Genomic DNA, 165,927 nt, shown 5'->3' with positions numbered 1-165,927 from the left:
ATGTTGGAATCACAACTGATTCTTCGCCGCAAGTCTATTTTAGCGCCTATGGGCGTTCGCCGGGACGACACTGATTGTGGAGCGCGTGATCGCTGTGTTCGATATCCAGCGCCCCTCAATCCCTGTTCGCCGGTGTCTGGATGAATCCCCGATTCCACGTCGGGCTGATCAGGATCTCGTTGACGCAGACGCGCGGCGGCATGTTGGCGACGAAGGCGATGGTGCGGCCGAGGTCCTCCGGCTGCAGCATCCGCGCCTGCTCCTCGGCGCTCGGCACGACCGGCCGCTGCTCGAGGATCGGCGTTGCCACTTCGCCCGGCATCAGGCAGCACGCGCGCAGGCCGTGCATGCATTCCTCCATGTTGAAGGAGTGCGTCAGCGCCAGCACCGCATGCTTGGTCGAGGTGTAGGCCGGCCCCGGCATCTTCGAGACGTGGCGGCCGGCCCAGGACGAGACGTTGATGATGGTGCCATCCGCTTGCGCCCGCATCGCCGGCAGCACCGCCTTCATACAATACAGCACGCCGTTGAGATTGATCTCGACCAACTGGTTCCAGCCGTCGATCGTCATGTCGTCCCAGCGCCGCTTCGGCACGTTGACGCCCGCCGAGTTGACCAGGAGATCGATGCGGCCATGCCGTGCCAGGATGGCATCGGCCGCGGCCTGCACGTCGGCGGCCTTGGCGACGTCGAGCGGGGCGGCCTCGGCCGTGCCGCCCGCCGCCGCGACCTTGGCTACGACAGTGTCGAGCGCGGCCTTGCGCCGGCCCGACACCACGACGGTCCAGCCCTCCGCGGCCAGCGCCAGCGCGCCGGCCTCGCCGATGCCGGTGCCGCCGCCCGTGATCCACGCGATCCGTTGTCCCTTGACCATATCACAGCGTCTCCCGTTGCCTTCGAAAGGGCGTTTTTGCTAGAGCAGCCTCGATCAGAGATGGCGACCTTGGTGGCGGTGATGTCGCCGGTCTCGTCCGCCGTCCGGGCCCTTTTCGTCTTCGTCGAGCAAGATGTTCCGCCGGCTGGTACTGCTGGCCGGGCACCGCTCCAGGGGAATGTTGCATGAACCAAGCCGTCAACGCCAATCTGTTCACCCGCCTGTTCGACGGCCTCGACGATCCCAGCCGCCTGGCGATCGAGACCCATGACGGTCAGCGCATTTCCTACGGTGACCTGATCGCGCGGGCAGGGCAGATGGCGAATGTGCTGGTGGCCCGTGGCGTCAAGCCGGGTGACCGCGTCGCGGCGCAGACCGAGAAATCGGTGTCCGGCCTGGTGCTCTATCTCGCCACTGTCAGGGCCGGCGGCGTCTATCTGCCGCTCAACACCGCCTACACGCTCAACGAACTCGACTATTTCATCGGCGACGCCGAGCCGACCGTCGTCGTCTGCGATCCGTCCAAGGCCGAGGGTATCGGCGCGCTCGCGGCCAAGGTCGGCGCCAAGGTTGAAACGCTCGACGCGTCGGGCAAGGGCTCGCTGACCGAGGCCGCCGATAAGGCCGAAACCGCCTTCACCACGGTGCCGCGCGCGGCCGATGATCTTGCTGCGATCCTGTACACGTCGGGCACGACAGGCCGCTCCAAGGGCGCGATGCTGTCCCACGACAATCTCGCCTCGAACTCGCTGACCCTGATCGACTTCTGGCGGTTCACCAAGGACGATGTGCTGATCCACGCGCTGCCGATCTATCATACCCACGGCCTGTTCGTGGCCAGCAACGTGACGCTGTTTTCGCGGGCGTCGATGATCTTCCTGCCCAAGCTCGATCCGGACCTGATCATCAACCTGATGGCCCGCGCCACGGTGCTGATGGGCGTGCCGACCTTCTATACGCGGCTGCTGCAGAACCCGCGGTTGTCCAAGGAGACGACCAGCCACATGCGTCTCTTCATCTCCGGCTCGGCGCCGCTGCTCGCCGATACCCATCGCGAGTGGTTCGCGCGCACCGGCCACGCCGTGCTCGAGCGCTACGGCATGACCGAGACCAACATGAACACGTCGAACCCCTACGAGGGTGAGCGCGTGCCCGGCGCGGTCGGCTTCCCGCTGCCCGGCGTGTCCGTGCGCGTCACCGATCCGGAGACCGCGAAGGAACTGGCCCGCGACGAGATCGGCATGATCGAGGTCAAGGGCCCGAACGTGTTCAAGGGCTATTGGCGCATGCCGGAAAAGACCAGGTCGGAATTCCGCGACGACGGGTTCTTCATCACCGGTGACCTCGGCAAGATCGACAGCCAGGGCTACGTCCACATCGTCGGACGCGGCAAGGACCTCGTGATCTCCGGCGGCTTCAACGTCTATCCGAAGGAGATCGAGAGCGAAATCGACGCCATGCCTGGCGTGGTGGAATCGGCCGTGATCGGCGTGCCGCATGCCGATTTCGGCGAGGGCGTCACCGCGGTGGTGGTGCGCCAACCGGGCGCCGACGTCAGCGAGGCGGGCGTGCTCAAGGGCCTCGACGGCCGGCTCGCCAAGTTCAAGATGCCCAAGCGCGTGTTCGTGGTCGACGAGCTGCCGCGCAACACCATGGGCAAGGTGCAGAAGAACGTGCTGCGCGATCAGTACAAGGACATCTACACGAAGTGACGAGCATGCGATGACCGGCCGGATGACGCGCGCGCAGGCGAAGGAGATTCAGCGCCATCTGCTCGCGGCCTCGCGCGCGCTCGAACGGGCCGGGGCGGTCATCGCCGATCTCGGCGAGCCCGATCGCCGAGCGCTCACCGGCCGGCTCGCCGACGTCTCGTCGCAGCTCTATTTTGATCTGCTCGAATACATCAACGAAGAGCATCCCGAGTTGACGGTGTGGCTGGAAGCCGTGCCGACGGCGCATGTCCTAAGCTGGGACGAGGTGGTGCTGCCGCCCGCGGTCGCCGAGCCCGAGCTCGACGAGCTCATCTTTTCGCTGCTGAAGCCGGACTGGCGCAAGACCGCAATGATCCTCGCGATGGCGTCACCGCGCTGCGAGGAGCTTGCATTGTCGCTCAAGATCGTCGCGGCCCGGATCCGTGCTCTGGCAGAGGCCGGCCGCATCGACCATCAGGGCGATCTTCGCAGGTGGCGCGCCAGCGAGGTGCGGCTGATGCCGGGGAAAGGATAGCGGCGGGATGGCGACCGGGCCGGTGATCTCGAGCATCGCAGCTGGCGTGGCCCCAACGGCGGAGCATTCAGCGGCGCCGTCCGATCGCGAGTCCCGCCAGCGCGGCCAGTGGAGGGGCGGCGCAGATCAGCACGAATTCCAGCACGGCCAGCAACGCGATCTCGTGCTGAATGGCGAGCGCCAAGCACGCGGCGAACAGGCCGGCGGCGGTGAAGCCGAGGACGCAGGTCAGCGGCTCCTCGGCGGGCTCCTGCGACGACGCTTGGTGCGCCGGCAGGGCTGCCGGGCGTTCGGCCGTTGCCGGCGGGACCGCTCGAACGGGCATCAGACCTCCCTGCCGCGCGCGGTTTCTGGCGGCATTTTGCCGAGACTAGGCCGCCGTCTCGGATCCGGACATGTGGCAAAATGGATCATGCCTCCGAACCGGTTCCGCTTCGCGCCAAACGCAGGAACCTCCGTCTCCGTGCGGATTTGCCGAAAGCAGCGGCGATCCAGGTCCATTCTGCTCCGCGATTCATTTAGGTCAGGCTTGCAGAAAGAGCGGGCTCAAGCTGTGCCGGGCATCGAAACCCGCGGGGGCGAGACCGTAGTTAAGCGGTGAATCAATGCTCTACGATCAGCGTTACTTAATAGGTTTGATGTGTCGAGAATGCTTCGAGCAAGGCGGTAGATATGAATATAGATTCGCTACATTCCGCGCGATCCGGCTCGTGGTATACCACGGCGGGCATTGATCCTTTTTTCATTGGTCACGTAGTACTGAATCGGTGTTCGGTTTTGGGCCATTTGTCCGTTGCAACGCCTGTTCCTTCTCCGTAAATAAAGCCGCCTTGCCGATCCACACGGCCGCAAGCCCCCTCCGTTCACGGCCCACAAGAAATCATCAAAGCAACCAATGACAGCCAGGATCGAACGACCGCTTTCGCCGCATCTGCAAACCTACCGCTGGACGCTGACGATGATCCTGTCGATCGTCCATCGCGCCACCGGTGTTGCACTATATTTCGGGACGCTGCTGCTGGCCTGGTGGTTGATCGCCGCCGCGTCCGGTCCGAGCGCCTACTCCTACGTCCAGGGCTTCATGGCGAGCTTCCTCGGCCGCCTGATCGTGTTCGGCTACACCTGGGCGCTGCTGCATCACCTGCTGTCCGGCATCCGCCACTTCGTCTGGGACCTTGGCTACGGCTTCAAGCCCAATGAACGCGAGGCGTTGACCTGGGGCGCACTGATCGGCGGCATCACCTTGACCGTTCTGGTGTGGATCGTGGCTTACGCAGTGGGAGGCGGCCGATGAGCAATGTACGCGCGAAATCGATGCGGACTCCGCTCGGCCGCGTCCGCAACCTCGGCGCAGCGCATTCCGGCACCGGCGACTTCTGGCGCCAGCGCATCACCGCCGTCGCGATGGCGTTGTTGATCATCCCGGTCGTCGTGGTCGTGATCATGCTGCTTGGCCGTAACCAGGCCGGCGCGGCGCAGATCCTCGGCTCGCTGCCGATCGCGCTGATCATGCTGCTGTTCGTGATCGCCAGCTGCTGGCACATGAAAATCGGCATGCAGGTCGTGATCGAGGACTACGTGCACAGCGAGCCGCTGAAGCTCGTTTCGATCATGGCCAACAACTTCTTTGCGGTGACCGTGGCCCTCGCCTCGATCTACGCCCTCATCAAACTGTCCACTGGAGTCTAGCCTATGGCCGGCGGAGCAAATGGCAGCGCAAACGGCGCGCCAGCGACGAACGGAAAAGCCTATCCGATCGAGGACCACACCTATGACGTCGTCGTCGTCGGCGCAGGTGGCGCCGGCCTGCGCGCCGTCGTCGGCTGCAGCGAAGCGGGCCTGCGCACGGCCTGCATCACCAAGGTGTTCCCGACCCGCTCGCACACGGTGGCGGCGCAGGGCGGCATCTCGGCCTCGCTCGGCAACATGCACCAGGACGACTGGCGCTGGCACATGTACGACACCGTCAAGGGGTCGGACTGGCTCGGCGACCAGGACGCGATCGAGTACATGGTGCGCAACGCGCCTGACGCCGTCTACGAGCTCGAGCATTGGGGCGTGCCGTTCTCGCGCACCGAGGACGGCAAGATCTACCAGCGTCCGTTCGGCGGCATGACGATGGACTACGGCAAGGGACAGGCGCAGCGTACCTGTGCCGCCGCAGACCGTACCGGCCACGCGATGCTGCACACGATGTATGGCCAGTCGCTGCGCCATGCCGCGGAGTTCTTCATCGAGTTCTTCGCCATCGACCTGATCATGGACGACCAGGGCGTCTGCCGCGGCGTCATCGCGCTGAAGCTCGACGACGGCACGCTGCATCGCTTCCGCGCCCAGACCACCATCCTGGCGACCGGCGGCTATGGCCGCGCCTACGCGTCCTGCACCTCGGCGCATACCTGCACCGGCGACGGCGGCGGCATGGCGCTGCGCGCCGGCCTGCCGCTGCAGGACATGGAGTTCGTGCAGTTCCATCCGACCGGCATCTACGGCTCCGGCTGCCTGGTGACCGAGGGTGCGCGCGGCGAGGGCGGCTATCTCGTCAACTCCGAGGGCGAGCGTTTCATGGAGCGCTACGCGCCGTCGGCGAAGGACCTCGCCTCGCGCGACGTCGTGTCGCGCGCGATGACCATCGAGATCCGCGAAGGCCGCGGCGTCGGCAAGAAGAAGGACCACATCTTCCTGCATCTCGACCACCTCGATCCGAAGGTGCTGCAGGAACGTCTGCCCGGCATCTCCGAATCGGCCAAGATCTTCGCCAATGTCGACGTCACCCGCGAGCCGATCCCGATCGTGCCGACGGTGCACTACAACATGGGCGGCATCCCGACCAACTATCACGCCGAGGTGCTGACCAAGAAGGACGGCGACGACAACGCCATTGTCCCCGGCCTGATGGCGGTGGGCGAGGCGGCCTGCGTCTCCGTGCATGGCGCCAACCGGCTCGGCTCCAACTCGCTGATCGACCTCGTCGTGTTCGGCCGCGCGGCCGCGCTGCGGCTCGCCGAGAAGCTGACGCCGAACGGCAAGCAGCCGGATCTGCCGAAGGACTCGGCGGACCTCGCGCTCGGCCGGCTCGATCGCTATCGCTACTCCCAGGGCGGCACGCCGACCGCCAAGCTGCGTGAAAGCATGCAGCACGTGATGCAGACCAACTGCGCCGTGTTCCGCACCGGCGACGTGCTGCAGGAAGGCCATAACCTGATCCACAAGGTGTATGGCGGCATCGGCGACATCGCCGTCTCCGACCGCTCGCTGGTGTGGAATTCCGACCTGGTCGAGACCTTGGAGTTCGACAATCTGATCGCGCAGGCGGTCGTCACGATGGACTCCGCCGTCAACCGCACCGAAAGCCGCGGCGCCCATGCGCGCGAGGACTTCCCGGATCGCGACGACAAGGACTGGATGAAGCACACGTTGGCGTGGATCGACAACAAGGACGGCAAGACCACGATCGATTACCGCCCGGTGCACAACTACACCATGACCAATGACGTTCAGTACATCCCGCCCAAAGCACGTGTTTACTGATCGCGGGTGTACTGAGTCCCGTCCGTCATAACCTCAAGAAGGCCTTCCGACATGGCTGAGTTCGCACTTCCGAAGAATTCGCAGATCACCGGCGGCAAGACCTGGCCCAAGCCGGCCGGCGCCACCGAGGTTCGCGAGTTCAGGGTCTATCGCTGGAATCCGGACGACGGCAAGAATCCGAGCGTCGACACCTATTACGTCGACGTCAACGATTGCGGCCCGATGGTCCTCGACGGCCTGATCTGGATCAAGAACCACATCGATCCGTCGCTGACCTTCCGCCGCTCCTGCCGCGAGGGCGTCTGCGGCTCCTGCGCGATGAACATCGACGGCCAGAACACGCTGGCCTGCACGCGCTCCATGCACGATGTGAAGGACGGCGCGGTCAAGATCAACCCGCTGCCGCACCAGCCGGTGGTGAAGGATCTGGTGCCCGACCTCACCAATTTCTACGCGCAATATGCGTCGATCGAGCCGTGGCTGAAGACGACCTCGCCGACGCCGCAGAAGGAATGGCGGCAGAGCCACGAGGATCGCGAGAAGCTCGACGGCCTCTACGAGTGCATCCTGTGCGCCTGCTGCTCGACCTCGTGCCCGAGCTACTGGTGGAACAGCGACCGCTATCTCGGCCCGGCCGCATTGCTGCAGGCCAACCGCTGGGTCAAGGACAGTCGCGACGAGGCCACCGGCGAGCGGCTCGACAATCTCGAGGACCCGTTCCGGCTGTATCGCTGCCACACCATCATGAACTGCGCCAAGGCCTGCCCGAAGGGGCTCAACCCCGCCGAGGCGATCGCCGAGCTCAAGCTCAAGCTGGTCGAGCGGCAGATCTAGCCGCCCGGCAGTCATCGAGGAGACATCTGCGCCGGAACCATCGGAAGTTCCTGGCGCAGCTGGTTTGTCGCTGAGGCGGATTGCGTTAAGCTCGTGGCCTTTTGGGGGCTGGAGCGACCGTGCAGACCGCACAACGCAAATCGCTGACGATGCTGCGCTGGATGATGGTCGCGTCGCTGGCGCTGCCCGTCGCGCTGTTCGTGATTGCCGCCTGTGTGTCCTACGGGACCACCACCGACGAGGCCGACCGCGAAATCCGCCGCTCGCTCGAAATCGTCCACGAGCATGCGCTGAAGGTGTTCGAGACGATCGACCGCAGCCTCTGGGAGATCGACGAGATCGTCCGCGATCTGCCGGACGCCGAGATCAAGGCGCGGGAGCAGGCGTTGCATGCGAGGCTGCGCCAATTGTCGGACGCGCTGCCGCAGATGAAATCGGCCTGGGTGTTCGATGCCAGCGGCCGGCCGCTGGTCAACAGCCTGATCTACCCGGCGCCCGAGACGTCGTTCCTCGATCGCGACTACTTCAGCGCCCACGTCAAGGACAGCGTCGGCACCTTCATCGGCGCGCCGCTGACGCCGCGATCGCCCTATCCCGGCGCGGTGTTCTTCAGCGTCAGCCGCCGCCGCCAGTCCGACGACGGCAGCTTCACCGGCGTCATCCAGGCCTCGGTGCTGCCCGACTATTTCGAGCACTTCTACGCCCGGATCGGCCGCGCCCCCGGCAGCTACTTCGCGCTTCGGCGGTTCGACGGGCTCACGCTCGCCCGCTTCCCCGCCGCTCGCCGAAGCGAAGGTCCGGCTGCCAACGACATCCCGGCGGGCGCGGCGGATACCGAACAGCTGGTCACGGAGACATCGCCGGTCGACGGCATCGAGCGGCGCATCGGCTACCAGCGGCTGGCGGGCTATCCCGTCTATGTCTCGACCGGCCTCGACACTGCGACCATCCGCAACCGCTGGCTCTCGACGATGAGCCGTCACCTGATCTTCGGCATTCCGGCGACGGCGCTGCTGGTCGTGTTCCTGGCCATGGCCCGGCGGCGGACCGAACGCCTCTACATCGAGGCTGGTCGCCGCCTCGAAGCGGAGGATGCGCTCAAGCATGGCCATCGCATGGAAGCGCTGGGCCAGCTTACCGGCGGCGTCGCGCATGATTTCAACAACCTGCTGACGGTGATCCGCGCCTCGGCCGACCTGCTGCGCCGTCCCAATTTGTCCGACGAGCGGCGGCAGCGTTACATCGACGCGATCTCCGACACCGTCGCGCGGGCGTCCAAGCTGACGTCGCAGCTGCTGGCCTTTGCGCGGCGGCAGACCCTGAAACCGGAGGTGTTCGACATCGGCCGTAGCGTCATCACGCTGCGCGACATGACCAAGACGCTGGTCGGGTCGCGCATCGACGTCGTGACCTCGGTCCCGGAGGAGCCGTGCTACGTCAATGCCGATGCAGGCCAGTTCGAGACCGCTCTGATCAACATGGCCGTCAACGCCCGCGATGCGATGGCCGGCCAGGGCCTTCTCAGCATGACGGTCGCGCCCGCGTCCGACCTGCCGAGCCCGGTCGCTCCGCATGACCGCCCGCCGCTCGGCTATGTCGCCATTGCCGTGCAGGATACCGGCGTCGGCATTCCGCAGGAGCAGGTCGGCCGCATCTTCGAGCCGTTCTTCACGACCAAGACGATCGGGCATGGCACCGGCCTCGGACTGTCGCAGGTGTTCGGCTTCGCCAAGCAGTCCGGCGGCGAGATCGGCGTGGTCAGCAAGCCCGGGCATGGTGCGACGTTCACGCTATATCTGCCGCGCGTCGCGCCGGCCCATGATCAGCGCACAGAGGCCAGTGGCCATGCTGTGCCGGTCAGCGGCCGGGGCATGTCGGTGCTGGTGGTCGAGGACAATATCGATGTCGGGAGATCGGCGACGGAAGCGCTGGCCGAACTCGGCTATCTCACCACGCTGGTCGACAATGCCAGGGACGCGTTGGAGGAACTGATCGGCGGTGCGAGCCGCTTCGATGTCGTGTTCACCGATGTCATGATGCCCGGCATGACCGGTCTCGAGCTTGCGGAGGAGATTCGCCGGCTCGAGCTCAACATTCCGGTCGTGCTTGCCAGCGGCTACAGCCACGTCGTGGCTCAGCAGGGCACCAACGGTTTCGAGCTGTTGCGCAAGCCTTATTCGATCGAGGAATTGTCGCGCGTGCTGCACAAGGTGGTCCCAGTGCCGCTCTATCGCGCGCCCCCGGTGGCGCCGAATTCGGAGGTGCGTTGACACCCGTCTGCGCGGCGGAACCGAACCGGGAACCTTCTGTTCGCACTGCTGTTATCGCGCGATGGCACAGGTTCAGGACATCGCACGGCCCGGCGCGTCGCAGACGACGAAGGCACCGATCATCGAGATCGCTGCCGAGAATGGCGACCGGGTCGAGCCGCCGCCGCCGGAAGTGGTCGAGCCGGACCCGGAGCTGTCGCCCGAAGAGGCCGAGCAGGTCCGCAAGCGCTATCTGCTGACGCGCTTCTGGATCAGCGCGCGCGGCTTTTGGGGCAGGGCCGGCGATCGCCTGGCCTGGCCGTTCACGATCAGCCTGCTCATCCTTATCGTCGGAACCGTTGCGTTTCAGTACGGCATCAATGTCTGGAACCGGTCGATCTTCGATGCGATCGAGAAGCGCGACTCGGCGACCGTGTTTCATCTCACCGCGATCTTCTTCCCGCTCGCGATCGGCAGCGTCGTTCTCGGTGTCGCGCAGGTCTATGCGCGGATGGGGATCCAGCGCCGCTGGCGGGCCTGGCTGACCGACAGCGTCGTCACCCGCTGGCTGACGAGCGGTCGCTACTACCAGCTCAATCTGGTCAGCGGCGACCACAAGAATCCGGAATACCGGATCGCCGAAGATCTGCGCATCGCGACCGACTCGCCGGTCGACTTCGTCGCCGGCGTGACCTCGGCGCTTCTGTCAGCGGTGACTTTCATCGTCGTGCTCTGGACGATCGGCGGCGCGTTGACGCTGCGTGTCGGCGCCACCGAGCTCACCATTCCGGGCTTCCTGGTGATCGCGGCGATCGTCTACGCCGCCATCGCCTCCGGCTCGATCATGACGATCGGCCGCCGCTTCGTGCAGACCTCGGAGGACAAGAACCAGGCCGAGGCCGATTTCCGCTACACGCTGACCCGGGTCCGCGAGAACGGCGAAAGCATCGCGCTGCTTGGCGGCGAGACCGAGGAGCGCGCCGGAATCGACCGGACCTTCGGCAAAGTCCTGCAGCAGTGGGCGCGGCTGGCCGGCCAGCACATGCGCACCACGCTGGTGTCGCAAGGCTCCAGTCTCATCGCGCCCGTCGTGCCGCTGCTGCTGTGTGCGCCCAAATTCCTCGACGGCAGCATGACGCTCGGGCAGGTGATGCAGGCGGCGAGCGCGTTCACGATCGTGCAGACCGCCTTCGGCTGGCTGGTCGACAACTATCCGCGTCTCGCCGACTGGAACGCGTGCGCCCGCCGCATCGCCTCGCTGATGATGTCGCTCGATGCGCTGGAGCGCGCCGAGCGCGGCGACGGCATCGGCCGCATCAAGCGCGGCGAGACGACCGGCGAGGCGATGCTGAGCCTGAACGATCTTTCGGTCACGCTCGACGACGGCACCGCCGTGGTCGGCGAGACCGAGGTCGTGGTCGATCCCGGCGAGCGCCTGCTCGTCGCCGGCGAATCGGGAACCGGCAAGAGCACGCTGGTGCGCGCGATCGCTGGCCTCTGGCCGTGGGGCGGCGGCAGCATCAACTTTCACCCGGACCGCCAGCTGTTCATGCTGCCGCAGCGGCCCTACGTGCCCTCGGGCAGTCTGCGCCGTGCGGTGGCTTATCCAGGTGCCGCCGAGGACTGGAGCGTCGAGCAGGTCGGCGAAGCGCTGCACAAGGTCGGCCTCGATCATCTCAAGGAGAAGATCGAGGAGGAGGCGCCGTGGGATCAGACGCTGTCCGGCGGCGAGAAGCAGCGCCTCGCCTTTGCGCGGCTGCTGCTGCACCGTCCGGATATCGTCGTGCTCGACGAGGCGACGTCCGCGCTCGATGAGAAGAGCCAGGACCTGATGATGCAGATGGTCACGAGCGAACTGCCGAGAGCGACGATCGTCAGCGTCGCCCATCGCGCTGAGCTCGAAGCATTCCACAGCCGCAAGATCGTGCTGGAGCGGCGCAAGGGCGGCGCCAAGCTGGTGAGCGACATCGATCTCATTCCGCGCAAGGGCAAGCGGCGCCTGATCGGCCGCTTCCTGCGCCAGCGCAAGGCGGTCTGAGCTGCGCCGCAGCGCCACACTGTGTCGTGGTGAAACCACAATGCCGCCATGCCGGCTTCATTGGAGTGCGCGGCAAACCGGCTATCGCTCGGCTCCTTCAATCGAGGATCCGACCATGACGCCCGATCATGATCCTTCGCCGCTGCCCTTCGGGGCCTTTGCTCCCAATGCCGCTCAGGCGCTGGTTCTCCGACTGGCGCATGGCTCCGGGCTGAAGCGCGGTGCATTCCGCCCGATGCTGACGCGCGCGGTGAATCTGCTGCGGGACGGTCCCGTCGACGTCAGCTATCAATGCGCCAACTTTCGCTTCTATCATCAGGTCAACGCGACCGAGCGCGGCGCCCTGTTCAATCCCGACTACAATCGCGAGGAGCTGGATTTCCTGCGCAGCCACGTGCCGCCCGGAGGGGTTGCCGTGGATATCGGCGCCAATGTCGGGACGTTCGCGCTGCCGCTGGCGCGTCACGTCGGGCCGAACGGTCTCGTGATCGCAATCGAGCCGCATCCCGTCACCCATGCGCGGCTCAGCTTCAATCGCGACGCGTCCGCGCTGCGTCAGGTCAGGCTGGTGGCTGCGGCGGCGGGCGACCGTGACGGCGAGGTGATGATCGAGACCGATGGCGACAATCTCGGGGCCAGTCATGTCGTGGTCGGCGAGGCCGGCGCCGAGGCCTTCAACGTCCCGTCGCTGCGGCTGCAGGCCATTCTCGACCAGGCCGGCGCGATCAAGGTCGACGCGCTGAAGATCGACGTGGAAGGCTTCGAAGACCGCGTGCTGACCTGCTTCTTCCGCGATGCGCCCGCCACGCTGTGGCCGCGCGCCGTCGTCATCGAGCATCTGTCACGCGACGAATGGCAGAACGATTGCATCGCCGACATGATCAGCCGCGGCTATCGCGCGGTCGGCCGCACGCGCAGCAATACCCTGCTGCTCCGCGGTTGATCCCGGAGCCGGGTTTCGTCCGCCCATTCGGAACATCGCGGCACGACGCGACGTTATCGCTCCTGACATCAAGGGAGCGGACCATGAGCAACGATGACATGCGCGATCAGGATCGCGCCTGGGACCTGATGAAGAAGATCGGCTTCGCCATGCTGGTCACCCGCGACGGTGACCAATTGCGATCCCGGCCGATGAGCGCCTACCTCGCCCGCGACGAAGGCATGATCTACTTCCTGACTGATGCGCGCCATCACAAGGATGAGGAGATCGCGCGGTCGCCGCAGGTCAATCTGTCGTTCGCCGATTCCGGCAGCCAGAAATACGTCTCTGTGACCGGCTCTGCAGCCATCTCCAACGATCGCGCCAAGATCCGCGAGCTGTTCACGACGACGGCCAAGGCGTGGTGGGACAGCGCTGATGATCCGAACATTCGCCTGCTCAGGATCACCCCCGAATACGCCGAGTTCTGGGACTCGCCGGGCACCGTCGTCAGCTATGTCAAGACGGCCGCGGCCGCTGTCACCGGCACGCGCCCAGACATCGGGGACAATCGCAAGGTCGCGATGTGATGCCGATCGAGCCCCCCGAGATTCCGCCGTCGACCCCCGGCCATCCCGCCGAGCCGCCACCCGAGGACCCCGTCGGAAATCCCAGCCCGGAGGTGCCACCGCCGGTCCATGAGCCCGACACCCCGGAGCCGCCACGCGAATTGCCCGGACAGACACCGGATGAAGTTCCAGGGCGCGGACCGCTCAGTCCGACCACGCCAAGCCCGGTCACTTCAAGTCCGGTCACTTCAAGCACGATCACGGATTGACCGCGATTGAACCTTGATCATGATGGACAGGAGAGAGAGCCGGCAGGGTGCCGGCTCTCGGCGTGTTTTGTTGTGCCAAGCCTTTGAAATTCAAGACTGAATGAGACATGAATGGCGGCCGCCCGGCGGCTGTTTCGCGTCGAAATAAATCCGTCGGCGGATTTGAACTGCGCCACAATCCAGCCTAACGCATAATCGTTGATCACGCCGTGCTTGAAAAAGAACGTTTCGGGAAACCATAACACATGAGCAAACTTCGCGTTTTGCTGCTTGCGACGACCGCGCTGTCGGCAATGCAACTGACGAGCTCCGGATCCTACGCGCAGAGCGCGCCTATGGTCATCGCGCAAGGGCCGGGTGGTCCGGGGGGCGAGGTCGGTCCCGATGGTCGACCGAAGCAGCCGCCGCATGGTCAGCCGCAGCAAGGGCAGCCGCAGCGCCCAGGTCCCGGCGCCGCGCCGCCAGCCGCGCCTCCGCATCAGGCCGCCCCGCCGGCACCTCCGCCGCCCGCGGCCGCACCGCGCCCTGCACCGCCTCCGCCTCCTCCGCCGCCGGCCGCAGCGCCGCGGCCGGCCCCTCCACCACCGCCGCCGCCTCCCCCGCGCGCCGAGCCGCCGCGGCCGGCTCCCCCGCCGCCGCGCGCGGAGCCTCCGGCCGCTCCGCCGTCACGTCCGACACCACCACCGCCTCCGGCCGCGGCCCCGCCGCAGCATTCGCCGTCGCCCCCTCCCGTGGTGCCGCGTGAGCCCGCCCGCCCGACGCCGCCGCCTCCTGTCGCTGCACCGGCGACCCCGCCGGCACCTGCGCGGCCGACCCCGCCGGTGCCGCCCGCGGCCACTCCAGCGCCGCCATCGCCCGCACCCAGCGCTGCGCCGGGGGCTCGACCCGGCTCGCCGCCGCCCCCGCCACAAGCGTCGCCTGGCACACCGCCGCCACCTCCCGGTGCAGAGCCGCGTCCGGGCCGTCCCGGTGCCGGCGGACCGCCTCCTGGTGCCCAGCCGGGTGGACCGCCGCCGCGTGGCGCGCCGACGCCGCCAGCCGGAACGGTCGTGCCTGCCCCCGGCACGCCGCCCGCACCGGCGACACCTCCGGCTGCTCAGACACCTGGGCAGGGCACACCGCCCGTGGCCGGCAATCCGCCGCCCGGCGGACGTCCGGGCATGCCTCCCGGCAGCCCCGGCGGACCTCCGCCCGTGGCTGGACCCGGCCCTGCGGGACCGGGCGCTGGCGCTCCTGGCGCAGGACCTGGCCCGGGACCTGGCCCGGGCACACCGCCGGCCCTGAGTGGTGGCGTGCCGCAGGGCGGTCCGCCCGCGATGTCGAACCGGCCGCCGCCGCAGATCACGGCGCCGCTGCCGCCACCGCCGCCGCCAACGCAGCAGGCTTTGACGCCGATCGCGCCGGGCGCTCCGCAGCAGGGACCGCAGCGCATGGACGATTTCCGCGGCCAGCGCCGCGAGGTCCAGGAAGGTGGTCGCACGCTGATCTACGAGCCGGGCCGCGTCATCGTGCGCGATCCGAGCGGGCAGTCCTTCGTGCGTCACGACGAGCTCGAGCGCTTCCGTTACGGCGCGCGCGACATTCGGGTGCTGCGAGAGGACCGCGGCGAGACGCGCACCGTGGTGATTCGCCCCGACGGCAGCCAGATCGTCACGATCACGGCCCCCGACGGCCGTCTGCTGCGCCGCATCCGCCGCGATATCGGCGGCCGCGAGATCATCATCATCGACAACACCTATCGCGATCCGGCTGCGGTCGGCGGCTTCTATGTCGACCTGCCGCCACCGGAGATCCGCATCCCCTACAACCGCTACATCGTCGACGCCGAAGAGGCGCCGCCGGATGTCATCTACGACACGCTGATCGCGCCGCCGGTGGAGCGCGTCCAGCGCCGCTACTCGCTCGACGAGGTCCGCTACTCGCCATCGGTGCGCCAGCTGATGCCGTCGATCGATCTCAACACGATCACCTTCGAGACCGGATCGTGGGAGATTGGTCCCGACCAGGCGGCGAAGCTGCAGGTCATCGCCGACGGCCTCAACCAGGCGATCCAGCGCAATCCGCGCGAGGTCTTCCTGATCGAGGGCCATACCGACGCGGTCGGCAACGAGACCGACAATCTGTCGCTCTCGGACCGCCGCGCCGAATCGGTCGCGACCCTGCTCACGCAGCAGTTCGGCGTGCCCGCGGAGAACCTGACCTCGCAGGGTTACGGCGAGCAGTACCTGAAGGAGCAGACGCAGGGACCGAGCCGCATCAACCGCCGCGTCACGGTCCGCCGCATCACGCCGCTGCTCAATGGCGGCCAGGCCGCGCTGCCGCCGCCGCCTCCAGGCGTCGCGCCGCCGCGCTGAGTCTCTGTTGCACGCTGAAACGAAAATGGCCGGGGTCGCTCCCCGGCCATTTTTTTGCGCGTCAAGCGACCGACATCGCAGATGCTTTCCGTCACCAAAGTTGACTCAACTCATAATCACACAGCAGTGACTTTACTATTTTGAGGTGTGAAGACATCTTCACGCCATTGCGCGTCGCGTCCTCTTTACAGCAGTCGTTTTCATCAAAGGAGATACCGCCATGACCGTATTGTCGTCATTCGAAGTGCTGGCAGAAACTCTTGTGCCCAGCGGGATTCTGCCACCGACCGCCGCAAATCCCTTCGTCATCCAAGGCTATTGGGTCCAGGTCTCGCTGGCGCCCGGCGCGTCGGTGTCATCGGTCAACTACAACGTCATTTTCCAGGAGACGACCGACTTCACCCAGGGCTCGGGCCAGAAGTCGCTCGCCGCGCAGTTCATCGATCCGAAGGGCAATGTCGAGCTCTACAATCAGTTCTTCGCGTCGACCGGCCGCGGCTTTCTCAATCAGCAGATCAGCGCCGGACAAACCATCATCTACGGCATCCAGTGCATCCCGCCGACATCCTCGTCGGGCGAGCTGGCGTTGCCGCAGGGCGGCACCGGCTGGCGCGGCACAGTACGCATCGAGCCCAGCAGCAGCGGCAATCTGATTGCGACGCCGACTCAGCGCCTGCTCTATCTCAACGGCACGTCGATCACGAAGTCGACGGCGCTCGACGCCGTGGTCTATCCCGTCCCGACCTTCACGGGCACGACGCGGATCTGACAAATGGCCCAGCAAAGCTACACGGCCTTCTGGCTCGGATACATTCCATCCGGGCCAGGGCACGGGCCCCTGCTCGCGGACACACCGTCCTATGTGGACGTTCTGATCCTTGCCTTCTCCAACCTCTTCCCCGGAAATACGACCTGTCAGGCGTTCCTGCAGAAATCGAACACCGGGGACAGCATCCGCGACGGGATCGCCGCGCTGCGCAAGACGGCGCCAAACATGAAGATCCTGCTGTCGCTGATCGGCACGCCGCAGCCGCCAGTGGGATGGAACACCGGCATCACCGATCCCGATCAGTTCGGGTCGTGGTGCGCCTATCTCTCCGACCAATGGAATCTCGACGGCTTCGATATCGACAACGAAGATCTCGACAGCTTCCCCGGTCAGCAGTTCGTCGACACCGTGACCGGCATGCGCAAGGCCATGCCGAACGCGATCCTCACGCTCGATACCTATTTGTTCGATCGTGACAAGGACGTGATCAAACAGCTCGCGTCCACGCTCACCAGCATCAACACGATGGCCTATTTTCTCGACTTCACATCGATGACCGCGCTGGTCGAGCAGTACGCGACCGTGATCAGCCCGGACAAGATCTCGATCGGGGTGAAGTCCGACAAGGTCGGTCCCATCACGCAAGGCACGTCGCTGGAGGAGACCAAGCAGCTCTGCCGCTGGAATCCCAGCGCAGGTGCCAAGCGCGGCATGATGCTCTGGAACTTGTCCTCGGACATCGAGAGCATCACTGGCAAGCCCGACGGCAGCTGGACGCGCGCGATCCACGACAACCTTCCCTGACACCACGGGCGCCGGCTGCGGCCGGCGCCCCGCAGACGATGTGGACGTGCAGCGCGGTCGCTCACGCGCAACCGTGTCTGCTCGCGCATCGCGATCGACAACCGACTTTCAAAGGACGAAACGATCATGTCGACCCAATTGATCTGGCAATCGCCTGCGCGCTCGCGCGTCGCGACGGCCGTGGCGGGAGCACGCCGATGACAGTCGTGGCCGCTTCCGCTCTGCCCGCGGTGTCCGTGCCGGACGCCGTTCTCATGACGCTCGCCGGCATCGCCTATGGCGCGCCGGACGCAATCGCTTCCTACCTGGAGCAGGACCCGCTGACCGCCAGCGACTGGCGCCTCGCATGGCTTGCGGCGCCGCCAGACCCGCCGGACAATTTCGCCTTCATGGCCTATAGCGCAAGCAGCAAGGCCTATGCGGTTGCGATCCGCGGCACCTATCCGAATCCATTCTCGCCGGCCTACTGGGACGATGGCGACGAGGACAGCCCGTTCGGCGACATGGTGGAATGGCCTGGCGCGAGCGGCGCCAAGATTTCCGCCGGGACCAGCAAAGGTCTGACCAACCTGCTGGCTCTGACCGACCAAGGCGGCGTCTCGTTGCAGGACGCGATCGGGCGCCTTCCTGCCGGCAGCCGGCTGGCGGTGACCGGGCATAGCCTCGGCGGCACGCTGGCACCGGTGCTGGCGCTCTCCGCCAGCGAACGCTGCCCGTCGCTCGACGTCTGGGCGACCAGCTTTGCCGGCATGACACCCGGCAACGAGGCGTTCGCCGCGCTGTTCGGTACCGGCACCAAGCTCGATGGTCGCGTGCGCCGCGTCTACAACAGGCTCGATACCGTCGCCTATGGTTGGAACGCCGTCTGGGCCACGCACGATTTCTATCAGCCTGCCCCCAAGGGCGGTCCGATCGTCGCGGCGATGCTGCTGGCGACCGCGGCGCGGCTCGAACTCGGCGGCTACGACTATGCGCCGATCGGCACGCCGGTGGCGTTGCCGGGCAAGGTGCAGCCTCTGGCGATCGGCTGCGAGCTGGTGGCCTATGTCATCGAGAATCTGCACCAGCACATGCCGGACACTTATCTGGCGCTGCTCGGCGCACCGCCGCTGCCGTTCTCGATCGTGCTGGCCTCTGTGGTGATGCCGCGGACGCATCCAGCCGCGAAACAACCGCTCTCGGCGCGGCCGGCCGTCGTCCATCTCGGCTGAGCGGGCATGCCAAACATCGATGGCCGGGAGTGCTCCCGGCCATTTTTGTAGGTAGCAATCCGTCTCGTCCTATTCGGTGTCGTCCCTGCGAACGCAGGGACCCATACACGCAGGATTTGGTTTTGCGACGGCTGCAAGCCACAGCGAGCTCTCACCACTCCGGCCGGTGGTTATGGGTCCCTGCGTTCGCAGGGACGACAGCGGTGAATACGGTGAGTCCGCCCTAGACTTCGCATCAGACCTTGTCGTGGCCGAGCTGGAAGATCTGCGCGCCGTCCGGGCCCGACAGCAGGCCGTTGTCCGAATACAGCTTCAGCTTGGTGCGGGTGTCGGCGATGTCGAGGTTGCGCATCGTCAGCTGGCCGATGCGGTCGGCCGGGGTGAAGGCGGCGTCCTCGACCTTCTCCATGCTCAGCCGCTCCGGCTGATAGGTCAGGTTCGGGCTCTCGGTGTTGAGGATCGAATAGTCGTTGCCGCGGCGCAGCTCCAAGGTCACCTCGCCGGTGACGGCGCTCGCCACCCAACGCTGCGCGGTCTCGCGCAGCATCAATGCCTGCGAGTCGAACCAGCGGCCTTGGTAGAGCAGGCGGCCGAGGCGCATGCCGCTGATGCGGTACTGCTCGATCGTATCCTCGTTGTGGATGCCGGTGACGAGACGCTCATAGGCGATGTGCAAGAGCGCCATGCCCGGCGCCTCGTAGATGCCGCGGCTCTTGGCTTCGATGATGCGGTTCTCGATCTGGTCGCTCATGCCGAGGCCATGGCGGCCGCCGATGGCGTTGGCCTCGAGGAACAGCGCCACGGCATCGCTGAAGGTCTGGCCGTTCAGCGCGACCGGCTGGCCCTCCTCGAAGCGCACCACGACGGTCTCGGGCTTGACGACGCAGTCCTCGCGCCAGAACGGCACGCCCATGATCGGGTTGACGATCCGGATGCCGCTGTTGAGGTTCTCGAGATCCTTGGCCTCGTGGGTGGCACCGAGCAGATTGCTGTCGGTCGAATACGCCTTCTCGGCGCTCATCTTGTAATCGTAGCCGTTGGCGGTCAGGAACGCCGACATCTCGGAGCGGCCGCCGAGCTCGTCGATGAACTGCTGGTCGAGCCAGGGCTTGTAGATCTTGAGGCTCGGGTTGGTGAGCAGGCCGTAGCGGTAGAACCGCTCGATGTCGTTGCCCTTGTAGGTCGAGCCGTCGCCCCAGATGTTGACGCCGTCCTCCTTCATCGCGGCGACCAGCATGGTGCCGGTCACCGCGCGGCCGAGCGGCGTGGTGTTGAAATAGGTGATGCCGCCGGTCGAGATGTGGAAGGCGCCGGACTGGATCGCGGCGATGCCCTCATGCACCAGCTGGGTGCGGCAGTCCACGAGACGGGCTTTCTCGCCGCCGAAGCTCAGCGCCTTGCGCGGGATCTCGTCATAGTCGGATTCGTCCGGCTGGCCGAGATTGGCGGTGTAGGCGAAGCAGCGCGCGCCCTTCTGCTTCATCCACAGCAGTGCCGCGCTGGTGTCCAGGCCGCCGGAGAAGGCGATGCCGACTTTCTCGCCCTTGGGCAGGCTCTTCAGGATCGTGGTCATGGGGAGTCCAACCGGTGTTGATGGCGGTGTCGTTCGGAATTTCGGGCGCGAATAACAGATTTCGCCTCGCTCGGCACGCGATTATTGGCGATGTGAGCGCGCTCAGGCCGTCGGGTTGCTGTCGGCCTGGCGGCGGCCGAGCAGCCGCCGCATCAGTCGGAAGCCCGGCCAGGCGAACCGGGTCAGGGCGGCATCGATGCCGGCGTCGGTCATGCGGGTGGACGGCCAGCGGTAGATGTAGCCATGCAGCAGCCAGATCACGATGAACGTGACGAGGCCGGCCGTGGCAACGTCGGTGAAGAAGTGGCCGCCGAACGCCATCCGCAGCCCCGAGGTGGCGAGGCCGAATAGGACGGCGGCGGCATAGGCAACGGGCCTGATGGCAGGCGGCGTCAGCGCGGCCGGGGCCAGGGTCCAGAACGCGGTCGCGCCCTCGCCGGAGAAGAACGAGCAGTTGCGGCCACAGCCGCCACGCGGATCCCACCATGGCACGAACTGCATGTCGCCGCCGAACTCGGTCACGACGACCGGGCGCGGCCGACCCCAATAGGATTTGAACGTGAAGTTGGTGAGCACACCGGCCGAGAGCGACAGGGTCAGCAGCAGGAACGCGATGGTGCGGCCCTTCACCAGCAGCGGCCGATCGGGCCGGATGAACTTGACCACCAGCGCCACGAGCGAGGGCAAAGCCAGGCCCCAGGCGATCCACATCGCAGCGTCACGCGCGAAGGCGGCAGTGCCGTCGAGCTTCAGCGGAAAGCTGCGCGTACCCGGGTCATAGAACAGCGACGCGAGCTTGAGATCGAGCTCGGGATAGACGCCGAACAGCACGCCGATGACGAGCGCGAGCGACAAAGCGATGAAGAGGCCGTTCCGGTTCATGGCGCGCGGTTTAGCGAAAGCGGATGGCGATGGAAAGGCCGCGGCTCACCGCGGCGATCCCGACGGCAGCGGCGGGGGAGGCGGCAGAAGCCGCGCCGGCTCACGCCAGCGGCCGGCGTTACGTCCCGCGATCAGCCAGTAGATGAGACCGCCGAGGATGCCGGCGCCGGTCAGGATCTCGAGCTGGCGGCGGTCGATACCGTCGAAGCGGAATGTGTCCGGATCGAACGGGATCAAGCCGAGATAGCAGGCCGCGCCGACCACGCCGCCGCCGATCGCGTAGGCGAGCACGCTGCGGATCGAGAATGTCTCGGTGATCAGCGCGATCAACAATGCCGGGATCAGGGCGAAGCCGGACACGAAGATGAAGCCGAAGCCGATGATCACCTCGAACGCGGTCTGGTCGATCGGGCCATTGCCGAGGTTTGACAATTCCGGGAACAGAATGGCAGTCACCACGACCAGCCCGGCGACAAAGCACGCCACCAGAAACGCGAACGCGATCACGATCAGCCGGCCGATCAGCGCCATGGCGAAAATATCTCCCCATCGTCATCGCGAGGAGCGCAAGCGACGAAGCGATCCAGGGTTACGGGTCAGCTCTGGATTGCTTCGCTGCGCTCGCAATGACGGAGCGTGCGGATCGACATCGGCCTCAATCCGTCATCGCCATCGCGCGCAGCGCCTCGCGTTCCCTGGCCGACAGCTTCTCGGTCTCCGACTTCAGCTGGCCGCAGGCGGCGAGGATGTCGCGGCCGCGCGGGGTGCGTACCGGCGAGGAATAGCCGGCATTGAAGACGTATTCCGAGAACTTCTCGATCTGCTCCCAGTCCGAGCATTCATAGGCCGAACCCGGCCATGGATTGAACGGGATCAGATTGATCTTGGCCGGAATGCCCTTGAGCAGCTTGACGAGCAGCCTGGCATCATCGAGCGAATCATTGACGCCCTTGAGCATCACATATTCGAAGGTGATGCGCCGCGCATTGGAGGCGCCGGGATAGTCGCGGCAGGCCTGCAGGAGCTCGGCGATCGGATATTTGCGGTTGAGCGGCACCAGCTCGTTGCGCAACTCGTCGCGCACGGCATGCAGCGAGATCGCCAGCATCACGCCGATCTCCTCGCCCGCCCGCGCGATGTTCGGCACCACGCCGGAGGTTGACAGCGTGATGCGGCGGCGGGAAATGCCGATGCCTTCATTGTCGGAGACGATCAGCAGCGCATCGCGCACCGCGTCGAAATTGTACAGCGGCTCGCCCATCCCCATCATCACGATGTTGGTGACGAGGCGGTTGCCGAGCGGCGTCTCGCGGTCGGCCCAGTCGTTGAGCCGGTCACGCGCCACCATCACCTGGCCGAGGATCTCGCCGGCCGTCAGGTTACGCACCAGCCGCTGTGTGCCGGTGTGGCAGAACGAGCAGTTGAGCGTGCAGCCGACCTGGGACGAGACGCACAGCGTGCCGCGGTCGGTCTCGGGAATGTAGACGCACTCGACCTCGTGCGCCTTCTGCAGCCCGTCGCCGCTCGGCAGCCGCAGCAGCCATTTGCGGGTGCCGTCATTGGAGATCTGCTCGGCCACGACCTCGGGGCGGTCGACCGTGAAGCGCTCCGCCAGCGCGGTGCGCGTGTCCTTCGACACCGAGCTCATCTCGTCGAACGATCGGGCGCCGCGGAAATAGATCCAGTGCCACAGCTGCTGCACCCGCATCTTCTGCTGGCGTTCCGGCACGCCGATCTCGCCGAGCGTCGCCGCGAGTTCCGCGCGCGACAGTCCGATCAGCGACGGCTTCGCCGGCGGCACGTAGGTTTCGAGCGGAGTCTTTTCGAGGGGCGCGGTGGTCTCGCGCAGCCCGGCAGTCCTTGCCATGTCTGTGGGCCCAAAATGCTGCCCGGCCGCGGCGGCCGAAGGCTTTCAGCGGTCTATATAACAGTCCGGCCGGCAAATGCGACCGGTACGACAGGGGAGGGCAGACAGGTGACGGTATCAACCGGCCGCCTGGCGCCGGCAGTTAGCGCCGGCAGTCCTGGGCGATGCGGTCGAGCGCCTGGGCGAGGCCCTTCAGCGAGAACACATCGGTGGTCTCGGTCCCCTTGGCCGAGACGCCCTTGACCACGGCCTCCGGAGCCTTGCGCATGGCGTCGACCATGCGCTCCTCCTCGGCCGCGTTCTTGATCCAGAGCCCGTCGCCCTGCGTGTACATCGCGTAGGAGGCGCCGCCGACGTCGAGCGCTGCGTCGGAGCCCGGCTTCACGGCGTAGCCGATCATGATCGAGACCTCGTTGAACACCTTCTCGGAGGGCCGGGTCGACACGAAGGCGTAAGCGGGGTCGCGCGGGCGATTGGCGGGATTGGTTTTCGACGAGGTAGGCTTGGCGAGCGCAAAGCAGACCTTCTTGCCGCCCGGCATCGCCGTATAGGCGCCCCAGCCGCCGTACTGGCCGATCAGGGTCGGTTCCGCGCCGCCGATGCTCGGCACTGCCGGCTTCGCGTCGGCCTTTGGCGCTGCCTTCGGTTGTGGCGCAGGCGCAGCCTTGGGCGGCGCCTTCGGCGCAGCCGTCTGCGCTGCGGCCAGGCCCGGAGCTCCGAGCATGAGCGCGCCGGTCGCCAGCGCTGTCGACAATCGCAAAAACAACATGATTAAGCTAAGTCCCCCGCGATCTCGTTCCACCAACATTGTGACTGGAAAATGGCCCGGATTCGCAGACGGCCTGCGGCGAGGGATAGCGGCTTCAGGCCTGGGTTGCAAAGCCGGATCGATGACGTTGACCGGTGCACTGTCGGCCATTCCGCCGACGCCGCGAACGATCGTGCCAGGGTTCCGTTCGCCCAGGCCGCGCCCGGCCGCGATGTCGTTCCGAGGGACGGCATTTGCCGCCGCGTTGCCGTCGCGGCCGCGTGTTTGCCAATTGTCGCGCGGCTGCAAATCCGGCATGACGTTGCAAAAGCCGGGCACGATCCGGACAACAGCCCAAGGAGCGCGCCCATGAAAGCCATTCTCTGCTCACAGTTCTGCCAGCCCGACGATCTCGTCCTCGCCGACGTGCCCGATCCGGTGGCCGGCCCCGGTGAGGCGGTGATTGCGATCAAGGCTGCAGCGCTCAATTTCTTCGACATTCTCATGATCCAGGGCAAGTACCAGATCAAGCCGCCGTTCCCGTTCTCGCCGGGTGCGGAGGTCGCGGGCGTGATCGAGAGCCTCGGCGACGGTGTCACCGATCTGAAGGTCGGCGATCGCGTTGTCGCCTCCTGCGGATATAACGGCGCGCGGCAGAAGATCGCGCTGCCGGCGTCGTCCATCGTCAAGATCCCCGACAATCTCGATTTCGACCGCGCTGCCGGCATCATCATCATCTACGGCACGGCGCTGCATGCGCTCGAGGATCGCGCCAGCCCGAAGCCGGGCGAGACGCTGGCCGTGCTCGGCGCCGCCGGCGGCACGGGCCTTGCGGCCTGCGAGCTCGGCAAGCTGATGGGGCTCAAGGTCATCGCCTGCGCATCCTCCGACGAGAAGCTCGAATTCGCCAAGCAGCACGGTGCGACGCTGACGTTGAACTACGCCAAGGAGGATCTGAAGGAAGGCCTGCGCCGGCTGACCGACGGCAAGGGCGCGGACATCATCTTCGATCCCGTGGGCGGAGCCTATGCCGAGCAGGCGCTGCGCTCGATCGCCTGGGAGGGCCGCTTTCTGGTGATCGGCTTTGCCGCCGGCGACATCCCGAAGATGCCGCTCAACCTCGCGCTGCTGAAGGGCTGCGACATTCGCGGCGTGTTCTGGGGCGCCTGGACCCGGCTCAACGCGGCGAAGAACCGCGCCAATCTGGAGAAGCTCGTGCAGTGGACCGCTGAAGGCAAGCTGTCCTCCCATGTCGATCGCACCTTCCCGCTGGCGCAGACCGCCGACGCGCTCAAGGTGCTCGCCAGCCGGCAGGCGATGGGCAAGGTGATTCTGCACCCCTGAGGGAGACCCGCTCCCACAGTGCGGGCCGATGCAAGTCCGAGGATGGCATTGGGCCGCTCGCCGCAACCAGCGCGAGCGGCGCGGGCGACGTTGAAACCTGAGCGGCCGGACTGGTGCCCCCAGGACCAGGGCATGGATGTTGCGAGGAAGTCGCACGTTGGAGCGAATCGGTCGCCGCCCGCCGTCATGCGACTGCAACCTGAAGCAGAAAATCCGAAAACGAGCGTTTCTTGGTTAACGCAACTCAACGACATTGTGGCAAGGTTAATTCCGGTACTTTCCCGTTGTTATGTCGACGCTTCTCGATTTGTTGCCACGCAATCTCGCTCGTGCGTCGCCACAATCAGATCAAATTATTTCCAGAATCATGCCGGGTCTCGTCCACTTTTCGTCGGATTCAATTAGTCAATTAGTTGTCGGCAGTGGGGTGCCTTCAACAATCGTGACGTGTCTCGAGCTTCTGACGGGCTCGAGACCAAAACTATGTTGCGTGAAGTGAGATGGGGATTGAGGCCATGGCTGAGCGGACGACACGCGGGCGGTTCAACGACAGAGCTCCAGATCCTGACTTCAGGCCTTTCCCGGACGATTCCCCGCAGGAGCGCCCCCCGAATTATCGCTTCGGCCGGGCTGCCCCGGAGCACTATCCGGCGGACGAATCGATGCCGATGTTCCTCTCCGAATATGAGGCCGGCCATCAGATCGAGAGCACGGAGTACGACGACCAGTGGCCGGTGCGGGCGCGACGCACGTCGATATCCTCACGAATTCTTCTCGCCGTGGTTGCCGCTGCGGGCGTTGCCATGCTGTTCGCGCTGGTCACCTCGGACGCCACGCGCGACCTGATCGCGAGCGCCAAGGCATCGATGGTCGGCTCCGCGCCCGACCCGACGGCGCCACCGCAGCCAAGCGCGACGCAGCTGACGGCGCGCGACATGCAGCTGAACGAGCCGGCCCGCGTGACGCCGGAGCCCGCAGCCGCACCGACGCAGCTGGCCGCCGTTGCGCCGAGCCGTGACGATATCGCCAACGCCTACCAGACCGCCCTCCAGAACCGGGTTGCGACACCGCCCCCGCCCGCCCCGAGCGTTGCCACCGCGCCGCCGGCGATGGCGCCGTCATCCATCACCTCTCCGGGCGCAGGCGCAGCGATCGTCGCGCCGGGCCTTGGCGCGGTCACGGCCGCGCCGCCTCCGGCCCAGGCCCGCCGCCTGGATCCGGATGAGCTCGCCGGCATCATGAAGCGCGCCAAGGGACTGCTTGCGGCGGGTGACATTCCCTCGGCTCGCCTGCTGCTGGAGCGGGCCGCCGAGGCGCAGGAGCCGGCGGCGGCGCTGATGCTGGCGCAGACCTACGATCCCCACGTGCTGGGAACGAAGGACATCCGCAACATCAACGCCGATCCGGCCGCGGCTCGCAACTGGTACCGCCGAGCCGCCCAGCTCGGATCCTCGGAAGCCCAGCGCCGGCTTGATCAGCTGCAGAACTGAACGCACGTGACGGCCGCGATGCCGCTACGTTTCATTTTTTTGTTTCACGCATGATTTTCGTGTCGGTCATGGGCAACGCCGGGGACAATCTGGCGCTGCGCGCGTTTCGGCCCGCGATCATGTGCCAGCTCAATCGAGGGGACACATGCGACGTTTGATTGGAGCGGCCGTTGCCGCCATGATGATTGCGTGCGGTTTTGCTGCCCACGCCGAGGAGAGTGAGTTCGACCCGGCCAAGGTCAGCGACAGCCTGAAGGCGATCTTCCAGTTCGGCTCGGTGCAGACCAAGCAGGCGCTCAACGCCAACACGGTCACGCTGATCACGGGCACCATCGGCGGCACCTATGTGCAGTTCGGAGCGGACCTTGCCTCGCTGCTCGATGACGGCAACAGCCTGCGCGTGCTGCCGATCGTCGGCCGCGGCTCGGTGCAGAGCGTCGCCGACATCCTGTTCCTGCAGGGCGTCGATCTCGGCGTCGTCCGCGCCGACACGCTCGACTATCTGGAGCGCAAGGGCTTCGCCAAGGACATCAAGAAGCAGTTCACCTACGTCACCAAGCTGTACAATGAAGAGATGCAGGTCATTGCGCCGCGCGCCGTGCGCAACCTGCGCGACCTCGAAGGCCGCCGCGTCAGCGTCGACCTGCCGAACGGCGGCACCTTCGTCACCGCGTTGACGGTGTTCGAGCGGCTCGGCCTGCGAGCGAACTTCCTCTATATCGAGCAGCGCATCGCGATGGAGAAGCTGAAGCGGGGTGAGCTCGACGCCGTCATCGTCGTCGGCGGCAAGCCCTACAAGTCGGTCAGCAACTTCGTGAACGACGGCCGCTTCCACCTCGTCAATGTCGACTACGACCGTCCGCTGCAGACCGACTATCTGCCGGCGACGCTGACCGCCAAGGACTATCCGAACCTGATCGCGGAAGGCGAGAAGGTCGATACGATCGCGGTGCCGGCGGTGCTTGCCGCGTATAATTGGGCGCCGAACACGGATCGCTATCGCAAGCTCGCCACCTTCGTGGATGCCTTCTTCACCAAGTTCCCGGCGTTCCAGAACCCGCCCTTCCATCCGAAGTGGAAGGAGGTCTCGCTGTCGGCGCCGCTCGCCGGCTGGCAGCGGCTGCCGTCCGCCAGCAAATGGCTGGAGGCCCATGCGATGGAAGGCACGCAGCGCGATCGCTTCGACGACTTCCTCAAGCAGAGCAATACCGGCAAGGCGTTGCCGACCGAGGCGGATCGGGAAGCATTGTTCAAGCAGTACCAGGCCTGGGAGGCCGAGAAGACCGGTAGCGCCCGCGCCCAGGCGCGGCCGCAGCGCTGAAAACCGGACCACCGACGGTCGGGCGGCTCAACGAAAAAAAGCCCCGCTCCGCGGGGCTTTTTGTTTGTCGTCCTGCGGATCGGGAGCCCAGTGCGGGCCGGATCACCTGCGCAGGCTTGGCTGCGGTCACCCGGCGTTCGCGCCGTCCGTCTCCAGATCCAAATCCTTGGCGCCCTCGAGCCGCGCCAGGGCCGCGCGTGCCGCGGCACGATGGTCCGGCGTGATATGCGAGGCCACCATCCGGATGGCGGTGGCCAGCACTGCGGCGTCATCAGTGAAGCCGAGAACCGGCATCACGTCGGGCAGCAGATCGAACGGCAGGATGAAATAGGCGAGGGCGCCGAGCAGGGCGACCTGCACATGCCGCGGCGTCTCCCGGTCGAACGCGCAGTAATAGGCGGCCAGCAGGTCCTCGGCGAACGGAATCCGGGCCAAGACCTGCTTGAGCTTGATCCAGAAACGGCGGCGGACGCCGTCGCGATCCCGCGCCAGCCGATCGGCCGGCTCGAAGCCGACGCTGTAATCGGTCGTATCCGAGGCCATCTGTGATCTCCCGGTTCGCGAACGCGCCTTGGGCGGACATGCGTCATGTGGGGACCGCGCCCTGTGCCGCAAGACGGTTGCGTGAAACAGACGCCGCCGGTTCGGACAGCAGCCTGCAGACGTCCCGCGCGGTGGCTCGCTCCAGTGGAACGCGACCAATAGCGACGCCCGCGGATGCGCGGGACGCCCGGAGCTGTCAGCCGCCGATCGCGGCTGCGATCGCATTCATCGTCTTGGCGAGCTCGACGTCGAGCGCGGTCACGCCGCCCGCGTCGTGGGTGGCCAGCACGACCTCCACGGTGCGGTAGACGTTGCGCCACTCCGGATGATGGTCGCGCTTCTCGGCCACCAGCGCGACCCGTGTCATGAAGCCGAACGCTTCGTTGAAGTCACGGAAGGTGAAGGTGCGGGTGATCGCGTCGCGTCCGTCGAGCTCGGACCAGCCGGCCAGGGCCTGCAGGGCGTTGGCGCGTGCCGCGGCCGAGAGTAGCTCCACCATTTTCAACCTCCCATTCATCGCGCCGGGGAATGAGGTCAGCCCCGGCTTCCGGCCATTGCGGGGCCGGCGTCCGGCCAACCGCTCCGGCCGCCTCGCCACTCTAGCAGAAACGGCACGGAGATCAGTGCCTTGCGCCGGAATTGACGCCACAGGGTCACGGAACCGCTCGGTTCGTCGCCTACTCGGGCCCCGGTAACCATGACGCAGATGTCACCCCGGAGCGAAAATAAATTTGCTACACTTTCGGCCTAGCGAGGGACCAGCCCGGACGGAGCTGCGCGTGGCGCCGCGTCCTGGCGAACGGATCACCGGAGGACCAGACCTGGCAGAGCCCCAGACCACGCCAGCGCAGCGCTCGCAGATGCGCCCTGCCGTGTTCATCGTCATCGCCGGGATCCTTGCGATCGTCGGCGCGCTGACGGGTGCCTATTATTTTGCCATGCGTCCGGTGGTGCTGAAGATTGCCGTCGGTCCTCCCAACAGCGACGATCTGAAGGTCGTTCAGGCTCTGACCCAGGCCTTTTCGCAATCCCACGCCTATGTCAGGCTGCGGCCGGTCTCGACCGAGGGGGCCGGTGAGAGTGCTCAGGCGTTGGCCGCGGGCAAGGTCGACCTTGCGATCGTGCGTGGCGACCTCGAGGTGCCGAAGAACGCACAGGCCGTCGCCACCCTGCGCAAGAACGTCGCCGTCCTCTGGGTGCCGCCGGCCGCCAAGGGCAAGGGCCGCAAGGGCGCCGCCAAGATCACCAAGATCTCCCAGCTCGCGGGCCACAAGGTTGGCGTCATCGGCCGCACCCCGGCCAACGTCAACCTGCTCAAGGTAATCTTGCACCAGTATGGCGTGGATGCCGGCAAGGTCGAGATCATCCAGTTTCCGATCACCGAGGCGGCGGAAGCCGTTCGCAGCCAGAAGGCCGACGTCTATCTTGCGGCCGGGCCGGTCAACAGCAAGATCACCGCGGATGCGATCGCAGCCGCCACCAAGGATGGCGGCGTGCCGACCTTCCTTGCGATCGATTCGGCCGAAGCCATCGCGCAGAACCATCCCGAATATGAGGCCGCCGAGATTCCGGCCGGCGCATTCGGCGGTTCGCCCGACCGTCCCGAGGACGAGGTGAAGACGATCAGCTTCAACCACCACATCGTGGCGCGCAAAGGCCTCGCCGATTCGACGGTGTCGGCGTTCACGCACCAGCTGTTCTCGGTGCGCCAGCAGCTGCTCTCGGAATTCCCGCTGGCGGCCAAGATCGAGACGCCCGATACCGACAAGGATGCGGCCATTCCTGCCCATCCCGGAGCGGCCGCCTTCGTCGACGGCGAGGAGAAGACCTTCCTCGATCGCTACAGCGACTACATCTGGTGGGGGCTGATGGCGCTGTCGGCGATGGGCTCGGCGGGCGCCTGGTTTGCCGGCTACCTCAAGCGCGACGAACGCACCATCAACACCTCGCTGCGGGACCGGCTGCTGGAGATGATACCGCTCGCGCGCAAGAGCGACTCGACGGAGGAGCTCGACCAGCTCCAGGCCGAGGCCGATGAGATCCTGCGCAACACGCTGACCTGTTTCGAGGACGGTGCGATCGAGCACGCCGCCCTGACCGCCTTTAATATTGCGCTCGAGCAGTTCCATAATGCGGTCGCCGATCGCAAGCTGATCCTGATGAGCATGCCCGCCAACCTGCAGCGCACCAGCGCGCAGCTGCGGGCCGCCGGCACCTGAGCCGATCTCGCGGCGGACCGACGGTCCCGTCCCGTCTCGTCCGGGGACAGTCCTGTAATTCCAGCGTCATCAATCTTTTCTAGGTCTGCCCTGCCTTGGTGCGCCCGGTCTCGCGCGCGCCATCACCAGGAGACCCCTATGACGCTTCGCATCGCCCGACCGCAGCCGCCCGTTCTGTCCCGCCGCCGCTTCCTCTCGACCGCCGCCGCGGGCGTCGCGACGCTTTCGATGCCCCGGCTGAGCCGCGCCGCCGACCGGCCGCAGATCACCCATGGCGTGCAGTCCGGTGATGTCGGCATGGACGGCGGCGTGGTGTGGGCGCGCGCCGACCGGCCGTCGCAGATGATGGTCGAGGTCGCCACCACCGAATCGTTCAAGGACGCGCGCCGCCTGCCGCCGATTGCCGCGCTGCCCGAAAGCGACTTCACGGCCAAGATGCTGCTGGACGATCTGCCGAGCGGTCAGGACATCTTCTACCGCGTCAAATTCCGCGATCTCGCCTTTACGGCGGCCGAGAGCGAGCCGGTGGTCGGCCGCTTCCGCACGGCGCCCGGCAACAAGCGCGATGTCTCGTTCGTGTGGGGCGGCGACGTCGCCGGGCAGGGCTGGGGCATCAATCCCGACGACGGCGGCATGTTCACCTTCGCCACCATGAAGAAGCATCGTCCGGATTTCTTCCTGCACTCCGGCGACACCATCTATGCCGACGGCCCGATCAAGTCCGAGGTGAAGCTGCCGGACAACAAGGTGTGGAAGAACCTCACGGTCGAGGAGAAGGCGAAGGTCGCCGAGACGCTCGACGAATTCCGCGCCGCTCACAAGTACAATTTCCTCGACGAGAACGTTCGCGCCTTCAATGCCGAGGTGCCGATCTTCGTGCAGTGGGACGATCACGAGGTGACCAACAACTGGTCGGCCTCCAAGGAGCTGCCGGCGGCCTACAAGGAGCGCAACATTCAGCTGCTCGCGGCCCGTGCGGCGCGCGCCTTCCACGAGATGTATCCGATGCGCGAGAGCATCGTTGAGCCGGGCCGGGTCTATCGCACCATCAATTACGGCCCGCATCTCGACGTGTTCGTGCTCGACGAGCGCAGCTATCGCGGCGCCAACGGCGCCAATCTCGAGGACAAATATGGTCCGTCGTCCTACTTCATCGGGCCGGAGCAGATGCGCTGGCTCAAGCAGGCGCTGCTGAACTCGCGCGCGACCTGGAAGGTGATCGCCTCCGACATGCCGCTCAGCCTGATCGTCTATGATGATGCGGCCAACAGGAAGGGTTCGGAAGCGATCGCGCAGGGCGACGGTCCGGCGCGCGGCCGCGAGCTCGAGATTGCCGAGATCCTGCGCTTCATCAAGACGGCGCCGATCCAGAACACCGTGTGGCTGACCGCGGACGTGCACTACGCCGCGGCTCACTATTATGATCCGAACAAGGCGCAGTTCCAGGATTTCGAGCCGTTCTGGGAGTTCGTCTCCGGTCCGCTGCATGCCGGCACGTTCGGTCCGAACGAGCTCGACAACACGTTCGGCCCCGAGGTGCGCTTCATCAAGGCGCCCGGCCTCGACAAGCAGAACCTGCCGCCATCGGCCGGCATGCAGTTCTTCGGCCACGTCAAGATCGATGGTGCGAGCGGCCAGATGACCGTGACCCTGCGCGACCGCGCCGACGTCGCGCTGTGGTCGACGACGCTCGACCCGAAGCTGGCTTGAGCCAGCGTCGCTGCGGCGGCCGCTAGACCTGCCGCCGCAGCACCGCCTCCAGCGCATCCGTCGGGCACGGCTTCGGCAGCCGCGGCCGGTCGGCGAATGCGGCCGGCACGCGATCGGCGCCGTAGCCGGTCGAGAAGGCAAAGGGAATGCCGAGGGCAGTCAGGCGCTCGGCGATGGCGAAGCTCTTCTCGCGGACCAGTCCGACATCGAGCAAGGCGAAGTCCGGTGCGCGCTCCTCGATCATCGCGAGCGCGCTGGCGACGTCAGCGGCGAGCCTGATGGTGGGGATGCCGAAATCTGCGATCGTGTCCTCGAGGCCGAGCGCGATGATCGGATCGTCTTCGACGACGAGCACGTCCTGAAAGAGCTCGGGCACGCGGGGTTGCGAGCTTGTCATGATCTGCGGGGTTCCAGGGTGAAGGACGGCCCCGCTGCCGGCGCCTCATCTCGAGCACACCGGCGGGTTCCTGGAACAAACCCAACATACCAGAGTTCCTGTGTCGGTGCACTTGTGAACACAAGGCGCGTCGATCACGCAGATGCGTTGCAGTGGGGACGATGATGTTGAGCCTAGGCGTCACGCCGATTGCCCGCGAGCGGCCGTGCAACAACCTGCTGCGGCGGCTGAGCGGGACCGATTATGCGCTGATCTCGCCCTATCTGACGGAGGATCAGGCGGTATCGAACGACCTGCTCTACAGCCCCGGCGACGATGTCCAGGTGGTGCATTTTCCCTGCGGTCCGGCCCTGACCTCCTATCTCGTGCCGAACGAGGACGGCCGCGACGTCGAGGCCATCCTGGTCGGTCGCGAGGGCGCGGTCGGCGGCATCGTCAGCGAGGGCTTTCTGCCGGCCTATACGCGCATCGTCGTCAAGTTCGGCGGTCCGTTCGCACGGTTGCCGTTGTCGCGGCTGGCCGCAGCCAAGCTGCAGTCGAAGACCCTGCGCAACGTGTTCGCGCGCTATGCCGACTGCATGCTGGCGCAGATGTTCCAGTCGACCGCATGCAACGCCATCCATTCGATCGAGCAGCGCACGGCGAAATGGATCGTCGCCGCCATGGACCGCACCGATGGCGAGCCGGTCGTGCCGCTGACCCATGAGCAGCTCGCCACCTTGCTCGGCGTTGGCCGCAGCTATGTCAGCCGTGTCGTCCAGACATTCAGGGCCGAAGGCATTCTCGATACGCGACGCGGCGCCTTCATGGTGCGCGACTTCGATGCGCTGAAGCAGCGCTCCTGCCTGTGCAACGAGGCGGTAAAGACCCATTTCGAGGAGGTGCTGCGCGGCGTCTACCCGACCGAGCAGGCCGCGGCGGGCTGATACGAACACGTCATTGCCATTGCCATCGGGAACTTGCCATAGTCCGGCTGCAACCGGACGAGGGAAAGTTCTGGATCAGCCATGGACGGGGCCGTTCTTCACGCGATCTTCGACCTCGCCGCCTGGCTGAGCGCAGGAACGGCCGGCTGGTGGCTCACGCGCGTGGCCGGTGTGAGCTTTCCGAAGCAGTCCACCGAATGGCCCTATATTGCTGCACTCCTGTTCGGCGCCGGCCTCGGCGCCTACCTGTCCGGGACGCTCAATCTCTGGCTGTCCGGCATGACGGGACTGGCGCGCTCGGTCGAAGGCGCGCTCGCCGGCGGCATCGTGGCGGTCGAGCTGTACAAATGGCGGCGCGGCATCGCTCTTCGCACCGGCGCGCGCTTCGCGCTGCCGCTCGCAATCGGCATCGCCGTCGGCCGCATCGGCTGCTACGCGGCGGGCCTCGGCGATTTCACCTATGGCACGCCGACGGCCTTGCCCTGGGGGCATGATTTCGGCGACGGCCTTCCGCGGCATCCGGTGCAGCTCTATGAGAGCCTTGCGATGGCCGCCTTTGCGGCCGTCTACATCGTCGCCGTGTTCCGGCGGATCGAAACCGTCATCGCCAATGGCTTCTATCTCGCGCTGCTCGTCTACGGGCTGCAGCGGTTCGTCTGGGAATTCCTCAAGCCTTATGGGCCGGTGATCGGTCCCTTCACGCTATTTCATCTGCTGTCGCTTGCCATCGCGGTCTACGCCGCGGCGATGCTGGCGACGGCGCCGCACGCGAAGGTCATGCATGAACGCGCCGCTGCGTAAGTCGCGCCCCTATGTGTTCTGGGGACAGACGCAATCCCTCTGCGAGACCTGTCTCTCGCTGGTGCCGACCAAGATCCAGATCATCGACAACGAGGTCTGGTACGAGAAGCGCTGCAAGGAGCACGGCGTGCAGTCCACGCTGGTCTCCGACGACGCGGCCTATTGGCGCCGCTGCAAGTCGTTCATCAAGCCGGGCGATACGCCGCTCAGCTTCCAGCGCCGCACCGAACATGGTTGTCCCTATGATTGCGGCCTGTGCCCGGACCACGAACAGCATTCCTGCCTGGCGCTGATCGAGATCACCGATCACTGCAACCTGACCTGCCCGGTGTGTTTTGCGGAGTCCTCGCCGCAGCGGGCGCATTTCACGCCGCTCGCGACCGTCGAACGAATGCTCGATGCGCTCGTCGCCAGCGAGGGCGAGCCCGACCTGGTGCAGATCTCCGGTGGCGAGCCGACGCTGCACCCGCAGTTCTTCGACATCCTCGCCGCCGTGCGCGCCCGCCCGATCCGCCACGTCATGATCAATACCAACGGCCTGCGCATCGCGCGCGAGCCGGACTTCGTCGCCAGGCTTGCGGAGAACAAGCGCGGGCTGGAGGTCTATCTGCAGTTCGACTCGCTGTCGCGCGCCGGGCTCACGAACATCCGCGGCGCCGATCTGCGCCGTATCCGCCAGCAGGCGCTGGAGAACCTCGAGCGTCACGGCATCTCCACGACGCTGGTCGCGACCATCAAGCGTGGCGTCAATGACGATGAGATCGGCGACATCGTCCGCCACGCGCTCGAATGGAGATGCGTGCGCGGCGTGACCCTGCAGCCGGTGCAGGACGCCGGCCGCAACGCCGATTTCAACAAGGACACCGACCGCATCATGCTGTCGGAGATCCGCCGCCGCGTCGTCAAGACCGGCGTGTTCGGCGAGGACGACATGATCCCGCTGCCCTGCAATCCCGAGAGCATCTCGATCGGCTATGGTCTGCGTAATGGCACGGCCGTGCTGCCGCTCACCGCGATGGTGCCGCAGGAGGAGCTGCTGTCGGTGATGCCGAATACCATCAGCCCGGAAAAATATCCGGTGCTGCGCGAAAAATTCGTCGAGCTGTTCTCGCTGTCGTCGGGCGCGCTCAACACCGGCCAGCGCGTCGCCGAATTCCTCTGCTGCCTGCCGTCCGTCCAGGTGCCCGACAATCTCGGCTATGAGCACGTGTTTCGCGTCACCATCGTGCAATTTCTCGACCGCTTCAATTTCTGTGTTGCGAACGTCAAGCGCTCCTGCATCCATTTCGTCACCGAGCGCGGCGAGATCATCCCGTTCGACACCTATAATTTGTTCTACCGCAACGGCGCCATCGACGGCATCCGGGCGCGGCTGGCGAAGGGTGAACGGGCGTGAGCGAGCCGGAGGAGAAACTGCCGCTCTGGCCTCCGGCCACCGGTCCAGGGTCGCCGCAAGGTGGCAATGGCTGCCTCACCGCCTTTCTGCTCCTCTTCGGCATCATCCTGCTTCTGCCCGGCGCGCTATGCGTCGCGGCCGATCCGCGCGGCACGCTGCCGTTAACTGGGCTCGCCTTCGTCATCGCGGGAGGAGGCCTCTTGATGATCATTGCCGCCGTCGGCAGGATGAAACGCCGGAAGCCACCGCCATGACGACGCCCGACGCGCGCCCGCCCGAGACACCCGCAGAGCCGCGCAGCGGCTGGGTGACTGCGCTTCTGTTCGTGACCGGCTTGATCCTCCTCCTGCCGGGCCTCTGCGCGATCTTTTTCAGTTTCGTTGCCCTGCAGGAGAAGAGCGGGCTCGGCTACTTCGTGCCCTTCATCGGGCTCGGCCTCGCCATCGGCGCGGGCGGACTCGTGCTGATCAGAAAGGCATGGCGACGATGAGCGACGCAGGATGCGTCATCCGCAGGACGCCGCGACGGCGGCGGATCACCGAACCGCCAATTCGATCGCCAGCCTGCTGTTGAGCCGGCGGTGGGCGCGCGTCTCATGATAGTCTTCGCCATCCGCCACATGGGTCCACGACGTCCATGAATGAACGCGACGAGCCGCCGCTGTCGCCTTTCCTGCAGGTGCGTCGGGCCCGAGAGCCGCTCAGCCTGGCGGCGACGGTCGGGGCGATCCTCGGTGGCCTTGCCCTGATGTTTCCGTTCGGCTGCGTGATGGCGCTGATGCGCCGCGAGTGGAATGAGTTCGGCGGTTTTTTCGGTCCCGGAGCGATCCTGGCCGGCATGGCCGTCGCGGGCCTCGTGATGATCGTGCTGGCGGTGCGCCGCCGGTGGGGCTGAGCAGGGCTCGCCGATGATGCAGTCGGATAAGCCTGGCCTGGATCCTCCCGATCCCGCACGCCCGCCGCTGCCCCGGGAGCGCTGGAAAGGGCCGCCCGAAGGCGCGCCGGATCCGATCGCGGCGGCGTCGGGTGGCGGCGGCTGTCTGACGTCCATCATGCAACTCGCCGGCCTGGCGATGATCTGCTGGGGGCTTTACGTGGCCGTCCAGGCCGCCATCGCCGATGCATGGACGATGGGCGGCTATCTCGGCTTCTTCCTTGCTGGGCTGTCCGCCGCGATCGCGGGCGCCGTCCTGATCCGACATGTGCGGGGCGGCGTGAGGCCGGCCACCGCGAAGCTATTGCCGGCGAGCGGCTGGCCGACGACCGTCATGGCAATTGCAGCCGTCGCGCTGCTGCTGCCGGGACTGTACGCGCTCGTGTTCGGCTCGATTGCCCTGGCGACCTACAACGACATCGACGACCAGGGCGTGGTGATCGCGGGCTTCGTGCTCGGTGCGGCCGGAATGGGCGCCAGGTGGTGGCTGCGTCGGCGTCCCGCCGGCCTTGCCGGCTTGATGATCCCGGCCGGGCTGATGCTGCTCATTCCCGGCAGCTACGTCGTTCTCTACGGGCTGAGCCGGATCGTCTGGTTCAACGATCTGCTGTCTCCGCCGCTGCTGGCGGGACTTCTGGCCTGCGCGGTCGGGGCCGTCGTGCTGGTCACGGCCCGCCCGCCCCGGCGCGCCGATGAAACCGCTCCCGACTCCTGAAAGCAGTCATTGTTTTTTGGCATTTTCTGCCTATATTGCGCCGCAACGCGTGGGGTTTGCCCGGTCCATTGGCCGGGCTTCCTATTTGGGGCTGCCGGTCCCTGCCGCCGAACGAGTTTCGCGAGCGCGCGTCGCAAAGCTAACAGCTTGATTCGACTATCATAAAGCGCGCGCCCCGCCGGGGACAGAGCACGGGCTCTTGAGAAAGCTTAGAAGACACCGACCATGAACCTCCGTAACATCGCCATCATCGCCCACGTCGACCACGGCAAGACCACCCTGGTCGACAAGTTGCTGCAGCAGTCCGGTACCTATCGCGAAAACCAGCGTCAGGTTGAGCGCGCGATGGATTCCAACGACCTGGAGCGCGAGCGCGGCATCACCATCCTGGCCAAGTGCACCTCGGTGCAGTGGAAAGACACCCAGATCAACATCGTCGACACCCCTGGCCACGCCGATTTCGGCGGCGAGGTCGAGCGCATCCTGTCGATGGTCGACGGCGTGATCGTGCTGGTCGACGCCGCTGAAGGCCCGATGCCGCAGACCAAATTCGTGGTCGGCAAGGCGCTCAAGCTCGGCCTGAAGCCGATCGTTGCCATCAACAAGGTCGATCGGCCCGACGCGCGCGTCACCGAAGTCGTCAACGAGGTGTTCGACCTGTTCGCCGCTCTCGATGCCACCGACGAGCAGCTCGATTTTCCGATCCTCTACGGGTCGGGCAAGAACGGCTGGATGGCGACCTCGCCCGACGCCTCCCACGAGGACGGCATGCAGCCGCTGTTCGATCTCGTCATCAAGCATGTGGCGCCGCCGGTGGTCGAGGAAGGCCCGTTCCGGCTGCTCGGCACCATTCTCGAGGCCAACCCCTATCTCGGCCGCATCATCACCGGGCGTATCGCGTCCGGCACCGTCAAGCCGAACCAGGCCGTGAAGGTGCTGTCGCGTGACGGCAAGCTGGTGGAAACCGGCCGCATCTCCAAGATCCTGGCGTTCCGCGGCCTCGAGCGCCAGCCGGTCGACATCGCGGAAGCCGGCGACATCGTCGCCATCGCCGGCCTGCCCAAGGGCACCGTGGCCGACACCTTCTGCGATCCGAGCGTCGAGACGCCGATCCAGGCGCAGCCGATCGATCCGCCGACGGTGTCGATGTCGTTCATCGTCAACAACTCGCCGCTCGCCGGCACCGAGGGCGACAAGGTCACCAGCCGCCTGATCCGCGACCGACTGCTGCGCGAGGCCGAGGGCAACGTTGCGCTGCGCGTGGTCGAGTCCCAGGACAAGGACGCGATGGAAGTGTCCGGCCGCGGCGAATTGCAGCTCGCGATCCTGATCGAGACCATGCGTCGCGAGGGCTTCGAACTGTCGGTGTCGCGCCCCCGCGTCGTGTTCGAGAAGGACGAGGTCACGGGCCAGACCCTAGAGCCGATCGAGGAGGTCGTGATCGACGTCGACGAGGAGCATTCCGGCGTCGTCGTGCAGAAGATGAGCGAGCGCAAGGCCGAGCTGATCGAGATGCGCCCGTCCGGCGGCAATCGTCTGCGGCTGGTGTTCTACGCGCCGACCCGCGGCCTGATCGGCTATCAGGGCGAGCTGATGACCGACACCAAGGGCACGGCGATCATGAACCGCCTGTTCCACAACTACCTGCCCTACAAGGGCCAGATCCAGGGCCGCCGCAACGGCGTCCTGATCTCCAACGACCAGGGCGAGGCAGTGGCCTATGCCATGTTCAAGCTGGAGGATCGCGGCCCGATGATGATCGAGCCCGGCTGGAAGGTCTACAAGGGCATGATCGTCGGCGAGCACACCCGCGACAACGATCTCGAGATCAACGTGTTGAAGGGCAAGCAGCTCACCAACATCCGCACGACGTCGAAGGACGAAGCCGTCCGCCTGACGCCGCCGATCCGGATGACCCTGGAAAAGGCGCTGGCCTATATCGAGGACGACGAGCTGGTGGAGATCACGCCGAAGTCGATCCGCCTGCGCAAGAAGCACCTCGATCCGAACGAGCGCAAGCGCGCCGAGAAGCAGAAGGAAGCGGTGGCGTAAGCCACTCTACCGCTGCAGTGGGGCAGGGCGTGGTGGCGCAACATCCGCTCTCGTCATGCCCCGCTCGTCGTCGAGCACAGTGTCTCGACACCCTCCGCCGTCATGCCCCGCGCAGGCGGGGCATCCAGTACGCCGCAGCCCCTCGGGGTCACACGCCCGTCTCGGCGTACTGGATCACCCGCTTTCGCGGGTGATGACAGCAGTTGTGAGGTGATAGCCGGGCCTCCATTGTAGGAGCCGCAGCCGCCTCATGAGCAGTTTCCCATCCTCCATCGACATCGCGATCATCGGGGCCGGCGCGGCCGGCCTCGGCGCGGCGCACGCGCTGCAGGACAGCGGCGTCTCCTTCGTCGTCCTTGAAGCCCGAGACCGCGTCGGCGGGCGGGCGCACACCGTCATGGCCGCGCCGGAGGTGACCTTCGACCTCGGCTGTGGCTGGTTGCATTCGGCGGACCGAAACTCGTTCGTTGCCGTCGCCGAGCAGCTTTCCTTCGCCATCGACAAGTCACGTCCGCCGTGGCGCGATCAGGCCTATGAGGCGGCGTTTCCGCGCGCCGAGCGCGAGGCGTTTCTCGGCGCGCTGGAGGCGTTCTTCACGCGCACCGCGGAGGCCGCGAAGAGCGGCCGCGATACGCCGGCGAGCGTCTGTCTCGAGCCCGACAATCGCTGGAACGGCATGATCGATGCGATCTGCACCTATCTCAACGGCTGCGAGCTCGACCAGATGTCGCTGCTCGACTTCGAGGCCTATGAGGACACCGAGCTGAACTGGCGCGTCCGCCGCGGCTATGGTGCGCTGGTGGCCGCCTATGGCGTCGGCCTGCCGGTCGCGCTGAATTGCAACGTGACGCTGATCGATCACAGCGACACGCGCATCCGCCTGACGACCTCGCAGGGCACGCTGACCGCCGACAAGGTCATCGTGACGGTGCCGACCAACCTGATCGCCGACGAGGCGATCCACTTTACGCCGGCCTTGCCTGCGAAGATCGAGGCCGCGGCCGGCCTGCCGCTCGGCCTCGACAACAAGGTGACGCTGGCGCTCGACGGCTGGGCGCACCTGCCGCAGGATTCCGGCATGCGCGGCCGCAGCCACACCGCGCGCGTCGGCAGCTTCCAGCTGCGCCCGTTCGGCCAGCCCTGCATCGAAGGTTTCTATGGCGGCAGCTTTGCCCGTGAGATCGAGGCGGCGGGCGAGGGCGCATTGGCGGCGCAGGCGATCGACGACGTCGTCGCGCTGCTCGGCAGCGATATCCGCAACAGCCTGAAGCCGCTCGCCGAGTCCCGCTGGGGCGCCGATCCGTTCGCGCGCGGCGCCTATTCGCATGCGCGCCCCGGCCACGCCGACAAGCGCGCGGTGCTGGCCGCCCCGGTCGATGACCGCCTGTTCTTCGCCGGCGAAGCTACACCCTCGGATTTCTTCTCCACCGCCCACGGCGCCCGCGACAGCGGCGAGCGGGCTGCGAGGGAAGCGCTGTCTTCTCTGGGCAAGCGCTAGTCCATCCCATCGTCATTGCGAGCGAAGCGCTAACTGCCCAGGGTAGGGTGGGCAAAGGCGCGCTCTTCGCCCTTCTCGGCTTGCACAGGGGTATCGCGCGACGTGCCCACCGCCGTCCTCGCCGGCGCCGATGGTGGGCACGCGCCGCCTGACGGGCGTCGCTTTGCCCACCCTACTATTCTTACACTCCCGGTTCGCATGGCGCGGAGATGTCGCCGTCCCAAGGCGCCGCCCTCCGCCTTCGCTTCGCCCTTCAAGAGGGCGGGCCTCACATCAGCTTCGGTCCTCACCCGCCATCCGCAAGAACTCACGCGCCGCCTGGGTCTGGTGATGCTCCCGATGCCGCAGGCTGTAGAAGTGCCGCTTGGGCAAGTCCAGATTGGCGACTGCCAACAGACCCGCCTTCACGGCCCGCATCACCACCAGGCGCGACAGCACCGTGACGCCGGCGCCGGCCTCGACGGCGCCGCGCACGGCCTCGTTGGATGGCAGGTCGAACACGACATCAAGCTCGGCAGGGGTGATGCCGAATCGGCCGAGCGCCGCCTCGAACACCGCACGCGTGCCGGAGCCCTGCTCGCGCAGCACCCAGCGCGCCGATCTCAGATCCGCGGCCGTGACGGTCGCTCCGCGGCACAGCAAATGATCGGTCGGCCCGACCAGCACCATCTCGTCTTCCGCCACGGCTTGCGCGGCCAGCGCGGGATCGTCGACGTCGCCCTCGACGAAGCCGAGATCCGCCGCTCCCTCGCGCACGGCGGTTGCGACCTGCTCGGTGTTGCCGATCGACAGCTGCAGCTTGATCGCCGGGTGCGCGGCGTTGAAGCGATGAATGATGGCCGGCAGCCAGTAGCCCGCGATGGTCTGGCTCGCCGCCAGCGACAGCTGCCCGCGCTTCAGGCTGGCGAGATCGTCCAGCACGGTCTCGGCGGCGGCCGCGCGCGCCAGCACCGCCCTGGCTTCGACCAGGAACGCCTTGCCGGCGGCGGTCAGAACGATGCGGCGGCCGACGCGGTCGAACAGTTTGGTCTGGTAGCGCGCCTCGAGCGCCGCCACGGCGGCCGATGTCGCCGACTGGGTCAGGTTGAGCTCGCGCGCCGCCTGGGTGACATGCTCCCGGGTCGCGACCGCAACGAAGATCCTGAGCTGCTCGAGCGTCACGGCGGTCCTATGTGATGAGTTTCACAAGCGTCAGGCTGAAGCCCGCGATGAACAGGAAGGCTGCCAGGCCCAGCGCCAGCGGCCGCAGGCCCTTCGCTTTCAGCTTGGCGAAATCCGTCTCAAGCCCCATCGCGGCGAGCGCCATCGAAAGCAGGAAGCTTGTCACGGCCACGATCGCGGTCTTCGCCTCGGCCGGCACGGTGATGAGGCTGTTGATGCCGACCAGCACGATGAAGCCGAGCACGAACCAGGGCAGCGGCGGCTGCGCGTTCATTTGACCCTCACCGCTGTGGCGGGCGCGGCGCGCCGCCAGCAGGCCCAGCGTAATCACCACCGGGGCCAGCAGCATCACGCGCGCCAGCTTGGCGACGGTGCCGAACTCGCCCGCCTGCTGGCCCTCCTGGAAGGCCGCCGCGACCACCTGCGCGATCTCGTGGATCGAGGCGCCGCTCCACAGCCCGAAGGCATGGGCGTCGAGATGCAGCAGCGCGGGAAGCAGCGGATAGGCGAACATCGCGATCGAGCCGAACACGGTGACGCAGGCGACCGCATAGGCGACGTCCTCGTCGGGTGCGCGCGTCACGGTGTTGGTCGCGATCACGGCTGAGGCGCCGCAGATCGAGGTGCCCGCGGCAATCAGCTCGGCCAGCTTGCGGTCGACGCCGAGCCAACGCCCCATCCACACCGTGAACAGGAAGGTGCCGGCCAGGCTCAGCGCGATCACGCCAAGCCCGCGCACGCCGACCGCGACGATCTGGCTGGTCGTCAGCTGCAGCCCGAGCAGGATGATCGCGACCCTGAGCACGCGGCGCATCGCGAAGGTGACACCGGGCTTGGCCCGTGCCGGCGTGCCGACGATGTTGTGCAGCGCCATGCCCGCCACGATCGCCAGGATCATCGGGCTGAACAGGCCGAGCCCCGGCAGCAGCCGCAGCCCAAAGGCGCCGGCTGCGATTGCGGCCGACAGCGCGAGCCCAGGCAGCAGCGGCGCGACACTTGCCGGCGCCGAGACATATCCATGACGAAGGGTAACGGGTGCATCGGCGGCCAGATCGGGCGACTGGGTAGCCATGAAAAACTCTCCCAACTCAGTGGTCAGGAGGAGAATTTCATGCTCATATCAATCGATCCAACGAATTATATCGGATATTTCATTCGTTTCAATCGATTGATTGTCGATGGGCCTGTGGAGGCTCCCGGCTACTGTTCGAGCACCCGGCGGCGCAGCTCGGCGTCCGGCACGAAGCACTGTTCGTATTTGCCGAAGATGCGATAGCGGTTGCGGGCGATGACGCTGTAGACGGCATTGCGCAACGGCTTGGGCACCGTGAACAGCGCCCGCGTCCAGCCCCAGCCCGGCAGGTTCGACAGCACGGTGAGGGCCGCATCGGATTTCAGATGCGCTCTTCCGCCGTGCACGACCGCGTTGGTGTCGGGCTCCCGGGGATCGATGCCGAACGCCTGCGCCAGCCGTGTGCCATAGGGTGATTGGATCGGCGTGAAGCGAAAGCGCCTGGCGGTGTCGCGCGCGATCACGAACTGCACCCAGCGTGAGCAGAACACGCAGACGCCGTCATAGAGGATCACGTCATCGTCGGGCCAGCTCGTCGTCAGTTCGGTCATCAGCGATTGTCCATCATGAGCAGGGCGACCAGCATCAGCACGATCGCAGGTCCTGTCTTCACCAGCGCGCCGAGCGGCTCGAGCCAGAGGTCGGGCGACAGCACGGCACAGCCGAGCATGTAGCCGAGCGAGACGAAGATGCCGGCAGCAAGGCCGAAGGCCGCCGTTTTGCGGAAAGCGATCAACATGCCGACAGATATGTCCATCATGCTGGTGATCGCCGCGAACGGAACAGCAAAGCCCTCCGGCCAGCCGCGCGTGGTCAGGATCGCCGTGGTGGCGGGGAACGAGATGAACAGCGCGATGCTGCCCGATGCGACCCAGAACAGCACGAGGCTGGCGATCATCAGCGCCTTGATGAGGAACAGCCGAGCGAACCATTTGTCCTGGATGGACGCGCCGTGCAAGCCAACGGCCTCGTCCAGCGTCGTCGGCGTGATACCGGTCGCCGCGATCCACGGCGCGGGATCGCCGCGCACGCCGCGACGAAGCTCGGCGATGGCCGTGCTGCGCATCGGCGGCATCCAGCCGAGCCGGCTGGAGAGGTCGCCGGCGAGAGCGCCGAGATCGACCAGCAGCGCTGATATCGGGAGGCGCGGCCAATCCGTTGTGCCAAAGCTGCGGCGGAACGCGCCGATGACGTCGCCGAGCGTCAGGGCCTCTGACTGCATCAGGTCCCAGCTCACCGCGCGCGTCGCCTCGTCATCGATCGGCCGCGCGGCGAGCCAGGCGATGGTCGCGGCGATGTCCGCCACGGCCACCGGCTGGAACGGCGTCGCGGCATCCTTGGCCGGCAGATCGATCGGGAATGCCGCGAGCGCACGCATCATCGCGCTGCCGCCATAGGCCGACGGCGCGATGACGAAACCCGGACGCAGGATCGCGTGGGGAATTCCCGACGATGCAATCAGCCGTTCCGCCTCGCGCTTGGTGGTGGCGAAGGCGGTATGATCCTCATCGGCGGTCCCGGGGATCGAGATGTGAATGAAGCGGACGCTGCGGCCGCAGGCCGCGATCGCGGCGAGCAGCCGCGCGACGAATTCGCGATGCACGGCATCGGTGTTGCTGCCGGGACCATCCTGCAGCACGCCGAGGCAGTTGACGACGACATCGATCTCATGCACGCGCATCAGCCCCGCCAGGCCCGTGGCATCGAGCGCCATGATCGGCAGCTCGATGTCGACAGGCGATATCAGCTGTGACGCGGAGAACGCGCGCGCGACGCCGATCGCCGCAAAGCCGCGCCGGCGCAGATCATCGGTGACGAAGCGTCCGATCAGCCCGGAGGCGCCGAGCACGAGGATGCGGGAGGTGGTCGGCGTGATCATGCGCTTCTCGTCAGAACGGCTTTGCGATCATCAGCCAGAGAATGGCCATGACCGCGCCGAAGCCGGGGATGCCGCACAGGAACCAGCGGCGGAAGACGGTGAAATAGCGTGGCGGCAAGGGGTGTGAGTTCGTGTCGGCGGCACGCGCGAGGTCGCGCAGCTCGATCTGCATGAAGATCACGGGCACCCAGAACAGGCCGGCGATGGCGTAGAGCGCGAGCGAGGTGAGCAGCCAGCCGTCGGTGACGGCCGTCGACGATAGCCACATCAGGGTGCCGCCCGTGATCGGCTGCAGCAGCACCGCCGACAGCGTGAACAGCATGTCCGCGATCACCACGACGCGGGCCGTGCGCGCGATGAACGCGGCCTCGCCGCTGAGATGCGCCATCAGCATGAAGAACGCGATCCCCGTGCCGGTGCCGAGGATGACGATGGCACCGAGCACGTGCAGATATTTGACGAGGAAGTACAGCGTCATCGCATCCTGCTAGTTCGGCAACGTCAGACGTGTTGATCGCGGCGCCCTCGGCACGGCGATCGCGCGTGCCAGCGCGTCGGACGCAAGCATCACACCGTCATCGCGCTCGATCAGCCAGTGACCCTCATCACCATAGGATGGTAGCACGTCGAAATTGACACGGCCGCCGGCCGATGTGAAAGCATCGGCGAGTTGCCGCGACAACGCTGGTGGGAAGTAGCTGTCATTGGCCGCGACCAGCCAGGTCACGGGCACGCGCGCGCTGCGTCCAAAGACATGGGCCACCTCGCGCAGGCGGGGTTCGGCGCAGACGCGCCTGGGCGCATCGTCAGCGTGACCGCCGCGACCCGGAGCAAACACGATGATCCGCGTGACGAGTTGCGACTGGTCGGCAAGCGCCAGCGCGCCCCAGCCACCGGCGGAATGTCCGATGACGAGAGCGGCCTTCTTCGTCGTGAAAGGCTGTTCGCGCATGAAGGTCAGCGCGCGCAAAATCTGCGCAGCGGTCGCGCGTCCTGCGACTTCGTAGTTCGCGTCACCGCAGCCGCCCTGGTCTTCGACATAGGGCCCGCCGGTGCGGCCATGCCCGAGCCGCTCCGGGACCAGCACGGCATAGCCGCGCGCGACCAGTTCGCGCGCCAGCGCCGTGTAGCTCGGCTGCGGCATCTGCGCACGGCGCAGCGCATTCTGCGTGGAGGAGTGAGCAATCAAGGCCAGCGGAAATGGTCCGTCGCCGGCGGGCCGATACAACAGCGCATGTGCGGGAAGTCCAGGCTCGGTGGACGGCACCAGCCATTGCTGCTGCCGGGCCGGCTCGCCCTCGGGCGCGATCGGGCCGAACGTCTGCGCCCCTGCGCGGGGTCCCGACAGGACGGCGAGGGCGAGCAACCATGAGACGCAGCGAAGCAGCAGCATTGAGCTCGGCGGGAAGATTTCCGATCGGCGCGAGATTAGCCGACGGTGCGACCCGGAAGCTGCAGTTTTCCGCACAGACGGGCGCTGACGGTTATTAAGCACCGTCGACTCTCAACATTGTTGCGAAATTGTCCCTTTTCGGCACAGGTTTCCGCCACTGTGATGCCGAAAGTCCACAGGTTAACCGATCTTTAACGTGGCACCTTGAAGGCGGACCGCCGACTTGCTTTGATCCGGTCATGAGCACAACCCTGATCGAAGTCCGTCCGGCCAAGGCTGCAGATGCGGCTGCGGTGGCGTCAGCCCACGATGAAGCTTGGCGTTCCGCCTACCAGGGGATCATCCCTGGTGCTGAACTTGAGAAGCTGATCAACCGGCGCGGCCCCCAATGGTGGGACAGCGCGATCCGCAAAGGCAGCCGCGTCAGCGTGCTGGTGTTCAACGACAAGGTGGCAGGCTACGCCAACTACGGCCGCAATCGCGCCCGCAGCCTGCACTTCGACGGTGAAGTCTACGAGCTTTATCTGCGACCGGAATTTCAGGGGCTGGGGTTCGGTCGCCGGCTCTTCCAGGCCGCCAAGCGCGATCTCGCGCAGAGCGGCCTGAAGAGCATGGTGGTGTGGGCGTTGTCCGACAACGACCCCGCCACCGAGTTCTACCGTGCCTTGGGTGGCCGCATGGTCGCACGGTCGTCGGAGCGCTTCGGTCCGAAGTCGCTCGACAAGGTCGCCTTCGCCTGGACCAACTGAGTCCGGCTTCGACTGAGCTCTGGGCGCGTTAAGCGTTAACGCGTCGGCGAATTGAACTGAAGATCTGGGATTGAGGTTGCTGTTGCGCAGTCGCGATTTTTTTGCGACTGCGAATGCGAGCGCTCATCTGGCGAGCGTCCGACCCTCAAACGTTCAAGTTCAACGGAGCATCCATGCGCATCGACGCCATCCCGATCGGGAAAGATCCGCCGCGCGAGGTCAACGTCGTCATCGAAGTGCCGGTCGGCGGCGAGCCGATCAAGTACGAGCTGGACAAGGAAGCCGGCACGCTGTTTGTCGATCGCTTCCTCTACACGGCGATGCGCTATCCCGGCAATTACGGCTTCATCCCGCACACGCTGTCGAACGACGGCGATCCCTGCGACGTGCTGGTCGCCAACACCCGCGCGATCGTGCCGGGCGCGGTCATGAGCGTCCGTCCCGTCGGTGTGCTGATCATGGAAGACGAGGCGGGCGGCGATGAGAAGATCATCGCGGTGCCGTCGTCGAAGCTCACCCAGCGCTACGACAAGGTGCGCAGCTACAGCGACCTGCCGGAGATCACGCTGCAGCAGATCCAGCACTTCTTCGAGCACTACAAGGATCTCGAGCCCGGCAAGTGGGTCAAGGTGCTGCGCTGGGGCAGTGCCGACGACGCCCATCAGCTGATCGCCGAGGGCATCGCGCGCGCCAACGCGGCGAAGAAGTAACAACGAAGGACGTCATTCCGGGTTCAGCCGCGCGGCGGTTGAACCCGGACTCTCGAGATTCGCGGGTGCGCAACTGCGCACCTGAGTTCGATGCTGCTGATCGCCCCGGAAGGACGCCGAGGCCTAGACCGCCGGCTTCGGCAGCCCGGCGATGGCGCAGGCGGCGCGCAGGGTGTTCACCAGCAGGCACGCCACCGTCATCTGGCCGACGCCGCCGGGCACCGGCGTGATCGCGCCGGCGACCTCGGCGACCTCGGCATAGGCGACATCGCCGACCAGCCTGGTCTTGCCCTCGGCCGTCGGGATGCGGTTGATGCCGACATCGATCACGGTCGCGCCGGGCTTGATCCAGTCGCGCTTCACCATCTCCGGACGGCCGACGGCGGCATAGACGAGATCCGCGCGCGCGGTCAGCGCGGCGAGGTCGCGCGAGCGCGAATGCGCGATCGTCACTGTGGCGTTCTCGTTCAGGAGCAGTTGCACCAAGGGGCGGCCGACCAGGTTGGAGCGGCCGATCACGATCGCGTTCAGGCCCTCCAGCGAGCCGTGCACGGTCTTGCTCAGGATGATGCAGCCGAGCGGGGTGCACGGCGCCAGCGCCGGCTGGCCGCCGGCGAGCCGGCCGGCATTGTGCGGATGCAGCCCGTCGACATCCTTGGCCGGATCGATCGCGTTGATCACGACCTCGGTCTCGAGCCCCTTCGGCAGCGGCAGCTGCACCAGGATGCCATGCACCGCCGGGTCCTTGTTGAGCTTTGCAACCAGCGCCAGCAGGTCGTCCTGCGCCACGTCGGCGGGCAGCTTGTGCTCGAACGAGGCCATGCCGGCGGCCTGGGTCTGGGTGTGCTTGCTGCGGACATAGACCTCGGAAGCGGGGTCGTTGCCGACCAGCACCACGGCGAGGCCAGGCGTCAGACCGTGGTCGCGTTTGACCCGCTCGACCTCGCGCGCCACCTGCGTCCGCAGGTCGGCTGCGATGATTTTTCCATCGATGATGCGCGCCGTCATGTCTGGTCCTCCGCCTCGTCGTTCACCACAGGTCACGCCCAGACAATCGCCGCCGGCTTGCCGACCCGCTCTAGGATTTTCCGCTGGGCTTATGGGCTGCCGCAATGAGGTCGCGCAAGGCCTGATCGAGCCGGGACGGCTCGCCGTCGATTGCGACCTGCTTCAGCCGCGACGTCGCGCCGGAGGTGATTCGCACCGATGCCTTGGTCACGCCGAGCGCCTTGGCGAGCAGCTCGGTCACGGCGCGATTCGCCTCGCCGCCATCGGCGATGGCGCGCACCCGCACCTTGAGCACGCGGCGGCCGTCGGACAGCGTCTCGATGCCGTCGATGGCGTCGCGCCCGCCGCGCGGGGTCACGCGCAGGGCGACCGCGAGGCCGTCAGACGTCGGGCGCCATGGCATCGGCTATTGCCGCCGGATCCAGGCCTACGGAACGAACGGAAGAACGTAGCGCTCCAGATACATCTCGATCAGCAGCAGAAGGAAGAACAGGATGATCGGGGAGATGTCGAGCCCACCCAGATTGGGCAGACGGCGCCTGATCGGGCCGAGTGCCGGCTCGGTGATTCGGTACAGGAAATCACCGATGGTCGCGACCGCCCGGCTGCGCATGTTGACGACGTCGAAGGCCACCAGCCACGAGAAGATTGCCGCCGCGATCAGAAGGTATCTGTAGAACTGGATGACAAGGATCAGAACGATGACGATGGGCTGCATAGGCTCAACTTGTCCGCGGCGGATGGGAGCGTCGGTCCGGTAGATATCGGTTCCCCCCCGCGCAAACAAGGGAAGCCGCCCGTCAAGGCTAACAGGCGATGTGAGCGTTCTTGACTTGACCTGGGCACCGACTGTAAATGGCGCCCGATCCGCCGGCCGCCTTCCCAATCTCGCGTGGCCGTGCGCGACCAAGCCGTCGTGACTTGTCGTCGTGACGTATCTGAGTGACTTGGGGCCATAGCTCAGCTGGGAGAGCGCGTCGTTCGCAATGACGAGGTCGGCGGTTCGATCCCGCCTGGCTCCACCACGCTTCGCCCTTCGGGCACCGCGTGGCACAGCCGCGCTAAAGCTCGAAGGGCGAAGCGTGGTACCCGGCGTAGCCACCTGGCGAAGCCGGGCTGTTCAGAACTCCCAAGCAATCGCCTGAAGAAACCGCGGTCTACTCCGCCGCTTCCGCCATCGCCGCCGCCGGCTCGCGCGTCAGCCAGCCATCCAGAAAATGCGCCAGCCATGCCCGCTCCGCTGCATCATGCACGGCGCGGCCCTCGAAATGGTGATGACGGGGCCGGGCACCCGGCGTGTCCAGCCGGGCATGCCCGCGCGTGGTCCAGCGGCACATCATCGCGTAGGTGACGTCGGGGTGGAACTGCAGCCCGGTAGCATTCTCGTATTGATAGGCCTGGACCGGAAAGTCGCCGCCCTCGGCTAGCAGGTCGGCGCCTGAGGGCAGGTCGAAGCCCTCGCGGTGCCAGTGGTAGACGTGATCGGGCCAATGCGGGCAAAGCTTCTTCCCCGTCTGCGTCGGCCGGATCGGATAGTAGCCGATCTCGGCGCGCCCCAGCGGATGCGGCGCCACCTTGGCGCCAAGCTGGATCGCGAGCATCTGCGCGCCCAGGCAGATCCCGAGGAAGGGACGTTGCTCGCGCAGCGGCACCTCGATCCAATCGACCTCGCGCCGGACGAAGTCGTCCGGATCGTTGGCGCTCATCGGGCCGCCGAAAATAACGGCACCCGAATGCCCATCGAGCGTCTCCGGCAACGGGTCACCGAAGCGCGGCCGGCGGATGTCGAGCGGATAGCCGCGCCCACGCAGCGCATTGCCGATTCGGCCCGGGCTCGAGGTTTCCTGATGCAGGATGATGAGCACCGGCCGTCGCGGCACAGCCGACGGCTTCGGATGGATGGGCCGAACGTCCGCCTGGGCGGTCCCGTTCGGTTGCAGCGAAGGGTTGGGCCTGAGCATCACCTGACGATCATAGCTAAGCGAAGGTTAACGGCGCGTGAGCAAGTCCACCTTGCAAAGCAAGCACCGGGCCAGTGTCCCGACTTCATCCCCAGCAAGGAATTTGCGGCGAACAGTCTCGCAAGAGACGAAGGACGCCGGCGCAAACAAAAAAAGAAAACGAAAAATATCCCGCGAATGTCGATCCGACAGTCACGTCGACAGAACGCCAGACATTCTGGCGTCCATGTCAGATCGGGGACGCTGGCTTTGGTCAGGTCCGCTTGAGCTGCAGCCGTCCGACCGCAGCGAGGATAAAGCCGCGCGGGAACCAGCGCAGCATGAACGGCACGATCTTGATGCCGATGCCGGGCAGCACGACCCGCTTGTCGGCCATCAGGCCGCGATAGCCGGCTTCGGCCACCGCCTTTGGCGGCACGTTGAGGATCACCGAATCCACACCCGGCTTGAAGCCGGCGCGGTCCTGGAATTCCGACGGCACCGGCCCCGGGCACAGCACCGTGACCCGCACACCCTGTGGCGCCAGCTCCTTGCGCAGCGCCTCGGTGAACGAGATGACATAGGCCTTGGAGGCGTAATAGACCGCCATGCCGGGCCCCGGAAGGAAGCCAGCGACCGAGCCCAGGTTGAGGATGCCGCCCTTGTTGCGGATCAGCTGATCAGAGAACCGCAGCGACAGCTCGGTCAGCGCGCGCACATTCACCGCGATCATGTCGAGCTGCTCGGCGCGGTCGAGGTTCACGGCCTTGCCGAACAGGCCGAAGCCCGCATTGTTGACGAGATATTCCAGCTCGACCCCGGCGGCCGCCAAGGCGGCCTCGATGGTCGCGCCGGCATCGGGCGCGGTGAGATCGCAGGGGATGACGATCGGCGCCGGTCCGCCCTTGGCGGCAATTTCCTGCGCAAGCGCCGCCAGACGGTCCTCGCGCCGCGCCGTCAGCGCCAAACGGTGTCCGTTCGCCGCGAATATCCGGGCCAGTTCGGTCCCGATTCCCGACGACGCACCGGTTACGAGCGTGACACGTTCACCCACGATTCCTGCTCTTCGATCACATTCCGAACATCAGCCGATTGCGGCGGACGAGAGCATAGGCAGCAGGGAACATGCAAGCCGCCGCAAAATGCGGCGGAGCGTCCGATCGACGCAATAGCCTCGGATTCACATGGGTTTACCGGAACGAGGGTTGCCCGAAACAAAATTAAAGTTTGTTCATCTCGGGTTCCAGGCCGCGCTCGAGCGCGGGCTCAGGCGGGGGTCGCCGACCGGCGGGCTGCGACCCGTTGCTTGAGGTCGATCCGGTCCGGCGTCGAGATCCCGAGCAGCTCCGAGGCGCGCCAGACCACATTGTCCTCGAATTCGGTCACCTTGCCGTCGGCATAGACCAGCTCCCACATCATTTCGACGATGCGCAGCCGCCCGGCCTCGTCGACCTCGCGCATGATCACGCTGGTGAAGCGGTAGAGATCGACGGCATCGCCCTCGGCCAGCATAGCCTGGGCGATCAGCCGGTCGGCGCTGCCTGGATCCAGCCCGAAGCGCAGCTCGATCAGGCTGTGCAGCTTGCGCTGCTCAATCTTGCTCGGCTCACCGTCCAGCGAGATCACGTGGATCAGCAGCGCGGTCGCGGCGAGCTGATAGCCGTTGTCGTCGAAGGCCGGCGTCTGCTGCGGCGAAACGACGTCGGCGATGAATTGGCGCAGTCCTTCGAGCATGGCGTCCTTCGCTGGTCTTCCGGGTCCTCAGCCGGCCCGCTCGCTCAATATGCGAACCGGTGTCGAATCCGGCAATCCGCCGAATCGCTCGGAGCGCATGACATTTCGGTAAAGTGCAGCGACGGGCGTCGCCGCCGCTCAACGCGGCGTGATTCTGAACTGCGGCGAGCGGTCGGGCTGGGTCGTCACCACGCCGATGGGCATCACCGGCGCCCGGTCGACGACCTCGATCCGGAAGGCGCCGACCAGGCCGGCCAGCGCCAGCACCGCCTCGACAAGCGCGAAATGCGCGCCGATGCAGACGCGCGCGCCGGCCCCGAACGGCAGATAGGCGAAGCGCTCCGGCGGCACCGCGCCCGGCATGAAGCGTTCCGGCATGAAGGCGTTGGGCGCGGGCCACAGCTTCTCGTGACGGTGCAGCAGCCATGGCGAGATCAGCACCACGTCGCCGCGCTTGACCTGGAACTCCGCGATCTGGTCCGGCGCGCTGGCGGCGCGCGCAATCAGGAAGGCGGGCGGATACAGCCGCACGGTCTCGTCGATGACGGCGCGCGTGAACGGCAGCTGATCCGGATTGCCGAGATCGGTCGCGGCGCGGACCTCCTGCGCGAGCTTCTCCTGATTGGCCGGATCGAGCGCGATCAGATAGAGCGCCCAGAACAGCGCCGTGGCCGTGGTTTCATGACCGGCGAGGATCATGGTCGCGACCTCGTCGGCGAGCTGCGCATCGGTGAAGGCCGCGCCGGTCTCGGGATCGCGCGCAGCACCCATCAGGTCGAACAGGTCGCGCGGCGGTGCATCCTCCAGCTTGCCGGCCGCACGGCGCTCGGCCATCAGCGTGCCGATGAAATCGGTCCAGCGCTTGCGGAAGCGGCGACGGGCAAAATCGCGCGGCGTCGGCCAGGACAGCGGCAGGACGATGTCGAGCAGATGCGGCGCCGCCAGCCGCTCGCCATACTCGTAGACGAAGTCGCGTAACGTCGTGCCGTGGCGGCCCATCTCGAACGAGAACATCGTACGACCGGCGATGTCGAGCGTCATCCGCTGCATGATCTCGCGGAGATCGAGCGGTTGCCCGCACTGCTGCCGCAGCCGCTCGACGGTCTCGTCGGTCACCGCGATCATGTGCGGAATGAGACCGGCGACCGCGCGCGGCGTGAAGGCCGGCGCCAGGGTGCGGCGCTGGTGCTTCCACGCTCTGCCCTCGGCGATCAGCAGGCCTTCACCGAGCACCGGACGCAGCACGCGAATCGCGCCGACGGTGCGGGCATAATTCTCCCAATTGTCGACCAGCACATGCTTGATCGTCTCGGGCGTGTTGAGGATGTAGCTGGAACTGCCGAGGAAGCGGCCGCGGATGATTTCATCCTCATAGGCACGCTGGCTCCAGGTGGCGATCGCGTTCTGCCCCATCATCAGCACGCGGCGCAGTGTGCCCATGCTGTCCGGCGCGCGCGGCGGCATTGGCGGGATCAAGGGTCCCACTGAATGCGGGACCCGTGCCTGCGGCAGATAGTGAATCTCGGCGGTGCTCATGGACGTCCTCGCAATGGGATTGCGCAGAGATGTCGGTTGCTGCCGCCTTCACATGCGGGCCCGGCTCGGCTCGCGTCCAGCAGAAGCCTGTCCTGGACGCGGGCCGCCATCGTGACGGGGAGCACCCGATGTCGGGTCCTCCGGGATTTCTGACGTACCATCGTACTCCAGTAACTAATTAGTCAGCTCGATCATCGCAATCCTACTTTCTGATGCAGGCCAAAGACGGGCGGCGATGCGTTCCTCATTGAACAGTCCGATGACGGTTCGTCCGATGTCGCCTGCCGGCAGCCGCAATGTCGTCGTTGCGTCCGTAGGTACTCCCTTCTGTATGTCGGCGGGTTCCTTGCCGTCGAGCAGCACATTGTCGCGCGGCAGGCCGAAATAGCCGCGCGGCCGGGACATGATGACGATGGCGCCGGCGCCTGCGTCCGCCTGTCCCAGGGGCCGCGCCGCGCGCAGATGCACGACGTCCGACGAGCGCGGAAACGGCGAGCGGTAAAAATGCGTGATCGGCGCACCCGGCGATGTCAGCACGATCTCGATATAAGAGGTCGGATCGATCTCGGCAGGACCCCAGCGTCCGTCCGCGCTGGTCTGGCCGCGATAGAGCGGCTCGCCATTGCGTTCGCCGGTCTCGCCGGAGACGCGATAGACCTCCACGGTCGCGCCGGCCACGGGCCGATTGGTCGGCGCGCCGTCCGGCGTTCCCGTGACGAGACCGCTGAGGCGCACCTCACGTTCCGGCTGGATCGCGATGAAGGCAGGCTCGCGGCCGGCGATGAATTTGTAGATCTCGCGGAACGCGCGCGGATGAAACGCCACCTCACGATGATCGAGGGCGCCGATCACGAGATTGGTCGCGCCCTTCAGCGCCGGCCCTTCGGCGGTGATGCCGGTGGGCACGCCGGGCTTGCCGACCAGCCGGCCGTCTGCTTGCGCATATTTGTCGAGCCCGTCGCTGCGCAGCGTCAGAAATGCGGTGCCTGCAGTCACCTCGCTGTCGCCGCTGTTCAGGCCGCGCAGGAACGGGCCGCGGCCGTTGAACTCGTTGCCAGGGCCGTCGTCCCAGTCGAACACGCCATGATTGGGCGTGCCGCACAGCACCGCATGGCTGACATCGGCGCCGCCGCCATTCTTCACCACATTGCGAATCGCATTGCCGCCGCGCGAGCTGCCGACCAGCGCGACGCGCGCAGCGCCCGTGCGCTCCTTGAGCGCCTTGATCGCGTCAGCGAGCTCGCGGCGCTGATCCTCGGTCGACGAGCGGTTCGGCTGCGCCACGGCATCGTCATTGCGGGCGAGCGGATCGGTGAAGTTCAACGCGGCGAGGCGCGCGCGCGGCACGCCGTTGGATTCCATCCGCCACAGCGTCGTCATCCAGAGCGCGGCGTGGTCGCCATTGCCGTGCACGAACAAAACCGGCGGCATCTCCCCCGCCGATGCAGGGGCCGCCATTTGCGCCGATGCAGGTAAGGTCAGACCGCTCGTCAGCAGGGGCAGGGTTCCCAGGCTCTGCAGCATGGTGCGGCGCGTCAACTTCATCGGCAATCTCCCTTTCGTCTTTTTCATTTCGTGTTCGTTGGCCGCGGTCCAGGATCCCGAAATGGAGCACTGGACAGCGGCGGACATTCGCAGGCATCACATACGTCCGGGCGGAATCAAGCGATAGTTCAATGCGACAGAGCTCACTGCGACTCGCCGACATGGACGGACCTGCATGAATGCGCCGCATAAACGGGAGCTGTTCGCGGCGGAAAGCATTGCTGCCCCACTGCGTCATGCCGTGTTCCGCCGCATCTGGCTGGCGAGCCTGCTCTCCAATCTCGGTCTTCTGATCCAGGCCGTCGGTGCCGCCTGGTCGATGACGCAGATGACCGCGTCGGCCGACAAGGTGGCGCTGGTGCAGACCGCCTTGATGCTGCCGATCATGCTGATCTCGATGCCGGCCGGCGCCATTGCCGACATGTATGACCGGCGCATCGTCGCGCTGGCTGCGCTGGTCGTGTCACTCGCGGGCGCCGGGACGCTGACGGCGTTGGCATGGCTCGGTCTCGTGACGCCCGAGCGCCTGCTCGCGCTCTGCTTCGTGGTCGGCAGCGGCATGGCGCTGATGGGCCCGGCCTGGCAGTCCTCCGTCAGCGAACAGGTGCCGCCGGAGACGCTGCCCGCCGCGGTCGCGCTGAACGGCATCAGCTACAACATCGCGCGCAGCTTCGGCCCGGCCATCGGCGGCGTCATCGTCGCTGCTGCCGGAGCAGTCGCAGCCTTTGCCGCGAATACGCTGCTGTATCTGCCGCTGCTGGCCGCGCTGTTCCTGTGGCGGCGCATGGTCGAGCCGAGCCGGCTGCCGCGCGAGCCGCTCAATCGCGCCATGGTATCGGGCGTCCGCTACATCATCCATTCGCCGTCGATCCGCATCGTCCTCATCCGCACGCTCGTCACCGGCCTCATCGGCGGTTCGATCTCGGCGCTGATGCCGCTGGTCGCGCGCGACCTCTTGCATGGCGGCGCGCAGACCTACGGCATCATGCTCGGCGCGTTCGGGATGGGCGCCGTGGTCGGCGCGCTCAACATCGGCGAGATCAGGAAGCGGCTGTCCGGCGAGGCCGCGATCCGCACCTGCGCACTGACATTGGGCGCCGCGACGGCGGCCGTCGCGCTCAGCACGGAGCCGGTACTGACCGCGGCCGCGCTGGTCGTTGCCGGTGCGGTGTGGATGCTCGCGGTCGCGCTGTTCAACATCGGCGTGCAGCTGTCGGCGCCGCGCTGGGTCGCGGGCCGCGCGCTGGCCGCCTTCCAGGCCGCGATCTCCGGCGGCATCGCCATCGGCAGCTGGGGCTGGGGCCGTCTCACCGACGCCGCCGGCGTCGAGGTCGCGCTGCTGGTCTCCGGTGCGCTGATGATGGTCTCGCCGCTACTCGGCCTGTGGCTGCGGATGCCGCCGATCGGTGCCCGCAACGAGGATGGCGAGACGCTGGCCGACCCGGAGGTGCAGCTCGAGCTGACGCCGCGCTCCGGGCCGCTGGTGGTCGAGATCGAGTATCGCGTTGCCGAGGACAACGCCCGCGCCTTCCACGACCTCATGCAGGACGTGCAGCTCAGCCGACAGCGCAACGGCGCCTATGGCTGGTCGATCGCGCGCGACATCGCCGATCCGGAACTGTGGACCGAGCGCTATCATTGCCCGACCTGGATCGATTATCTGCGCCAGCGCAACCGCTCGACGCGGGCCGAGCGCGAGCTGCACCAGCGCGCGATCGATTTTCACATCGGCCAGGACCCGGTGCGCATCCGCCGCATGCTGGAGCGGCCGTTCGGCTCGGTCCGCGCCAAGGATGACGTCGACCGCACCGCCGAGCAGGCGCCCGCGGTGGCGTCAGCGGCCCGCAGCGGGCCGTAGGCGGCGATTCACGGCGTTCTTCGCGCCGGCTAGCGGCGCTCGTTCTCAGGTGGGATCGCGGCTCACTGGCCGTGGTCGGTCAGCACCTTGTCGCAGGCCTTCGACAGCTTGGCGCGGTGCTCCTTGAGGCAGGCCAGCACGGCCTGGTCGCCGTTGTTCATCACCGCGCGGCAATGCCGCGACACGTCGCGCGCGCACGCATCCTGGCCGGGCTGCTGCTGGGCCGAGGCTGCCGACGCCATCAGGACCAGGGGAATGACCACCAAGAATTTGCTCATGACCGACGCCTCGCTCCCGGCAGTGAAGGGCTGGCCGCGCTTTTAGTGGTCACAACCGGGCCTCGCAAGCGCCTCGGTCGCAGCCGGGGCGCGAAGAAGGGAGCCGAGACAGCCGTGGCCCTCAGTTGGCGTCGCCCGCCTCGGCGACCTTGCCGCCGCGCCGGGTGACTTCCTTGTCGAGCACGGTGCGGCATCCGGTGCTGAGCGAGGAGCGGTTCTTGATCATGCAGGCGGTGATCGCCGGGATGTTCGGGATCTCGCTGCTGCACAGCCGGAAGGCGTCGCCGGTGCACATCTGCTGCGCCTCGGCGCTGAAGGCGAAGCTGGCGCTCGACGCGAAGGTCGAGATGGCGGCGACGCCGATGGCCGTCAGGACGGCGTTGCGGAGAAGATTGAAGGACTTCGTCATGGCTGGCTCCCATCGGCTCCGCATCTCGCGGGCCCCGTGTTCAATGCGTCCATCATGGCCGGATCGCTCTCTAGCAACAGTGATGCGGGTCACGCCAGATCGGCCCGTTCAACCCCGGCCCGCGCGCGTCGCGCAGCCCGTGGCCGCGGCGACATGTCGCTCCGGTGAAATCCCGGTTTGGCGCGCGCATCGTCCTGGAAATGTTCGCCGATCTCGGCCGTGTTGGGACCGCGTTAACGGTTCGTTGGCAATACTGGCAGTCAATTGAAGGCGGCGGATACCGTCGTGTCCGCCAATTGCGTGTCTCGCGTTTTCGGGAAGAGTAACCATGCGTAATGCGTTAGGCTTGCTGCTGGCCACCGTCGTCGCGGCGCTGGCGATCACCGGTGTCTGGTATTGGGTTTCGAAGCCGAGCGCCGCAAAGGCCGCCGCGCAGAGCGCCGCGGCGAAACCGTCCGAGCTCACACCGCCGCCCACCAAGGTCGCCGCCAAGGGCGCCAAGGACGATGTCGAGTATACCGGCACCGTGCCGGCGAAGCCGGCCGCGTCCGCCGCCGCGCCGGTGCAGCCGAAATCGACCTGCGCCAATCCGGATGCGCTTGGCATCTCCCGCACCGTCGTGGTCGACACATCGGGCGGTCCCGGCTTCGGCCTCGACCATTTCAAGCAGTTCGACTTCCTGGCCGACCGCGAGGTGGTGCTGACCTTCGATGACGGCCCGTGGCCGGGCAACACGCCGGCGGTGCTGAAGGCGCTGGCCGACGAGTGCACCACCGGCATCTTCTTCTCGATCGGCAAGCACGCGACCTATCACCCGGAGATCCTGCGGCTGGTCGCGGCGGCCGGTCATGTGGTCGGCGTGCACACCTGGTCGCACGCCAATCTCAACGGCAAGAAGATGACCGATGAGATGGCCAAGGAGGAGCTCGAGAAGGGCTTCAGCGCGGTCAAGTTCGCGCTGGGCGCCAACCCGGCGCCGTTCTTCCGCTTCCCGCAGCTGCAGCACCGGCCGTCGGCCGTGGCCTATCTCGGCAGCCGCAACATCGCGATGTTCTCCTGCGATGTCGACAGCTTCGACTTCCGCTCCAAGGATGCCGATCAGGTCGTCAACACTGTCATGACCGGGCTCGACAAGAAGGGCAAGGGCATCATCCTGATGCACGACTTCCAGAAGAACACGGCGCTCGCGCTGCCGACCCTGCTGCGGCGGCTGAAGGCCGGCGGCTTCAAGGTCGTCGCGATGCGGCCGAAGGGCACGCTCGACACGCTGCCGGAATATGACGCGATGATCGGCCAGGATCCGAAGCTGCCGACCACGATGACCAATGCGCGGCCGATCTCCAGCGTGATCCAGACCGTCGCGCAGTGATGCCCGCTGTCGGGTGACGATACGCGAAGGCCGGGCAGTCGCCCGGCCTTTTCGTTTCTCGTCCGTCGCCGACGGCTCACCAATAGATGCCGTGGCGGTGCAGCTCGCGAACGATGCGGGCTTCGGTCCAGCTCTTTCCCCGCGGCTTGGACGCGCGGGCCGATGTCGAACGCCGCGACGATCTGGGCGCCGCGCCGGTCGGCTCGGCCGCGGGCGTGGCAGCGGCGGCGGCGGGCTGCGCTGCGGCCGGCGCGGCGGCTGCCGCCGGCGCGACCGGTTGCGCAGCCGGCTGCACCGGCGCTGCAACCGTCGGCACCGGAGCGGGCGTGACGGTGACTTCGCCGGCCTGCTGGACATAGGCCGGGCGCGGCGCCGGTGGCGCTGCCGTGTCGCTCGACGACAGCGACAGGCTGCGCGTCCCCTGGGCCTGCGCGACCGTGGCGGATACGAGCACCATGGCTCCGATCAGGATCATTTTGCGCATCTTGAAAGCTCCCCTCGTTGACTGGGAGGAGGTTTAAACCGGGGTGTGATCGTCCGATGTGATGCCGGTCACGCTGGCTGCTGCAATCGGCGGATGGAGCCGGATCGCCGTGCACTTGATTGCGCACCGACGCACCATTTTTCTCAGAACCTTTTCGCGCTTGCAGCGACTTCAGTTCAGGACGGCGGCAGCTCGGGGACGGGCCCGCCGGATATCCGGACATTGTTCGATTGCGGCCCATGCGCATGACGCGCGTCAACGCCGCTCATCCGCGTTTGCTACCACAATACCGTCACGTCGAGGTGTTCCATGTCAGCGGAACGACCAAAGGTTGAGGTATGATTGTATGTATACGTCCCATTCGTTGGTGAGGTTCAGAAAGTTCGCCGAATCCGATAGGAAGCCTGGGCGAATCGGGGGAGAGGATGGACGCATGCGCCGGGGAATGATTGCGATGGCGCTGGTGGCGGCCACGCTGCTGGCCAGTGACGGCCCGGGACGCGCACAGAGCGGCGAGAACGAGGTCGAGGAGATCTATGTCCTGCGCAGCATGCGGCGCGGCCGGGTGGTGCCGTCCGATTTCTGCTCGCCGACCAAGACCGGTTTCGCGCCGGCGCTGGAGGATCAGCTGTCGGTCCATTCCGTCAGCGTGCACACGTCCGATGGCCGCATGACCGGCACCACCGACAAGAGCATCGGCGACATGCGGGTGTGCATCGGCCAGGCGATGGATCCGACGCTGCTCGGCACCTACACCGAGGGACAGTTCAACGGCATCACGTTCACCGGCATCGGCGATTGCCGGCTGGTGCGCGGCAACATGCCGGAGGACGGCATCCTGACCCACCGCTGCTTCCTGGTGATGTCGGGACTGCCGGAGCCCTATGTCGGCGGCTTCATGATCTCCAGCTCGCTCTATTCGAAGACGCCATTCGGTGCCGAGAGCTCGCCGCCGGGCTATGCCCAGGCCGGCATCCTGATCATCCGTCTCTGGAAGAAGCGGCTGCCCTGAGGCCGCCGTTCCAGCCTATCCTCGGTCGTGCGGTCAGGCCGGCGAGAAGGTCTGCACGAAGGCGCGTACCGTCGCCGACACCTTGTCTTCCGAGACGTGCCAGGCGGCGCCGTCATCGGCCGCGAAGAAGCTCGACGCATTCGAGCCGCCCCAGCGGAACACCTCGAAGGACGGCCAGTACCAGATGTCCTCAAGGTTCGAATTGTTGACCACCTCGTGCGCGACCAGCCGCATCGTGCTCTTCGACAGGCAGTCGGCCTGGACCACCGATTCATATTCGAACGAGGTCAGCAGCGGCACCGGCGACACGGTGACGATCACCTTGATGCCCGGCCGGATGCTTCTGACGAAGTCGATCAGATAGCGCACATTGTCGACGTTCTCCTGCACGCTCGCGGTACGGAACTTGTACTTCTCGGCCAGCGCCCGTGAGTTCAGCGCGGTCGGCCGCGGCAGAACGAAGGCGCCGGTCTCGCGGTCGAAGAAGGCGGCGGCGACGCCGAGCGTCAGGATGAAGACGTCGGCCTGCTTGATGACGGCGAGCGTGTTCTCCTTGCTCGATCCCGGCGGCAGCAGCTCGACGATGCGCTCGCGGATCTCCGGATCGATCGTGGCGTCGCGCAGCCAGTCGACAAACACGCGATTGGCGAAGGTCGTGTTGATGTACTCCGAGATCTCCATGTGGTGGCTGTTGTAGCCGCTGTCGTTGAGGCTCTTGGAGAGGTTGCGCGCGAAGCACGAGCCCATCGTGAAGAAGCGCGTGCTCTTGTCGAGGAATTTCGGCGCGCTGGCGAGGTTCACGGCGATATGGCTGGTGATCAGCGTCTGCAGGTCGCCGAGGAAGTCCTTGGTCTCCGGATAGCGGCCGACCTTGGCGCGGCCCTTGGCCTCCTTGACCTTGCCCTTCCTGGCGTTCGAGCGCGCGAGCTCGATCGTCTCGCGGTTGATCGGGTTGTCGTAGCCCGGATTGAGCTTGATCGCCTTTTCGAGCGCGGCCACCGCCTCCTCGAACTCGTTGTTCTGGGTCAGGATCTCGCTGAGCGAGAAATAGTCGGCGGCCTGGTTGGAGGCCCTCGCGAGCTTGCGGAACAGGTCCATCGAGCGGGTGAACGGTCCGACATGGCTGCAGCGCACCGCGGCGCTGCGGATCAGATGCAGATTGCCTTCGCTGGGATCGTCGAAGATCTCGGGATGCTCGTCGAGGATCGCGAGCATCATGTCGCGCGCCTCGGCGCGCTTCTTGTGCGAGCCGTCGTCGATCAGCTGCGCATAGATGAAGCGGGCGTTGATGTCCTTGGGCTCGAGCTCGAGCAGCTTCTGGAACGCGAGCTGGGCGCTGACGAAGTCCTTGTCCTCGATATATTTGTAGGCGAGCGTCCTGATCTGGCCGACGATGGATTGGAACTGGGTGTGACTGTCGAGGGCAGTGTTGCTCATGTCGCGGGTTCGCCTTCGTCTCGCGCTGCGTTTCCAGGAGCTGCGCCAGTCCGGTTGCAGGGCGCGACGCGTCGCTCACGCGGACGCTCCAGCCCGCGCGTGGGACATCTCGACCATGACAACTGGATCCTGATCGCCACCGGCACGGCCGCTGGCGTACGCCCGAGCGCAGCCGACAAACGGCGGTGATTCGAACAGGAGCGGACTCACGCCCAAATCGCCGCCTGCTGCCTTCGCATGCAAGCGCCGGCAGTTCGCGCGTGACGATGGGGCGACGAGGTTAACCGGTTCTTAACCCAGGACACCGTGCGATTACGGGAGCGCGGAGCGAGGCTGGTGGCGCGCTGCGCCGACTGACGGGTAGTGGGGACCCGCGCCGGATCGTGCTGGCGCGCTCAATGTGTACCTTCGACGCGATACGCTTCGGGATCGCCGCTATCGATCAGACGTTCGACCGCCTGCCTGAGGGGCGGGCTCATCGGGACGTTGAGATTGACACTCTTCGGCGGAATCGGAGCCAGGAACCACTTGGCATAGATCTGCCGGATTTCGCCGCTGCGATAGACGATCGCCATCGCATCATCGACGACCTTCTTGAAGGCCGGATCGTCGCGGCGCATCATGATGCCGTAAGGCTCGATCGACAACGCCTCCTCCGACACGGTGTAGTCGCCGGGCGTCCCCGACTCGGCGATCCGGCTATAGAGCAGGATATCATCCATCACGAAGGCGTCGGCGCGATCGGATTCCAGCATCCGGAACGCCTCGCCGTTGTCCTTGGCGGCCAGAATGGTGAGATTGAGCTGGCGGCGCGCGTTGAGCTCACTGAGCTGCTTGATATTGGTGGAGCCGATGGTGGATACGGCGACCCTGCCCTTGAGGTCGTCCAGCGTCCGCAGCTTGGCCGCCGCCTTGGCCGCGAAGCGATTCGCGGCGACATAGTAGGTCGTCGAGAACGTCACCACCTTTTGCCGCTCGATGTTGTTGGTGGTCGTTCCGCATTCGAGATCGATGGCCCCGCTCAGGACCGACTGGATCCGGCCCGAAGGGGTGACGGGCACGAGCTTGACGTCGAGCTTCGGCAGGCCGAGCCGCTCCTTCACCGCGTCGACGGCCAGGTAGCAGAGGTCCATGGCATAGCCTATGACCTTCTCGTTATCGGCGTAGTAGGAGAACGGGGTCGATGATTCCCGGTGCCCCAGCGTGATGGTGCCGGTGCTCCTTATTTTTTCCAGCGTGCCGGTCAGCTCCTCGGCGACCGCCGCCTGGCTCACGACGCTCAACGCGGCTGCGGCCAGGATGATCTTGACGTGCATGTTGCAGCTCCTCATTCAGAATCGACCAGTCAGGTTCGGAGCGATCGATGATGTCTCCGCTCAGGCCGTTGACGCATAGCTCCACCGATGCGCGCCGCCATCGGGGCGGGCCGCCGGCTCCACGACCTGCGCGTAGTGCTGCATCGAAGCCGGCCTTCCGATCAGGAAACCCTGGGCGAAATCGCAGCCTGCGCCGGCGAGAACGTCGAGCTGCGCCTGCGTCTCCACACCTTCCGCGGTGACCGGAAGCTCGAGCCCGCGCGCCAGGCCGATGATGCCGCTCAGGATCGCCTTCGATTGCGCGCGGTCGAGGTTGGAAATGAAGCTGCGGTCGATCTTGATCATGTCGAAGGGGAACGCCTGCAGATAGGACATCGATGAGTAGCCGGTGCCGAAATCGTCGAGCGCGATGCGCACTCCGAGCGCCTTGAGCCGGCGCAGGATGGAGACGGCGCCGGAGAAATCGTCGATCAGCACGCCCTCGGTGATTTCGAGCTCGAGCCGTCCCGGGCGCAATCCGCTGTCGATCAGGACCTCGTGGACGAGCCGCACGATGTCGTCGTTGCGGCATTGCACCGGCGACAGATTGACCGAGATCTTCAATTCGTTCGACCAGGAGGCGGCCTCGCGGCACGCCGCACGCAGGATCCATTCGCCCATGGCGACGATCAGTCCGCTCTCCTCGGCCAGCGGAATGAAGGCGCCGGGCGCCACCAGGCCGCGGCGCGGGTGCTGCCAGCGGACCAGCGCCTCGAAGCCGACGATGTCGCCGCCGACGCGTATCAGCGGCTGGAAATCGAGCCGCAGCTCGCCATTGCCCACGGCCGACTGCAGATCGTGCTGCAACTCGCGGCGGTCGCGCAACTGCGCCGCCATCTCCGGTTCGAAGAAGCGGATCGCGTTGCGCCCCTCGGCCTTGGCGCGGTAGAGGGCGATGTCGGCGTTGGCCAGCAGCGTGGTCGGGTCGTTTCCGTCGGCCGGCGCGCGCGCAATTCCGATGCTCAAGCCGATCCGCATCTGCCGTCCGGCAATCTCGATGTCGCCGACGAGAGCGCTCCGCAGCCGCTCCGCCAGTTCGCCGGCCGCCGCCGCCTGCGCCTCGCCGAGCAGAACCACGATGAATTCGTCGCCGCCGACCCGCGCCAGAAAGGCGCCCGTCGCAACCTCCTGCAGACGCCGTGCCGCCTCGCGCAGCAGTTCGTCGCCGACGAGGTGACCATGCAGGTCGTTGATCTCCTTGAAGCGATCGAGATCGAGGCAGAGAATCGCGAACGCGCCGCCGGCGCGGACCGCCGCGTCGACCGTCGTCGCGAGATAGTCGGAGAAGGACGCGCGGTTGTGCAGGCCGGTCAGCGCATCGTGATGCGCAATGTGAGCGATCCGCTTCTCCGTGCGCTTCTGCTCGGTGACGTCCTCTGCCGTCATCACGAAGCCGCCGCCCGGGACCGGCCGGAAGACGACCACCATGGCCCGCCCATCGGACAGCTCCACCACGATGCTCGCCGGCTTGTCGGCCGTGACCATGGTCATCAGCCCGCCGACATAGCCGTCGGAGCCGTTGTCGAGCGGGAGGCCCTGCGAAATCTGATGGTCGAGGATCTGTCGCAGCGTCGTCCCAGGTCTTGTGAACCTGGCTGGCAGGTTGAACATCTCCGCGTAGCGGTCGTTGCACACGATCAGGCGTTGATGGGCGTCGTACATGCACACGCCCTGCGACTGATTGTTCAGCGTCGCGTCGAGCTGAATGCTCTGCTTGCGGAAATATTGCACGACGACGACCCCGGTGCCGCCGATGCCGACGACGAGCACGATGGTGAGGCCGATCAGGCGCAAGGCCTCCGTCGACCAGCCGGCGAGCGCGGCGGAGACCGTCGTGCTGGTGGTCAAATGGAGGGGGAAGCCGGCAAGGCGCGCTGCCGCGATCAGCCGGTCGGAGCCGTCGACGGCGTCGAGCCATCGGACCACGCCGGCGCCGGATCGCGTGATCTCGGCGAGCTTTGCTCCGGACAGGGAGCCGTCGGTCGGCGCATCGACATGCGGATGGCTCGCGAGCATCACGCCGTCCTGCCGCAGCAGCGCGATCGATTCATCGGGGCCCCGGAGCAGCGTCCGGTAGAGCCCCTCGAAATACTCGGACTCGATCGTGCCGACCACGAGACCCAGGAATTCGCCGTCGGATCCCATCAGCTTCCGGGCGAGGGGGATCGTCGAGGCTCCGACCCGTCGGCCCTTCTCCGGCCGGCCGAGCTTCGAGCTCAGGGCCGGCTCGGTCTTGAGCGCCTGGAAATACTCGCGATCCGCGACGTTGAGCGGCGGCGTCGGCCACGCCACGGACGAATTGATCACCCTGCCGTCGGCACCGACCAGCATCACCGCCTCGATATGCGGGAAGCCGCTGATCCGGTCCTGCAGCATGAGATGGATATCGCGGCCCGCCATGGCGCGCCCGTAGACTTCGTCGGACACCACCGCGAGCGTCTGCATGTGCTCGATCAGGCTCGCCTCGATCAGGTTGACCGCATCGAAGTCACGCGCCGCCTGCTTGGCCAGCACGGTGGCGGTCGACAAGAGCTGCCGCTTGCTCTCCTCGATCGCGTGATCGCGCAGGTGGGACAGGATGAGGGCGACGGTGCAAACGACGAGCGCGATCAGGAACGCGCCGCATCGCATCATGACGACGACGGGACGCGACGAGCTGGTCCGGCGGATCGGAGGCGGTTGAGCCCCTCGCGCGAACCTCGTCGACAAACCCCTGAATGCCCGAGCGGACAGCAGCATGATTCCCAGAACGACCGATCTTCCGGGAAATCCTTGAGCCTCGCTGTTGGGGTAGTGTTAAAGGCCGCCCCTTGCCGCAACCGGAATGCCGATTACGGTTACGTGCGCCTTACGTCACGGCGCGCAATGCCGGAAAACAGGCAACGCGGCGCAGATTTTCTCAGTAGTTCTACGGGGCCTTGCGCAAAGCCTGTGCGCGGACCCAACTCCCTGGGGTTTTCCGATCTGACGCAAGCCATGAGACGGCACGGACCGTGAGCCGAGGCCTGGGTGATGTTGCCGTGCTGAAGGATTCTGATTCCGCGAGCGTGTGCAACGACGCAGGCGCTGCGTGATGCCGGCCCGACGATTGCATCCGAAGGCCAATGCCGGTCGAGGATCTCAGGAGATCTGCTGGTGCCGCAAGAGGGGAATCGAGCCATGCCCTGTATTAGTTTAGTGCACCGTCCCCGTAATCGAAGCGACACGCTGCGTCTGCATGAGACATGACGCGCGGTTTCACCTCGAACTTAGCCGGCCCTCGCGGCACCTCCCGGTTCGATCGCGGGTCCTGACCACGGATACGGGAGGAAATCAAATCGCCGACGCCTAGGCGCACCCTCGCATCTGTGCCCCCAAAACTGTGAACAGGTTGCAGGCCAATTCTTGTGCACAAAATAGGCGGCGAATAGAAGTTTGGTGCACTGTCAATGTAGTTCACGATCTTCCATGGGAACATCGGTCTTAAGTTCAGAGGAATGACCTCCTTCGCCGTCTGGAGACCGCTCAGTTCATTTGTAGCGGATGATCCAGTGGACGTATGCGTTGACGGGACGCGTCTCGACATTGCCGCCATCTACGATGTGATGGACATGATCATCGACCGTGCTGACAACAGGGAGATCTGTCGCAGCTCCAGGATAGGCCACCGTGTTGTTTTGCCCGTTCACGTCGCGCGCTGCATCGAGCTCAAGGAACAGCTTATGATCATGTCGTCCTGCTAAATCGGTTACGAAGCGCTCATCTCGAGCCTGAAATTCCTCCCGTTGCTTCGGAAGGGCCGTGGCATAATCTTGGTATGAACCGACCCCTCCTTGCCGCGTTCGCATGCCGGCGGAGAACCGGTGACGTGCCTCCTTATCGACCTGTTCAGTCGGGTCCACGCCACGAAGAAAGTATCCACGCAAATCTGGTATGTTGAACCTCCTCGTCTTCGTATCGCCGCCCCATCGATACTGGACAGCTTCAAATAGAGCTGCGAATGCGCCCGCCGCGTCGAACTGCCGACCGTTGCAAAGCAACCAGCCATTCACGTCCTCCCAATCTCCAGGAGTTGGAGGTTGAGTGTAGGAGGGAGCCGGAGTGATCTCACCACCATATGCAATGATTGATCCTATGGGCTCTGCCATGGCGTCCTCCCCGAATTGGGATCACTCTCAGTCGGTACTCCCATTCTGTGCAATCTATTCGATCTGCGTGAACTCTGACAAATCGTTCGACCCGCGCGAGGGTTGATTGCGCGCCAACATCAATGCCGAAAGGTAAGGCATGTTGTCGGGCCGCATCGACCCTATCAACCTGGACATCCAGGCGATCCATTGACAAGGAGCTGTCGCCGAAAGCGCGCGGCCGAGCCGTCAGCGTCATGCATAGCGGGCCGCGCTCTAGATCGAGATTGCCCAACCGAAAAATGGTGATCTGCCTTGGATCAGCTCCCTTCAACGCGATCCGGCGCGCCCCGAACAAAAGTGAGTGGGCTCCCATGGAGTTACGTGACGCTGCTTTTTTCTTTCCGCCTCGACGAGGGGCAGGTGGAATTTCTCGGGAGCCGGTTTTGCCTCTCATCGCGGCTGGCACGGGACCATAGGCGGCGTGAAGCGGCAGGGGAGCGGCCCCGGTCGCGAATTCCGAATACCAGAAATTTTGTTGACAGGGTCCCCAAATCAGTGGTTTGATCCGGCCATCCCGCCCGCACTGAGAGGGGCGCATCGCGATCGTCACGGGACGTTGCGGCGGGGAGCGGTGGCCGCGGGGCGACGCAGCATCTCGATGGAGGTGCGGACGAACGTCGCCTTCGCGGACGGTCAAGCCGTGTGGTCCCGACACCCCGACGCTGGTGTCTTGATTGGCGACGATTGCCGATGACGGGGGCAAGCAAGCCCGGTCCCCTGGGAGAGCACGGAGCAGCCGTTCAAACCATTGCGCAGGGAAGGCCGGGTTGTTTCCGGCTGAGCCTGTGGTTCCTTCCCCGTGCACTTCTTTCGCACGGGGGCCGCGGGTGCCAGTCGGCACTCGGCCTTCCCTGCGCCCTCTCAATTGACGAGGACGCCAATGGCAGCACAGCTCGGGCCGAAATGGCCGCGGGATCGCGGCGGCATGGCTGTGAGCAAGGCTGCGACGCGCGGTAGGCTGTTTGACAGGGTGGAATGGATCAAAGAGCCTGGCTCAAGCGAGACTTGGGGGCTCAAACGCCCGGCTTCGCTAAGAAGCTTCGCCGGGCACGCTTCGCCCTTCGCCCTTCGGCCTACGGCCTACGGCCTACGGCGCGGCTGCGCCACGCGTAGCCCGAAGGGCGAAGCGTGGTGCCGCAAGAGGGACTCGAACCCCCGACCCCGTCATTACGAATGACGTGCTCTACCAGCTGAGCTATTGCGGCGAACCAAAGCAGCGCGTGCCCGGTACGAGGCCGGACCACGCGAACGCGCTCCTGATATCGGGCGGACGCGCGGTTGGCAAGGACCACGCGCGCTGCCGCGCCCCGGAATCGAGCCGGTGTGACCCGGCGAGCCGGGCAGGCGGCGTCCGCCTGCCCCGTGGGCGGGCCTCAGCCGCCGAATCGCGACCAGAATCCGCGCCAGCCGCCGGCCTGGACCTTGGGCGCGATCTGCTCGGCGAACTCGTCGCGTTGCTGGTCGTCGTCGTCGACACCGGGATCGTCCGGTGGCCGCATGATCGGGACGATCGCCTGGATCGGGGTCTCCGGCGGCTTGGTCAGGTCGCTGCGGTTGCGGAACAGCGGCGTCGGCGCGGCGGCCGCGGTTTCGACCGGCTTAGCAGGTTCGGCCGGCGTCTCGGCCTCCTCGTTCGGCTCCGGCTCGGGCTCGCTGGGCGCAGCGGCCTGCAGCGGAGGCGCCGGCTCGGCGATCCCCGGACCGGGGATTTGCACCGCGGCCTCCACAGGCCTGTCCTCAGGCTTTTCAACAGGGATATCCACCGGCTTGTCGACAGGCTTCTCCACGGCCTCCTCTACAGGCTTTTCGGCCGTGGGCTCGGGGGTCGCGGTCTCGGTGGGGCGCGGCGGCTCGTTGTCCTGCAGGGTGGTCGGCGCGATCACCACCGGCGCCATTGCCGTGCCGCGGGGCGGCTCGGCGAGGCCTTCCGGAATCGCCGGGCGGCTCGGCGGGGCCAGCACGGCCTCGGCGAATTCCGAGCTGTCGATCACGCTGTTGCGCTCCGAGGGCAGGCTCGCCACCGGGGTCTGCCACTGGAAGGCATCGAGCCGGCCGGTGACCGGCGAGATCGGCCGCCAGTGGTCGCTGACATAGCCGTCCGCGGTCCAGGCCGGGTCGTGGCGGGCGCGCACCGCGCGCAAGGTCCACTCGCGCGCCTTGCCGGCATCGCCATGCTCGGTGCGCTCCAATTCGGCCATCAGCATCGCCACGCGCTGGGTCGGATCGTCCGTGAACGGCGCCAGCGCCGCGCGGGCGCGTGGGAATTCGGCGGCGTCGATCGCCGCGCGGGCCACCGCGAGTGCGCCCTCGACGTGATCGGGCGTGCGCGCGGCCAAGTTCTCGATCCGCGACAGCCGCTGAACCGCCGAATCGCCGAGCCGGACATGGGCATAGGCGTCGGCGAGGTCCGGATGCGGGCAGGATGCCCAGGCGGCCTCGATGATCTTCATGGCGCGCCGCACCTGGTGCGCCTCGCTCTCGAACTTCGCGGCCAGCACCGCGGCCGGCACCAGCGTCGGCGCCAGCTTCACCGCCTCCATCGCGCTGGAGCGGGCGAGGTCGCGGTTCTCGGTCTCCAGCGCGAGCGCGCGCGCGGTCAGCAGCACGCCGCGCTGGCGGCGGTAGGCCGGTTTGTCGATCATGCCGGCGGTGTAGTTGCCGTCGAGGATCGCCAGCGCCCCGTTCCAGTCGGCCTGGGCGCAGCGGAAGCCGAGCACGGCATGGGAGGCCCAGGTCGCGTTGGGCGCGAGCTTGAGCGCCTCGTCGGCGATGACGACAGCGGCCATCGCGTCGTCGGCGCGCTGCGCCTCGATGAACAGGCCGCGCAGGCCGAGCAGGCGGGTGTCGTGGCGCTCGGCCATGGCGCGGAACGCGCGCCGCGCGCCGTCGCGATCGCCTTCGAGCTGCGCGGCCTGCGCGTGCAGCAGCAGCGTCAGCGGATCGTCGCCCGCCAGCCGCTTTGCGGTGTCGGCATGCTGGCGTGCCGCGGTCGAATCGCCGTGGCCGATGGCCAGCAGGCCGTGGGTGATGGCGTGGCGCCCGCGCCGATGCCGGCGCTCGCGGTGACCCTTGCGGATGCGGCCGGGGGCGCGCAGCAGCGCGCTGATCAGGTTCCACACCAGCACGCAGGCCGCGATGGCCAGGCCGAGCGCCAGCACGAACACCGGCAAGGTCATGGCGATCCGCCACGGGCCCCAGTTCAAGACGACGTCGCCGGTCTGCTCGGCGACCCAGGCGGCACCCGCGGCGGCGAGGCCGACCAGGACGAGGAAAATGACGATCCGGAACATGTGCGTCCTTGGGCGTCCTATTGCGCGGGTTTGGCGAGCGCGGTCATCGCGTCGTCGGCGAATTTGCGGGCGGCCGACAGCGCGGCGTCACGGGCATCGGCTTTGGCGAGCCAGTCGTTGGCGGGGGCGCGATCCTCGGCCGAAAGGCCCTTCAGCTCGCGCCTCGCCTCGCTGAAATCGTTGCGCAGCGCGGCGGCGGTGACGCGCGCCACCACGGCGCCACGGTCGGTGCCGGCGCCATCGGTGCGCTCGACCTTGACCAGGCGGGCGGCGCCGGCGGAGAGCTTGTCGACGATCGAGGTCCCCGTGGTGCCCTCGGCCGCCGGCGGCGTCAGCTTCGGCACGATGGTCAGGAGATCGCGGCTGAGCGCGGCCGCGCTCGGCACGCCGCTCGTGGCAAAGGGGTCCAGCGGCTTCAGCGTGGCTGCATCCGGTGCCAGCGATTTCGCGGTCGCCAGCGCCGCGCCATACGGATCGCCATGGCGGACCGCGACATCGAGCAGCGCGGCGGCGATCACCCGGCGCAGCGCCGAATCGTCGGCCGGCTTGGCCGCCTCGGAGATCTTGGCGCTCTCCTGCGCCAGCGCCGCGCTCTGGCTGCGGCTCGCGCGCTCCAGCGCATCGATGCGTGCGGTCACGCCGGACAGATCGACCGGCGCCGGCACGACCGCCGGAGCCGAACCGTCGCGCGGCTGGGCCCGGATGTCGTTCAGCGCAGCCACGGTCTTGTCTGTCTGGCTGCGCAAGGCGGCGACATCGCCGCGCACGGCGGCGATCGCCTTGTCGACCGCGTCGATGCGGCCGGTGACGGCCGCATCGGGCTTGCCGATGCGCTGCTCCAGTCCGGCGACGCGGGTGGTCAGGGCCTCCAGCGCGGCGGTCTCGGGCGAAACGGCCGATGGCGGCTGCACGGGCGGCCAGCCCAGCATCCAGCCGACGCCGATCACCAGCGCCGCGGCGGCCGCGCCGGAGAACGGCGCGATGATCCAGGGCGAGACCGGGCGGGGCAGCGGCGGTGGCGGATCGGCGCGCGGCGGCTCAGCCGCGGCGACGGTCTCCTCGGGGCTCAGGCCGGCCGCCGGCGCCGGCTCGGCGCCGGGCGCAGCATGGGGATGCGATTCGCCGGCGGTCTCGGACGATCCTTCGGCCATCGCCGTGGCCGGCGCCGACCAGGGCGAGGCCGTCGGACGCTCCGCAGCGCTCTCGCTGGCGGACGGGCGCTCCTCGCGCGAGGTCGGCTCCAGATCGATGGTCGGCGGCGGCCGTTTCGGCCGCCCGGTATCGGAGGCCGGTGCAGCGGTGTCGGGTTCATCGACCATGGTGGAGGGTCCCTGGCTGAGGAAAGATTGGGCAGGCCGTCTTACGCCATTCACGTCCGCAACGCACGAGCCAGCCCTTCCAGCATGTCGTTTTCATCCGGATGCGCCGCGATTGTGACCTGCGTCGCGCCGGCCTCGCGCAGCACCTCGGCAACATTGGCCGACAGGCAGCCATGCGGCACCGCCAGCGCCGAGATTTCGACACCATCGGCCTGGATCGCCGCCACGAAGGCCGCGGCACTTCGCCGCGAATAATGCAGCACCGCCTGGATCCGATTGGCCGCAAACGCCTCGCAAATGGCGCGCGGCAGCGCCGCGACCGGCGCCATGCGATAGACCGTCTGGGTGATTACGTCGAACCCGCGCGCGGTGAGCTCGGAGGCCAGATCGCGCGAAATGTCGGCGCCGGCGAGATAGAGCAGAGTGGCCTTGGCGTCGATCACGGCGCTGTTGGCGATCAGGTTGCGCAGCGCTGTTGCATCGCCTGCGGCAGACACCACCTGCCTGAAGCCGGCGTCGCGCGCCGCAGCCGCGGTCTGGTCGCCGACGGCGAACAGCGGCAGGCCGAGCAGTGCGGACCCTTTCAACTGGGGGGCGATGGCGCGCAGCGCATTCGACGACGTGACGATGACCGCTGCAACGTCGTGGCCAATGTCCGCTGGCAGCGCGACCGGCTCGAAGCGCAGCATCGGCGCCAGCAGCACGTCGAAGCCGCGCGCGCGCAACGCCGTGGCAGTGCGCTCATTGTCGGGGGCGGGACGGGTCACCAGCACGGCCATGTGCTATGCTCCCGTCGAATACGGATCGGCCGGGTTGCAACGGACTGTTGATTGCACCTGGCGACCTCGTGGTGTTAGGCGGTTCTGCGCACTCATAATGACCAAAAGGGTTGAGATTGGGTAACGATTCGACAACGCTTGTGCTCGGCATCGAGACCACCTGCGACGAGACCGCCGCGGCCGTGGTTGCCCGTGATTCGGACGGCAAGGGCCGGATCCTGTCCAACGTCGTGCGCTCGCAGACCGACGAGCATGCCATCTATGGCGGCGTGGTTCCCGAGATCGCCGCGCGCGCCCATGTCGACATGCTCGATCATCTCATCGATGCGGCGATGCGCGAAGCCGGCATCGACTATGCCGCGCTGTCAGGCGTCGCCGCGGCCGCCGGCCCCGGCCTGATTGGCGGCGTCATCGTCGGCCTCACCACGGCCAAGGCGATCGCAATGGTGCACGATACGCCGCTGATCGCGGTCAATCATCTCGAGGCGCATGCGCTGACGCCGCGGCTCACCGACGCCATCGACTTTCCCTACTGCCTGTTCCTGGCCTCCGGCGGTCACACCCAGATCGTCGCCGTCGCCGGCGTCGGCGACTACATCAGGCTCGGCACCACGGTCGACGACGCCATGGGCGAGGCGTTCGACAAGGTCGCCAAGATGCTCGGCCTGCCCTATCCGGGCGGACCTCAAGTCGAGCAGGCCGCGCGCAACGGCAACGCCGCGCGATACGCGTTCCCGCGCCCGATGCAGGGCCGCAGCGATGCCAATTTCTCGCTGTCCGGTTTGAAGACCGCCGTGCGCAACGAGATCGGCCGGCTCGGCCAGCTGAGCGAGCAGGACATTGCGGACCTCTGCGCCAGCTTCCAGGCCGCGGTGCTCGAGTCGACCGCCGACCGCCTGCGCGTCGGCCTCGACCTGTTCAAGCAGCGCTTCGGCGCCCCGACCGCTTTGGTCGCCGCCGGTGGCGTTGCCGCCAACCAGGCGATTCGCGCCGCGCTCGATGATGTCGCGCAGAATGCCGGCACGCAGCTGATCATGCCGCCGCCGGCGCTGTGCACCGACAACGGCGCGATGATCGCCTGGGCCGGTCTTGAGCGGCTCGCGCTCGGAATGGTCGACGGCATGGACGCCGCGCCTCGGGCGCGCTGGCTGCTCGATGCCAATGCGAACGTGCCCGGCAAGTTCGCGAACACGCGCGCGGGGTTTTGAGCAGTGATGGAATTGCTCTGTCATTCCGCACGACGCGGGCGGATGGCCCTCGGGTGTGATGCGGCAAGCTGCTGCCGCACCCGCGGTGCGCCCCCCTCCCCCTTGCGGGGAGGGGTCGGGGGTGGGGGTAGCCCCACAAAGATCATCGCTCGGGGCACCCCCCTCCCCAACCCTCCCCCGCAAGGGGGGAGGGAGCGCAGCGGCGTTCGCGGCAAATGACTCGCTTCCAAACGATCTCGATCATCGGCGCCGGGGCGTGGGGTACCGCGCTCGCGGCCGTGGCTGCGCGCGCCGGCCGCGACGTTACGCTCTACGCGCGCGATGCCGACCATGCGGCGCGCATCGCCGCCGCGCGTGAGAACCCGCGCCTTCCGGGTATTCCGCTCGCCGACAGCATCGCCGTCACCGCCGACCTCGCAGAGGCCGCCTGCGCCGATGCGGTGCTGGTCGTCGTCCCCGCGCAGCATCTGCGTGGCGCGGTGATGCATCTGGCGCCGCCGCTCAGGCACGGCACGCCCGTCGTCGCCTGCGCCAAGGGGATCGAGCACGGCACCCATAAGTTCATGACCGAGGTGATCGCCGAAGCCGCGCCGCATGCGATGCCTGCGATCCTGTCCGGCCCGAGCTTTGCCGATGATGTCGCGCGCGGCCTGCCCACGGCGGTGACGCTCGCCGCGCCGGACGAGCCGCTCGCCGCAGCACTGGTGCGGGCGTTGGGCTCGGCGACCTTCCGGCCTTATCATTCGACCGACGTGCGTGGCGTCGAGATCGGCGGCGCTGCGAAGAACGTGCTGGCGATCGCGGCGGGCATCGTTGCCGGCCGCAATCTCGGCGCCTCGGCGCTGGCGGCGCTCACCACGCGCGGCTTCGCCGAGCTGGTGCGGCTCGGCCGCGCCTTCGGCGCCCGGGGCGAAACGCTGACCGGCCTGTCCGGCCTTGGCGATCTGATCCTGTCCTGCGCCGGTCCGCAGTCGCGCAACTTCGCCGCCGGCCTGGCGCTCGGCCGCGGTGAGCTGTTGCCGGCGGGCAAGCTCGCGGAAGGCCAATATACGGCGCCAGTGCTCGTCGAGCTCGCCACGTCGCGCGGCGTCGAGATGCCGGTGGCGCAGGCGGTCGCCGCGATCCTCTCGGGCGCAGTGACGATCGACGCCGCGATCGAGGCGCTGATGCTGCGCCCGTTCAAGGCGGAGGAGTAGGCGGCCTTCACGGCACCCATACGCTGTATTAGCCTGGGCGTGATCCGGTGAAGTCCGGTCGATCAACGAAGAACAATCCGCCCGAGGAAACCCCATGCGCAGATCGCACCTAGCGTTGGTGTCGGCGAGCCTTGTCTTGCTGGCCGCCACGGCCACGTCGCACGCCCAGAGCACGTCCAGCTATGACGAACTCGCCAAGAGCGAAGCCGCCGCCAATTCCGAGAACGGCAAGCGGGTCGCGCCGGTCAAGTCGATCCGCAATCCGGCCGACGAGGTCAGCCCGGAAATGCAGGCGATGATCGGCGCGCCCTATCCGCCGCATTTCAACGCCGATCCGAAGACGCCGGCGGAATGGAAGGAGCTGATCGACCGTCGTGCCAAGCTGGCGATATCAGGCCTTCCCGCGCTGAAGGAGAAGCTCGGCGTCAAGGTCGAGGAGACCAGGATCGCCGGCGTCCACTGCTTCATCGTCACGCCGAACAAGATCCCGGCCGACAATCGCCGCCGGCTGCTGGTCCACGTCCATGGCGGCGGCTACGTGTTCGGCCCCGGCGAGGCGGCGCTGCCGGAGGCGATCCTGATGGCCGGCTTCGGCGGCTTCAAGGTGATCTCGGTCGACTACCGCATGCCGCCGGACTTCCCGTATCCGGCGGCGATGGACGATGCGATCGCGGTGTGGAAGGAGCTGGTCAAGAGCAACGATCACCGCCGCATGGCGATCTTCGGCACCTCGACCGGCGGCGCGATGACGCTCGCCATGGTGCTGCGCGCCAAGGCCGAGAAGCTGCCGAAGCCGGCGGCGATCGCCCCAGGCACGCCATGGGCCGACATCGACAAGATCGGCGACAGCTACGCGGGCAATGAGTGGCTCGACAACGTGCTGGTGACCTGGGATGGCTGGCTCGGCCGCGCCGCCAAGCTCTATGCCAACGGCACCAGCCTGAAGGACCCGCAGATCTCGCCGATCTATGGCGACTTCAAGGGTTTCCCGCCGACGATCCTGACCTCCGGCACCCGCGACCTGTTCCTGAGCAACACCGTGCGGACGCATCGCAAGCTGCGCCGCGCCGGCGTGATCGCCGACCTCAACGTCTATGAGGGCCAGTCGCACGCGCAATATCAGTTCAACGTCAATGCGCCGGAGACGAAGGAGGCCTTCACCGACATCGCCAGGTTCTTCGACAGATATCTCGAGGAGTAGCGTCCTTCATCATAACAGGATTCGTCATGGCCGGGCTTGACCCGGCCATTCACGTCTTCTTTCATCCGCCCATCGAAACGAAGCAAGGTCCGTGGACGACACGTCCGCGGCATCGCGAAGGAAGCTGCGTCCATGAGCTACTGGCTGGTGAAATCCGAACCCTCGGTGTGGTCCTGGGACCAGCAGGTGGCGAAGGGCGCCAAGGGCGAAGCCTGGACCGGCGTGCGCAACTACACGGCGCGGCAGAATCTGGTGGCGATGAAGAAGGGCGAGCTCGCCTTTTACTACCATTCCAACGAGGGCAAGGAGATCGTCGGCATCGCCGAGATCATCAAGGAGGCCTATCCCGACCCGACCGACAAAACCGAAAAATTCGTCTGCGTCGACATCAAGGCGCACAAGGCCTTCAAGACCTCGGTGACGCTCGTGGCCATCAAGGCCGAGCCGAAGCTCGCCGAGATGGCGCTGGTCAAGCAGTCGCGGCTGTCGGTGCAGCCGGTGACGCCGGAAGAATGGAAGCTGGTCTGCAAGATGGGCGGGTTATAGGCGCCCCAAGCGCTTGTGAGACGCGCAGGGCGTTAGCGCCATGCGTGGTAGCGCCGGACCTGCGGCCGTCGTGAGCAGGCTGCGTCCTTTCAGGCGCCGCGCCATGATGCTACGTTCCCCTGCGGCAGGGAGCACCTGCTCCCTGTTTCCTACCGAACAGGAGGACGACATGTCCGAGAGCGTCTACAAGACCATTGAACTGATCGGTACCAGCAGTGAATCCTGGGAAAGGGCGGCCGCCAACGCGGTCGAGCAGGCCGCAAAGTCACTCCGAGACTTGCGCGTCGCAGAGGTCGTCAAGCTCGACATGCAACTCGACCCCAAGGGAAAAGTAGAAGCCTACCGTGCCAAGATCAACGTGTCCTTCAAGTTCGAAGGCTCGTGAGTTCACCTGCCGTCACCTTGCGGCCGGAGTGCTGAAGTGGCGTCGAAAGCTTTGTTGCGTACCGAGATGATGTCAGCAGCGGACCCGTCGTCCGCTGCCGATCTCTGTGATCGTTTGTTCGGACTTGAAGATCTTCCCTTGTCGAATGCGTGCCATGCGCAAATTGCCCGTCGTGTTAGTTTGTCGCAGCCTGTGCGGCTTGCGCCGTCGGGCAAATCGCCTGCACATTTCCGCGCGTCCCTGCTGCCGCATGAGGGGCGTTTCGCGACCGTCACGGATCGTTGGCAGTGGGATGCGATGGGCGTGTGTCGACGCAGCGTGAGCTACTTTGCGCGGACGAACGGCGATGCACGCACGGTCAAGTCGCGCGGTCCTGATATCCCGACGCTGATATCAACTCACGACGAAGCTTTCGCTTCGCGTGGGGATGGTGGCCAGCAAGCCGGCGCACCAGGGAGAACGCGAAGCAGCCGTTAAAACCGTTGCGCGGGGAGGGCTGGGCGTGTCCGGCCAGACCTGTGGTACCTGCCGCCTGCATTTTCTTTCGCAGGCGGGCCACGGGCGCGGCCAGCGCCCGGCCTTCCCCGCGCCCTCTGTTCGAGGAGGGCGGTGAATTTCAGCACAGCTCGGGCGCATCGTGTCGCGAGGACGAGGTCACGTGCCTTCGAGCTGCTTCTTGGAGGCAACCCAGATGCGCCAACCTCCGCTGTCGTCCCGGACAAGCGCGAAGCGCGCAGATCCGGGATCCATAATCACAGGGTTCAGTTGTCTTGCGCGGGACTCTCAGCGTGCCTGTTTCCAACATCACGCGGTATGGGTCCCGGCGTTCGCTGGGACGACACCGGTTGTCAGGCTGCAGCGCGGCTCTCACGACCATCCCAAAAAGAAAGGGGCCCCAGCTTGCGCTGGAGCCCCTCAACGGTCAGGGCATTGCCGGGTATTTGCCCGAACCGAAGTTGTGGACCAAGTCCCGTGGGACTTGCTCCCGGGAGAACTCAGTAGTTGTAGGCGCGCTCGCCGTGGTCGGTGATGTCCAGACCCTCGCGCTCCTGCTCGACGGTCGGGCGCAGGCCGATGACCACGTCGACGACCTTGTAGAGGATCGCCGAGCCGACACCCGACCACACCAGCGTGGCGACGACAGCCTTGACCTGCGCCAGCATCTGCGTGGCGAAGTCGTAGGTGCCGGCGTTGTTGCCGGTGATGTTGGTGTAGTCGGTGATGCCGACGCCGCCGAGGGCCGGGTTGACCAGGATGCCGGTGGCGAGAGCGCCGATGATGCCGCCGATGCAGTGCACGCCGAACACGTCGAGCGCGTCGTCATAGCCCAGCGCGTTCTTCACGGTGGAGACGAAGAACAGGCAGACCGGCGAGACGATCAGGCCGAGGACCAGCGCGCCGATCGGGCCGGCGAGGCCGGAGGCCGGGGTGACGGCGACGAGACCGGCGACCGCACCCGAGCAGATGCCGAGCAGCGAGGGCTTGCCCTTGACGGCCCATTCGCAGAGCAGCCAGGACAGCGCCGCACCGGCGGTGGCGACCATCGTGTTGACGAAGGCCAGCGCGGTGACGCCGTTCGATTCCAGGTTCGAACCGGCATTGAAGCCGAACCAGCCGACCCACAGCAGCGAGGCGCCGATCATGGTCATGGTCAGCGAGTGCGGGGCCATCAGCTCCTTGCCGTAGCCGGTGCGCTTGCCGATCAGGACGGCGCCGACGAGGCCCGCGATACCGGCATTGATGTGCACCACCGTGCCGCCCGCGAAATCGAGGGCGCCAGCGCCGGCGAGCCAGCCGACCGCACCGGTGACTTCGTCGAGCTTGGCCTGAGCGGCGGTCTTGGCGGCAGCGTCACCAGCGGCAGCGAGAGCCTTGGCGGCGGCAGCGACGTCATCCGGAGCTGCGATGTACCAGACCCAGTGCGCGATCGGGAAGTAGATGAAGGTGACCCAGAGCAGCACGAACAGCATCACCGCCGAGAACTTGATGCGCTCGGCGAAGGCGCCGACGATCAGGGCCGGGGTGATCATCGCGAAGGTCATCTGGAACACGAAGTAGGAGAGTTCCGGGATCACGACGCCGTTGGAGAAGGTGGCTGCGACCGAGTTGGCGTCGACGCCGTGCAGGAAGGCCTTGGAGAAGCCGCCGATCCACGAGGTCATGCTGCCGCCGTCGGTGAAGGCGAGCGAGTAGCCGTAGAGCGTCCAGACCACGCCGACCATGGCGACGATCGCGAACACCTGGGTCAGGACCGAGGCCATGTTCTTGGTGCGGACGAGGCCGCCATAGAACAGCGCGAGGCCGGGGACGGACATCATCAGAACGAGCGCGCTGGACACGAGCATCCAGGCGGTGTCGCCCTTGTTGGGAACGGGGGCGGCTGCAGCAGCGGCGGCAGGCGCGTCTTCAGCGAACGCCACATCGGCGAGGCCTGCGATGCAGAGCCCTGCAATAGCGAGCGTGACCCATCCCGCGCTGGTTGGACGCTTGAACGTCATTTTATTCTACTCCGTAAGTGTTCTGGTTTGAGCGCGAAATCAAAGGGCCGCAGCGTCCGCTTCGCCGGTGCGGATGCGCACGGCGTGGTCGAGGCTGATGACGAAGATCTTGCCGTCGCCGATCTGGCCGGTCTTGGCGGCCGTGCTGATGGCGTCGATGGTCTTGTCCACCTGGTCCGAGGGGATCGCGACCTCGATCTTGATCTTGGGCAGGAAGCTCACCGCATATTCGGCGCCGCGGTAGATCTCCGTGTGGCCTTTCTGGCGGCCGTATCCCTTTACTTCGGTGACCGTGAGACCATGAACGCCGATGGCGGTCAGGGCGTCCCGGACTTCTTCGAGCTTGAATGGCTTAATGATCGCCATAACAATTTTCATGGGTCCTATCCCCGCTTGGGCCCGGCACGGACGGTAGTTACCGAGCGCTACTTGTCGACTGAGGTTCACCACGCGGAGAGAGCTTCACGACGCGGGCACAGCCGAGGGGCTAGAATCAAATGCCGTGCCAGACGGCTGGTCAGGGCTAACGAGCCGTGAACGCTGACCTTTTCAGGCTTGAGGGGGGGAGGCCCCGCCTGCGCCATTCCGTCGCGCCCACGAAATGGGCAGGTATGCGCAAAACTTGCGCATGTCAGGCTCAGAACACAATGCTGCTCACGCCGCGGGCAGAATCCGGCGACTCAGAACAGGTCAATTGGCGTCAAATACCGCAGCTATTGCAGCGCCTCGCCGTGCTGGGAGATGTCGAGCCCCTCCAGCTCGTGCTCGCGGGAGACCCGCAGCGGCACGAAGGCGCTGACGAGCTTCAGAAGGGCCCAGGTTACGCCGCCGGACCAGACCAGGGTGACGGCGACCCCGTAGAGCTGGGCCGCGAGCTGCTTCGGGTTGCCCTCGATCAGCCCGGCGGTGCGGCCGATCGCCGCGGTGGCGAAGACCCCGGCCAGGATCGTGCCGGTGAGGCCGCCGATGCCGTGGACGCCGAACACGTCGAGCGAGTCGTCGTAATTGAAGCGGTGCTTCAGCGAGGTGCAGGCCCAGTAGCAGATGATGCCGGCCAGCGCCCCGATCACGAGGCCGTGCCAGGGCGCGACGAAGCCCGAGGCCGGCGTGATGGTGCCGAGGCCGGCGACCGCGCCGGAGATCATGCCGAGCACCGACGGCTTGCGGCGCGTCGACCATTCCAGCGCGCCCCAGGTGATCGCGCCGGCGCAGGCTGCAAGATGGGTGGTCAGGATCGCCATCACGGCATGGGCGTTGGCACCCAGCGCCGAGCCGCCATTGAAGCCGAACCAGCCGACCCAGAGCAGGCCGGTGCCGACCACGGCGAGCGACAGGTCGAAGGGGGAGAGGTTCTCGCTGCCATAGCCCTGGCGGCGTCCCATCACCAGCGCCGCGACCAGCCCGCCGGTGCCGGCGGAGAGATGCACCACGAGACCGCCGGCGAAGTCGACCACGCCGGCCTGGGCGAGGAAGCCGCCGCCCCAGATCCAATGCGCCAGCGGCACATAGACGAAGACGAACCATGCGACGCTGAACACGAGATAGGCCGAGAACCGCATCCGGTCGGCCACCGAGCCCGCCACCAGCGCCACCGTGATGATCGCGAACGTCATCTGGTACAGCATGAACAGCGCTTCGGGGATGGTCTTGGCGCCGGGGTGCACGCTGTCCATGCCCATCCCGGCCAGGAAGGCGCGATCGAGCGTGCCGATCCAGCTGCCGTCGCCGACGAAGGCCAGCGAATAGCCGAACGCGACCCACAGGATCGAGATCAGCATGACGGCGGCGAGGCTCTGCGCCATCGTCGCCAGCACGTTCTTCTTGCGCACCATGCCCGAGTAGAACAGCGCCAGGCCCGGGATGGTCATCATCAGCACCAGCGCGGTCGCGACGATCATCCAGGCGGTGTCGGCCGGTTCGATCGTGGACGGTGCTGCGGCTGCTGCTGGTGTGATGAAGGCAATGACGCCCGCTGCAGCCAAAGCTGCAGACGTGCGCAGGCAACGAGACGCGCAGGTCCCCATGACAGTCCCCCCGGCATGTCAGTTCAGATCAGGAATTTTGGTCCGGCCGCGCCGTTGCGGCGGACGTCCGGCGATCGCTCTTGTCTACAGCGCGTCGCTGTCGGTCTCGCCGGTGCGGATGCGGCGGGCGTGATCGATCGGCGTCACGAAGATCTTGCCGTCGCCGATCTGGCCGGTGCGGGCGTTGGTCGTGATCACCTCGACCGCCTTGTCGGCGATGTCGGAATTGACCGCGATCTCGATGCGCAGCTTGGGCAGGAAGTTCACGATGTATTCCGCGCCCCGATAGATCTCGGTGTGGCCCTTCTGGCGGCCGTAGCCCTTGACCTCGGTCACGGTCATGCCGTGGACGCCAATCGCGGTGAGGGCCTGGCGCACCTCGTCGAGCTTGAAGGGTTTGATAATCGCGACGACGAGCTTCATGGGGGCGCCTTGGTTTCCTCGGATCGGGCAGCCTGTTTGAGAGGCAGGCAGCGGGCGGCCGTTTTGGCCTGTTCATAGGCAAATGGCACAAAATCAGCGCAGCGTTAAGCGAAAACGTCACGGAGTGACCGATATCACTGAACGCAACGCGACATCGCCCGACAGATGGAAGACGTTTTCCTGCCTCCTTCATTCAAGGACATCCCATGTCGATTCGTTCCTGGTATTACGCAGCCCAAGGTCAGCAACAGGGGCCCGTGTCGGAAGACGATCTGCGCGACCTGATTGCCAGGGGCGTGGTCTCCGCGGAGACGCTGCTGTGGAGCGACGGCATGGCCGGCTGGGAGAAGGCCGGACGCATTCCTGGGCTGATGTCCGGCGTGCCGAGCATCTCCCCCGGCGGCCCGCCCGCGTTCGACGGCGGCGGCTCGGCCGCTACCGGACCGCTCTCGGCCAAGCTCGACACCTGGTCCTATCTCGGCTGGACTCTGCTTTATGTCCTCGGCCAGTTCCTGATCGTGATCGCGCCGTGGACCGCTGTCTATCTCTACCGCTACGTGATCGAGCGGATCAGGGTGCCCGGCCGGCCCAACCTCAGCTTCATCGGCCAGCCGCTGGACATCTGGTACGTCTTCGTCGGCATGGGCGTGCTGACCTATGTCGGCATGAGCGACCAGGCGATCATCAAGCTCGCCGCCATCATTGCTCAGGCTTTCCTGGGCTGGATGATCATGCGCTGGGTGATGAGCCGGATCGCATCCAATGGCGAGCCGCTGCCGATCCGTTTCGAAGGCAGCCCCATCGTCTATTTCGGCTGGTACCTGCTGCTGATCGTGTCGGGCGTCACCATCATCGGCTGGGCCTGGGTGGCGACCGCCTGGATGCGCTGGATCTGCCGCAACATCCAGGGCACGCGGCGCGAAGTGGTGTTCAACGGCACCGGCCTGCAGGTGCTGTGGCGCACCCTTGTGTTCGTGCTCGGCTGCTCGGTGATCATTCCGATCCCGTGGCTGCTGCGCTGGTACAGCGCCTGGTACGTCTCGCAATTCGCGCTGGTGCCGCGCGGATCGCAGCCGGTCTGACGCGGCTACGCCCGGCGCTCGCGGATCGAGCCCTCCTGGGCGACCGAGGCGACCAGCGTGCCGTCGGGCTTGAAGATCGAGCCGCGGGTCAGCCCGCGGCCGCCCTGCGCGCTCGGCGAATCCTGCGCATAAAGCAGCCATTCATCGGCGCGGAACGGCCGGTGAAACCACATCGCGTGGTCGAGCGAGGCCGGCATCATGCGCTTGTCGAACAGCGTGCGGCCGTAGCGGGCCATGACCGCATCGAGCAGCGAGAAATCCGACGCGTAGGCTAATGCGCACAAATGCAGCGCCGGATCGTCCGGCAGCTTCGCCGCCGTCCTGATCCAGACGTGAATGCGCCCGTCATCGATCTTCTGGCCGAAATAGCGGCTGAGCTCGACCGGGCGCAGCTCGATCGGCCGGTCGGATTCGTAATAGCGGCGGATGAAATCCGGCATCCGCTGGAAGACCTCCTGAAACATCGGCTGCTTGGAGATCTCCTCCGCGGTCAGCTTCTCCGGCGGCGGCACGTCAGGCATCTTGTCCTGATGGTTGAACGCGCTCTCCTCGTCGCTGTGGAACGATACCATGATGGAGAAGATCGCGTTGCCGTGCTGGATCGCGGTGACGCGCCGGGTCGCATAGCTCTTGCCGTCGCGCAGACGCTCGACCTGGTAGATGATCGGCACCTGCGGATCGCCGGGCAGGATGAAATAGCAATGCAGCGAGTGCGGCCGCCGGCCCTCGACGGTGCGGCAGGCCGCCATCATAGCCTGGCCGATCACCTGGCCGCCGAACACGCGCTGCCAGCTGGTCTTCGGGCTGTTGCCGCGGAACAGGTTCACCTCGATGGGCTCGAGGTCGAGGATCGAGATCAGGTCGATCAGTCCCTTGGACATGGCGTCGTGCTTTCGCTGGCTCGGAAGTCCGCTCCGGTCCCGTTCCGGCCGGATCAGGCATCCGGAAATGACGGTCTTGGAGGGCAGACCTTGTTTCACGCTCCTGTTTCGCCCAGCTATACTCGACCCGCAAGAGTAACCGTGAGCAGAGTGGCATGACGACACAGCGAAGCATTGTCATTTGTGGCGGGGCCTTCGCCGGCCTGGCGCTGGCCCTGGCGCTGCGGCAAGGGCTCGGTCCCGACGTCCCGGTGATCGTGGCCGATCCGGCGCTGGCCAATCGGCCGAGCCGTGATCCCCGTGCGAGCGCCATCGTCGCCGCCTGCCGCAAGCTGTTCGACACGATCGGCGTCTGGACCGACGTCGCGCCGGAGGCGCAGCCGATCCTCGACATGGTCATCACCGATTCCAAGATCGAGGATGCGACGCGGCCGACCTTTCTGACATTCGCCGGCCAGGTCGAGGCGGGTGAGCCGTTCGCGCACATGGTCGAGAACCGGCTGCTGATCGACGCGCTGGTGCGGCATGCCGAGGCCGCCGGCGTCGAGCTCAAGGCGACCGCGGTGACCGGCTTTGCGACGCGCGGCGACAGCGTCGTGGTGACGCTCGGCGATGGCAGCCAATGCGAAGCGAGCCTGCTGGTCGCGGCCGATGGGGCGCGCTCGAAGCTGCGCGAGCGGGCCGGCATCCAGACCCATGGCTGGGATTACGACCAGTCCGGCATCGTGGTGACCGTCGGTCACGAGCGCGACCATGGCGGCCGCGCCGAGGAGCATTTCCTGCCCCCCGGTCCGTTCGCGATCCTGCCGCTGACCGGCAAGCGGTCGTCGCTGGTGTGGACCGAGCGGCGCAAGGAAGCGCAGCGGCTGGTGGCGCTCAGTCCGGACGAATTCCTCGCCGAGCTGGAGACGCGCGCCGGCCTGCATCTCGGCGAGCTGAAAGTGCTCGACCAGCCCAGGGCGTTTCCGCTGTCCTATTTCGTCGCGCGCTCGTTCATCGCGCCGCGGCTGGCGCTGGTCGGCGACGCCGCGCATGTGATCCATCCGATTGCGGGGCAGGGACTCAACATGGGGCTGAAGGATGTCGCGGCGCTGGCCCAGGTGGTGGTCGACGCGGCCCGGATGGGAATCGATCCGGGCCAGGTCGACGTGCTCGAGAGCTATCAGCGCTGGCGGCGGTTCGACACGATGGCGATGGGCGTTGCCACCAACTCGCTGAATTTCCTGTTCTCGAACAAGTCGCCCCTGCTGCGGACCGTGCGCGACATCGGCCTCGGCCTCGTCGATCGCGCGCCGCCCTTGAAGGAGCTGTTCATCAAGCAGGCCGCGGGCCTCACAGGCGAGATGCCGCGGCTGCTCAAGGGCGAGGCGCTGTAGCTCAAACAGAGAGTTCAGCGCGGGCCGGCGGCCGCGATGAAGCCGGCGACGGCGTCGACCATGTCCGGATCGAGCGGCCGGTCGGGGTCGTTGTAGGACGACAGGTTCTCGTCCTCATTGGCGACGTCGACCAGCACGTGGTTCATCTCCGGCAGCCACAGCGACTTGGCGGCTGGAGCTGCGGCGGCGAGCGCGACCATGTCGAGGCGGGCGATCTGCGAGTCCTTGGCGCCGCCGACGAGAAGGATCGGAATGACGATCTGCTTCAGCGGATCGATCGGATCTTCGGCGAAGGCGGAGCCGATGCCGGGCTGCATGATCGGCGCGATCGGCAACTCGGGCGGCGGCGGGTCGACCACCTGCCCGGCCATGATGGCATCGATCGCCTTGGCGACCGGCCCCATCGCGGCCGCCGGCAGCTTCTTCTCGAGCTGCGTCTTGAGCAGGTCGCCCTGCCGCCGCGCCGACGCCGCGAGCAGGACGAGGCGGTCGACCGGGGTGCGGCGGGCGGTGAGGATGGCGACGAGGCCGCCCTCGCTGTGGCCGACCAGGACGATGCGGGCGAACTTGCCGCGCAGGGAGTCGACGAGGGATGCGGCGTCGTCGACATAGTCCTTGAAGCGGAAGTCCTCGGGGCGGCCGAACTCCGCCTTCCAGCCGCGCGCGCCTCGCTTGTCATAGCGCAGGCTGGCGATGCCGCGGGCGGCGAGCTGCTCGGCGAGCTTCTTCAGGGTCGCCGGCTTGAGCTGCGGCCCATTGCCGTCCCGGTCCGTCGACCCCGACCCGGCGATGAGGAGCGCGACCGGCGGCCGCTCGATGCCCGGCGGCGTCGTCAGGATGGCGTCGATCGCGCCGACGCGGAGGGCGCTCTCCTCGGCCGAGGCCAGCCGCGGGAGCAGGGCCAGCGCGAGCGTGCAGCAGATGACGACGGCCCGCATCGCTCAGTCGATCTTCCGCGCTTCCTCGGGCAGCATGATCGGAATGCCGTCGCGGATCGGATAAGCCAGCTTGGCCGAGCGCGAGACCAGCTCCTGCCTGGCGGCGTCATATTCCAGCGAGCCCTTGGTCATCGGGCACACCAGGATTTCGAGCAGCTTGGGATCGACGGAATTGGCAGGGCGTTCGAGCGGGGCGTTCATGGCATGGTCTCCGGCGGGCGCCTCTCTACCACATCGCCGGCGGCGCTGTCCTCATTCAAGGCTTGAGCAGCGCGATCCGGATCAGCTCGCCGAGCACGGCGTCCTGCTGGCCGGCCGGCAGCGGTCGGCCCGACAATGCGTAGCCGAGAAACGCCCAGTACAGCACCTGGGCACGGGCCTGCGCGATCTCCGGCGCCAGCCCCTCGGCTGCGAGCAGGCTCTGGACATAGCCGAGCCGCCGCTTGTCGATCGCCTGGACCGCCTGCTGCGCGGCGGCATCGGTTGCGGCCCAGCTGCGAACGGCCCGCTCCAGGGCGGCCCTGACCGTGAAGCTGCGGCGCAGCAGCACGGCGATCGCCGGCTCGGCGCCTGCGCTCGCCTCGACGCGGGTGATGATCTGCTCGGCCGCAATCTCGCGCCAGTGCTTCAGAAGCTCGGCATGAAACGCGCCGACGTCGGCAAAGTGCCAGTAGAAGCTGCCCCGCGACACGCCCATGGCCCTGGCCATCGGCTCCGCCTTCAGCGCGGTGAAGCCCTGGCCGGCCAGCACCTTGAGACCCTGGTCCAGCCAGTCCTTGGCCGAAAGCTGCTCGCTCATGTCGCCACCATGCCTTTCCATACACAACTGTATTGACGGGCGCCAGCGTCGGGCGCATATTCCATACATAACTGTATGGAGGATGCGATGCGTGACGTCTTGCTGCAGGCCGCCGGCCTGGTGTCGATCGCGGTCGCGCTGATCCATGGGATGCTCGGCGAGACCGTCGTGTTTGCACGTGCCACCATCTCGCCGGAGCGACTGCGAACGCTGCTTCGTCTGGTCTGGCAGGCCGGGACCGTCGCGTGGATCGGCTTCGGTGCCCTGCTGATCGCCGCGCCCTGGATGGGATCCGAGCCGGCGCGGCACTGGACGGTGATCACGGCGGTCGTCGTCTTCGCCTCCGCCGCCATGGCAAACGCAGTCGCCACTCGTGCCCGCCATTTCGGCTGGATCATGCTTGCCGGCGTCGTCGCCCTCGCTGCTGCTGGCTATTGACCACGCTGCGGGTTCGGCTGGGACGAGTCCCGCCGGGAGCGCGCGCCAAGGTTTCGTCGCGTGTTGGCTTCCAGCCGGCAATCAAACGGCCGAGTCTCGGTCACAGTCCGCAATCCGCGGCGGCGAGATGGCGAGCCGACGAACTTCGCAACGAAACGATGCCCAAGGGCTGCCGGCAGCCAACCGCTCGCCACTGCCGCGACACATTCGCAAAGAATGGTTCCAACTTAGAAGGAGTCTCTTTGCAGACCCGGCGGCGGGCCGCTTAGCTGTTCGTCGTCGCGAACGGGTATGGCGTCGTCGATCTCGATCCAGTCGGTCGTCTACCAGTCTCCGATTTGCTTGTCTGAATACGAGAGGACTGATCGATGTTGGTCGAATTGGTGCGGAAGATGATCGTTGCGGGCGGCAGCCTTGGCATGCTGCTGATCGCGACGCAGGTGCAGGCTGGGGGGCCGAACGAGATCTGCCTCACTTATGCCAACGGGCAATTCGATCCGAAGGAGCCCACCGTTCCCGCGGATGCGCCGCTGACCATCCGCGTCAAGAACATGGAGAGCAAGGCGATCGAGTTCGAGAGCGAGACGCTGAAGATCGAGAAGGTCATCGCGGCCAACAGCGAGGCCGTCCTCAATGTCCGGGCCATGAAGTCGGGTCGTTACGAGTTCTACAACGACTTCAACGAAAAGGCCCGCGGCTTCGTCAACGTTCAATAGGTCCAGTCCCATGCTCGCCGCGCTCATCATCGTCTTCCGCGAAGTGTTCGAAGCCGGCCTGATCGTCGGCATCGTGTTGGCCGTCACCAGCGCGGTCCCGCACCGCCTGCGCTGGATCGGCGCAGGCCTGTTTGCCGGCCTCGCCGGCGCGTGCGTCGTCGCGGCGTTCGCGGGAACGCTGACGCAGCTGTTCGAAGGCATGGGGCAGGAAGTGTTCAATGCAGCCATCCTGTCGACCGCCGTGATCATGTTGACGTGGCACAATGTCTGGATGGCCCGGCACGGCCGCGAGATGGCCAATGAGCTGCGGACGATGGGCCAGGCGGTCGCCGAAGGCGCCAAGCCGCTGGTGGCGCTGGCAACGGTGATCGCGATCGCGGTGCTGCGTGAGGGCAGCGAGGTGGCGCTGTTCCTCTATGGCGTCGCGGCCTCGGATGAAGGCGGCGGCCGCGCGCTGCTCGGCGGCGGCGTGCTCGGATTGCTGCTCGGGGTCGCCGTCTGCCTTGCGACCTATCTCGGCCTGATGCGGATTCCGCCACGCGCGCTGTTCAGGACCACGACCGTTCTGATCACCTTGCTGTCGGCAGGAATGGCCGCGCAGGCGGTGTTCTTCCTCGCCCGCGCCAACTGGCTGACCTGGTTCGATCAGGTGATGTGGGATTCGAGTGCGGTTCTGCCGGAGAAAGGTCTTGCTGGACGGACCTTGAAGGCGTTGATCGGCTATACGGATCAGCCGACCGGCATGCAGCTCGCGGTCTATGTCGGGGTCATCGTGGCGACGATCGCCTTGATGCGTCTGACCACGACGTCGGCACCGCCGCGGGCGGTCGCCGCGGAGTAACTATTGCAGCGGCGGATCGCCCGAGGTCCGCTTCTTGGCGAGATCCATCTCGGTGACCGCAACCAGGATCTCGGCGCGGGTCTTCAGGTCCGGTGCCTCGAGCATCGCCTGCTTTTCCGCGGGACCGTAGGGCGACATCATCGCGAGCGCGTTGACCAGCGCCTCGTTCGGCGCGGCCTCGATCCCTGCCCAGTCGACCTTCAGGTTGTTGGCCTTGAGGAAATCGGTCAGCACCGCAAGCAGCGCGTCGCGGTCCACGGCACTCTCTCCCTTGCGGGCGGTGAAGTCGTCGATGAAGGGGAAATAGTCGACCTTGCACTGGCGATAAACCGTCAGCACCGTCATTTCCTCGACCACCCTGAAACGCGAGACGCCGGTCAGCTCGAGGATGTAGCGGCCGTCTCCGGATTCGGCGAGCTGCGTGATACGGCCGACGCAGCCGACCTTGAACAGCACCGGGCGCTCCTCGCTGGCGGAATGCGTGACGTCAGGCTGGATCATGCCGATCAGCCGATGGCCGTCGCGGAACGCGTCGTCGACCATCGCGAGGTAGCGCGGCTCGAAGATGTTCAGCGGCATTTGGCCGCGCGGCAGCAGCAGGGCGCCGGCGAGCGGAAACACCGGTATGACCTCCGGCAGATCGGCAGGACCGCGATATTCGGCATTGATCGGCATGCGATACCTCGTGTCCGCTAAGACTGGTGTCTGAAGCCCCGCGCCCCCGTTACGAAAACAGGATCGTCGACAGCCGTTTGCGGCCCTCGACGGTGGCCTCGTCGGCACCGCCCCAGGCCTCGAAGAACTGCACGAGCTGCTTGCGCGCCCCGTCCTCGTTCCATTTGCGGTCGCGCTTCACGATCTGGAGCAGGTGGTCGGTGGCTTCCGACCGCTTGCCCGCTGCGTTCAGTGCGATGGCCAGATCGAAACGCGCCTGATGGTCGAGTGGATTGGCGGCGACCTGCTGTTCGAGCTCGCCGATCGGCCCGAGCGACTGCGCCTGCTCGGCCAGATCGATCGCGGCCTGGACGGCTGAGACCGCGGAATCGTTGCGCTTGGCCTCCGGCACCTGCGCCAGCGTCTCCTTGGCCTGCTCGACCGCGCCGGTTTCGACGTAGCACTTGGCGAGGCCGGCGAGTGCGGGGATGTTGGCGGCGTCGACCGACAGCACCTCGGCGTAGATCTGCGCGGCGCCCGCGGGATCGCCTTCCGCCAGCACGGCCTCGGCCTCTTTCAGGATCTCGGCGATGTCGGGCTCACCGATGCCGGGAACGCCCTTCGTGACCTTCTCGATGAAGGCCGCGACCTGGCTCTCCGGGACTGCGCCCATGAAGCCGTCTGCCGGCCGACCGCCGACGAAGGCGATCACGGCGGGAATCGACTGGATGCCCATCTGGCCCGGAATCGCCGGATGCTCGTCGATGTTCATCTTGACCAGCTTGACCTTCCCCTTGGCGGCCTTGACCGCCTTCTCCAGAATCGGGGTCAGCTGCTTGCACGGTCCGCACCACGGCGCCCAGAAGTCGATGAGGACCGGCTGGCGCTTCGATTCCTCGATGACGTCCTTCACGAAGCTCTGGGTCGTGGTGTCCTTGATCAGATCCGGCACCTGCGGCGTCGCTCCGCCGCCCTGCTCAACAATGGTCACGAGGTCCTCGTCCGAAAAATCTGGGATGGACAGCGCGCCGAGAACCGGCCGCCGCCGCGCCTCAATACACGGTTTCCACCGCTTTAAGTGGCGGTCGCCAGGGAAATTTCAATCCGGCCCGGCGAGGGTCCGCCAAATGGCCGATTCGACCCGGATTAAGCCCCTCCGACACCCAAAATTGAATGGCCCTGACGTACGAAACCTGTCGCAGACCTGTTGCATTCGTCCGCGGCATTTGGCATAGGTCTGCCCGTCGCTGGCGGCCACGCTGCCCAGGCGTCACGGATGCGGGTGTAGCTCAGTGGTAGAGCACGACCTTGCCAAGGTCGGGGTCGAGGGTTCGAACCCCTTCGCCCGCTCCAAATTTTCTGCAACGTGACTCATCACCTGACCGATCGATGATGTGACCTTCCGCTCAGCGGGAGGGCTGGAATCTGCCCCAGGCGGCGAACGCATCGGCAAACACGCGATCCCCGCTTGGACCTTTGCCGATGGCCAGGATGCCGCGGCGCTGATTCGCATAGACAATCGGAATGTCGAGCCACTCGCGAGCGGCGAGGAGTTCTTCATTGCGTGCGCGGTCCGCATCGACATTGGAGAAGCCGACAAGGAACGAGCCCTCGGTCACCTTGACCGCGAGTCCGGCCAGTGGCGTGCCGCGCGCCTGCTCATTCGTCTTCATCAGGATTCCAGGCACGTTGCTGACGCCGCCGCCGGCGAATTCGGGGGCCGGCTGGAACGAGAGCTCGGCGACGTGACTGGCCGGCAGGGTGGGATCGTCGTTGGGCCGCAGCTGCAGGCTCGCTTTCAGCCTGCGCTCGGGAATGTCGATGTCGGCGCGGATCGCCGTCATGGTGCGTCCCGTTTGCGCACTCTTGAAGGTCTCGGCTCGCCAGATCACCGAACCGGAGTAGCGCTTCCCCTTGGGGTCCGAGAGGTCTTCATCATAGAGCACGGCGAGCCCGGGGGTGCGCGCATCCGGCGCGAGGGGTGACGTGGCGCGCGTCGGGGGCTGGGGAGCAGCTGGACGCTGGCTGGTGACGGGGCCTGCCGGCTGCGAGGCGGTGGGGCTCAGCTGAGCGCCGCCGTCCAGCAGCGTGAACATCACGACAGGCTGCTGCGCTCCGCTGGTGGCGCGCTGCACCGCCGTGTTGGTCTGGTTGAAGATCTCGATCAGGCGCTGGCCGGGTTGCTGCAGCACCTCTGCAAGTGAGAAAGTGAACAGGCCATGACCGTTCGGGCCGCGCTGTCCGGTCGTGCCGGTCTGCGCAGCAAAGGACATCACGGTGCGGGCGGGCAGGCTGGCCGGAACCAGGCCCGCGGCCAGGCCGGCGATTCCGCGCGTTGCGAACGGGTTGGAGCGGAATGCATCGAGAATGATGACGTTCTGCCGACCACTCGGGCCGTCAAGCTCGCGCAGGATCGCGTTTAAGTCGCGGAGCTCGCTCCCGAGGTCGGCGGCGCCGGTCGGCGCGGCGTCGACCGGAACGAGGTAGTTGGTGCCGTTCAGGTTCAGCCCGTAGCCCGCGTAGTAGATCAGCGCCAGGTCGGCATCGGCGATCCGGCCCTTGAACTCGGCGAGCGCGCGGTCAAAGCCCTTCTTGTCGAGGTCGATCTGTGCAGCGCCGCCGCTCAGGGTGAAGCCGAGCTGCGCGAGCCTGTCGGCAAGCAGGCGCGCGTCGGCTGCCGGCTCGTCCAGCAGCGGGGCGCGTTCATGGATCGAGTTGCCGATCACCAGGGCGACGCGCTTGTCGGCCGCGGCAGGTCCCGCGGCGAGGAGCATGGCGATGATGAAAACGAGGGGGCCCGACAACAGCGGTCCCGACAACAAGGCGGCCGACAACAATTGTCTGACTTGGCCGATCACCCGACGCATGCCACCGATCTCCTGTTATCCGATTTGCGTGCTCGCGCCCTGATTTTACCGCAGGTCGAACAAAACCGGAACAAGAATCGGTGACGACGCACAGGGATTGTGCGTCGTGATTCACACGATCACGGGCGTCCGCACCCGGCCGGCATCGCCGAACACGCGCAAGTAGCGGGCGATCTCGGCGGGGTCGCCGGTCGCCTTCTCCGGGTTGTCGGACAGCTTCACCGCGGGACGGCCGTCGACCGCCGTCACCTTGCAGACCAGCGAGATCGGGTCGAGATCGACCGAGCCGTCGGGCGTGCAGCCGACGAAATCGTTGGTGAGGTTGGTCCCCCAGCCGAACGACAGCCGCACCCGGTCGGAGAAGCGGTGGTGGATCTGCTCGATCGATTCGACGTCCATGGCGTCGGAGAACACCAGCAGCTTCTGCTTGGGATCGCGCCCCTTGGATTTCCACCAGGCGATGATCTCCTCGCCGGCTTCGATCGGCGGGGCGCTGTCGGGGCGGAAGCCGGTCCAGTCGGCGACCCAGTCCGGCGCGTCGCGCAGGAAGGCCTTGGTGCCGAACGCATCGGGCAGGGCGATCAGGAGGTTGCCGGCATAGGTCTGCCGCCACTGGTCGAGAATGCGATAGGGCGCGAAGCGCAGCTCGTCGTCATCCTTGGCGAGCGCAGCCGCGACCATCGGCAGCTCATGGGCGTTGGTGCCGATGGCCTCGAGATCATTGTCCATCGCCAGCAGCACGTTCGACGTGCCGGTGAAGGATGACCCCAGGCCCTCCTTGACGGCTTCGACGCACCAGCGCTGCCACAGGAAGCCGTGGCGTCGCCGCGTGCCGAAGTCGGACAGCCGCAAGCCATCCAGCTTGCGCAGCCGCTCGACCTTGGCCCACAGCTTGGCCTTGGCGCGGGCGAACAGCACGTCGAGAGCGAACCGGCCCTGCCCCTTCATGGCCTGGCGCGAGCGCAGCTCGTTGACGATGGCGAGCGCCGGAATCTCCCACATCGTGGTGTGGGTCCAGGGCCCGTGAAAATGCAACTCGTACTGGCCGTCGGCCTTGTGGAGCTCGTATTCGGGCAGGCGAAAACTGGCGAGCCAGGCGATGAACTCTGGCGAGAACATGTGGGTCTTGCCGTAGAAGGTGTTGCCGGCCAGCCAGATCAGCTCCTTCTTGGCGAAGCGGATGGTGCGGGCATGATCGAGCTGCGCCCGCAGCTCGCCCTCGTCGATGACGTCGCCGAGCCGCACGCGCCGGGTGCGGTTGATGACCGAGAAGGTTACCTTCTGATCCGGGTAGAACTCCCGAATCATCTGCAGCATCAGCAGCTTGTAAAAATCGGTATCGAGCAGGCTGCGCACGATCGGATCGAGGCGCCAGCCGTGATTATAGGTTCTGCTCGCGATATCTGTGACGGTCATGCGACGATTTTACAGCGCCGGCTGGAAACCCGCTACTGGGCTTTGGCGCAAAGGGCGGTTGCGGTCTATGGCGGTGTCCGGTTCGAGCTTCTCGGGCGCTACGCGCGCGCCAGCAGCGGCACGCCGGGATCGAAGGCCAATGTCGCCTCCGCCCATTTCGCGACGCGCAGGAGGTGGAGGTCGTTGCGATAGGGGCCGGTGATCTGCACGCCGAGCGGGAGGCCATTCTTGCCGAAACCTGCGGGCAGCGCGACGGCGGGCGCGCCGAGAAAAGTCCATGGCGCGCAATATTCCGCGTCACCCGTCCAGTCGAGGCCGCGCGGGGCTTCGCCGAACGCGGGCAGTGTGAGCACGGCATCGAAGCCGTCGATCTCGGCGGCGAACGATCTCTGCCGTGCCGCCTGTGCGGCCTTGGCGGCCAGATACTCCATCGCGGTCTTGCGCCGTCCGCTCTCGACATGCGCTTTCATGACGTCGCTGACGCGGTCGGGATAGCGCGCGATCAGATCCGAGAAGATCGTCGTCGCCTCGCTCAGCATGATCGTGGTGACCGCATCCCCATTCACCGCGTCGAGTTCCCCGAGCGCGATGTCCTCGACCACGGCGCCGGCGCTGCGCAGCGTCGCGATGACCTTCTCGAACACCGCCTTCTGCTCCGTCTCGACGCGCTCCCATTTGGCGAAGCGCGCGACCGCGAGCCGTGGCCTGGCGAGCGGCGTGAGGCCGTGCGCGACGTCGACGGCGAACGCCGGCAGGGGCCGGCCATGGACATCGTCCGCGCTGGTGCCGGCCAGCAACGACAGGGCAAAGGCCGCATCGTCGACGCGGCGTGCGAAGAAGCCGATGTGATCGAGCGACGGGCTGAGCGGATGCACGCCGACGCGCGGGATCGCGCCGAAACTCGGCTTGAAGCCGACGACCCCATTGAAGGCCGCGGGGCGGATCACCGAGCCGAGCGTCTGCGTGCCCAGCGCCAGCGGCACCAGCCCCGCCGCTACGGCCGCGGCCGAGCCCGATGACGAGCCGCCCGGCGTGTGCGCCGGATTCCACGGATTGACGGTCGGCCCGGGATGACGCCAGGCGAATTCGGTCGACACCGTCTTGCCGAAGATGGTCGCACCGAGCTGGCGCAGCCGTTCCACCACCCAGGCATCGGCATCCGGAACATGATCGCGATAGATCGCCGAGCCGTTGGTGGTCGGCATGTCCGAGGTGGCGATGATGTCCTTGATGGCGACGGGAATTCCGCTGAGCGGACCGGCTTTCGCGGTGACATCGCGCGGCAGATATTCGAACGCCTTGAGCTGCGGCTCGATTGCCTGCGTTCGGCGCAGACAATCTTCACCATAAGTAGCCGCAGCGGCCGGGTCGGCGGCGAAACGACGCAGCAGCTCGAGAACGCCCGCGCCGGCGCGCGGTGATTCGGAGACGGACGGTTGAGGCATCAGGCATCCTGCGCGGCACGAGTTTTGGAGGTTCTGAATGCTTGCAGCCTCCGCTCGCCGCAGTCTAGCGATGGCCGATGCGTGTGCGCAATCGCGCCGGCGATCGGCGTGCATGAATACAGCGCATGGCATGTCTCATCGTCGCGGCGATACCGATCGATGCATCGCAAAAGCGTGCGAATGCAATGAGCACGTGGCATGCGATGCGTGCAGCGGTGCGTCGTGAGCTACGCGCAAACGCGCCTGCAATCCGCTTCTCACCTGCACAGGATGTGCTACCATTTTCACGTCGGACCACTGACATGGCCGGCCAAAGGACGTCTCAAAATACGTTCCGATAAGTAGACGCAGCCAGACGAGCTGCCTCATGGGAGTGAAGCGATGATATCGGCTTTTCACCGAAGCATTCTTGCGCTTGCAACGATTGGTCTTCTCGCCGGCACCAGCATGGCCGGCGCGCAGCAGAAGGCTCTGAAGAAATATGAATCCGGCACCAAGGAGTTCTGGACGCATCCGCCGGACGACTGGTTCCTTGGCGACGAGACCGAGGATCAGAAGGGCCTGGCGCCGCCGTCCGGTCCGCCGACCGGCGCGTCCGATGCCGAGCTCGCAGCCCTCGTCAAGAAGGTGAAGCTGCCGGACGGCTTCAAGATGGAGGTCTGGGCCTCGGGCGTGCTCGCCGCGCGGCAGATGGCCTGGGGCGACAAGGGCACGCTGTTCGTCGGCTCGTTCGGTCTCGGCAACGTCTATGCGATCAGCGACAAGGGCGGCAAGCGCGAGGTCAAGACGGTCCTCAAGGGCCTGAACATGCCGACCGGCCTCGCCTTCCAGGACGGCAATCTCTACGTGATCGCGGTCGACAAGCTGATCAAATATGAGAACGCCGAAGCCAATGTCGACAATCTCGGCCAGGGCAAGGTCGTCTATGACGACATGCCGTCCTACGCCGCGCATGGCTGGAAATACATCGCGGTCGACAAGGAGGGCTGGTTCTATCTGCCGTTCGGCCCGCCCTTCAACATCGGCATTCCGCCGACCTCCGTGTCGCAGATCCGCCGTGTCGATCCGCGCACCGGCAATGCCGAGGTCTATGCGCTCGGCGTGCGCAACAGCGTCGGCGGCGACGTCGATCCGCGCACCGGCCGCTACTGGTTCACCGAGAATGCGCGCGACTGGGTCAGCGACGATCTGCCGAGCGACAAGCTCAACATGATCTCGAAGATCGGCGAGCATTTCGGCTATCCCTATTGCCACCAGGGCGACATGCCGGATCCGAAATTCGCGATGGGTCACAAATGCTCGGAGTTCACGCCTCCGGTGCTGAACCTTGGGGCGCATGTCGCGCCGCTCGGCATGAAGTTCTATACCGGCGACCAGTTCCCCGCCGAGTACAAGAACAACATCCTGATCGCCGAGCACGGCTCCTGGAACCGTCACAAGTACCAGGGTGCGCGGATCATGCGCGTGATCGTCGGTCCCGACGGCAAGGATGCCAAGCAGGAGGTGTTCGCCTCGGGCTTCCTCGAAGGCGACCAGGGCTATCTCGGCCGTCCCGACGATATCGTGATGGCGAAGGATGGTTCGATCCTGGTGGCGGACGATTGGGCTGGCGCCATCTATCGCATCAGCTACGAGAAGAAGTGAGCGTCTGATCAAACGGGGCTGCGCGCTGCCATCGTGGCGGCCGCAGCCCCAACTATTTTCTGTCCCGTGCGTTGGTCCGGGGACCGCGCGAGACGCGATCATTGCAGTGCCGAGCCGGGTGACATTGGAGGTCGAGACATGCGTTACGGAGTTGCCGGTGCGCTCGCGCTTGCGCTGCTGAGTATGCCAGCGCAGGCGGCCGACATTGCAGCCGGCAAGGCGAAGGCGGAGGTCTGTGCTGGCTGTCACGGCGAGAACGGCATCTCGCAGACCGAGAACATTCCCTCGCTCGCGGGCCAGCAGGATCAGTTCATCCAGTGGCAGCTGGTGTTCTTCCGCGCCGGCACCCGCAAGAACGAGGCGATGAAGCCGATCGTCGAGCAGCTGACCAACGAGGACATCCGCAATCTCGGCGCCTATTTCGCCTCGCTGGAGCCGGCCAAGGCGCCGCCGGACGAAGACCCGGACCTTTCGGCCAAAGGCGCGCAGGCGGCAGCCGGCCGCCGCTGTCCGTCATGCCATCTCGACAGCTATGCCGGCACCAAGGGCGTGGCGCGCCTTGCCGGCCAGCGCGAGGAATATCTCGTCAAGGCGCTGCACGACTACAAGAGCGGCCAGCGCGTCGGCGGCAGCCAGGCCGCGATGACGGATGTCGCTTATCCGCTCAGCGCCGAGGAGATCACGGCGCTCGCGCATTATCTGGCGCATTTGTAGTTCACGGTCAGCTTCTACAACAGGTGTCGTCCCGGACAAGTCCGCCGACGCAACGCGGCGGCGGACGCCGATCCGGGACCCATACCGCGGAATCTATCGAGGGACTTCGCTGGCAGTTGCCTGCATAACGACCGCTGCAGAGTATGGGTCCCGGCTCAAGGCCGGGACGACAGCGGAATGTGTGGCGGGACCTCGCCTCACTCTGTCTACTTCCCCCGCTGCGCCTCATACACCTTGAGCTGTGTGTACGCGATCCGCAGCCGCGGCACCGGCACCTTGGCGGCATCGGCGCGGGCGACGAGATCGCCGATCACATGATCTGCTTCGACCGGCAGGCCGGCGCGGAGATCGCGGAACATCGACGCCGTCATGGGTGATCCCTCGGCCGTGATCATGCCGGAGACGCGCTGGAAGAACGCGCCGGCCGGCGCATAGCCGGCGGCCGCGGCCGTGGCACTGCATTCGTCGAGCATGCCGAGCAGGAAATCCTTGCCGCCGGGCGCGGTCAGGATCACGCCGACGGGCGCGCGCATCAGGGTGGTCGACGCCGCGAGCGAAGCGAGGAACACCCACTTCTCCCACATGTCCTGCATGATGTGCTCGCTGGCGGAGGCGTTGAAATTGCCGCGCTGGAAGATCTCGAAGATGGCGCGAACGCGCTCCGACGATCCGCCGTCGCGCTCGCCGAAGCTCAGCGACTGCATCGGCTGCAACTGCACCACCTCGCGCTTGTCGTTCAGGGTCGCCGCGATCGCGCAGAGCCCGCCGAGCACGCGCGAGCGGCCGAATTTGGCGTCGAGCACGTCGAGATGCTTCATGCCGTTGAGCAGCGGAATGATCGCGGTATCAGGGCCGACCGCGGGTGCAAACGAGCTGATCGCATCGTCGAGGTCGAAGGCCTTGCAGCTCAACAGCACGACATCGAAATGCTGCTTCAGGCTGTCCGCCTGCACCGTCGGCGGACTTGGCAAGGTCACGTCGCCGGCCGGGCTGCGGATCACGAGACCCGCAGACGCGAGCTCTGCGGCGCGCCGCGGCCGGACCAGGAAGGTGACATCGGCGCCGGACTGCAGCAGCCGGCCGCCGAAATAGCCGCCGATGGCACCGGCGCCGACGACGAGAATACGCATGGGTGGATCCCTCTGTTCGTGAGCGCATCATGCAGAAGCGAATGGCGAATAGCGAGTAGCGAATAGGGATGGCCCCCATTCGGGATCTGCTCCCCGCTACTCGCCATTCGCTATTCGCCCCTCACCACTTCTCGCCGAACGGCCGGATCTCCATCTCGAACGTCCAGGCACTCTTCGGCTGCAGGTAGAGCTGCCAATAGGCCGACGCGACCGAGGCGGGCGGCATCAGGAGGTCGGGATTGTCCAGCGCCTCCTTACCCCAGAGCTGGGCGCGGCGCTCCCGCACCCAGGCGGTGTCGACGCCGGAATCGATGATGAGATGGGCGACGTGGATGTTCTGCGGCATCAGCTCGCGCGCCATCGACTGCGCCACCGCGCGCAGCCCGAATTTGGCGGATGCAAAGGCCGCGAAGCCGGAGCCGCCGCGCAGCGAGGCGGTCGCGCCGGTGAAGAAGATCTTGCCGCCGCCGCGCGGCAGCATCAGCCGGGCGGCCTCGCGTCCGGTGACGAAGCCCGCCCAGCACGCCATCTCCCACACCTTGCGGAACACGCGGTCGGTCGTTTCCAGGATCGGGAAATTGACGTTGGCGCCGACATTGAAGATCACGACCTCGAGTGGCGCATGCTTGTCGGCCTCGTTGAGGAAGGCCGTGGTTTCGTCTTCCTTGCGCGCATCGAGCGAGCGCGCCACGATCCGACCGCCGGCGGCTTCGACCTCGGCCACCAGCGGCGCGAGCTTGTCGCCGTTGCGGCGGCCTGCGAACACCGTGAAGCCCTCGGCCGCGAATTTCTTGACGATCTCGGCGCCGATATAGTCGCCTGCGCCGATCACGGCGACGGTGGCGTTGCGTTGTTGCATGGGGTCTCCGTCCAATGTCCGACGTCATTGCGAGGAGCGAAGCGACGAAGCAATCCAGGACTGCGCGCGTGACTCTGGATTGCTTCGCTTCGCTCGCAATGACGGAGTTACCTGCCCAGGATGTAGTCCTCGACGTCGCGCAGTTGCTCCTTGCCGAAGAACATCTCGTTGCCGACGAAGAAGGTGGGCGAGCCGAACGCGCCGCGCTCGACCGCGCGCTGCGTGTTCTCGACGAGCTTGGCCTTCACCTCGGGCTCCTGGGCGCGCGCGAACAGCCTGGCGCCGTCGAGTCCCGACGAGGTGATCGCGGCCACCGCGATCTCCGGATCGTCCATCTTCTTCGGCTCGCGCCACATGTGGTGGAACGCCGCGTCGACATACGCCTCGAACACGCCTTCGAGCTGGGCGGCGACCGCGGCGCGCATCAGGTTCAGGGTATTCACCGGGAAGTGCGGGTTCCAGACCCAGGGCTGCACGTGATAGCGCTTGAGGAAGCGCTGGGTCTCGACCTCGTGGAACTCGCGCTTGTTCTTGATGCCGGCGAGCGATTCGGCCGGCGACTTGTTGTTGGTGGCCTTGAAGATGCCGCCGAGCAGCACCGGCACATAGAAGAACTGGACGCCGATGCGCTTGACGATGGCCGGGATCGCCTCATGGCTGAGAAAGGCGTTGGGGCTGCCGAAATCGAACATGAACTCTGGCGCGGGTCGGCTCATGGGCGGTCTCCTCCGACTGTTTTGCGTAATGTGGTCCAGGACGCCGACGGCGTCCAGGATTTTATGATGAGCGTCATATTGCAGAATGCTAAATCATTCTTTGCACCGTCCGCTTGCGCCACACCAGCAGATAGAAGCTCATCTGCAGCAGCATCATCGCCGTGAACGTGATGGGATAGGCCAGCCAGACGCCGTCGAGGCCGATGGCGCGGCTGAGCCAAGTGGCGGCGGGCACCTCGATGAAGGCGATGCAAAGGGCCGAGATCGCCAGCGGCATCCACACCGTGCCGGAGGCGCGCATCGCCGCCGAGAAGGTGGTGGACATGCCGAACAGCACCGAGCTCCACAGCACGATGTGCAGCGAGCGCTGCGCCACCTCGATCACGGCGGGGTCGGTGATGAAGAAGCCCATCAGCACCCGCGAGAACAGATAGCCGATCGCCACCAGGCCGCCGGTCAACACCACGTTCATCTCGATTCCGGTGCGCACGATGCGGCCGATCTGCTCAGGGCTGCCGCGGCCGATCGCCTGCGCGCCGAAGATCGACACCGAGATCGCAATCGAGAGCGCCGGAAACTGCACGTAGCCGAGCACCTGGTTGACCGCGCCATAGGCGGCCGTGGCATCGGAGCCGAAGCCGTTGACCAGCCCGATCAGCACCATTTCGGCCAGCGACATCACGATCATGCCGATCGCGGCGGGAATGCCGAGCCGGAGCACGATGCGAAGCAGTCTGGGGTCGGGCCGCATGCCCCTGAGGAATGCCGCGTCGATCGCCAGCGGATGTTTGCGTCGGCGCAAATAGACGTGGAGCAAGGTGAGCGTGATCAGGGTCGAGATCGTCGACGCCCAGGCGGCGCTCGCGACCCCGAGCCGGGGGGCGCCGAACCAGCCGCGAATCAGGATCGGCGTCAGCACCAGCCCCAGCGAGGTCGATGCGGCGAGAGCCGCGAGCGGCGTCACGGTGTCGCCGACGGCGCGCATCTGCGACGACAACAGGATGTAGGCAAAGGTCAGCGGCATCATGATCATCATGATGCGCGCATAGCCCGAGGCCGCATCGAGGATGTTGGCGGGCGTCGCGAGCGCAGTCAGCAGTTCGCGGCTATAGAGGCCACCGATCGCGATCAGGCCGCCGATCAGCAGCGTGATGGTCAAGGTCGTGCCGGCGATCGCCTTCACCTTCGCGGGCTCCTTGGCGCCCCAGGCCTGGCCGATCAGCACGCTGGCCCCGGAGCCGAGCCCCATCACGAAGGCGATGAAGAAGAACATCGCCGGAAAGAACACCGACACCGCGGCGAGCGCGTCGACGCCGATCATCTGGCCGAGATAGACATTGTTGATGGTGCCGAACAGCGACTGCAGGATGTTGCTCAGCATCATCGGCGCGAGAAACACCAGGAACGGCTTGCGGAGCGAAGGGGGAGTTGTCACGGCATGCTCCGTCGGCCGCTCTTGGACTGAAGCAGCGGTTCGTGTTGTCTGGAGTGGAACGAGAGGCTGCCAAAATCGGCCGCTCTCGCCGGCTTGTCGGATCGGCTGTTCTCAGTCCGCGCGGTGGCGACGCACGAGCGCCATCGCATGGTCGCGGATGTCGGCGGGCCAGTCCACGATCAAAGCTGCGACGCGGGGAAGATCGTCCGCAAACAGCGCCCGCGACGCCTCCTCGAAATTCGGCAAATTGCCGCCCATCGTCGACATGAAGTGATAGGCCGCATCGCGCGCCTCGCGGGCGCGGTCCTTGTCGCCGCTGGCGCGCCTGGCCTCGTGGACCAGCTTGCGCAGCGCGACGGAGGCGCCGCCAGGCTGCGCGCCTAGCCATTCCCAATGTTCCGGCAGCAAGGTCACCTCGCGCGCGACGACACCGAGCCGGGGGCGGCCGCGGCCGCGCGGCTCGCTAGGTGCTGGCTCTGCCGGCGTTGGCGCGCTGCCGGCGAGCCTGGCCAGGATCTCCCTGTCGCTGCCGCGCAGATCGATGTCGATCGGCCGTCCCGTGCTGTCGCTGAAGATCACGACGGGTGCCGTCGTCATCGGCCCGTGCTTCAGCGCCAGTGCGACCTTCGGCAGCGGCCCGGCGGCGATGCGGGCGTGGCCGGCGAAGGCGGTGTAGGTATCCATGTCCGCTTTTCCCGTATGAGGCGGCCTTAATAAGATCCGGATGAAATCTTTGTCAATATTACCCGGGTGAATTATTGGGGCTCCGCAGCCTATTCCGGTGCCTCGCCGAACCGGTTTTGTCCTGCTACGGAACATCGCCCACTCGGATCCGGCTTCTCGGGGACTTCATGCTGACCGTTCACCACCTCAACAATTCCCGCTCGCAACGCGTGCTCTGGCTGCTCGAAGAGCTCGGCGTGCCCTATGAGATCATCCGCTACGAGCGCCAGCCCGACATGCGCGCGCCCAAGGAACTGCGCGCCATCCATCCGCTCGGCAAGTCGCCGGTCATCACCGACAACGGCAACACGGTCGCCGAATCCGGCGCCATCGTCGAATATCTGGTCGAGACCTACGGCAATGGACGGCTGATCCCGCCGCCGAAGACGCCGGAGCGGCTGCGCTATTCCTACTGGCTGCATTATGCCGAAGGCTCGGCGATGCCGCTGCTGCTCTTGAAGCTGCTGTTCAACATCATGCCGAAGCGGGCGCCGGCGCTGCTGCGGCCGATCGTGCGCAAGGTGTCGAGCCAGGCGCTGACCACGCTGGTCAATCCGCAGCTGAAGCAGCACATGGCATTCTGGGAGAGCGAGCTGCAGAAGAGCGACTGGTTCGCCGGAAGCGAGTTCACCGCCGCCGACATCCAGATGAGCTTCCCGCTGCAGGCCGCCGCCGCGCGCGGCGGACTGGAGCAGGGCCATCCGCGCGCGATGGACTGGCTCGCGCGCATCGAGGCACGTCCCGCCTACAAGATCGCGCTGGACAAGGGCGGCCCCTACGAGATCGGTCGCTGAGCGCTACTTCGCGGCCGTCGCCGGCGATTCGGTCGCCGCGATCACCTCGCGCACCAGCCGGGCGACGCCCTTGATGTCGCCGTCCGGATCGATGGCATCGCCGAGCCGGACCACCACCATGCGCTGGCTCGGCATGATCACGAGCCGCTGGCCGAGCAGGCCGAAGGCGAAGAAGGCGTCCGCGGGGATGCCCTGCCTGGCGCGTCCCTGCGCGTGAACGTGCTGGCTGCGGTTGGTCCACAGCCCGGCGCCATAGTCGGTGTCCAGCGTCGCGGTCGCGGACATCGCCACCCAGCCCTCGGGCAGGATGCGTCTGTTGCCGACGACACCATCGCCGAGATAAAGCTGCCCCAGCCGCGCCCAGTCGCGCGCGCTCGCCAGCATGTTGGCATGGCCCTGCATCGTGCCGGTGCCGTCGAACTGCAGCGTCACATGGCGCATGCCGAGCGGGTTGAACAGCTCCCGCCAGGCGAGCTCGATGGTCTGCTCCGGACCGCCGGCGGCATCGCGGATGATGCGGGCGAGGATCTGCGTGCTCGCGCTCGAATAGGCCCAGCGCTGGCCCGGCGGCGCGATCAGCGGTGCGTGCACCGCGAACGCCGCCATGTCGCGGTGGATCTCCATCTGGCTGGTCGGGTCGAACCCGGAATTGGTCTCGTCCAGCGCCAGCCCTGATGTCATGCGCATCAGCTGCTCGATGGTGATCTCATGCCGGCCATCTGTCGGATCGCGCCATTCCGCGACCGGCGCCGGCATCGAAAGACTGAGCCTGCCTTGCCGCGTGAGAATGCCGAGCAGCGCGTTGGTGACCGTCTTGGTCATCGAGAAGCCGATCAGCGGCGTATCGATGCCGATCGGCGATGCATAGCGTTCGGCGATCAGCCGGCCGTCCTTGACGATGACGACGGCCTTGGTCCGTCGCAGCGGCGGACCGGCCGGTTCCTCGAAAGCGTGATCGAGCGCGGCCTGCAGCGCCGGATCGGTCGGCTCGACCGGGTTCGTCTCCGCAAAGTCCGGCAGCGCCGGCGGAGTCTCCGTCGCACGCAGCGTGCTCACGTCGCTATGCGGCACGTAAGGCGCCTTCTGGCCCTGCAGCGACACGCAGCCCAGCCCGTCGTGGAACAATGCGCGGCTGCCATGGAGGCCGAGCAGCGATGCTTCCACCATCCGCATGTCGGTCTCGACCCGGTAGCGCATCACCGCGCGCAAGCGGCGCAGGCCGGGGCGCTCCATCGTCTCGGCAAAGGTGGTTTGCGGATCGAGTCCGGAGACGAAGGTCTTCGCGCAGATCATCTCGGCGACCGCCGTGGTCGCGGCGCGCAGCGCCCGGTCGGGCCGATAGGTGAGCCAGCCCGCCACCAGCAGGCCCGCGAACACCAGGAGACCGACCGAAAAACGTCGCAAGCTCACCAGAACGCCTGAAATCCCTTTGCGCGCGCCACGCCGCGCTCCGCCGTCCGTTCTAACCCGGCTTTGCCACCGCGCCAACGGAGGGACATGGTGGAACACGGCCGGGCGGCGGCGGCAAATCGTCATCCGTGGCAACCACATCCGCCACGGCCACCGGGCGCGCCGGATGACGCTATGCCGGGGGTCAACGGCCTGCGGCGGTCGCTCCCTTGCTGCGCGGATCGGGCGCGCCGACCAGGCCGTTCGGCGTCACCAGGATCGAGTTGGCGGAGGTCCGCCCCATCGGTTCCTCGATCTTGTGGCCCCGCGCACGGAGGTCAGCGAGAACGCCGTCGGCAAAACCCTTCTCGACTTTGACCTCGTCGGGCATCCATTGATGATGCAGACGCGGGGCGCTGACGGCGTCGCGGACGTCCATCTGGTAGTCGAGCACGTTCACGATCACCTGCAGCACCGTCGAGATGATCCGGCTGCCGCCGGGCGAGCCCGTGACCAGCACCGGCTTGCCATCCTTGAGCACGATGGTCGGCGACATCGACGACAGCGGTCGCTTTCCGGGACCCGGCAGGTTGGCCTCGAAGCCGACCAGGCCGAAGGCGTTGGAGGCGCCCGGAGCGGCGGTGAAATCGTCGAGCTCGTTGTTGAGCAGCACGCCGGTGCCCTCGGCGACGAGGCCGACGCCGTAGGGGAAGTTCAGCGTGTAGGTGTTGCTGACCGCGTTGCCGTCATTGTCGACCACCGAGAAATGCGTGGTGTTGCTGCCCTCGCGCAGCGGCTTGATGTTGAGAACATCGCCGGCGCTGGTGGCGCGTGCGGGATCGATGCCGGCGCGCTGGCGCGCGGCATAGTCCTTCGCCAGCATCCCCTTGACCGGCGCGTCGACGAAGGCGGGGTCGCCGAGATAACGGGCGCGGTCGGCATAGGCGCGCTTCATGGACTCGATCAGCAGATGCAGCGACGCCGGCGAGCCCTGCTTCAGTTCCGCCAGCGGAAAGCCCTCGAGGATGTTCAGGATTTCGACCAGCACCGTGCCGCCGGACGACGGCAGCGGCATCGAGACGATGTCATGGCCGCGATAGGTGCCGCGCACCGGCGTGCGCAGCACCGGCTGATAGGATTTGAGATCCGCCGCCGTCATGATGCCGCCGGCCCCCTGGATGGCCTTGGCGAGCTTCTCGGCAACCGGCCCCTCGTAGAATCCGCGCGGTCCCTGCTCGGCGATTGCGGTGAGCGTGGCCGCCAGATCGCTCTGGATCAGCCGGTCGCCTTCCTTCAGCACCGTGCCGTCGGAACGCATGAAGATCGCGGCCGATGATGTCCATTTCGCCAGCCGCGGCGCCATCATCGGCAAGGTGAAGGCCACGTCGTCGGCGACGGGAATGCCATCGCGCGCCAGCGCGATCGCCGGCGACAACAGTTGGGCCAGCGTGAATTTGCCGGAGCCGTATTTCTCCAGCGCGAGCGCCAGGCCCGCGACCGATCCGGGCACGCCGATCGACAGCGCCGAATCGCGCGACTTGGCAATATCAGGCTTGCCGTCGGCGCCGAGGAAGATGTCGCGCGTCATCGCCGCAGGCCCGGTCTCGCGATAGTCGATCGCAATGTCCTCGCTGGTCCTGGCGAGGTGAATGACCATGAAGCCGCCGCCGCCGATGTTGCCGGCGACGGGATAGGTCACGGCCATCGCAAATCCGGTCGCGACCGCGGCATCGACCGCGTTGCCGCCAAGCGCGAGAGTGCGCTGGCCGACCTCGGCCGCGATGCGCTCCTGCGCCACCACCATGCCATGCGCAGGCGACTGCGCCGGGGCCACGACGTTCGGCGGCTGCGGGATGTCGACGCCCTGCGCGTCGAATGCGCGGACCGGCAAGCTGCCGGCCAGCAACAGCATGACACCGGCAAGGAGCCGTCGTCGATCAATCGTGAACATGGTCATCGCAAATCTGCCGCTGCTGCCATCCGCCCGGGATCGTCAGATGTTATAGGGCCGCGTCGCCGCCGTAAAACGCGACATCGTGATCGTCGCAAGATGCGACGCCGTCACCGTCGCGCGAGCCGACGCCGGGAGGAGTTTGCAATGGCCGTCACCACGATCGAGACCACCGATGCGGCCGAGGCGGCCAGCTATCCCGGGCGGGCCGCGGTCGTCAGCTGGATCTTCTTCGATTGGGCGGCGCAGCCCTATTTCACGCTGATCACGACGTTCGTCTTCGCCCCCTATTTCGCCGCCCACGTCGCGCCCGATGCCGCGAGCGGTCAGGCGCTGTGGGGCTTTGCGACCGCGTCAGCCGGCATCGTCATTGCGCTGCTGTCACCCGTGCTCGGCGCCATCGCCGATGCCACTGGGCAGCGCAAGCCGTGGATCGCCGCCTTTGGTGCGATGCTCGTGGTCGGTTCCGGCCTGATGTGGATCGGGCGGCCCGGCGTGCCGGACCTCATCCCGCCGCTGCTTGCGGCCTATGTGATCGCCACCATCGGCGTCGAGTTCGCCACCGTGTTCAACAATGCGATGATGCCGACATTGGTGCCGCCCGAGCGCATCGGCCGCCTGTCCGGCACCGGCTGGGCCACCGGCTATATCGGCGGCATCCTGTCGCTGGTGCTGGTGCTGGGCTTCATGGCCGCCAATCCGGCAACCGGGCGCACATTGTTCGGTCTGATGCCGCTGCTCGGCCTCGACCCGGTGACGCATCAGGGCGACCGCATCTCCGGGCCGCTCACCGGGATCTGGTTCATCATCTTCGTGCTGCCGATGTTCCTGTTCACGCCGGACTTTCCGGCGCGGCGCCGGCTCGGTACCGCGGTGCGCGAGGGCCTCGGCCAGCTGAAGGACACCCTGCGCAGCCTGCCACAGCAGCGCGATGTCGCGCTCTTCCTGATCGCCAACATGATCTACACGGATGGCCTGGTGTCGCTGTTCGCCTTCGGCGGCATCTATGCCGCCGGCACGTTCGGCTGGAACACGATCCAGATCGGCACTTTCGGCATCATCCTGGCGGCGGCCGGCACCCTCGGCGGCTGGCTCGGCGGCAAGCTCGACGACCGGCTCGGACCCAAGCGCGTGATCGCCGGCAGCATGACCTTGCTGCTGCTTGCGATCATCGCGATCCTCCTGGTCAGCCGCAATTCGATCTTGTTCATTCCCGTGGCGCCGGCCACGCCCGGCGGGCCGCTGTTCGGCTCGTGGCCCGAGCGCGCCTATCTGCTGCTCGGCTGTGTCATCGGCGCCTGCGGCGCACCGCTCCAGGCGGCCTCGCGCTCGCTGCTGATCCATATGGTGCCGAAGGCGCGCGTCGCGCAATATTTCGGCCTGTTTGCGCTGACCGGAAAGGTGACGTCCTTCATCGGCCCGCTGCTGATCGGCACCATCACCGCGGTCACGGCCAGCCAGAAGGCCGGCATGGCCGTGCTGGTGCTGTTCTTCGCCGCGGGGCTGGTGTTGTTGGCAAGGGTGAACGCTGATCGTCCTGCGGGGCAGAGCGCCTGAACTCGCTCCGCCGTCATTCCGGGATGCGCCGCAGGCGCAGGCCCGGAATCCATAACCACCATCGTGAGTGTGGATTCCGGGCTCGTCGCTCCGCGACGCCCCGGAATGACGGCGGAGATTGTCGGCGCGATCAGTGCCGGAAGTGCCGGACGCCGGTCAGCACCATGGCGATGCCGTGCTCGTCGGCGGCCTTGATGACCTCATCGTCGCGCACCGATCCGCCCGGCTGAATCACCGCGGTGGCGCCGGCCTCGATGCAGGCGAGCATGCCGTCGGCGAACGGGAAGAACGCGTCGGAGGCGACCACCGATCCCCTCGTCAGCGGCTCGGCGAGCTTGAGCGCGTCGGCCGCATCGAGCGCCTTGCGCGCCGCGATGCGTGCCGAATCGACCCGGCTCATCTGTCCCGCGCCGATCCCGACCGTTGCCGAATCCTTGGCATAGACGATGGTGTTCGACTTCACGTGCTTGGCGACGCGGAAGGCGAAGCGCAGGTCGCGCAACTCGGCGTCGGACGGCGCACGCCTGGTCACGACCTTCAGCGTCATGTCGTCGACCACCGCGTTGTCGCGGCTCTGCACCAGCAGCCCGCCGGCAACGGTCTTCGCGGTGAGGCCGGCTTCGCGCGGATCGGGCAGGGCGCCGGCCAGCAGCAGCCGCAGGTTCTTGCGGGCCGCGATCACGGCGATCGCCTCCTCGGTCGCATCGGGCGCGATGATCACCTCGGTGAAGATGCCGGTGATGGCGCGCGCGGTGGCGGCATCGAGCTTGCGGTTCATCGCGATGATGCCGCCGAACGCCGAGGTCGAATCGCAGGCCAGCGCCTTCTGATAGGCGGTGATGAGATCCGGGCCTTCCGCCACGCCGCAGGGGTTGGCGTGCTTGACGATGACGCAGGCCGCGGTGCGCGTCGGATCGAACTCGGCGATGCACTCATAGGCCGCGTCGGTGTCGTTGATGTTGTTGTAGGACAGCTCCTTGCCCTGGAGCTGGCGCGCGGTGGCGACACCGGGCCGCCGGCCGGGCAATTCGTAGAACGCCGCATGCTGATGCGGGTTCTCGCCATAGCGCAACGACTGGATCAGCTTGCCGCCGAAGGCGCGATAGTCCGGCGTATCGTTCTGGATGGTCGCGGCGAACCAGTTGGAGATCGCGGCATCATAGGCCGCGGTGCGCGCATAGGCCTTGGCGGCGAGCCGCCGGCGCAACAGCAGCGTGGTCGAGCCCTCGTGCCGCGCGAGGTCCTCCAGCACGGCCTCATAGTCGTCCACGTCGACGACGACGGCGACATCCTCGTGGTTCTTCGATGCGGCGCGGATCATCGCCGGGCCGCCGATGTCGATGTTCTCGATGCAGTCGCTGAACGGCGCGCCCTTCGCCACCGTGGCTTCGAACGGATAGAGATTGACGACCAGGAGATCGATCGGCGCGATGCCATGGGTCTTCATCGCCTCCGCATGCTCGTCATTGCCGCGGATCGCGAGCAGGCCGCCATGCACCTTGGGATGCAGCGTCTTGACGCGGCCATCCATCATCTCGGGGAAGCCGGTCAGATCGGAGACATCCTTCACCTTGAGGCCGGCTTCGGCGATGGCCTTGGCGGTGCCGCCCGTGGAAATCAATTCGACACCGCGCGCAGCGAGCGCGCGTGCGAAGTCGGTCAGGCGGGTCTTGTCGGAGACGGAAAGCAGGGCACGACGAACGGGACGAAGCTGATTGGTCATGGGCAGAGTCCTTGTGCAGGAGTTCAAATTGCCCAGGCGCACGGCATCAAATCCCGCGCTCCCCGATGGTGCTCCATCCAAAGTCGCCAGTCGCGCGAGAGCCGCGCTCATATCAGTTTTTGCTGGCCGCGACAACGGTCCCCATGCCGGCCTGTGGCAGGGCCATTTCAGCTGGGGGCGCGCCGTCCGGGGCGGCGCCTAAAGCGGCAATTCCGGCTCTCGTCGGCTATTGCGCCGCGCATTGGTCTCCGTCGGCGATGTCGACGAGCGGACGAAGCTCCAGCGGATCGACGGCGCCTGCTGCGCATCCTGGCGGATCACGAGCTGCGTCGTGCGGCGCGGGCCGTCATTGCCGGCGAGGAACACGCTGTCCTCGAGGTCGACGCGGTCGTCGAACGTCTCGAAGGTCCAGACCTCGCGATTGGGCAGCACCAGCATGGCGCCGCGGCCGTCGCTGAGCCGGCTGGCCTTGACCGCCGGATGCAGATGGAAGCGCAGCGTATAGTCCGAGCCGCCGCCGCGCAGCCTTGCGCCCTGCGCGGGGGTCACGGTGTCCTCGCCGTCGAGCCGCGAGCCGTCCTCGGCCGCGACCAGCACGCGGCGGTGGATCAGGCCGAACTTGGCCGCATAGCCGTTATGCGAGGTCGACAGCACGGTGCCGTCGGGCACGACCTCGCGGAAATTCTCGACCCGCGTCGGTCCCGACACGATCGGCGCGCCGTGCAGCAGCCGCTTCATCGCCGACATCTCGACGAAGGTGCAGGACGAGGTGTTGTGATAGGTCAGCGTCGAATGCGCCACGGTTGAGCGCGCGAAGGTGCGCCAGTTGTCGCGGCCGGTCGACGGCATGCCGCAATTGATGACGATGCGGCTCGCGCCCGACGACAGCTCGAAGGCGAGGCAGCCGGCATGCGCCTCGTGGCTGAGATGCGGCGGCGGCGGCGCGCCGGTGTCGACGATCACCGTCATCGGCCCGGCATCGAGGCGCTGGAAGCCGGAATGCGGCATGTTCGGCATGGGCGTGCCATGCGTGTCGTCATAGGCGAGCAGGGTGGCGAGCAGGTCGGACGGCGTGCCGCCCATGCCGTTGAACAGCGCCATGTTGCCGTCGCCGTGCCGGAAGAAGCGCAGCATCGGCATCATCCGGTCGATGGCGTTGAGCAGCGCCGGCGGCGGCGCGATGTTGCGCGCGGCGAAGGTCTGGCGCAGCGGCAGCAGGTCGATCAGCAGCTCGATCAGCGTGCCCGGATTGCGCGAGACATGCCCGCCGTCGGGCAGGATCTGGCGCTGCAATTCGTCCGACAGCTTCCGGCTGGCGCTGCGGATGTGCTTGGCCTGGTTGGCGAGGCACAGCGCGGCATAGCACAGCGCGATCAGCACCTGCAGCCGCGGTGCGCCGTCGGGAATGTCGATGGTCGAATAGCGCAGGTAGCGGATCTCGCGCGTCAGCCCGCGCAGGTAGCGGCGGTAGAACTTGCCGTCGGAATCGGCCAGCACCAGCGGCGCCTGCGACAGCAGCGAGATCACCCGGCGGGCCAGCACGTCGGCGCGGCGGCTCAGCGGGTGGCGGCCGATCTGGTTGGTGATCCAGTCGTCGACCAAAGCGCGGGCATTGGCGCGGGTCAGCGCCGTGTCGGCTGCGCGAAGATGCCGCAGCCAGCCGAAGCCGAGCAGCGCCACCTCCCAGTCCTCGGACGGGGGCTCCAGGTCGAAGATCGAACGGCCGTGGCAGGTCACGATCTTGCCGGCGAACACGAATCGCCCGGCATAGATCTCGGCCGCGCGGGTGGCGTCCGAGGTGCGCAGATCATGCGGCGCAATGATCAGCCGATCGGCCCGCCCTGGCCACAACCCGGACACGGATACCGATACGCCGCTGACATTGGACATCAGGCTGCGCGCAAAGCGGCCCAAAACCAGCGTCGATATGCGTCTGCGTTGAGCGGCGGACACGCCAAGCCTTAGGTCGAGAGGGGGATTCGGTTGCGGACCCTTCATAGATCGCAAATGCCGCCGATACACCATTTTTGGCGGCGATGCAGCACCATCGCAGGACCAGAATCTGGTGCAAAATCAGGATTTAACGACTAACGCAACGCTGCTGCCCTCAATCGGCTACCGCCGCGGCGCAGCCATACATCCTGCACACGATGCCATGCTCATGGCCGGCGCTCCAGCCTTGCCGCATAAAAACCGTCGAGGCCGCCGAGCCGCGGATCCTCGTGCGGCAGGTGGCAGGGCAGGGTGCGCAGATCGCCGGCCGGCGTGACCAGCTCGGCCAGTCCGGCCACCTCGGCTGGCGTGATTGGGACGCGGCGAAGCTCGCTGCTGCCGGCGAGAACGTGGTCGACCACGTGCTCGCCCTCCTCGGGCTCGAGCGAGCAGGTGCAGTAGACCAGGGTTCCGCCCGGCTTGAGCAGGTTGCCGGCTCTGGTCAGCAGCTTGGCCTGCTGGCCCGACAGCGCGGTGATGTCGGCCTCGCTGCGCAGCCAGCCGACGTCGGGATGGCGGCGGATGGTGCCGGTCGAGCTGCAGGGCGCGTCGAGCAGGATGCCGTCGAAGCTGCCCGCTTCGGCCGATTGCCATTCGGCGGCGTCGGTCACGACCGTCTCGGCCGTGAGCTGCAGCCGGGTCATGTTGTCCCTCAGCCGGTTCATCCGGGCCGGCGATCGGTCGACCGCGATGACGCGGGCGCCGCCAAGGGCGAGCTGCGCGGTCTTGCCGCCGGGGGCGGCGCAGAGATCGGCGATGGTCTTGCCGGTGATATCGCCGAGCAGCCGAGCGGGCAGCGCCGCCGCGGCGTCCTGCACCCACCATTGGCCCTCGACGAAGCCCGGCAGCACCGTCACCGAGCCATGCAGCAGGGTGCGCACGGTGCCGGTCGGCAGCACCTCGCCATGCAGCCGCGATGCCCATTGCGCCGGATCGGACTTGACGGTGAGGTCGAGCGACGGCTCCTGGCCGAGCGCGGCGGCAATCTGCAGCGCAGTCGTCTCGCCGTAGTGGGCGATCCAGCGCTTGAGCAGCCAGGGCGCGATGTCGAGCGGCTGGCCCTTGGCGTCGGCGAGCAGCCCGGTCCCCTCGCGCGCGCAGCGTCGCAGCACGGCATTGACGAGTCCGGCATATTTCGCGGCGCGGCGGTCGGCCTGCACCAGGCGCACCGAGAGGTCGACGGCGGCATGGTCCGGCACGTCCATCCACAGGATCTGGGCGGCGCCGATCAGCAGCGCACTCTGCGCCCGTGGCGCATCGGTCGGCACGCCGCGATCGAGCAGGCGGGACAGTACGTGGCCGAGCGTGCCGAGCCGGCGCAGGGTGGTGGCGACCAGGCGGCGCATCAGCGCGCGGTCGCGGTCGGCGAGCTGCTTCAGCCCGGGATGTGCACCGCTGCCGTCGAGCTGATCGTCGAGCGTGCGGTGCTTGTGCAGCACCCCATCGATCACGTCGGCGGCGATCCGCCGCGCCGCTAGGCCTGGGACTTCGGAAGGGGTCGCAAAACGCGGCGGGGGCATGCCTGGAGATTACTCGCGAGAGAAGAAAGGCAGTTCCGCGACGATCCGGTGCATGCCATCAGCTTGCGGGACCACTGCCACGGGAATATGCCAAATGTAAGAATCGGCTCTGCTTTTTTTAGACCTGTTTTATCGTGTGCGCGCACACGATCTGATGAGGTCGGGAACGATCCGGTTCAACGGTGGAATGGTACGATGAGTGACGAGCCCAAGAATGAGGCCAAGAAAGAGGCCAAGGGCGAGCTTAAGAGCAAACCCGAATTGACTGTCGTCGCCAGCAACGACAGCCCGCGCAAGCCGCTCTCACCGGCCGCGCAACGCGCCCTCGCCGAGGCCGAGGAGCGCCGCCGCCTCGCCGCCGAGCAGCAGGCCAAGCCGCAACCCAAGGAGTTGCAGGGGCCCAAGGGTCTGGAGCCGACGCGGTACGGCGACTGGGAGAGAAAGGGCATCATCTCGGACTTCTGAGCGAGCGTCCGAGATGAAGATGCCGCCACGCTGATGACCGGCGTGACGCGCGGCCATCCTGGCCGGATCAGCGGCTGACGATCACCGTGGTGCCGATCGACACCCGCTCGTAGAGGTCGGTGATGTCGGTGTTGAGCATGCGGATGCAGCCATAGGAGACATAGCCGCCGATCGAGCTCGGCACGTTGGTGCCGTGGATCGCATAGTCGCCGCCGGCCAGCGTCATCGCCGCCACGCCCATCGGATTGCGCGGCGAGCCGCCGGGGATCACGTCGGGCAGCTCGGGCTTGTCGCGCTTGACGTCGGCGGGCGGCGCCCAGGCCGGATTTCGGTACTTGCCGTCGATCTTGGTGGTGCCGGCCCATTGCCGCCCGGCCTTGCCGACGCCAACCGGATAGCGCATCGCGTGGCTGCCATCGAGCACCAGATAGAGCCTGCGCTCGCCGGTCTTCACCACGATCGTGCCGGGCGAATAGTCGCCGGCGATGCCGACCAGCTCTGGCCGCGCGGACGCCGCTGATGTCGTCATCATCACGGCGCCCATCGCGGATGCCGCCACCATCGCCGCTCGCGCGGCAGTCAGCCTGATCGCCCCGGTCCGCATCGCCATCCCCTCGCCTCGTTCCCCACGACGCCTGATCCCTGGCTGGGAGCACTCGGATGGCTTGAGCAAAGAAAAACTTCGCCGCCAAGTAAATGACATGAAAACAACACTCCCGCGGAATCAGCCGCGGGAGTGTCGGGAACCTTGACGAAGCTGGAGAGGCTGCAGCCAGCGCGGACGCGCCGACCTCAGGCCTGCTTCTCCTTGCGGTTTTGCCGGTGCTGCACGAGATCGTCGACCACGCTGGGATCGGCAAGGGTCGAGGTGTCGCCCAGGCTGCCCGGCTCGTCCTCGGCGATCTTGCGCAGGATGCGGCGCATGATCTTGCCGGAGCGGGTCTTGGGCAGGCCCTGCGAGAACTGGATCTGGTCGGGCGAGGCGATCGGGCCGATCTCCTTGCGCACCCACGCGACCAGCTCCTTGCGCAACTCCTCGCTCGGCTGCTCGCCGGCCATCAGGGTGACATAGGCGTAGATACCCTGGCCCTTGATGTCATGGGGATAGCCGACCACGGCCGCTTCCGACACCTTGGCATGCGCGACCAGCGCACTCTCGACCTCGGCGGTGCCCATCCGGTGGCCGGAGACGTTGATGACGTCGTCGACGCGGCCGGTGATCCAGTAATAGCCGTCGGCATCGCGGCGGCAGCCGTCGCCGGTGAAGTACTTGCCCTTGTAGGTCGAGAAATAGTTCATCTCGAACCGCGCATGATCTCCATACACCGTGCGCATCTGGCCCGGCCAGGAGCGGGTGAGGCAGAGATTGCCGGTGCATTCGCCCTCGAGCGGGACGCCGTCGGCGTCGACGATCTCCGGCACCACGCCGAAGAACGGCCGCGTCGCCGAGCCCGGCTTCAATTTGGTCGCGCCCGGCAGCGGCGTGATCAGGATGCCGCCGGTCTCGGTCTGCCACCAGGTGTCGACGATCGGGCATCGGTCGTCGCCGACGACGCGGTGATACCACTCCCAGGCTTCCGGATTGATCGGCTCGCCGACCGAGCCGAGCAGGCGCAAGGATGCGCGCGAGGTCTTCTTCACCGGCTCGTCGCCGCCCTGCATCAAAGCGCGGATCGCGGTCGGTGCGGTGTAGAAGATGTTGACCTTGTGCTTGTCGATGACGTTCCAGAACCGCGAATTGTCCGGATAGTTCGGGATGCCTTCGAACATCAGCGTGACAGCGCCATTGGCCAGCGGCCCATACAGGATGTAGCTGTGGCCGGTGACCCAGCCGACGTCGGCGGTGCACCAGTAGACGTCGCCCTCGTGATAGTCGAACACGTATTGATGCGTCATCGCGGCGTAGACGAGATAGCCGCCGGTGGTGTGCAGCACGCCCTTGGGCTGGCCGGTCGAACCGGAGGTGTAGAGGATGAACAGCGGATCCTCCGCGTTCATGGGCTCGACCGGGCATTCGGTCGTCACCATCTCCGCGGCCTCGTGGTACCAGAGGTCACGCGTCGGGTTCATCTCGATCTTGCCGCCGGTGCGCTTGACCACGACGACCCAGTCGACATTGTCGACCTTGTTCAGCGCCGCGTCGACGTTCGCCTTGAGCGGCACTTTGCGGCCGCCGCGCAGGCCCTCGTCGGCGGTGATGACGATCTTGGAGTCGCAATCCTTGATGCGCTGGGCGAGTGAATCAGGCGAGAACCCGGCGAACACCACGGAGTGGATGGCACCGATGCGGGCGCAGGCCAGCATCGCATAGGCCGCCTCCGGGATCATCGGCAGATAGATGGTGACGCGGTCGCCCTTCTTGACGTTGCGGTTGCGCAGGATGTTGGCCATCCGGCACACCTGGTCGTGCAGCTCGCGATAGGTGATGTGCTTGGATTGCGAGGGATCGTCGCCTTCCCAGATGATCGCGGTCTGGTCGCCGCGGGTGGCGAGGTGGCGGTCGATGCAATTGTAGGCGGCGTTGAGGACGCCGTCCTCGAACCATTTGATCGAGATATTGCCCGGGGCGTAGGAGACGTTCTCGATTTTCGTCGGCGCGTGAATCCAGTCGACGCGCTTGGCCTGCTCGGCCCAGAAGCCGTTGGGATCCTTGATCGAGCGCGCGTACATCTCCTGGTACTTCGCGTCGTCGACAAAGGCGCGTTTCGTCCACTCGGCCGGAACGTCGTAGATCTTCTCGGACATTTCACACCCTCCACCATGCGGCCCGCGGATGGTCCCGTCCCAGGCCGTCGTTGTTTGCACTATGCGTCCGCGTAACCGGCGACGACAAGGCAAGACAAGTAGGACCTTCGGCGGGGAGGCGTTCTGCGCAGGATCAAAGAATTGTGCGCGGAGGTTGTTGCGGCCGGACATTCCGTCCCATCGCGGACCGCAGGACCTCGTCAAGGTTACCCCGACACAGCCTGGTTTACGGTATCAGACGACCTTTTTGCCCAAATTTAGGGACTCGCTATCCGGTCCATGACGCCCTAAATCGCCCTCAAGCTGTGGATAACCCGGCCGGAACCAAGTCTTGGCCCGGGGCATTGAGCGGATGAACACGACGGCAGGGTGTCTAAGGTAATGATGGACCAGCACAATTTCGAGAGTCCCAGGGGCGGCCCGGCCGGTCCCGAGGTGGCGCTCGCGAAGGCGCTGGGCCAGTGGCCGCCCAAGCCGCCCCGCCGCAAGCTGACTTTGAAGGATCTCGCCCATACCAAGGCCGCCGACGCGCAAGGCCATGCCAAGAGCACGGTCGAGGATCTGGCCAAGCGCATCGGGCTGAAGCTCGGCGACCAGACCGAGCTCACCATCCGCCGCATCAAGCGCGGCAAGAGCTACAGCTTCATCCGCGCCAACGGCACCACGATCCGCCATGTCGGCACCATTCGCCGCCTGCATGCGATGGCGGTGCCGCCCGCCTACCGCGAGGTCCGCTATGCCGCGGATCCGAGCTCGCATCTGCAGGCGGTCGGCCGCGACGCCGCCGGACGGCTGCAATACCGCTATCACGCCGATTGGGAGAAGGTGCGCGAGCACACCAAGGCGCACCGCCTCGCCCGGCTGGTCGGCGCGCTGCCGCGCATCCGCCGCGCCGTCTCCAAGCATCTCGCCGGCGACGCGCCGACGCGCGAGTTCGCGCTATCCGCCGTGATCGAATTGATCGCGCGCACCGCGATCCGCCCCGGCAACGAATCCTATGCGCGGCTCAACGGCACCCGCGGCGCGACGACGCTGCTGAAGTCGAACGTGACGCTCGAGGACGACAGCCTGGTGCTGACCTTCAAGGCCAAGGGCGGCAAGGCGGTGCGCAAGGAGTGCGACGCTGCCAAGCTGGTGCGCGCCGCGGGCATCCTGCGCGGCGTGCCCGGCCGGCGCATGTTCCAGTATCGCGACGCGCAGGGCGTGGTGCGCGCGGTGTCGACCACGCAGGTCAACGCCTTCCTGCGCGAGATCGCCGGCATCAAGATCTCGCTGAAGGATTTCCGTACCCTGATGGCTTCGGCCGTGGCGCTGGAGACGCTATCGCGGATCACGCCGGCGGCGAGCGCGCGCGGCCGCAAGAAGCAGATCCTGGAAGCGATCCGCGCCGCCGCCGACGAGCTCACCAACACGCCGGCGATCTGCCGCAGGAGCTATGTGCACGACACGATCGTCACGGCGTTCGAGGACGGCATTCTCGAACGCTTCGCCGCCACCATGAAGGGCCAGCGCTCGCAGACGCGGCGCGAGCAGCTGCTGGCCCAGGTGGTCACGGCCGTCTCGGCCTGACGCAGCGGACCATCAGGCCTGGCAGCGCGGCCCGATCTTGGCCGACGCGAGGAAACGCGCGATCGGATCGAGCTGCCTGCACGGCACCATCGCCTTCCTGACCGGCTCGGCGGTGCGCTTCACCGGCCGCAGCACAATGCTGCTTCGGTCAGTCGGGCGAGTGCGCACGGCAGAGGTGGATGTGCCTCGGGCATTTGCCCTCACGGCCCGCGAGACCAGCGGCAGACGGGCCACCTCATTCATGTCGATCAGCGCGGTCTCGACGCCGCGATCGGTTTCACTCAACGTATCGATGCCCGGAACAGGCTCGCGCATCAGCGACGAGGTCGTCTCGCCCGCCATGTCCGCCGGCGACACCGCCGCGAGCACCATCTTCGTTGCAAGCAAGCAGCAGATTATCACGAGGCAGAACCCCGCAATCCAGATCGTTCTGTTCACTGTTGGAAACCCCCGCCGATCGCGCCGGAGAGTGCAGGACATCCCCTTCCCGCACCCGGCGCCGTGCCGACCAATCAACCTTAAGAAAGTCTTACTCGCAATGTTTTCGGCAGCTTTGGCCGAGTTCGCATCGCATTGTAGTTAATGACGAAAACAGCGTCATGCCATCGGCCAATGACCGACATCGCGCTGATGAGTTTCACCTGGCTGCGACATTGCGGCACGCGACATCTGGTTCAATGAGTCGGTGAGACGATCTCGACGCCTCGAGGTTTCACGGATCACGTTAAATTATGCGCCGAAACTCGCGTCCCACGGGTGGCGTAGCTTGGTCCGACACGACGCAAGAGCACACGCTCAGCATCGCATCGATGTCGCAGTCGAAACTGATCACGCGGCCTCTGCCGCCACCGTCTTTAGGGAGCTACCCATGTCCAAGCGCATTGCCTATCTCGCTGCCGCCGCCTTCAGCGCGCTGTCGCTGACCTCGACCTTCGTTGCGCCCGCGCGCGCCGAGGAGAAGACCGTGATGGTCGGAGGTGCTGCGATGTATCCGTCGAAGAACATCATCCAGAACGCTGTCAATTCGAAGGATCATACGACGCTGGTCGCCGCGGTGAAGGCCGCCGGCCTCGTGCAGACGCTGGAGGGCAAGGGCCCGTTCACGGTGTTCGCGCCGACCAACACGGCGTTCGGCAAGCTGCCGGCCGGCACCGTCGACACGCTCGTCAAGCCGGAGAACAAGGCGACCCTGACCAAGATCCTCACCTATCACGTCGTGCCCGGCAAGCTCGAGGCGGCCGACCTGAAGGACGGCCAGATGCTGAAGACGGTCGAGGGCGAGCAGCTCACCGTCAAGCGCGAGGGCAAGAACGTCATGATCATGGACGCCAAGGGTGGCACGTCGATGGTGACGGTCCCCAACGTCAACCAGTCGAACGGCGTCATTCACGTGATCGACAGCGTGCTGCTGCCGGCCTCCTGATCGCGAATCGGCCCCCGGACACATCCGTTTCTTCCTCCTCCTCCTCGCGGATGTGACCAGGAGCGAGCCGGGGCCCATCCCCGGCTCGCTTTTTTGTGAGAGAAGAGGTTCGATCTGCATCGATTTGCCGGTTTGCGCCCGTAACGAGCGGCCCGCATCTGGCGTATATGTGGCTGGAACCTCCGACCATCACGAACAACCGAGCCCGTCATGTCCAGCATCGCCGCCACCGATACGACGATCAGCAGCCCCCAAACCAAGGTGATCCAGCCGGCCTGGGTCCGTGTCATGCACTGGATCAACGCGGTCGCGATGATCCTGATGATCATGTCGGGCTGGCAGATCTACAACGCCTCGCCGCTGTTCGACTTCCGCTTCGACAAGAGCATCACGCTCGGCGGCTGGCTCGGCGGCGCGCTGCTGTGGCACTTCGCCGCGATGTGGCTGCTGATGCTGAATGGCCTCGCCTATCTCGTCACCGGCCTCGCCACCGGCCGCTTCCGCCGCAAGCTGCTGCCGATCTCGCCATCTTCGGTCGTCGCCGACCTCAAGGCCGCGCTGACCTTCAAGCTCGCGCATGACGATCTCACCGCCTACAACGCCGTGCAAAAGCTGCTCTATCTCGGCATCATCCTGGTCGGCATCATCATTGTGCTCAGCGGCCTGGGGATGTGGAAGCCCGTCCAGCTGCATTGGCTGGTCAGCCTGTTCGGCGACTATCCGGCGGCGCGCTACGTCCACTTCGTCTGCATGGCGCTGATCTGCGCCTTCCTGGTCATTCACATCGTGCTCGCGCTGCTGGTACCGAAGAGCCTGCGCGCCATGATCATCGGCCGCTGAGAGGAGATCGAGACATGGCCAAGCGTCCGTTCCTCATTCCCGGCGTCGACAAGCGCCTTCTCATCAAGGACTCGCTCAAGGCGATGCCGGATCTCACCCGGCGCCGTTTCATCACCGGCGGCGCCAGCCTTGGCGCACTGACGCTGCTGACCGGTTGCGACGTGGTCGATGGCGACACCGCCGAGGAGCTTCTGAAGAAGGTCTCCAAGTTCAACGACGCCGTGCAGTCCTGGATCTTCAATCCAGACGCGCTGGCGCCGACCTTCCCGGAGAGCGCCATCACCAAGCCGTTCCCATTCAACGCCTACTACACGCTGGACGAGGCGCCTGAGATCGATGCCGCGGACTGGAAGCTCGAGGTCCGCGGCCTCGTCGACAACAAGAAGTCGTGGACGCTTCCCGAGCTGCACGCGCTGCCGCAGGTCACGCAGGTGACGCGCCACATCTGCGTCGAGGGCTGGAGCGCGATCGGCTCCTGGACCGGCACGCCGCTGCGCGACTTCCTCAAGCTGATCGGCGCCGACACCAGGGCCAAATACGTCTGGTTCAACTGCGCGGATTCGCAAGGCTACAATTCGCCCTTGGACATGCGCACCGCGCTGCATCCGCAGACCCAGATGACCTTCAAATTCGCCGACCAGATCCTGCCGCGCGCCTATGGCTTCCCGATGAAGATCCGCGTTCCCACCAAGCTCGGCTTCAAGAACCCGAAATACGTCGTCGCGATGGAAGTCACCAACGACTACAAGGGTGGCTATTGGGAAGACCAGGGGTACAATTCGTTCAGCGGGAGCTGAGGGCCCGTCGGTTGGTCGTGTGATGCGGCTCCACATTCCGCCGTCGTCCCGGCGAACGCCGGGACCCATACCCACAGGAAGTGGTTTGAGGCAGGCTGATCATTGGCATTTTGCCACTCACGTCCGCCGCGGCGTATGGATCCCGGCGTTCGCCGGGATGACGCCAGTTGTTTAGGCGCGATCGCGCTGCAGCTTCCCCTGCATCGCCGCCATCAGCGCTCCCAGCAGCAGCAGCGCCGCTGACACGTTCAGCGCATAGGTCAGACTCCCCATCGCATCCGTGATGGCTCCGACCGCAAATGGCCCCAAGGTCTGGCCGATGCCGAACGAGATGGTCAGCGCCGCGATCGCTCGCGGCCAGGCCGACTGCGGCAGGTTGAAGCGCACGAACGCCGTCGTTGCCGTGGTGACGGTCGAGAACGCGATGCCGAACACGCCAGCCGACAGCGCGAGCATCGCCGGCGAATGGCTGAGCGAGGGCAGGGCGGCGCCGATCGCATTCACGGTGAGGATGATGGCCGTCGGCCGGCCGCCGCGGTCCAGCGCCAGCACGCGGCCCCACACCCAGGGGGTGCTGAAGCCGGCCAGCCCGATCAGGCACCAGAACCCCGATTGCGCCGCCGCGCCGCCGCCGAGGTCGCGGACATAGGCGATCATGAAGGTGAGGTAGGCGATGTAGCCGGCGCCATAGAGGAAGTAGCTGAACAGATAGATCGCCATCGGCCGCAGCGACACGCGGTCTGCGCGGGTCTCCGGCACCGCGGCGTTCGTCGGGATCGGCATCACCAGCAGCGGTACGATCAGCACCGTGCCGAGCGTGGCGAGCACCGCCCACACGATCCACCACGAGCCGGGTCCGAACGCCTGCAGCACGAACGGCGCGATCAGGCCGGAGGCCACGATGCCGAGCGGCGGCCCGGCGTAGAACAGGCTGAGCACGAAGCTGGCGCGTGCCGGCTGCAGCAATGCGACCCGCGCCGCCAGCGCGCCACCCGCGACGAGGGCCACGCCGGCCCCAATGCCGGTGACGAGCCGCGCCACGCTGAGCGCCGTGAAGTCGCTCGTCATCGCACAGACGGCAAGCGACACGAGCGCGGCCAGCGTTCCGCCGCGCACCGCGGCCAGCCCGCCGAACCGCCGAGCCAGCCGCGACGCGATCAGCGCGCCGAGCAGGTAGCCGGCGGCATTGACCGTGTTCATGAAGCCGGCAGCCGAATACGACCAGTGCAGCGTCTCCCGCATGTCCGGCAGCACCAGCGCATAGGCGAAGCGGCCGATGCCGAGGCCGATGATCGGGCCGAGCGACAGCGTGAGGTTGGTCAACGCCGGGCGGGCCGGAATCGGGGCGGATTTGGGGATTGGCAAGAAATGCTCCGGCGCGGCGATCATCGGGCAAATCATGCTGCCCGGCCGCGATTTTCGAGCACATTACAGCGCGGCCTGCCGGTCCAGAAGACGTGCCCCGGCAATGGTGGCTTGCCAAGGGCGCAGGAGCGCTTTAGCACTCCGCGCGGATTTTAAAGCCGCTCTTCGTCACGCCCGGCCGCGCGCCGGGCATCCCCGTCCTGCTTGCAGCGGCGCGGATGGCCCGGACGAGACCGGCCATGACAACGACCCACGCGAGGATGACGACCATGGCGACCCATAAGCTCCTGCTGCTGCCCGGCGACGGCATCGGCCCCGAAGTGATGGCCGAGGTGAAGCGGCTGATCGGCTGGCTGAACGCCAAGGGACTCGCCTCGTTCGAGACCGAGGACGGCCTGGTCGGCGGCGCCGCCTATGACGCCCATGGCGCGTCGATCTCCGAAGCCGACATGGCCAAGGCCAAGGCGGCCGACGCCATCATCTTCGGCGCCGTCGGCGGCCCGAAATGGGACGGCGTGCCCTACGACGTCCGTCCCGAGGCCGGCCTGTTGCGCCTGCGCAAGGATCTCGGCCTGTTCGCCAATCTGCGTCCCGCGGTGTGCTACCCGGCGCTGGCCGATGCCTCCAGCCTGAAGCGCGAGATCGTCGAAGGGCTCGACATCATGATCGTGCGCGAGCTCACCGGCGGCGTGTATTTCGGCGAGCCCAAGACCATCACCGATCTCGGCAACGGCCAGAAGCGCGCCGTCGATACCCAGGTCTACGACACCTATGAGATCGAGCGCATCGCCCGCGTCGCCTTCGACCTCGCGCGCAAGCGCAAGAACAAGGTGACGTCGATGGAGAAGCGCAACGTCATGAAGTCGGGCGTGCTCTGGAACGAGGTCGTCACCGCGGTCCACGCGCGCGAGTACAAGGACGTCACGCTCGAGCATCAGCTCGCCGATTCCGGCGGCATGAACCTCGTGAAGTATCCGAAGATGTTCGACGTCATCGTCACCGACAATCTGTTCGGCGACATGCTCTCGGATATCGCGGCGATGCTGACCGGCTCGCTCGGCATGCTGCCCTCGGCCTCGCTGGGCGAAGTCGACGCCAAGACCCACAAGCGCCGCGCGCTGTACGAGCCGGTGCACGGCTCGGCGCCGGACATTGCCGGCAAGGGTCTCGCCAACCCGATCGCGATGCTGACCTCGTTCGGCATGGCGCTGCGCTACTCGTTCGACCTCGGCGCCCTCGCCGACAAGCTCGACGCCGCGATTGCCGCCGTGCTGGCCTCCGGCCTGCGCACCGCCGACATCAAGGCCGAGGGCTCGACCCCGGCTTCGACCACGCAGATGGGCGAAGCCATCATCAAGGAGCTGGAGAAGCTCACGGCGTAATCGGAGCCGAGTGCTCATGGGAGCCGAGCTGTTGCTACGCAAACGGTGAGCTCCCCTCCCCCTTGCGGGGAGGGGTCGGGGGTGGGGGTCCACACCCAGTGAGCTCAGCTCAGGGCAAGGCCCTCTCTCTCCGAACGATCATCTTTCATCGTCTTGCGTCGCGGCGCGAACTCATCAGAGAGCGTCGCCCGGAGACCCCCACCCCCAACCCCTCCCCGCAAGGGGGAGGGGGGCGCACCGCCGTCGCGGAGAAAGCGCGAGTCCGTCTCACGAAACCTCGTGTTTGCTTTGGGCGTCATCAGGTGTCGCGAGCCGCGATGGCGATGGCGTTCGGCGTTGACAATCCTTGCCCCGTCTCCGCCCGCGCCTGTCAATTTTACCTATAGACTTTCACCCCCGGATGAATAGCCTGACCCCAACGCCGCGCCATTGAGTGGACGCGGACTCGCGGCCGTCGGAGACGACGGATGCGAAGGTTGGGAGGATGAATGTGATCGCGGTCGCGATGCGATATGTCGCTCGCCATGCGCGTCGGCGTCAGCAGCTTCGCTGCATTGACGTGGCGATCGTCCGTGTCTTCTCTCACGCCGCGCGCTGACGCATGAGCACGCCGCTCATCTCCGTTCACGGGCTGTGCAAGAGCTTTCCCGGCGTGCGGGCGCTGCACAATGTCCGGTTCGAGCTGCTCGCCGGCGAGGTTCATGCCGTGATGGGCGAGAACGGCGCCGGCAAGTCGACCTTGATGAAGATCCTCGCCGGCGTCTACCGCAAGGACTCCGGCGACATCGTCTATGACGGCGTGGGTGTTGATTTCCCGAGCCCGCGCGAGGCGCAGGCTGCCGGCATCGGGATCATTCATCAGGAATTGCAGCTGATGAATCATCTCACGGTGGCGCAGAACATCTTCATCGGGCGCGAGCCCCGCAAGGCCTTCGGGCTGCTGCTCGACGAGGACCGGTTGAACCGGCAGGCCGCGGAACTGCTTGGCCAACTCAATCTGGCGATCGACCCGCGTACGACGGTCGGCGGGCTGACGGTGGCGAAGCAGCAGATGGTCGAGATCGCCAAGGCGCTGTCGTTCAACTCGCGCGTCCTGATCATGGACGAGCCGACCGCCGCGCTGAACAATCGCGAGATCGCCGAGCTGTTCAAGATGATCCGCGCGCTCAAGGCGCGCGGCGTGGGCATCGTTTACATCTCGCACAAGATGGACGAGCTGAAGCAGATCTCGGACCGCGTCACGGTGCTGCGCGACGGCGAGTATGTCGCCACCGTGCCGACTGCTGAGACCACGATCGAGACCATCATCGGCATGATGGTGGGCCGCAGCCTGAGCGATGCGCGCCTCGTCGGCGCGGCTCCTGCCGGCGACATCGCGCTTGAGGTGCGAAAGCTGAACTGCGGACCGCTGGTCCGCGACGTCAGCTTCACCTTGCGCAAGGGCGAGATCCTCGGCTTTGCCGGACTGATGGGGGCCGGCCGCACCGAGGTCGCGCGCGCCATCTTCGGCGCCGACGCGGTGCCTTCCGGGGAGATCCGCGTCAACAACCGGCAAGTGACGATCCGCACGCCGGCGCATGCGGTCGCCAACGGCATCGGCTATCTCTCCGAGGATCGCAAGCGCTTCGGGCTCGCCACCGGCATGGACGTTGAATCCAACGTCGTGATGTCGAATCTCGCGAACTATCTGGCGATGAAGGTCATGCTCAGGAAGCGCGCGATCCGCGACACCGCCGGCCGCTTCATCAGGATGCTGAACATCCGCACGCCCTCGGCGTCGCAGGAGGTCAGGCTGCTGTCCGGCGGCAACCAGCAGAAGATCGTGATCGCCAAATGGCTCGATCGCGATTGCGACATCCTGTTCTTCGACGAGCCCACGCGGGGCATCGACATCGGCGCCAAGAACGAGATCTACCGGCTGCTGCGCGCGCTCGCCGACCAGGGCAAGGCGATCGTGATGATCTCGTCGGAGCTGCCGGAGGTGATCAGGATGAGCGACCGTATCGTCGTGATGTGCGAGGGCCGCATCACCGGCGAGTTGTCGCCGGACGAGGCCACGCAGGAGCGGATCATGCAGCTGGCCACCCAGCGCGATACCATGGAAGGCAGGCTGACGGCATGAGCGACCCGGCACTGGTCAAGGACCACAAGGACGGCATCGCGGCGAGCGGGTCCGGTGCCGTCGCCGCATTGCGGCGCCGCCTGCTCGGACCCGCGGCGCTGCAGAAGCTGCTGGCTTTCGCGAGCCTGGTGCTGCTGCTGATCTATTTCAGCTTCGCCTCGCCGGCCTTCATGCAGACCGACAACATGATCAACATTCTGCAGGCGACCGCCGTGAATGGCGTGCTGGCGATCGCCTCGACCTTCGTCATCATCACCGCCGGCATCGATCTGTCGGTCGGCACGCTGATGACGTTCTGCGCGGTCATGGCCGGCGTGTTCCTGACCTATTGGGAGCTGCCGATGTGGACGGGCATCGTCGCGGCCATCTTGACCGGCGCACTGTCAGGCGCCTTGTCGGGCGCTGTCATCACCAAGATGAAGGTGCCGCCGTTCATCGCGACGCTCGGCATGATGCTGGTGCTGAAGGGGCTGGCGCTGGTCGTCTCCGGCAGCAAGCCGATCTATTTCAGCAACACCGAGAACTTCTCGATGATCTCGCAGGATTCGCTGCTCGGCGTGCTCGTGCCGGACTTGCCGATTCCCAACGCCGCGCTGATCCTGATCGTGATGGCGGTGCTGGCCTCCATCGTTCTCAACCGCACTGCGCTCGGCCGCTACACATTCGCCATCGGCAGCAACGAGGAGGCGGTGCGGCTCTCCGGCGTCAATGTCGACCGCTGGAAGATCGTCATCTATGGCCTTGGCGGCGCGATCTGCGGCGTGGCCGGCCTGCTGCTCGCCTCGCGCATCAACTCCGCGCAGCCTGCGCTCGGCCAGGGCTATGAGCTCGATGCGATTGCCGCCGTCGTCATCGGCGGCACGTCGCTGAGTGGCGGCACCGGCACCATCCTCGGCACCATCATCGGCGCCTTCATCATGAGCGTGCTGACCAACGGTTTGCGGATCCTGTCGGTGGCGCAGGAATGGCAATTCGTGGTCACCGGCATCATCATCATTCTCGCCGTCTACGCCGACATGCTGCGCCGTAAGCGCGGCTAGCTCTGGAGGAGAATGAGCCGACCAGCGCCGCCGGCAGACAATGGCGGCCATCGCAACAAGAAGATCTTCAAAACGAGACAATCACCGAACCAAACGGAGGAAACACCCATGTCGAACAAGCATCTGTCGAACTATCTCGTCGGCGCCGCGCTCGGCGCCGTCATGGCCGCGGGATTGTCCGCCGGCGCGCGCGCCGAGGATGTCTACATCCCGCTCGTCTCCAAGGGCTTCCAGCACCAGTTCTGGCAGGCCGTGAAGCTCGGCGCCGAGCAGGCCGCGAAGGCAGCCAACGTCAAGATCACCTTCGAAGGGCCGGAGACCGAGGCCATGGTCGACAAGCAGATCGACATGCTGTCGGCCGCGCTCGCCAAGAAGCCGCAGGCGATCGGCTTCGCCGCGCTCGACTCCAAGGCGGCGATTCCGCTGTTGAAGAAGGCCGATGCCGGCAAGATTCCGGTGATCGCCTTCGACTCCGGCGTCGACAGCGACATTCCGCTGACGACCTGCACCACCGACAACCTCGCCGCAGCGGGCCTCGCCGCCGACAAGATGGCGGGCCTGATCGGCGACGCCGGCGAGGTCGCGGTCGTCGTGCACGACCAGACCAGCCGCACCGGCATCGACCGTCGCGACGGCTTCCTGAAGCAGATCAAGGACAAGCATCCGAACATCAAGATCGTCAGCGTGCAGTATGGCGGCGGCGATCAGCTGAAGTCGACCGAGATCACCAAGTCGATCCTGCAGGCCAACCCGAACATCAAGGGCATCTTCGGCGCCAACGAGGGCTCGGCGATCGGCGTGCTCAACGGCGTCAAGGAGATGAAGAAGAAGATCGTCGTGATCGGCTACGATTCCGGCAAGCAGCAGAAGGCCGCGATCAATTCGGGCGAGATGGCCGGCGCCATCACCCAGAACCCGATCGGCATCGGCAGCTGCACGGTCGACGCCGCGGTCAAGGCCCTGAAGGGCGAGAAGCTGCCGAAGGTTACCGACACCGGCTTCTACTGGTACGACAAGTCCAACATCGGCGACGCGAAGATTGCGGCGGTGCTGTACGACTGACATTGGCAGCGCGGCCAGGGCCGACGGCGTCAGGCCGCTTGCCCCTTTCACCGTGTTGACGGTGTGCTCCCCTCCCCCTTGCGGGGAGGGGTTGGGGGTGGGGGTCCACACCCGGTGAGTTCGCTGCTTGCACCGTCTCGCTATGCCACGTCATCTCTGCCCGTGATCAGCTCAGGGCACTTCGACATCCGACTCTGTTGTCCTTCTCACCGCGGCTCTCATCAGAGAGCATCGCCCGGGGCCCCCACCCCCGACCCCTCCCCGCAAGGGGGAGGGGAGTGCACCGTCGGCGGCGATGGAGCTCGATGAACTACGTTACGGGCGTAGCAATCCAAGGACGGCGCAGCGGCAGTGCCCGCTGCTCGTCGGGCAAATCAAGTCAGCGCATTTGCGCGATCGATGCCAACGAGCTTCCGCCTTCGCGTCCGCGGCAGCTCGGAATCCTGTGCGCCGAAAAACTTATTTCGTCGGCGTCTTCAAATACATCTCACGATCCACCCGCCGCGCGCCCAAAAATCATCTTTCTCTTTTCCAGAATTCATGTTCTCCTCCGTCATCCCGCTTCGCCAGCAAGGGGCGTTTCGCGATCGTCACGAGGCGTGAGGCGGGGATGCGGTGGCCGCGAGGGCGCGCAGCATGTCCTTCGGATGTGCGGACGAACGAGGCTCTTGCGGACGTGAAGCTGCGTGGTCCTGGCGCCCCGAAGCCGGCGCCAAGTTCGCGACGATGCTGGCGCATCGCGCGGATGACGGTGGCTACCAAGCCGGACACCGGGGAGAGCGGAGAGTAAGCGTGAAGACCATCGCGCAGGGAGGGCCGGGTCGTTCCGGCTGGACCTGTGGTACCTGCCGCCTGCATTTTCTTTCGCAGGCGGGCCACGGGCCTCAGTCGAGGCCCGGCCTTCCCTGCGCCCTTCGATCGGAGAGCGCGACGAGAGGCGCAACACTCGGACGCGAAAAGCGGGCGCGAGGATGAGGAATCGTGCCGAGCGCTCCGCGGTCGTCCCCGCGCACGCGGGGACCCATACTCACAGGAGCCGATGTGAGGCACGCTGGAGCTACGAGATCGAGCAGCAATGCAGGCCGGTGGTTATGGATCCCGGCGTTCGCCGGGATGACACCGAATACGCAGCGGCCGGTGTGGCTCTTGGGATGATCGTTGAAACGTCACGCGGTATCCGGGTTCAACGTCGAGCTGGCGATCATCGGCAGCTGGCGGGAGAGACAAACGCGACCGCGCCAAGACAATAAAAAGCCGGGCAAACGCCCGGCCTTGGTGATCGGACGATGCCTCAGCTCTCAATAGGGGATCGGAATCCGGGTCGGATAGCCGCCGAGATCGGTCGGCGCCATCAGCGGCTGACGGTCGATCGGACGGTTCAGGTTTTCGCGGGCGAACGACGGATAGCCGGCCGACGGCGGGAAGGCGTAGTCCGAGAACTTGCGGTCGCCCGGCAGCACCTCGGTGCCGCCATCGAGGAACGAGCGCCTGGTGACGTAGACGCGGGTGCGCGGACCGGACTGGTAGGAATAGTTCGGGCTTCCGCCATACTCGGCCGCGGTGCGGCGCTTGGTGGTGGCGGCATCGGCGGAGGTGATGGACAGGGACGTCACGGCAAGACCCGTCGCGGCGATCACCGCCAAGGCCATGATCCGGGTCGCAGCAGAAAATTTGATCATCACGTCCTCTTCCTCACGCCAAAAGGGGCGGGCGCTCGCCATGCGCATGATTTGGCCCGCACAATATCTGTGTCGGCTGTGGCATCACAAGGTCATTCCCGCGACAGGCATCAAGATAAATTCCGGCTGTGGCGGGAAAGTTGCATCAAAATCCGTGACTTGCCGCGACCGAGGATGGTCCGATCGTGGCGCTGTGACATCCCGCAACACGCAGACGCAAATCGCCGCTCAGAAGGTGCCGCGCAGCCGGGGATTGTCGAGCGCGGTGATCCAGTCGTTCAGGGTCTTGGCGACTCCCGGGGCATCGCAGTCGGCGCGCCGCGGCTCGGCCTGGGCGAACAGCTCGGTCAAAGCGGGGTCATGACCGGACGGCGACAGCAGGGTCAGGCGGTTGAGCATGCAGCCGACCGCGGCGCGGCGGGTCTGCATGGCCGCGCCCTGGCAGGACCAGCCCGAAATCCGCAGCGCCGGCACCGCGATGGTCTTCAGGAAGCCGAGGCAGGCGCCCGGCCCGTCCGGCGTGCCGGCCTGGCGCAACAGGCTGACCGGACCGAACCGGCTGTCGATGATGCCCGCCGCCTCCAGGTCGGGCGCCGGGCGCCCCATGCGGGCGGCGAGGTGCCCGATCGGGTTGCGCATGCCGTCACGCTCGGGCCCGATCCGGTACACCTCGATCTCGGCCGCGGGCCGGTCGGCGCGCTCGCCCCAGCGCAGCACGTCCTTGCGGCCCCCGGCCGGATGGCTCAGCACGGTATAGGTCGCGGTCCGGTCGGGCTGGTCGGTCAGGCGCAGCGAGAACGCCGGCACGGCGCTGTCGGCAAGGATCCAGCCGGCCCGGGGTGCCCCGGCGTCGTCACCGCCGTCAAGCCGGTTCCAACCCGCCACGCCAAGCATGGCGATCAGCGCCAGAGCTCCCACATAGGCAATCAGGCGCGCAAAGGTGCCGCACACCTCGTCCGCCAAGGCCTTGAGGGCCGGCGGGATGCGAGGATGACGGGTTGCGGTGGCTGGTTGGGCCGAATCGAGACGCATCGAAGGCGAGACATCGTGGTAACGTTGTGTCAGGGACGTTTCTCGCATAGAAGCGCTGCCGCTTCCGTTTCCGCCTTGTTGTGCGGTCGGCCAAATTTCTTCGGAGAGTGAACGATGGGTTACAAAGTCGCAGTGGTCGGCGCGACCGGCAATGTCGGACGGGAAATGCTCAATATTCTCGATGAGCGCCAATTCCCCGCAGACGAGGTCGTGGCGCTCGCCTCACGCCGCAGCGTCGGCGTCGAGGTGTCCTATGGCGATCGCACGCTGAAGGTCAAAGCGCTCGAGCACTACGATTTTGCCGATGTCGACATCTGCCTGATGTCAGCTGGCGGAACGGTCTCGAAGGAATGGTCGCCGAAGATCGGCGCCGCCGGCGTCGTCGTGATCGACAACTCGTCGGCCTGGCGCATGGACCCCGACGTGCCGCTGATCGTGCCGGAGGTGAATGCCGCTGCGGCCGCGGGCTTCACCAAAAAGAACATCATCGCCAACCCGAACTGCTCGACCGCGCAGCTCGTCGTCGCGCTGAAGCCGCTGCACGACAAGGCCACGATCAAGCGCGTGGTGGTCTCGACCTATCAGTCGGTGTCCGGCGCCGGCAAGGATGCGATGGACGAATTGTTCTCGCAGACCAAGGCCGTCTACACCAATGACGAGCTGGTCAATAAGAAGTTTCCCAAGCGCATCGCCTTCAACGTCATTCCGCAGATCGACGTCTTCATGGAAGACGGCTTCACCAAGGAAGAGTGGAAGATGATGGCGGAGACCAAGAAGATCCTGGATCCGAAGATCAAGCTGACCGCGACCTGCGTCCGCGTGCCGGTGTTCGTCGGCCATTCCGAAGCCGTCAATGTCGAGTTCGAGAATCCGATCTCGGCGGATGAGGCGCGCAACATCCTGCGCAATGCGCCGGGCTGTCTGGTCATCGACAAGCACGAGCCGGGCGGCTATGTGACCCCCTATGAGGCCGCCGGCGAGGACGCGACCTATATCAGCCGCATCCGCGAGGATGGCACGGTCGAGAACGGTCTCGCCTTCTGGTGCGTGTCGGACAATCTGCGCAAGGGCGCGGCGCTGAACGCCATCCAGATCGCCGAGGTGCTGATCAACCGCAAGCTGATCACGGCCAAGAAGAAGGCGGCCTAGGAGACTGACGGTGCGCTCCCTCTCCCCGTCCTCACGGGGAGAGGGTTGGGGTGAGGGGCGGCCGAACGGGTGGTGTGCGTAGTGAAACTGATTTCCCTCACCCGATGACGTCGTGGACGACAAAGCGAATTCGGGGTGGGGCCGCGCGTGGCTGAGAGCAGCAAGACCGAGCCGGCAGCGGCGCAAACACCCGCGCCGGCCAAGCACGTGCCGGGGCCGATTGAGCGCGGCCTCGAAGGCTTCCTGTTCAAGAGCCGCTGGCTGATGGCGCCGTTCTATGTCGGCCTCGTCATCAGCCTCGCCGTGCTGTTGTACAAGTTCGTGTTCCTGCTGTGGGAGAGCGTCATCCATCTGCCCACGGCCAAGGAGAGCGACATCATCCTCGGCGTGCTCAGCCTGATCGACGTCTGCCTGACCGGCAATCTGGTGCTGATCGTCGTGTTCTCGGGCTATGAGAACTTCGTGTCGCGGATCGACCCCGGCGGCCATCCGGACTGGCCGGAATGGATGACCAAGGTCGACTTCGCCGGGCTGAAGCAGAAGCTGCTGGCCTCGATCGTCGCGATCTCGGCGATCCAGCTGCTGAAGGCGTTCATGAACCTCGACGGCGGCTATGACTCGGTCAAGCTGGCCTGGCTGGTCGGCGTGCACATGACCTTCGTGGTGTCGACCGTGATGCTGGCGCTGGCGGACCGCTGGACCAGCGAGCATTGATGAGGGGCGAGCAGGGAGTAGCGAATGGCGAACAGGGCCTATGAACTACTCGCTACTCCCCATTCGCTGTTCGCTCACGCGCTATTCGCCGGCGCGCGCGCTGCGGAATTCCTTCGCCGCCTTGTCGAGCACGAACAGCGATCCCTCGGCGACGCCGAAATAGGCGCCGTGCAGCTGCAGCTCGCCGGCCTCGACGCGGCTTTGCACGAACGGGAACGTCATCAGGTTCTCGAGGCTGCGGAACACCGCAGCCTTCTCGATCCGCGTGACGAAGTCCTGGAAGCTCTCACGGTCGCGCTGCTCGACGACCTCGCCGGGCTTGATGAACATCGACATCCAGCGGCCGATGAAGTCGCCCGGCGACAGCGGCGCCGCCTTGTCGACGAAGGCGCGGATGCCGCCGCACTGGGCATGGCCGAGGATGACGATGTGCTTCACCTTGAGCACGGTGACGGCATATTCCAGCGCCGCCGAGACGCCGTGGGCGTTGGCGTCGGGCTGATAGATCGGCACCAGATTGGCGATGTTGCGCAGCACGAACAATTCGCCCGGGCCGACGTCGAAGATCACTTCGGGCGAGACGCGGGAATCGCAGCAGCCGATCACCATGACTTCCGGAGACTGGCCGCGTTCGGACAGCTCCAGATAGCGGCTCTGTTCGGTCGGCAGGCGCTGGGTGGTGAAGGCGCGATAGCCTTCGAGCAGACGTTGCGGAAACGAGATCATGGATCTTGCCTAAACACATGCGGCGGGCGGGAACAAGCCTTTCGGCCCGGCGGCCGAAATGGTATCGCGGGCAGCTTCGATAAACCAAGGGAAACGCCGAAATGATCCGCCCGCGCCGCAGCCTCCTGTTCATGCCTGGCTCCAATGCGAGGGCGCTGGAGAAGGGACGGAACCTGCCGGCCGACGGGCTGATCCTCGACCTCGAGGATTCGGTGGCGCCGGACGCCAAAGCCGCCGCCCGTGAGCAGATCGCCAAGGCGGTCGCGGCCGACGGCTATGGCAAGCGGGAACTGCTGATCCGCATCAACAGCCTGGACACGCCGTGGTGGAGCGACGACGTCGCCATGGCCGGACAGGCGGCGACCGATGGCATCCTGGTTCCCAAAGTGTCGACGGTCGAGGACCTGCGCACGGTCACCAACCGCCTCGCCGAGGTCGGCGCCGATCCCGCGCTGAAGGTGTGGGCGATGATCGAGACCGCGCGCGCCGTGCTCGATGCGGACCTTCTCGCCGCCACCGTGCACGAGACGGGCTCACGGCTCGCCGGCTTCGTGTTCGGCCCGAACGACATCTCGCGCGAGACGCGCATCCGCATGCTGCCGGGCCGCGCGACTATGCTGCCGATGATCAGCCACTGCATCCTGGCGACGCGCGCGCATGGCCTGGAGATCCTGGACGGGCCCTACAGCGATTTCGCCAATGCCGACGGCTTCTCGCAGGAATGCATCCAGGCCCGCGATCTCGGCTTCGACGGCAAGACGCTGATCCATCCCGGCCAGATCGATACCTGCAACGCAATCTTCACGCCGCCGTCAGCCGAGATCGCCGAGGCGCGCAAGATCCTCGCCGCGTTCGAGCTGCCGGAGAACGCCTCGCGCGGGGCGATCCAGATCGACGGCCGCATGGTCGAGCGGCTGCATGCCGAGATGGCCAGGCGCACGATCGCGATTGCGGATGCGATCGCGGCGATGGGGAAATAGGAGGCCGAGCCGCGTCAGATCTGTCTGAGGCTGAGGATGTAGTTGACGAGGTCGCCGCGCTGCTCCGGCGTCAGGATGACGTTGGGCATCGTCGGGTGGCTGCTCTGCAGGAACACCTTGAGCGACAGCTCGGTCGTCGAGGGCATGTTGGCGACGGCGGCGAAATCCGGCGCCGTCCGGGTCTGGGCTCTGGCGCCGCCCGCGTCGATGGCGTGGCAGGGGCTGCACCAGGCCTCCGCCAGCTTGCGGCCGGCCTGCACGCTCTCGGCCGCCGGCGTGGCGCCGCCGGCGTAGTGCAGCCGGATCAGCAGCATGGCGACGAGCGCGAGCAAGATCGCGGCGCCGACATGGAGCCAGGTGTTGCGGTGCAGATTCGGCATGCTCATCGCAGTGCTCCGCTGAATTGGGTGGGAGGCCGGCGATCAGTGCTTGGTGATGGCTGTGCCCAGGCGGTCGATGGTCGGCGCATTCAGGCAGTACGCTTCGTAGTGCTCGCCCGAGGTGCCCGCCGCGAGGTCGCGGTGGCAACGGATCTTGTCCTTGCACATGGCGCAGACCCGCTCCATGTCGCGCAGCACCAGCGGCTCGGCGCGCGACAGCGCGGCCTCGTCGATGCCCAGCGCGTTCAGCATGTGCGGCAGCTCGTCGGCGGCATGCTCGCCCTGCCGAACCAGCTCGTCGAGATCGGCCGGCGTGACCTGCAGGTCCATCGCGATGCGCTCGAAATCGTCGCGGTCGAGCTGCCGCAGCTCGCTGAGCTCGCGCCGATGCCGCAGCCATTGCGCGAACGTATCGATCAGGAACTGGACCCGGGGATAGGGCTTGGCTTGGGCGGGCATGGCAAATCTCCGATGATTGACGGGCAATCAATCACCGGCGTGCCGCGCGGACGTTGCGTTAGATCAAGCCGCGTTGCGGCGCTGCGACCGGCGCAGAGCTCAGCCGCCGAAGCGCGCGGCGGCCCACGCGTAGAGGCTGCCGGCGATGGGCGCCTCGCCGCCGCGGCCCTTCGGCGAGATGTGCAGGCCGACGATGCCGGGATCGCCGATCAGGCCGGAGAAGTCGGACGGTTCGAAGAACGCCCTGGGCTCGGCATGCACGGCATAGAAGCTGCGCTTCGGCAGCGCGTGGCGCAGCGAGCCGTGGCGGCGGGCCAGCGCGGTCAGCGCGGCGGGGCCGAAGATCGCGACCCGGATGTCGGACAGCCGGTTCGAGCCGCCGCGCAGGCGCCGCGCCGCAAAGGTGACGCGGTGGCGCAGCGACAGCCAGTTCGGCGTCAGCTCGTCCTGGGCCATCAGCGCATCGAATTCGGCGATGATCGGGTCATCGGGCGGCAAATAGAGGACGGAGTTACCGAGCTGGCGCGCCCGCTCCCAGGCGAAAGTGGGCAGCGCCGGATCGATCTCGACCGGCCGCAGCAGCAGCACGTCCGCGTCGAGCCAGAGCCCGGCGCGCTGCGCCATCAGCCGCATCCGGAAGAAGTCGCTGAACTGCAGGGTGGTCCAGTCGCGCCAGCTGCCGTCCGGCTGCGGCGGCCGGAGACGTTCGGAGAACGCGTAAGGCAGGATCGCCTCGGCCTCGGCATTGCCGACGCCGTCGGGCAGGCCGGGCAGCGGATCGAAGCTGTAGACGGTGACCTTGTGGCCGGCGGCAAGCTGCGAGCGCAGGCAGGTCTGGCGCAGCCGGTCGAGCGGCCCGCGCCAGAACGTCACGACCTCGGGCAAGACGCGCGTCAACGATGGACCTGTGTGAAGGCGGGGGGACTCGAAACAAGGCCCTGGACGGTGGTCCAGGGCCCGCGAACTCTGACGGTCAGCGCCGGCTCAGGCCCAGGCGCGCTCGGCGAGCTTGGCCTCGTAGCTGTCGATCGAGGCCTTCTTCTCGAGCGTCAGCCCGATATCGTCGAGCCCGTTGATCAGGCAGTGCTTGCGGAACGGGTCGATCTCGAACTTCACGGTGCCGCCATCGGGCCCGCGGATTTCCTGGCTGGCGAGGTCGACGGTCAGCGTCGCGTTGGCGCCGCGCTCGGCGTCGTCGAACAGCTTGTCGAGATCGGCCTGCGACACGCGGATCGGCAGGATGCCGTTCTTGAAGCAGTTGTTGTAGAAGATGTCGCCGAACGAGGTCGAGATCACGCAGCGGATGCCGAAATCCAGGAGCGCCCAGGGGGCGTGCTCGCGGCTCGAGCCGCAGCCGAAATTGTCGCCGGCGACCAGGATCTTGGAATTGCGATAGGCCGGCTGGTTGAGTACGAAATCCGGGTTCTCGCTGCCGTCGTCCTTGTAGCGCTGCTCCGAGAACAGGCCCTTGCCGAGGCCGGTGCGCTTGATGGTCTTCAGGTACTGCTTGGGGATGATCATGTCGGTGTCGACATTGATGATCTTCAGCGGCGCGGCGACGCCTTCCAGCGTGGTGAACTTGTCCATCGGGGAGCACCTTCGAGAGTATCGGCAGACCGCTGTTTAGCCCGATTGGCGGTGCGGATAAAGTCCAAATCCCCCGAACCTCGGCCGCGCGGGTCAGTCGGCGCCCGCCTCGATGGCTTCCATGTCGTCGTCGGACATTCCGAAATGATGGCCGATCTCGTGGATCAGGACGTGGCGAACGATGTAGCCGAGGCTCTCGTCGTGCTCCGCCCAATAATCCAGGATCGGGCGGCGGTAGAGCCAGATCATGTTCGGCAGGCGCGGCAGGTCGTCATTGCTGCGGAACGGCAGCCCGGTGCCCTGGAACAGGCCGAGCAGGTCGAATTCGCTCTCGGCCTCCATCTCGTCGAGCACCTCCTCCGTCGGGAAGTCCTCGACCCGGATGACGACGCCCTCGCACATGCTGCGGAAATGCTCGGGCAGGCGCTCGAACATCTCGTGCGCCATCGCTTCCATGTCGGCGAGCGAGGGAGCTTTCAAATCTGTCCACATTGCCGCCTTCTAGCCCGGCTTTCATCACGATGCATCCTGGTTCTATGCGACCTGTGGCGGCTGCGGTTGACGCAGGGTGTGAAAACGGCGACCTTCGCGGCGCGCGATTTGGGGCTTTGGGGGAGCTATGAGACAGATGTCGATGATGCTGGCCGGAACGGCGCTGGCCGCGGCAGTCATGATCTCGGTGCCGGCCGGCGCGCAGGCGGAGCAGTCGACCGGCGCGCAGCTCCAGACGGTGCAGAGCGGCGGCAATACGGACGTCTCCGCACAACGCAGGCCGCGGCGCGTTCCGATCTACCCGCGTTACGAGGGGCACTGGGAGCCGGATGTGGTGCCGCGCTACAATCCCGGCCCGAACGCGGTGCGCGTGTGCAATGCGACCTACGTCCCGGAGCACCGACCGAGCGGCACCGTGATCGTCCCGCATATGAGCTGCTTCTGGCGGCGCGGCTGAGTGATTCGTCGCGTTGCGGGACGAGAGATGGCACGGGGCGTGACGGTCCGGCCACAGTGCCGATATGTCACGTGATGCGGCGGAACCGCGCGCGGCATTTCAGCATTCTGCTCGGGCGCAGGTCTTCATGTCACATTCACGTCGCTCGTTCGAGACTGATCTGCGTCGCGCTGCGACGACCGCCATCAGGCGGCGTGCGGTGCCCGACGTGGTGTCTGGCGATCGAAGGAGAAGGTCATGACTGTGATGAAACTGTTGGGCATCGCCGCGGTTGGCGCCGTCCTGGCGCTGGCTGCCCCGGCCGAACGCGCGCAGGCGCTCTCGCTCATCAATCCGGGCGCTGCGGCGGCGGTGCAGCAGGGCACCGTGCAGGAGACCACCCAGGCCCATTGGCACGGCCGCCGGCATTGGCATCCGCGGCGCCACTACTATCCGCGCCATCACTGGCGTCCGCATCGCTGGCACCGGCATCACCGTCATTGGTGAGCCGTCCATTGCCGCTGCAAGGGATGATCGAGATCAAACAGGCCCGCTTTGCGGGCCTGTACGCTGAGGCGGACCGCAATTGAGGTCTGCCATGAAAGAGTCCGTCAACAGGACGTGGCTCGGCATCGGGATCGTCACGGTGGCGATGCTGGTGGCAAGTTCCGCTGCCACCTCCCCCGTCGCTGCGTCGGAGGTTCAATTGACGAACCGACGCTCAGCCGCGTCGGACGTCGTCACACGCCGGCAATCAACCGCAGTTTGGCCGCGCGCTGCCACCGTGGTGACGCCAACTTATTGGGGCCGTCCCGTGGACTACGCGCCGGCTCATCCGCCGGGCTCGTTGCTGTTCACGCCGTTCCACGATTAGGACGCACAACGCGCCTGCTACGCGGACGGGTCTTGAGCAACGACCGTCTCGGCGCCAGATCCGGCACGATCAGTTGCACGACGATGTCGAAGCTGATCGATGGATCCTCTGCCGCGACGCCACGCCGCAGATGCGCGCCCCGCGTGCATCATTCATGCCGCATTCACGTCGCTATCTCTACGTTCATGTCGGGGTGCGCCAATCCACCGATCGGACGACCAGCATCGGCGCTGCATGGGTCCATCGTTGCACAGCATTCAGGGAGAAGGGACCATGATGAGGATGAAGGACCAGCGCGCTGGTCGTGCTCGTCGCCTCAGTCTTGCGGCGGCGGCGTTGTTTGTCTTGGCGGGTGCGTCCGGTCGGCCCGCGTCTGCGATGTCGCCCGTCGGTCCTGGCGCGGCGCCCGCGACACAGGCGTCGCCCGGAGCACTGGCGATCCAGGTTCGTGGCCCGGGTGGCCACGGTGGTGGCGGTGGGGGTGGCGGCGGACATGGCGGCGGCGGTGGCGGTTTCCACGGTGGTGGTGGCTTTCACGGCGGCGGCGGCGGCTTCCACGCCGGCCCGGCATTTCATGGTGGCGGCGGAGTCTTCCACGGCGGTGGTGGGCATGCCTTCGGCGGCGGTGGTCCGCGCCCGGTGTTCCACGGCGGGGGGCCTGCGTTTCACGGCGGCGGCGGCCCGCGGCCGGTGTTCCATGGTGGTGGCGGCGGCTACTATCGTCCGCACTACGGCTATCGGCCGTACGTCCACCATCACCGGCGTCACTTCTACGGCTATCGCAGCTACTACACGCCGACCTACACGACCGGCTACTACTACCCCTATCGCCGCTGCCGCATCGTCTACACCTACTATGGGCCGCGTCGAATCTGCCACTCCCGGCACTGGCGCGGTCACCACTGGCGCCACCATCACCGGTGGCATCATCGTCACCATCGCCACCACTGGCGCTACTACTGACGATGCGCCGCTCTTGAACGAGACTTCGAAGGACGCCTTACGGCGTCCTTCTCTCGTTTCAGAGGCGTGAAGCCGGTGTCGCGGTCAGAGCCAGTCCTTGAGCTGCCAGCTCTTCATGGAGAGCTTCCACGGCACCAGCGTTTCAAGCCGCCATTTGGCGAAGCGGCCGGGCGGCCAGTTCGACAGCCGCCGCTCCTCCTTTGGAGCTTCGGGCTTGGCGATAATCTTGGCCGGCGGCGTTTTTCGGCGCTGGCGCGTCGCATCACGAATGAGGTCGACGTATTCCGGCTTGTTGGCCATGGCAGGCTCCTCGGCACGTCTCTGCAGAACGCCCAGCGTCCGGCGGTAGGATTGTGCGTGACGAGGCTTAAGAAGTCTTTGTCGAGCTGCGTCGACGTTGACGCAAAATGAAAACGCGACGGCTTCGTCGAAGCCATCGCGTTGTTCGTCTGTCGGTCGCGGTGCAGCTTGGCTGCAGCGGCGAAATCAGATCATCAGCGCCAGTCGCGCACGTCGACGAAGTGGCCGGCGATCGCGGCCGCTGCGGCCATCGCCGGCGACACCAGATGGGTGCGGCCCTTGAAGCCCTGGCGGCCCTCGAAGTTGCGGTTCGAGGTCGAGGCGCAACGTTCCTCCGGCGCCAGCTTGTCCGGGTTCATCGCGAGGCACATCGAGCAACCCGGCTCGCGCCATTCGAAGCCGGCCTTGACGAAGATCTTGTCGAGACCCTCGGCTTCCGCCTGCTCCTTGACGATGCCCGAGCCCGGCACGACCATCGCATTCACATGGCTGCTGACGGTCTTGCCCTCGGCGATCTTGGCGGCGGCGCGCAGGTCCTCGATGCGGCCATTGGTGCAGGAGCCGATGAAGACGCGGTCGAGCTTGATGTCGGTGATCTTCGTGCCGGCAGTCAGGCCCATGTATTTCAGCGCGCGGTGCTTGGAGAGGCGCTTGGCTTCGTCGGCGATCTGGTCCGGATCGGGCACTGCGCCGGTCACCGAGATCACGTCCTCAGGGGAGGTGCCCCAGGTCACGATCGGCGGCAGCTTGGCGGCGTCGAGACGCAGCTCGTGGTCGAAATGCGCGCCCTCGTCGGAGCGCAGCGTCTCCCAGTAGCGCATGGCGGCGTCCCAGGCGGCGCCCTGCGGCGCCTTGGGACGGCCACGCAGGAAGTCGAACGCCTTCTGGTCGGGCGCCACAAGGCCGGCACGGGCGCCGCCCTCGATCGACATGTTGCACACGGTCATACGGCCTTCCATCGACAGCGCGCGGATCGCCTCGCCGGCGTACTCCAGCACGTAGCCGGTACCGCCCGCGGTGCCGATCTCGCCGATGATGGCGAGGATGATGTCCTTGCCCGTCACGCCATCCGGCAGCACGCCGTCGACGGTGACGCGCATGTTCTTCGCCTTCTTCTGGATCAGCGTCTGCGTCGCCAGCACGTGCTCGACCTCTGACGTGCCGATGCCGTGCGCCAGCGCACCGAACGCGCCATGGGTCGAGGTGTGGCTGTCACCGCAGACGATCGTGGTGCCGGGCAGCGTAAAACCCTGCTCCGGGCCGATGACGTGGACGATGCCCTGGCGGCGATCGAACTCGTTGTAATATTCGATGCCGAATTCCTTGGCGTTGTCGGCCAGCGCCTTGATCTGCTCGATGCTCTCCGGATCCGGGTTCGGCTTGGAGCGGTCGGTGGTCGGCACGTTGTGATCGACCACGGCCAGCGTCTTCTCCGGCGCGTGCACCTTGCGGCCGGTCATGCGCAGGCCTTCGAAGGCCTGCGGCGATGTCACCTCATGGACCAGATGGCGGTCGATGTAGAGCAGGCAGGTGCCGTCGTCGGCTTCGTGCACCAGATGGTCGTTCCAGATCTTGTCGTACAGGGTGGTCGGCTTCGACATGAGCGAATGCTCCCGGGAATTTGAGGTTTGAAACGGGACGCGTGACGGACACGCGGAACAGGCAAAGAGACGAGGCGCTGCGGCTTACAGCGCGGGCCTAAGCTCTGATGTCGCCGAGGTGGCGAAGCGTCCGAAGAACCGCCCGGGCAGCCGGCGGCGATCGTCGATGACGACGCGGCGGCAGGCCATGCTGGTGCGATCTAGAACCATTCGAGGGCATTATATAGCACGCAGCCGCCGAAGTGCGAGATGCGTTTGCGCCCGTGGATTGCTTCGTCGCGGAGCCTGTCATCGGGCCGCGCTTTGCGCGGACACGTTGGCTCCTCGCAACGACGGCGCGGCAAAAACAAAAAAGCGCGGGACCAGCCCGCGCTCTTCGTCAATCCAATGGGAGCAACGATTACTCGTTGACCGCGGTCTGCTGGCGGTCCTGCTTCTCGACGATGCGGGCCGACTTGCCGCGCAGCTGGCGCAGGTAATACAGCTTGGCGCGACGCACCTTGCCGCGGCGCACGACCTTGATCGAGTCGATCATCGGGGACAGGATCGGGAACACACGCTCCACGCCCTCGCCGTAGGAGATCTTGCGCACCGTGAAGCTCTCGTTGATGCCGCCGCCGGAGCGGCCGATGCAGACGCCCTCATAGGCCTGCACGCGGGTACGATCGCCTTCGACCACCTTCACGTTGACGATCACGGTGTCGCCCGGTCCGAACTCCGGAATGGTCTTGTTGGCGGACAGCTTGTCGAACTGCTCTTTTTCGAGCTGCTGGATCAGGTTCACGGGTAAATCTCCATCGGCGGCGCGCCCAGCCGGGTCACGCGGGGGCTGCGCTTGTTCCTGCCGTCACTTGCGGAATTGGGCGCTCCTATAAGCCAAAGCGCGAGGCTTGTCACCCGTCTGTCGTGTTTTTTGGCGCTTTTTGGCCGGTCCTCGTTTGTTCTCGATCCTGCCGGGCGCGCCATTCGGCCCAGAGATCAGGCCGCCGGGCCTGTGTGATGGCCTCGGCCTGGGCGCGCCGCCAGGCCGCGACCTTGGCGTGATCGCCCGAGGTGAGCACATCCGGAATGGTACGGCCCTCGAACAGCTGCGGCCGCGTATATTGCGGGTACTCCAGTAGGCCATCGGAGAAGCTCTCGTCGGTGCCCGATTCGAGCTTGCCCATCACGCCGGGCAGGAGGCGCACGCAAGCGTCGATCAGCACCAGCGCCGCGATCTCGCCGCCCGACAGCACGTAGTCGCCGATCGAGACCTCGATCAGCCCGCGCGCGTCGATGACGCGCTGGTCGAGGCCCTCGAAGCGGCCGCAGACGATCAGCGGCCCGGGACCTGCGGCCAGATCGCGGACGAAGGCCTGGGTCAATGGCCGACCGCGCGGGCTCATCAGCAGCCGCGGCCGCTCCGGCGCGACGTCGGCTGCGTCGATCGCCGCGGCCAGCACGTCCGCGCGCAGCACCATGCCCGGCCCGCCGCCGGCGGGCGTGTCGTCGACGCTGCGGTGCTTGTCGGTCGCCGAGGCCCGGATGTCGCGCGCCTCCAGCGCCCAGATGCCGGAGGTCAACGCCCGGCCGGCCAGGCTGACGCCGAGCGGCCCGGGAAACATCTCGGGAAACAGGCTCAGCACGGTGGCGCGCCAGGGCGCGGTGAGGGCAGGCGAAGTGGTCATGGATGCTCTGTTACGGCACTGGCGCGGGCAGATCGAGCCCCTGGATCAATGCGGCGTCCGCTGCTCGTGCGGCCCAATCCCCGGTGTCGTCCCGGACAAGCCGTGACGCGCATCAGCGCGTCGCGGCGCCGATCCGGGACCCATACCGCGTGATGTCGGAAACGGGCAGGTGGCCAGTCCCGCGCAAGCCAATCAGCTGCGGTGGCTATGGGTCCCCGCTTTCGCGGGGACGACGAGCTGTGTTTGAGGCGGCAGCGTCGTCTTGATCCGAGGACGACCCATCCGAGGCTGATTCTTCCTCGCCCTCGATCTCGCCCGGCAACTCGATGATCACCCGTCCACCCGCAAGATCCACCGTCGGCACCACGGCATTGGTGAACGGCAGCAGCAGCGTGCTGCCGGAGGGTGGGGCGATCTCGATGATGTCGCCGGCGCCGAAATTATGGATCGCGAGGACGCGGCCAAGCGGCGCGCCGGACGTGGTCTCTGCGGCGAGGCCGATCAGGTCCGCGTGGTAGTATTCGTCGTCATCGGTCTCGGGCAGGCGGTCGCGCGGGACGTACAGCTCGAGGCCGTTGAGGCGCTCGGCGGCGTTGCGGTCGGCGACGCCCTTGATGGTTGCGACGAGATGGTCCTTGGCCTCGCGCGCCTTCGCGACTTCGAACGAGCGGCTGCCGTCCTTGGTCGTCAGCGGGCCGTAATGCAGCACGGCCAGCGGATCCTCGGTAAAGGTCCATAAGCGAACCTCGCCGCGCACGCCGTGCGCGGCGCCGATCTTGGCGACGCAGATCAGCTTGGACATCAGGAGGCCTCGTCCTTCGAGACGCGCGCAACGGCGCGCTCCTCCGGACGAGGAGCCAGATCCTCATGCTGAGGCGCCCGGCGGACGCCGTGCGTCTCGAAGCATGAGGCTATCAGCAGCAAGAGGCTTAGCCCTTGGCGGCGGCTTCGGCCTGCGCCTTGCGCTCCTTGCGCGGCACGGCCTTGATCGGGTTCTGGCGGGCTTCGCGCTTCTTGACGCCGGCGGCATCGAGGAAGCGGGCGACGCGGTCGGACGGCTGCGCGCCCTTGGCGAGCCAAGCCTTCACCTTCTCCATGTCGAGCTTGAGGCGCGCCTCGTTGTCCTTCGGCATCAGCGGATTGAAATGGCCGAGACGCTCGATGAAGCGGCCGTCACGCGGGAAGCGCGAGTCGGCGACGACGACGTGATAGACCGGGCGCTTCTTGGTGCCGGCGCGGGCGAGACGAATGACGACGGACATGTAGGTTCTCCTGAGTGTCGATTGATCAGTTGGTGTCAGCTAAGCCGTCATTCCGGCGCACCGCGCAGCGGTGAGCCCGGAATCCATAACCACGATCGGGCGTATGGATTCCGGGCTCGCGCTACGCGCGCCCCGGAATGACGAATGGAGAGAGGAGCGGGTGATCCTCATTATTTCTTCTTCCCCGGAGGGAGGCCGAGGCCGGGCAGCGTCGGCTTGCCGCTGAGGCCGGTGAGGCCCGGCAAATTGGGCAAACCGCCGCGCAGGCCGGCGGGCAGATCCTTCGGCAGGTTAGGCAGACCGCCGGGCATGCCGCCTGGCATCTTCTCGGCCAGCGCCTTGAGCTGGTCGGGCGACGGCATGCCGCCGCCGCCGCCAAAACCCATCGCCTGGGCGATGCCGGCCAGCGGGCCGCGCTTGCCGGAGCCCATGGCCTTCATCACGTCGGCCATGTTCCGGTGCATCTTGAGCAGCTTGTTGACGTGCTCGACGCTCTGGCCGGAGCCGGCGGCGATACGCTTCTTACGGCTGGCCTTGAGCAGGTCGGGATGCTTGCGCTCCTCGCGGGTCATCGAATCGATGATCGCGACCTGGCGCTTGAGGATCTTGTCGTCGATGCCGGCGGCAGCGATCTGGTTCTTCATCTTGGAGATGCCGGGCATCATGCCCATCAGCCCGCCGATGCCGCCCATCTGCGCCATCTGCTGCAGCTGTTCGCGCATGTCGTTGAGGTCGAACTGGCCCTTGCGCATCCGCTCGGCGGCGCGCGCGGCCTTCTCGGCGTCGATGTTCGCCGCGGCCTTCTCGACCAGCGAGACGATGTCGCCCATGCCGAGGATGCGGCCGGCGATGCGCGAGGGATAGAAGTCTTCCAGCGCGTCGGTCTTTTCGCCGGTGCCGAGCAGCTTGATCGGCTTGCCGGTGACCGCGCGCATCGACAGTGCCGCACCGCCGCGGCCGTCGCCGTCAATTCGGGTCAGCGCGATGCCGGTGAGGCCGACGCGCTGATCGAAGGCGCGCGCGAGATTGACCGCGTCCTGGCCGGTCAGGGAGTCCGCGACCAGCAGCACCTCGTGCGGGTTGGCGACCGCCTTGATCTCGGCGGCCTCCTTCATCATGTCCTCGTCGAGCGTAGTGCGGCCGGCGGTGTCGAGCAGCACGACGTCGTAGCCGCCGAGCTTGGCGGCCTCGATGGCGCGGCGCGCGATCTGCGGCGGCATCTGGCCGGCGACGATCGGCAAGGTCGGAATGTCCAGATCGCGGCCGAGCACCGCGAGCTGCTCCATGGCGGCCGGACGGTAGACGTCGAGCGAGGCCATCAGCACCTTGCGCTTGTCGCGCTGGACCATGCGACGCGCGAGCTTGGCGGTGGTGGTGGTCTTGCCGGAGCCCTGCAGGCCGACCATCATGATCGGAACCGGCGGCACGGCATTGAGGTCGATGGTCTGGCCGTCGTCGCCGAGCGTCTTGACCAGCTCGTCATGGACGATCTTCACCACCATCTGGCCGGGGGTGACCGACTTGACGACGGTGGCGCCGATCGCCTGCTCGCGCACACGCTCGGTGAAGCCGCGGACAACCTCCAGCGCGACGTCGGCTTCGAGCAGCGCCCGACGGACCTCGCGCATCGCGGCATCGACATCGGCCTCCGACAGGGAACCACGCCCCGTCAGCCGATCGAGAATGCCGCCAAGCCTTTCCGACAGATTGTCGAACAATGCCGTATCCTTTGCCCTTGTCGGGCGCTCGCTTCATCGCCGCCCGTCATCGCCGCTTGCTGCGGCCCATGACGACCATATAGACCTCGGCCCGTCGGCCGAAACCGTCAGTCCAAACACGTTTGCGCCCGAGGGCGCACAGCGCTGTCGGGCGGTGACCTCCGGCCTCCAGGGCCGGGCGGTGGCTCGAAAAGACGAAACTTTCCGAAATTCGGCCGGGTTAAACCCCCCGGAGGCGGAAAAGTCAAGGAAACTTGCGCCCGGCGTGCCGTTGCCGGATCCCGGCGGGCCGCTTACCTCTTGCGGCAGTTCAGCTTTCCTCGCGAGGATCCCCTTGCTGCGCCGTTCCAGGACCTATTCCGGCCCCGTCACCGACCATTTTGACGGCAAGCGCTTCTACGATCCAGACGGCGTTCCGCCCAAACCCCTCACCGACGTGCTGCGCTGGCAGTTCGACCGCCGCGAGAAGCGCGCCCGCTGGCCCGCCTGGGCGCCGAGCCCGCATGCCGACACGCCGCCGCACCGGATCGACGGCGAGGGGGTAAGGCTGTCCTTCATCGGCCACGCGAGCTGGCTGATCCAGACCGGCGGGCTCAACATTCTCGTCGACCCGGTCTGGTCGGAGCGGGTGTCGCCGGTGTCGTTCGCCGGGCCGAGGCGCTGCAACGATCCCGGTATCGCCTTCGAGGCGCTGCCGCATATCGACGTCGTGCTGGTGACGCATGGCCACTACGACCATCTGGACCTCCGGACGCTCTCAAAGCTGACCGCGCGGTTTGCGCCGCGCGTCGTGACGCCGCTCGGCAACGACCTCACCATGACCGACGCGGACTCGAAGATCCGCGCCGAGGCCTACGACTGGCACGACCGCGTGCCGCTGAACGACGAGGTCGCGGTCACCCTGGTGCCGACGCGGCACTGGACGGCACGCGGCATCCTGGACCGCAACAAGGCGCTGTGGGCGAGCTTCGTCCTGGAGACGCCGCGCGGCCGGCTCTACATCGTCGGCGATTCCGGCTACGGCACGGGCTCGCATTTCCGCCGCGTCGCGGAAGCGCACGCGCCGATCCGGCTCGCGATCCTGCCGATCGGCGCCTACGAGCCGCGCTGGTTCATGCGCGACCAGCACATGAATCCGGAGGACGCCGTGCAGGCCCTGCAGGATTGCGGCGCCGAGACCGCGCTGGCGCATCACCATGGCACGTTCCAGCTGACGGATGAAGCCATTGACGCGCCGGTCTATGCCCTGCACGCAGCGCTCGATTCCGCCGGCATCCCGCGCGAGCGGTTCGGAGTGTTGAAGCCGGGGCAGGTGGTGGAGATCTAAGCAGGCCGCCGCCACAAAACAGGTGTCGTCCCGGCCTTGAGCCGGGACCCATAAACACCGAATTCAATGTTGCGAAGGTTGTTAGCTCCATCTCCCGCGACAACATCCGCCGCGGAGTATGGGTCCCGGCTCAAGGCCGGGACGACATCGAGTTTGTAGCTGCGCCGTCGGTTACCACGCCGAGCGAATGTGCTGCGCAGCTGTGAGACTGCCCTACTGCCCCGCCTTTATCGCCCAGGTCACGCTGACCGTGATCGACAGCGTCTCCTCGCCTTGGGCCACCGGTGTCGGCGTTCCCGCCATCGGCGCGGCGAAGCTCTTGGCGCGGAACACGGGGATCGGCGCGCCGTCCTCGGCGATGTTGAGCGGCTGGCCCAGCGTGACGCCGGCGGCCTTGGCGTAAATCTCGGCCTTGCGGCGGGCGTCGGCGACCGCCTTCTCGCGCGCCTGGTCGAGCAGCTTGGACGGCTCGGCGACGCTGAAGAAGACGTTGCCGACATCATTGGCGCCGGCGGCCACGACGGCGTCGATCACGTTCGCCACTTTGGCAACGTCGTGCAGCTTGATCGTGACGCGATTCGACGCCCGATAGCCGGTGACCATCGCCTGGCCCGGCTTGTTCTGCTGATATTGCGGCTGCAGCGACAGCCGCGAGGTCTGGACGTCCTTGTCGGCGATCCCCGCCGTCTTCAGCGCCTGCAGCACCTTGGCCATCGCGGCATTGTTGGCCTCGGCGGCCTCGCGCGCGGTCTTGGCATCGGACGCGACGCCGGCATCGATCTGCGCCAGATCCGGCGGCGCCGAGACGCTGCCTTCGCCGCTCACGGTGATCGCCGGCGTGTCCTGCCGGGCGATGTCGTCCGCCAGTGCCGGCATTGCCGCCGTGATCGCGACTGCGGCTGCGAGGATCGGTCTGATCATCATGGCGCTCACTTCAGCGGCACGTAGACGTTGATGACGAGCTTGTCCTCGGCGGTCTTCAACGGATCGGTCAGATACTCCTCGATGAAGGTGTCCTTGGCTTCCAGCCGGCGCTCGTCGAGGTGGTTGGTGATCGCCTCGTAGGTGTTGTCCATGTTGTCGTAGGAGCCGCGATGGACGAATTTGAGCGCCTTGCCTTCCGGCGACTGGCCGACGCTCATGCCCTTGCCGAGCGTCTTCGGCTCCTGCTCGATCGGGATCTCGGCGAGGAAGGTGAAGCCGGTGTCGTCCGTCGAGGTGTAGACGATCATGCCGTTGCCGGCCGGCTTGACGCCCTGCTTGTCGAGCGTGGTCGACAGCGCCTTGAACGAGTCGATCAGCGTGTCGAATGCGTTGTCCCAATTGGCGGTGCCCTTCACGAGCACGACCTTCTTGGCCTCGAGCTTGATCTCGTCGCCGAAGGCGTCGGCGGCCTGGGCCGGTGCCGCGGCTGGCGGCGTTGCCGGGGCCTGGGCGGCGGCCGGCGACGATGACGGCGAGGGGCTGGCGCTGGCCGCCGGGGTCGGGCTGGTCGAGGGCGCCGGACTGGCCGATGCGGCCGGCGACGCCGATGCCGTGGGGGCCGGTATCGCGCTCGGGACCGGCGCGGGGGAGGCTGAGGCCGCCGGAGCCGGGGAGGCCTGTGGCGCCTGCGCCCGGGCGACCGTGCCGCCCAGCGCCAGCGCGACCGAGCTCACGGCCAGAACGAGGCGGAAAGTGCTGAGATTCATTCGACTATTCTCCAGTGGCCGTGCTGCTTGGCCCGGTACGTGCCGGCGAATGGCTGGTACTAACATGCCCGGCGGCGCCGCGTCTCATGACAGATGCGTCATGCCCCCCTGCGGACTGGTCAAGGCCACGCCTGTGGCCATATAAGGCGGACACAATTTGGATATTTTGATGAGCGCGCTCGCCAACCACAGCTTCGTCAAGATGAACGGCATCGGCAACGAGATCGTCGTGCTGGACCTGCGCGACGTGAAGCATGTCGTCACGCCGGAGGAGGCTCGTGCGGTTGCATCGCGGGTGCCGTACGACCAGATGATGGTGCTGCAGCCGCCGCGGTTCGACGGCACCGAGGCCTTCATCCGCATCTACAACAACGACGGCTCCGAGTCCGGCGCGTGCGGCAATGGCATGCGTTGCGTGGTGCGGCAGGTGTTCGAAAAGACCGGGCAGGCCAGCGCGACCTTCGAGACCCGCGCCGGGCTGCTGAACTGCTGGCAGGGGCCGGCGCCCGATCTCTACACGGTCGACATGGGCGCACCGAAGTTCGGCTGGCAGGAGATTCCGCTCGCCGAGGAGTTCCGCGACACCCGCTACATCGAGCTGCAGATCGGTCCGATCGACGCCCCGATCCTGCATTCGCCGTCGGTCGTCAACATGGGCAATCCGCACGCGGTGTTCTGGGTCGACAATGACGTCAATTCCTATGACCTCGAGCGCTTCGGACCGCTGTTGGAAAATCATCCGATCTTCCCTGAGCGCGCCAACATCACGCTGGCCCAGATCGTCGACCGCGATCACATCATCATGCGCACCTGGGAGCGCGGCGCCGGGCTGACCAAGGCCTGCGGCTCCGCGGCCTGCGCCACGGCCGTCGCGGCCGCGCGGCTGAAGCGCGCCAACCGTCTCGTCCACATGACGCTGCCGGGCGGCGAGCTGACGATCGAATGGCGCGAGCGCGACGATCACGTGCTGATGACGGGCACCGCGACGTTCGAGTTCGAGGGGCGGTTCGAGCCGCAGCTGTTCGCCAGCGTCGCATGAGCGTCGACGTCGTCACCTTCGGCTGCCGGCTCAACGCGTTCGAATCCGAGCTGATCGCGCGCCGTGCCGAGGCGGCCGGTGCCGCCGACACCATCGTCATCAACAGCTGCGCCGTCACCAACGAGGCCGTCGCGCAGGCGCGGCAATCCATCCGCAAGCTGAAGCGCGAGCGCCCGGCGGCGCGAATCGTCGTGACCGGCTGCGCGGCGCAGACGCAGGCTGCGATGTTCGCCGAGATGCCCGAGGTCGACCGCGTCATCGGCAATGACGACAAGCTGCAGCCCGATGCATGGCGCGCGACCGCGCAGGCGCTGGCTGTGCCGCGCTTCGGCATCGATGCGTCCGAGAAGGTCGCCGTCTCCGATATCATGGCCGTGACGGAGATGGCGCCGCATCTCATCGACGGTTTTCAGCGCGGCCTGCCGCGGGTGTTCGTGCAGGTGCAGAACGGCTGCGACCATCGCTGCACCTTCTGCATCATCCCGTTCGGCCGCGGCAATTCGCGCTCGGTGCCGATGGGCGCGGTGGTCGACCAGGTGCGCGCGCTGACCGAGCGCGGCCATGCCGAGATCGTGCTGACCGGGGTCGACCTCACGAGCTACGGCGCCGACCTGCCGGGGACGCCGAAGCTCGGGCGGCTGGTGAAGCAGATTCTGCGTCACGTGCCGGAGCTGAAGCGGCTGCGCATCTCCTCGATCGATTCGATCGAGGCCGATGCCGACCTGCTCGATGCGCTCGCCGATGATGCGAGGCTGATGCCGCATCTGCATCTGTCGCTGCAGGCTGGCGATGATCTGATCCTGAAGCGGATGAAGCGGCGGCATACGCGCGCCGATGCGATCGCATTCTGTGATCAGGTGCGCAGGCTGCGGCCGGACATTGCGCTCGGCGCCGATCTGATCGCCGGCTTCCCGACCGAGACCGAGGAGATGTTCGCGCGCTCGCTCGATTTGGTCGAGGAATGCGGCCTGACCTTCCTGCACGTCTTTCCCTATTCGCCCCGCCCGGGCACGCCGGCAGCGCGGATGCCGCAGGTCGATGGCGCCGCCATCCGCGATCGGGCGCGGCGGCTGCGGGCGGCAGGAGACGCGGCGTTGCGGCGGCGGCTGGATGCCGAGATCGGCTGCACGCGCGAGGTGCTGATCGAGAGCGCGAAGCAGGGGCGGACGGAGCATTATCTGCCAGTGGCACTCACCGGCGCTGAGCCGGGGTCCGTGCAGCGGCTCGTCATCGTCGGACATGATAGTACGCGGCTATTGGCCCAGAACTCCTTCATGCCCGGGCTTGACCCGGGCATCCACGCTGCCTCCAACAACTAAGACGTGGATGGCCGGGACAAGCCCGGCCATGACGCGTGGAGAAAGCCGGGCTCACTCCTCGTTCCACCCGCACAGCCGCAGCCGCTCATGCATGTGCGCCGGCGCTGGCGCGACGACGTGCACCGGCGGCTTGTTCTTCGACAGTGGAATCGAAATCTCGCGCGCATGCAGATGCAGCCGCGGCTCGCCGAAGCGCGGGCCGTTGCCATAGATGTTGTCGCCGACGATCGGCCAGCCCTGAGACGCCGAATGCACGCGTAGCTGATGGGTGCGGCCGGTGACCGGTTCCATGGCCAGCCAGGTGAGTCGCGGACTGCCCGTGGCGTGCGCCGTCTCACCGCTCGACAGGTGCGCTCCCTCCCCCCTTGCGGGGGAGGGTTGGGGTGGGGGGGCCACACGGGCAGTCTTTGCTGGGACCCCCACCCCCGACCCCTCCCCGCAAGGGGGAGGGGAGTCGGTGCCGCAAGTGGGAGGGGAGCTAGGAGATGGGCCGGCCAGTGAATACGACCGCCCCAGCACGCGCCATTTCGTCACCGCCGGCTGGCCTTCCGGATCCGGCTTCTGCCACCAGCCGCGCTCGGCATTCAGCTTGCCGAGCGGCAGCTCGATCACACCCTCGTCGGCCTCCGGGCCGCCCTCGACCACCGCCCAATACGTCTTCGAAATCTTGCTGTGCTTGAACAAAAGCCCGAGCGAGGCCGTTGCCTTGCGATGACGGCCGAGCACCAGACAGCCCGATGTTTCCTTGTCCAGCCGATGCGCCAGCACCGGCGGGCGCGGCAGGCCGAAGCGCAGCGCGTCGAACGAGGCCTCGAGGTTCGGCCCGCCCTTCGGCCCCTTGTGCACGGCGATGCCGGCCGGCTTGTCGATCACCAGCATCAGCCCGTCGCGGTGGAGCACGCGGGCCAGCATCTCCTCATCGGAAGGTTGGTTAATATCCATGGAAACCGTAACGCGGGTGTGAGCTTTCGTTTGCGGAAGGAAAGGGCTAACACCACGCCATGAACGATACCACCTCCGAAACACCCAAGCTGTCGTGGTGGCGGCGGCTGTCGGCCGGCCTGAAGCGCACCTCCGGCGCGCTCGGCACTGCCGTGGCCGATCTCGTCACCAAGCGCAAGCTCGACCGCGCGATGCTGGACGATATCGAGGACGTGCTGCTGCGCGCCGATCTCGGCACCCAGGTCGCGGCACGCATCGCGGAAGCGGTCGGTGCCGGCCGCTACGACAAGGCGATCAGCGCCGACGAGGTGAAAGCCGTGGTCGCGACCGAGGTCGAGAAGGTGTTGTCGCCGGTGGCGAAGCCGCTCGAGATCGCGCCCGGCCACAAGCCGTTCGTCATCCTCGTCGTCGGCGTCAACGGCTCGGGCAAGACCACCACCATCGGCAAGCTGGCGCAGAAGTTCGCCTCCGAGGGCAAGCAGGTGATGCTGGCCGCGGGCGACACGTTTCGCGCCGCCGCCATCGAGCAGCTCAAGGTCTGGGGCGAGCGCACCAAGGCGCCGGTCATCGCGGGCGCGCAAGGCTCCGACTCGGCGAGCCTCGCCTTCAACGCCATCACCGCCGCGAAGGAGCAGGGCCGCGACATCCTGCTGATCGACACCGCCGGCCGGCTGCAGAACAAGGCCGAGCTGATGAACGAGCTCGAGAAGGTGGTGCGTGTCATTCGCAAGGTCGACGCGTCGGCGCCGCACGCCGTGCTGCTCGTGCTCGATGCTACGGTGGGACAAAATGCGCTGTCGCAGGTCGAGGCGTTCCATCGTACGGCAGGCGTGACGGGCCTCGTGATGACCAAGCTCGACGGCACGGCGCGTGGCGGCATCCTGGTGGCGCTGTCGGAGAAGTTCAAGCTGCCGGTGCACTTCATCGGCGTCGGCGAAGGTGTCGACGATCTCCAGCCCTTCGCCGCCAAGGACTTTGCGCGGGCGATTGCCGGCATCGAGGACTGACATCGCGGCGGGCTCCTGGTGAGCGACGCGTAACGGACCACTGGATCATCCGCAGCCGCGCATGATCACAGCCAACGGGACATGGAATGGACAAGACCCAGCCGCATCCGCTGTTCAAGCTCGCGACCGAACTCGGCCCTCTGATCGTGTTCTTCTTCGTGAACGCCAAGTTCAACCTGTTCGCGGCGACCGGCGCCTTCATGGTCGCGATCATCGCGGCGCTGATCGCGTCCTATGTCGTCACGAAGCACGTGCCGCTGATGGCAATCGTCACCGGAATCGTCGTGATCGTGTTCGGCACGCTCACTCTGGTGCTGCACGACGAGACCTTCATCAAGGTCAAGCCGACCATCATCTACGGCCTGTTTGCGGCCGTGCTCGGCGGCGGCCTGCTGTTCAACCGTTCCTTCATTGCCATCATGTTCGATCAGATGTTCAATCTGACGCCGGCGGGCTGGCGCGTCCTCACCTTCCGCTGGGCGCTGTTCTTCGCCGCGATGGCGGTGCTCAACGAGATCATCTGGCGCACCCAGACCACGGATTTCTGGGTCGGCTTCAAGGCCTTCGGCGTCGTGCCGCTGACCATGATCTTCGCCATCGCCCAGATGCCGCTGATCAAGCGCTACCACCAGGAGCCGGTGTCGCTGGAGACCAGCGATGCGGCGGAGGGGGATGTGAGCAAGGGGTAGCTTTCTCTGCGCCGTCATTCCGGGGCGCGCCGCGCAGCGGCGTGAGCCCGGAATCCATAATCACGAAACAGCGTGTGGGGTGAGACGGCCGTGGCGCCGGTCTTCGCCACATGATCGCTCGTGGATATGGATTCCGGGCTCGTCGCTTCGCGACGCCCCGGAATGACGGGAGGAGAGAGCGGGACCGACTTCGCGCGGTGGAGTCCGGGTCATCGCAGCATCGCTCGCAACGAGCGCCGGCTAACTGCCCGCCTTCAGCGCCTTCTCGATCTCCGGCTTCAGCACCGCATCGATGTTCTGGGCCGTGATCGGGCCGACCAGCTTGTAGACGATGGTGCCCTCGCGTCCGACGACGAAGGTCTCCGGCACGCCGTAGACGCCCCATTCGATGCCGGCGCGGCCGTTGCCGTCGACGCCGACGGCGTCATAGGGATTGCCGTAGCGGCCGAGGAAGCGGCGGGCGTTGTCGGCGCCGTCCTTGTAGTTGATGCCGATGATCTGGAAGCGCTTGTCGCGGCCGAGTTCGACCAGCAGCGGCGCCTCGTCATGGCAGGGCACGCACCATGACGCCCAGACGTTGACGATGCTGACCTTGCCCTTGAGTGCGGCCGGGTCGAGCCCCGGCAACGGCGTGCCGTCGCGGGCGAGCTCCGGCAGTGCGGGCAGCGGCGTGGCCGGCGCGGGACGGCCGATCAGCGCGGAGGGAATCCGCGACGGATCGCCATTGCCGAGGCGGAACCAGAACAGCGCCGCGAGGCCGAGAAACACCACGAGCGGCAGCAGCATGAGGAACGAGCGGCGCCGCGGCACCGGCTCTGTTGCGATCTGTTCGGTCATTGGATGTCCGTGGCGGCGCGGCCGGAGCGCCGGCTGATGCCGCTCTCCTCCAGCGCCCGCAGCCGCGCCTTCTGGGTGCGGTAGTCGATGGCGATCCAGCCGATCAGCAGCACAACGACCAGCGCCGCCGCGAGATAGGAGGTCGCGATGAACGAGGTGTAGGGGCCGAGGTCCATGTCAGGCGGCTCCCACGATCTGGCCGGTCGCGCCGCTCGCAGGGGCGCTGCCGGGATAGGCGCGGGCCTGCATCATCTGCAGGCTGCGCACCCGCCGGCGCAGGATCTCGTTGCGCATCGCGGCCACGTGCAGCGTGATGAACAGGAATGAGAAGCCGACCGCCATCACCAGCAGCGGGATCAGGAACGATTTGTCGAGCGCAGGACCGCCCATCCGCATCACCGAGGCCGGCTGGTGCAGCGTGTTCCACCAGTCGACAGAGAACTTGATGATCGGCAGGTTGATCGCACCGACGAGCGTGAGGACGGCCGCGGCGCGCGCCGCGCGCGTGGGGTCCTCGACGGAGCGCCACAGCGCCATCAGGCCGAGATACATCAGGAACAGGATCAGCACCGAGGTTAGCCTTGCGTCCCATTCCCAATAGGTGCCCCACATCGGCCGGCCCCACAGCGAGCCGGTCAGGAGCGCGAGAAAGGTGAAGCTGGCACCGATGGGGGCGGCAGCCTTGGCCGCGACATCGGCGAGCGGATGCCGCCACACCAGGGTGCCGAGCGAGGCGATGCTCATGACGCCCCAGACGAACATCGACAGCCAGGCGTTGGGCACGTGGATGAACATGATCTTGACGGTCGCGCCCTGCTGATAGTCGTCGGGCGCCACCGCTGACAGGTACAGGCCGGCGGCCAGTAGGCCGACCGTGACCAGCGCCAGCCACGGCAGCAGCCGCGCGGCCAGCGCAAGGAACCGGGTCGGGTTGGCAAGGTCGATCAGCGACATGAAAACCTTGTTAAAGGCGGAAGCCATGGCAGGCAATCAGCACGGCACCGCTCGGCAAGAGTTGATCATTGTCAAACCCCGGTCGGCGGCGGGTTAATCCAGGCCGTTCCTCAGGCTTGTTGCGGCTGCGAAGGGGCCGATCACGAAGCTCACGAGCGACAACGCGCAGAGGATCGAGAACGGGGCCCCGAACGGCAGGGGGCCGACGATCGCCGCCTGCGACGCCGCGACGCCGAAGATCAGCACCGGGATCGACAGCGGCAGCACCAGCACGGCGAGCAGCAGCCCGCCGCGGTGCATGGTCACCGCCAGCGCGGCGCCGATCATGCCGATGAAGGTCAGGGCCGGCGTGCCCGCGAGCAAGGTGAGGGCGACGGCGCCGGTGGCGGTCGCGTCGAGGTTCAGCAGCAGGCCGAGCACGGGCGTGGCGATGACCAGCGGCAGGCCGGCGGCGAGCCAGTGCGCCAGCGCCTTGGCGGCACAGGCGAGCTCCAGCGGCGTCCGGCTCATCACGATCAGGTCGAGCGAGCCGTCCTCGTGGTCTGCTGTGAACAGCCGGTCGAGGGTGAGCAGGCTGGAGAGCAGGGCGCCGAGCCAGAGGATGGCGGGGCCGAGCCGGGTCAGCAGCGCGAGGTCGGGCCCGACCGCGAACGGCATCAGCACGACGACCGTGAGAAAGAACAGCACGCCAATCAGCGCACCGCCGCCGATGCGCAGCGCGATCCGGATGTCGCGGCGGATGAGGGCCCCGAGCGCGGTCATGCGGGGCGGGCCTTGGAGCAGGAGTGATTGAGGCGCGCCTGTTGGGACGCGATCGGTGCACCCCCTCCCCCCTTGCGGGGGAGGGTCGGGGCGGGCGACACTGCCCGTGTGGACCCCCACCCCCGACCCCTCCCCGCAAGGGGGAGGGGAGCGCAGCGGCGTTGCGGCGGAGAGCTGCCTGTCTCATGACCATCAATTTCAATTCCCGATCCGCAGCTCGCTTGTGTCGATGCCCAGCGGCCCGTGCGTGGCGGCCACGATCAGTCCACCCCCGGCAAGATGCTCACGCATCAGCCCGGCAAACATCGCCTGCCCCGCGACATCCAGTGCCGCGGTCGGCTCGTCGAGCAGCCAGAGCAGTCGCGGCACTGCCAGCAGGCGCGCCAATGACAGGCGGCGGCGCTGGCCGGCGGAGAGATAGGCGGCCGGCAGGTCGATGGTGTGGGCGATGCCGACGGCGGCGAGGCAATCCGGGATCGGTCTGATGGTGCCGCCGCCGAGGAAGTCGGCCCAGAAGGTCAGGTTCTCAGCGACGCTGAGCGCCGGCTTCAGCGCATCGCGGTGGCCGAGATAATGCGCCTGTTCCGGCACGGTCAGCTCGCCTTCGCCACTCTCGATGGCAATGGTGCCGCCCGCCGGCAGCAGCAGGCCTGCGATCAATCGCAGCAGCGAGGTCTTGCCCGCGCCATTGTGTCCGGTCACCGCCAGCGCCTCGCCGGCCCCCGCCTCGAAGGCAAGGCCCGTGAACACCTCGCGGCCGCCGCGCACGCATCTGACGTCGCGGCCGAACAATCGTGGAGACAGCTGCATGCCCGTCGTAACAGCCCCTAGGGAATTGATGGCTAGCGCGTGAGAATTTGTGGGTGATGCCACGTCGCGGCTTGCTTGTGGCTGTGGCGGCGCAACTAGAAAGCTTCTATAAGCCGGAACTTGATGCAGCACACAATCGCCCGCTGCAAGCCATCCGGCGCCTCGCGCTGACGGTTCTTAAATACCCCCTCGGGGTATCCAGATCAATTGGGATTTCCACGCATGACCTCGCTCGACAGCTTCAAGAGCCGCAAGACCCTCAAGGTCGGTACCAAGTCCTACATCTACTACAGCTTGCCCGCAGCCGAGAAGAACGGTCTCAAGGACATCTCCAAGCTGCCCTATTCGATGAAGGTGCTGCTCGAGAACCTGCTGCGCAACGAGGACGGCCGCACCGTCACCAAGGACGACATCATCGCGGTGTCGAAATGGCTGCGCAAGAAGTCGCTGGAGCATGAGATCGCCTTCCGCCCGGCGCGCGTGCTGATGCAGGACTTCACCGGCGTGCCGGCGGTGGTCGATCTCGCCGCGATGCGTAATGCGATGCAGAAGCTCGGCGGCGATGCCGAGAAGATCAATCCGCTGGTGCCCGTCGATCTCGTGATCGACCACTCGGTGATCGTGAACTTCTTCGGCGACAACAAGGCGTTCGGCAAGAACGTCGCCGAGGAGTACAAGCAGAACCAGGAACGCTACGAGTTCCTGAAGTGGGGCCAGAAGGCCTTCACCAACTTCTCGGTCGTGCCGCCCGGCACCGGCATCTGTCACCAGGTCAACCTCGAATATCTGGCGCAGACGGTCTGGACCAAGAAGGAGAAGATGACGATCGGCCGCACCAAGGGTACCTTCGAGGTCGCCTATCCGGATTCGCTGGTCGGCACCGACTCGCACACCACCATGGTCAACGGTCTCGCCGTGCTCGGCTGGGGCGTCGGCGGCATCGAGGCCGAGGCCTGCATGCTCGGCCAGCCGCTGTCGATGCTGCTGCCTGATGTCGTCGGCTTCAAGCTGACCGGGGCGCTGAAGGAAGGTGTCACCGCGACCGACCTCGTGCTCACCGTCACCCAGATGCTGCGCAAGCTCGGGGTGGTCGGCAAGTTCGTCGAATTCTTCGGCCCCGGCCTCGACCATCTCTCGGTCGCCGACAAATCGACCATCGCCAACATGGCTCCTGAGTATGGCGCGACCTGCGGCTTCTTTCCGGTCGACGCCGCGACCATCGACTATCTCAAGACCTCCGGCCGCAAGTCGCCGCGCGTCGCGCTGGTCGAGGCCTATGCCAAGGCGCAGGGCCTGTTCCGCACCGCCAAGTCGCCCGATCCGGTGTTCACGCAGACGCTGACGCTTGAACTCGCCGACGTCGTGCCGTCGATGGCCGGTCCGAAGCGTCCCGAGGGCCGCATCGCGCTCCCGGCCGTGGCCGAAGGCTTCGCGACCGCGCTGGCCGGTGAATACAAGAAGCCCGATGCCGCCGAGCAGCGCTTCGCGGTCGAGGGCAAGGATTTCGACATCGGCCATGGCGACGTGGTCATCGCCGCCATCACGTCCTGCACCAACACCTCCAATCCGAGCGTGCTGATCGGCGCCGGCCTCTTGGCCCGCAACGCAGCCGCCAAGGGCCTCAAGGCCAAGCCGTGGGTGAAGACCTCGCTCGCGCCGGGCAGCCAGGTGGTCGCCGAATACCTCGCGAACTCCGGCCTGCAGAAGGACCTCGACAAGGTCGGCTTCAACCTCGTCGGCTTCGGCTGCACCACCTGCATCGGCAATTCCGGTCCGCTGCCGGAGGAGATCTCGAAGTCGATCAATGACAATGGCGTCGTCGCGGCGGCCGTGCTGTCGGGCAATCGCAACTTCGAGGGCCGCGTCTCGCCGGACGTGCAGGCCAACTACCTCGCCTCGCCGCCGCTGGTCGTCGCCTACGCGCTGGCGGGCACCGTGACCAAGGATCTTTCGGTCGAGCCGATCGGGATCGGCAAGGACAAGAAGCCGGTCTACCTGAAGGACATCTGGCCGACGACGAAGGAGGTCAATGACTTCGTCAAGAAGTTCGTCAAGGCGTCGATCTTCAAGAAGCGCTACGCCGACGTGTTCAAGGGCGACACCAACTGGCGCAAGATCAAGACGGTCGAGAGCGAGACCTATCGCTGGAACATGTCGTCGACCTACGTGCAGAACCCGCCCTATTTCGAAGGCATGAAGAAGGAGCCGGAGCCGATCAAGGACGTGGTCGACGCCCGCATCCTGGCGCTGTTCGGCGACAAGATCACCACCGACCACATCTCTCCGGCCGGCTCGATCAAGCTGACCTCGCCGGCAGGCAAGTTCCTCAGCGAGCACCAGGTCCGCCCGGCCGACTTCAACCAGTACGGCACCCGCCGCGGCAATCACGAGATCATGATGCGCGGCACCTTCGCCAACATCCGCATCAAGAACTTCATGCTCAAGGGCGCCGACGGCAACATTCCCGAGGGCGGCCTGACCAGGCACTGGCCCGATGGCGAGCAGATGGCGATCTACGACGCTGCGATGAAGTACCAGGAAGAGGGCGTGCCGCTGGTGGTGTTCGCCGGCGCCGAATACGGCAACGGCTCGTCGCGCGACTGGGCGGCCAAAGGCACCAGGCTGCTGGGCGTCCGCGCCGTGGTCTGCCAGAGCTTCGAGCGCATTCACCGCTCCAACCTGGTCGGCATGGGTGTGCTTCCGCTCACCTTCCAGGAAGGCACGTCGTGGTCCTCGCTTGGGCTCAAGGGCGACGAGAAGGTCACCATCAAGGGCCTGCAGGGCGACCTCAAGCCGCGCCAGACCCTGACCGCCGAGATCGTCTCGGCTGACGGTGCGGCGCAGCAGGTGCCGCTGCTCTGCCGGATCGATACGCTCGACGAGCTCGACTACTACCGCAACGGCGGCATCCTGCACTACGTGCTGCGAAAGCTCGCCGCTTAACCAAAGCGCGATGCGACAGTTTGGCTCACTCTGAAGTGAGTAGCGGGTGATGAAGGAGGCGGCCTAAGACAAAGGCCGCCTCCTTTGCGTTTGCAGTCTCTTAACTACGAAGGCGGTTTCGCAGATTCATTGACGCGGCAGGGCGTAGCGGACACAGTGTTCCAGACAGGACAGTGACGATGAGTGGACAGATGTCGTGGTGGTCGCGCGCGGCGCTGGGTGTCTGTGCGGTCATTGCTTTCGTCCGGCCGGCCGCGTCTGATCCCCGTGCGGTGATCGAACTGTTCACGTCGCAAGGATGCTCGTCTTGTCCGCCCGCCGACAAGGTGCTCGGCGACCTCGCCCGCGATCCCTCCGTCATCGCCCTTTCCCTGCCGATCGACTACTGGGACTATCTCGGCTGGAAGGACACGCTCGCCGACTCCCGCTTCACCGCGCGGCAGCGCGCCTATTCCAGGGCGCGCGGCGACCGTGAGGTCTATACCCCGCAGGCGGTGGTGAACGGCTCGGTCCATGTGATCGGCAGCGATCGCGAAGCGATCGAGGGCGCCATCGAGGAGACCGCCCAGGGCGGTGCCGTGATGTCGGTGCCGGTGAGCCTGTCGGTCGATGCTGAGGTGCTGACGGTATCGGTGGCCGCAGCGACCGAGCATGCGTTGCGCAGGCATGGCGAGGTCTGGGTCTGCTCGATCTCGCGGGTGGTCCCGATCTCGGTCGCCCGTGGCGAGAACGGTGGCCGCGAGCTGACCTATTACAATGTCGTGCGCAGCCTGCAGAAGCTGGGTGACTGGAACGGGTCGCCGGCCAGCTGGAGCGTGCCGTTAGACAAGATCGCCCGTGAGGGCGTCGATGGTGCCGTCGTCTATGTCCAGGATGGCAGCCGCGACCGGCCCGGGCTGATGCTCGGTGCGGCCCTTTCCGATCTGCCCTTGGTCGGCCGAGCTTCCGCGACGGCCCGCGCTCCCGAGCGCTGAGAGCCCGCTCGGCTCATCCTTCGTGCTGCCTGCGGAAAGCCTGGAACGTCCTGGCGGACGACGGATGCACGCCACCACCTCATCGCGCAGCTGACGCCAAAAAAGCAAAAGGACCAACTTGCGTTGGCCCTTTGCCTTACTTGTGAATAGACCCGATCCTGACGACCCCGGGGGGCTGGGGGCTGAGGAATCCGGAACCGAAAGGACCGGGCCAACGCACACGAATCTTATGCCTAACGTCGGGGGCGGTCGCTGGGCAGAAAGACGGCGCGATTATGATTCTGCTAACGATCCCGTGACGGTTGCGTGTTCACGGAACCCGGCCCGGTTGTTTGTTCGGCCGAACTTCAAGAGTGAAAACGGCCCCTTGCAGCTGTCGGCGGATGGCGCGATCATGTCACACAGATGACAGGAGGACGCACATGAACGTCACGCCGGAGGATGCCGACCCTAGCGAGAACCGCGCGGCGGCGCGCAACGCTGCCGCATCGCCTCACCGGCTGACGTTCGATCGACTCGAGCTCAACCGTATCCTCAATCTCTACGGCCGCATGGTCGCCGACGGCGAGTGGCGCGACTACTCCATCGATTTCCTGCGCGACCGGGCCGTGTTCTCGGTGTTTCGCCGGGCCTCCGAGGTGCCGATCTACCGCATCGAGAAGGATCCGCGGCTCGCGCGCAAGCAGGGCATGTACAGCGTGATCTCGGCGACCGGCCTGATCCTGCGCCGCGGCCACGAGCTGGAGCGGGTGCTGCTGGTGATCGCGCCGAAGCCGGCTCTCGTCTAGCGTCGCCCGTCGGTCGTCCGGGGCGTGCCTGCGCGAACCCGGACTCTCCATCTTGTGGGAACGAGATCCGCGCCGCGGCGAGATCTCTGGAAGCTTACGCCGCCGGCACGGCGGTGCCGCCGGCGCCGAGCGGCCGCTGCATCATCACGGTATCGAGCCAGCGGCCGAACTTCAGCCCGACATTCGGATGGGTGCCGATCAGCGCGAAACCGCATTTGCGGTGCAGCGCGATCGACGCGGCATTGGCGGAGTCGCCGATGACCGCGATCATCTGCCGGAAGCCCCGGGCCTCGCAGTCGGTGATCAACCGCTCCATCAGAAGGCTGCCGATGCCGCGCCGGTGGCTGGACGGATCGAGGTACACCGAGTTCTCGACGGTGAAGCGGTAGGCCGGCCGCGGCCGGTAGGCGCCGGCATAAGCATAGCCTGCGACCCGACCGTCCAGGACGGCGACGAGATAGGGAAAGCCGCCTTCGGTGAGCACCCGGAAGCGGCGCGTCATCTCGGCCAGATCAGGCGGATCGAGCTCGAACGTCGCCGTACCCTCGCGGACGGCCTGGCCATAAATGGCGGTGATCGCGGGGAGGTCGGCCTCGGCCGTCGGACGGATGTCAATGCTGGACATGGGTGGAACAATACCAGGGCGGACCGACTGATCAACCTCGCCGGGGCATGGCTGCCCTTACCAGGCGAAGCTGCCGCTGATTCATCCGAAACGGAGGCAAACGAAAAGCCCCGGCGGTGAGGCCGGGGCTTTGAAGGTCACTCGCGAGAGCGGTTGGATCAGTCGCGCTGTCCGAGCAGCTGCAGCAGCAGCGTGAACAGGTTGATGAAGTTCAGGTACAGCGACAGGGCGCCGGTGATCGCCGCGCGCTCGGCGATGTCGCCGCCGGCAGAGGCGTAGCCGTAGATGTACTCGTTCTTCAGGCGCTGCGTATCCCAGGCGGTGAGGCCCGCGAACACGAACACGCCGACCACCGAGACGATGAACTGCAGCATCGAGCTCGCCAGGAACAGGTTCACGAGGCTCGCCAGGATGATGCCGATCAGGCCCATGAACAGGAACGAGCCCATGCCGGTCATGTCACGCTTGGTCGTGTAGCCGTACAGGCTGAGCGCACCGAACGTCGCCGCGGTGATGAAGAACACCCGCACGATGGAGGTATGGGTGTACACCAGGAAGATCGACGACAGCGAGATGCCCATCAGCGCCGAGAACACCCAGAACAGGATCTGGGACGTCGACGGTGCCAGCCGGTTGATGCCGGCCGAGATGGCGAACACCATCGCCAGCGGGGCCAGGATGAACAGCCACTTCAGCGGGCTCACGAACATCGCGTAGCCGAACTGCGTCAGGTAGGTATTGGCGCCGAACTTGAAGACGCCGGCCGCCGGATCGCCGGTCACCGACGCCATGTAGACGCCGAGAGCCGCGAGGCCGGTGATGGCCAGGCCGATGCTCATGTAATTGTAGATGCGCAGCATGTAGGCGCGCAGACCGGCGTCGACGGTCGCGGCATCGGCGCGCCCGGCCACCCGGCCAAAGGGTGAAGCATAGTTGCGGTCTAGGTCCGACATGGTCGATTCCCGTTGGTTGCCCGGCGCTGCGGTCCGTGAGGGACCTTAGACCGGTTCTCGAAAAACCCTATCTCATACCCACTGCCACGGATATTAAATTTGCGTCATCGGCAAATTCGCCATCTTTTGGCGAGTCTCTTTGGCAGCTCTCTGAGCCCATTCCCTAGATGGGAAACTAGCATATCCGCTGCAAGCTTCCACGCGCGGCTGAATGTCGCTCCGCGCGCGTCTGCGCGGTGTAAATCCCGTTAACCGTGCGGCATGAGCGCGCAAGCCGCTCACGGCTACAGGTTCCGAAGAACCGTTGCCGGCTTCTGGTTGAGCGCGAGCAGCGTGCCGGCCAGACCCAGGCCAACCGTCACGATCAGCGCAGCCAGCACGACCAGCGCAGCACTGCCGGCCTGCCAGGCGAAGCTCAGGGTCATCAGCCGGGTCACGATCAACCACGCGGCCACCGAGCCCGCAATGACGCCGAACGCGGCGGTGGCAAAGCCGATCATGAGATATTCGAGCGCGTACGCCCCGAGCAGCCGGAGCCGCGTGGCGCCAAGCGTCTTCAGGATCACGGCGTCATAGACCCGGTGGCGGTGGCCGGCGGCCAGCGCGCCGCCCAGCACCAGGATGGCGGAGATGAGTGTCACCGCACTGGCGCCGCGGATCGCGAGCGCCAGGTTGGCGACGACCGATCCGACCGTCTCCATCACCTCGCGGACGCGCACGCTGGTCACCATCGGGAACGCATCGGCCACCTTGCGGATGACGCGGGCGTCCTCCGCGGCATCGGAGCGCGCCTCGGTCAGGGTGGC

159 protein-coding genes, 3 tRNA genes, 1 pseudogene and 1 riboswitch (1 of these 164 only partly in view) are annotated in these 165,927 nt (G+C 66.4%); of the genes and pseudogenes, 74 read left to right on the top strand and 89 right to left on the bottom strand.

All coding sequences use genetic code 11. The features are described from left to right. Positions 1-115 precede the first annotated feature (115 nt). Positions 116-874 (bottom strand): SDR family oxidoreductase, encoded by a 759-nt coding sequence (locus QQL87_RS09680; protein WP_284417215.1) that lies wholly within the window; start codon positions 872-874, stop codon positions 116-118. A gap of 185 nt (positions 875-1,059) precedes the next feature. Between QQL87_RS09680 and QQL87_RS09675 the strand changes: the two genes are divergently transcribed. Together QQL87_RS09675 and QQL87_RS09670 are read left to right on the top strand one after the other, a co-directional pair. Then, positions 1,060-2,586 (top strand): malonate--CoA ligase, encoded by a 1,527-nt coding sequence (locus QQL87_RS09675; protein ID WP_284417214.1) that lies wholly within the window; start codon positions 1,060-1,062, stop codon positions 2,584-2,586. 10 nt (positions 2,587-2,596) lie between these two features. Then, entirely contained in the window at positions 2,597-3,100 is a 504-nt protein-coding gene (locus tag QQL87_RS09670) for a DUF3658 domain-containing protein (protein ID WP_284417212.1), read from the top strand. A 67-nt stretch (positions 3,101-3,167) separates the two neighbouring features. Here QQL87_RS09670 and QQL87_RS09665 read toward each other — a convergent pair whose 3' ends face one another. Beyond that, entirely contained in the window at positions 3,168-3,425 is a 258-nt protein-coding gene (locus QQL87_RS09665) for a hypothetical protein (RefSeq protein WP_284417211.1), read from the bottom strand. Positions 3,426-3,995: 570 nt separating this feature from the next. On the opposite strand from QQL87_RS09665, the gene sdhC reads away from it, so the two are divergent. The 9 genes from sdhC to QQL87_RS09620 all read left to right on the top strand — a co-directional run bounded on the left by sdhC (position 3,996) and on the right by QQL87_RS09620 (position 13,512). Further along, positions 3,996-4,394 (top strand): succinate dehydrogenase, cytochrome b556 subunit, encoded by a 399-nt coding sequence (gene sdhC, locus QQL87_RS09660; protein WP_284417210.1) that lies wholly within the window; start codon positions 3,996-3,998, stop codon positions 4,392-4,394. A 20-nt stretch (positions 4,395-4,414) separates the two neighbouring features. Further along, positions 4,415-4,789, top strand: coding sequence for a succinate dehydrogenase, hydrophobic membrane anchor protein (gene sdhD, locus QQL87_RS09655; protein ID WP_284417251.1), 375 nt, complete (start codon positions 4,415-4,417; stop codon positions 4,787-4,789). Positions 4,790-4,792: 3 nt separating this feature from the next. Continuing rightward, the gene (gene sdhA / locus QQL87_RS09650; RefSeq protein WP_284417209.1) at positions 4,793-6,631 is read left to right on the top strand and encodes a succinate dehydrogenase flavoprotein subunit; all 1,839 of its coding nucleotides are present in this window, start codon (positions 4,793-4,795) and stop codon (positions 6,629-6,631) included. A gap of 51 nt (positions 6,632-6,682) precedes the next feature. Continuing rightward, entirely contained in the window at positions 6,683-7,465 is a 783-nt protein-coding gene (locus QQL87_RS09645) for a succinate dehydrogenase iron-sulfur subunit (RefSeq protein ID WP_284417206.1), read from the top strand. A gap of 119 nt (positions 7,466-7,584) precedes the next feature. Further along, positions 7,585-9,735: an ATP-binding protein gene (locus QQL87_RS09640; RefSeq protein ID WP_284417205.1), complete on the top strand. Its 2,151-nt coding sequence runs from the start codon at positions 7,585-7,587 to the stop codon at positions 9,733-9,735. Between the two features lie 61 nt (positions 9,736-9,796). Beyond that, positions 9,797-11,752: an ABC transporter ATP-binding protein/permease gene (locus tag QQL87_RS09635; protein WP_284417204.1), complete on the top strand. Its 1,956-nt coding sequence runs from the start codon at positions 9,797-9,799 to the stop codon at positions 11,750-11,752. Positions 11,753-11,867: 115 nt separating this feature from the next. Next, a complete protein-coding gene (locus QQL87_RS09630) occupies positions 11,868-12,695 on the top strand; it encodes an FkbM family methyltransferase (RefSeq protein WP_284417203.1) in 828 nt (275 codons plus the stop codon). Positions 12,696-12,778: 83 nt separating this feature from the next. After that, the gene (locus tag QQL87_RS09625) at positions 12,779-13,264 is read left to right on the top strand and encodes a pyridoxamine 5'-phosphate oxidase family protein (protein ID WP_284417202.1); all 486 of its coding nucleotides are present in this window, start codon (positions 12,779-12,781) and stop codon (positions 13,262-13,264) included. Further along, positions 13,264-13,512, top strand: coding sequence for a hypothetical protein (locus QQL87_RS09620; protein WP_284417201.1), 249 nt, complete (start codon positions 13,264-13,266; stop codon positions 13,510-13,512). Before QQL87_RS09625 ends, QQL87_RS09620 begins: the two co-directional genes overlap by 1 nt. A 17-nt stretch (positions 13,513-13,529) precedes the next feature. Here QQL87_RS09620 and QQL87_RS09615 read toward each other — a convergent pair whose 3' ends face one another. Further along, positions 13,530-13,811: a hypothetical protein gene (locus QQL87_RS09615; protein ID WP_284417253.1), complete on the bottom strand. Its 282-nt coding sequence runs from the start codon at positions 13,809-13,811 to the stop codon at positions 13,530-13,532. On the opposite strand from QQL87_RS09615, the gene QQL87_RS09610 reads away from it, so the two are divergent. The 4 genes from QQL87_RS09610 to QQL87_RS09595 all read left to right on the top strand — a co-directional run bounded on the left by QQL87_RS09610 (position 13,758) and on the right by QQL87_RS09595 (position 18,650). Further along, complete coding sequence (locus tag QQL87_RS09610; RefSeq protein ID WP_284417200.1) at positions 13,758-15,866, top strand: OmpA family protein; 2,109 nt, start codon at positions 13,758-13,760, stop codon at positions 15,864-15,866. The two genes, QQL87_RS09615 and QQL87_RS09610, sit on opposite strands and share 54 nt — an antisense overlap. Before the next feature lie 220 nt (positions 15,867-16,086). Next, complete coding sequence (locus QQL87_RS09605; protein ID WP_284417199.1) at positions 16,087-16,635, top strand: hypothetical protein; 549 nt, start codon at positions 16,087-16,089, stop codon at positions 16,633-16,635. Positions 16,636-16,638: 3 nt separating this feature from the next. Beyond that, positions 16,639-17,439, top strand: coding sequence for a glycoside hydrolase family 18 protein (locus tag QQL87_RS09600; RefSeq protein ID WP_284417198.1), 801 nt, complete (start codon positions 16,639-16,641; stop codon positions 17,437-17,439). Between the two features lie 197 nt (positions 17,440-17,636). Beyond that, positions 17,637-18,650 carry a lipase family protein gene (locus QQL87_RS09595; RefSeq protein WP_284417197.1) on the top strand — a complete coding sequence of 338 codons (1,014 nt, stop codon included), beginning with the start codon at positions 17,637-17,639 and terminating at the stop codon, positions 18,648-18,650. A 235-nt stretch (positions 18,651-18,885) separates the two neighbouring features. Here QQL87_RS09595 and argG read toward each other — a convergent pair whose 3' ends face one another. From argG to QQL87_RS09570, 5 genes are all read right to left on the bottom strand, one after another. Then, positions 18,886-20,223, bottom strand: coding sequence for an argininosuccinate synthase (argG, locus tag QQL87_RS09590; protein WP_284417195.1), 1,338 nt, complete (start codon positions 20,221-20,223; stop codon positions 18,886-18,888). A gap of 102 nt (positions 20,224-20,325) precedes the next feature. After that, positions 20,326-21,105 carry a phosphatase PAP2 family protein gene (locus QQL87_RS09585; protein ID WP_284417194.1) on the bottom strand — a complete coding sequence of 260 codons (780 nt, stop codon included), beginning with the start codon at positions 21,103-21,105 and terminating at the stop codon, positions 20,326-20,328. Positions 21,106-21,150: 45 nt separating this feature from the next. Next, the gene (locus QQL87_RS09580; protein ID WP_284417193.1) at positions 21,151-21,636 is read right to left on the bottom strand and encodes a hypothetical protein; all 486 of its coding nucleotides are present in this window, start codon (positions 21,634-21,636) and stop codon (positions 21,151-21,153) included. 124 nt (positions 21,637-21,760) lie between these two features. Next, the gene (gene rlmN, locus QQL87_RS09575) at positions 21,761-22,972 is read right to left on the bottom strand and encodes a dual-specificity RNA methyltransferase RlmN (RefSeq protein ID WP_284417192.1); all 1,212 of its coding nucleotides are present in this window, start codon (positions 22,970-22,972) and stop codon (positions 21,761-21,763) included. A gap of 142 nt (positions 22,973-23,114) precedes the next feature. Beyond that, positions 23,115-23,741, bottom strand: coding sequence for an invasion associated locus B family protein (locus tag QQL87_RS09570; protein WP_284417191.1), 627 nt, complete (start codon positions 23,739-23,741; stop codon positions 23,115-23,117). A 348-nt stretch (positions 23,742-24,089) separates the two neighbouring features. Between QQL87_RS09570 and QQL87_RS09565 the strand changes: the two genes are divergently transcribed. The 3 genes from QQL87_RS09565 (at position 24,090) to QQL87_RS09555 (ending at position 27,875) form a co-directional block, all read left to right on the top strand. Then, entirely contained in the window at positions 24,090-25,064 is a 975-nt protein-coding gene (locus QQL87_RS09565; protein WP_284417190.1) for an NADPH:quinone oxidoreductase family protein, read from the top strand. A 515-nt stretch (positions 25,065-25,579) separates the two neighbouring features. Further along, a complete protein-coding gene (locus QQL87_RS09560; RefSeq protein WP_284417189.1) occupies positions 25,580-26,554 on the top strand; it encodes a hypothetical protein in 975 nt (324 codons plus the stop codon). Positions 26,555-26,699: 145 nt separating this feature from the next. Next, a complete protein-coding gene (locus tag QQL87_RS09555) occupies positions 26,700-27,875 on the top strand; it encodes a TAXI family TRAP transporter solute-binding subunit (RefSeq protein ID WP_284417188.1) in 1,176 nt (391 codons plus the stop codon). Between the two features lie 126 nt (positions 27,876-28,001). Here the strand turns inward: QQL87_RS09555 and QQL87_RS09550 are convergent, their stop codons facing one another. Continuing rightward, positions 28,002-28,418 carry a YkvA family protein gene (locus tag QQL87_RS09550; protein WP_284417187.1) on the bottom strand — a complete coding sequence of 139 codons (417 nt, stop codon included), beginning with the start codon at positions 28,416-28,418 and terminating at the stop codon, positions 28,002-28,004. A gap of 196 nt (positions 28,419-28,614) precedes the next feature. Next, the gene (locus QQL87_RS09545; RefSeq protein WP_284417186.1) at positions 28,615-28,917 is read right to left on the bottom strand and encodes a 4a-hydroxytetrahydrobiopterin dehydratase; all 303 of its coding nucleotides are present in this window, start codon (positions 28,915-28,917) and stop codon (positions 28,615-28,617) included. A 373-nt stretch (positions 28,918-29,290) separates the two neighbouring features. On the opposite strand from QQL87_RS09545, the gene QQL87_RS09540 reads away from it, so the two are divergent. Together QQL87_RS09540 and QQL87_RS09535 are read left to right on the top strand one after the other, a co-directional pair. Continuing rightward, positions 29,291-30,637, top strand: a complete 1,347-nt coding sequence (locus tag QQL87_RS09540; RefSeq protein WP_284417248.1) for a TAXI family TRAP transporter solute-binding subunit — start codon at positions 29,291-29,293, stop codon at positions 30,635-30,637. A 138-nt stretch (positions 30,638-30,775) separates the two neighbouring features. After that, a complete protein-coding gene (locus tag QQL87_RS09535; RefSeq protein ID WP_284417185.1) occupies positions 30,776-32,347 on the top strand; it encodes an alkaline phosphatase D family protein in 1,572 nt (523 codons plus the stop codon). A gap of 22 nt (positions 32,348-32,369) precedes the next feature. Here QQL87_RS09535 and QQL87_RS09530 read toward each other — a convergent pair whose 3' ends face one another. After that, positions 32,370-32,744 (bottom strand): response regulator, encoded by a 375-nt coding sequence (locus tag QQL87_RS09530; protein ID WP_284417184.1) that lies wholly within the window; start codon positions 32,742-32,744, stop codon positions 32,370-32,372. A 164-nt stretch (positions 32,745-32,908) separates the two neighbouring features. Here QQL87_RS09530 and QQL87_RS09525 point away from each other — a divergent pair, with 164 nt between their 5' ends. The 9 genes from QQL87_RS09525 (at position 32,909) to QQL87_RS09485 (ending at position 41,065) form a co-directional block, all read left to right on the top strand. Next, positions 32,909-33,670 carry a Crp/Fnr family transcriptional regulator gene (locus QQL87_RS09525; RefSeq protein ID WP_284417246.1) on the top strand — a complete coding sequence of 254 codons (762 nt, stop codon included), beginning with the start codon at positions 32,909-32,911 and terminating at the stop codon, positions 33,668-33,670. Between the two features lie 81 nt (positions 33,671-33,751). Further along, positions 33,752-34,471 carry a prolipoprotein diacylglyceryl transferase gene (locus QQL87_RS09520; RefSeq protein WP_284417183.1) on the top strand — a complete coding sequence of 240 codons (720 nt, stop codon included), beginning with the start codon at positions 33,752-33,754 and terminating at the stop codon, positions 34,469-34,471. Next, positions 34,452-35,867: a radical SAM protein gene (locus QQL87_RS09515; protein ID WP_284417182.1), complete on the top strand. Its 1,416-nt coding sequence runs from the start codon at positions 34,452-34,454 to the stop codon at positions 35,865-35,867. The genes QQL87_RS09520 and QQL87_RS09515 overlap by 20 nt, the downstream gene beginning before the upstream one ends. Beyond that, positions 35,864-36,121 carry a hypothetical protein gene (locus tag QQL87_RS09510; RefSeq protein WP_284417181.1) on the top strand — a complete coding sequence of 86 codons (258 nt, stop codon included), beginning with the start codon at positions 35,864-35,866 and terminating at the stop codon, positions 36,119-36,121. Before QQL87_RS09515 ends, QQL87_RS09510 begins: the two co-directional genes overlap by 4 nt. Next, a complete protein-coding gene (locus QQL87_RS09505; RefSeq protein ID WP_284417180.1) occupies positions 36,118-36,357 on the top strand; it encodes a hypothetical protein in 240 nt (79 codons plus the stop codon). The genes QQL87_RS09510 and QQL87_RS09505 overlap by 4 nt, the downstream gene beginning before the upstream one ends. A gap of 146 nt (positions 36,358-36,503) precedes the next feature. After that, positions 36,504-36,761 carry a hypothetical protein gene (locus QQL87_RS09500; protein WP_284417179.1) on the top strand — a complete coding sequence of 86 codons (258 nt, stop codon included), beginning with the start codon at positions 36,504-36,506 and terminating at the stop codon, positions 36,759-36,761. 13 nt (positions 36,762-36,774) lie between these two features. Beyond that, complete coding sequence (locus tag QQL87_RS09495) at positions 36,775-37,515, top strand: hypothetical protein (protein WP_284417178.1); 741 nt, start codon at positions 36,775-36,777, stop codon at positions 37,513-37,515. 225 nt (positions 37,516-37,740) lie between these two features. Next, positions 37,741-39,567, top strand: coding sequence for a translational GTPase TypA (gene typA, locus QQL87_RS09490; protein ID WP_284417176.1), 1,827 nt, complete (start codon positions 37,741-37,743; stop codon positions 39,565-39,567). A gap of 250 nt (positions 39,568-39,817) precedes the next feature. After that, on the top strand, positions 39,818-41,065 hold the full coding sequence (locus QQL87_RS09485) for a flavin monoamine oxidase family protein (protein WP_284417175.1): 1,248 nt from the start codon (positions 39,818-39,820) through the stop codon (positions 41,063-41,065). Between the two features lie 273 nt (positions 41,066-41,338). Here QQL87_RS09485 and QQL87_RS09480 read toward each other — a convergent pair whose 3' ends face one another. From QQL87_RS09480 to QQL87_RS09455, 6 genes are all read right to left on the bottom strand, one after another. Continuing rightward, on the bottom strand, positions 41,339-42,226 hold the full coding sequence (locus tag QQL87_RS09480) for a LysR family transcriptional regulator (RefSeq protein WP_284417174.1): 888 nt from the start codon (positions 42,224-42,226) through the stop codon (positions 41,339-41,341). 7 nt (positions 42,227-42,233) lie between these two features. Continuing rightward, positions 42,234-43,208: a YeiH family protein gene (locus QQL87_RS09475; RefSeq protein WP_349817259.1), complete on the bottom strand. Its 975-nt coding sequence runs from the start codon at positions 43,206-43,208 to the stop codon at positions 42,234-42,236. A 218-nt stretch (positions 43,209-43,426) separates the two neighbouring features. After that, positions 43,427-43,849: a thiol-disulfide oxidoreductase DCC family protein gene (locus QQL87_RS09470; RefSeq protein ID WP_284417171.1), complete on the bottom strand. Its 423-nt coding sequence runs from the start codon at positions 43,847-43,849 to the stop codon at positions 43,427-43,429. Continuing rightward, positions 43,849-45,177 (bottom strand): SDR family oxidoreductase, encoded by a 1,329-nt coding sequence (locus tag QQL87_RS09465; RefSeq protein WP_284417170.1) that lies wholly within the window; start codon positions 45,175-45,177, stop codon positions 43,849-43,851. Before QQL87_RS09465 ends, QQL87_RS09470 begins: the two co-directional genes overlap by 1 nt. Before the next feature lie 10 nt (positions 45,178-45,187). Next, complete coding sequence (locus tag QQL87_RS09460; RefSeq protein WP_284417169.1) at positions 45,188-45,655, bottom strand: DUF2269 family protein; 468 nt, start codon at positions 45,653-45,655, stop codon at positions 45,188-45,190. A gap of 9 nt (positions 45,656-45,664) precedes the next feature. Next, positions 45,665-46,570: an alpha/beta hydrolase family protein gene (locus tag QQL87_RS09455; protein WP_284417168.1), complete on the bottom strand. Its 906-nt coding sequence runs from the start codon at positions 46,568-46,570 to the stop codon at positions 45,665-45,667. A gap of 239 nt (positions 46,571-46,809) precedes the next feature. On the opposite strand from QQL87_RS09455, the gene QQL87_RS09450 reads away from it, so the two are divergent. Together QQL87_RS09450 and ppa are read left to right on the top strand one after the other, a co-directional pair. Next, entirely contained in the window at positions 46,810-47,319 is a 510-nt protein-coding gene (locus tag QQL87_RS09450; protein ID WP_008963902.1) for a GNAT family N-acetyltransferase, read from the top strand. A 173-nt stretch (positions 47,320-47,492) separates the two neighbouring features. After that, the gene (gene ppa, locus QQL87_RS09445) at positions 47,493-48,029 is read left to right on the top strand and encodes an inorganic diphosphatase (RefSeq protein ID WP_284417167.1); all 537 of its coding nucleotides are present in this window, start codon (positions 47,493-47,495) and stop codon (positions 48,027-48,029) included. 123 nt (positions 48,030-48,152) lie between these two features. Here ppa and folD read toward each other — a convergent pair whose 3' ends face one another. The 3 genes from folD to QQL87_RS09430 all read right to left on the bottom strand — a co-directional run bounded on the left by folD (position 48,153) and on the right by QQL87_RS09430 (position 49,755). After that, positions 48,153-49,037, bottom strand: coding sequence for a bifunctional methylenetetrahydrofolate dehydrogenase/methenyltetrahydrofolate cyclohydrolase FolD (folD, locus tag QQL87_RS09440; protein ID WP_284417165.1), 885 nt, complete (start codon positions 49,035-49,037; stop codon positions 48,153-48,155). Positions 49,038-49,107: 70 nt separating this feature from the next. Further along, positions 49,108-49,440 carry a DUF167 domain-containing protein gene (locus QQL87_RS09435; protein WP_284417164.1) on the bottom strand — a complete coding sequence of 111 codons (333 nt, stop codon included), beginning with the start codon at positions 49,438-49,440 and terminating at the stop codon, positions 49,108-49,110. A 24-nt stretch (positions 49,441-49,464) separates the two neighbouring features. Further along, positions 49,465-49,755 carry a YggT family protein gene (locus QQL87_RS09430; protein WP_284417163.1) on the bottom strand — a complete coding sequence of 97 codons (291 nt, stop codon included), beginning with the start codon at positions 49,753-49,755 and terminating at the stop codon, positions 49,465-49,467. A 231-nt stretch (positions 49,756-49,986) separates the two neighbouring features. Here QQL87_RS09430 and QQL87_RS09425 point away from each other — a divergent pair. Further along, positions 49,987-50,062, top strand: a tRNA-Ala gene (locus tag QQL87_RS09425). A gap of 132 nt (positions 50,063-50,194) precedes the next feature. Here the strand turns inward: QQL87_RS09425 and QQL87_RS09420 are convergent. From QQL87_RS09420 to QQL87_RS09400, 5 genes are all read right to left on the bottom strand, one after another. Continuing rightward, positions 50,195-50,998, bottom strand: coding sequence for a glutamine amidotransferase (locus QQL87_RS09420; RefSeq protein ID WP_284417159.1), 804 nt, complete (start codon positions 50,996-50,998; stop codon positions 50,195-50,197). Positions 50,999-51,251: 253 nt separating this feature from the next. Beyond that, complete coding sequence (locus QQL87_RS09415) at positions 51,252-52,031, bottom strand: SDR family NAD(P)-dependent oxidoreductase (RefSeq protein WP_284417158.1); 780 nt, start codon at positions 52,029-52,031, stop codon at positions 51,252-51,254. Positions 52,032-52,243: 212 nt separating this feature from the next. Next, on the bottom strand, positions 52,244-52,711 hold the full coding sequence (locus tag QQL87_RS09410; RefSeq protein ID WP_284417157.1) for a tellurite resistance TerB family protein: 468 nt from the start codon (positions 52,709-52,711) through the stop codon (positions 52,244-52,246). Positions 52,712-52,849: 138 nt separating this feature from the next. Then, positions 52,850-54,247 (bottom strand): cytochrome P450, encoded by a 1,398-nt coding sequence (locus QQL87_RS09405; RefSeq protein WP_284417156.1) that lies wholly within the window; start codon positions 54,245-54,247, stop codon positions 52,850-52,852. 174 nt (positions 54,248-54,421) lie between these two features. Then, complete coding sequence (locus QQL87_RS09400; protein ID WP_284417155.1) at positions 54,422-55,792, bottom strand: hydrolase; 1,371 nt, start codon at positions 55,790-55,792, stop codon at positions 54,422-54,424. A gap of 175 nt (positions 55,793-55,967) precedes the next feature. Between QQL87_RS09400 and QQL87_RS09395 the strand changes: the two genes are divergently transcribed. Then, positions 55,968-57,650, top strand: coding sequence for an MFS transporter (locus tag QQL87_RS09395; protein ID WP_284417154.1), 1,683 nt, complete (start codon positions 55,968-55,970; stop codon positions 57,648-57,650). Between the two features lie 62 nt (positions 57,651-57,712). Here QQL87_RS09395 and QQL87_RS09390 read toward each other — a convergent pair whose 3' ends face one another. Next, a complete protein-coding gene (locus QQL87_RS09390) occupies positions 57,713-57,928 on the bottom strand; it encodes a cysteine rich repeat-containing protein (RefSeq protein WP_284417153.1) in 216 nt (71 codons plus the stop codon). Positions 57,929-58,049: 121 nt separating this feature from the next. Continuing rightward, a complete protein-coding gene (locus QQL87_RS09385) occupies positions 58,050-58,337 on the bottom strand; it encodes a hypothetical protein (RefSeq protein ID WP_284417151.1) in 288 nt (95 codons plus the stop codon). 328 nt (positions 58,338-58,665) lie between these two features. On the opposite strand from QQL87_RS09385, the gene QQL87_RS09380 reads away from it, so the two are divergent. Next, a complete protein-coding gene (locus QQL87_RS09380) occupies positions 58,666-59,706 on the top strand; it encodes a polysaccharide deacetylase family protein (protein ID WP_284417150.1) in 1,041 nt (346 codons plus the stop codon). Positions 59,707-59,782: 76 nt separating this feature from the next. Here the strand turns inward: QQL87_RS09380 and QQL87_RS09375 are convergent, their stop codons facing one another. Continuing rightward, positions 59,783-60,190 (bottom strand): hypothetical protein, encoded by a 408-nt coding sequence (locus QQL87_RS09375; RefSeq protein ID WP_284417148.1) that lies wholly within the window; start codon positions 60,188-60,190, stop codon positions 59,783-59,785. Between the two features lie 433 nt (positions 60,191-60,623). Between QQL87_RS09375 and QQL87_RS09370 the strand changes: the two genes are divergently transcribed. Continuing rightward, positions 60,624-61,202: a hypothetical protein gene (locus QQL87_RS09370; protein ID WP_284417147.1), complete on the top strand. Its 579-nt coding sequence runs from the start codon at positions 60,624-60,626 to the stop codon at positions 61,200-61,202. A gap of 33 nt (positions 61,203-61,235) precedes the next feature. Here the strand turns inward: QQL87_RS09370 and QQL87_RS09365 are convergent, their stop codons facing one another. The 8 genes from QQL87_RS09365 to QQL87_RS09330 all read right to left on the bottom strand — a co-directional run bounded on the left by QQL87_RS09365 (position 61,236) and on the right by QQL87_RS09330 (position 73,551). Then, on the bottom strand, positions 61,236-62,639 hold the full coding sequence (locus QQL87_RS09365; protein WP_284417146.1) for a GSCFA domain-containing protein: 1,404 nt from the start codon (positions 62,637-62,639) through the stop codon (positions 61,236-61,238). Positions 62,640-63,034: 395 nt separating this feature from the next. Further along, positions 63,035-63,955, bottom strand: coding sequence for an amino acid ABC transporter substrate-binding protein (locus QQL87_RS09360; RefSeq protein ID WP_284417145.1), 921 nt, complete (start codon positions 63,953-63,955; stop codon positions 63,035-63,037). A 60-nt stretch (positions 63,956-64,015) separates the two neighbouring features. Beyond that, entirely contained in the window at positions 64,016-66,628 is a 2,613-nt protein-coding gene (locus QQL87_RS09355) for a bifunctional diguanylate cyclase/phosphodiesterase (RefSeq protein WP_284417144.1), read from the bottom strand. A gap of 875 nt (positions 66,629-67,503) precedes the next feature. Continuing rightward, positions 67,504-68,121 carry a phage tail protein gene (locus QQL87_RS09350; protein ID WP_284417143.1) on the bottom strand — a complete coding sequence of 206 codons (618 nt, stop codon included), beginning with the start codon at positions 68,119-68,121 and terminating at the stop codon, positions 67,504-67,506. Positions 68,122-69,292: 1,171 nt separating this feature from the next. Beyond that, a tRNA-Thr gene (locus QQL87_RS09345) sits at positions 69,293-69,368 on the bottom strand. A 168-nt stretch (positions 69,369-69,536) separates the two neighbouring features. Then, a complete protein-coding gene (locus QQL87_RS09340) occupies positions 69,537-71,453 on the bottom strand; it encodes a heme biosynthesis HemY N-terminal domain-containing protein (RefSeq protein ID WP_284417142.1) in 1,917 nt (638 codons plus the stop codon). A 17-nt stretch (positions 71,454-71,470) separates the two neighbouring features. Further along, on the bottom strand, positions 71,471-72,772 hold the full coding sequence (locus QQL87_RS09335) for a COG4223 family protein (RefSeq protein WP_284417141.1): 1,302 nt from the start codon (positions 72,770-72,772) through the stop codon (positions 71,471-71,473). A 50-nt stretch (positions 72,773-72,822) separates the two neighbouring features. Next, the gene (locus tag QQL87_RS09330; protein WP_284417140.1) at positions 72,823-73,551 is read right to left on the bottom strand and encodes a uroporphyrinogen-III synthase; all 729 of its coding nucleotides are present in this window, start codon (positions 73,549-73,551) and stop codon (positions 72,823-72,825) included. A 140-nt stretch (positions 73,552-73,691) separates the two neighbouring features. Between QQL87_RS09330 and tsaD the strand changes: the two genes are divergently transcribed. The 5 genes from tsaD (at position 73,692) to QQL87_RS09305 (ending at position 78,087) form a co-directional block, all read left to right on the top strand. Continuing rightward, entirely contained in the window at positions 73,692-74,759 is a 1,068-nt protein-coding gene (gene tsaD, locus QQL87_RS09325) for a tRNA (adenosine(37)-N6)-threonylcarbamoyltransferase complex transferase subunit TsaD (RefSeq protein WP_284417244.1), read from the top strand. A 215-nt stretch (positions 74,760-74,974) separates the two neighbouring features. Next, on the top strand, positions 74,975-75,955 hold the full coding sequence (locus QQL87_RS09320; protein WP_284417139.1) for an NAD(P)H-dependent glycerol-3-phosphate dehydrogenase: 981 nt from the start codon (positions 74,975-74,977) through the stop codon (positions 75,953-75,955). Between the two features lie 94 nt (positions 75,956-76,049). Further along, a complete protein-coding gene (locus QQL87_RS09315) occupies positions 76,050-77,156 on the top strand; it encodes an alpha/beta hydrolase (RefSeq protein WP_284417138.1) in 1,107 nt (368 codons plus the stop codon). Positions 77,157-77,288: 132 nt separating this feature from the next. Beyond that, the gene (locus QQL87_RS09310) at positions 77,289-77,702 is read left to right on the top strand and encodes an EVE domain-containing protein (RefSeq protein ID WP_284417137.1); all 414 of its coding nucleotides are present in this window, start codon (positions 77,289-77,291) and stop codon (positions 77,700-77,702) included. A 169-nt stretch (positions 77,703-77,871) separates the two neighbouring features. After that, positions 77,872-78,087, top strand: coding sequence for a dodecin family protein (locus QQL87_RS09305; RefSeq protein WP_231317808.1), 216 nt, complete (start codon positions 77,872-77,874; stop codon positions 78,085-78,087). A gap of 995 nt (positions 78,088-79,082) precedes the next feature. Here the strand turns inward: QQL87_RS09305 and QQL87_RS09300 are convergent. From QQL87_RS09300 to QQL87_RS09285, 4 genes are all read right to left on the bottom strand, one after another. After that, a complete protein-coding gene (locus tag QQL87_RS09300) occupies positions 79,083-80,585 on the bottom strand; it encodes an ammonium transporter (protein ID WP_284417135.1) in 1,503 nt (500 codons plus the stop codon). 39 nt (positions 80,586-80,624) lie between these two features. After that, a complete protein-coding gene (locus QQL87_RS09295; RefSeq protein WP_284417133.1) occupies positions 80,625-80,963 on the bottom strand; it encodes a P-II family nitrogen regulator in 339 nt (112 codons plus the stop codon). A gap of 335 nt (positions 80,964-81,298) precedes the next feature. Further along, positions 81,299-82,609, bottom strand: coding sequence for an ammonium transporter (locus QQL87_RS09290; RefSeq protein WP_284417132.1), 1,311 nt, complete (start codon positions 82,607-82,609; stop codon positions 81,299-81,301). Between the two features lie 84 nt (positions 82,610-82,693). Further along, positions 82,694-83,032, bottom strand: coding sequence for a P-II family nitrogen regulator (locus tag QQL87_RS09285; protein WP_284417131.1), 339 nt, complete (start codon positions 83,030-83,032; stop codon positions 82,694-82,696). A 206-nt stretch (positions 83,033-83,238) separates the two neighbouring features. Here QQL87_RS09285 and QQL87_RS09280 point away from each other — a divergent pair, with 206 nt between their 5' ends. Then, positions 83,239-84,114: a DUF4339 domain-containing protein gene (locus tag QQL87_RS09280; RefSeq protein ID WP_284417130.1), complete on the top strand. Its 876-nt coding sequence runs from the start codon at positions 83,239-83,241 to the stop codon at positions 84,112-84,114. Positions 84,115-84,119: 5 nt separating this feature from the next. Here QQL87_RS09280 and tesB read toward each other — a convergent pair whose 3' ends face one another. Then, positions 84,120-84,995 (bottom strand): acyl-CoA thioesterase II, encoded by an 876-nt coding sequence (gene tesB / locus QQL87_RS09275; protein WP_284417129.1) that lies wholly within the window; start codon positions 84,993-84,995, stop codon positions 84,120-84,122. A 101-nt stretch (positions 84,996-85,096) separates the two neighbouring features. Here tesB and QQL87_RS09270 point away from each other — a divergent pair. Further along, positions 85,097-86,371: pseudogene (locus tag QQL87_RS09270) on the top strand (ubiquinone biosynthesis hydroxylase); the annotation flags it as partial. Positions 86,372-86,385: 14 nt separating this feature from the next. Here QQL87_RS09270 and QQL87_RS09265 read toward each other — a convergent pair. From QQL87_RS09265 to QQL87_RS09255, 3 genes are read right to left on the bottom strand one after another with little or no spacing between them, the layout of a single operon-like run. Beyond that, positions 86,386-87,309, bottom strand: coding sequence for an alpha/beta hydrolase (locus tag QQL87_RS09265; RefSeq protein ID WP_284417128.1), 924 nt, complete (start codon positions 87,307-87,309; stop codon positions 86,386-86,388). A gap of 3 nt (positions 87,310-87,312) precedes the next feature. Continuing rightward, the gene (locus QQL87_RS09260) at positions 87,313-87,510 is read right to left on the bottom strand and encodes a Trm112 family protein (protein WP_284417126.1); all 198 of its coding nucleotides are present in this window, start codon (positions 87,508-87,510) and stop codon (positions 87,313-87,315) included. Between the two features lie 55 nt (positions 87,511-87,565). Next, positions 87,566-88,108, bottom strand: coding sequence for a TetR/AcrR family transcriptional regulator (locus QQL87_RS09255; RefSeq protein WP_284417125.1), 543 nt, complete (start codon positions 88,106-88,108; stop codon positions 87,566-87,568). A gap of 87 nt (positions 88,109-88,195) precedes the next feature. On the opposite strand from QQL87_RS09255, the gene QQL87_RS09250 reads away from it, so the two are divergent. From QQL87_RS09250 to QQL87_RS09240, 3 genes are all read left to right on the top strand, one after another. After that, positions 88,196-88,546 carry a hypothetical protein gene (locus QQL87_RS09250; RefSeq protein ID WP_284417124.1) on the top strand — a complete coding sequence of 117 codons (351 nt, stop codon included), beginning with the start codon at positions 88,196-88,198 and terminating at the stop codon, positions 88,544-88,546. Between the two features lie 368 nt (positions 88,547-88,914). Then, complete coding sequence (locus tag QQL87_RS09245) at positions 88,915-89,262, top strand: cupredoxin domain-containing protein (protein ID WP_284417123.1); 348 nt, start codon at positions 88,915-88,917, stop codon at positions 89,260-89,262. A 10-nt stretch (positions 89,263-89,272) separates the two neighbouring features. Further along, the gene (locus QQL87_RS09240) at positions 89,273-90,103 is read left to right on the top strand and encodes an FTR1 family iron permease (RefSeq protein ID WP_284417121.1); all 831 of its coding nucleotides are present in this window, start codon (positions 89,273-89,275) and stop codon (positions 90,101-90,103) included. On the opposite strand, the gene QQL87_RS09235 is transcribed toward QQL87_RS09240, so the two are convergent. Continuing rightward, positions 90,104-90,778: an LON peptidase substrate-binding domain-containing protein gene (locus tag QQL87_RS09235; protein ID WP_284417120.1), complete on the bottom strand. Its 675-nt coding sequence runs from the start codon at positions 90,776-90,778 to the stop codon at positions 90,104-90,106. A 49-nt stretch (positions 90,779-90,827) separates the two neighbouring features. Beyond that, entirely contained in the window at positions 90,828-91,748 is a 921-nt protein-coding gene (gene trxA / locus QQL87_RS09230) for a thioredoxin (protein WP_284417119.1), read from the bottom strand. A gap of 287 nt (positions 91,749-92,035) precedes the next feature. Between trxA and QQL87_RS09225 the strand changes: the two genes are divergently transcribed. Next, positions 92,036-92,110: transfer RNA gene (locus QQL87_RS09225), tRNA-Gly, on the top strand. Positions 92,111-92,163: 53 nt separating this feature from the next. Here the strand turns inward: QQL87_RS09225 and QQL87_RS09220 are convergent. From QQL87_RS09220 to QQL87_RS09210, 3 genes are all read right to left on the bottom strand, one after another. Next, positions 92,164-93,624 (bottom strand): caspase family protein, encoded by a 1,461-nt coding sequence (locus QQL87_RS09220; protein WP_284417118.1) that lies wholly within the window; start codon positions 93,622-93,624, stop codon positions 92,164-92,166. Between the two features lie 111 nt (positions 93,625-93,735). Further along, a complete protein-coding gene (gene pncB / locus QQL87_RS09215; RefSeq protein ID WP_284417116.1) occupies positions 93,736-95,040 on the bottom strand; it encodes a nicotinate phosphoribosyltransferase in 1,305 nt (434 codons plus the stop codon). 98 nt (positions 95,041-95,138) lie between these two features. After that, positions 95,139-96,485, bottom strand: coding sequence for an amidase (locus tag QQL87_RS09210; RefSeq protein WP_284417114.1), 1,347 nt, complete (start codon positions 96,483-96,485; stop codon positions 95,139-95,141). Between the two features lie 381 nt (positions 96,486-96,866). Between QQL87_RS09210 and QQL87_RS09205 the strand changes: the two genes are divergently transcribed. Then, a complete protein-coding gene (locus tag QQL87_RS09205; protein ID WP_284417113.1) occupies positions 96,867-98,129 on the top strand; it encodes a PQQ-dependent sugar dehydrogenase in 1,263 nt (420 codons plus the stop codon). Positions 98,130-98,267: 138 nt separating this feature from the next. Further along, positions 98,268-98,843: a c-type cytochrome gene (locus tag QQL87_RS09200; protein ID WP_284417112.1), complete on the top strand. Its 576-nt coding sequence runs from the start codon at positions 98,268-98,270 to the stop codon at positions 98,841-98,843. 206 nt (positions 98,844-99,049) lie between these two features. On the opposite strand, the gene panE is transcribed toward QQL87_RS09200, so the two are convergent. The 5 genes from panE to QQL87_RS09175 form a co-directional block, all read right to left on the bottom strand. Further along, positions 99,050-99,973: a 2-dehydropantoate 2-reductase gene (panE, locus tag QQL87_RS09195; protein ID WP_284417111.1), complete on the bottom strand. Its 924-nt coding sequence runs from the start codon at positions 99,971-99,973 to the stop codon at positions 99,050-99,052. Between the two features lie 121 nt (positions 99,974-100,094). Next, positions 100,095-100,832, bottom strand: a complete 738-nt coding sequence (locus tag QQL87_RS09190) for an SDR family oxidoreductase (protein ID WP_284417110.1) — start codon at positions 100,830-100,832, stop codon at positions 100,095-100,097. A 107-nt stretch (positions 100,833-100,939) separates the two neighbouring features. Beyond that, positions 100,940-101,548 carry a 2-hydroxychromene-2-carboxylate isomerase gene (locus QQL87_RS09185; protein ID WP_284417109.1) on the bottom strand — a complete coding sequence of 203 codons (609 nt, stop codon included), beginning with the start codon at positions 101,546-101,548 and terminating at the stop codon, positions 100,940-100,942. 88 nt (positions 101,549-101,636) lie between these two features. Further along, on the bottom strand, positions 101,637-102,983 hold the full coding sequence (locus QQL87_RS09180; protein WP_502871145.1) for an MATE family efflux transporter: 1,347 nt from the start codon (positions 102,981-102,983) through the stop codon (positions 101,637-101,639). A 111-nt stretch (positions 102,984-103,094) separates the two neighbouring features. Then, a complete protein-coding gene (locus QQL87_RS09175) occupies positions 103,095-103,667 on the bottom strand; it encodes a DUF2239 family protein (protein WP_284417108.1) in 573 nt (190 codons plus the stop codon). A gap of 167 nt (positions 103,668-103,834) precedes the next feature. Between QQL87_RS09175 and QQL87_RS09170 the strand changes: the two genes are divergently transcribed. Beyond that, positions 103,835-104,500, top strand: a complete 666-nt coding sequence (locus QQL87_RS09170; RefSeq protein ID WP_284417107.1) for a glutathione S-transferase family protein — start codon at positions 103,835-103,837, stop codon at positions 104,498-104,500. A 3-nt stretch (positions 104,501-104,503) separates the two neighbouring features. Here QQL87_RS09170 and QQL87_RS09165 read toward each other — a convergent pair whose 3' ends face one another. Both QQL87_RS09165 and ggt read right to left on the bottom strand, forming a co-directional pair. After that, complete coding sequence (locus tag QQL87_RS09165; protein WP_284417106.1) at positions 104,504-105,910, bottom strand: serine hydrolase domain-containing protein; 1,407 nt, start codon at positions 105,908-105,910, stop codon at positions 104,504-104,506. A 184-nt stretch (positions 105,911-106,094) separates the two neighbouring features. Further along, on the bottom strand, positions 106,095-107,846 hold the full coding sequence (gene ggt / locus QQL87_RS09160; RefSeq protein ID WP_502871144.1) for a gamma-glutamyltransferase: 1,752 nt from the start codon (positions 107,844-107,846) through the stop codon (positions 106,095-106,097). A 141-nt stretch (positions 107,847-107,987) separates the two neighbouring features. Between ggt and QQL87_RS09155 the strand changes: the two genes are divergently transcribed. Continuing rightward, on the top strand, positions 107,988-109,397 hold the full coding sequence (locus QQL87_RS09155; protein ID WP_284417105.1) for an MFS transporter: 1,410 nt from the start codon (positions 107,988-107,990) through the stop codon (positions 109,395-109,397). Between the two features lie 130 nt (positions 109,398-109,527). Here QQL87_RS09155 and purH read toward each other — a convergent pair whose 3' ends face one another. The 3 genes from purH to QQL87_RS09140 all read right to left on the bottom strand — a co-directional run bounded on the left by purH (position 109,528) and on the right by QQL87_RS09140 (position 114,632). Beyond that, positions 109,528-111,120, bottom strand: coding sequence for a bifunctional phosphoribosylaminoimidazolecarboxamide formyltransferase/IMP cyclohydrolase (gene purH, locus QQL87_RS09150; RefSeq protein ID WP_284417104.1), 1,593 nt, complete (start codon positions 111,118-111,120; stop codon positions 109,528-109,530). Positions 111,121-111,143: 23 nt separating this feature from the next. Continuing rightward, positions 111,144-111,224: riboswitch (ZMP/ZTP riboswitch) on the bottom strand. Positions 111,225-111,318: 94 nt separating this feature from the next. Further along, a complete protein-coding gene (locus tag QQL87_RS09145) occupies positions 111,319-113,010 on the bottom strand; it encodes a heparinase II/III family protein (RefSeq protein ID WP_284417103.1) in 1,692 nt (563 codons plus the stop codon). Positions 113,011-113,279: 269 nt separating this feature from the next. Further along, positions 113,280-114,632, bottom strand: a complete 1,353-nt coding sequence (locus QQL87_RS09140) for an RsmB/NOP family class I SAM-dependent RNA methyltransferase (RefSeq protein WP_284417102.1) — start codon at positions 114,630-114,632, stop codon at positions 113,280-113,282. Positions 114,633-114,827: 195 nt separating this feature from the next. On the opposite strand from QQL87_RS09140, the gene QQL87_RS09135 reads away from it, so the two are divergent. Continuing rightward, entirely contained in the window at positions 114,828-115,097 is a 270-nt protein-coding gene (locus QQL87_RS09135; RefSeq protein WP_284417101.1) for a DUF1674 domain-containing protein, read from the top strand. Between the two features lie 67 nt (positions 115,098-115,164). On the opposite strand, the gene QQL87_RS09130 is transcribed toward QQL87_RS09135, so the two are convergent. Next, entirely contained in the window at positions 115,165-115,659 is a 495-nt protein-coding gene (locus tag QQL87_RS09130) for a L,D-transpeptidase (RefSeq protein WP_502871147.1), read from the bottom strand. Positions 115,660-115,889: 230 nt separating this feature from the next. Further along, complete coding sequence (gene acs / locus QQL87_RS09125; protein ID WP_284417100.1) at positions 115,890-117,842, bottom strand: acetate--CoA ligase; 1,953 nt, start codon at positions 117,840-117,842, stop codon at positions 115,890-115,892. 381 nt (positions 117,843-118,223) lie between these two features. Here acs and QQL87_RS09120 point away from each other — a divergent pair, with 381 nt between their 5' ends. Beyond that, positions 118,224-119,411, top strand: coding sequence for a DNA topoisomerase IB (locus QQL87_RS09120; RefSeq protein ID WP_284417236.1), 1,188 nt, complete (start codon positions 118,224-118,226; stop codon positions 119,409-119,411). A 12-nt stretch (positions 119,412-119,423) separates the two neighbouring features. On the opposite strand, the gene QQL87_RS09115 is transcribed toward QQL87_RS09120, so the two are convergent. Beyond that, positions 119,424-119,783: a hypothetical protein gene (locus tag QQL87_RS09115; RefSeq protein ID WP_284417099.1), complete on the bottom strand. Its 360-nt coding sequence runs from the start codon at positions 119,781-119,783 to the stop codon at positions 119,424-119,426. 496 nt (positions 119,784-120,279) lie between these two features. Here QQL87_RS09115 and QQL87_RS09110 point away from each other — a divergent pair, with 496 nt between their 5' ends. From QQL87_RS09110 to QQL87_RS09100, 3 genes are all read left to right on the top strand, one after another. Next, complete coding sequence (locus QQL87_RS09110; protein WP_284417098.1) at positions 120,280-120,834, top strand: fasciclin domain-containing protein; 555 nt, start codon at positions 120,280-120,282, stop codon at positions 120,832-120,834. 210 nt (positions 120,835-121,044) lie between these two features. Continuing rightward, positions 121,045-121,674 carry a cytochrome b/b6 domain-containing protein gene (locus QQL87_RS09105; protein ID WP_284417097.1) on the top strand — a complete coding sequence of 210 codons (630 nt, stop codon included), beginning with the start codon at positions 121,045-121,047 and terminating at the stop codon, positions 121,672-121,674. A gap of 14 nt (positions 121,675-121,688) precedes the next feature. Beyond that, a complete protein-coding gene (locus QQL87_RS09100) occupies positions 121,689-122,471 on the top strand; it encodes a molybdopterin-binding protein (RefSeq protein ID WP_284417096.1) in 783 nt (260 codons plus the stop codon). 171 nt (positions 122,472-122,642) lie between these two features. Here the strand turns inward: QQL87_RS09100 and QQL87_RS09095 are convergent, their stop codons facing one another. Then, entirely contained in the window at positions 122,643-123,872 is a 1,230-nt protein-coding gene (locus QQL87_RS09095; protein WP_502871143.1) for a YbfB/YjiJ family MFS transporter, read from the bottom strand. A gap of 233 nt (positions 123,873-124,105) precedes the next feature. Between QQL87_RS09095 and leuB the strand changes: the two genes are divergently transcribed. The 4 genes from leuB (at position 124,106) to QQL87_RS09075 (ending at position 129,442) form a co-directional block, all read left to right on the top strand. Then, complete coding sequence (gene leuB / locus QQL87_RS09090; protein WP_284417093.1) at positions 124,106-125,218, top strand: 3-isopropylmalate dehydrogenase; 1,113 nt, start codon at positions 124,106-124,108, stop codon at positions 125,216-125,218. 601 nt (positions 125,219-125,819) lie between these two features. Continuing rightward, the gene (locus tag QQL87_RS09085; protein ID WP_284417092.1) at positions 125,820-127,340 is read left to right on the top strand and encodes a sugar ABC transporter ATP-binding protein; all 1,521 of its coding nucleotides are present in this window, start codon (positions 125,820-125,822) and stop codon (positions 127,338-127,340) included. Then, complete coding sequence (locus tag QQL87_RS09080) at positions 127,337-128,380, top strand: ABC transporter permease (RefSeq protein ID WP_284417091.1); 1,044 nt, start codon at positions 127,337-127,339, stop codon at positions 128,378-128,380. The genes QQL87_RS09085 and QQL87_RS09080 overlap by 4 nt, the downstream gene beginning before the upstream one ends. Before the next feature lie 108 nt (positions 128,381-128,488). Continuing rightward, on the top strand, positions 128,489-129,442 hold the full coding sequence (locus QQL87_RS09075; protein ID WP_284417090.1) for an ABC transporter substrate-binding protein: 954 nt from the start codon (positions 128,489-128,491) through the stop codon (positions 129,440-129,442). A 1,298-nt stretch (positions 129,443-130,740) separates the two neighbouring features. On the opposite strand, the gene QQL87_RS09070 is transcribed toward QQL87_RS09075, so the two are convergent. Both QQL87_RS09070 and QQL87_RS09065 read right to left on the bottom strand, forming a co-directional pair. Beyond that, the gene (locus QQL87_RS09070; protein WP_284417089.1) at positions 130,741-131,121 is read right to left on the bottom strand and encodes a hypothetical protein; all 381 of its coding nucleotides are present in this window, start codon (positions 131,119-131,121) and stop codon (positions 130,741-130,743) included. Between the two features lie 228 nt (positions 131,122-131,349). Further along, the gene (locus QQL87_RS09065) at positions 131,350-132,153 is read right to left on the bottom strand and encodes a hypothetical protein (protein WP_284417088.1); all 804 of its coding nucleotides are present in this window, start codon (positions 132,151-132,153) and stop codon (positions 131,350-131,352) included. A gap of 114 nt (positions 132,154-132,267) precedes the next feature. On the opposite strand from QQL87_RS09065, the gene QQL87_RS09060 reads away from it, so the two are divergent. Then, positions 132,268-133,302 (top strand): aspartate-semialdehyde dehydrogenase, encoded by a 1,035-nt coding sequence (locus QQL87_RS09060; protein ID WP_284417087.1) that lies wholly within the window; start codon positions 132,268-132,270, stop codon positions 133,300-133,302. Positions 133,303-133,449: 147 nt separating this feature from the next. Further along, positions 133,450-134,016, top strand: coding sequence for a TIGR00645 family protein (locus QQL87_RS09055; RefSeq protein WP_284417085.1), 567 nt, complete (start codon positions 133,450-133,452; stop codon positions 134,014-134,016). An 81-nt stretch (positions 134,017-134,097) separates the two neighbouring features. Here the strand turns inward: QQL87_RS09055 and QQL87_RS09050 are convergent, their stop codons facing one another. After that, positions 134,098-134,742, bottom strand: coding sequence for a carbonic anhydrase (locus QQL87_RS09050; RefSeq protein ID WP_284417084.1), 645 nt, complete (start codon positions 134,740-134,742; stop codon positions 134,098-134,100). A 101-nt stretch (positions 134,743-134,843) separates the two neighbouring features. Between QQL87_RS09050 and QQL87_RS09045 the strand changes: the two genes are divergently transcribed. Continuing rightward, complete coding sequence (locus QQL87_RS09045; RefSeq protein ID WP_284417083.1) at positions 134,844-135,722, top strand: HpcH/HpaI aldolase/citrate lyase family protein; 879 nt, start codon at positions 134,844-134,846, stop codon at positions 135,720-135,722. A 14-nt stretch (positions 135,723-135,736) separates the two neighbouring features. Here the strand turns inward: QQL87_RS09045 and QQL87_RS09040 are convergent, their stop codons facing one another. From QQL87_RS09040 to QQL87_RS09020, 5 genes are all read right to left on the bottom strand, one after another. Beyond that, on the bottom strand, positions 135,737-136,108 hold the full coding sequence (locus QQL87_RS09040; RefSeq protein WP_284417081.1) for a c-type cytochrome: 372 nt from the start codon (positions 136,106-136,108) through the stop codon (positions 135,737-135,739). 36 nt (positions 136,109-136,144) lie between these two features. After that, positions 136,145-136,561 carry a hypothetical protein gene (locus QQL87_RS09035; RefSeq protein WP_284417079.1) on the bottom strand — a complete coding sequence of 139 codons (417 nt, stop codon included), beginning with the start codon at positions 136,559-136,561 and terminating at the stop codon, positions 136,145-136,147. A gap of 99 nt (positions 136,562-136,660) precedes the next feature. Next, a complete protein-coding gene (locus QQL87_RS09030) occupies positions 136,661-137,458 on the bottom strand; it encodes a glycosyltransferase family 32 protein (RefSeq protein WP_284417078.1) in 798 nt (265 codons plus the stop codon). A gap of 87 nt (positions 137,459-137,545) precedes the next feature. Further along, positions 137,546-138,148, bottom strand: a complete 603-nt coding sequence (leuD, locus tag QQL87_RS09025) for a 3-isopropylmalate dehydratase small subunit (RefSeq protein WP_284417077.1) — start codon at positions 138,146-138,148, stop codon at positions 137,546-137,548. A gap of 93 nt (positions 138,149-138,241) precedes the next feature. Continuing rightward, positions 138,242-138,640 (bottom strand): metallopeptidase family protein, encoded by a 399-nt coding sequence (locus QQL87_RS09020; protein ID WP_284417076.1) that lies wholly within the window; start codon positions 138,638-138,640, stop codon positions 138,242-138,244. A 145-nt stretch (positions 138,641-138,785) separates the two neighbouring features. On the opposite strand from QQL87_RS09020, the gene QQL87_RS09015 reads away from it, so the two are divergent. The 4 genes from QQL87_RS09015 to QQL87_RS09000 all read left to right on the top strand — a co-directional run bounded on the left by QQL87_RS09015 (position 138,786) and on the right by QQL87_RS09000 (position 140,913). Then, on the top strand, positions 138,786-139,097 hold the full coding sequence (locus QQL87_RS09015) for a hypothetical protein (RefSeq protein WP_284417234.1): 312 nt from the start codon (positions 138,786-138,788) through the stop codon (positions 139,095-139,097). 237 nt (positions 139,098-139,334) lie between these two features. Beyond that, positions 139,335-139,583 (top strand): hypothetical protein, encoded by a 249-nt coding sequence (locus QQL87_RS09010; RefSeq protein ID WP_284417075.1) that lies wholly within the window; start codon positions 139,335-139,337, stop codon positions 139,581-139,583. Between the two features lie 91 nt (positions 139,584-139,674). Beyond that, positions 139,675-139,950, top strand: a complete 276-nt coding sequence (locus QQL87_RS09005) for a hypothetical protein (RefSeq protein ID WP_284417074.1) — start codon at positions 139,675-139,677, stop codon at positions 139,948-139,950. A gap of 273 nt (positions 139,951-140,223) precedes the next feature. Then, positions 140,224-140,913 carry a hypothetical protein gene (locus tag QQL87_RS09000; protein WP_284417073.1) on the top strand — a complete coding sequence of 230 codons (690 nt, stop codon included), beginning with the start codon at positions 140,224-140,226 and terminating at the stop codon, positions 140,911-140,913. A gap of 84 nt (positions 140,914-140,997) precedes the next feature. Here QQL87_RS09000 and QQL87_RS08995 read toward each other — a convergent pair whose 3' ends face one another. From QQL87_RS08995 to ffh, 7 genes are all read right to left on the bottom strand, one after another. Beyond that, on the bottom strand, positions 140,998-141,213 hold the full coding sequence (locus QQL87_RS08995; protein ID WP_284417072.1) for a hypothetical protein: 216 nt from the start codon (positions 141,211-141,213) through the stop codon (positions 140,998-141,000). Positions 141,214-141,407: 194 nt separating this feature from the next. After that, a complete protein-coding gene (gene leuC, locus QQL87_RS08990; protein WP_284417071.1) occupies positions 141,408-142,814 on the bottom strand; it encodes a 3-isopropylmalate dehydratase large subunit in 1,407 nt (468 codons plus the stop codon). A gap of 400 nt (positions 142,815-143,214) precedes the next feature. After that, positions 143,215-143,598, bottom strand: coding sequence for a 50S ribosomal protein L19 (gene rplS / locus QQL87_RS08985; protein WP_231317745.1), 384 nt, complete (start codon positions 143,596-143,598; stop codon positions 143,215-143,217). A gap of 109 nt (positions 143,599-143,707) precedes the next feature. Beyond that, positions 143,708-144,481, bottom strand: coding sequence for a tRNA (guanosine(37)-N1)-methyltransferase TrmD (gene trmD, locus QQL87_RS08980; protein WP_284417070.1), 774 nt, complete (start codon positions 144,479-144,481; stop codon positions 143,708-143,710). A gap of 205 nt (positions 144,482-144,686) precedes the next feature. Then, positions 144,687-145,283, bottom strand: a complete 597-nt coding sequence (gene rimM / locus QQL87_RS08975; RefSeq protein WP_284417069.1) for a ribosome maturation factor RimM — start codon at positions 145,281-145,283, stop codon at positions 144,687-144,689. A gap of 127 nt (positions 145,284-145,410) precedes the next feature. Beyond that, positions 145,411-145,743, bottom strand: a complete 333-nt coding sequence (gene rpsP / locus QQL87_RS08970) for a 30S ribosomal protein S16 (protein WP_015663540.1) — start codon at positions 145,741-145,743, stop codon at positions 145,411-145,413. Between the two features lie 170 nt (positions 145,744-145,913). After that, positions 145,914-147,461: a signal recognition particle protein gene (ffh, locus tag QQL87_RS08965; protein WP_284417068.1), complete on the bottom strand. Its 1,548-nt coding sequence runs from the start codon at positions 147,459-147,461 to the stop codon at positions 145,914-145,916. 334 nt (positions 147,462-147,795) lie between these two features. Here ffh and QQL87_RS08960 point away from each other — a divergent pair, with 334 nt between their 5' ends. Continuing rightward, the gene (locus QQL87_RS08960) at positions 147,796-148,788 is read left to right on the top strand and encodes an MBL fold metallo-hydrolase (RefSeq protein WP_284417067.1); all 993 of its coding nucleotides are present in this window, start codon (positions 147,796-147,798) and stop codon (positions 148,786-148,788) included. 213 nt (positions 148,789-149,001) lie between these two features. Here QQL87_RS08960 and QQL87_RS08955 read toward each other — a convergent pair whose 3' ends face one another. Both QQL87_RS08955 and QQL87_RS08950 read right to left on the bottom strand, forming a co-directional pair. Next, positions 149,002-149,712: an SIMPL domain-containing protein gene (locus tag QQL87_RS08955; RefSeq protein ID WP_284417066.1), complete on the bottom strand. Its 711-nt coding sequence runs from the start codon at positions 149,710-149,712 to the stop codon at positions 149,002-149,004. Between the two features lie 5 nt (positions 149,713-149,717). Next, positions 149,718-150,479, bottom strand: coding sequence for a GyrI-like domain-containing protein (locus QQL87_RS08950; RefSeq protein WP_284417064.1), 762 nt, complete (start codon positions 150,477-150,479; stop codon positions 149,718-149,720). A gap of 169 nt (positions 150,480-150,648) precedes the next feature. Here QQL87_RS08950 and dapF point away from each other — a divergent pair, with 169 nt between their 5' ends. Together dapF and mtaB are read left to right on the top strand one after the other, a co-directional pair. Continuing rightward, a complete protein-coding gene (gene dapF / locus QQL87_RS08945; protein WP_284417063.1) occupies positions 150,649-151,518 on the top strand; it encodes a diaminopimelate epimerase in 870 nt (289 codons plus the stop codon). After that, a complete protein-coding gene (gene mtaB, locus QQL87_RS08940) occupies positions 151,515-152,837 on the top strand; it encodes a tRNA (N(6)-L-threonylcarbamoyladenosine(37)-C(2))-methylthiotransferase MtaB (RefSeq protein WP_284417062.1) in 1,323 nt (440 codons plus the stop codon). Before dapF ends, mtaB begins: the two co-directional genes overlap by 4 nt. Positions 152,838-152,888: 51 nt before the next feature. Here mtaB and QQL87_RS08935 read toward each other — a convergent pair whose 3' ends face one another. Then, the gene (locus tag QQL87_RS08935) at positions 152,889-153,779 is read right to left on the bottom strand and encodes a pseudouridine synthase (RefSeq protein ID WP_284417061.1); all 891 of its coding nucleotides are present in this window, start codon (positions 153,777-153,779) and stop codon (positions 152,889-152,891) included. A 59-nt stretch (positions 153,780-153,838) separates the two neighbouring features. On the opposite strand from QQL87_RS08935, the gene ftsY reads away from it, so the two are divergent. Together ftsY and QQL87_RS08925 are read left to right on the top strand one after the other, a co-directional pair. Next, the gene (ftsY, locus tag QQL87_RS08930; RefSeq protein WP_284417060.1) at positions 153,839-154,786 is read left to right on the top strand and encodes a signal recognition particle-docking protein FtsY; all 948 of its coding nucleotides are present in this window, start codon (positions 153,839-153,841) and stop codon (positions 154,784-154,786) included. A gap of 86 nt (positions 154,787-154,872) precedes the next feature. Then, on the top strand, positions 154,873-155,475 hold the full coding sequence (locus QQL87_RS08925) for a septation protein A (RefSeq protein ID WP_284417059.1): 603 nt from the start codon (positions 154,873-154,875) through the stop codon (positions 155,473-155,475). A gap of 240 nt (positions 155,476-155,715) precedes the next feature. Here the strand turns inward: QQL87_RS08925 and QQL87_RS08920 are convergent, their stop codons facing one another. The 5 genes from QQL87_RS08920 to ccmA all read right to left on the bottom strand — a co-directional run bounded on the left by QQL87_RS08920 (position 155,716) and on the right by ccmA (position 158,838). Next, entirely contained in the window at positions 155,716-156,312 is a 597-nt protein-coding gene (locus tag QQL87_RS08920; protein WP_284417058.1) for a DsbE family thiol:disulfide interchange protein, read from the bottom strand. Next, positions 156,309-156,488, bottom strand: coding sequence for a heme exporter protein CcmD (ccmD, locus tag QQL87_RS08915; RefSeq protein WP_284417057.1), 180 nt, complete (start codon positions 156,486-156,488; stop codon positions 156,309-156,311). Before ccmD ends, QQL87_RS08920 begins: the two co-directional genes overlap by 4 nt. A gap of 1 nt (position 156,489) precedes the next feature. Next, positions 156,490-157,266: a heme ABC transporter permease gene (locus QQL87_RS08910; protein ID WP_284417056.1), complete on the bottom strand. Its 777-nt coding sequence runs from the start codon at positions 157,264-157,266 to the stop codon at positions 156,490-156,492. A 93-nt stretch (positions 157,267-157,359) separates the two neighbouring features. Continuing rightward, positions 157,360-158,028 carry a heme exporter protein CcmB gene (ccmB, locus tag QQL87_RS08905; protein WP_015663553.1) on the bottom strand — a complete coding sequence of 223 codons (669 nt, stop codon included), beginning with the start codon at positions 158,026-158,028 and terminating at the stop codon, positions 157,360-157,362. 198 nt (positions 158,029-158,226) lie between these two features. Further along, positions 158,227-158,838 carry a heme ABC exporter ATP-binding protein CcmA gene (gene ccmA, locus QQL87_RS08900; RefSeq protein ID WP_284417055.1) on the bottom strand — a complete coding sequence of 204 codons (612 nt, stop codon included), beginning with the start codon at positions 158,836-158,838 and terminating at the stop codon, positions 158,227-158,229. Positions 158,839-159,060: 222 nt separating this feature from the next. Here ccmA and acnA point away from each other — a divergent pair, with 222 nt between their 5' ends. From acnA to QQL87_RS08885, 3 genes are all read left to right on the top strand, one after another. After that, the gene (gene acnA / locus QQL87_RS08895) at positions 159,061-161,781 is read left to right on the top strand and encodes an aconitate hydratase AcnA (RefSeq protein WP_284417054.1); all 2,721 of its coding nucleotides are present in this window, start codon (positions 159,061-159,063) and stop codon (positions 161,779-161,781) included. Between the two features lie 191 nt (positions 161,782-161,972). Next, entirely contained in the window at positions 161,973-162,755 is a 783-nt protein-coding gene (locus QQL87_RS08890) for a DUF1223 domain-containing protein (protein ID WP_284417231.1), read from the top strand. A gap of 422 nt (positions 162,756-163,177) precedes the next feature. Beyond that, positions 163,178-163,543 carry a DUF2794 domain-containing protein gene (locus tag QQL87_RS08885; protein WP_284417053.1) on the top strand — a complete coding sequence of 122 codons (366 nt, stop codon included), beginning with the start codon at positions 163,178-163,180 and terminating at the stop codon, positions 163,541-163,543. 94 nt (positions 163,544-163,637) lie between these two features. Here the strand turns inward: QQL87_RS08885 and QQL87_RS08880 are convergent, their stop codons facing one another. The 3 genes from QQL87_RS08880 to QQL87_RS08870 form a co-directional block, all read right to left on the bottom strand. Beyond that, positions 163,638-164,168: a GNAT family N-acetyltransferase gene (locus QQL87_RS08880; RefSeq protein ID WP_284417052.1), complete on the bottom strand. Its 531-nt coding sequence runs from the start codon at positions 164,166-164,168 to the stop codon at positions 163,638-163,640. 158 nt (positions 164,169-164,326) lie between these two features. Further along, positions 164,327-165,121 (bottom strand): Bax inhibitor-1/YccA family protein, encoded by a 795-nt coding sequence (locus QQL87_RS08875; protein WP_284417051.1) that lies wholly within the window; start codon positions 165,119-165,121, stop codon positions 164,327-164,329. A gap of 284 nt (positions 165,122-165,405) precedes the next feature. Next, positions 165,406-165,927 carry the 3' portion of an ABC transporter permease gene (locus tag QQL87_RS08870; RefSeq protein ID WP_284417050.1) on the bottom strand. The gene runs 2,049 nt beyond the window's last position, so only the last 522 of its 2,571 coding nucleotides appear in the window; its start codon lies beyond the right edge, outside the window; it ends in the stop codon at positions 165,406-165,408.

Source organism: Bradyrhizobium sp. SSBR45G (assembly GCF_030159255.1).
Lineage (GTDB): Bacteria > Pseudomonadota > Alphaproteobacteria > Rhizobiales > Xanthobacteraceae > Bradyrhizobium.
This window is presented reverse-complemented; position numbering and strand designations above follow the sequence as displayed.

Bases quoted from the DNA above. Each gene is read 5' to 3' on its own strand.
- QQL87_RS09310 (WP_284417137.1), top strand. From the start codon at position 77,289: ATGAGCTACTGGCTGGTGAAATCCGAACCCTCGGTGTGGTCCTGGGAC.
- argG (WP_284417195.1), bottom strand. From the start codon at position 20,223: ATGACCACGATCCTGAAGAGCCTGCCCAAGGGCGAGAAAGTCGGCATC.
- QQL87_RS09610 (WP_284417200.1), top strand. From the start codon at position 13,758: ATGAGCAAACTTCGCGTTTTGCTGCTTGCGACGACCGCGCTGTCGGCA.
- QQL87_RS09295 (WP_284417133.1), bottom strand. From the start codon at position 80,963: ATGAAAATTGTTATGGCGATCATTAAGCCATTCAAGCTCGAAGAAGTC.
- QQL87_RS09535 (WP_284417185.1), top strand. From the start codon at position 30,776: ATGACGCTTCGCATCGCCCGACCGCAGCCGCCCGTTCTGTCCCGCCGC.
- QQL87_RS09460 (WP_284417169.1), bottom strand. From the start codon at position 45,655: ATGACGCTGTACTTCCTCGTCAAATATCTGCACGTGCTCGGTGCCATC.
- ppa (WP_284417167.1), top strand. From the start codon at position 47,493: ATGCGCATCGACGCCATCCCGATCGGGAAAGATCCGCCGCGCGAGGTC.
- QQL87_RS09080 (WP_284417091.1), top strand. From the start codon at position 127,337: ATGAGCGACCCGGCACTGGTCAAGGACCACAAGGACGGCATCGCGGCG.
- ccmD (WP_284417057.1), bottom strand. From the start codon at position 156,488: ATGGACCTCGGCCCCTACACCTCGTTCATCGCGACCTCCTATCTCGCG.
- QQL87_RS09210 (WP_284417114.1), bottom strand. From the start codon at position 96,485: ATGCCTCAACCGTCCGTCTCCGAATCACCGCGCGCCGGCGCGGGCGTT.
- sdhC (WP_284417210.1), top strand. From the start codon at position 3,996: ATGACAGCCAGGATCGAACGACCGCTTTCGCCGCATCTGCAAACCTAC.
- QQL87_RS09280 (WP_284417130.1), top strand. From the start codon at position 83,239: ATGTCGATTCGTTCCTGGTATTACGCAGCCCAAGGTCAGCAACAGGGG.
- QQL87_RS09330 (WP_284417140.1), bottom strand. From the start codon at position 73,551: ATGGCCGTGCTGGTGACCCGTCCCGCCCCCGACAATGAGCGCACTGCC.
- QQL87_RS09075 (WP_284417090.1), top strand. From the start codon at position 128,489: ATGTCGAACAAGCATCTGTCGAACTATCTCGTCGGCGCCGCGCTCGGC.
- QQL87_RS08875 (WP_284417051.1), bottom strand. From the start codon at position 165,121: ATGTCGGACCTAGACCGCAACTATGCTTCACCCTTTGGCCGGGTGGCC.
- QQL87_RS09065 (WP_284417088.1), bottom strand. From the start codon at position 132,153: ATGCGTCTCGATTCGGCCCAACCAGCCACCGCAACCCGTCATCCTCGC.
- QQL87_RS09455 (WP_284417168.1), bottom strand. From the start codon at position 46,570: ATGCTGCTGCTTCGCTGCGTCTCATGGTTGCTCGCCCTCGCCGTCCTG.
- QQL87_RS09220 (WP_284417118.1), bottom strand. From the start codon at position 93,624: ATGCGTCGGGTGATCGGCCAAGTCAGACAATTGTTGTCGGCCGCCTTG.
- QQL87_RS09000 (WP_284417073.1), top strand. From the start codon at position 140,224: ATGATGAGGATGAAGGACCAGCGCGCTGGTCGTGCTCGTCGCCTCAGT.
- QQL87_RS09625 (WP_284417202.1), top strand. From the start codon at position 12,779: ATGAGCAACGATGACATGCGCGATCAGGATCGCGCCTGGGACCTGATG.
- QQL87_RS09040 (WP_284417081.1), bottom strand. From the start codon at position 136,108: ATGAGCATGCCGAATCTGCACCGCAACACCTGGCTCCATGTCGGCGCC.
- ftsY (WP_284417060.1), top strand. From the start codon at position 153,839: ATGAACGATACCACCTCCGAAACACCCAAGCTGTCGTGGTGGCGGCGG.
- QQL87_RS09100 (WP_284417096.1), top strand. From the start codon at position 121,689: ATGGCCAAGCGTCCGTTCCTCATTCCCGGCGTCGACAAGCGCCTTCTC.
- QQL87_RS09045 (WP_284417083.1), top strand. From the start codon at position 134,844: ATGATCCGCCCGCGCCGCAGCCTCCTGTTCATGCCTGGCTCCAATGCG.
- QQL87_RS09405 (WP_284417156.1), bottom strand. From the start codon at position 54,247: ATGAGCACCGCCGAGATTCACTATCTGCCGCAGGCACGGGTCCCGCAT.
- QQL87_RS09580 (WP_284417193.1), bottom strand. From the start codon at position 21,636: ATGGCGCTGATCGGCCGGCTGATCGTGATCGCGTTCGCGTTTCTGGTG.
- QQL87_RS08995 (WP_284417072.1), bottom strand. From the start codon at position 141,213: ATGGCCAACAAGCCGGAATACGTCGACCTCATTCGTGATGCGACGCGC.
- QQL87_RS09255 (WP_284417125.1), bottom strand. From the start codon at position 88,108: ATGAGCGAGCAGCTTTCGGCCAAGGACTGGCTGGACCAGGGTCTCAAG.
- QQL87_RS09665 (WP_284417211.1), bottom strand. From the start codon at position 3,425: ATGCCCGTTCGAGCGGTCCCGCCGGCAACGGCCGAACGCCCGGCAGCC.
- QQL87_RS09245 (WP_284417123.1), top strand. From the start codon at position 88,915: ATGTTGGTCGAATTGGTGCGGAAGATGATCGTTGCGGGCGGCAGCCTT.
- QQL87_RS09355 (WP_284417144.1), bottom strand. From the start codon at position 66,628: ATGATGCGATGCGGCGCGTTCCTGATCGCGCTCGTCGTTTGCACCGTC.
- QQL87_RS08890 (WP_284417231.1), top strand. From the start codon at position 161,973: ATGTCGTGGTGGTCGCGCGCGGCGCTGGGTGTCTGTGCGGTCATTGCT.
- QQL87_RS09370 (WP_284417147.1), top strand. From the start codon at position 60,624: ATGCGCCGGGGAATGATTGCGATGGCGCTGGTGGCGGCCACGCTGCTG.
- QQL87_RS09070 (WP_284417089.1), bottom strand. From the start codon at position 131,121: ATGATCAAATTTTCTGCTGCGACCCGGATCATGGCCTTGGCGGTGATC.
- QQL87_RS09350 (WP_284417143.1), bottom strand. From the start codon at position 68,121: ATGGCAGAGCCCATAGGATCAATCATTGCATATGGTGGTGAGATCACT.
- QQL87_RS09290 (WP_284417132.1), bottom strand. From the start codon at position 82,609: ATGGGGACCTGCGCGTCTCGTTGCCTGCGCACGTCTGCAGCTTTGGCT.
- QQL87_RS09115 (WP_284417099.1), bottom strand. From the start codon at position 119,783: ATGGTGCTCGCGGCGGTGTCGCCGGCGGACATGGCGGGCGAGACGACC.
- QQL87_RS09500 (WP_284417179.1), top strand. From the start codon at position 36,504: ATGAATGAACGCGACGAGCCGCCGCTGTCGCCTTTCCTGCAGGTGCGT.
- leuD (WP_284417077.1), bottom strand. From the start codon at position 138,148: ATGGACAAGTTCACCACGCTGGAAGGCGTCGCCGCGCCGCTGAAGATC.
- QQL87_RS09635 (WP_284417204.1), top strand. From the start codon at position 9,797: ATGGCACAGGTTCAGGACATCGCACGGCCCGGCGCGTCGCAGACGACG.
- QQL87_RS09570 (WP_284417191.1), bottom strand. From the start codon at position 23,741: ATGTTGTTTTTGCGATTGTCGACAGCGCTGGCGACCGGCGCGCTCATG.
- QQL87_RS08910 (WP_284417056.1), bottom strand. From the start codon at position 157,266: ATGTCGCTGATCGACCTTGCCAACCCGACCCGGTTCCTTGCGCTGGCC.
- QQL87_RS09200 (WP_284417112.1), top strand. From the start codon at position 98,268: ATGCGTTACGGAGTTGCCGGTGCGCTCGCGCTTGCGCTGCTGAGTATG.
- QQL87_RS09155 (WP_284417105.1), top strand. From the start codon at position 107,988: ATGGCCGTCACCACGATCGAGACCACCGATGCGGCCGAGGCGGCCAGC.
- folD (WP_284417165.1), bottom strand. From the start codon at position 49,037: ATGACGGCGCGCATCATCGATGGAAAAATCATCGCAGCCGACCTGCGG.
- QQL87_RS09485 (WP_284417175.1), top strand. From the start codon at position 39,818: ATGAGCAGTTTCCCATCCTCCATCGACATCGCGATCATCGGGGCCGGC.
- QQL87_RS08935 (WP_284417061.1), bottom strand. From the start codon at position 153,779: ATGGATATTAACCAACCTTCCGATGAGGAGATGCTGGCCCGCGTGCTC.
- QQL87_RS09035 (WP_284417079.1), bottom strand. From the start codon at position 136,561: ATGCCCGCCCAAGCCAAGCCCTATCCCCGGGTCCAGTTCCTGATCGAT.
- trmD (WP_284417070.1), bottom strand. From the start codon at position 144,481: ATGACCACTTCGCCTGCCCTCACCGCGCCCTGGCGCGCCACCGTGCTG.
- QQL87_RS09105 (WP_284417097.1), top strand. From the start codon at position 121,045: ATGTCCAGCATCGCCGCCACCGATACGACGATCAGCAGCCCCCAAACC.
- QQL87_RS09265 (WP_284417128.1), bottom strand. From the start codon at position 87,309: ATGCGGGCCGTCGTCATCTGCTGCACGCTCGCGCTGGCCCTGCTCCCG.
- ccmA (WP_284417055.1), bottom strand. From the start codon at position 158,838: ATGCAGCTGTCTCCACGATTGTTCGGCCGCGACGTCAGATGCGTGCGC.
- QQL87_RS09390 (WP_284417153.1), bottom strand. From the start codon at position 57,928: ATGAGCAAATTCTTGGTGGTCATTCCCCTGGTCCTGATGGCGTCGGCA.
- QQL87_RS09140 (WP_284417102.1), bottom strand. From the start codon at position 114,632: ATGCCCCCGCCGCGTTTTGCGACCCCTTCCGAAGTCCCAGGCCTAGCG.
- QQL87_RS09600 (WP_284417198.1), top strand. From the start codon at position 16,639: ATGGCCCAGCAAAGCTACACGGCCTTCTGGCTCGGATACATTCCATCC.
- QQL87_RS09420 (WP_284417159.1), bottom strand. From the start codon at position 50,998: ATGCTCAGGCCCAACCCTTCGCTGCAACCGAACGGGACCGCCCAGGCG.
- QQL87_RS09530 (WP_284417184.1), bottom strand. From the start codon at position 32,744: ATGACAAGCTCGCAACCCCGCGTGCCCGAGCTCTTTCAGGACGTGCTC.
- QQL87_RS09320 (WP_284417139.1), top strand. From the start codon at position 74,975: ATGACTCGCTTCCAAACGATCTCGATCATCGGCGCCGGGGCGTGGGGT.
- QQL87_RS09620 (WP_284417201.1), top strand. From the start codon at position 13,264: ATGCCGATCGAGCCCCCCGAGATTCCGCCGTCGACCCCCGGCCATCCC.
- QQL87_RS09185 (WP_284417109.1), bottom strand. From the start codon at position 101,548: ATGAGCCGACCCGCGCCAGAGTTCATGTTCGATTTCGGCAGCCCCAAC.
- QQL87_RS09670 (WP_284417212.1), top strand. From the start codon at position 2,597: ATGACCGGCCGGATGACGCGCGCGCAGGCGAAGGAGATTCAGCGCCAT.
- QQL87_RS09505 (WP_284417180.1), top strand. From the start codon at position 36,118: ATGACGACGCCCGACGCGCGCCCGCCCGAGACACCCGCAGAGCCGCGC.
- leuC (WP_284417071.1), bottom strand. From the start codon at position 142,814: ATGTCGAAGCCGACCACCCTGTACGACAAGATCTGGAACGACCATCTG.
- QQL87_RS08920 (WP_284417058.1), bottom strand. From the start codon at position 156,312: ATGACCGAACAGATCGCAACAGAGCCGGTGCCGCGGCGCCGCTCGTTC.
- QQL87_RS09110 (WP_284417098.1), top strand. From the start codon at position 120,280: ATGTCCAAGCGCATTGCCTATCTCGCTGCCGCCGCCTTCAGCGCGCTG.
- QQL87_RS08925 (WP_284417059.1), top strand. From the start codon at position 154,873: ATGGACAAGACCCAGCCGCATCCGCTGTTCAAGCTCGCGACCGAACTC.
- QQL87_RS09555 (WP_284417188.1), top strand. From the start codon at position 26,700: ATGCGACGTTTGATTGGAGCGGCCGTTGCCGCCATGATGATTGCGTGC.
- QQL87_RS08885 (WP_284417053.1), top strand. From the start codon at position 163,178: ATGAACGTCACGCCGGAGGATGCCGACCCTAGCGAGAACCGCGCGGCG.
- QQL87_RS09400 (WP_284417155.1), bottom strand. From the start codon at position 55,792: ATGAAGTTGACGCGCCGCACCATGCTGCAGAGCCTGGGAACCCTGCCC.
- rpsP (WP_015663540.1), bottom strand. From the start codon at position 145,743: ATGTCCGTCGTCATTCGTCTCGCCCGCGCCGGCACCAAGAAGCGCCCG.
- QQL87_RS09375 (WP_284417148.1), bottom strand. From the start codon at position 60,190: ATGCGCAAAATGATCCTGATCGGAGCCATGGTGCTCGTATCCGCCACG.
- purH (WP_284417104.1), bottom strand. From the start codon at position 111,120: ATGACCAATCAGCTTCGTCCCGTTCGTCGTGCCCTGCTTTCCGTCTCC.
- QQL87_RS09190 (WP_284417110.1), bottom strand. From the start codon at position 100,832: ATGCAACAACGCAACGCCACCGTCGCCGTGATCGGCGCAGGCGACTAT.
- QQL87_RS09680 (WP_284417215.1), bottom strand. From the start codon at position 874: ATGGTCAAGGGACAACGGATCGCGTGGATCACGGGCGGCGGCACCGGC.
- ggt (WP_502871144.1), bottom strand. From the start codon at position 107,846: ATGACCATGTTCACGATTGATCGACGACGGCTCCTTGCCGGTGTCATG.
- QQL87_RS08955 (WP_284417066.1), bottom strand. From the start codon at position 149,712: ATGATGATCAGACCGATCCTCGCAGCCGCAGTCGCGATCACGGCGGCA.
- sdhA (WP_284417209.1), top strand. From the start codon at position 4,793: ATGGCCGGCGGAGCAAATGGCAGCGCAAACGGCGCGCCAGCGACGAAC.
- QQL87_RS09010 (WP_284417075.1), top strand. From the start codon at position 139,335: ATGACTGTGATGAAACTGTTGGGCATCGCCGCGGTTGGCGCCGTCCTG.
- QQL87_RS09315 (WP_284417138.1), top strand. From the start codon at position 76,050: ATGCGCAGATCGCACCTAGCGTTGGTGTCGGCGAGCCTTGTCTTGCTG.
- QQL87_RS09335 (WP_284417141.1), bottom strand. From the start codon at position 72,772: ATGGTCGATGAACCCGACACCGCTGCACCGGCCTCCGATACCGGGCGG.
- QQL87_RS09170 (WP_284417107.1), top strand. From the start codon at position 103,835: ATGCTGACCGTTCACCACCTCAACAATTCCCGCTCGCAACGCGTGCTC.
- QQL87_RS09095 (WP_502871143.1), bottom strand. From the start codon at position 123,872: ATGATTTGCCCGATGATCGCCGCGCCGGAGCATTTCTTGCCAATCCCC.
- QQL87_RS09305 (WP_231317808.1), top strand. From the start codon at position 77,872: ATGTCCGAGAGCGTCTACAAGACCATTGAACTGATCGGTACCAGCAGT.
- QQL87_RS09250 (WP_284417124.1), top strand. From the start codon at position 88,196: ATGCGTGACGTCTTGCTGCAGGCCGCCGGCCTGGTGTCGATCGCGGTC.
- QQL87_RS09675 (WP_284417214.1), top strand. From the start codon at position 1,060: ATGAACCAAGCCGTCAACGCCAATCTGTTCACCCGCCTGTTCGACGGC.
- acs (WP_284417100.1), bottom strand. From the start codon at position 117,842: ATGTCCGAGAAGATCTACGACGTTCCGGCCGAGTGGACGAAACGCGCC.
- QQL87_RS09410 (WP_284417157.1), bottom strand. From the start codon at position 52,711: ATGCTCGAAGGACTGCGCCAATTCATCGCCGACGTCGTTTCGCCGCAG.
- QQL87_RS09175 (WP_284417108.1), bottom strand. From the start codon at position 103,667: ATGGATACCTACACCGCCTTCGCCGGCCACGCCCGCATCGCCGCCGGG.
- QQL87_RS09585 (WP_284417194.1), bottom strand. From the start codon at position 21,105: ATGAACCGGAACGGCCTCTTCATCGCTTTGTCGCTCGCGCTCGTCATC.
- QQL87_RS09005 (WP_284417074.1), top strand. From the start codon at position 139,675: ATGAAAGAGTCCGTCAACAGGACGTGGCTCGGCATCGGGATCGTCACG.
- QQL87_RS08950 (WP_284417064.1), bottom strand. From the start codon at position 150,479: ATGAATCTCAGCACTTTCCGCCTCGTTCTGGCCGTGAGCTCGGTCGCG.
- QQL87_RS09495 (WP_284417178.1), top strand. From the start codon at position 36,775: ATGATGCAGTCGGATAAGCCTGGCCTGGATCCTCCCGATCCCGCACGC.
- QQL87_RS09060 (WP_284417087.1), top strand. From the start codon at position 132,268: ATGGGTTACAAAGTCGCAGTGGTCGGCGCGACCGGCAATGTCGGACGG.
- panE (WP_284417111.1), bottom strand. From the start codon at position 99,973: ATGCGTATTCTCGTCGTCGGCGCCGGTGCCATCGGCGGCTATTTCGGC.
- QQL87_RS09020 (WP_284417076.1), bottom strand. From the start codon at position 138,640: ATGTGGACAGATTTGAAAGCTCCCTCGCTCGCCGACATGGAAGCGATG.
- mtaB (WP_284417062.1), top strand. From the start codon at position 151,515: ATGAGCGTCGACGTCGTCACCTTCGGCTGCCGGCTCAACGCGTTCGAA.
- QQL87_RS09520 (WP_284417183.1), top strand. From the start codon at position 33,752: ATGGACGGGGCCGTTCTTCACGCGATCTTCGACCTCGCCGCCTGGCTG.
- acnA (WP_284417054.1), top strand. From the start codon at position 159,061: ATGACCTCGCTCGACAGCTTCAAGAGCCGCAAGACCCTCAAGGTCGGT.
- rlmN (WP_284417192.1), bottom strand. From the start codon at position 22,972: ATGGCAAGGACTGCCGGGCTGCGCGAGACCACCGCGCCCCTCGAAAAG.
- QQL87_RS09395 (WP_284417154.1), top strand. From the start codon at position 55,968: ATGAATGCGCCGCATAAACGGGAGCTGTTCGCGGCGGAAAGCATTGCT.
- leuB (WP_284417093.1), top strand. From the start codon at position 124,106: ATGGCGACCCATAAGCTCCTGCTGCTGCCCGGCGACGGCATCGGCCCC.
- QQL87_RS09645 (WP_284417206.1), top strand. From the start codon at position 6,683: ATGGCTGAGTTCGCACTTCCGAAGAATTCGCAGATCACCGGCGGCAAG.
- QQL87_RS09550 (WP_284417187.1), bottom strand. From the start codon at position 28,418: ATGGCCTCGGATACGACCGATTACAGCGTCGGCTTCGAGCCGGCCGAT.
- QQL87_RS09260 (WP_284417126.1), bottom strand. From the start codon at position 87,510: ATGAACGCCCCGCTCGAACGCCCTGCCAATTCCGTCGATCCCAAGCTG.
- QQL87_RS09235 (WP_284417120.1), bottom strand. From the start codon at position 90,778: ATGCCGATCAATGCCGAATATCGCGGTCCTGCCGATCTGCCGGAGGTC.
- QQL87_RS09360 (WP_284417145.1), bottom strand. From the start codon at position 63,955: ATGCACGTCAAGATCATCCTGGCCGCAGCCGCGTTGAGCGTCGTGAGC.
- QQL87_RS09545 (WP_284417186.1), bottom strand. From the start codon at position 28,917: ATGGTGGAGCTACTCTCGGCCGCGGCACGCGCCAACGCCCTGCAGGCC.
- QQL87_RS09525 (WP_284417246.1), top strand. From the start codon at position 32,909: ATGTTGAGCCTAGGCGTCACGCCGATTGCCCGCGAGCGGCCGTGCAAC.
- rimM (WP_284417069.1), bottom strand. From the start codon at position 145,283: ATGTCCAAGCTGATCTGCGTCGCCAAGATCGGCGCCGCGCACGGCGTG.
- QQL87_RS09130 (WP_502871147.1), bottom strand. From the start codon at position 115,659: ATGGTGGCGGCATCCGCGATGGGCGCCGTGATGATGACGACATCAGCG.
- QQL87_RS09565 (WP_284417190.1), top strand. From the start codon at position 24,090: ATGAAAGCCATTCTCTGCTCACAGTTCTGCCAGCCCGACGATCTCGTC.
- dapF (WP_284417063.1), top strand. From the start codon at position 150,649: ATGAGCGCGCTCGCCAACCACAGCTTCGTCAAGATGAACGGCATCGGC.
- tesB (WP_284417129.1), bottom strand. From the start codon at position 84,995: ATGTCCAAGGGACTGATCGACCTGATCTCGATCCTCGACCTCGAGCCC.
- sdhD (WP_284417251.1), top strand. From the start codon at position 4,415: ATGCGGACTCCGCTCGGCCGCGTCCGCAACCTCGGCGCAGCGCATTCC.
- QQL87_RS09630 (WP_284417203.1), top strand. From the start codon at position 11,868: ATGACGCCCGATCATGATCCTTCGCCGCTGCCCTTCGGGGCCTTTGCT.
- QQL87_RS09605 (WP_284417199.1), top strand. From the start codon at position 16,087: ATGACCGTATTGTCGTCATTCGAAGTGCTGGCAGAAACTCTTGTGCCC.
- QQL87_RS09560 (WP_284417189.1), top strand. From the start codon at position 25,580: ATGGCTGAGCGGACGACACGCGGGCGGTTCAACGACAGAGCTCCAGAT.
- QQL87_RS09435 (WP_284417164.1), bottom strand. From the start codon at position 49,440: ATGCCATGGCGCCCGACGTCTGACGGCCTCGCGGTCGCCCTGCGCGTG.
- QQL87_RS09085 (WP_284417092.1), top strand. From the start codon at position 125,820: ATGAGCACGCCGCTCATCTCCGTTCACGGGCTGTGCAAGAGCTTTCCC.
- QQL87_RS09365 (WP_284417146.1), bottom strand. From the start codon at position 62,639: ATGAGCAACACTGCCCTCGACAGTCACACCCAGTTCCAATCCATCGTC.
- QQL87_RS08880 (WP_284417052.1), bottom strand. From the start codon at position 164,168: ATGTCCAGCATTGACATCCGTCCGACGGCCGAGGCCGACCTCCCCGCG.
- QQL87_RS09450 (WP_008963902.1), top strand. From the start codon at position 46,810: ATGAGCACAACCCTGATCGAAGTCCGTCCGGCCAAGGCTGCAGATGCG.
- QQL87_RS09385 (WP_284417151.1), bottom strand. From the start codon at position 58,337: ATGACGAAGTCCTTCAATCTTCTCCGCAACGCCGTCCTGACGGCCATC.
- typA (WP_284417176.1), top strand. From the start codon at position 37,741: ATGAACCTCCGTAACATCGCCATCATCGCCCACGTCGACCACGGCAAG.
- QQL87_RS09240 (WP_284417121.1), top strand. From the start codon at position 89,273: ATGCTCGCCGCGCTCATCATCGTCTTCCGCGAAGTGTTCGAAGCCGGC.
- QQL87_RS09380 (WP_284417150.1), top strand. From the start codon at position 58,666: ATGCGTAATGCGTTAGGCTTGCTGCTGGCCACCGTCGTCGCGGCGCTG.
- QQL87_RS09595 (WP_284417197.1), top strand. From the start codon at position 17,637: ATGACAGTCGTGGCCGCTTCCGCTCTGCCCGCGGTGTCCGTGCCGGAC.
- QQL87_RS09470 (WP_284417171.1), bottom strand. From the start codon at position 43,849: ATGACCGAACTGACGACGAGCTGGCCCGACGATGACGTGATCCTCTAT.
- ccmB (WP_015663553.1), bottom strand. From the start codon at position 158,028: ATGACCGCGCTCGGGGCCCTCATCCGCCGCGACATCCGGATCGCGCTG.
- QQL87_RS09465 (WP_284417170.1), bottom strand. From the start codon at position 45,177: ATGATCACGCCGACCACCTCCCGCATCCTCGTGCTCGGCGCCTCCGGG.
- pncB (WP_284417116.1), bottom strand. From the start codon at position 95,040: ATGACCGTCACAGATATCGCGAGCAGAACCTATAATCACGGCTGGCGC.
- QQL87_RS09205 (WP_284417113.1), top strand. From the start codon at position 96,867: ATGATATCGGCTTTTCACCGAAGCATTCTTGCGCTTGCAACGATTGGT.
- QQL87_RS09430 (WP_284417163.1), bottom strand. From the start codon at position 49,755: ATGCAGCCCATCGTCATCGTTCTGATCCTTGTCATCCAGTTCTACAGA.
- QQL87_RS09515 (WP_284417182.1), top strand. From the start codon at position 34,452: ATGAACGCGCCGCTGCGTAAGTCGCGCCCCTATGTGTTCTGGGGACAG.
- QQL87_RS09145 (WP_284417103.1), bottom strand. From the start codon at position 113,010: ATGTCCAATGTCAGCGGCGTATCGGTATCCGTGTCCGGGTTGTGGCCA.
- QQL87_RS09120 (WP_284417236.1), top strand. From the start codon at position 118,224: ATGATGGACCAGCACAATTTCGAGAGTCCCAGGGGCGGCCCGGCCGGT.
- QQL87_RS09285 (WP_284417131.1), bottom strand. From the start codon at position 83,032: ATGAAGCTCGTCGTCGCGATTATCAAACCCTTCAAGCTCGACGAGGTG.
- QQL87_RS09135 (WP_284417101.1), top strand. From the start codon at position 114,828: ATGAGTGACGAGCCCAAGAATGAGGCCAAGAAAGAGGCCAAGGGCGAG.
- QQL87_RS09340 (WP_284417142.1), bottom strand. From the start codon at position 71,453: ATGTTCCGGATCGTCATTTTCCTCGTCCTGGTCGGCCTCGCCGCCGCG.
- QQL87_RS09015 (WP_284417234.1), top strand. From the start codon at position 138,786: ATGCTGGCCGGAACGGCGCTGGCCGCGGCAGTCATGATCTCGGTGCCG.
- QQL87_RS09050 (WP_284417084.1), bottom strand. From the start codon at position 134,742: ATGATCTCGTTTCCGCAACGTCTGCTCGAAGGCTATCGCGCCTTCACC.
- QQL87_RS09300 (WP_284417135.1), bottom strand. From the start codon at position 80,585: ATGACGTTCAAGCGTCCAACCAGCGCGGGATGGGTCACGCTCGCTATT.